The following is a 183,567-nucleotide window of genomic DNA, read 5'->3' as shown; positions in this document are numbered from 1 at the left end:
CGCCAAATTGTCTGATGGATAATGCAGAATCACTCTGCATGGCTGGTTTCCCAACCCCATCGAATATGGAGGCGCGTCCCGGAGTCGAACCGAGGTACACGGATTTGCAATCCGCTGCATAGCCACTCTGCCAACGCGCCATCACTGCGTCTCGTCACACAACAAGGTTAGTGCCGAGAACGAGGCGTACTCTACTTGATTGAGCAAACGAGTCAATAAGAAATTTTACTTTCGCGAATCAGATGATTAAATCAAAAGCAGAAAGCCCACCCTGAGCACTATTCGCTTACTCGACACCCAGCATTTTATATGAATATACACGCACTATGATCCACAACGACCTACTGTACTTTTTGCTAAAACCAATGCAAGGAAAGGTAACCAAAGTGTCAAAAATCGTAGACGCTCCTGTTTTGCTGGCGTAAGGTGTCTACTAAAGCTTTTGATAAATCAGAATAAAAGGATGTTTCATGAAACTGCAAGTACCAGATAACTACCAACCTCTACTGGGACTCCGCGATACAGAAGTTGCCATCAAAAAGCTGAAAGATTATTTCGAAAACGCATTGGCTTATGAATTGTACCTTACCCGCGTATCAGCACCGCTATTCGTCAAACCTGAAACTGGCCTCAATGATAACCTTAACGGTACCGAACGCCCTGTTAGCTTTGACTTGCTTGACGACAACGGCGCCAATGTAGAAGTCGTACACTCACTGGCTAAATGGAAACGCATGGCACTAGGCCGCTATGGCTTCCAGAATGACGAAGGGCTATATACAGATATGAACGCCATTCGTCGCGATGAAGAGTTAGACAATATTCACTCTATTTATGTTGACCAGTGGGACTGGGAAAAAGTCCTCGACAAATCCCTACGTAATGAACAATACCTGCGTACCACTGTCGAGAAAATCTACAATGCTTTCCTAAAAACCGAAAACTACATCTATCAAGAATACCCGGTACTACAAAAACGCCTGCCTGCCACGGTAACGTTTATCACCTCTCAAGAGCTACTTGATAAATACCCGGAACTCACTGCCAAAGAACGTGAGAACGCCATATGCAAAGAGCATGGTGCCGTCTTTATCCAGAATATCGGTCATGCCCTATCTCATGGCGAGCGGCATGATGGCCGAGCACCCGACTACGATGACTGGAACCTAAACGGCGACTTGCTATTCTGGAACCCGGTCCTCAACAGTGCGTTGGAGTTGTCCTCTATGGGGATCCGTGTATGTGAGGATAGCCTGACTGAGCAGTTGGCCATTTCCGGCTGCGAAGATCGCGCCACGCTCCCATTCCATAGCATGGTACTAGATAAAAAACTGCCTTACACCATTGGTGGCGGTATCGGCCAATCACGCATCTGTATGTTCTTCCTGCACAAAGCACATATTGGTGAAGTACAATCCTCGATCTGGCCCGATAAGATGATTGAGGAATGTGAAGCTAACCAAATCATTCTTCTCTAATCTCAAACCAAAGAAACGCAAAAGCCTCGGTACTTCTACCGAGGCTTTTCAGATTCAGCCCATCAATCATCATGATAAAGGCACACCCCAGACGTCAAACCGGGATCCCTCGGGGTTGCAATATCCAAAACTTATCATTAAAAGAGTGCAGACTAATTGACTCTCTTAGATAAAAAAGGCTCACCGAAGTGAGCCAACATAGGATTTAAACTTTACGCTGTAAGCATATAACTCGCTGCGTGAGTTAAAGTGTATATAACGAGACCAGGCAAGAAAATCGCGTATGCCGGAGACAATGTGCGATCAAGGTAACTGTGTAACGGCTTATTCATCATCACCACCCCGGTCAATGTTACCCAAATCATGATGATGGTTAGCCAGCTTGCCACTCCGAACCCATACCCTGCCGTCACTGTGTAGTTGTGGGTTAGTACCCCAATCGCTGTCACAGCAGCTAGGCAAAGGATAGAAAGTAGAAATTGGAATGGTCTGTTAGTTTTAAACATTAATCTTTTCTCAATGGTTGGCATTGCTATGCGGCTCACCTCAGGATAAACCCCACATTTAATGCCCCGCTTTGTTTATTGGTTTATGAATCGTAGTAGACCGTAGGCTATACAACCTGCCAAGTATACATATCATACATAATGTAGGACAAATCGTATTCTTGATACGCTACCATATATCGAACACTGGGCTTAATGCAGTATATTATTGACCACCCGACAATATAAGCATTCTTAGGAAGGATTCTGCAATATACAATTTCACGAATAATCAATGCCATAGCTGACTACTTAACGTCATCATCCAAGTAAATTCTATACTACCCTCCAACATAACAAGCCATGCATGATGCAGACTGAACTATCTATGAGTAATTGCGGCTGAAACTAGACTTACTGTCAACTCTATATAGAAGTATATCAATACCTTAGTAGATACTGATGTATCACCAATTTCATCCACCAATGACATCTGTAGTTCGGGATTAAGATGCAGGTTTATCACTTACCATCTTCTGCGTTAAGCCCATGCTTACGCATGACCTTTGCTCGCTAGAGCATCACTTCCTCAATTGTCAAAAAGGGTCAAAATGGATAAGGATAATTTCAGCATATACAAACTTATCGACATTATGTGCATATTTATTATTTTTAATCATTTAGATAAGTTCATAAGTTTTATTACAACGACAATTGGATTACATACGTTAGTTTATTACTCTACTGATATCGAAATGATATTTATATATAAGAGATTTGTTTATTTTTAATTTCACAATCAAAATCTAGGCATATACAGCTTGAAATATGAAAATATCCACATCAAATAGACCTAACCTATTCACAATTTTTGTACCTTTGAACAGATTAATGTATATTCCGGCTCAAATATTGTCCGACTAGAATAAAATACAGATCCTTAACTATTCATGAATAGCTGCCACTGGGCGGATTCAAACACATCAGCTTTATCACACTGAAAAATCAGTGAAACATTATAAATGGTAAGAAATGAATAAAAATATAAAATTCCTGACAGGCAGTTGCGTTCTATTGATCTCAACTTGTGCAAACTCTGCATCACTAGAAATACATGATGACAAACGTAATAGGGATATTCCTGTTTTAATCACAGAGCCAGTTTCCACGACTTGCACACCAACAAAACGTTGCCCTGTCGCTATATTTAGTGCAGGAAACAAAGTACCTCATGACCGCTATTCTTTTCTGACAGATAAATTTAACGAAATGGGTTACATAACAATCTCAATAAACCATGAACTACCAAATGATCCACCACTATCAAAGGTCGGCGATTTATACCTTACACGCATTGAAAACTGGCAACGCGGTGCAGATACTATAAATCATGTCGTAAAAAAATTACCCGATTATTTCCCGAACAATTACGACTTCAGTAATATTGTATTAGTTGGTCACTCTAATGGTGGTGATATTTCAACATGGCTGACTAACATGAACAAAGACTATATCTCAACTCTGATCACCTTAGATCACAAGCGAGTTCCCCTACCACGGACAACGGGTATTCACGTCTTATCCATCAACTCACCAGAGTATCCCACAAAACTTGGTGTGTTATACTCCCCAGAAGAACAAGAGCACTTTGGTAGTCAGGTTCACATGATTGAGCTATCAAAGCACATGGACTTTAGCGACTTTGGTACACAGGAAGTACACGAAAAAACTAACAAAATTATTGAACAGTTCCTCCGAGTACAAAATCCATGACCATCACAGTACGCCAAGTAGCGCTAGAAGACGCAAAAGGTATTACCAGCGTGTTGAACCCGATCATTACTGAAGGTAAATACACAATCCTTGATACAACCTACACTCCAGAAGAAGAAAAAGAGTTTATTGCTAACTTCCCTGATCGTGGAGTGTTCTCTGTTGCCATAGAAGATGGTAATGTCCTTGGATTCCAGAACGTTGAACCTTTCGCAGACTACACTAAAGCATTTGATCATGTAGGTGTAATCGCAACTTATGTAGACAGCGCAGCACGTAGGAAAGGTGTCTCTAAAATGCTTTTCGCACACACATTCCGAATCGCAAAGGAAAAAGGCTACCGTAAACTATTTGCTTATGTGCTAGGCGATAACGACAGAGCACTAGCTGCTTACACAAAACAGGGGTTTGAAATCGTCGGTATTGCCAAGCAACATGCCAAAATGGGCGATAGATACGTAGATGAAACGTTAATCGAAAAACTTCTGTAAACAAGAGGCGTCCCAAGGGACGCTTTTTTAATGAGTATACTTCCACCATACGCTTGGCGTTATAGACCAGTGTGCTTCTATACATAGACACCTCGCGTAGGGTAATGCCCTTCTGTCCAATCATCTCAATTATCTACCCTCCTTTTTTACGATGTTAACACCCGCAAAAACACGTTACTGAGTAATGAATTGGCCACTGAGTTAGCCAATGAAAACGAATCTGAAAGGCAAACCTGGTCTTACCTCTTGATAAATAATGAATTTTTTCAAGAAATTAAGCTCTCGGTATCGAAAATCACTCTCATTAATGTTAATTTACAAATGTTGCGCGCGTTTTGTGGAGCGATATCACACTTTTTATAACATTCACTGTGCAACACACAACATCAAACTAAGGCATTTCAAATAATGTTTATTAAAAACCTTTCTATTTCAAAAAAGATTTCTTTTACTTTTTTAATTATTGCCCTTCTCAATAGCACTTTTGGATTCTTTCTAGCGTCTGAGCTAAACAACATCGAAAAAGAGTTATTAAACTATACCGACGATACACTCCCTGCGATGGAAAATGTCGATTCAATTCGAGACGATTTATCACACTGGCGTCGATCTCAGTTTGCGCTTTATACCTTTACCGACAAGCAGAAAATCACCTCACAAATCGCCAGTAATGTTCAAATGCGCGATCAAATCGCTCAAAAATTAACAGCATACGGAAGCACCGTGTGGGCGGGGGAAGAGCAAGCCGTTTATCAACGTCTAATGCAAAAATGGGAAAACTATACCCGTATCATGGCGACATTTAATGATGCGATGCTAGATAACAATAAAAGCAAAGCACACCCAATTTTGGCCAACTCGCTTGGAGAATTTAACGCGGTTGATAACGAATTAAACAATTTAATTCAATTGCTTAAAAAAGCGATGGAGTCTAACAAAACGCTGATTTTAACGTCAGTTGATACCTTAGGCCATACCTCCATCTTTGTTAATATCATGGGTATTATCGTCATGGTGACAATGACCTGGGGACTCACTCGTCTAATTTGTGGCCCATTACAACTTGTTGTTGAACAAGCCAATACCATTGCTACGGGCGATTTATCACACGATATTAATCGTGGTGCAATCGGCCATGATGAGCTAGGCAAACTGGCCGATGCCACCACTAAAATGCAAAACAACCTTCGCCAAATTATTGAGAGCGTGATCGCCGCAGTCACCCAATTGAGCAGCGCCGTTGAAGAGATGACCCAGATATCTAACTTATCAGCTTCAGGGATGGAAGAGCAGCAACAACAAATCACTCATATCGCTACGGCCATGACACAAATGAAAACGACGGTTGCCGATGTAGCACGCAATACCGAAGAATCCGCTCATCAAGCTGAACAAGCAAATCAACGCACTCAGCATGGCGTACGTGAAACCCAAAGCATGATCAAAGGCATTCAGGATGTTGCGATGGTGATCGGCACAGCAGGCGATACCGTTGCAGAGCTGGAAGCTCAATCCAACAAAATTAACCTGGTAGTGGATGTGATCCGCGATATCGCCGATCAAACCAACCTACTGGCACTCAATGCTGCTATTGAAGCGGCCCGTGCCGGCGAATCAGGCCGAGGCTTCGCTGTTGTTGCCGATGAAGTACGTACACTGGCTGGCCGTACACAAGATTCGACCAGCGAAATTACAACGATTATTGAGCAGTTACAATCACTATCAAAAGACGCTAAACACGCTACGGAATTATCACGCAGTGGCATTGCCACCTGCACCCAGCAAGGACATGCATCGCAAGATTTAATGAGTGATATTGAGCACTCTATTGCGGATATCTCCAACATGGGCAGCCAAATTGCCACGGCATGTCACCAGCAAGACTCCGTTGCTGAGGATCTTAACCGCAGTATTGAGCATATCCATCTGGCATCACAAGAAGTCGCCGAAGGATCACAACAAACATCTCAGGCCTGTCGTGAGTTAAGCCAACTATCAATCTCACTACAACAGATGATGAACCGTTTCAAACTCAGCTAATTAATGAAGGCATCTGAAGCATTGACTTCAGGTGCCTTCTCTCTTCTTATTCCCTTAAGACTCGAATACGAAATTTCAAAGCGCTGCAAAGCCATTATAGCCGCAGAAATTGACACCTTTTGGGGTACCTGCAGCCTTGATATTTACATCAATCAGTAAGCGAAGTAAGCGAAGTAAGCGAAGTAAGCGAATATAACATTCGCTTGTGCTGATAAGAAAATGACAGGTACAAAAAAACCAGCTTACGCTGGTTAATGCTGCCATAACATGGCAAGAGTTTTAGCCATACACTCGGTTCCTGATCTTCAGGAAACTCGTCGTGATCTCAACCTTGGCAGGTTGAATTCAAACAACTGAAACAGTGTCGCTTTTTCTCTAAAGAGATATGGTGCCCCGGGCCGGACTTGAACCGGCACAACGCGAACGTCGAGGGATTTTAAATCCCTTGTGTCTACCAATTTCACCACCAGGGCACACAATTCTGTGTGCATGCCAGCTATAAGCTAACATCTAAAATATGGAGGCGCGTCCCGGAGTCGAACCGAGGTACACGGATTTGCAATCCGCTGCATAGCCACTCTGCCAACGCGCCATCACTACCAACTCTCTTCGCTGGTATGGTCGCCATTTTACACAACCCAATATGGCTGTCTACGAAATAAATCAGTAATATCAATCGTTCGCTGATTTTTCCGTCAAACCAACTAAAGACTGAACTGAAATACCAGCCAATGTACTCTGATACCCATAAATTAAAACAAAAAAAGCGCCTAACTGGCGCTTTTTCAATGGGCTAAATACCAAGCAGCGGGTTATAAATGCTCAGAGTTCAACAAATCATCCTTTGCTGCCCGGATATAAATATACATTGACCAGTAAGTCAGCACCGTTGCTACGTAGAGCGCAGCAAAGCCAAACCAGACTACCCACTCATGTGGATGCCACAACAACAGTAGCAACGCCAGCATCTGCGAAGCAGTTTTAACCTTACCAACCCAAGACACAGCTACACTCGAACGCTTACCCAATTCAGCCATCCACTCACGTAGCGCAGAAATAATAATCTCACGGCCAATCATGGTAACGGCTGGAATAGTCACCCATAGGGAATGATAGTGTTCAACAACCAATACCAATGCGGTGGCTACCATCACTTTATCCGCAACCGGATCAATAAACGCACCAAAGCGCGTCGTCTGGTTTAACTTGCGAGCCAAATAGCCATCAAACCAGTCCGTGACACCTGCGATGAAGAAGATCAATGCCGTTGCAAACGGCGCCCACTCATACGGTAAGTAAAATGCAATAACAAAAAACGGAATAAGCACTAACCGTATGAAACTGAGAATATTGGGGATAGTTAAACGCATAATCAATAATTCTTATTTTCTATCATCTGTTGTCGGACTGCTAACCTTGCAGCGCGTCATAAATTTTATCTGCCAATGTCCGGCTGATCCCCGGTACCTTGGCAATTTCATCTCTGCTGGCTTTTTTAAGTTCTTGTAATCCACCCATATATTTGAGCAACGCTTGGCGTCGTTTCGGACCTATGCCCTCCACATCTTCCAGTGTGCTCCGTTTTCTCACCTTAGCACGTTGGGCGCGGTGACCACTAATCGCATGATTATGACTTTCATCACGAATATGCTGGATCAAATGCAATGCCGGTGAGTCCGACGGTAAGTTAAATTCCTCACCCGTGGTTAACAACAGTGTTTCCAAACCCGGTTTACGGGTTGTCCCTTTTGCCACCCCAACCAAACGAGCACGTTTAGGCCAGTCTGCCATTAGAGGGTTTACTACATCATACGCTCTTGAGAGCTGACCTCTACCCCCATCGATAAAAATAATATCGGGGATCTTGTCCGGATCGACCTGGCCGCCATAACGCTTTTGCAATGCCTGCGCCATCGCCGCATAATCATCCCCCCCAGTGATACCAGAAATATTATATCGACGATACTCTTGCTTAACCGGCCCATCTCGATTGAAAACCACACATGATGCCACTGTTTTCTCACCCATGGTGTGACTAATATCAAAACACTCCATACGCTCAAGAACTTTTAGCCCAAGTACCTCAGACAACGCAGAAAAACGTTGCTGAACGGTCATCTTGTGATTCAATTTGCTACTCAAGGCCGTGGATGCATTCGTCTGGGCTAATCGCTGGAATTTGGCCTTATGACCTCGCGTATGCGATTTCACTTTGACTTTGCGGCCGGCCAATTCTGTCAGCGCCTCTGATATCACATCCTGCTCATCACCGAGATCTTCACCAAGCAGTATCTCTGACGGGATCACCCGCCCCTCTGCTTGATTCAAATAAAACTGAGTAACAAAACTAGAAAGCACTTCTGTCAAAGAGGCATCTACAGGCATTTTGGGGAAATAGCCGCGACTACCGAGAATCTTGCCCTGGCGAATATACAAGGCATGAATACATGCCATACCGTTGTCGTGAGCGATCCCTATCACATCAAGATCATCTTCGCTGTCCTGGCTGACAAACTGCTGCTCCTGCACTCGCCGTAATGCCTGAATCTGATCACGGTACTGCGCCGCCTTCTCAAAGGCCAATTGCTGGCTTGCCTGCTCCATTTTTTCAACTAGGGTATTGATAACCTGACGGTCTTTACCTTTAAGAAACAAACGGACAAAGTTCACCTGCTCCTCATAGTCGGCATCACTGATCAGCCCCTTCACACATGGTCCAAGACAACGACCAATCTGATACATCAGGCAAGGACGGCTTCGGTTACCATAAACCGAATCTTCACACTGGCGGATAGGGAATATTTTCTGCAAGAGATGCAAGCTTTCGCGCACAGCCCCACCATCGGGATAAGGGCCAAAATACTCCCCTTTACGCTTTTTCAAGCCGCGATGAAGACTCAAACGAGGGTGGGCCGATGCACTGAGGAAAATATAAGGGTAGGATTTGTCGTCGCGAAGCAGCACGTTGTATTTAGGTAAATACAACTTAATGTAGTTATGCTCGAGGATTAAGGCTTCCGTTTCGGTGTGCGTCACCGTCACATCAACCTTGGCAATATTTTTGACTAAGGCTCGGGTCTTTTCACCACTCACATTAGTACGAAAATAGCTGGATAATCGTTTTTTGAGATCTTTGGCCTTCCCAACATAAATAACCTCACCAGCAGCATCATACATTCGATATACGCCAGGCTGGTGGGTTACAGTTTTCAGGAAGCTCTTTGCGTCAAACGACTCTGACACTACAACGTCTCTGCATCGAGCATTCCATGACGAATAGCAAGATGGGTCAGCTCAACATCACCATTAATATCAAGTTTATTGAACAAACGGTAGCGGTAACTATTGACTGTTTTCGGGCTTAGGCTGAGTTGCTCAGAGATATCTGTGACCTTCTGCCCTTTAGTGATCATCATCATGATCTGCAACTCCCTCTCGGACAAATCCTTGAATGGATTTTCTGAGGCAGGAGCAAATTGGCTTAACGCCATCTGCTGGGCAATTTCTGGCGAAATGTAACGCTGTCCGCTGTTGACCATACGAATCGCATTGACCATCTCATCCGGACCGGCCCCTTTAGTCAGATAGCCAGATGCCCCAGCTTGCATGACCTTAGTCGGGAATGGGTTTTCAGTATGAATCGTTAACACAATAATTCTGACATCAGGACTAAAACGCAAAATCTTACGTGTAGCTTCTAGTCCCCCAATGCCAGGCATGTTCATATCCATAAGAATGATGTCAGCATGATTACTACGACACCACTTTACGGCTTCCTCACCACTGTCGGCTTCCCCTACCACTTTAATACCACGGACGTCTTCAAGCAGACGTCGGATCCCTGTGCGAACCAGTTCGTGATCATCTACAAGGAATACATTAATCAAGCTGTATCTCCAATATGATTTGGCTCTGCACCCTGCCTCAAAAAGGCGGGATAGCTGTTGCTGATACTACCCAATTCTACCCTAACTTAACACCTGAACACAGGCTCTTTACACCTTTTCTGGTACAGGTAATACGTCTTACAAACGTTAGGGTAAAATCAAAATGTCTAAATTTTACGCGCTTCAAAATAAATCGAACGTTAACAGCAGTATTTACTAAAGAACCCAAAAAATAAAGCACAAAATTCAAGTTATCCAGCCACTTACCCAATACAAGTAGAATTCTGTGACAGAGTTAAATTTTCTACAGACTCTTCTTTAAATTACAATAACTTAAAATTGCGACACCCGTTGAAATAAACTATCCAGCCTCCGAATTCAGCCTTATAGATTATATATTTCATCAACTAATCATGCAGTTAGCGTGCATCTACATAACAGTAGAAACTCATAGCCACGGCTGTTCAACGTATCAAGAAATCTATACACCGACCATGGATAGGCACTGCTGACGATTTTATTTTGACCAATTTACCCTACAGTATTGTTCATAACCGCCCAACAATAAATACAAACAAACGTGACATACATATCGCAACGGTCAACTCAACAGATAGACGATGAAGAAAATAACGTCAACGACGACAACCTCTGGTTAAGGGTTAGACGTCTAGATGTAAAGGTTTCCTTTCTGTATTCGCTTCATGTATTATTGCGCGCGCTAAAGTCTACCGCCTTATACCTTCGCAGACTGCCCGCTTCCCTGAGCGGCTTCGAAGGAGTGACAGCTCTTGCAAAAATGGATAATTGCATTCTGGCGATACCAGCCACGGCCGGCCTTGTTTTCGCGTATCTGCCCTGTCAGGAAACTGGCATTGTAGTGTCAGAAAAAATGGTAGGCAAAATAACAAGATTGCAAATATCCAAATGAAGGTTATGTCATGAATCTATCCGCTAAGACAGTTGTGCTTATTGCTATCGGGGCTGCCCTGTATGGCATTGGCGGCCTGCCTATGTTCGGCATCCCTGTCTTTGCCAACACTACCCTCAAACCCGCAATGGCAGTGCTTGCATTGTTCGGCGTGCTATTCGGCCCATTAGTGGGTTTCCTCGTCGGCTTTATCGGCCATTGGGTCACAGACCTGTTCGCAGGCTGGGGGGTATGGATCACTTGGGTTCTGGGTTCAGGTATCGTAGGTCTTCTTATTGGCCTCTACCCTAAAATCACCCGTAATCGCCTTGAAAAAGGGCTATTCGGCAAACTCGATTTCACCTTGTTCGTTGTCCTAGCATTCCTCGGTAACGTCTTGGGATATGGAACGTCCGCCTTCCTCGACGCCGTTCTCTACGCCGAACCCTTTACCAAAGTATTGGCTCAGCTCACCATTATCGCGGCTGGCAATACTGTGTTGATCGCAATTGTTGGTCATTTCATCTTATCCGCTGTTGCCAAGCGCAAGCAGCAAGGCTACAACCTCAAAGAGGCTTACTAACCGTATGTCTATTCAGTTTTCAAATTTCTCGTTCAAATATTGGGCGCTCGAGCAGCCGACCCTAAAAAACATCAACCTAACGATCGAGAAAGGTGAGAAGGTTGTAATTATCGGTCCAAGCGGTAGTGGTAAATCAACCTTGGGCCAATGCCTTAACGGCCTGATCCCATTTGCGGTAAAAGGCGATATTAGCGGCTCGCTCACTATTAATGGTAGCGAAACCCAACACATGGATCTGCACAAATGTACCAATATGGTTGGTACTGTTTTGCAGGATACCGATGGTCAATTCGTTGGCCTGAGCATTGGTGAAGATATTGCCTTTGCCCTTGAAAATCAGATGATTGCACCAGGCCCAATGCATGAAATTGTACGCGAAACAGCAGCAATGCTTGAGCTTGATGACATGCTAGAGCTCTCTCCTTTCGAGTTGAGTGGCGGCCAGAAGCAACGGGTATCGCTTGCGGGTGTAATGGTTGATGATGTCGAGATTTTGCTTTTCGACGAACCTCTCGCTAGCCTCGATCCGCATACAGGCCGTGCCACTATCGAAATCATCGATCGCTTGCACCGTGAAACAGAAAAAACCGTTGTAATCATCGAACACCGCCTAGAAGACGTTCTACACTGCCATGTTGACCGCGTTATCCTGATGGATCGCGGTGAGATCATCGCCAACATGACACCGGATGAAATTCTGGCAAGCCCGCTGCTGGCTAAACACGGTATCCGCGAACCTCTATATCTGTCTGCTATGAAGGCTGCTGGCTGCATCATTACAGCCGACGACAAACCTGCTCATTTGGCATCAATGGATATCGAACGCTTCAAGCCACAGCTATTGAGCTGGTTCGAGCAGCAAGTACCGAACAACCCAACCGTTAATCTGAAATCATTGCTTGGCGTCTCCCAGTTGGGCTATTCATACGATGGTCACCGTGCCACCTTGGATGACATAACCTTCACCGTGCAAGAAGGTGAATTTGTTTCAATCCTTGGCAAAAACGGATCGGGCAAATCGACAATTACTCGTTTGATTATGGGCGTACTGGAACCCGATACCGGTAGTATCCACTTCAACGGTGTTGATCTGGCTGAACGCTCTATTTTCGAACGAAGCCAAGACATCGGGATTGTTCTGCAGAACCCGAACCATATGATTTCGCACCATATGATTTTCGACGAGGTCGCTTCAGGGCTACGCAACCGCGGTGTATCTGAAACCGAGATCAAAGAAAAAGTAATGGCAACGCTGGAACTCTGTGGCCTTGGTCGCTATCACCATTGGCCCGTCGATGCACTGAGCTATGGTCAGAAAAAACGCGTAACCATTGCCAGCATTCTGGTTTTGGAACCTAAACTGCTTATTCTGGATGAGCCGACGGCGGGGCAAGATTACCGTCACTACACGGCAATGATGAGCTTCATCCGCGAGCTTAACCAAAAACTCGGAATCACCATCCTGATCATTTCGCACGACATGCATCTGGTACTGGAATACACCGAACGCGCCATCGTAATTGCTGACAGCAAGCTGCTTGTTGATGAGCCAGTGAACCGTATTTTCAGCCAACCAGACCTGCTGGCTCAGGCGAACCTGACAGAAACTAGCCTCTATACCCTTGGCAAAGTGCTAGGTATTGAGCGTATCGACAACTTTATTCATTGCTTCATCAACCATGAGGCAAACGCACAATAATGAAAACCAACAAAATTAAATTCGGTATCAGCTATATCAATACCGGCTCACCGCTTCATGCCCTCAATGGTATTACCAAGTTCATCCTGTTTATGGCATGGGTGACCATGGTACTGATCACCTTCGATATCCGTATCATCAGCTTGATGATCCTTATCGGCCTAGGTCTACTGAAGCTCTCCCGCGTCCCTTTTGCCTCTTACAAAACGCTCATGACAGGGACAGCGACTGTACTGATGATGAACGCCGTCTTCATGTTCCTTATTGCCCCGCAACAAGGTACTGAATACATCGGTAGTGAAACGGTTTTGCTGGCGGCAGGGCACTATTCTCTAACCAGCGAAACCTTGTTCTACCTGCTGGCAGTGACCATGAAATACTTCAGCATGTTCCCTATTGCTCTCGTATTTGTGTTTACTACGCACCCAACAGAGTTCTCAGCGAGTCTGAATAAACTCGGCGTACCTTACCGTATAGCCTATGCCGTAAGCCTGACATTGCGCTACTTGCCAGAAGTAACCAAAGACTTCATCAATATCATGCATGCACAACAAGCACGTGGCGTTGATATTTCAAAGAAGGCATCTGTGCTGACTCGAATCAAAAACGTTGCCAAGATCTTGGGCCCTCTGATTTTCTCAAGCCTAGATCGCGCTGACGTAATTTCGAATGCAATGACACTTCGTGGCTTTGGCCGTAACCCTCGCAGAACATGGTACAGCTTGAAGCCTCTGACAGCCGTGGATTATGCCACCCTTGCAATTATTGCCATCGTACTTGGGTTGGGGATTTTCTACCGCTACCAGTCTGCACAGCTATTCTGGTACCCGTTCTAATCTTTTTGTGAGCAGGCAAGCTTTTGCCTGCTCACCCCTTCTCCCCCCATGCCATTCCCCCCTTCCCTAACGACACCTGCCTCCATCTTGCTCGTTTGCAAACCATTGCTTGTCAATGCTACGTTTGACTTGCTCTTTTTATCACTACGCTGAACCAAGCGTGTGATTTAAACGTATTCAAAGCATTAACTTGCAGGGGAAATACGATGAAAAACAAATCACCAACGGGCACCCTGTCACGCGATTACAGCAGTACCCGCAATGACCAGAGCTATGCCAAAGTCCCCAAAAGCCGACTATCACGAATGAGCCGACTAGGTTTGCTGGCCTCCAAAGTGGCAGGTGGTATGATGGCAGAAGGCGTAAAGCAACTGGCAAGCGGAAACCGTCTTCGTATCAACGACTTGTTGCTTACCCCGGCCAATGCTAAGCGGGTTGCCGATCAGCTTGCACAATTACGCGGTGCTGCAATGAAAGTAGGCCAGCTTCTGTCAATGGATGCCGGTGATCTCCTACCTCCGGAACTGACGATCCTACTTGCCAGATTGCGTTCAGAAGCCAAGGCTATGCCCATCTCTCAACTCAACCAACTCCTCCAGCACGAATGGGATATTGACTGGCAAGACAGATTCCAGCGCTTTTCCTTCCAGCCGATTGCCGCAGCGTCTATCGGTCAGGTACACAAGGCAACGAGCCTTACAGGCCACCCGCTTGCATTGAAAATCCAATACCCTGGAATAAAAGAGAGCATAGACAGTGACGTAGACAATGTCGCCAGCTTACTGAGCCTATCAGGCCTACTCCCCAAAGACATCGACTACACTGATCTCCTCAATGAAGCAAAAAAACAGCTCCATGACGAGGCTGACTATCGCCTAGAAGCCGACTTACTCAACCAATACCGCAGCTTGTTGGCCCATGACCCACGCTATGTCATTCCTGAGGTATACAACGAGCTGACGACAGACAGAATTTTGGCCATGAGCTATGTCGATGGCCTGCCCGTCGAAAGCCTTACCAATGCCCCTCAAGAGACCCGCAACCATATTGTCAACCTTGCTTTCGAACTGTTATTCAGAGAACTGTTCGACTTCCATTTAGTTCAAACCGATCCTAACTTTGCCAACTTCCTCTATCAGCCAGAGCAAAATAAATTAGTTTTGCTCGATTTCGGCGCAACGCGTCATTATCCGAAGCACGTTGCATCAGGCTATCGAATGCTGCTCAGCGCAGTGATCGATAATGACCGTGATACGATGAACCTTGCCCTGCGAAAAATCGGCTTCTTTAGCCAGCCGATAACTCAGTCTCAGCAAAATGCCGTCATTGAGCTCTGCCTCGAAGCCTGCGAGCCGATCACCCAAAACGGTATTTTTGATTTCGGACAATCTGATCTCGCTAGCAGGATCCGCGATGCAGGAACAGCCCTGAGCATGAAGGAAAACTACTGGCACACACCACCTGCCGATGCCATTTTTTTTCACCGCAAGCTCGGGGGGCTTTATCTTCTGGCAGCGCGGCTCAATGCCCGGGTTAATATCCGCGAGTTATTTGAACCATACCGAATCCAAGCCTACTCTGAGATCTGCCATCCCTAAAATCTATCCGGCAAGATGACAGTGCCCTCTCAGAAAAGGAGCTAGAACGTACATGAAGGTACATCGAGGCATAACGCGCAGTATAATTGCACTTTGGCGCTTGCTCGCTAGCATGACATTAATGCTAACTATACTAATGCCTCTTTATACTAGGGCATCACCCACGGAAGTACTCCGCTCGACCAGCGTTGGCATGAATTACCTCGTGGAGAAAATTGCTGATGTCGACGCCGTCCCATGGGGACTGGCGTGGTTTGACAAGGAGCACCTCCTAATTACGACCCGCTCAGGTACCCTCACCAAGCTCAATATTAATACCAGCCAACAGCAACCTATTACGGGATTGCCTGCAATTGATGAATTCGGTCAAGGCGGGTTACTTGATGTCGCCATTCCACCATCACATGACGGCTCAATAAGATGGATTTACTTCACATACAGTAAGCATCTAGGCGATAGACGTTACGCAACGACACTGAGCCGAGCAAGACTAGCAACAACACAACTCCTAGACTGGCAGGCTCTGATCATTACTCGCTCAGCCAGCGACTCCTCTCGGCATTTTGGCAGTCGAATAGCTTTTGATGGCAAAGGACACCTGTTTTTCTCCATCGGCGATCGTGGCCATCGCCCAAACGGCCAAGATCTCACCACTCATGCAGGGAGCATTTTGCGGCTCAACCTTGATGGGTCGATACCCGACGATAACCCTTTCCGGCAGCCACCAGCTTCCGAAACCTCGCCTGCCCCACAACCGGAAATCTGGAGCTACGGCCATAGAAACCCTCAGGGGCTCGCTTTTGACCCACAGCATAATCGGCTGTGGTCCAATGAACACGGCCCCCGTGGTGGTGACGAGATAAACCTCATCCGACGAGGCAACAACTATGGCTGGCCGATTACTTCCCACGGCAAAGAATACTGGGGCCCCCTCGCAGTCGGTGAAGCCAAAATAAAAGAGGGGATACATTCCCCGCAACTTGTCTATACCCCCTCCATCGCGCCAGGCAGCCTACTTGTCTATAACGGTCCGGCTTTTCCGGCATGGCAAGGTCAGCTCTTCAATAGCGCACTCAAACTACGCCACCTCAACCGCGTGAGTGTTTCATCCCAGCTGATACTTCGTGAGGAAGAGCGCTTGCTAAGCACTCTCGATGAGCGAATTCGGGCGCTGATTAGCGATCCAGCAGGCTGGATCTACTTCAGTACCGACTCTGGTGGCATATTCAGGATCCGGCCAGCAAACTAACATCGCATCATGCATATTATGCATAAACTTATTGAATATTTGTCATTTGAGTCATGCTATTGAATCTTCTATCATCCGGCCTCTTTTTTTTGCATTGAGGCTTTGATGTTTTCCCAATCTCTCACCGCCCAACTCATCCGTATGGGGCTATTGCTGGCTTTGACGCTATTTAGCGTCCATCACTGCCAGCCATTGCTCGATGCTTTGGCTGAGCATGCAATGAGCAGTGGCTGCCATCAGCAAAACTCAAGCGAACCCAATTTTTCCGGACTATAAACATGAGTATTTTTCGTTTCCCTCTACTGGTATGGATGGGAATAGGGACATTGATCATTAGCCTAGGGATCAGGCAGTCTTTTGGTATCTTCATGATGCCGATTTCCATGCACTTTGATACCGGTCGGGAATTTTTCAGCTTAGCGATTGCCGTACAGAACCTGATGTTCGGTGCCTTCCAGCCGTTTGTCGGCATGGCGGCCGATCGCTGGGGCGCCCAAAAGGTGATGTGGACAGGGGCTATTGCCTACGCGTTGGGCTTATATCTCACTTCCATCGCTCTTGAGCCAGGCTGGCTGTATCTCTCCCTTGGTACATTAGTCGGTTTAGGACTAAGTGCAACGAGCTATGTAATCGTACTGGGTGCGGTGGCAAAAGTCGTACCTGCCGAGCATACCGCCAAAGCCTTCGGCCTAACTACAGCAGCAGGGTCATTCGGCATGTTTGCCGTGATCCCAGGTGCACAATACCTGCTGAGCGAATTCAACTGGCAGACCGCGTTGCAAGTATTTGCCATGCTATGCGGCTTGATGATGGCTTTCTCTTGCTTTATGAACGCCAAAAATACAGCTGCGGCTAATACTGCATCTGCCGACAACGAACTCACCTTGCGACAGGCTCTGCGCGATGCTTTCCATCACCGAGGTTACTGGCTGATCCACATGGGGTTCTTTGTCTGTGGTTTCCATGTCATGTTTATTGCCACTCACCTGCCTAGCTACCTCGCTGACAAAGGGCTACCAGCCACAACAGCTGCGATGGCACTGGCTTATGTCGGTATTTTTAATATCTTCGGTAGCTATTTCTGGGGGGTGATGGGAGATAAATTCAGCAAACGCTATGTGATGTGTGCTTTGTATCTTATCCGTACCCTAGTTATCGCGGGATTTGTTGTTTTACCTGTCACCACTGAAACTGCCGCCTTGTTCGGCGGTGCCATTGGTTTCTGCTGGCTGGGTACCGTCCCACTGACCTCCGGTCTAGTTCGACAAATTTTTGGCCCTCGCTACATGTCGACACTGTATGGTCTGGTGTTTTTCACCCACCAAGTCGGCAGCTTCCTCGGCGCATGGTTTGGCGGACGAATCTATGACTATTACGGTAGCTATGAACCAATTTGGTGGACAACCGTGGTACTGGCTTTCCTTGCGGCACTGATCCATTTGCCAGTCAACGATAAACCAATCTACCAACCGGCAAACGCATAAACGGCATTAATAAAAAACGGGCAGTCTCCTGCCCGTTTTCCTGTTCAACACTTACAAACCGTCTCTCAGCATTTACACTTTGAATTGAGAGACCAAGCCATCCAAGGTGGCACTTTGGCTTGCCAAGCCCTCACAGGCTTTCTGAGCACTTTGAATATTGTGAAGTGTTTCCTCACAAGCAGTCACAATACCACGGATATTTTCACTCAAATTCCCGGTTACCACTGTCTGTTGCTCAGCGGCTGTCGCTACCTGATGATTCACATAGCTGATCATAGTAATAGAATCGCTCATCGTATCCAACGCCGTATTGGTCTGCTGCGCCCGTTCAACTGTCGTCGTACCCGCTTCGGAATTATTGCGCATCGCATCGACCGACTGACCAACAGTATCTTGCAGTTTCTCTATCATGGTATGAATTTCGCTGGTACATGATTGAGTTTTGTTCGCTAGTGAGCGAACTTCATCAGCAACAACAGCAAATCCACGACCTTGCTCGCCGGCACGGGCTGCCTCGATAGCCGCATTCAGTGCCAATAAATTAGTTTGATCGGCAATTCCGCGAATCACTTCAAGAATAGAAGAAATAGCCGCAACATCTTTCTCTAGCTCCTGAATAACAGCACTTGATTCATCAATATCATTGGCAAGCTGACCAATCGCTGCAACCGACTCTGCGAGTGTTACCTGCACCGTTTGCGACTGATCACTAATAGAGCCGGTTACTCTAGCCGCTTCTGCAGCGTGACCGCTAACACTCTGGCTAGTTGCCGTTAATTCATGTGCCGCTGACTCTACCTCATTGCACTGTGATTGTTGGGAGTGGCATGAATCAAGCACCTGTGCTGCCAAGGTACTCACATGGGCCGCATCCGTACGGACATGGTGAGAAGCGGTCACTACTTTAGCAAGGGTGTTATGAATTTTATCGACGAACGTATTAAACGCCGTGGCCAATTGACCGATCTCATCGCGTCCCGTTACCGGTACCCGCGTAGACAAATCACCATCACCCGCAGAGATATCCTCCAGAGCTTTGGTAAGTTGCTGCAACGGATTAACAATCACACGAGTAATTACCAAGGTAACAAATACAGACATCAAAAGAGTAATAATGGCACCAACCAACAGTGTATTGTTTGTCGTTTCACTATGCGCCTGAACCTCATTCACCAAGGCTTCACGATGAGTTTCAATGTCTTTACGCACTACCTTAAGTAGCTTGCGAATTGCCTCGAAATCTTTTTCCGCTATCGCTTCATTGTCATAATAATAATCCCGAGCCAAATCAGGATTATTAATCATATAATCATAATGTTTTTGCCACTTATCAAATTCTTGCTCGAGTTTCTTGATGTTGCCTCGGCTGGCTTCAGGCAAAAAGCCGATGTCGACCAATTGATGTACAGAGGAAATTCGTGGGAAGGCTTTCGGGGCATTATCATAAAAATTAAAACGATGGAGCTCGATACTGGCCGTATCATGAGGTTTAGTTAATGCCATCCCCATCCCTGCTGCCATAATCTGGTACATATCCCGGTATGCATCTTCCAGCTTATCTAACACAGGTTGCACTTTTTGGCTTAATAATTCATTGGCTTGTTGCTGATCATTATGGACAACAAACACCTGGGCAATTAATCCCGAAAATACAATTGCGACAATTGCGACAGGGATCGCCAGTTTATATTTAAAACTTATATTATTTAGCCAATTCATACTGCTCCGTCGTCCCTAAGAATAATAAATTAGAATATTTTGCAAAAATACTTAAAAGCTATTGTTATTAATACCTTTTACCACTTTTGCAATGGCTGAAAAAACAAATTTACGAATCGTCATAATGAGCATGAAACATCGTTAAATTGTGTTTTTAATTAATCGCCCACTTATTAATATGAAACCACGAGCATTTTATGTGAAGCCCCCCCCCACATTTCCGTGACTAGATATGAAAAAAGCCCCCTGCATTGAGGGGGCTTGAGTGAAATAAGTAACAAATTCCGTAATATTACAAATGCTCACCACGACGCAGCGCATCAATTCGCTTATCCAACGGTGGGTGCGTCATAAATAATTCTGATAACGATTTTTTACCATTAATACCGAATGCCATCATCGAACCTTCCAACTGAGATTCGTGACTCATTTTCAGACGCTCAAGTGCAGCAATCATTTTCTCTTTACCCACAAGGTGGGCTGAACCTGCATCAGCCTTAAACTCACGGTGGCGGCTATACCACATGGTCAGAATGCTGGCCAAGAAACCAAATAGTAATTCCATGATCGATGACACGATAAAGTAGGTCATGTAGCTGCCACCTTCACCCTCTTCATCATTGTTATTCACACCGCTGATCGCACCGGCCACCAAACGTGATACAAAAATAACGAAAGTATTCACCACACCTTGCATCAAGGTCATGGTCACCATATCACCATTGGCAATATGACTGATTTCGTGAGCCAATACCGCTTCAGCCTCATCACGTGTCATGCTGTGTAGCAAACCCGTAGAAACTGCAACCAAGGAATCATCACGCTTTGCTCCTGTCGCAAAAGCGTTAATATCCGCTGAGTCGTATACCGCTACCGTTGGCATACCAATACCCGACTGCTGTGCCTGACGAGATACGGTTTCCATCAACCAATGCTCTGTTTCATTGCGTGGGTGCTCAATAACCATGCCACCAACAGAACGCAAGGCCATCGACTTCGACATAAATAGCGAAATCAATGAACCACCAAAGCCGAACAATACCGCCATGACCAGCAAACCTGACAGACTACCCGGCTGCATTCCTGTAACGGCATAGATAATGTTCAGGACAACACTGAATACCAGCAACACAGCAAGGTTGGTTGCCAAAAACAATGCAATACGTTTCATAATATAACTCTTTACTCCAAAAGAGGGACGATGCTCACAATATACCAATAACCAATACGATATTGTTAATTCTGTGACCCATGATGTAATTGATATTAATAGTATGGTCGTTGAAATGAAAAACAAGTGGAAGTGTAAAATTGTTACGTTTCGTTAGAGTTTAAACAATGAAAGTCAGCAGTATTATCACTAAAAGCTTATACCTTAGACTTTGGTCTTATTGCTTACTGACTAATTCTGCTCTATCGTCGCAATTATACTGACACGCTATAACATCTCATCAAGGAGGAATGATGGCAGATCATGAAAACTACCGGGTAGCCATTGACATTTTACGCTGTCATCTTGGCATGTCTGCTGAAGAAGCCCGTAAGGAACTCGGCCTAGATCAAGAAACAAATCAACACGAAGCCGAATCACAAGGTGCATTACTCGACTTGCTGAATAAAAGTTAGTTTTGACTCATTTCTATTTAAGCCTCTCTTTTGAGAGGCTTTTTTCATTGCGTTGCACATAAAATGTGATATACATCACCGTACAGATCCCATTCAGGCGCAGTTCTTATAATTGCAACTGTCTTTTTCTTTTACATTTTTGGAATCACTATGCAGTCCATCGCAACCGAATCCATGCAGGAAATAGCGCCGTCAAATACTAAACGCAATCCGTTAATTGAAAGCCTATCGCTCTTCGCCTACTTCGCACTGCTATTAGGCTGTACCGGATTAGCCATCCATGCTGATGTCATCCTGCTACACGGCACGGTACAAGACAACTCCGTTATCGAGAGCCTACAAGACGTTTATTTGCTTACTAGCTGTCTTCTATTCATTACTGTGGCTGTTCGCCAACCAAGGCAACGAGGATTTGCAGTCCTAGTCGGTGGTTTCTTTGCCGTTCTGCTAATTAGAGAGCTCGATGGTGTGCTTGATTACGTATACCACGGCTTTTGGAAAGTCCCAGCGCTTATCGTCTCGGGCTATGCTATTTGGTTTGCATACAAGCACAAGCAAGATACCCTCAACGACTTAGCCCGCTACTTACAGCATCCGACATTCAGTTTAATGTTGGGCGGCATGGCTTCTCTGCTGATCTTTTCCCGTATTTTTGGTATGTCTGAACTATGGCAAGCACTGATGGGAGATAATTATATCCATAGTGTCAAAAACCTTGCCGAAGAAGGTGTTGAGTTACTCTCCTATACGCTAATCGTATTTGCAGCAGGCTGGTATACCCTCCCGCAATTATTTCGCAAAGCTCCTACAGACATTCATTAATAAAAAAAACCTGCCGAGGCAGGTTTTTTTATATCCATTTCTATCACAATCCGAGTGGTGCAAGATCAATATACTTAGACAGATCGCGCTTTTTAATACCTGGCATATACGGGATTTCACCCAGTTTCTTACCCGGCAAATTCTCCTCAAGCATACGAATGATTTCTGCATAGTTGTCTGTGCCAGGGTTAATTCGGTTGGCAATCCATCCAACTAACTCCAAACCATCGTGCTTAATTGCTTCGGCGGTCAGTAATGCGTGACTCAAACAACCGAGCTTCACCCCCACCACCAAAACAACCGGCAATTTTTCACGTTTCACCCAGCTAGACAAAAAGTCATCGCGAGTCACAGGTACACGCCAGCCACCAGCCCCCTCAATCAGAACCACGTCAGATTTTTGCTTCAGGTGCTCAAGCCCTTTAGAGATGACATCAAAATCAATCACTCTCTCTTCTTGAATCGCCGCCAAATGCGGAGAGACAGGGGCTTCAAAAGCATACGGATTCACTTCATCGTAAGCCAGTTCGACGACAGAGGCATCTTGAATATATAAGGCATCAGAATTACGCATGCCCTCTGCTGTCAGTACACTGCCTGAGGCAACAGGTTTGTAACCCGCCATCTTGATATTCGCGCTGGCTGCCGCATGAAGAATAGCGCGCGAGGCAACAGTCTTACCCACTTCAGTATCGGTACCTGTTACAAAGAAAGCGTTAGTCATTAATAATCACTCCAAAACAGACTTGGTATGTTGCTGGCAGTTGTCCATTCTCATGACGAAACACATTATAGGCACTTTCAAGATCCAGAATCGTCTTACGACCCGCCAAGCCAGCCTTCCGCCCCTGCTGCAAATGCGTTGCGCCAATCCCCTTCAGATCCCTCATGAGTTCAACTGCCGAGTTGAAATACAATGTAATTGGAGAAAATTCTAGGTCATAGCGCATACATCCCGCTTGCGCCAGCGCAACTTTTACTGCCTTTTGAGAAAGAAAGCTATTCACATGTTGATATTGATCAACCTGCTGCCATGCCTGAGTTAGCTCATCCAGTGACCCCTCGACTAAAGTCGTAAACACAATCAGCCCACCGTGCCTCACTACGCGTTTCAATTCCTTAAGGGGCGTAGCTAGGTCATCACACCACTGCAAGGCAAGGCTACTAAATGCAATATCATATGTACTGTCGGCCATTGGCAACGCTTCGGCATCTGCCAGGATATAATTCACCTGATTACCACACCGCAGCCTCGCCTGCTCAAGCATTTCCGGCGACAAATCAACCGCATCAACCTGTAGCCCCCGCGATGATATTTGCTGACTAAAAAAGCCTGTGCCACACCCCAAATCCAGTACACGCGTACCCGTTGCAATCACTGAGGGCAGCTTTGCCAATAAACGCCCCCCAACCTGCCGTTGAAAAGACGCCGCTTTGTCATAATCTTTCGCAGCACGCCCAAATGCCAAGGCAATCGCTTGTTTGTCTACCGAGGGGCATTCAGTCCCCCCCGATTGGCTATTTTGCACTGTTGCTACGGATAGTTTTTTATTCATCATCCATTACCTCGTTCAATGCCGTTGCCAACTGCTCAACATGACCCACGCTATGCGCCGCAGTCAGGGTTATACGCAGCCGAGCCCCATTGACCGGTACAGTGGGAGGCCGAATCGCAGCAACCCAAAACCCTTTGCGCCTCAACGACGACGATAACGACAGTGCCCTCTCACTACTGCCGACGACAAGCGGTTTTATCGGTGTCTGGGTATCAATCAGCCCGACACCGTGCTTTAGCTGACCGGATAAGCATTCCGACAATTCAGCGAGCTTTTCGCGCCGCCACTGATCGCGCTGTATCATTTCACATGAGACTCCCAACGCATGAGCCTGTGCCGGCGGCATGGCCGTTGAGTAAATATAGTGCCGAGCAAACTGAATTAAATACTCGGCAATCTCCTGCGAACACATTACTGCGGCCCCCTGTAACCCAAAGGCCTTACCGAAGGTAACCACTAGAATATCAGGCTTAATTCCTGCCAGCTCACAACTGCCGCGACCGTCATTACCCAGAACACCGCACCCATGAGCATCATCCACCAGCATCATACTTTGGGCATTGAGACTCAGAGCCCTGATATCAGCCAGTGGGGACATGTCGCCATCCATACTGAAAACACCTTCGGTGACGACTATCGATGCCTGCTCTGGCGCTAAACGCGCAAGCAACTTTGCTAATGACGCTGTATCATTATGGGCAAAACGGCGCATCACCGCTGACGATAAAATGCCAGCCTCCATCAAAGAAGCATGATTAAGCCTGTCTTGAAACAGCACATCTGAATCATCAAGCAAGGTGAATAACAATGCCTGATTGGCAGCGAAGCCACTGCTGAACAACAAGGCTCGCTCAAACCCTAGCCATTCGCACAGCCGAGATTCTAAATTACGATGGGGAACATGCTGACCGGTAACAAGAGGTGATGCACCACTTCCAGCCCCGAAGCGGGCCAACCCGTCCTGCCATGCGGAAATCAATTCTGCCGATTGCGCCAGCCCTAGGTAATCATTACTGGAAAAATTTAAATATGGCTGTTCATCACAATAAATATTAGGCTGATTTGCCAACCGGCATACTGTGTTCGGATTGCGGTAAAGGCCCAGAGCCTTACGCTGGCCTAACGCTTGCTGTATCCGTGCACTATAGTGATGCGTCATAGAACATATCGTCTTTTCCCGGCCGTGAAGCAACACGTACCGCAACTTGCCCTAGAATTTCTTCAGCCTGAACCTCATCGGGTTTCGCGACCTGTTCCTGACGGTTAATGCCAAGCTTGGCGAAAAGTTGCATATCTTTGTCTTCGCCGGGATTCGGTGTCGTCAGCAGCTTGCAGCCATAAAAGACCGAATTTGCCCCCGCCATAAAGCACAAGGCTTGCATTTGCTCATTCATATCTTCTCGCCCGGCCGACAAACGCACTGCTGATTGCGGCATAATGATTCTGGCCACGGCGATAATGCGGATAAAATCAAAGGGATCGACATCTTCTGCAGATTCGAGCGGCGTCCCCTTGACTTTAACCAGCATGTTAATCGGCACACTCTCCGGATGCGTTGGAAGATTCGCCAGTTCTACCAGCAAGCCTGCACGATCGCGGTGGCTTTCCCCCATACCAATGATCCCGCCAGAGCAAATTTTCATCCCCGCATCACGAACATGGCTCAAGGTATCCAGACGATCCTGATAAGTCCGAGTCGTGATGATATTGCCGTAGAATTCCGGCGAGGTATCGAGATTATGGTTGTAGTAATCAAGACCGGCCTGTGCCAGCTCATTGGCCTGCGCCCCCGTAATCATCCCAAGAGTCATACAGGTTTCCAAGCCCATCGATTTTACGCCCTTGACCATATCCAACAGATAGGGCATATCACGCTCTTTGGGATTTTTCCAAGCAGCCCCCATACAAAAACGCGTGGCTCCCGAGGACTTGGCCTTTTGCGCCGCATCCAGAACTCGCTCCACTTCAAGCAGACGTTCACGCTCAATATCAGTACGGTAGTGGGCACTCTGCGGGCAGTATTTGCAATCTTCAGGACAAGCACCCGTTTTAATAGAAAGCAAGGTGCTCACCTGAACCTTATTGGCCTCATGATATTGGCGATGCACCAACTGTGCCTCGAACAACAAATCCATGAACGGTTTTTCAAACAAGGCTTGAACTTCCTCGACTGTCCAGTCATGATGTACTTCCACGTGTAATAACCTCTTATTTTTATTAGTTATTTATATAAGACAAGTCCCAAATCAGCACAGTGGCGAGCCACTCGAGACGATCTTTATCAAACTAACTTATCTGCTTATTGATACTTGGCTAGTCTACTGGGAGACGGTAGACTGTCAACCACCAACAAGGAACAAGGTTTACATCTGTGCTAAAAATAACCAACTCTATTGATCTCCAATTTGACCAACAGCATATCTGGCACCCCTACACATCGACGGTCTCACCGCTCCCCTGCTACCCGGTCAGTCGAGCTGACGGGGTTTACCTAACCTTAGAAGACGGTAGAAAGATCATTGATGGAATGTCGTCATGGTGGTCAACCATACATGGCTATAACCATCCAGATCTCAACAACGCCGCCAAAGCACAAATAGACCAGATGTCCCATGTTATGTTTGGCGGAATTACCCACCAGCCCGCTGTCGAGCTGTGCAAGAAACTGATCGATATCACGCCCTCTACACTCCAGCACGTATTCCTCGCCGATTCTGGCTCTGTCGCCGTCGAAGTCGCCCTGAAAATGGCTCTTCAGTATTGGCACAGCAAAGGTCAACGCCGGCCGAAATTTCTTACCGTTCGTCACGGCTACCATGGCGATACATTTGCCGCCATGTCGGTAACTGATCCCGATAATTCAATGCACTCCCTGTACAAAGGTTTCTTACCCGAGCATATCTTTGCCGAGTCACCACAAGGGGGATTCTTCGAGCCGTGGCAAGAACAGGATATTGAGGACTTCAAGGAAAAAATAACGACTCACAGCCAAGAAATTGCCGCGGTGATCATCGAACCTATCGTACAAGGTGCAGGAGGGATGCGGATCTACCACCCGACATTCCTCAGCAAGGTACGTCAGCTGTGTGACCAACATGGAATACTGCTCATCGTTGATGAAATTGCGACGGGATTTGGCCGAACCGGAAAATTATTTGCGTGTGAGCACGCGGGGATCACACCGGATATCATGTGTCTGGGTAAAGCGCTGACTGGTGGATATATGACACTGTCTGCGACCTTGACCACATCTCATGTCGCAGACACGGTATGCAATGGCGAAGCAGGATGCTTCATGCATGGCCCTACCTTCATGGGCAATCCATTGGCCTGTGCGGTCGCCAATGCAAGCCTCGATATATTGGCTAAGAATCACTGGAAAGAACAGGTAAAAAGCATTGAAAAACAACTTGCTGATACCCTCCCGGCACTAACAAGACTCGGCAATGTAAAAGCCGTTCGATGGTTAGGTGCAATTGGCGTGGTAGAGCTACACTGCCCTGTAGATTTGGCGGTTATTCAAGAAGTATTTGTCGACAACGGTGTATGGATTCGCCCATTTGGCACACTTGTCTACATAATGCCTCCTTTTATTATTAATCAACAAGAACTTAGCAAATTAACTTCTGCCATTGAACAAGCATTGCAATAGTATCGAAAAGCAGACAACACCCGAGATCTGTCTGCTTATACTTTTTCTGAACGTTATAGCACGTTAGAACGTACCCAATAATATGTAACGTCAGTAAAGGCTAAAATTATGCAATTACCACTTTTTCCATTACAGATTTACCTGCTGCCCGGCGGCGTCAGCAAACTACGAATTTTTGAACCCCGCTACACTCGCCTTGTGAAATTAGCCATGGCATCCAGCGATGGCTTTGGGCTCTGCATGAAAGATGATACTAATCTATGTCACTTTGGTACCCGGGCAATCATCACCGATTTTGAAAAATTGCCTGATGGACTCTTAGGTATCACGGTCAAGGGTATCGAAAAATTTGTAATCAACAGACATTGGAAGGAAGACGACGGATTGCGGTTTGGTGATATCACTATGTTAACCAACTGGACACCGGCCGACATTAAGTTTGTCGACAGAGATATATCAAACAGCCTGAAAGCCCTGTTCGATGAATATCCTGAGCATGCCGCGCAATACCCAATCCCCGATTACAATGACATGACATGGGTATGCCAGCGCTGGTTGGAATTACTCCCACTAGAGACCAACCAGAAGCAATGGTTCATGAGCCGCAGTGATCATCGTGCTGCACTCTCATTTCTTCATAATGTGATAGATGAGCAACTAAAAAAAGATCTGTAGCAAAAGCATTTAATGTCTGTGGATGTGTTTTTTAACAAAGACTTATTAATATTTTATTGTTTAATTCGAGAATTCCGTGTCCAAAACAATATATATTTACTCTAAAATAAATTCATATTTTTCGAATAGACAATCAGAAAGCACAAATAAAATCGCATATGGCGTACCTAAGCGCTCATGAACAAGACAAATTTATCGCCTTATTTTAATCAACTGTCTCTCTTTGAATATTTTGAGTAAACCACCAACCTCTAATTAGCCTTCAATCAACTTCATCAATAAATGGCCGTCGTACATCGCCTGCTTAACCAAGGCTGCCCCCGGCATGGTGGCTTGGGTGTAGAAGCAACTTTGCTCAATCACTAACCCCTTATTGTACAGCGGTAATGACTGAGTACGGATACATTCCATAATCGCAGGGTACAGCACTGATTTAGCGCGATTAAATTCGCCTCCAATCAGTACCTTGTCAGGATTGAACAAATTAACCATAATCGCAATGGCCTGACCAAGGTGGTGGCCAAGCTCAACGATGATCTGCCTTGCCAGAGTGTCTCCAGATACGGCAGCATCACAAATGCCCTCGATGGTCAGCACCTTGCCATGCAGGCTTGAGGGATGCCCCTCACGAAGTCTCAACTCCACTTGCTCGATAACCGCCTTCAAGCTCGCCACCGTTTCCAAGCAACCATGATTGCCACAAAAACAACGTTTGCCATACGGCTTAATCTGAATATGGCCTAATTCACCGACATTGCCCATTCTGCCCGACAAGACCATATTATCCAGCACGATACCAGCACCTACACCGTGGTGAATCGAAACAAGCAGCGAGTTGGCCACATCTCGTGAATTACCAAATAGTTTTTCGGCCAAGGCCCATGAGCGGGTATCGTTCCCGATAAATACCGGCAACCCCGTCGCATCATGAATAGCAGGGCCAAGCTCTAGGTTATGCACTTCGTAATAAGGCATCTGCAATACCACTCCCGTCTCGGCATTCACAAGACCCGGAAGTGATACGGCTATAGCGGTGATTCGATCAAGCTCGCTAACATGGCGGGCAAAGAAAGAGTGGATTTCTTCTATCAGTTTCTTCAGCACTTCGTCTTGATGAAGAACATCAAGATTCTGTCGCTCCTCGACCAATATATCCCCTCCCTGTTCATGCAAGGCAATGGTCATATAACCACGACCCAAACGCATCGACAAAAACTGCCATCCTTCATTGGCAGGAACCAGACCTATCGCGGGACGGCCTCGGTTCGACGATTCTTGAATCGCTGTCTCTTTGATCAAATGCGCTTCTATCAATTCCCGAGTGATCTTGGTGATACTGGCAGGAGCCAACTGGCTGCGCTTCGACAGTTCGATGCGTGAAATTGGAGCATACTGGTCAATTAGCTTGTACACGCTGCCAGCATTATTTCTTTTAATATGATCAATATGACCGGGCTGGGCGACGTACATGCCAAACTCCTGAAAAAATAAAAGTAATTGCTAACGAATTTTTTTACTTTGCGAACTAATTGTGAAGCCAAAGTTTTTTGCTACGTGATAGCTGTCACAGGGAAATATGAAATATTTAGGAAAATTTGCTCTCTGTAACATAAATCCATAATTATGCGGCTGCTTATTTCAGCAATAAAATTTATGGGAGCCTCAACACGGATCCCGATACCATCGTTAGCTCTAGCTGGTATAATCCGCAGTCAATCTTTTACCACCACGAGGTTAGCGGTGTACAAAATTAACGAAGTATTTGAAACCATTCAAGGTGAAGGCGTATTCACTGGCATGCCCGCCATTTTCGTACGTTTGCAAATTTGCCCTGTCGGGTGTTCATGGTGCGATACGAAACAAACGTGGAGTGCCGAACCGCAAGATCAGACCACTATTGAAACGGTGATGGCCAAACGAGGCGATTCACCACTATGGTGTGAGCTAGATGCAGATGGCGTCGTTAAACTACTTCAAGATCAAAAATATACCGCAAAACATGTTGTTATTACTGGTGGCGAGCCTTGTATCTATGATTTGATACCGCTTACCACGGCTCTCGAGAATGCTGGATTCCATTGTCAGATCGAAACCAGCGGGACATCCGAGATCCTCGCAACCGCAGATACCTGGGTCACCGTCTCACCCAAAATCAATATGAAGGGCAAATTGCCAGTATTGGCCAGCGCTTTGGCGCGAGCAGATGAAATCAAACATCCAGTCGGTACTGAAAAAGACATCGAGCAACTGGATGCCCTGCTTGCCGGAAAAACCCTCAAACCCAAGGTCAACATCGCCCTTCAGCCTATCAGCCAAAAACCACGCGCGACCGAGTTGTGCATCGAAACCTGCATCAAACGCAACTGGCGCCTGTCTATCCAAACACACAAATACCTGGCTATTGCCTAACTTCCTGCCCTGATTCTCCGGCAGCCGTCTTAACAACAAGACGGCTGCATTATCCTCAAGACCATTTTCAATTCCGGCAATCGCCCTCCTCCCCATCACTATACTCAATCAAAAACCTATTACCGATGCTACTGCCTCGAAGGAGTCAATGGGGACAGCTCGGATTCGATACACTTTTTCTCAGGCACTGAGGGGAAAATTATGCGCAATTATCTAGGGTGTTGCCTATGGGCAGCGGTGAGCCTTCTATTGACTGCCTGCGGCGATAGCGGAAACACCACAACTCCAACCGCGGCTGAACCCGCTCCCACCCGTACCCAATTCACCGTCTCGGTTGATCTTCCGGCAAATATGGACACCATCGCCTTTCAGTCCAATCTATTACGGCCAGCCTACGCCGATGCTGTAAGAACCCTTACTGAACAGAATTTCACAGCCGTTTGGCTCGATGATAAAGGGCTTATTGCCGATACGATTGAGATTAGCCAGTGGTCAACAACCGGCGATGGCATTTACACCCTCGAGGCTGGTACGCGTCCCAGAATCAATGCCGTCCTGCTACTTGATGTGAAAGGCATACCTGAAATCACCCTAGGTGAAACCCTGCCAGAAGGCCTCTATATCACCCCTCTGGCAACAGAACGATTGAGCATCACTCTTGAGTCATCCCTTGCCTACTTCGCCCTCGCTAAGCGCGTGGCGCAAATCGGCAACTGGGGAGTATTCGAAGACGTTTTTATCGAGGCACCACAAGGCAAAGTGCTCTTCGCGTATCAAGATATCAATACCATCGCAACGGACATCCGAGATACACTTTTTCCCAAATTAGGGCTACAAGGCCTAACACTCAAAGATCTGATGCAGCTCTCGCTGGTTAACACCATGATCGATGGCCGAATTGAGCGCTTCTTTACCGAGCAAGCCGCAACCGAAGCGGACATTCAGGCCATACTTAATGACGGCTATTGGCAAATCAGCACCGAGAACAGCAATGCCGCCGTCGGTATTCATGCTGACCAAACCCTTTATGACGGCGCTGAGACAACGGTAAACGAATTCCGCTGGAACAAGGACGGCAATCAAGCCATTTCCCTTGCCGAGTTTTTCACATACTTCAGTAACTCCACATCCTTCTCTACCGACGATATCCAATTGCAGGTCCTGACTAACGAAGGCTGGACCGGGATGTTCAACTACCTCAAGGTCGTGGCAATCACTCGCCAATCAGCGGTTTTGACCGATGCGGCCTTGGATAAAGAGGACGAGGCAGGCATCCGGTTATCCGCCGGCGTTTACCCTCTCGAGGGCAAGCGAATTCACGATTTTCTATCGAGCAAGGATAATCATTACATAACCCGCTACATCAAACCCGATGCGCAATTTAGTGCCGGATCCTCTGGGTTCTACTTTACTTGGCGACCAGAAAACGAGACATATCTGCTATGTGACAACACCAATGGCCAAGACGAATGCCGGATCTCCCCTTACGCCCAACCGGATATCGACTATGTCACTTTGGATGAGGTGATCACGCCGCTGGAAGATGTCGGTGCTGAGATTGATTCAGTCAACGGCTTCAAGCTCAGTGACAATATCGTCGTGGAGCTCATCGATGACGGGTTCTTCACCGTACGTTACTGGAGCAATATCGCCGCCGATGAATGGACGATCCAGAGCTATGGGGTATGGGCGTCGACAGGCGCATTCGGCCAGCAACTCATTCGCTTTGATATTCCCGATATCATTCGCCAGCTCTCTGACAATTACCAATTTAACAGCCAAAAACTGTTTCTTGTTGCTGATAGAGATTTTGTCCATATCGGAGAAGTCCTGCTTGACGGCGAAGAGTTCAACTTCTCAGGTTTTGACATTGACGCCAAAGAGCAAATCTTCGCGGCAACCAGCCGTGACAATCTCCCGCCTTTCGGCAACTGTGGATTTGGCAATACGGGCAATGCCAATTCGGATCTTTATCTCAATGCCGTTACCGAATGTGGTGGTGATGAGAGGCTAACAACATCAGCCCTTGATAACCTACTTGACCGCCACTGGGTTCAAATCAGCCCTGATGGTGAAATCAGCGCTCAAATCCTACGCGACAATAACCAATGGGAACAATACCGCCATACCGAACTCGAAACGGGCAGTCGCAGCTGGTCATTAGGCGACGAGGGATACCTAACCCTGACTCCCGACACCAACGAAAATGGCAACTATAACCGCTGGGCGCTCACGAGCCGAGATTACGACCAACGTCTACTGGCATTTAAGCAATATCGCCACCTTGAAACTGGTAGCGATGCCCCCCTTGATGCCATTGACAATGTCATGGTGCGTTATTATGCCGCGGATCAACTAGCTAGCTGTGCGATCGCCGATTCAGGCTGGGATCCGGATACCACAACCCCCGTAACCAAACAAACTTTGACGGATTACACCAATGCCGCAGCCAACTGCAAACAGATCTGGTTCGATCGAGATCCACGCTTTACAGAAACCCTGTTAGTTGGCCAAACGGGAGAACGCTCTGATGACAAAGCACTCACCTTTGCCAACGACAGCTCTCGCTACTTGAAGTTAAGTGACGATTTTTCCGGTGACTTCTTCCTTGGCCGTTATATCGACTCAGATGGCTGTGGCTTCAACTTCGAAATCAAATGGCGACTGGAAGATGACGGGACGCTGTACTACGAAGCGCTGGACGGCTCAATGAACGAACGATTGCAAATCACCGATACCGATGGATTGCGCTTAGCCATCAAAGCCTTCAACCACCAAACCCGCTGGCAAACCGACGAAGCATTAGCCTATAGCAGCAATGAAGGGGAAATATGGAGTGATATCATCACCTTAATTGATGCGGCCGATGTGCCCGATGTTACCCCCATAGAAGCCCCTCCAGCAGAAGAAACACCCGCTTCAGAGGGGGATGGGACGAGCGACGATGGAACAAGCGAAAGCACGCCACCTGTTGAAGAAGACACCGGTCCCGATGCAGGTACGATTCTCAATGATGGCAAAACATGCGCTTATCTCCCCGAGACACCCGCTCCATAAACAAAGCAAAATCCAACAACCCGCACATCGCGGGTTGTTCCTTTCAGGGCTCGCACAACAGCACAGCGAACACTTATTGAACAGCAAACAACCGGATAAGCATCATTTGTTGACCTATTTCTGTTTTCAAGCTATTACAAAGCTTGATGCTGAACGCCAGACAGGTAATATTGGTGGTTTGGACTCTGTCTTTGGGGAATGAGTCCCTAAGACAGTAATGAAGTGCCTTAACGGAGAATAATTTACACATGACTTACGCGCCTGTAAAAGACGTACTGAGCGGTAAGCTAGCGGTTGACAGTGAAGTAACTGTTCGCGGCTGGATTCGCTCACGTCGTGATTCCAAAGCTGGAATCTCTTTCCTTGCCATTTATGACGGCTCTTGTTTCGACCCGATTCAGGCCGTGGTCCCTAATGAGTTGAATAATTACCAGGAAGAAGTCCTTAAGCTGACGACTGGTTGCTCTGTTGAGGTCACTGGTAAAATCGTTGAGTCGCCTGCACAGGGTCAGGATTTCGAACTAGCAGCAACTGACGTTAAAGTTGTTGGCTGGGTTGAAGATGCTGACACATACCCAATGGCGAAAACTCGCCACTCTATCGAGTACCTACGTGAGGTGGCTCACCTTCGCCCTCGCACTAACGTTATCGGTGCTGTTGCCCGTGTACGTAACTGCTTGTCTCAGGCAATCCACCGCTTCTACCACGAGCAGGGTTACTTCTGGGTATCTGCACCTCTTATCACAGCCTCTGACTGTGAAGGTGCCGGCGAAATGTTCCGCGTTTCTACGCTAGACATGGAAAACCTACCTCGTACTGACGCAGGCAACGTTGACTACAACGAAGACTTCTTCGGCAAAGAGACGTTCCTAACGGTTTCTGGCCAGCTGAACGCTGAAGCTTACGCTTGTGCACTAAGCAAGGTATACACTTTCGGTCCAACTTTCCGTGCTGAAAACTCAAACACAAGCCGCCACCTAGCAGAGTTCTGGATGGTAGAGCCTGAAGTTGCGTTTGCAGAGCTAGATGACGTAGCCAAGCTGGCAGAAGACATGCTGAAGTATGTATTCAAAGCTGTACTTGAAGAGCGCCGCGATGACCTTGAGTTCTTCGCACAGCGTATCGACAAGCAAGCGATCACTCGTCTAGAGCAGTTCGTTTCATCTGATTTTGCTCAGGTTGACTACACTGACGCAATCCAGATCCTTCTTGATTCTGGCCGCGAGTTCGAATTCCCAGTTGAGTGGGGCATCGACATGTCTTCTGAGCACGAGCGTTACCTCGCAGAAGAACACTTCAAGGCACCGGTAATCGTTAAGAACTACCCGAAAGATATCAAAGCCTTCTACATGCGTATGAACGACGACGGCAAGACTGTTGCTGCGATGGACGTACTAGCACCGGGCATTGGTGAAATCATCGGTGGTTCTCAGCGTGAAGAGCGTCTGGATATCCTAGACGCACGTATGCGCGAAATGGGTATCGACCCTGAGCACATGAACTGGTACCGCGATCTGCGCCGTTACGGTACAGTACCGCACGCTGGTTTTGGTCTGGGCTTTGAGCGTCTAGTATCTTACGTTACCGGTATGGGCAACGTACGTGACGTGATCCCATTCCCACGTACTCCACGCTCTGCTAGCTTCTAATTATTGGCAATAAAACGTTCGACAATAAAAAAAGGCTACCTTCTGGTAGCCTTTTTTATTCTATCGCGACTCAGTATTACTCAGCCGCTTCCTGATCTTGCGGACGGAAACGATACTGAACACCCAATAGGAAATTTCTTAAAATCTGATCCTTACATTCGCGGTAATGCTTGTTATCAGGCTTTCTGAAAAAAGCACTTAGTTCATGGTTGCTAATCTCGCAGTCAACCAACTTCAAAACCTCGATGATATCATCAGCCTTAAAGTTCAACGCAATACGCAACTTCATAAAAATCATATTGTTGGTCAGACGTGACTCAGGGACAGGTTGCGGGCCTTCTTTCTTGCCACGTTTGGTATTAATCAAACCATTCAGAAAAATAGCCAGCTCATGATCGGTACATTTTGTAAATGCCGCATCATCTTCTTTCTTAAGCCAATCACTCACTTGCTCTCGAGTTACCTCATGATCCGCCTCAGCAAAAATATTCATCATCGCTGAATCATTAAAATCAAAGGTATAGCGAATACGTCGCAAAATGTCATTATTGAGCACAGTTGTTCCTAGTGATATTGCAGCCTTGTCGATATGACATACTGCCAAGTTGGATGCCATTCTAACAGATATATTTTATCCACTCAGATTTAATCGACCTGACCAAACTGCTATAGTGCTCGATTACAAACTCAATATAGAAACTAGACCATGGATACCCAACCCAATAACCCACTACACGGTATAACTCTCCAGACCCTTCTTGGTGAACTGGTTGATCACTATGGCTGGGAAGAACTAGGGCGTATCGTGAAAATTCGCTGCTTTACAAGCGACCCTAGCATCAAATCAAGCCTTAAGTTTCTTCGCCGTACCGAATGGGCTCGCAAAGAAGTAGAACAGCTGTACCTCGATACTTTTTTTATCTAGGTCACCGATCCCAAAGCTGCGGACCCCGCGCTATTCGGTAGAGACACCGCATTAACTCAACGTTATTTGCCCAACAACAAAAAGCCCGTACTAAGCTCAACTCAGTACGGGCTTTTATGATCAGAAGTTAAGCGGCTACCGCTTGCCCAGACACGCCTTTATCCACATCTTCGCCAAGAGTATTTGGCTCATCTTCATCCTTAACCAAGCTGACCATCAGGCCCGCGAATACCATCGAGCCGCCACCCAGCACAATCGCCATCATGGTATTACCGTCAAATGCCCAGCGGGTAAAGAAACCCAAGATCCCTGCAGCAAGTATCTGTGGCAGAACAATGAAGAAATTAAATACCCCCATGTAAAACCCCATTTTATTCGAAGGCAAAGAGCCAGCCAGAATTGCATAAGGCATGCATAGGATACTTGCCCATGCCAAGCCAACCCCCACCATGTTCAGCATCAACATAGAAGGATCTTGGATCAGGGCTATAGAACCTAAGCTCAACCCACCAATCACCAAGCTTAAACCGTGGACAAATTTACGGCTGGTACGCTCAGCAAGCCAAGGCAGAGCAAATGCCGCCAGTGCAGATATGCCATTGTAAGCAGCAAAACAAAGACCCACCCAGTCTGCACCTTGGTTGTATTGAGCAGAGCTGGTGTCGGTAGTACCAAAGATATGAGAGGTGACTGCTGAAGTGGTGTAAATCCACATTGCAAAAAGGGCGAACCATGAGAAAAACTGTACCACAGCTAGCTGGATCATCGTCTTTGGCATCGCCTTCAGATCGGCCAGCATACCCGCAAAACTCGCCTTTTCATCCGTTTCAGACGATTCACCAGCCTCATGGCTATAACTGGCTAACTCTTCAGGCGAATACTCCTTGGTACGGTAAACTGTCCATAGGATAGTGCCGATAAACACCAGTGCACCACACAAGAATGAAATTTTGACTGACGGTGGCACCTCACCTGCAGGTGCGGTATTCGCAACACCTGCAATGTTCGTCAGCAAATACGGCATTGCCGAAGCAACCACAGAGCCAACGCCGATAAAGAATGTTTGTACCGCAAAACCACGGGTACGTTGCGATGATGGCAAATTATCGGCAACCAATGCGCGGAATGGCTCCATCGAAATATTAATCGATGCATCCAAAATCCACAGCATACCAGCGGCAACCCAAAGATAAGGCGAATAAGGCATCACAATAAGCGCGAGCGATGATGCAACGGCCCCGAAAAGAAAGTAAGGGCGACGGCGGCCAAGGCGTGTCCAAGTACGGTCACTGAAGTAGCCAATGATAGGCTGAACCAGCAAACCGGTTAACGGTGCAGCAATCCATAGAATGGGGATTTGATCAATACTTGCCCCTAACGTCTCGAAAATCCGGCTGACATTCGCGTTTTGTAAACCAAAACCAAACTGAATGCCCATGAAACCGAAACTCATATTCCATATTTGCCAAAATGTAAGGCGTGGCTTTTCCATTATCGTATCCCCGAAACATACTTCAGCAACAACACGTGAGCCGTTGCTTTTTCTACGGTTAAAGATAAATTAAGCGTATTTCGCCATCTAGACGACGATAAAAAGACAAAAACATCATTTGTCTGCCTCTTCACCGCTTAAAATGGCCTTTTCGCTAATATTTAACCGCATTCCATCGGGGTGAAATCCTATGACAACCCTACCCCTACCATCCGTGATCGGTTTCACAGGGATGAACAGGGATTTCACAATATTTCACTTAATTACGTTTTATTTTTATTTTTTAATGGAAAACACTCCATTAAGTTCACAAAAAAGTCAGTATGGCGATAAAAATGTCGTAATTTTCTTGCAAAACAATTTGTTGGCTTTTTGACCAATTTAATCTGCACCTTACATAATTCGGCAACATACTCCTTTTGCTATTTTTCTTCGTTGGAATTGTTACAACTCCTTGTCATGACTGGCATTCACAGGGTATAAAGAGCTGATATATTTCTATTCTTACCAGCATGGATGATGACAATGTTTGAAAAAATTTCTGCCGCGCCAGCCGATCCTATTCTTGGCCTTACCGAAGAATTCAAGAATGACAGCCGCCCGGAAAAAATTAACCTTGGTGTAGGTATCTACAAGGACGAGTCAGGTAACACACCGGTCCTTGCTACGGTGAAAAAAGCCGAAGCGATTTTGCTCGAAAAAGAAACCACCAAATCTTACCTGAGCATTCCGGGAACCGCTGAATACGGCCTTGCGGTACAGCAACTTCTGTTCGGACAGGATTCCCCAATCATCTCATCCAAGCGCGCAAGTACCGCCCAAGCCCCTGGTGGCACAGGTGCACTGCGTCTCGCTGCGGAATTTATCAAGCGCCAGCTCGGCGATGTTACCGTTTGGATCAGCAACCCAACTTGGGCTAACCACAACGGTGTATTTGCAGCTGCAGGCCTTAAAACAACCCAGTACAGCTACTACGATGCTGAAAGCAAAGACATGGATTTCGACGCTGCGCTGACCGATCTCGCCAACGCCCAGCCTGGTGATGTAGTACTACTTCACGGGTGCTGCCACAACCCAACAGGTATCGACCCAGATTCTGCACAATGGCAGCAACTCGCCACGCTTTGCCAAGAAAAGCAGCTACTTCCAATGTTTGACTTTGCCTACCAAGGCTTTGCCAAGGGCGTAGAAGAAGATGCCCAAGGCTTGCGGATCTTTGCAGATAAATGCGAGGAACTATTGGTCGCTAGCTCATTCTCCAAGAATTTTGGCCTTTACAATGAGCGTGTTGGTGCCTTTACCCTGGTAGGCCGTACCGCCGAGGAAAGTGCAACGGCATTCAGCCAAGTGAAGAGCATTGCACGGGTTATCTACTCCAACCCACCAGCACACGGTGCTGCAATTGTTACAGAGATCCTGAACAATGATGCACTCCGCGCAGAGTGGGAGCAGGAAGTGGCCGATATGCGTGATCGCATCCAAGAAATGCGCGTTCTATTTGTACAAACCCTGAAAGATCTTGGCATCGAACGTGACTTTAGCTTCATCGAGCGCCAAAACGGTATGTTCTCATTCTCAGGTTTAACCAAAGAACAAGTTGCCCGACTCAAGGAAGAGTTTGCGATTTACATCGTGGGTTCAGGGCGCATCAGCGTTGCGGGCATGACAAAAGCTAATATGCAGCCTTTGTGCAAAGGCATTGCAGCCGTACTGTAAGCCAACGAGGCTTGGGGTATAAAAAACGGGTGCGTGGGGCGCACCCGTTTTAATTGCTGTCGTCATCAGGCTCAGGATTTTCCGTATCGCCTCCCGTTTTTGTCCGGGAAACACGGCGGATCTCCTCAGCCAGACTTATCGAGAGGCAAGACGTTGCAAAAAAGCTCCCTCTCATATTGATGCTCAAGCTGCTCTCGCCATGGCTTCTTTGATACAGGCACCAGATAAAAGACATCTCTGGATGTATCGGTAACAAACGCCATACCGTGCTGCATTAACTCATAATGAATGTCGTGAACAAAACCCAGCGAAAAACTCTGTCGACCGGTTAGCTGGTTGATATCTTCGCGCGTTAGGCTCACCCCTTGGTTCTCTTCAGCAAAGCGATTGCGTAGCCAGTCGGAAAACTCTCTAGCACTTATCATTGTCATACCTTCGCCTCCGCATGTTCCCGTCCATGGCAAAATTTGACGCTTACAAATTTCGATAATACCTAAGCAGCCTCTGTCAAACCCATTCCATGCCGTCAGCCAGTTCATTAGCACCCTAACGGTTCATGTCATGCCTATTCGCAAATTCCACCATAAAAATACGGTTATATTGGAACCCACAGGGCATCGATTATCTTGATGTTACTTGGGTATATTAATAAGTTATAGCAGAGATGAGACATATCGACAGGTTAAAGACAGCTTGCCAAACCTTAGCGACTAGGTGATTCGTTTTTGAGACACTTTGCAGGAAACAAACAATGGGGAAAGAGGATAAATCGAGAGGGGAAAGGAAGTAATACCCGCCCCTGTATAACAGGAACGGGTCTGGCATTCACTCACACCGAAGTGTGGCTACCCTTCAGGAAGGGGGATTACAGGGCTTTGTACAGCACCTTGTTACCTGCCAGTTGGATGCGCTCAACCAAACCTTCTTCGGTCAGTTTCTTCAACGCACCAGTTGCCCAAGAAGCGGCTTTCGCATCTTCCTGACCTGCTTCCAGACCAATCCCTTTAGGGTTGATACCTTCAGCATTCTTTACCACGATATCCAGCACTTGTTGCTGCTTCGGTGTCAGAGACACAGTTGCCGCTACCGCTGCCACTTCAGGCTGCTTTGCTTCAACAACAGGTTTTGCCGCTGGAGCAGCTTTTACTGTTTCTGCAGTTGGTGCTTTCTTTACCACAGCTTTTGCAACTGCTGGTTTCGCTGTTACTGCAACACCTTTCAGGCGTTTTTGCAGCTTCAGTTGGACTTTACGTTTGTGAGAGATTCTCATTAAATTTCCTACTCCGTTGCACTACTTTCAGTCACCACCATCCATCGAAATACCATACGGCAATCCAATACATCCAGCGGGAAAAAGTAAGCGCGTGTTATACCAAGGATGTCAGAGAAATGCCAGCAAACGCTTATTTAAGCGGCAACAAAAGATGATTTATCTCAAAAATCAACGATAAACTCTCATTTTTACACTTTAGAGAAAAATAATGCTCTCTGAAAACAAACAAATAGCAGCCCTGCACTGATCCCTCTCCAACTGAGCGAGCGTAATCCATAATAAGGAGAGTACCAAGCCGAGAATCTTGCTATGGACGAACAACTAAAAACACGCTTTATTCGACCGCCGCTCAAGCCCTTTGGCACCAACCTTTATGTTGCAGCGGGAGTCGGGATCACGGTAGGTATCGGGCTGCTTTGGTGGGAACCCTTCCGTGCTCCACCGGCCAGTGCCATCATCCTGCTCGTCTCGGCTATCATGTTGCTGCTTGGCTATAAAATCCGTCAAGGACGCGAACTCTCCCTCACGCTCACCTTCATGCACCTCCAGTTTCATAGCCATTATGGCGGATGGCTTGCTAAATGGCACAACATCGAGCGGATTGGGCAAGCCAGTGTTCAGACTGACGGTTGGTATGAGCCCATCCCATGGGTTGGCGTCAGCTTGAAAAACTATGATCCCTTCCTGACCGCCATATGTCCCAGAGTCGCGACTAAACTGCTTCTCGATCAACGCATCCTGCTCGTCATGGCACATAAAAGGCTCAGCGATCCCCCTTTCGAGCTCGAGGATATCCTGTTCGACGACACTCCCTACATCACTGCCGACGGGCAAACCATCAAAGGGCTCATGGCGATGCTGGCCAACCGCATGCGATATAACCGCGAGCTTCTCGGCTATGATTTCTTTATCTCGGAAGACTTTCTCGACTGCTCCGCCGCTGAGTTTGCCGGATTGGCCAGACGCTATCTGGCTGCCTCATGATGATGAACCGTTGACTGTGCCAGCAAGAACGGCAACAGCAGCAACCCAACGATCCCGGCAGCAGCCGAAATAACGGTAAAGAAGCCGGTCCAATGAAATTGCTCAACCACCAGCGCCAACGGATAACCCGCCATCGCCGCCCCCATGTAGGCAAACAGGCCAACAAACCCCGTTGCTGCACCCGCCGAATCCTTATGGGAACACTCAGCCGCCGCCATCCCTATCAGCATCTGCGGCCCGAATACGAAAAATCCAATGGCAAAAAAACAGCCGGACAATAAAATATAATTGCCCACCGGCATCAACCAAAGCGCCGCAACTGCAAGAAATATTCCAATAGCAAAGATAAGGTTCATCGGCCCGCGGTTACCGCCAAACAGGCGGTCAGACCCCCAACCAGCAACCAGCGATCCGACAAAGCCCCCCACTTCGAATAGCGACAGAACCATGTTCGCTTCAATCAGGTCGTAACCTTTCTCCTCAGTGAGATAAAGGTTGCCCCAGTCATTGACTGCGGTACGCACGATATACACCAACACATAACTAAAAGCCAACAGCCAGATATACTTGTTACTCAGTACATACTTGCGCAAAATAGCCGCAGTACTGAGCCCCTGCCCCTCTTGCTCCTGAGCCAATTCCAAGCGGTCATGACGCCACTGGCCTACCGTCGGCAATCCCAAAGTGGTTGGCTTATCACGCAAACGCCAACACAATACCAAGCCAACGGCCACGGCAATCATGCCGGGAATAATAAACCCGAGCCGCCAGCTATAGTGAAGAGTCAGGTACCCCACCAACAAGGGGATCAGAGCGCCGCCGACATTATGGGCGGTATTCCAGAAAGACCACCAGAACCCCCGTTCGGAACGTGAGTACCATGTCGTCATCAGCTTAGAGCACGGCGGCCATCCCCAGCCCTGAAACCAGGCATTGAACATCCATAGCATCATCAAGACCCAGAGCGAATCGGAGAAACCGAACAAGATATTCACCACACCTGTCGCCATGAGTCCCAAGCCCATAAAATAACGGGGATTAGAACGATCAGAGATGATCCCTGAGAAAAACTTCGAGGCCCCGTAGGTAATATAAAACAAGGTCCCCATCATGCCGATATCCGCTTTGTCCAAGCCAAGATCCACCAGCATCGCGGGCATCGCATAGTTAAAGTTCTTGCGGGTAAAATAGAACACCGCATACCCAAGGTACATGGTGAACATGATATGAAAACGCCAATAGCGGTAGCGTTCATCAACCGACTCGGTGTCGGTGATCGGCGGCAGTGGCTGAGGTGATTTAAGAATTCCCAACATCGAATAGTCCCGTTAGATAATCGGCAGACGGATCGTCAGGTGAGTACCCCGCCGCTCCCCTTGGGTATAACTACGAATACCGAATACACCACCGAGTGCCTCAACCCGCTCGCGCATACCGGTCAAACCAAACCCCTTGCTATTTTTCTGCATCACCAAATCGGTTGAAAAACCACGGCCATTATCACTGATCTCTAATGAGACCCATTCTTTGTCAATGACAAACAGCACATTGAGCCGACTAGCTTGGGCATACTTAATCGCATTGTTAATGGTCTCCTGACACAAGCGGTACAAGGTCACACTCAGGGTATCCTCGAGCGCTTCGGGTTCCATCTCTCCTTCCCAGTGAAGATCCACCTCTATTCCCTGAGCCTCACATTCGAAATCCCGCAACAATTGCTCAATTGCCGCCTTCAGGCCCATATCATCCAATGACTTTGGCCGCAGCTGGGTCAGCAGCCCCTTGGTGGTATCATAAATATTCAGTGACAATGTCTCGATCATTGCCGCGCAGTTGTTGGCTACGGGGGCAGAATCAACCCGTTTGATTATCGAGGCTTGGGTGCGGATAGCGGTAATATTTTGGCCTATTTCATCATGCAGTTCCCGGGCGATATCGCGCCGCACGGACTCCTCCGCCCGAACCAACTGCTGAGACAGACTGTGGTTTCGGGTCAGTTGCTGCCGTAACTTCTGGTTGAGCTCCCGCTGACGCTGAATACCCATTCCCAGCAAAATCCCGGTCAGGCTCTGAGCTGTCAGCGACAACATCAAATCGGTAATGGCCAAGTCGCTACTGCTTCCCCTTGCCGCAATCAGCACCACGCTATTGAGCAAGGTTCCCAGCAAAGCTCCCTGCCATCCGTAACGGAAGGCCAATAGAATAATCGGAATCGCCAGACAGAACGGAGCAAAGCGCCGCATCTCTTCAGGCAACCCCAACTGAAGAATAATACTGACAACAAAAAGCACGGCATAAAACAGGATATGACGGATCCGCAACGAGACTGGGCGGGAAACCAACCCGACGGTCAACGGGACCCAAGCCTGCTGAAACAGGTAGCTCCATACCAAATAACAACTCGGCACCAGCATGACACCACCTGTTATCGTAACCAGCACAACCATCCAGCCATGAGTATCAAAGCCACCAGAAACAACAAAGTTGATCAGGGCCGATAAGAGGATCACCGCCCCCATTACCCCCAAGCGGCGCAACTGGGTACCGAAATAAAAACGCTGGGCAAACCATAGCAACGCCACGCTCAGCAAGCTCGCTACCAAGGCCGACAACCACAACGGGTTATGGACCAGTGGAGCCAACGCCAACATCAGACTCCATTCCGACGCATAAACAACGGGCCAATATTTTTTCGGGCAATGAAGCAGAATTCCGGTGCGCAGGGCAAACGGGAACAGAAAGACAGCCAGTTCCGCATCAAGGGTGAAGTAGGAGGCGATCACCCAAAGGCAGAACCAGCCACAGGAAAGGAGCAACCAGCCACACAAGGACATGACAGCATATTGGCGCATCAAAGCGTCTCTTGGTCAAAGTGCTTTGAGAGTTCGACATTATTTTTGGCATCGAGCTTATCCATCGCATGGGCACGGTGAACATGGACAGTCTTATGGCTCAACCCCAGCTCATTGGCAACGGCCTTAACATCCATCCCCTGTGCGAGCATTTCCGCCACTTGGCGCTCACGCCGGGTAAGTTGCGACACACCAGAAGGCGTTTTCGCCGTCGTTGCCAGTTTCAGCGCCACCTCAGGCGTTAAATAACAGCCGCCACCGGCAGCCGTACGTACCGCCTGGATAAGTTCATCCGGGCTGCAACGCTTGCTCAGATAGCCCCGAGCCCCCACTTCTAGCGCTTTTTCAACAACCGACGCCGAATCATGGACGCTCAGCATAATACAAGCCAATCCCGCCGGGAGGTCTGCAAGCAAAGACAGGCCGCTTTCATCTGGCATTGAAATATCAAGAATGCACACCGTCGCCCCGCTGCCCGGCAACCCAAGCCGTGCTTCCTTGGCCGAACCAAACTCCGCCACGACATCGATATCTTCTTCCAGTGCCAGCAATTGGGCGAAACCAGAGCGGACAATCACATGATCATCTACCAGTGCTACCTTAATCATCTTGAACCCCAGCGGAAAAAAAGAGACTTAAACTACCTGTTAGCCAACCGTGAAACAAGACCAAAATGTAATTAGTCATTAATGATTCATATCACAACAAACAAAAAAACTGCCCGGAGGCAGTTTTTCCAAAGGGATGATTCCCTATCTATATCATTTCGGACCCGAAATGCTTATGCAGATTCAAGCTGCATTTTTTCCTGCTCTTTCTGGATACGCTTTTCACGGCGGATCTTCTTCTCTTCGGCAATCGCAACAAAGATAAGCAGTACAATACAAACCGCAGCTGATGTATCAAGCGCAGCAAACGTACCTTTCCAACCTGTTAGGCCGAAGATTGGCGTACCGTCGGCAATCATACCTAGGCCCAGTTTCGCGAAGCTGTCACCGATAAGGTAAGCAAATGTACCCTTGATACCGTCCGCCACACTGATCGCTTTCTTCGGTACAAAACCAACTGCAGCAACACCGATCAACAACTGTGGACCAAACACCAAGAAACCAAGAACAAACAATGAACCAAGGTACATGTACTCGTTAGTTGCATGCTGGTAGAACTCAAGAGCGAAAATAATCAGAACCAGAGACACACAAGCAACCAAAGCACGGCGACCGTTTGCAAGGTCAGACAAGTAACCCCACATCAACGTACCAACCAGCGCACCCACTTCGAACAGTGTAAAACCTGAGATAGCCGCTTCTTTTGACAGGCCTAGCTCCTGGTAAGCATAAACAGTAGACCACTGATCGATACCGATACGCACGATGTACAAGAAGATGTTGGCAAAACATAGCAACCAGATGATCTTGTTCTTCAGAACGTATTCCATGAAGATTTCACGCTTGCTCATCGCATTTTCTTCAGCGTTGACATCTTCTTCGCTCACTTCCTCGCCGAACAGCTCTTCAGCCTTGCCCAGACCGTAGGCTTCCGGTGAATCGCTACCAAAACGCAGGCCGATGAAACCAACAACCAATGCAACAATAGACGGGAAGATGAACATACCGATAACGTGGCCGTCAAACAGGTAATTAGCACCAAATAGCGCCACGCCTGCCGCACCAGCACCACCTACGTTGTGAGACATATTCCACAGGCCAAGGTAGGTACCACGCTTGTTGCGCGGCGTCCACTTGGTAATCGTCGAGTAACTAGACGGACCACCGGTACTCTGGAAAAAACCACTCAGGCCATAGAAGGCAATCATCAAGAACAGGCTAACGCTGCCGCCACCCATACTGAAGCTGAAGCCCAACATCGCAAGGCCGGAAAGAATCAACATGAAAGGAAGAAACTGTTTGGTGTTCTTTCCGTCGGCATAGTAAGAGACTACGGTTTTACCGATACCGTAAGTAATAGAGAAACCCAGACCGATCATACCCAGCTCTGTCATAGACAGGCCGTAAGTAGAGATCATGTCGTTCTGAGCCACGTTGAAGTTTTTGCGGATCAAGTACATGGCCATATAGCCAATAAACACCACCAAATATGATTGCATAAATGGCTTGAACCACATCTTGCGACGTACTTCGACAGGCAAATCCAGCGTCGGTTTTCTGACCTGCTCAAGAAGCTTTAACATGTGAAACCCTCAATAATTCTCAACACCGTCGGCAGCAAAGTGCCACGTAGCTGGCCGTCATCCTGGGTAAATAGAGTAATGTGCTATCCTCGGCGACCGACAGAACCAACTAACGAACTGCCAATATCGGGGAGAAAAGGGATGATGATGACCATTGGTGATGAATTCTAGGGAGGGAGTAACAGGCTGGCTTGAGAAGGCGACCTAAACAAACTAGGAAAAAGTCCTAAGTTCGGTCAGACAGTAAGGAAAGCGTGAAAGCTATCACAAAATAACGTTGGTACATCGACATCATCAATAGAGATAACAAAAAGCCCCTGCAAATGGCAGAGGCTTTCCAAAATACTTAATACAGCGGCATTTCGTCTGCCACAAACGGGTTGGATGCCCGCTCATTGCCAAACGTCGACATTGGCCCATGCCCGGGCACAAAGGTAGTCTCATTACCCAGTGGCCATAGCTTATTTTTGATTGAGCTAATCAATGTCTGGTAGTCGCCACGCGGGAAATCGGTTCGTCCGATCCCGCCCTTGAACAGCACGTCACCGACAAATGCCACTTTTGCCATTTCATTGAACAGCACCACATGACCCGGTGTGTGACCCGGCGTATGGTAAACATTCAGAACCTGATTGCCGATTTCAACCGTATCGCCATCATCCAACCACTGATCAGGATCAAACGCATCGGTCATTGGGAAACCAAACATTTCGCTCTGACGCGGAAGCCCCTGCAACCAGAAAGCATCCTCTTTATGCGGGCCAACAACGGGAACGCCCAGCTCTTTAGCAAGAGGCTCAGTCCCCCCTACGTGATCAAGGTGTCCGTGGGTCAAAATCAGCTTAGTGATTGTCACGCCTAGCTCGGCGGCCTTTTCTTTCAGGAGGTGAATATCACCACCGGGATCGATCAGCGCTGCCTGCTTGGTTTCATCGCACCAAACGATCGAGCAGTTCTGCTGAAACGGGGTCACCGGGACAATCTCAAATTGTAGACTCATTAAATTCTTCCTAACCAACGCTAGATAATAGGCTCTGGCAGCAGAATAACAGCCCCACCAACAAAAACCAACCGATGGCGAATACAGCAAAAATAGCAAAGCCGACAACAACCAAGAGAGGGAGGTTGAGTCGGCTTTGTGATTAATAGATCGATATTATATGTATTGCTATGTGGCAAATGTTCTTAATAACTAGCATAGCACAGAGCCATTTGACACATATCACCCATTCCAGCGGCGAACAGGCCCGGTATCAATATGCACAAAGCCACTTCGTGGGTAATATCCCACCCCGCCTAGACGAAGCTCAAGCGCAGCATTGCGAATCCGTGAAAGCGACACGCCTTCTAAATTGAAGTCGATCGCCTGCCCCTTCATATGGAAGCTCTTTTTAGCAACCCCACCGGTCTTTTGCAACGCCTTATTCGTAGCAGGTGATCGGTATCCCGAAATAATCCTGACTTGGCCTTTGTGTCCCAGTTCTGACTGAATTTCTGTGATGGCATCAAACAACCGACGGTCCATCTTCGCCACTTCGTTACGACGAAAATCGCGACAAATATGATTGATTTTTCTCAGCTCTTCTTTGAGATAAAACTCACCGTCAAAGTACTCACTGTCAAGCTCTTCCCTTGTATGAATATTGCACAGTGAAATCTGACGAGGGTTCTGCCGTACATTTACCGATTTATATGGACTCGCACTTACCATTCCCGGCACCAAACTGGCACCCAAAAACGCCCCTCCAGCCAACAATAACTGGCGACGTTTGTAATCAATCTCAGACATAACTCAACAATAACCAATCGCTAACTTTTGCTTGGTATTATTCTTTTGTAAAAAACGATACACCAAGAATTTCCAGCAAGATAACGTTCAGATATTATTCAGTCAAACCCCCAAAAGCCAATAAATCGACGAAATATTATGCAGAAAACGCCTAATTATTGACTACAAAGAAATTTATTCTGTGTAAATAGATGTAAATAATTCCTGTTTTTGAGACGTAGCAACAAAATCATCATAGCTGTAAACGTCATTGCGGTAGTTAACGGCTCCCTCACGATCTACCCAAGCCGTTTGGTATATAAGATGAACAACCACTTTATGCTGCAACCCCACTGTCTTGGTTTTCGTACGTGCTTTGAGTTGGTTTACCCGCTGTTCGGACACGCCCGAATGAGTCAGAAGAATCCGAGCAAGATCGGCAGCTTGCTCAACCCGTACACAACCCGAACTAAATGCTCTTGTCTCTTTGGCAAACAGAGCCTTTGCCGGAGTATCATGAAGATAAATGGCCTGATCATTGGGCATATTAAACTTAAAGCGACCTAACGCATTACGTTTGCCCGGTTTTTGCCGTAGCCGGTAAGGGAAGGATTTAGCATTCATCAAGCGCCAATCAATGGTATGGATCGGGATTTGCTCTGAACTGTTCCAGCTACGAATTACCGCAAAATTATTTCGGTGCAAATATCCCCTATCGCGGCGGGCCTTAGGCAGAATATCCTTGCGCATGATCGACATCGGCACATTCCAATATGGATTAAAAACCACGGAAGCGACTTTCGTTGTCATCACGGGTGTTCGTCGGCTCGGTCGGCCAACTATTACTTTGCTTTCAAGCACATGCTGGTTATTCAACCATAAATTCATGCTGTAGTTGGGAATATTGACCACCAAAATAGAGGTGCTTTTTTGCTGCCACAACCTTGCCCGCTGGGCATTGAGAGCCAGCATCCGCATTCGTACCTGCGGTGAAATTGCCAACCACTGACGGGTCTGAGGCCCAATCGCTCCATCTACCTTTAAACCGTGTCGTTGCTGAAATTTTTTCACCGCATTCGCTAAATCGATATTGTAGGTACGTACACCCGCAGCCCGCAGTTGCTGTGCCTCGAAGTCTCGAAGATCACCCAATGACTCCAGTATCGTAATCAACCCATCGGGATCTCGGAGCCGGACGCCAAGCCGGATAATCCCGGGTTGATAGAACGCCGGCCAACGCTTGGTCGCTGACTCTTCCAGTGATTTTATTGCCAGCAACAACTGAGCATAGTTTTCATCTGTTGGTTGAAAACTACTGACAAAACTATGAAGTCGGCCTAACTCTATCTCACTATAAAGCCGCGATAACGCCTCTTCAGAAGGCAGCGGCAACCGGCTATCTACCCCATTACCGAACAACCACCCACGACCGTACGCGGGTAGCCCCTCTATATAACTCATATAGGCAAGTAAGGTATCGGTGGCCAGCAAATCATACTGGCGCCAGTCATTACTCTTTTTGAACTGGCGTAACTGGCGGTAACGCTGGCTAAAATCAGTACTCACATTGGACATGGCCAATATCTTCAGCTGCTGCTCAAACTCATTGGCCGCAAACGTATCCTGCCATAGCGGTACAAATCCCATGCCGTAATACAAATCAGCTAATTGATCGACATAACGTATGGTCCGAATTTCAGATGCAACCTGATCAATCCACTCGCGGGCCTGATTCTGTTGCAAAAGATCACCGGTCACCAAATCGTCCGGCTGTAACTGCGATGCTGTCGTCTTCACGGAAAGAGGTTGCTGCGGGGTATAGTCATCTGCCATCGCAGACTGTAAACAAACAAGCAGCGCACCAAGGCCCAAAATACAGAGTTTTGTCATTGCCCGCCGACTCCTCACGCCTTTAACTAGAGTATGGCAAATCCCATACATGACGGAGTAACTTTAGCCGCCGGAGTCAGCTTGTCTTGTTTCAATTATTGAAATCGCTATTAACCAACCGATAGTGCCCAAAAGAAGCACAAAACTATGCTGGAAAGGGTCAAAATACTACACAAAAACGTTCCAGTGGTTATCCCAAATCCCCCCAGTTTGGCTTGCTGACATATCACCATGCTCACCCACAGTCACAACATTACCCGCTCCTGAGCCAACCTGCTATTTTCCAGCCTTAATATCCCTCACCAAAGAAAGCATCATACTTACCCCCCAATTCGTCCTCCATACTTCTCGTCATGTGGCGATTGATTCTGCATATAATGCTAACTTGCGTGTATTTTTGGCATATTCTTCAACAAATCCTTTTCACTATGGGAGAATTAAGGTACTTTCGCGTTGCACTGCACTCAGGTGAGTTATAAGCTCGCTATGAGTATGAATTGGAGAATGAAATGGACAAGCATGAAGAAGTATTGATAGCGCTGCGACAGATTATTCGCGCTATCGACCTACACTCACGGAAACTCAATAAAGTTGCTGGATTGACCGGGCCCCAGCTCGTTCTGATGCGCGCTATTCGTGATTCGGGAGAGGTCACCATTCGCCAACTGTCCAATATCACCAACATGAGCCAGGCAACAGCCACAACGATTCTAGATCGCCTTGAAAGTCGTAATCTAGTTATTCGCCAGCGCAGTCAACTGGATAAACGCAAAGTGCATGCTCACCTAACCCCTGAAGGTGAAGCGGTTCTAGCTAAGGCCCCACTACCGTTACAAGAAGACTTTGTTGCCCAATTCCAAAACCTGGAAGACTGGGAGCAGTCATTGCTTCTTTCATCTGTACAGCGCATTTCGACCATGATGAATGCCGAGCACCTTGACGTCGCGGCCATGCTCCATGTGGGCCACATCAACCCACAAGATCCAGAGAACTAACCCCCAATGCTGCTCGAGGGGATTGAAACCCTATTGGTGCTTGCTGAAGAAGGCACCATGAGCAAAGCCGGCAACCGCCTATACCTTAGCCAAAGTGCCGTGAGTAAACGCATTGCCAAGCTTGAAATCAGGCTTGGCAAAAAACTGATCATTCCTGATGGCAGGCGAATTCAACTAACCCCACAAGCCAAGCAGCTGATTGCCTCCGTAGGACCCAGCATTTCCGAGCTAAAAGGGCTGATTTCTGATCAGATATCGCTAGAAGACCATACTACAATCAGTCTTGCCTGCTCTGAAACTCTGGTCGCCGGCTATCTCGCCCCTATTTTGGCCAACTATTTCTCTCAAGACAGGCACATCACGCTAACAACGCATCACACGCCAATTATTGTCGAAAAAGTCCAAGCCGGAGAGGCAACCATTGGATTCTGTGCAGGGCACCTTCCTCCCCAGCACGGGCTCGACATCGTTCACCTGTTTGATGAGCCTTTTAATATTGTCAGCCACACACCGCTCACATCCCCACCAACGAGCTTGCTCACCAATGTGCTCAGCAACCCGGCTAATGCCTATCAGGCGGGAATCTTACAAAAAGCCGGTATCGCACCGCTAATGCAGATGGACTCTTATACAGCCGCCGCACAGTTGGCGCTCAACGGGGTTGCGCCCGCGTTGGTTCCCTTGTCCATTATCCAAACACTTAACATCTCGTCGAAGCACTGCTTCCATTTTGATTTTTTAGATACCCTCACCCGACCGGTACACCTTTGCTATCGTTCCAAAAGCCTGCAAAATCAACGCGTCGTCACCTTGCTCAAGGCCATTTCAGCCGTTCTGCTCACAAAAAAAGAGCCAAGCTCACACAAGCATTGACTCTTATTGAAGATCACCTGTAATAGGTGTTGCGTTCAAATCACAAGCCTCAAGGCCGATTCGTAACGATCAGCTAAACCACTGCGGGTTTTGCTCCACCAGCAATTTCACCGCCATAACCATAGATACCGTTACCACCATCGGACGAATCAAATTACGCCCCTTAGTCACGACAACCTTGGCACCGAGGCGAGCACCAATAAAACCACCCACGGCCATAGCCAAACCCACTTTCCATACCGGTAAACCGGCAATCACGAACAGTATCAGGGCGGCAATATTCGACGTGAAGTTAAGCACCTTAGTACGAGCTGTCGCCTCAACAATCCCTAACTGGGCAATCACGACAAAACACACCGTAAACAGAGAGCCCGTACCCGGACCGAAAAATCCATCGTAAAAGCCAATGCCAGTGCCGACTGAAAAGGCAAAAGCGGCTTCAGACAGCTTAGGCGTACCGCCCCCTTTTCCTGCATCTGGTGCAAACAGGAAATACAGCGAGATCCCCACCAGCAGCACAGGGATCAAATTGGTCAGGATACCGGCATCAATCACCTGTACCGAAAGTGCCCCCACAGCCGAGCCTGCAAAAGTACAGGCAATAGCTAGGCGCATATCTTTCAACTTCACCAAACCATTGCGGACAAAGTAGAGCGAGGCAGAAAAGCTACCAAATGAGCTTTGCAGTTTGTTCGTAGCCAGCGCCTGTGCAGGTGGCAGCCCGGCCGCTAACAGTGCAGGCACTGTCAGCATCCCCCCACCTCCGGCAATGGCATCGATAAACCCTGCCATGCTTGCTACTAGAAAGAGGGCTCCAATAATTTCCCAGCTTAATTCCATACCATTCCCAAAAATCAACAATCCATGCCCGCTCGTAATAAGACTGAAATTACGTCTATCTACCGAGACAAAACATAAGCACAAAGAATTTCGCTAGATTAAGGGGCGATGAAGAAAAAGAAAAACGAAAAAAAGGATACCAATCCTTTCCAACTTGGAATCAGTCAGATGATAAAGCGGCGCTCTATTGGGCATCAAAACCATCGGGCTAGAAAGGGATCAGCTCAATTTTCCCCCATATCATAGCGTCATAAAATTACAGCAATAAGCTGAACCGTGTCATTTTGTTGTTTTATTACAACACTGCGCTATTTCTCGCTCAGCCCCCATGTTCAAAACTGATGATTATTGCAGCTTATTAATACAAGCCTATTTCCGTCATTATGTCAGTCATGCAAAATGATTGTTTCCAAAAACATTCCAATACAAATGTGCAATATAAAAGCAACAAACATAAATCATTGATTTTTAATCATTTATTATTGAGCCATTAGTCATTAAGCGAAATTCAACTCACAAATTATTCATTTGTCTGATCAAATCATGCAAAAAAAACCGTAGCCCTCCCCCTTCGCTTATCTAAAATATCCCTCCCACAACGTCGAGCCACACACAAACTTAACAAAATTACAAACATCATCGCGCTGGCTATGAACCAACGCGTCCTTCACAGGAAGACAAACGATGGAGTGGAACACCCCATGTTAAACCTTATAATTTCCGTAATACCTATTTTGCTGCTGATTTGGATGATGACCAAACGCAACGCACTACCATCGCATATCGCCCTACCGATCACTGCACTGCTGGTAGGCCTGCTACAACTCTTCTATTTCGGCAGCGATGGCCAAACCCTGGCAGCCAATATTTTCGCAGGTGCTCTATCGGCACTCACCCCTATTTCTATCATTGCCGGCGCTATCTTACTCAATCGCACCATCGCCCTATCAGGGGCAGAAACCGTTATTCGCCAATGGCTGGAAACCATCAGCCGTAACCCTGTTGCCCAATTGATGATCATTGGCTGGGCATTTGCTTTCATGATTGAAGGCGCTTCTGGCTTTGGCACCCCTGCGGCGATTGCCGCTCCAATTCTGGTTGGCCTCGGCTTTCCGCCACTACAAGTTGCCATGCTTGCGCTGGTCATGAACTCGGTACCGGTCTCTTTTGGTGCCGTTGGCACCCCAACATGGTTTGGCTTTGGCAACCTTGGTCTTAGCGAAGCAGAACTCTTGGTAACCGGCCAACACTCAGCCTTACTCCATGCGTTGGCTGCCTTCATCATTCCGGTACTGGCTCTTCGCTTCGTCGTCACCTGGCAGCAAATTCGCCGCAATCTGCTATTCGTCCAGCTAAGCGTACTGAGCTGTACTATTCCCTATTACCTACTGGCACAATGGAACTATGAATTCCCGGCGCTGATCGGTGGTGCGATTGGTATGGGTGTCTCCATCTTACTGGCTCGCTCTCGCATCGGCCTTGACAACGCACCCGATACTGCTCGCGAAGAACAATGCAAACGCCTGCCTGCCGGTACGGTATTCAAGGCTATTGCGCCGACACTTCTGCTGATTGGTATCTTGATTATCACCCGCATCCAGCAGCTGGGTATCAAGGCTATGCTCAACGATGCCAGCCCACTGCTGCACCTCGACCTCGGTATCCTAGGCCAATTGAGCATCAGCAAAGCGCTGATCATCAAGCTCGGCGGCATCTTTGCCACCGACACCAGTTGGGCTTACAAGACCCTGTATGTCCCTGCCCTGATCCCATTCTTGCTGGTCGTACTTATCTCAATCCCACTGCTGGGTATGAGTCGCACCGTCGTCAAACAAGCCTTTGTCGAGACCGGTAGCCGCCTGAAAATGCCATTTATTGCCTTGGTTGGGGCACTAATCATGGTGAAGCTGATGATGATGGGCGGTGAACACTCCCCGATCATGACGACGGGCAAAGCATTTGCCGATCTAACAGGTACCAGCTGGCAGTACTTCGCCGCCTATCTTGGCGCACTGGGAGCCTTTTTCTCAGGCTCGGCAACCGTGTCCAACCTGACATTCGGTGCGATTCAGCAGAGTATCGCCCATACCGTCGATCTGCCACAGACCACAATCCTTGCTTTGCAGTCTGTCGGCGGCGCCATGGGCAATATGGTTTGTATCAATAACATCATTGCCGTCTCGACTATCCTAGGTATTAGCAACCGAGAAGGCTACATCATCAAGCGCACCGTGGTGCCTATGATGCTTTACGGAATCATCGCCGCGGTGGGCAGCACCCTACTCTAGCCCCCCGGAATGACATGCGGACAACAGGAACACCGCCCGCCCTTAGCCCGGCATGATGCCGGGCCTAGCCATAGCGCCTGCCTTGCAGACACAGACTAGACCATAACGAAAAATACGACGAAAAGGTGGTAACCCCACCCACTGGAGCAACTATGAAGGTAAACTTTTTTGCTACCTGCCTATGCGACACCGTCAAGGCAGAAGTGGCCAAAAAAACGGTCTTATTACTTGAGCAGCTCGGCTGTGAGGTCATCTTCCCCGAGAAGCAGGGATGCTGCGGCCAGCCTTCGCTCAACAGCGGCTATATCGATGAGAGCAAGGCTGCAATGAAAAAAACCATTGCCGCATTTGAAGCCAATGACTATCCGATTGTCTGCCCAGCCGGCTCATGTGCCGCAGCGGTGAAGCGTTATCCTAAATACCTTGCTGATGAGCCCCTATGGGCTGCCCGTGCCCAAGAGGTTGCCGACCGCCTGTTCGAATTGACCCAATTTATTGTCAACCAATTGGGAACCGTGGATTTGGGTGCCAAACTGACAGGCAAAGCTGTCTACCACCCATCATGCAGCCTGATCCGCAAACTTAATGTCCGCGAAGAGCCGCTGGCCCTACTCGCCCATGTCGAAGGCCTCGAGCTACTGCCTATCCAGAACCAAGAGACTTGCTGCGGTTTCGGCGGGACCTTCTCGGTCAAAATGGCCGAAATCTCCGGTGAAATGGTCAAAGAGAAAGTCGCCCACATCAGCGAAGCAGAGCCGGACTACCTCATCGGTGCCGATATCAGCTGCCTAATCAATATCGGTGGCCGAATCAACCGTGAAGGCAAGCCAATCAAAGTAATGCACATTGTCGATGTGCTGATGAGCCGCTGAGGAGATATCACATGTCGATGAAAACCAGCCAGGACAAGTTCAAAGACCGTATCAAGGTCAACATGCAAGACAGCTTCATGCGCGAATCTGTTGCTAATGCCCAGACCCGCATGTTCACCAACCGCCAAATTGCTGCCGAAAAACTCGGCCACTGGGACGACTGGCGCCAAATGGGGATGGAAATCCGCAACCATGTTCTCGAGAACCTGGATTACTACCTCCACCAACTCAGTGACAAAGTTGCCGAGAATGGCGGCACGGTCTTCTTTGCACAAACCGCCGAAGAAGCCACCCAGTACATCGAAAACATCATCAAGCAGAAGAACGCCCGCAAGATCGTCAAATCCAAGTCGATGGTGACCGAGGAGATCAGCCTCAACGCAATGATCGAGCGTAACGGGTGCGAAGTGGTCGAAACCGACCTCGGCGAATATATCCTCCAAACCGACGACTACGATGCCCCCTCGCATATCGTCGTACCGGCCCTGCACAAAAACCGCTACCAGATCCGCGATATTTTCCGCGACAAGCTGGGCTACGAGGGCGACGAGGAGCCAGAGGCCATTACCCGCTTCGTCCGCAACTATATCCGCCACGATTTCCTCGAAGCCGATATCGGCATCTCCGGCTGTAACTTTGCCGTGGCCGAATCCGGAACGGTGACACTGGTTACCAACGAAGGCAACGCCCGCTTGGCCACCAGCCTGCCGAAGACCCATATTGCCGTGATGGGCATGGAACGTATCGTCCCGACGTTCGAAGAGCTAGATATCGTTGTCAGCCTGCTATGCCGCAGCGCGGTTGGCTTGCCACTAACCGGTTACGTTACCGCACTGACCGGACCACGCGAAGCCGGGCACTTAGACGGGCCTGAAGAGTTCCACCTTGTTATCGTCGACAATGGCCGCTCTGATATCCTCGGTTCGGAGTTCCGAGACATCCTGCGCTGCGTTCGTTGCGCGGCTTGTATCAATACCTGCCCAGCCTACCGCCATATCGGTGGCCACTCTTACGGCTCCATCTATTCCGGCCCGATTGGTGCCGTATTATCCCCGCTGCTTGGCGGCTATGATGATTTCAAAGATCTGCCGTATGCCTGCAGCCTTTGCCGCGCCTGCCATGATGTATGCCCGGTTAAGATCCCGCTGTCTGACCTACTCCTCAAACACCGTCAGAAAATCGCCGAGCAGGGCCTGACACCGCTGGCCGAGCGCGCATCAGTGAAAGCATTCACCGTCCTCAATGCCCACCCTATGCTATGGGACGCAGGTGTGAAAATCGGTGCAAGTGTCGCAGGCAAACTGATCAAGAACGGCAAAATGCCAATTTCCGCAGGGGCTATCAGCGAATGGACCGAAGCCCGGGATCTACCACAACCGGACGGCCAGTCATTCCGCAGCTGGTTCAAACAAAGAAACAAAAAGCAGGAGTCGTAATCATGAGCCAGATCATCAACCGTGATAGCTTCCTTGACAATATCGCGGCCAAGCTAGGCCGTGAGCGCAACACCACAGCCGTCGAGCGTCCAGCCCTGTCAACCCGACGCCACCTTGAGGTAATGGCCGACTTCGATCAAGACCAACTCAAAACCGTCTTGGTTGATTACGCCAATACCGCACTGGGCGCACAAGCGGTTGTCACCACCAAAGACAGCCTTAGCCTGACCCTGCGCGAAATCTGTGACAGCTACTGCCACAGCGATGCCGAAGAGAACAGCAGCATCAAAGCTCCGGCAGAAACATTGGTCTCAGCCGATCCGCGCCTGCTTGCCCTGTTTGATCCCGAGGCACTCGATACACCAGAACACGTTGTCCACGTTTGGAATACGGATCTTGGCGTCGGCCCGAACATTGAGATCGCTGAACGCGCCAAAGTCGGTATTGTCTATGCCGAACAGGCGCTGGCCGAATCCGGTACTATGGTGCTCTATAGCCAAGTGGCCCAAGGACGAGCCATCAGCTTGCTGCCTGAAGCATCTGTTTTTGTCGTGCCGAAAAGCGCACTGGTTGCCCGCCTCACCCAAGCGACAGCCAAGCTTCATGAGATGGCTAAGCAAGGCCAGCGCGTGCCGTCTTGCGTCAACTTTATCTCTGGCCCAAGCTCTACGGCCGATATCGAGCTGATTAAGGTTGTTGGTGTACACGGCCCTATCTATGCCACGTACGTGATCATCGACGATCTGTAAACGACCACAAGGTACTCCGTCAGGTTTAAGCTTGACTTAAATAATCCAAAGCCACCCCTCTCAGGGTGGCTTTCTCTTAGACGCTATACTCGATATCTCCCAGCAACCTTAAGATACCGGTCTCGTGCAGATCCTGCATATTGAGATTAGTCGGGTATAATATCCCTATACTCACCAACCCATTTTGAAGTTATGACGCCGCATATTGACGATCTTGTTCTGTTTACCCAAATCATTGACCACGGCTCATTTAGCAAAGTGGCCGAGATCAACAAAATCACCAAATCTGTCGTCAGCAAGCGCATCAGCAAGCTCGAGCAACAACTCGGGGTACAGCTTATCTACCGGACCACCCGCAAGCTGACCCTGACCGAGCCCGGCACCATGCTCTACCACCGCGCGCGAGACATCCAGCAGGCCGCCCAATCTGCCTTCGATGCCGTCAGCAGCTATAACGAGGTGCTCTCTGGCACTATGCGCGTCTCCGTGCCAACCATCTCAGGAGAGTTGCTTCTGGCTGACGCACTGTCCGACTTCTGCCAGAAACACCCGGGGTTGAATATCGAAATGTCGATGGATAACCACTTTGTCGATCTGGTTGCCGATCACTACGACTTAGTCATTCGAACCGGATTTTTAGAAGACTCCAGCCTCATCGCCCGCCACATCTTCAATTCGCGCTGGGTGATCTGCGCAACACCGGATTACCTAGAAAAGCATGGCTGCCCCCAAACTCCCCGTGCCCTTCTGCGCCACAATTGTCTCGGCTATACCCAGCAAAGCACAGGGCCTTTCGACTGGTTATTCCTACGCCATACCAACGAGACCTATACCCTCAAAGTCTCCGGTAACTTTTCGGCCGACAACGCCATCGCGCTAAAAAAAGCCACTCTGGCGGGCAACGGTATTGCCTATTTGCCAACCTGCCTTGTCTACGACGAGCTCCAAGCCGGAAAACTGGTCGAAGTGCTACCAGAACATGCTGGCAAAGTCGTCGGAATTTATGCGGTCTACCCCTACACCAAACAGCCGCCAAGGCGTACTCAGGCCCTTATTGAGCATATCCGGGAACGGTATCTGGCCATCAAAGAACGTTTCTAGCCAGCTTCCAGCCCCAAACTGCCAAGCAAAAAAAGAGGAGGCTCCGTAATGAAGCCTCCTCTTTTTTGTTCAGTCCTATCGCTAGGCACAGACCCTATCGCTAACCTTGTCACTGGCGATTGCGGCACATTTCAGCAGGGAACGCCAATTGCACCATCACATGGCGCTGGAACAAGTCATCATAACCTTGCTCTGCCAGCGCTTTTTCCATACAAAGCAGCCACGCGTTCTTTTCTGCCATTCCAATCGATACGTGACGATGAGCTCCGGGCAAATTCATCGCCCCATACTTTTCGCTGTAACGCGACGGCCCACCCAACCAGCCAATCAAGAAGGTGGTGAGTTTTTCTATCGACTCGCTAAGGTCATCGGCATGCATCGCCCTTAATTCAGCCGCTTCGGGCAAGGCATCCATCATGGCATAAAAGGACTCAACCAACTGCCGTACCCCCGATTCACCACCTGCGGCAATAAATGCGGTATCACCCTCATTAAAATTCGGAGCAGTTCGGGGTTCAATAGTATGTTCGTTGGCGCGGTAAGGCTTCATAATGACATTCGGCAAAACAATTGAGGAAAACTATAAACGTATATTAGTGGCTTGCTCAAAAATTTCCGATATAAATATCTTATTCTCTGAATTCAAGATTCAGATCAGACAAGACCGTAAACCCACCATGATCGGGATAAGTTTTTGTCACCTCACAACTTGGCTCAAATCTGAATCGTCGTGGCAATTGTCACGACAATACAATTGCGAGAACGTCATCCAACAACTGGAAAAAGAAAGAATCAAGCGAATAGTTTACTCTTTTTGGGAAGAGGTACGCCTATAGATACCTTCAATATCTCTCAATGTTAGTGACAGAGGGCTCATTCGCCCTCTGTTACACAACACACTTTGATGAATCAAATTACCACTAACTGTCTATCTCTATCGGCCCACCAAAGGACGTAACCGGCGGCACTTCGCCAGTATATTTCTCCATTTGCACCACAACCGTATTGGCACTTGTCGCCTGCGCCAGCTCAGATGTACCTATATCCATCGTCACCGTATTGGGATCGCCATAGGTATCGATAGAGCCAACTTTCTCGTTAAGCGGTCCGTACCACGCACCCTCATAGATTCGGATCACGCCTAGCGGATAATTGTCAGACACCACCGCACCGGCCAGCAACTGCCCGCGATCGTTGAAAACCCGCACCAAATCACCGTCTTTGATCCCGCGCGACTTAGCATCCTCCGGACTGATATACACCGGTTCGCGATCCTGAACAGTATACGTGGCTCGGTATTCATCCGATTCACACATCTGCGAATGCAAACGCTGATCAGGGTGACAGGACTGCAGCCAGAGTGGGAACTTATCCGACCCCGGCCCACCATGGGAACGCTCGGCTTTTTCAAACCACATCGGATGCCCCTGGCAGTGATCATACTTGTAACCGGCAATCTTACGACTAAATACCTCGATAAACCCTGATGGTGTCCCTAATGGATTGATTTCAGGGTCTTCACGGAATTTCGCATGAGCCACATAGTCCTTGCCTTCACCGAAATTCACCCAGCCAGCCTGATCCTGAGCCCAAAACTCCTCAAACGGCGGCATCTTAAAGCTATCTTTATTCGCTTCACGGCAATCTTCATACAGGCTCTTGATCCACTCCATCTCGCCCATACCCCGGGTATATTCTTTCTGGCGATCAAAGCGACGGCAAAAATCCGTAAAAATGTCGAAATCAGTCCGCGACTGATAAAGCGGATCGACCAACTTGTGCATCGCCAACAAACCACTACCCGAATAGGCACCGTACAAGTCAATATCGTTTCGCTCAAACTGAGTACATGCAGGAAGGACGATATCAGAAAAACGGCAAGTCGCCGTCCAGGCAAAATCAATAGTGACGACTGTCTGCAATTTCTGGAACGCCTTTTTCATCCGGTTGCGGTCCTGATGATGGTGCCAAGGGTTGCATCCGCTAACCACCAGCATCTTGATATCCGGAAGCTTAACCTTATTACCGTTGTAATTGATTTCCTTACCCGGTTCATGAATCGCATCTATCCAGCGCGCCACGGGTATAGTTTTGCTATAGCCCTTGAAATCCGTGCTGTCCCACTTCGGTTTTTGCCCTTCATCAACATTACGCGGGAACCCGCCCGGCCCAGACGCCCCCGTCGGCGGTATCCCCACCCCGCTGTAATGGTGGGAATATGAAATACCACCACCCGGCAGACCGATTTTGCCCAGCATTGTCGCCAAAACGGCCCCCATCCAATAAGGTTGCTCACCGTGCTGCTGGCGCTGTACCGCCCAACCAAAAATCAGCTGAGTACGCCCCTTGGCCAACAGGCGGGCAAATTCCCTAATCTCATCGGCTTTCACCCCGCAAATAGGCTCTGCCCATTCCGGAGACTTCTCAGTTTTGTCTTCCGCCTTACCCAATACATACGGAATGAATTCATCAAAACCCAATGCATAGGTATCAATAAATTCTTTGTCGTAGAGTTTTTCGTTATACAAGGTATGAGCGATAGCCAACATGAACGGCACATCGGTTTGCGGGTTAACGTAGCGATGATCACATTGCAGGTAATTCTGAGTTTTGGATTTTACCGGATCAACGCAGATCACCTTGATCCCTTTCTTGGCCACCTTCTCCTTCAACTGCTCATAATATTCATAAGAGTCATGGGTTTCGCACTGCCAGCCAACCTGAGTATTCTTGAGTGGGTCATTGGCCCAGAACACCACGGTATCGGTATGCTCCAAGATCAACGGCCAAGACGTCCCCTGGGCATAAACTTCGGTCGACCCCAGCACATAGGGCAGAATGGTTTGCCCCGCTCCGGTCGAGTAGTCACCGATTTTGGTGATAAAATTACCGTGCATCCCAACCGCACGCTGCATATGGCTGGTACAACTCTGAAACTGACCGGTCATCCGCCAGCCGGTCATGCCAGCATACAGCGCCGAAGGGCCATACTCTTTCTGCACCCGCTCCAGCTCGTTGTAGAACAAGTCCAGCGCTTCATCCCAAGTTACCCGGATGAAACGGTTGCTACCACGGGTATCTCCGCTATATTTGTGCTTTTTCAGCCAATCCAGCCGCACCATTGGGTAACGGACCCGTGACGGGTTATAGATGATCCCCTTGATACCATTGAGCATATCTGTCGGGTACTTGTCACGATCCAGCGGCTTGATCTCCTGCACTTTACCGTTATAGATCCGGGCTCTGAACGCCCCCCAATGCGAACCCGTGACTTTCCACACCCCATCCGCCGAATAGGGCGATGTTGCCTCTTCGGCTGCATGGGCCGCGGCAGTCAATAAACTGGGGCCAATGGCAGCCACTGCACTGGTTGTTGCCAGCCCTTGTAAAAATCGACGTCGACTCAGAGACATACTGTTACCTCACTTCGCTTCTATCTATTAGTGGCCAGCATCAGAAAAATCAGATGAATGCTTCTGAAGATATTTCAAAACCAGCGCTTCGCTGTCATGATCCAAATTAACGAATGCCAGCATCCCTTTGAACATCCCCGGCCAAGTATTGGCATCAAAATGGTTTTCAGCCGGTTGGGTATGGCACACCGAACAGTTATTGGTATAAGCCGGTTTGGCTTCAGCCCAAATTGCATCGATGTTATCGAGCAGCGAATCCTTAGGCATCCACAATTTCACCGTCACCTTCTGCCAGCCCAAACCTGTCAAAGGATCTTCCTTCTCTTCAAATTTCTCGACCAAGGTTTCGCTCAAAGCGGCATCCTTGCTCAATGCCGCAGTTGGGATATTCAGGCCAAAGTCCTCATTGATCACCCGACCAAACCCTTTGGTTTTACGCCAACCCGACAGCTCAACCTGAATGGCATTATCAGCCACCTTAATCACTTTGACTTCCGATGCGGGATTGAGCTGACCACCATCGGTGGTGAGGGCCTCGTCCTCGAACATTGGCAGGTAACGAACGCTGTAGTAGTCATTGCCCGCTTCAAATTTGGTTTGCTTAGACTGCTGAACCAGTTGCTGAACCATACCACCCGATAGCTGCATATTTTCCGGCAACTGGTGGGCTATCCCCTTATGGCAATCCAAACAGCTCTGGTCACGCGCGGCGGCCTGTTTCATCTGGGTACGAGCCAAATCCGACATTTCATCCCACTTCATACTGTCGTAGTTATGGCAACTCTTACACTCCAGCGAACCGTTAGCGGCAAAGCGCTCCCATTCGTGATTGGCGAGCTCTGCTCGTTTAGCAAGAAATTTCTCTCGGGTATCAATGGTACCGAATATCGCCCCGAACACTTCCTTACTTGCCTGCATCTTACGAGCGATTTTATCGGTCCAATTATGCGGGACATGGCAATCTGGGCACGTCGCCCTGACCCCTGAATGATTCGACCAGTGAACCGTTTGCTGAAGTTCCTCGTATACATTGTCACGCATCTCATGACAGCCGATACAAAACTTCTCTGTATTGGTCATCTCGAGGGCTGTATTAAATCCGCCCCAAAAAATAATACCGGCGATAAACCCGCCAAGGGTCAATACGCCCAAACTAATATGTACTGCGGGACGCCAGAATGTCGCCCACAGCTTCTTAAGAAAGCTCATCATAGTGCTAACCTATTCCATCTTTAGCTAATCAAAGGCTCTGCCTAATCCTCAGTCCCTTACCATTCAGCTCCGCCCCTATGAGATCTGGCAGGGAAAGCACTCCATGATCTAACCATGACCCGGAGGCCCAAGGAAAAAGACCTGCATCGCCCACACAATAAAGCCATAGCCACCGACTATGGCGACCGCGAGAATGGGAAAAAGAAAAATGGTGATAAACAAGAACGAGCGCCACTCATATTTAGCTCTTTCTTTTTCATCGACTTGCTCAGGTGTACTCATTGTTGACATCCTATTGTTATGGTTGACGTCATATGCACGACACTGCTGCTGGACCATGCGAACAACATTAGGGTAAGTATAGTTAAGGATGCGGAGTGGACTGAGAATTGCTAAGAAATGGCTCATGCACAAACTAATGGTAAGTAATTGCATGATTTAAATATAAAAAAAGGGTGCCCATTGGCACCCTTTATATTCACTTATATTGTACTTTACAGTGACGCACTGTAAATCGTCTGGTTTTGCTGGTATAGCTTCAGACGCTGGGTAAACTTGGCATAGCGTTGGCTGCTATTGTCATCAAGCTTGCCCAAGGCCGTTTTCTGCGCCTCGATAGCGCGGCGGAACTCGCCGCAAGCCGCATAAGCCGCCGCCAAATTATCGTAATCACCCGCATCACCTGTACCGCTTCGGCTCAAAACCTGCTTGGCTAATTTCAACGCACGGTGGCCATCTCGCATTTTTGAATCACGACAAGTCGCATACAACCAAACCAAATTGCGCTTAGATTCTAGCGATCCTCCGTTGGCCGCCTCGTTAAACCACTTAATCGCGTTGCCACAGTCCTCGTTGCCAGAGGCCCCAGAAGCATAATACATCCCCAGCTCAACCATCGCCGGCACATCACCTTCGTTAGCAGCTTGGGTATACCAGTTAATCGCCTGCGTATAATCACGCGGCAGTACTTCACCGGCCTTGAACAGATCGCCAATCAAGGTTTTCACCTCCGGCATATCCACTGCCGCTTTCTCAAGCCAATACATACCCTTAAGCGGATCGGCCTTCAAACCGTTGGTACCTTCCAGATAAGCCCGCCCCAGAAAGAGCTGCATATTTTTATCGCCCTGCTCTGCTTCAAGCTCAACATAATTGAGGGTGGTTGCCAAATGATGCTTAGGCGACGTCGTTACCGATGCCTGTACAGACATCGCCCCTAATGCAGCCAAGCTAAACAGGGTTCCGAATACTACTTTCTTCAGGTTGATTACTGCGGTCATATCTGGATCTCGTCGTGTGGCGTTCGGGATTGGCTGGCAATGTAATGAAGAGAAGGTTAAAAAACAACCATATTTTACTAGACAATAACGACGTGATTTAACGACATTTACGCAGATTTATTTCACCGTCAGGTGGTTAGAGACGCGATATCTTGCGCAAAAAAAGGAGGAAATGTGAGTTTGATCATATGAAAGGATACCGTAACAGAACCCATCTGAATTCGGACTGAACTGCCTTTCAGTTTTCAGAGCTGCCGCCACAAAAAACGGCCATACAATTTGATGGCCGTTTTTTTCTGGCAAAAATGCTCTCAGCTAAAGGTTGCGATATGCTTCGCCACCAGCTTCAACATACTGATTCTGGTATTTCACCGCTTCACCATCAAGGTCGATATCAAGATCAATCTCATTTGGCAAATCCATCAAAGCATCACACACCAAGACCAAGTCATATTCACCTTGCTGGACATAATCGACACTATAGGAATTGTCCTTCTGCACTTTGGCCGTATAAGACGGTGCGTAATCCGATCCTAAATCACCGTATTGTTCACTGCCTGACGGATAGAGATACACATAAGCCCCTTTTGCAGACTCAACACACGATGATACATCGATATCGCCAAACAACTTACCGGCCAATAGATTATCGACCACACGGAAGCCTTCACTCTTAAGCACATAGGCATCATTGACCAACTGGATCATGCTTCTAATATCAAAAGACATGGTGAAGGTCGTTGGAACATCAATATTGATATTGAGACCGTCAACTTTGAGATCATCGACAATATCCATCTTGAGTTTATCAACCGGGTTACCTACATACGAATATGGCGTATCAAGGAAATCACCGTAGCTGCCTTGCAATACCGACAGCGCCATACTGGTGTATTCCCCTACAGGCAAAAGCTGGTCGGAAATCAAATTGACCAAATCAACGCCTGAAATATCGTACAAATCGATAACGATAAATTTAGGGAAACCATCGTTATCCACCGGAATTTCAGAATCGGCAGGAATACACTGGGTTGAATTGACCCCGTAAGGATCTGACATACTCTTAGTCGTCAATTCAATGATCTTACCCGACAAATCCGTCAGGCTTACCGCGTCAATCGCCAAACAGGCCTGCAGATCATCCGCTCCATCTGGAACTTCTTTATCAGGAAGCTCAACATCAACCGATACCGGCGCTTCCTGCTCCTCTGCCTGCGGTGCGGTTTCGCCCTCAAGCAAATTAGACACTTCGTCTGAATCACTACACCCAACCACAAACAGCGTGGCGAGCATTGGTATTAGTACTTTTTTCATGTCATCACCCCTACGACAATCCTTCTGATGGCCTTGTACCAAACCGCCTGCTGGCCGCCGATTGTTTGGTTATTTGTTGTTAAGCTGAATGCTATTTCAGTTGGCCGAATCTGACAGTAAAAAGTGTAGGCACTTACCGAAGCGCAAAAAATTTATCCTAGAGATAATTAAGTATTGAGAAAAAGATCTTACTCTCAAGACGAAAAAAGCCGGTCTTTCGACCGGCTTTGCTTAGCGTGTTGAATCACGGAGTATTAGGCGGGATCGAGATCCAGCATCGTCTGGAAATTAGCTGGCGTTTTCGGTTCTTGACCGAAACCGCGCAGACCAACGACGTGCACATGCTCACGATCCTTGAAGATCTTACGTACCAGCTTATAGGTGGTACCTTTCTCTGGGCTGATATTTTCCGGAGCGGCGATAAGCAGCTGCATATCCAGACGCTCACACAGCTCGAACAGAGTCGCAATCGACTTACCATCCAGACGTGCGGCCTCATCGAGGAACAGCAAGCGACACGGAATAATGTCCTTGCCGCGCAGACGGCGGGATTCTTCTTCCCAGCTCTGGACGACCATCAGCAAGATAGCCTGACCGGTACCAATCGCCTCACCCGTCGACAGCGCACCAGACTCAGCCTGCAGCCAACCGTCAGTACCACGGTTAACCTCAATGCTCAGCTCAAGGTAGTTACGGTAATCCAGCAGTTCCTCACCCAAAATCTGCGGCGAACGCTGGCCCATATCGATATGCGGGTTCAGACGCTGGAACAACTTGGCAATAGCCTCAGAGAACGACAGGCGGTTGTTGCCGAACAGATCCTGATGCTGCTCCTGCTGCTCGGCAAGGCCGGCCAGCAATTGCTCGTGCGTATCACGTACCTTGACGTTCAGGCGCACACCATTGACCTGACCAAAACCAATATTCTGGAGGCCTTGGTTCAGCATTCGAATACGGTTCTGCTCGCGCTGGATCGTCTTACGGATAATATTGGCCACCGAATCAGAGCTGATTGCCAGACGCTGTTCGCGGGCCGTCAGTTCTTCTGTCAAGCGTGCCAGCTCCACTTCCATTTCCTCGATCGCTTCAACCGGATCATCGGTACGGATAATGTCGTGACGGATACGCTCGCGCAGGTGCTGGTATACGGCAATGTAGAACAGAACCTTACGCTCTGGGCGCGAGACATCTTCCGATGCACGCAGGGCATCACGGAGGTTCTCGTTATCGGCAACAGCCAGACGCAGGGCACCCAATGATTTATCCGACAGCGAACGCAGTTCATCGGCGCTCATGTAAGCCATTTCACGGCGGTGCAGACGACGCTCGACATCGCTTTCGCGAGCCAGACGCAGTACCGCACACCAACCGGCCTTGGCCATTACCACCAGCTTGCGGATTTCCTGATAATCCTTGCCTACCTTACGCAGACGCTTAATCAGCGACTTCATTTCCAGCTCAATGGATGTCATCGACTTCTCAAGCTGGCTACGACGGGTACGGGAACTATGCAGACGCTCATTAAGCTCGTCACGGCGCTGGCGGGCACGCTCTTCGGCTTCCACATCGGCACGTACACCCAGATCCTGAAGCTCACGTTCAAATTCCTGCACGGTTTCAAGCTTGGCTTGGTGCGAACTCTTCAGCGAGGCCATCAGCTGGTTGTACTGGTTGGCTTGGGCGCGTGTCTGCTTCAGCGCATCACGGCAACGGTTACGCTCACGCTCTGCCGCGGCAAGCTTGGCCTTCAGCTGTTCGTTAAGCTCCGAGCTCTTGTTGAGCATATCAACCGAGTCGGCATAACCGAAGTGATGGCGTCGCTCAACCAGATCAGCCACGGCAAAAATATTGGCCTTCAGCTTCTGCAACTTGGCATCGGCATCTTCGTAGCTGGTTTTAAGGGCATCGAATTGTTCAGGGTCGGCATCCAGTGCTGACAGCAAACCTTCCAGTTCCGCCAGTGCCTTACCATGACGGTCAAGGTAGCTCTGTGCCTCGCCAAGCTGGGACAACTGCTGATCGACTTCTTCAAAGCGCGCAGTCAGGGTATCGTCTTCCAGCAGGTTCACCAACGGGCTGATTTTGCCCAGCAAGACCAATCCTTCACGTGCAGCACTCAACTGGCTACGCTGCTGCTGCTCCTGCGCTTCTGAATCAGCAAGCTGGCGGGCAAACTGGCTACGTTTGTCTCGCGCGACTTTCAATGCTGCTTCCGGATCAGGCTGGAACGCCACGGCCATATGGGTCGCAACAAAGCTGTTGAAGCTCTGGTACAAACGCTGCAGTTTCTGCGAATCAAACGATGCTTTGGCGTGATCTTCAATCAGCTGCTCACGCTCTTCGCGCAGTTGCTCAAGGCGCAACTCACGGGCAGCTCGGCCAAATAGCGGAACTTTCGGGAAACGAGAGTAACGCAGCTGACGATCATTGAGGTGAACGCATACCGCACCTTCCAGCTCATCAACATCAAAACCGCTATCATCAAACGAATCGGCATCACCTTCAAGGATGTACAAATCATCAGGGCAGTCATCAAGGGCAACCAGCTTGTCTTTGATCCCTTTAAGATCCGGCACCACGATGGCATGGCGCGCAGGGCCGTACATAGCACTGAAATACGGGGCATCGGCAAGCGTAATGTCATCATAAATTTCAGACAACAGGCTACCACCCAGGGTATCGGCCAACGCACGCAAACGCGAGTCATCACTGCCGCCCGGCTGGGCCAAGCGTTCAATTTCCTGCTCCAGCTGTGTTTTGCGCAAAGCCAATTGATCACGCTTTGCAGACACCTCACGCTCTTTATCAAGCGTGTGCTGCATCGCGTCCATCACGGCCTGGCTGTCATACAGCTCAGACTCCGATTGCTCAGCCAGCTTTTCCAGTGCATCCGCCGCTGCGATCCACGCCGGGGCCGCCGCTTCGTAACGGGCAATCTCAGCCGCTTGCTGCTGCTCGCCGCGACGCAATTCGTTACGCTGCTCTACCAGCATTTCCTGCTGTTGTTCAAGCTCTTCCAGCGTCGCTTCATGACGAGCCTGCTCTTCGGCCAGAGCCAGTTCGCCATCGATGTTGAATGCAAAACGCTTGCTGTAGGCTTCCGCCAGTTCCAGTGCCTGACGCTGATTGCGCATCGCACGCTCAAGATCCCGGTACTGAGCTTTGAGCTGCTCGCCACGATCTTTCACCGCCGTCAATTGACGTGCATGGGACAGCAGTTCACGAGCCTTGCTGCCGGCTTCTGAACGCGCAACGCTTCCTGCGATGGTCGTCACAATCGCCAAGCCCTTGTCGAACTGCTCGGCAGCCGCAGCTGACATATCAAGACGGTGTTTCAATGCTAGCAAAGCGGTGGTTTGCGTATCCTGCTCTTGCTTTAGCTGCGCCAGATACGGCACGGCCTTGTCGGCCAACAGCTGATGATCACCAGAAAGCTCACGGGCTTTTTCCAGCGCCTGCAACGCCTGCTGATATTGCAAGGCACGCGTTTGCTGCATATCCAGCGCCTGCTGGTAGTCGGCTAGCTGGGTCTTCAGGCTGTCCACTTCCTCTTCGGTCAGCAGGGCCTGCTCTTCAGCCATCGCCAGCTGCTCAGCAGCCTCTTCAACCACCATCACCTGCTCTTCGAGGCGTTCAGTCAGCTCTTCCAGATCTTCGCGGTAGCGCTCGATCTTCTCTTGCTGACGCACAGCAGTCTGAACCAATTGCAGGTGGTCAGATGCAGCCTGATGATCCTGCTCCAGCGCACCTTCGCGCTCGGTCAGCTCATCCAGCTCTTCCGTCATGTTCTTCAGCGAGACCTGATGATCGTCCAGCGTTTTACGCGAACCCATCAGCTCACCGCGCAAGCTCAATGTCTGCTCAAGCTTGTTACGACGCTCGTTGGCGTGGCGCATATAGTCGGCAGCCACATAATTGGTCGCTTCGGTGATCAGGTGTTTGAACAGATCACGGTCACTCTGGGTCAGCTTAATCGCTTCCAGTGTCATCCGGTTTTCGCGCAGGGCCGCTTCCATATCTTGGAAGGCTTTCTTGACCCCGCTGTTGTGCGGCAACAGGTAATCACGCAGTGAACGGGTGATCGCACTTGAGATACCGCCGTACAGCGATGCCTCGATCAAACGGTAGAACTTCGAACGGTCGGTGCTGTTGCGCAGCTTCTTCGGCAGTACGCCAAATTCGAACATCTGCACATGGTAATCCGTTACCGAGTTGAAAGCCTTGAACACAACGCCTTCGTACTCGGCCGCCAGCATGTCTTTGACTTCATTGATCTGACGAACGCGCGCCTGATTTTCAGACAAGGTTTCCACCAACACATCGGTCGGTTTAACATGTGCAGGCAGACCCTGGATAATAAATGGCTTGATATCCACTTTCTTATCACGACCGGCAACCTGCTGTAGCTTCACCGCAAAAATGATGCGCTGCTTCTTGGAGTTCACTACATCCAATGCTGAGTAACAGGTACCCGGCTTCAACTTACCATGCAGACCCTTGTCGCGAGAGGCATTCGAGCTACCCGCTTCCGTGGTGTTACGGAAGTGCAGCAGGCTCTGGTCAGGGATCAGCGAGGTGATAAATGCCGCCATGGTGGTCGATTTACCGGCACCGTTCCCCCCAGATAGAGTCGTTACCAGATTATCGATATCAAAGGTACGGGCAAAAAAGCCGTTCCAGTTGACCATAGTCAACGATTGGTACTTACCGCGTTCCATTAGGCTTCACCCTCCTGACCGGCAATTTCAAGTTCTTGCTGTTCTTCATCTGAGCCAAGCAGGCTAGATTGGCTCGGTGCCTGCTGGTGAACGACTACGGCTTCACCGTCGCGGATCAAGCGCATCTGTGCCTCGCGGATATCATCCCCGGCGCGAACATCGGCACCAAAGCGGAATGTCGCCTCGCTGATGCGGAATTTGCCATTGTCACCAATCGGAATAATCATCCCCAGACGGCGCAAACGGCGCAGTGAGGTCTTGACCTTGTCGTAGAGTTTCTCGCGGTCAAGATCCGAACCTGATGCACGGTTGGTCACCAGCTTCATCAGTTTCTGCTCATCGGCCAGAACCATCAGCTCATCGAACAGCTCTTGGTTGGTAAAGATACCCTCATGGGCCAGACGCTCAGGGCTCAGGTATAGGAAACACAATACCTTGCCAACCAGCATATCCAGCTCTGTCAGCACCGAACGGCTAATCAGAGAGGTCGAGCGAGGGCGCAGGTAGAAGAAACCTTCCGGTGCGCGCACCAACTCGGCATTGTAGCGCTTGTAAAACATTGCCAGCTCCTGCTCGAACTCAATCAGCAGGGCATGGTTATCCAAATCTTCGCTCGAGATATGTCGGCCCGTGCGAAGCGCGTTATCCAGTGCCGGGAAAAGCGGGTTGGCAATAGCCTTGGCCAGCTTCTCAGGCATAAATTCTTCAATATTTGTCAATGACATTTGCTTGTACCTTGGCTCCATACTCATTAATGGCTTCCCAGTCAGGCTGGATCGCGTTGAAGTCAGACTCGGAATAACCCAGCCTTACTGCCTGATCCACCACTAAGCGCGCTAAATCAAAATGCTGCGCATGCGGATGCTGAGCCAAATAATCTTTCAGTAACGTACTGAGGTTGATAGGCGTTCCGTTGTCCCGGTGAGCCTGAAGCATGGCAGCAACTTGCTCCGCCAACAGGTCATTGACCAGATCAAGCTCCTCGAATTCCATCTCTTCAGGCACCAGGCCTGTTACTTCGTCGTCACGGAGCACCAATGACTCGTCGCGCATGTCAAGCAGACGCTCGGCATCGGCATAAGTCAGTACCCAAGGTGCATCGAAGTAATCCTGAACCGACTGGCGCAAACGCTGGCTGAAAGCCCGGTTCTTATCCATGTCGATCGCGGTACGAATGAATTTATGAACATGGCGGTCATAGCCAATCCACAAGTCAATCGCCTGCTGGCCCCAGTTGATAATCCGGTCAAGTTTGGCCTGCAGGTTGTAAACCATCGCATCGACAAAATCGAGCTCAGGCTTGCCCTGAACGGTTTCCTGAATGATCAGCAACTGTGTCTGCAACTGGTCGCCAGCAGCCTGCAAGGTATCTTGCAGTTCGCGCAGGGTACTGGAGGTTTCATTCAGCAACATTTCACAACTGGTGATCGCTGCGCGCCAGTCCTGATTCAGCAGTTCGGCAATGTCATGCTTCACTTGCTGCTGCTGTTCGTCCATCGAACGCTGGTTAAGGTCAATGCGGTCGAAAATCTCGGCAACCGAGTATTTCAATACTGCATGGACATTTTTGCGCCAATGTTTCTCATCACCACCCTGCTGGGCAGCGCTGGCAGCCTTGTTGATTTCATCGGCTACCATCGCAAGCTGGATAGACAGCTTGAGATTGGAATACTCACGGTGGCGAGCATAATAGTCGGTGATCCCCAATGCCAGTGGACTGAGGCGGTAGATACTTGCCCCGTCTGTCATTTCACTGGTAAAGCGGGATATCAAACGTTGGCGAACCAACTCATTAATGGCGTTGTTGGCTCGGAAAGATATGGTTTCGGGTGTCTGACCAAACAGATCGCTGACAATGCGAAATGCATCCACCAGCTCTCCTTCCCCCAATTCTTCATCAAAACGATCGCCGCTCAATACAGCAATCGCCAACAGAAACGCCAGCCGTTCAGTTGGCAGGCTAAGCTCAAATTGATGCTGCTTAACCCAATTTACCAACTCAGGAACGGTCTGGGTGACTTCACTCATCCGTTGTCCTTATCGCTGTTATGTTTCTCTGTCCCGTTAGTTTCGAGCGGCTTTTGCGCATAAACGTGGATATAGCGCCCGAGGGACAAATAAGGTTCCTGACGACAAAGCATCTGCTCCATCGCCAACACCTGTTCGAATGTGTAATCCCCAACTCTTACGGTCTGCATGTAGTCGTGGAATGTGCGCACGCCGGTTTTACCCAAAATAGAAAAACCAGCATCGGTCAGCCAGCTATATACGTCTTCTGGCTTCAATCCTTTTTGCGGTTGCAACTTGAAACGCTTGCGATGCGGCATCCCTTCTTCGATGTGGGTGAGGTTGCCGCAGATCAGGTTCTTGAACAACAACCCGTGGTAGTTGTAGAACATGACAGAAATAACACCGCCCGGTTTGACTTGGTCAAGCAAACCTTCCAATGCCGATTTCGGATCGGCCAGCCATTCCATGACGGCATGGAACATCACCAGATCCACTTGGGCATCAAGATGCTCGCCGACTTCCTGCACAGGGCAGTGAACCAAGCGATATTGCTCAAGCAGGCCTTGTTTGGCAATTTCCTGCTCGGCTAATTTCAGCATTTCGCCAGAAAGATCACATAAAGTGACGTGATGTCCCTTCTCTGCAACCTTCTGCGAGAGCTGGCCAACCCCTCCCCCGGCATCAAGTACCGTCAGGGGTGTATTATTTTCCAATAGGGCTAAAACTTGCTCAAGATCTTCCCATACGACAGTTTGGCGAATTTGCCCCTTGCCTGTACCGTAAATATTTTTTGCAAATTTTTGCGCTATATCGTCAAAATTTCGATCTTCGATCACGTCAGCTTTACGTTATGATAGCGGTTCAAAAAAAGTAGCTCATTTTCTCACAAGCGATAGAGGAATAAAGGCTTGTGGTGCTTTTTCAAGCTCAACTGCTGATTTTTCGGACGACATTTCATGTTTGAACTCAAAAAAATTGTCTCAGCATTTTTAATGCCACTCCCGGCATTGCTGATGTTAGGGCTATTCGGCCTGCTATTGCTCTGGTTTACCCGTCGCAAAGGCTTGGCTTCGTTGTTTATCAGTTTCGCCTTTCTGGGTATTTTCTTGGTGTCATTCCAACCTGTTGCAACAAGCCTGTTGCGCCCGCTGGAAAAAGCCTACCCGCCCTACGTACCCTCGGGAAAAATCGTTGAATACGTCATGGTGCTCGGTAGCGGCCATGTCATCGATGATGCGATGCCCATTACCTCGCAGCTATCGCGTACTGCGATGGTTCGCCTGACCGAAGGGATCCGCATCCACCGCTTTTTCCCCGGCTCCAAACTGATCCTCTCCGGCTACGGGGGCGGTTCTGATATAAGCCAAGCGAGGATGATGGCCAAAGTCGCACTGGCGCTTGGCGTACACAAAAACGATATCCTGCTGCTGGAAACCGCCCGGGATACCAATGAAGAAGCGTTTCAAGCGAAGTCCGTCGTAGGGCAAAGCAAGCTGGTGGTTGTTACCTCAGCCAGCCATATGAAACGAGCCATCCAAGAATTCAATTCCGTCGGGCTAAACCCAACTCCGGCACCGACCAACTTCTTGGCTAGCAACAAAATCAAAGAGCCGTGGGACCGTTACCGCCCGTCAGCCAAGTACCTTGAGCAAACCGAGCGTTATTGGCACGAAAAAATGGGCCACTGGTGGCATCAGCTGCGTGACCTGCTCACTGAACGGCCTAGCGAACCTTCGCCAGCCCAATAAGACTCCAACCGGCCAAGCTACAGGCGAGGCCGGTCATTTTCTCCACTCAAACCGACCATAGACAGCCTGCCACAGCCCTGCTCTATCCGCATCATCCGCATTGCGCCAGACCAACCTCTTTGCGAAATAAGCCCCCATTGGCATATATAGCCTGTCTTATGCAAGCGAAATACCGCTAACTTTGTTATCACTCTGAGCAATAAGTCATCCTTATTCTTTTTTGTTTTACTTAGTTACTTTTTCTTATATCAAAAGTAATAAAAAACCATTCCGATTTTGGTATGCAAATCATAAAATCCTCGAAAACCACATTATTAGCTCAGTCAATTTTTGGGCCAATTGCCCATCTAGGAAGTAAAGCATGCATACCATCATTAACCTTGCGGTCTTCGCACTGCTCATTGGTTTGCTGGTGAAACAGCAAAAAACCGAACAGACACTGTCAAAACGTGTCTTCACCAGCCTCGGCCTCGGGGTATTGTTCGGCGGTGCCCTGCAGTTTATCTATGGCGGCGGCAGCGATGTCATTTCCAATACGCTGGAATACGTTAACATTGTTGGCGCAGGCTATGTCAGCTTACTGAAAATGATCATCATGCCATTGATCCTTGTGTCTATTATCGGCGCAATTATCAAGGTAAAAGATTCCGGATCACTGGGCAAAATTTCCGTTTTGAGTATCGGTATCCTGCTTGCTACCACCGCAGTATCCGCGCTGATCGGTATTCTGGTCAGCAACCTGTTTGGCCTAACCGCTGACGGTATCGTTCAGGGTGCCCGCGAGATCGCCCGTGGCGAAATGCTGCAAACTCGCCTGAGCAGCGTGGAAACCCTGTCGTTCGCCGACATGATCATTTCGTTCTTCCCCGGTAACCCGTTTGCCGATCTAGCAGGCAGCCGCCCAACCTCCACCATCGCCGTGGTGATCTTCTCGGCATTCGTCGGTGTTGCCGGACTGACCGTGATCCGCACCAACCCGGAATTGGGCGAGAGTCTCGAAAAGTTCATCAACGTGGCCCAAGAAGTCGTACGTACGCTGGTCCGTTTGGTGCTAAGCCTGACCCCTTACGGTGTACTGGCACTGATGACCAAAGTGGTTGCTGGCTCAAACTACGATGACATTCTAAGCCTGATTAACTTTGTCGCGGCATCCTATGTCGGCCTCGGCCTGATTCTGGTCATGCACCTACTATTGGTCAGCGTGGTCGGCGTCAACCCGGTCCGTTACCTCAAGAAAATTCTCCCTGTACTGACGTTTGCATTCACCTCACGCTCAAGTGCAGGAACGATCCCGCTAAACGTTGACACCCAAGTTAAAAAACTGGGCAACGGAGAAGGTGTCGCAAACTTCTCGGCATCTTTCGGTGCGACGATGGGACAAAACGGCTGTGCCGGTCTTTACCCTGCCATGCTGGCTGTCATGATTGCGCCAACTATCGGTATCAATCCGCTAGACCCAAGCTTCATGCTAACCCTGATTGCCATTGTCACCATCAGTTCATTCGGCATTGCCGGTGTCGGCGGCGGTGCAACATTCGCAGCCCTGATTGTTCTCTCTGCGATGGATATGCCTGTTGCGCTGGCTGGCCTACTCATTTCAATCGAGCCATTGATTGATATGGGCCGTACGGCTATCAATGTGAGTGGTTCGATGACGGCAGGTACCATTACATCACGCCTCCTCGGTCAGGCAGATCAGGACATCTTCAACAGCGAAGAGACTGTCGACACCGCCAAGGCTTAATCGCGAGCTAGCCTTGAAAAAACAAATGCCCCGAGACTAACGTCTTGGGGCATTTTCGTATGAGACCTATCACAGTGACAAAATAGGTCATAAATAGCGTAAGAAAAATGGTTGATTATGTACTTAGGTGGGTATGCAACAGACATAAAAAAAGTGGCGTTCTCACACCACTTTTTATATTCAGCACATTACGTTACTTAGCTAACCAGCTGACGAACTTTTTCTAGGTCTTCAGGCGTATCCACCCCGGCTGGCGGCGTTTCTAGCGCAACATCAACATGGATTTTCTCGCCGTACCACAGTACGCGAAGCTGCTCGAGTGACTCGATCTTTTCCAGAGTACTCGGTTCCCAGTTAATGTAGGTATTAATAAAACCAGCACGGTACGCGTAGATACCAATGTGACGCATCAGGTTACGGTGAATCTCCTGCGGACGCTTGGCAAAATTGTCACGATCCCAAGGAATCGAGGCGCGGCTGAAATACAGCGCATAGCCATCCTTGTCGGTGACAACCTTGACGGCATTCGGGTTGAACACCTCATCGGCATGGTCAATCTCCACCGCCAACGTCGCCATCGGAGCCTTGCTAGCTGAAAGGTTCATCGCCACCTGACGAATAATGGCTTCAGGGATCAGCGGCTCATCACCTTGCACGTTAACCACAATATGATCATCGGCAAGGCCATATTTCTCGACCACTTCCGCCAGTCGCTCCGTACCCGATTCATGATCGGCACGGGTCAGGCAAACGTCACCGCCAAAGTTGCGTACAACCTCTGCGACGCGTTCATCGTCGGTAGCTACGATCACGCGTTCGGCACCCGATTTGCTCGCCTGCTCATATACCCACTGAACCATCGGCTTGCCGCCGATATCGGCCAACGGTTTGCCAGGCAGGCGGGTTGACTGATAACGTGCCGGAATAATTACCGAAAACGTCATTTACTTCACCTCATCCATACTCAGAGTGCGAGCTTCTGGCTCCAAAAGAACAGGGATACCGTCCTTGATCGGATAAGCCAGGCGATCAAATTTGCAGATCAGCTCACCTTTTTCTTTATCGAAGTTTAGTTTGCCCTTGCAAACTGGGCATGCAACGATTTCAAGCAGACGATGATCCATAATTTTCCTTTACCTTTATAATCCGGTTAATCAGGTTTTCAGCCTGATCCTCTGGCAGCGTTGCATCAACAGGCAAATACCACCAATTTGGTTGAGCGAAAGAATAGCACTTCACCGCATCTTTTTCAGTCATCACTAGATACTGACCCATCGCGGCAAGTTGCTGTAATTGCTGATCATCAAAGGCCTGATGATCCTTAAAAGGCTGACAGTGAACAGGATAGATCCCCTGCTGCTCCAGCGTGTGGAAAAAGCGCGGTGGATGACCGATACCCGCAAGGGCTACAACGTCCCCCGTTAATGCCTCCGGCTGGCACTTTTCCCCTGTCACCAAATTCACCAATGGCGAAGGAGACAGCACCATCGGGATTTCGTTATCCTGCGGCTGGCCGCCATTGCAAATCAGGAAATCCACTTCGGCAAGACGCTCGCAGCCTTCACGCAACGGGCCAAGGGGGATCAGCTGCTCATTACCGAAACGGCGCTGGCCATCAATCACCACAATTTCAATATCGCGTTCCAGCGCATAATGCTGCAAACCATCATCGGTAATAATGACATCGACGTCATTTTCGATCATGGCCACCGCTTCAGCACGTTTGGGCGAAACGGCAACAGGCACCCCGGTTCGACGGTAAATAAGCACCGGCTCATCACCCGCCTGCGCCGTGGTACTGGTGTCATCCAAGCGGTAGGGATAATGAGGAGCCTTGCCGCCATAGCCACGCGACACCACGCCCGGTTTCATGCCCGCAGCAAGTAACTGCTCCACCAGCCAAACAACAACCGGCGTTTTGCCATTGCCGCCAGCGGTGATATTTCCCACCACAACCACGGGCACTTGGGCTCGGTATGCTTGCTTGCCTCCGGAGCGATACTGCTGCCGACGGCGGCGGCTGATCACACCAAACAGTTTGCTCAGCGGCCACAGCAGCGGTTTGAGCAACCATCCCGCAGGATGGCTGCCAAACCAAATTTTTTCAATAACCGACGCCATCACTCACCAAACTGAATACGGTGAAGCTGGGCATAAGCACCATTTTTTGCCAGCAACTCAGCGTGAACACCGCGCTCGATGATCTCGCCTTCATCGACCACCAAGATCTGATCTGCATTCTCGATTGTCGACAAACGGTGAGCAATAACCAGTACGGTACGGTCTTTTTGCAACTCATCCAACGCTGCCTGAATCGCACGCTCTGACTCGGTATCAAGCGCAGAAGTTGCCTCATCAAGAATCAGCACCGGCGCATCACGCAGCAGCGCTCGGGCAATGGCAATACGCTGACGCTGGCCGCCCGATAGGCTGACGCCGTTCTCGCCAATCACCGTATCCAAGCCGTTGTCCATCCCGCTGATAAAGTCCATCGCATGGGCCAGCTTGGCGGCCTTTTCGATGTCTTCACGGGTATACTTGTCGCCACTGGCGTAAGCAATATTGTTGGCAATGGTGTCATTGAACAAATGTACGTTCTGCGAGACAACAGCCACCTGATCACGAAGGTTGCTCAGGGTATAGTCACAGATACCGTGGTTATCCAGAACGATATTACCGCTGTCGATGTCGTAAAAACGCGTCAGCAAATTGGCAATCGTACTCTTGCCCGAGCCGGAACGCCCAACCAATGCCAGCGTCTGGCCGGCTGGAAGATCAAAGCTTACGTTACGCAATGCCGGAGTATCTTTGGTTGGGTAGGTAAAGGTCACGTTATCGACCTTGATATCCCCTTTCACACGCTCAATTTCGTGCTGACCATGATCTTTTTCTGATTCAAGCTCCATCAGACCAAACAAAGTCTGGCAAGCCGCCATACCACGCTGGAACTGCGACGTTACGTTGGTCAATGCCTTAAGCGGACGCATCAAGCCGAACATCGAACCGAAAATCAGGGCAAACGTACCCGGCGTCAATGACTCACGCAGCGAATCAGTATTGGCAAGAATAAGCACCACAACCAAAGCCATAGAGGCAATCAGCTGGATCACCGGGTTGGCAATGGCCTGCGCAGAAACCAGCTTCATCGTTTGCTGGCGCATCCGGTTGCTAACTTCTTCGAAACGAGCCTGTTCAACCTGCTGACCACCGTAGCTCAGAACGACTTTATGGCCTTTAAGCATCTGCTCGGCCGAGGAGGTCACCGAGCCCATCGCGTCTTGCATATTGGTTGATATACGGCGAAAACGCTTGGAGACAATTCGAATAGACAGAGCAACAATCGGGGCGATAACCAGCAAGATCGCCGAAAGCTGCCAGCTGTTGTAAAACATAATGGCCATAAGCGCGATGATGGATGCACCTTCACGCACGAGACTGACCAATGCCCCACTCGTTGCCGAGGCAACCTGTTCGGAGTCATAGGTGATCCGTGACAGCAATTTGCCCGAAGACTCCTGATCAAAAAAGCTGACCGGCATCTTCATAAAATGATTGAACAACTGACGACGCAAACGCATCACCACATTGCCCGAAACCCAGGCGAGGCAGTAGGAAGAGGCGAAACTACTGATGCCGCGCACCAGCATCAATCCCAACAAGTACAACGGCATCATCGCCAAGAAGTTACTGTCGAGGGCATCCAGCCCACCAAAACTTTCATCCATCAGCGGCTTGATCATCGAGAGCATCAGCGCATCGCTGGCAGCGTTGACAATAAGCGCGACAGAGGCAACGGCAAGACCCGTCTTATACAGACTAATCGACGGCCAAAGTTGCTTGAACGTTTCCCAGGTAGTTTGATCTTTGGGTTGTGTCATGGAAACCATTTTTTCTTGAAATGAATTCTCACATTCTACTCTGTTCCCGCCGAGTGACCAAATAAGTTCACCGAACCGGTTACCAAACTGCCCAAGATTCAGTCAGTTTTAGGATTCTCCCCGACTCTGCTGGGACGCGGCCTAAACCAGCCCGGACGAATATCTTGCCGATAGCGCACGATCTCCATCTCATTACCGACCCGTGTGATCGAAATCTGGCCATGATCGGCCGTAGAGAGCCATTGGCTGCCCATCGCAACGTATCGTCTACGTATCTCCGGATTAGGCAGTCGCCAAGGATTAAAGCGGGCAGCCGAGACCAAGGCCACCTCAGGCCGCATTGCTGTCAGCCAGGTTCGGGAGGAAGAGGTCAAGCTACCGTGGTGCGGCACGGTCAATATCTCAGGTGTCAGATCCGGTTCAAGGCGTGCCAACAGTAGTTCGGAAATCGCATCAATATCACCGGTCAGCAACATAAACGGCGGGGCATTGGCATAACCAAGCGCAATCACACACGAATGCGGGTTCGCCGCCCGCCTGACACGCTTAGGCGGCCACAAGGCGCGAAACTCCAGCCCCTGCCATAACCACGTTTCACCACGGACACAGGACGAGAAACCATCGCGGTGATCACTGCTGCGCATCCAGCTGGGCGAAAAATGACGGATCAAATACTCTGCCCCGCCCGCGTGGTCGCTATCACCATGACTGAGGATAAGGCCATCGAGCCTCTCGTAACCTCGCTGCCTTAACACCGGCTCAATCACGGCACTGGCGATACTGCCACCGGGCCATGCATTGCCGGTATCGTAAAGCACTGCCCCTTGACCTGTACTAATTAGTACCGCCAAACCATGCCCCACATCCAGCATATCGATAAATACTGGCGCGGGGCCCTCTTCGACCTCACGCTCCCCCGAACCTGAGGTCGGCCCATCGAATGGCATCAGTGCCAATACAATCAATGCACCACTCACCAACAGGGCGGCGTATCGACGAACAGGCAGCAACCAGATCAGACAAGCCAATACGGCCAGCCCAAGCAAGCCACCAGCCATATCCCCAGTCAGCGGCAGCCATGCCCCTTGCGCCAAGCCCGCCAGCCACATCACCGGCTTGAGGCTAAGATCCGCCGCCCACCACCCCAGCCCGGACAGAGCAGGCCACCACGATAAGCCAACAGCCAGCAGAACCATAGGCACCGTCAGCAAACTCACCCAAGGCACAGCCAGCAAATTCACCAACGGGGCCAGCCATGCAAAACCGCCAAACCACAACCACTGTACCGGCAGCATCAAGAGCAACAAGGCCAGCTGCATCACAAAGAGCTGCCGTACCGCCCCCCAGATTGAAAACAGCAACGATTGCCACCCATGATTAACCGCCGAAGGTTGTTCTTGCCTTCCGACACCGCCTACACCGGCAAACATAATGATCGCGACAGCAGTAAAAGAGAGCCAAAAGCCCGCGGTATAGCTCGCCAACGGATTGATCATCAAACATGCAGCAAACGCCACCAGCAACACCTGCCAGCGCGGCCAGCCAATTCGTAGCCGCATCAGCAACAGTATCACCACGCTCATGAGCAACGCCCGTATGGTTGGTACGGTAAACCCAGCCAGCCATGCATAGCCGCCCCCCAACAGCAGCCCGCACCAAAGCGGTAACCACGTCAGGTAATAGAGATTTATCGCGACACCCCTCAACATGCCGCCCAGCCGCCAGCCAATCACCACGGCCAGACCAATATGCAAACCGGAAATCGCCATCAGATGGGCCAGACCGCTGTCTCGTAGCAGTTGCCAATCTTGATCCGTCAGCGCGGTCCTTTCACCAAACCCCAATGCCAGTAAATATGCGCCAAAAGGCAAATCGCGCGTCATTGCGATTGCCTGCTGATACATGGTCTGGCGGAGGTGATCATGCCAACCTACAGGCGTATCCAACTGCACAGCATCAAGGATAACCCCGACACCATGAATGCCCTTGCCCACGGCATCACGCTCGCGATCATAACCAGCACTATTCACCCGGCCATAAGGCGGTTTCAGGCGCAGGGTAAACTGCCAGTGCTCGCCCAATTTGATATCGGGCATCGGCTGCTGTGTATCACCGGCGAAAGTACCTGCCCCCCAGCGCAAATGCAGCCGCAATCCGGCAGGCAAAGAGCCCCCGGCCGACGAATCATCGATCGTTACAATTTCGAACAGAGTATTGGGAATATTATGATTAATAAGGCTGCGAACTTCGCCAATTATGGTAATATCTCCCCGCTCGGCAGCTACGGTTTCAACATCGTCCAAATACGCCACGGCACTATAATTAGCCAATACAACGCCAAAGACGATGCAGATCAAAAGCCGTTCCCGCAAATAAGCCGACACTAGGCTACCAGTCACAACGGCTATCATAACGACGCTATAAGGCGGCAATGTCGGCCAGTAATGTAGCGATAGCAATCCAAGAGCAATCCCAGCGGCCTCTCTCACCATAGGGGCAGCCTCGAAAGAAAAGATACGCAATGCCTAGACATGTAATTAAACGATTTATGCCCAGCCACGACCTGATCAAACAGCAAAAAGCGCTGAAGATCTTCGGTAATGTGCTGTACAACCCGAACCTGTGGTGCCTTAACCGCCGCTCGGCGTCGGGTGCCTTCGCGGTAGGGCTGTTTATGGCTTTCGTCCCGCTGCCAAGCCAGATGATCATGGCGGCCGGACTGGCGATCCTGTTCAGTGTCAATTTGCCACTGTCGGTCTGTCTGGTATGGATCAGTAATCCAATCACCATGCCGGTTCTGTTCTATGGCGCATACAAACTCGGGGCATGGATAATGAGCGTGCCGCCGATCCCCTTTCACTTCGAGCTTTCTTGGGAGTTTCTGCTGCACCAGATGAACCAAATCGGCCCTCCATTTCTGCTCGGCTGTATGGTGTGTGGTTTGGCCGCAGCCCTATTCGGTTATTTGGGTATCCGCGGACTATGGCGCTACTCAGTTGTCCGCAGCTGGCAAAAACGAAAATTGCGGATACTGCGTTAATAAAAAAAACCTCGCACTAGCGAGGTTTTTTTGTATGGCCTTACCTATCAAAGCACAACGAAAAATCGCTGTTCTGAAAGATCATTGGCATTTCAAAATAACGGGCTACATTCCTTGCAGCCCATTTTGCCAGACAGGTTGCAGCACGAGCGCAACCTGACAATTATCTCATCACTGCCAACATTACTTAGCACTCAACACCAACGCTGGCTGCAATGCACATGCCCGCTTAGCCGGATACCATGTCGCCAACAAGCTGAGGATCACCGCCGTCAAGGTCACCAATGCGACATCGTGCACCGCCAATTGGCTCGGCAGAAAATCGACAAAATAAATATCGCCGGACAGGAAATGGTAGCCAATGATACCTTCGACCCAACTAATAATCGTGGTCAGATTGACTGCCACCAGCGAGCCAAGCACCGAACCAACCAAACTCCCCACCACACCGGACATGATACCGTGCCAAATGAAAATAGAGCGGATTAAACGGTCTGTCGCCCCCATTGTGCGCAAAATCGCAATGTCTGAGGCTCGTTCCTTAACCGCCATCATCAAGGTAGAAACGATATTGAAACAGGCAACACCGATCACCAATACCATCACCAGGTACATGATGGTACGTACCATCTGGATATCTCGGTACAGGTAACCATATTTCTGGTTCCAGCTCTTCAGATACACATACACCGGCAAGGTATAGCCAACCTCACGAACGATCTGATTGGCATCAAGCACGTTATCGACATTGATTTCGATCCCCGTTACGCCCTCACCCATCGAGAGGTACTGCTGGGCATCGGCCAACGGCACAATGGCGAAGCTGTGGTCGATCTGGCCGGCCAGCGCCAGCAAGCCAATCACCTGTAGTCGGATACGGTGCGGAGCTTTGAGCTTCAAATCGGCATCGGGATTAGGGATCATCGCGGTGATCCAGTCACCCACGCCTATCCCCAGCTTCTGAGCTACGCCTTGTCCCAAAATCACCTGATGCTTACCGGCTTGAAGTTTGCTCCAAGCGTTATCCTTAACGAAATCAGGCAAAGAGCTGACCTTATGCGACTGATGCGGGTCTACCCCGCGCACCTCAACCGCCTTGAGGCTATTGCCTTTTTCAAGCAACGCAGTAAAACGCACATACGGGGCGGCCGCGGTTACCCGTGGATGTTTTTCCACTTGTTCAAGCACTGGCTGCCAATGCTCAAAAGGCGGCTGTACCGCTTCCAGCTCACCGTGCGGGATCACCGACAGCACCCGATTTTGCAGCTCGCGTTCAAATCCATTCATCGCCGACAAGCCGATAATAATCACGGCTACGCCCACGGCAATCCCCAGAGTGGATGACATCGACACAAAGGACACCATCCGGCTACGCTGCCGAGCCCGGCTAAAACGCTTACCTATATATAACGATAATGGACGGAACATCAGGCCACCTCGACTTGAACCAACTCGCCATCTTGCATGTGCATACAGCGATCAAGCTTGCTGGCCAATTCATTATCATGGGTGACGACCAAAAATGCCGTACCTGATTCTTTGTTCAGCTTGCGCATCAAATCGTAGATCTCCAACGCCGTCTTATGGTCGAGGTTGCCGGTCGGCTCATCGGCCAATACCAACGACGGCTTATTGACCAATGCACGCGCGATAGCGACCCGTTGGCGTTCACCGCCACTCAACTCTGACGGGCGATGGTCGAAGCGGTGGCTAAGCCCCACCAGCTCCAAGATGCTCTGAGCCTGTGATTTCGCCTGTGCAGGACTCATCCCGCCAATCAGCAGCGGCATTGCCACGTTTTCCACCGCGCTGAAATCAGCCAGCAGGTGATGGAACTGGTAAACAAAGCCAATTTCCTGATTGCGCAGCTTGGCCTGGCGGTTGGCGTTCATCGCGTTGAGCTTTTGGCCCTTGAAGAAAACATCACCGCTAGTTGGATCATCCAACGCCCCCAACACATGCAGCAAGGTACTCTTGCCCGAACCCGAGGCCCCAACAATCGCCACCAGCTCACTGTGCTCAAGGGAAAAACCCACACCTTTAAGAACCTCGGTCTCCAACTGCGCTTCACGGTAAATTTTGCGCAATCCCTGACAAACTAAAAGTGCATTACTCATAACGAAGTGCCTCTGCTGGACGTACCGATGCCGCCCGGTAAGAAGGAAAAACCGTTGCCAGCAAACTCAATAGAATCGCACCGACAATCACAACAACAACCTGCAAAGGCTGAATCAAAACAGGCAGCTCGCCGCCTGCCGAAATCAAGCTTACCCCAAGAAGGGACATTACGCTGTTCAGGTTATAGGCCAGCAAGATACCCAGCAGACCACCGATCAATGCACCGATAACGCCGCTGCTTGCGCCCTGAACCATAAATACCGTCATTAACTGGCGGCTGGTCATACCTTGTGTTTTCAAGATGGCAACTTCTGCCTGTTTTTCCATCACCACCATAATCAAGGCCGTGATGATATTAAACGCAGCCACACCGATGATCAGCCCCAACATCAGGCCCATCATGTTCTTTTCCATCTTGACCGCCTGAAACAACTCGCCGCGCTGTTCGCGCCAGTCACTCCAAACAAGACCATCAGGCAAAGGAAGCGCCGCCAGATCAGCAACCACGAAAGGATCATCGACAAACAAACGCCAACCGGTGATCTCGCCTTTTTTGAAACGGAGCAAGCGGCCAGCATCTTCGATATTGACCAGCACCAGTTGGCTATCAACATCCGAACCAGTGTTGTACAAACCCGCCACCTCAAAATTACGCTGGCTAGGAATGCGGCCAATCGGCGTGTACTGGCTGGCACTGGTTACCATCAGACGGATTTTATCGCCAACCTTTACCCCAAGATTATTCGCCAGCGACTGACCAAGAATCACCTTGTAGCTTCCCGGCTGAAGATCGTCGATATCCCCTCGGCTAACATAGTAGCCAACCGGCTCATACACTGTCGGATCGATACCAAGCAACATGCCAGCCGCAATCGACTTGGCACTTTGCATAATGGTCTCACTCCGAGTAATCGGCGTAACGACGCCGACATCGGGCAATTGACCCAACGCCGCGGGCGGCTCGGCGGTACGGTGCAAATGCCCTTCGGCCGTCGATATCACAGCCTGAGGCATCACACCGAGGATCCGCGATTTCAGCTGCTCTTCAAAGCCATTCATCACAGATAACACCGTCACTAGCGACAGAACGCCAATAGTGATCCCGGCTGTCGACATATAGGAGACAAAACGACTGAATCTATCGCCAGATCGCCCCCGCAAATAGCGCAACCCAATAAAAAACGAAACGGGATGAAACATAAATATGACAAAACCATCCTGAAAAAACTGCCGTGAAGGATACCTTCTGCAGCACCCAATTACCATTGAGCTTAGCAAAAGTAATGTAAAAACAGACGCTAAAGATGGCAGTTACCAGCCACCGACTTGCCCCGGGGTGTTTGCTAGGTGATAATCGAAGAATAGATAATTTATTGTGAGTGCAACATGAATCAGGACGAGTATTTTTCAGTCCATGCTGGGTTGACCATTAATGTAGAACCACTGGAACCTCAGGCCATCGTCCCTAGCAACGAAGCCTTCTTGCAAGAGATCCCACCGCTCTTTCGCATCGCCAGCGAATGCAGTGCCATAGATGACAATATGGAGCGCTCACTGACTCAGCTTAATAAAAAGGAATTTCAGTCACTTAGTGATTATCTGGTTGCCCAAAACAATAAGATCAACCTCATGCTTGGTTTTATCATGGCCCAGCAAGATCACGCTGAACACCGCTTCGTCACAACTACCTTCGGTGCCAGCAAGCTGACCTATCTATCGGATACCCCCCTAGCTGTAGGCCAAGCTGTCCGCCTAAAAATCTTCCTCGACAAACCGACGGCGGCAATCTATGCCTATGCCGAGGTGAGCGAGTGCCAGCAAGAAGCCGAACACAAACAAGCGGAAATCACGCTTTCTTACACCCATTTGCTGGAAGCCGATCGCGACATCATTATCCGTGCGGCCCTGCACTTCCAACAAAAATTCCTGCGCCAGCGGGCGCAACAGCGCACAGAGAATTAATACCCCAATGACCAATACGACTATTCTTTCTCTCCCCTTGCCGAACAAACCGGGTGATGCCTGTTATATCGGCAATGTTTCCGGGGCAGCCTTGGCGCTGTCGATTGCTGAATTGGCGGAAAACCATCAAGGACCATTGCTAACCGTTGTCCCTGATACCCAAACTGCGCTGCGTCTGCAGCCGGAAATCAGCCAATTCACCACGCAGGACGTCAGCGTGTTCCCCGACTGGGAAACCCTGCCCTACGACAACTTCTCGCCGCACCAAGACATTATCTCCGATCGCTTATCACGGCTGTATAATTTCCCCAACCAAGCTCGCGGCGTCGTATTGGTACCCGTCAGCACGCTGCTACAACGCCTGACACCACAATCATTCATCCACCAACATGCGCTTTTGGTGAGCTGCAACGACCGGCTTTCGCTGGAAAAACTGCGCCTGAAACTCGACGCCTCGGGCTACCGCCACGTTGATCAGGTTATGGAACACGGTGAATACGCTAGCCGCGGCTCGCTGCTTGATTTGTTCCCGATGGGCAGCCAGCATCCGTTCCGTATCGATTTCTTCGATGACGAAGTCGACTCGATCCGCCAGTTCGACCCTGAAACCCAGCGCTCGACCGGTGAAATAGACAGTATTCGCTTGTTGCCGGCCCACGAGTTCCCAACCGATGATCTGGCTATCGAGAGCTTCAGAATGCGCTGGCGCGAACGATTCGAGGCCCGCCGCGAACCAGAATCCATCTACCAGCAAGTCAGCAAGAAGACCTGGCCAGCCGGTATCGAATACTGGCAACCACTCTTTTTCGAACAAACCGAAACCCTGTTCGACTACCTGCCGGATAGCAGCCTACTCCTGACTATCGGCAATCTCGAAGAAGCCGCAGATCTCTTCCTCAAAGACGCGGCCTATCGTTACGACCAGCGTCGAGTTGATCCACTACGCCCGCTGCTTGAGCCCCATGAGCTCTGGCTGAACAAAGACGAAATGTTCGGCCAGTTCAAAGCCATGCCTCAAGTACGCCTGCGCGGGGATGCCGAGCCTGAAAAAGGCGGCAGGTTCAACCCGGCATTGCAGCCAATCCCAACGCTGACCATCAACCACCAGCTCAAAGAGCCGCTGGGCGAACTGCGCAAGTTTATCGAAAGCTACCCGGGCCAAGTTATTTTCTCGGTGGCGTCTGAAGGCCGCCGCGAAGCCTTGCTTGATCTGCTGGCAAGGATCAAGCTGCGCCCTATGGTCTGCGCATCATTGAGCGAGGCTATGGCTGTACCGGGCAAAACCAGCCTGATTATCGGCGCGGCCGAACAGGGTTTTGTCTTGGCCGATCCTGCTATCGCCCTGATCTGCGAAAGCGACCTGCTGGGCGAACGTGTCGTTCAACGTCGCCGACGCGATGACAAGAAGGTCGTCAACAGCGACACCATCATCCGCAACCTTGCCGAGCTCCAAGTGGGCCAGCCCGTTGTTCACGTCGACCACGGTATCGGCCGCTATCAGGGTCTGCAAACCCTCGATGCCGGCGGGATGAAAACCGAGTTCGTCACCCTCGAATACCAAGGCGGCGCCAAGTTATACGTCCCGGTCGCCTCGCTACATTTGATCAGCCGGTACTCAGGCGGCGCAGAAGAAACCGCGCCGATCCACAAACTGGGCGGTGAAGCTTGGGCCAAAGCCCGCAGAAAAGCTGCTGAAAAAGTCCGGGATGTCGCAGCCGAGCTGCTTGATGTCTACGCCAAGCGTGAGCTCAAGCCCGGCTTCAAGTTCAATCTCGACCGCGAGGCATATGCCGACTTCTGCACCGGCTTCCCGTTCGAGGAAACCCATGACCAAGCGATGGCCATCAATGCCGTTCTGTCCGATATGTGCCAAGCCAAAGCGATGGACCGCCTGGTGTGCGGCGATGTCGGCTTCGGCAAGACCGAAGTGGCGATGCGCGCTGCTTTCGTGGCCGTGGATAACAGCAAGCAAGTCACCGTTCTGGTACCAACCACCTTGCTTGCCCAGCAGCATTTCGAAAACTTCCGTGATCGCTTTGCCAATACACCGGTACGGGTAGAAGTTCTGTCTCGCTTCAAGACGGCCAAAGAGCAGAAGCAAATTCTGGCCGATGTCGGCGAAGGCAAGATCGATATCCTGATCGGCACCCACAAGCTGCTCAACGCTCAGGTCAAATACCATGATCTCGGCCTTCTCATCGTCGACGAAGAGCACCGCTTTGGTGTCCGCCAGAAAGAGAAGGTCAAGGCATTGCGTGCAGACGTGGATATCCTGACCCTGACCGCAACCCCGATCCCGCGTACCCTGAATATGGCAATGAGCGGAATGCGCGACTTGTCGATCATCGCAACGCCACCGGCACGCCGACTGGCAATCAAGACATTCGTTCGCGAAAACGACGACGTACTGATTCGCGAAGCCGTACTTCGTGAAATCATGCGTGGCGGGCAGATCTACTTCCTCCACAACGATGTCGAGTCCATCAACAAGATGGCTGACGATCTCGCCGCCCTGATCCCCGAAGCACGGATCACCGTTGCCCACGGCCAAATGCGTGAGCGAGATCTCGAAAAAATCATGAGTGATTTCTATCACCAACGATTTAATTTGCTGGTGTGTACCACAATTATCGAAACCGGTATTGATGTGCCTACCGCCAATACCATTATCATCAACCGTGCAGATCACTTGGGTTTGGCGCAGCTGCACCAGCTTCGGGGACGAGTAGGACGCTCGCACCACCAAGCCTACGCCTACTTGCTGACACCGCATCCGAAACGTATGACCAAGGACGCCGTCAAGCGCCTAGAGGCCATTGCCTCGCTGGAAGATTTGGGGGCTGGTTTCACCTTGGCGACCCATGACCTTGAAATTCGCGGAGCGGGCGAGCTACTGGGCGACGAACAAAGCGGCCAGATCCAATCTGTTGGTTTCACGCTGTTCATGGAGATGCTCGAACAAGCTGTCGAGGCTCTGAAAGAAGGCAAAGAACCATCGCTTGACGATCTATTGCGCCAGCAGACGGAAATTGAACTCAGGGTACCGGCCTTGCTGCCTGATGACTTCATCCCAGATATCAATACCCGCCTGTCGCTCTACAAGCGTATCGCCAGCACAGACAGCGAAAATGCCATCAGCGAGCTGAAAGTCGAGTTGATTGACCGCTTCGGCCTATTGCCGGATGCGACCAAGAACCTACTGATGCTCAACCAGCTCAAGCTCAAGGCGGCAGGGATTGGTATCAACAAAATCGAAGCCGGCGAAAAAGGCGGGTATATTGAATTCAATGCCAATGCCTCCATTGATCCTGGCTTCTTGGTGGGTCTGCTTCAGTCCGAGCCTCAGCATTTCCGAATGGAAGGGCCGACCAAACTGAAAATGATGGCACCAATGAGTGACAAACAGACACGAATGAAATATGTTGACGGCCTTTTAACAAAACTGGCAGAAAACACTCTATAATAGAGAGCACAAATGTGCGGAGTATTATGTTGAAAAATCTGATTTATTTGCTGCTATTGGTAGTCAGCCTACCAAGCTTCGCGGCCAGACAATTTGATATTGAGGTGATTCTGTTCAAGCGCAATATTGCCCCTGAGCAGGTCAACGAATCATGGCCAGACCAACAAGCGGCTATCGACACCAGTAGCGCGATTGACTTTGGTGATACCGCTCGCCTTAAGGCCCGTGGCATTCGTCCAATGTCGCCGAGCCGTTTTCGGCTCAATAACCAATACAACAAACTGAAAGGACATGCTGGATTCACCCCACTCGCCCATTTTGGCTGGCGTCAGGGAGATCTCAGCAAGGCCGCCGCACCGCGTATCCATATTACTGCCGGTAAAGATTTTTCAGCACAGTTTCTGGCTGATGGCATACCCGCAGCAAGTGCAGCCTCAGAGGCTTTGCCTGCCAGCAATACCTCAACAGACGGCCTGATTATCACAACCGACAATAGCGCCGCAACTGATCTGAACGCTGGCATTGACAGCCAGAGCACCGGCGGCCCACTGTACGAGCTTGACGGTACGATCAAGGTCTATGTTCAGCATTACCTATTCACCGAAGCCAATCTTGAGCTACGCGAGCCAAGCCGCCGCGAAGTGGTCGTTGGGGCTGACATTGACAGCACACTTGACCCGCTGGCAACGGAAGGCAATGTTCAGGTTGGCCACTTGCAAGAAGTGAAAAAGCAAGTGGATGTGGAAGAGTTCCTCAAAGGTTATCAGTTTAACCAGCAACGCAAGATGCGTAGCGGCGAGACGCACTACCTTGACCACCCATTGATGGGCATGATCATTCAAATTCGCAAAATCAACGGATAATCCCCGTTCATTGTCAAAAAGGCTGCATTATGCAGCCTTTTTTGTACTCTCAATTTGCTACGTACGATATGCTATTGTCTTCCGACATCGATGGATCCAGAGATGAACCAATCACCCCTAACCTCAGCCAGGCTGACCCTCCGCCCTTATAAACAGGCTGACTTGCAAGACATGCTCGAGGCTATCCTCAGCTCAACAGAAAGTCTCTATCCTTGGCTCCCTTGGTGTACCCCCAGCTACAATCAGCATGATGCCCAGCAGTGGATTCAGCACAGCATGCAAAATTGGACCTATTGCCTAGGTTACGAATTTGCGATTTTCGCCAACGATCAATTTGTCGGCAGTGCTTCGCTCAGCAATATTTCCGAACAGACCAATTCCGCCGAGCTGGGATACTGGATCCGCCAAGATGCCCAACGCCAAGGCTATGCCACCGAAGCGGCTCAGGCCGTCGCCCAATACGGTTTCGAGGAACTCGGGTTGACTCGCATCGAAATCGTCACTCACCTTGGAAATCTTGCCAGCCAACGTACCGCGCTAGCCTGCCGAGCCAAATTCGAATGCACCGCAAGAAACCGGATCATGATTAACAATACCCCCCAAGACGGGCTTCTGTTTTCATTGATCCCATCAGACTTTTCGCCCCCTCTGGCGTATTAATACTTTCATTATCAGAAAACTTTCCGCTTCAGTAGGGCTCTGTTAGTATCAAGCCTACCACCACCACAAGAAAGGAATACCTGTGCTTAAAATTCTTCTAACCATCGCCTTAGTCGGCCTTGTTATCTTCTATATCCAGCACACCAAAAACAACAAGCAAGTTGCCGCCGAAAATATCAAGGCCGGTCAGGCATTTCTAGCTGAGAACAAGAACAAGGAAGGCGTTAAAACAACGGCCAGCGGCCTTCAGTATCTTGTGCTGCAAGAAGGAACCGGCACTCAGCATCCTAGCGCCAAAGATAAAGTGACCGTCCACTATCACGGCACCCTGATTGACGGCACGGTATTTGACAGCTCGGTTGATCGCGGCGAAACCATCCAGTTCGGCCTGAATCAGGTTATCAAAGGCTGGACCGAAGGCTTGCAATTGATGGTAGAAGGCGAGAAAACCCGCTTTTTCATTCCGGCTGAATTGGCCTACGGCAACCGCTCAATGGGTGTGATCAAGCCGGGTTCCGTACTGATCTTTGACGTGGAACTGTTCAAAATCAACTGATCGACGTTAACACTGTCAGCGGTTTTTCAGACAAAACAAAAAGGGACTTGGCTTGGCCAAGTCCCTTTTTAATACATGAGGATTTAATGCTGATTAGTGCAGCTTCAAATTCGGACGCAATACGCGGTTGATACGGCCAACCAGCATCATCAGGCTAGTCTTGAATATGCCGTGAAGGGCAATTTGGTGCATCCGGTATAGGGAGATGTACACCACGCGGGCAATACGGCCTTCAACCATCATCGAGCCCTTGGTCAGGTTACCCATCAGGCTACCAACCGTTGAGAAACGGCTCAGGGAGACCAATGAACCATGGTCATTGTAGACATATGGCTTCTCTTCGCGACCCGTTAGCTTAGCCACAATGTTTGAGAAACAGCGGCTTGCCATCTGGTGAGCGGCCTGTGCGCGAGGCGGTACGAACGAGCCGTCTTCCTGTGCGCACGATGCCAGATCGCCAATCACGTAGATATCTTCATCACGGGTTGTCTGCAGTGTCGGCTTAACGACCAGCTGGTTAATGCGGTTAGTTTCCAGACCGGCAATATCCTTCATGAAATCAGGGGCCTTGATACCCGCCGCCCATACCATGATACGCGCAGGGATAAGCTCGCCATCTTTGGTGGTCAAACCGTGCTCGTCGGCCTTGGTCACCATAGTAGAAGTACGAACGTTCACACCCAGTTTCACCAACTCGCTGTGCGCGGCACCAGAAATACGCGGAGGCAGAGCTGGCAGAATGCGCTCACCGGCTTCAACAAGGTTGACGTTAAGGCGAGAGCTGTCCAAATCACCAAAACCGTAGTTACGCAGCTCTTTCACTGCATTGTGCAGTTCTGCCGACAGTTCAACACCGGTTGCACCGGCACCGACAATTGCGATATCAACGGTTTTCTGATCTTTGTTGGCGTGCAGCTTCAGGAACTGATTGTTCATCTCGGTACGGAAGCGATGCGCCTGCTCTGGGCTATCAAGGAAGATACAATGCTCGCGAACACCTGGGGTGTTGAAATCATTCGAGGTAGAGCCGATAGCCAATACCAGAATATCGTACTCAAGCTCACGCTCAGGCATCAATAGCTCGTCATGCTTGTCATACAGCTCGGCTAGCTTGATCACCTTGCGATCACGGTCAATATCTTTCAGGCTGCCCATTTGGAAATCAAAATGATGGTTCTTAGCGTGGGCGCGGTAGCTCAGAGCATCGACACCGGCATCCATTGAGCCTGTCGCCACTTCGTGCAGCAACGGTTTCCATAGGTGGCTTCCCTTGCGGTCAACCAAGGTTACCTTAGCACGGCCCTTGCGGCCAAGAGTTCGACCAAGCTTGGTAGCCAGTTCCAAACCGCCTGCACCACCACCGACAACTATAATGCGAGTCATCACATTGCTCCTTTGAAGATTTAAAGATTTATAATTTTTGTTTGACCCGATTCACATCCAGTCAATAAATTCGTCTTGCCTCAGCAAGTCACTTTCTCGATCTCTGGGATGCTTTAGTGCATCTCTTTGTTCTATTTACTCAACTTTTTTTGACATGCATCAAAAAAAGTTAAGATCTGCATTATATGCCAATATTATTTCATGGCAAGAATTAATTGATTAAGATCAAAGTAGCCTCAAATCAACCAAATTTTCGTGCTAAGTGGCACAATACCAAGCAACAATGTATACGGATGCCGCCTTGCGACGCCATCAAAAACGTACGTTTTGCGATCGGTAAATAGCTAACGTGCAATAACGATGAGCGTCAAAATCGGAGCGTTATGGTGATATTCGGGGACTGGTGGCTATGAAAAGATAGGAGCAGACGGCTGTTTCTCACCGTCTGCCATGATGCCGGGGTTACTGGGCGTCTTTGAATGTCTTGATAGTTTGGAGGTGTGCGGAAATCTTCTTAAACTTGTGAGATTCCTTTTCGTCCCAGATGATCCGGTAATGGTCACTCAGCACATCGCTGGTATGCTGGTTATCGAGTATTTCATCCTGAGTGGAAAGAATACACAGGCAATTGCCTGCATTCTTTTCCCTGAAACTCGTCACACACTTGGTCGAAATGTCGGCATACTCTTCCGGCCGGTCAATACGCCCTTCCATATTGCGCTCTGGATACAGATTCGGGTTGAAGATAACCTGCTTGATCCCACATAAAAAACCGATACGCTCTGACCAGTAGCCGCCAAGACCCACCCCGCAAATCAACGGTTTGTCGTCTTTCGATTCGTCTACCAGTTTTTGCACCTCTTTGAGCAGGTGCTGCATATCGTGCTTGGGATGCAGAGTACTGTAGTTAACAAAGCGTACGTCAGGGTCAATAAACTGAAGCTGCAGTACCTTTTCATGATTACCCGGGCTTGTTGAATCAAAGCCATGCAGATAAATAATCATCCTTTCTCCCTGTCGTGATTACTTGCGTACCTCAAATCTAACAGGTTTGCTCAGTAATGAAAGAGGGAAAAACATGACACCCCTAGCATTTTCATGTCTACTGGTTAATTAATAACGCAGTATCTTTGCGCAGATCGACCAACTTCCCCGTCGCCCGCTGGCGCTGGCTGTCCGACAAGGTGTGGTTCAACCGGGTCAGCAATTCAAACCGACGGTTTAAATAGAAGCGCACCTCGGATTGATAGCTAGGACCTTCTAGCGACACCATCTGCCGCATCAGCCTCGCCAACTTCGCCTCAAAGCCGGGCTGACGACGCTGTAACATCAATTGCTGGAAATCCTTAAAATACTGATCGCGCAGCGAGACAAAAACCGGGGTCATTTCCACCTGATACCCTGCCAGCTCGGCAATTAGCTGGCGCTGGCGCGGAGTCAACGAACCGACCCACTTCTGGGCAAACTCGGTGAGCCTCTGTGTCCGTTGGCTCAAACGCTGAGAAGGGCTCTTAGCGGCCCTTTCTGCATCGAGTTTAGCAAACCGCTCACGCATCTTATTATAGAGGCCGTTCACCTGCGACTCATCGAGATCACGCAGCAAGTTGGCCAACGGCATTGCCAGTACCGCCACAGAGTCCTGCCCCAATCCGGTAAACAGGCGGTAGTAGCTTCCCATGTGACCATAGTTCATCGGCAGCTGGACATCCGCCTGAAGCTGATCCAACGCCCGATGTATTTTCGGTAGCTGCTGGGCCCGATGACGCTCAAGGGCCGCCGAGAGGTCGCTATCAAGACGGTCCTCCTGCTCGGATGTCATATTGATGTAATCATCGATACGAAAAGAGAGCCACAAATCAAGATTGTTATAGGCCAGCCGCGTTGTACAGCCAACCAGTATGGCAGCCACAACCAGCAAGAAAACCTTAACGCCCCGCCCCATCCGAGCACCCATCGCCCCACCTCGATATCACCGAAATCGACTTCGCCTGTTAACTCTTACTGTTTCAATGTAGCAGGGAGATCAACACACACCTAGGTATTGTCGTTAAGATACGCAGGCCAAAATTACAACAAGAAATGAATATACCTATTAATTCAACACCTTAACCCGTCAGCAACCAGCGAGCATCCATCCTCTATTGACTTGTAAACTCACCACTTTTTAGAATCAATGCAATGTGGATGCGTGAACGCTGACAAAAATTGAGCTATTTCGATAATTAAATTTATTAATAGACAAGAAATCATGCATCGTTTATATAACTAACAAATTTGCTATCTAATGGTTATCTATGAAAAAAGCCTTTGTAATCCGTGCTCGTGCCGCCTCTACTGACCCTAAGACTTTCGTTGCGGGAGTGGGTAACGACGCTCATTCTGAAATTCTTGCCCATGTATTGATGAATGCGATTTTCACGGCTCAGTCTCATCGTGATGACGTGATAGTCTATTTGGTCATTGAAAGCACCGCTGATTTTTCACGTACCTTATGTTTTGAATCATCCAAACTCGTCAATATTGGCGGTTTTCATGAGTCAGCGTTGATCGCATTAATTGCTAAAGCGCTAGAGTTTTCGGCGGGCATGAAAAAAGAAGAGAGCCGAAACGTCTCGGCGGGTCTTTCTGTCGAAACTATCAGCTTTGAAAAATTGGTTCAGCGACTGGCAGAAGAATATACGCTCTATTTACTCGATAAAAAGGGCAATGATATTCGTGATGAACCATTGACGGGCAATGCTTGCTTTATCTTGACGGATCATATCCCAATGCCTAAAAAGAGCTGGAATAGCCTAAAGCGTCTTGATACACACAAAATTAGCCTCGGACCAAAAATGCTATTTGCTTCGCAGTGTGTTGTTCTTATTCATAATGAATTCGATCGCCGAGAATAAGACCCAAGACAACACAGAACGGTACAAACCGCTCTGTTAGCATTTGAGCCTGCTTAATGCAGGCTCTTGCCAATGCTACCATTCAATACTCATTTCCCTTTTTCCCCTACACCACTCGCCACTAGAGTGGTTAGATCATATTCAGCATTTAAAAAATCAAACCCTAATATGTTCGCAAGATCATGAATGTGGCAATTCAATTCGGGGCTGGTTTGTTCGCAGGGCTGAGTTTGATAGATAGTGGCTGAATTATTATTTTCACAAAGAGTTTTAACCACGCTCCTTAAAAATTTGCCATACATTTCCTAATATTAACGAAAATCATCCTATGCACACAATTGAAAAATAATTCATCCTTGGTATGTAATACTAGGTTCACTTTATGCAAAATATCTAAAAATCGACTAGCCCAAAAGCACTTCTGTGCCATATGTATTTTGACTTCCGTAAATCATCATTAATACCTATTACGAAATGCTACATTATTAATTTCAGAAAAAACCATATGACATCTAAACGCAAGTTTTAAAAATTGCCATTGTCATTGAGTTGCTTTCATTTTAAATCCATGTGTTAAACCTCACAGAATATACAACCACCTAAAGGTAAAATCATTTCAACTTGTCATGTTAGAGTGAACTTTAGGTCATACTTCATGATTTGTAATCGAGCTAACGCCTAAAATCGTTTATCTAAATCTCAGGTATTGCAATGCAAAACATAAATGTATTTATTAAAGATAATATCAACCAAGTTGCGAATAAAGGCCTCCACATCGCACCAGATATTCCAGAAAAAAAGCTCAACAATGCGGCTAAATCAATGTGTCTACATGATGCTGTTGGCTCTGTCATTGCATTAATCGACAACACAGTGTTTGGCAGTGGTAAAGATGGCCTCGCATTTACCGGTGAAAAAATGGTCTATAAACCAGCATTTCAATCACCTGAAATGGTAAACTTTAGCGATCTAGAAACTGCTGAATATGTCCGCAGCGTAACCACTAATGATAAAGGTAAAGAAAAAATCACTGAGTACACGACAATCACTAAAAAAGATGGCTCCACCTTTAAAGTCGAACACATCAGTGAATGTAATCTTGAAAAGCTCGCTGAACTTTTGAACACCATCAACAGTCAATTTGATACTTTCGAAGAAGAGAATCAGTTAGTTGCACTATCCGAAATGCCGGAAGAACTCAAAGTTGCGTACTTAAAAGTCATAGTGAACATGGCGTACTCTGACGACGGCGAGGTCGACAAAGATGAATTTGCTCAAATACTTCTGCTCATGACTCGCTTAGAACTTAGCTCTGAATCACGTTTTGCGCTGAGAGAGTACATCACCACAACCAGTGAGCTAGAGAACCTAGAATCTCTGATGCAAACCATCGATGAAACCTGCACACCTAGCCACAATAAATCCGTCAAGATTTCGCTCGTTAAAGATCTGTTCAGTGTTTTCATGAGCGTGAACAATGGACAGCATGAAAATTTTGCATTCTTTAAAGACAACAATTATCTCTTCAATATCAGTGATAACGAAGTTGAACTAATCATCGATGCTCTCAAGCTTGACTTTAAGATGCTCAATGATGACTTTAGTGACGATGCACTATCTCGCGGATTAAAAGAGCTTGGTGCAAAAGCAGGCGCTGTAGGCGTTCCGCTAGCTGCAGTTTATCTTTCTGGCTCAGTAGTCGGCATGTCGGCAGCTGGTTTAACATCAGGTCTTGCAACACTTGGCTTGGGCGGTGCTCTCGGATTCTCAAGTATGGCAACAGGTATTGGTGTTGCAGTTCTACTGGGTGTAGGTGCTTACAAAGGTATTAAACATCTAACGGGAGCAAATGAACTTGATAAGACCAAACGCAGAGAACTGATGCTCAATGAGGTTATTAAGCAGACTCAAGCAACCGTATCGCACTTAATGGAAGACATTAACTTCATTACCATCAAGTTAAACGAGACAATTCTTTCTCACGGTGCTCAAGACGAAAAAGTAAAACTGCTTTTACAAAAAGTAAAACTGTTGACCTCCGCTGGTAATGTGCTTACACAAAAAGGTGACGCTACTCAAAGTAAATGCTTCAAGCTAAAGTGTCCAAAAGAACTTAATCACGAAAAACTTCAATCACTTACTCGTGAGGCAACTAAGCAGCAAATTTACACTATTATTATGTCTTTCTACGAAGAGAAAACCATTGAGCGTGAACAAGACGGTGAGACTGTAACCGTAAAGGTACTCACTCTAAAACAAGATATCTCTACTTTAGACATGGAAAAACTTGCCAAAATCTTTGAGGCCATCGGCTACTTCAAAGCAGCTGATGTCATCAAAGGGAAATTGTCAGGGATATTTTCATAGTGACTAAACGAGACGAACACGTTTCGGCCATGCTGGTGCAAAAGCACCAGCTGGATCAATCGGAAAATAAACTAAGCGAGCTAGATGCCGTGCTTAATGCTTTGCAGCAAAACCAACAATCCAATAATAATGCTCTTGATCTGGCACTCGCCGATTTGGATATGATGCTGGAGAACCAAAGTATTAATTCGCAATTAGCTGAAGAAATTGACATTACCCAAGAGTTATTCGACCTAGAAAGCTCCGTCGCACACACTCACGCAACACCCACCATATTGCCAGTAGCCTTGCTCGATACTCTTGATTTCAATGAAAACATGAACTGGGCACAATACCAGCAATTGGTTCAACAGTATGCCTTAAACAACTACGTTGACTTAAGTGCCGATCCTTTTACTACTCTGATGTCGCCAATTCAGAGAATTGAGCTCGAAAAACGGATCAAAGACGAGTTCACTATCAAGAATGCTCAATGTGACAAGTATGATTATCTCATCGCTGGCACGTGCGGTGTCATTGGTGGGCTTATCGATGTGTTCTTCGTTGGTATGCCCGGAGAAGGAAAGCTCACCAAAGTTGCAGATTCTGCCGTTGACTCAGCTGTTGAAAAATTTGCGTCAGTATGCGGTTGGCAAGGGGGTAAAGATGGAGGAAATTCAACGAAGAGTGCTATTGGCTACTTAGAACGTAACTTCAAAGTTAATTATGACCAAGCAACCACGTTTGGTAAAAACGGGACAGATGGCGCAGTCAAAAATCTTTCGCCTAAAAATCACCATTTAAAAAGTCTGGGGCATTCCCCCGACCTCGTTGGTCTATTTTTCTCTATTTTAAATCAATTTACTGATACCTCAACTTTTATCTCAAACGGTCAGATCATCACTATTGATACGGAGACCCATGAACTAAAAGGCGGAAACTTTATAGCCAAAATTTTTTCTGGCTTTACCAACTGGCTGGGGCATCTATTCTCTGACATGGCCGGTTCTTCTGGTGCATCAGGTCGTGGTGCGGGTATTCCAATCCCTTTCTATAATTTACTGCTACTACTTGATGTTGGTGAATTCAGCCAACACAAACAATCTTTTGCTACTGTAGCTACACAAGTTTTCGAAAAAGGTTACGATTTGAGACACGGCGTTGCCATGGCAATCCCTGTTCTGATTACAGAACTTTTAACCCGGCTAATGTGGACAAGCAAGCAGCGCTTTTATCACAAAAAGCCGTGGCTGGAGTGTATTCCTTCTACGAGTAATCCAGAATTACGACGAATGCTATTGGTTGCTCACGGCACACTCTGTTTAATTGATGCAGGCGATGCAGCACTTAAGTCAGGTGGCGATATGGTGCAATTTTTATTAAGAACCAACCTAATTGGTTGGGCGCGATTTGGCACTTTAGCTCTAAAAGAAGTATATGCTTGGCACAACACTGGTCATATTGATGTTGATGCTGTTGATGAATACTTAAATGCTGAGTTAAAAAAACTAGCCACTTAATAAAAATTATAAGTTATTTCCCAAATTAGTTCTTCTTATCTGAAGGAGTAGCTTAAAATTGGGGTATGATTTTTCATACTCACTTTCAACTCTAAAGCGACATTCAAAATATCGACTTTTTATCGGATTAATTTGTATCGCTATTAGCCTGATGTGACTCTCACGTACAATCCCCTCTAACTCCCCCTTGAAAAAGGGGGAGTCTTTTTGTCAAATGCCAAATACAGAGAAAACAGCCCTACCCTTCAGGTGTATAACTCGTAACACCTGACACCTTATGTCAAACTATGCTAAACGTTATTTCAAGATTTCGGACAGCTCAAGGCTGGCTCTTGCCAATGCAGTGGCCAAACTCCCTCACCCATAAACATTAAATTCACAAAAGACACTATCTCCGATAGTAACAGTGTCGGGAATGATAACGTCTGCTTCCGTTAAGGCATTATTTGCAAATGCATAATCCCCAATAGAAGTAACAGAATTAGGGATAGTCACCTTCCGTAATTGTTCATCCTCAACAAAAGGCCATCCCTCACGATCCTCAAAACCATCACATTCGGTGTGATTTTCATGTGATTCTTCACAATATTCATCATAAGTACGAAGACAGACGCTGCAGCCATCACATTCATAAAAACCACGTTCTTCACCTGTGTGATCATAATATTTATCATGCTCACTATCATAAGTGTATTTTACAAAAGCCTCAGCACCAATAGCCTTCACAGGCGTTCCGTCTAATACCTCAGGAATAACAATGTATTTATAATTGGCCATATATTTAACTATTGTGCCTGTACTATGATTAAACTCTACGTCATCTCGTGTCAGGATATGTGGCTGCTTTTCACTACTATTATCGATTACAGGTGAATCACTTGATAACTTATTACGATAAAACGCATAATCCCCAATTTTAGTAACAGAATCAGGAATGGTTACGTTTGTTAACAAATTAAATTCAAATGCACTCGCTCCTAGCTCAACAACTGAATCAGGAATCGTCACGCTCGTTAATAAGTTACCTTGAAACGCACCATCTCTTATTTCAAGAACAGAATTAGGAATAGTTACACTCTTTAACAAATTACCTTTGAAAGCTCGACAGCCAATAATAGTCACTGATTCAGGAATAGTTACGTTCGTTAATTCATTGCATTCAAACGCAGCATCCTCTATAGAGGTCACAGCGTCAGGAATAATCACGCTTGTTAAAGAATTATTAGCAAACGCGTTAGAACCAATATAAGTAACAGATTCAGGGATAATAACACTCGTTAATAAATTAAATTGAAACGCATAATTCCCTATATATGTCACAGAGTTAGGGATAGTCACACTGGTTAAACCGTAAGTGTTATCCATCAGCACGTTATAAAATTCTGTTATAAACGCACTAGAACCGATTGAAGTGACAGGTGTACCATCAAAATGATCAGGTATAACAATGTTTTTATAATCGCTCGTATATTTTTCGATCGTACCTGTACTTACATCAAATTTTACATCATCCAATGTAAGGGTATGTGCTTGGTTCATTCTTAACTTCTTACTTAAACAAAAATAGTAATATCTGAAATATATCCTCACTGACCCTCTTTCACATAGTTATTTTTTTATCATCGTAATTTCGCTCTATGTATTACAGCCCGATACCATATATGACCATTTTGATGAAAAAACCTATCAGATACTGAAACAGGTGTAGCTATAAACACGATTGAACGTTTGTGATGATTTCAGGGGGGTTTGTAAGAGAGCTGGAGGGCGAGTGTTTGTTGCCACCTCCCCCTACATTACAGAGAGAACAGCCCTAGCAGCCTGGCTTAACTGAACAAATGGAGAGCAAACTTGTAAACAGAGGTCGCTTTATGTACATTACATACCGACCGGTCGGTTTGTTAACTTAGTTATTGATAAGTCTTATGAGCAAAAAGAACCAAATTATTCAGTCAGCCATCGAACTGTTTGCAACTCATGGTTATGAAAACACTTCAATTTCATCAATTTGCACGCATGCCGAAGTATCAAAAGGCGCCGTTTTCCATCACTTTAGTAATAAAGATGAACTCCTAAGAGCCGTGTTTATCCACATGGCGGAGGTCATTAATGAAGTTGAAAACGATATTGCCCCGCAAAATGAAGGACTACCGGCTTTAGAACGGTTGGTAAACCTTCTGGAGCAGATCTTTCTGACGATGGCTATGACTGAAAGACACCTGTCTTACCAATTTGAATTTCAACTTCTCAGTCAACCGACGACGCGAGCTATCTTGAAAGATTTAATTGATGACAGATATCAGAAGATGTTGGACCAATTCCAGTCGATCTTACAAGAAATACCGACAGCAAATGGGGTTGTCGACAGCCATATGTTGATAGCTGAAATTGATGGTATCGCTTTGAATTACGTATTCTACAAAAATGATTACCCCATAGAGACAATCAAAAATCGTTTTATCAACAAATACTTATTACTTTTAGGTTTTGAAAAACGAAAATGAAAACGCCACACGAAATACAATACGAAGCCTTCGCAGCCGAAACTGCCTACTATACTGAGCAGCACGCAAAGCTATATGCCGATTTTGCGGATAACCTGATAGCCGATAACAGTTTCTCTATCGTCTATGAAGGCGTAGCACATGCATGCTATACCCCTATCACCATAGATGCCGCACCACACCTGAAGTGCTACATCCTAGCCCCTCTGGCCGTATTACCCGAATATCAGGGACAAGGTTACGCTACCCGACTCATGGAAGAGGCAGAGAAACAACTAAATGCTGATGCAATTTTTGTATTGGGTGATCCCAAGCATTACAGCAACAGGTATAACACGCCTCACAAAGTCGGGTTCCCCGTTGAAACTCAGGCACCGGTAGAATGTTGGTTCGCCCGAGAACTAACTCCCGGCACCTTAAGTGAATTAGGTGAGTCGACCTCTAGCATATCAGGTCCTTTTGCAGACCCATTGATGTGGAAAGAGCCAAGCGAACAAATCTAAATAGAGAAGAGAACCTCGGATATCATTAGATAGCCCGCTAAACGTCAGGTGTCTCACGGCACCTGACACATCATGCCAAGCGCTGTTTCAGGATTTCGGCTTGTTCTAGGTAAGTGGGTTCCTGCCAATGCTGCCAGCCCAGCAGATACCAGAGCAAGGCCAAGTATTCACACCACGGCTGCCAGTAAGCAACGGCTTGGTGCCAGTGCTTAATCTCCGTAGGGGCGACAATACCTGCCGCTTGGCAATACTGGAGCACGGCGTTGTGGGGATCTAGCCCGTTGGCGGCAATCGTCATGGTTAAATCCAGCGATGGATCACCAGCGCTGGCGTACTCCCAATCAATCACCCGCAGCGGATCGCCGACGATAATATTGTAACGACCGAGATCATGATGGCAGCAAGTGTCCCCGAACCATTGCAGAGTGGGCGCAGCTTGAAATCGGTGGTGAATGCGGTGCAATGTGACGTCCTTGAGCTCTGAAGCTAAGGCTTGCCAGTAATGCACGCCTCGTTCGCGGCAGTCCAACCGCCATGATGGCGGCGGCAGGCGATGTACCGCAACCTGCAAGGATAACAACGAAGCGGTATCGAGCTGATCGTCAGCCATCTCCCCTTCTACCCACTCCACCAAAATGCCTTCGGGCAAAGCGACAAACAACGCAGGGGCCAACAAGGGCGATGTGGACTCAAGCTGTGACAGTATTGCAGCCTCGTGCTGGCGAGATACCCCAAACGCCTCGCTCGCCGGAGAGTTGGGTCGCCACACAAGGTGAAGTGGTTGGCCGGCATGTTCGGCCTGAATGCGGTAACAACGGTTACTCAGGCCACCATGCAGCGGTGTTGCCTGCAAGACATGTACTGATGGCAGGCGCTCCCCCAGCAGTGAAATCAGGGCCACGGGGCTTTCTGCCCAGCCAGCCGAGTTGTTCTTTTTCATGGGAAAATCGCCTGCCTATCAGCTACTACCAATTACCAGCCAAGTAGGCTTTTTGATTCTTGCTTGCGGATTTCCGTTTCGTCAGCCCACTCGATAAGGCCCGTTTCCAAATCCATCAAGCGCATGGTCATCTTGTAGTAAACGTCTTTGTCGCTGCCTGCGTTTTTCACAATGCTCGACAAGTTGCCGTACAGCATGTACTCGGCACCGACCATTTTGCCGAACTGGATAGCTGTGCTTTTGTTCACCAACTCGTCGTTGTTTTGGAAGTTAAGCTGCTTGCGCACAGACTCGACGCGGGTCATATCCACAAAGCGGAACTTGCCCGAATTAAGCAAACGGGTGCTGACCGAATCGGTGATTGACTCAGTGTCAATGTGCTCGCTGGTCTTGTTCTTGATGCTGTCGACCATGATGATCGGGCGCTTGTTGTTACCGGTAATATAGGCAACCGAGCCGGAAGAGAGCATGCTGTCGGTCATCTCCTCGGCGATCTTCTGTAGATCGGTCGAACCGAATTCGATGGTCGTTGTTTCGACTTCTTGGGCATCGCCATAACTCACTTTCTGGGCACACCCGCCAAGCAGGGCCACTACGCCCATCAAGGCAATTACACTTTTCTTCATTTTCATACCTATACACTTACGACTCGGCAGCCTTACCACCTCGTCATTCCCCTAACATTCAGTTGTTCGAAACCGGTGCCGCTTATTAGTAGTCGGCCTTGCGGATATAAATACGGTATTGGGTCGCCTTGGACTGGCGGGCTACGGCTTGCAAAGTCATACGATCCTTGCCATGCAAGACAACCTGTCGCCACGGGCTATCACTGCCACTCACTTCTAACCCTTGGGCGTCATACCAATAGAAACGGTATTGCAGCTTCAAGTCACTGTCGGTGGAACTGGATACCGGCACCGAAGCCTTGAGCAGACCATTCACCGAGCTTACTGCGGCCTGCTCGATAGTAAGGCGCCTCGCCAAATCCGGATTGCCAATCACCACACTTTGGTTGCTGCTTTCAATGCTGATGCCGGATGTTGTCGCTGAACAGCCAACCAGCCCCATCACTACGGCCAACACAAGTAAAAATCTCATCAATTATCTCCCAATAATACTGACCATCCCGTTAGCGCACTTCCCTGCCGAGATACCCATACCAATGTTGTCCGGCCAGACTTCACAGGTACTGCTACCTGATGGCCGTTCCAGTCAAGCGTATACTGCCCGGCAGCGACATCCTGCTGGGCAAGCCCCACCGCAGCAGGCAGTGTTTGCCAACTGCGTGTATCCGGTTGTTCTGTCAAAGTGTTAAAAATATTCGCCAGCGCATTGCCGAGATCATCCCCCTGCTGGGCGGAGGCCCTGCGTACTTCGTTCTTGGCAACCGCGCGAAGCATCTGCCTCACAACCAGTGTCGGCAACGCTTCATGCAAACTATATTGCGCCATCCCGTTGATATTCGCCAATGGCTGCTCAGCAAGTGCTTGGTTGCCCAGACGCAATGATGAGTAGGCCGGAAGCGCGGTCTGAGGGTAGTAAGGCAAAGCCAGATTGTACATAGCCCCATAGCCTTGGCTGCTCGGCAGCCATAGCGGTAATCGCCAGCCATCAAGCGCCATGACGACACCTTGCTCATCAAGCACGACCACTCGGCCTTGGCCCCGAGGCAATGGCTGGTAACGGCCATAACGAGCTTTCAGCGATGGCAGATCATCGACCATATCCAATCGGGTGGCCAAGCGCAGCACGCTCTGGGCGACATAGCGGTTGTTAGGCGCAACGGCCAACGCGCGAGTATAGTCAATATACGCGTTGTTCAAATCACCGTTCGCCTCATAGAGCAAGCCAGATAGATAGAACAAATACCCATTCTGAACATTGCCCAGCATGTCACCCACCTGTGGGTAACGCGCCAGCACTGCGCCGAGGTTCTGGCTAAGGCCGTTGGATTGTGCCGTCTGCTCGGCTTTTTCGAGTGCGGCCTGCCGCTCTTTGCGGGCAGCCATTTGAACCTGATTGGCACGGCGAACCTCCACCAGCGCCCCTTCTAGATCGCGCTGCTGGATATAATTCAGAGCCAGGTAAAGATGAAGGAAACCCAGCTCATAATCGGCGGGCTTGTAGGTGATCATGTTATCGTTGGTCAGCAAGGAGCCGGCTTGGTTGAGCCCTTCAGACACCTGATACTCAGCCGCCTGCTGTTGCGCTTTAACCGCGTTGTCGGCGTGCTGCAATGAAGAAAAACTCAGGGGATAAGCGCCAGCAACAAAGCCTACCCGGCCCCGCTCCATACCATCGAGGATATCGCCCGCGGGCGCATCAGGTAATGCCGCCAAAGCCTGTTGATAATGGCCTTGCTGCATTGCCTGATACGCCTGCTCATTAGCGGCGCTGTAATGACTGAACAAATTCTGAGCCGACAGGTTGGCACACGCTGTCATGCTCAAAGAAAGCACCGCAATGGCAGCATACTTCAACATTTTTGTTTTCACCTTAATAAAAAGTCTGAGTACTGATAGAGCGTCTAGGGGGTATCCCGCCACGCCATTACCTGCCACTCAGACTTTATCTTCAGCTTGAAGTTCCTTACTGGTACCGCGTTATACGCTTTTCCGATACCAGCGGCTAAGCATTAGCCTACAAGCATTGGGCCCAGAGGACGGCCACCCAGAAGGTGCATATGCAGATGGTACACTTCCTGACCACCGTAGGCATTACAGTTAACAATCAGGCGGTAGCCATCTTCGGCAATACCTTCTTGTTCAGCCAACTTACGCGCAACGGTAAACAGGCGGCCCATCATCAGCTCGTCTTCTTCTTTCACATCATTCACTGTAGGCAGAAGCTTGTTAGGAATGATTAAAATGTGGCTTGGCGCACGAGGGTTAATATCACGGAACGCTGTCACCAAGTCGTCTTGGTACACCACGTCAGCCGGAATTTCCTTGCGAATAATTTTGCTGAAAATGGTTTCTTCGGCCATGTCATACTCCATTTATCATTATTTGATTCAACAGCAGTATGCTCGACAAAATCCCACATGACAATATTGAACACTGTTTGAAATGATTTTTCCACCCCATTTTCAATTTCAGCGCCATTTTTTGATGCAGAGCTCAAAGAATGCGGGGGATTATTTCCGTTATTATCGTTGTAACTGACTATTTTATAAATTGTGTCAGTTATGCCCAATCTTTGGCAAACCAAGGACTTGCCGTGGACTGAGTATCACGATTTATACGAAGGCACTACATTACAATATCTTCGTATTTTACATTTTTGAGTAAGTTCGCTGTCGCTTACTGGCATTATTTTTTAGGGACAATATGAAGACAACAAAGAAACCCTCTGTCATACGCCGTATGTACATAGGTTTTGCCATACTCTTAATGCTCTTCGTTACCACGCTAGCTATCACGCTAAACGGGACGAGTACCATCCACCAACAACTTCAGGAAGTCACAGCCCGAGCGCTGCCGTTGGTTTCGCTTTCCAACCAAACCAGCGTCAAGCTATTGGCTGCAGACAAAGTCTTCAAAGACTATCTGACCAGCCAAAACCCTGAACGGATGCGGGCCTACACCAACCAATTCGCCCAATCCCAAGTGGAATTCAACCAAGCTCTCGAACGCCTTATCACCGCCAGTGAGGGGAACGCCAACCTCACCAGCCAGCTTGCCGCCCTCAAAGCCCTTGAGCAACGGTATTTCGCCGAGGCCGAACAGGCGATGACCAACTACCGCAACCAGCTCGAAGCTCAAGCCGAGCGCCAGAAAGCCACCCGACGTTTCCAGAAGCTCCACGGCGAGCTCGACGGGAAGATGAAGAACTTCGTCAACGAGCAAGACAGCATCTCGGTCAAAATGATCGCCAAGAACTACTTCATCAAACTCGAGCAAACCGAGGCCATTACCTCCGATGCGCTGGCAACCGAAGACATGGCGATCATCGACAAAGCCGTGCGCGACAACAAACGTTACGTCAACCACCTCAACAACGCATACCGCAGCCTGAGCGCGATGATGCCGCAACTCAAATCCGTCTTCGCAGAGACCATCGAGCAGTATTCGCGTGACATCGGCAAAAGCGGCGGCGTGCTCGACAACCATGCCCGTTACATATCGGCCCGCAATAAGCTCTACCAGAACATCACCACCCTTGCCCGTGAGATCGACGAGGCCACCAAGCACCTCAACAGCTTCAACGATCAGGCCAACCAGCTTATGAACCAGGCAATCGTCACCGCGGACAATACCTACCAGCGTGGCCTCAACAACGCGATTATGATGGGCTCCGTCGCCATCTTGTTCGCGCTGGCCATTGGCTGGAACCTGTCTCGTAGCGTGCGCAACCCCCTCAATGCCGTACTAAAAACCCTTGAATCTCTTGCCCGTGGCGACATGACCCAACGTAGCCCGAGCAGCAAATTCAGCGAGTTCAATACCCTTGCCGTTGATATCAACACCCTCGCCGACAAGCTTCAGGAAATCCTCGGCAAACTGAGCGAAGCCTCGCAAGGGCTGACGTCGGTGGCTGCGGAGAACCATACCACCACCAGCCAAGCCAAGCAGCGGCTCAATGAACAGCGCCAGCAAACCGCCTCAGTGGCAACGGCAATGACCGAAATGGAACAATCGGTCACGGATGTGTCCAACAGCGCCCAGCACACTATGGCCCGGGTACAGAACGTCGAAAAGGCATCCAATACCGGGCGCGAGGTGATGAGCCGCAATATCAACACCACTCACCAGCTTGCCGAGCGCCTCGACGAGTCGGTGCAGGCGGTCTCCAACCTCCAGAGCATGAGCAGTAACATCGGCTCTATTCTGGATGTGATCCGCAATATCGCCGACCAAACCAACCTGCTGGCCCTCAATGCCGCCATCGAGGCTGCACGGGCGGGCGATCAGGGACGTGGCTTTGCCGTTGTCGCCGACGAAGTTCGGATCCTCGCCAAGCGTACCACCGACTCCACCAGCGAAATCGAAGAGATGATCCAGAGCCTTCAGTCACGCTCAGGCCAAGCGGTGGCGGTCATGCAAACCTGCGTCACCGAAATGGAAAACAGCGTTGCCCTTGCCTCCGATGCCAACAGCGCGATGGAAGAGATTCAGGCCATCATTCTTGATATCAGCCAAATGAGCACCCAAATTGCTCAAGCCGCCGAGGAACAGCGCAGCACCACCACCGAAATAGCCCGGACCTTGGAAGATATCAGCCACATCGCCGATACCAACTACGCGGCAATGGAGGAAGTATCAGACGCGAGCACCAAGCTCGATACCCTTGCCCAGCAGCAAAACGACCTCGTGCAACAATTCAAGCTATAGCCCGCCTCTCTCACCATCCTGCCGGACGCCAGTCGTCCGGCAGTGACTCCCTACCCGACAAAAATGACAATGATCAGCGCGTTACGGCCAACAAGAGGCAAACGATTGGCATTTTAATAATCAGATAGTTCACAACCATGCATATCCACCTTTACAAGGCTATCGCGAAGGATTTAGAATCGGTCGATTTTTTTGGAGGGAAGTACTATGACGACATTGACGATCACGCGCCCGGATGATTGGCACACCCATCTACGTGATGGCGACGTGCTTAATGACACGGTTCGCGATATTAGCCGCTATATGGGACGCGCTATTATCATGCCAAACCTTGTCCCGCCGGTGACCACAACCGATGCAGCCCTGGCCTACCGCGATCGAATTCTTGCCGAACAGCCCCAAGCCCATTTCTCTCCCCTCATGACCCTTTACCTCACCGACAACACCACTTCTGACGAAATCCGCAAGGCCAAAGCCACCGGCCATGTCTACGCTGCCAAGCTCTACCCTGCCGGAGCCACCACCAATTCCGATTCCGGTGTCACCGATATCGACAAACTGATCCCTGTTTTGGAAACCATGCAAGAAGTCGGTATGTTATTGCTGATCCACGGCGAGGTGACAACCCACAACGTCGACATCTTCGACCGTGAAAAAACCTTCCTCGATACCGTACTCGGCCCAATCGTGGAAAAAATGCCAAACCTCAAAATTGTGGTTGAGCACATCACTACTCGAGAAGCCGTCGAGTTCGTCAAACATGCCGGACCGAACGTGGCGGCAACCATCACGGCTCACCACCTGATGTTCAACCGCAACCACATGCTGGTTGGCGGTATCCGCCCGCATTTTTACTGCCTGCCAATCCTAAAGCGCAATATCCACCAGCATGCGCTGGTAGAAGCAGCAACCAGCGGCAACCCGAAATTCTTCCTTGGCACCGATTCAGCACCACACGCCCAAGGCCGTAAAGAATCTGCTTGCGGCTGTGCCGGTTCGTACACTGCCCACGCAGCCATCGAACTGTATGCCGAAGTCTTCGAGCAGGCAGGCGCACTCGACCAACTAGAAGCCTTTGCCAGCCTCAACGGCCCTGCCTTCTACGGCCTGCCAGCCAATACCGACACCATTACCCTAGCAAAAGAAGAGTGGTCGGTTCCCGAGACAATGAGTTTCGGCAATGATGTTGTCGTCCCTATCCGCGCAGGGGAAACTATGCGTTGGAAAGTCGCGGAATAATCCAATCGCCGCAACACTATGTTCTTAGTGACACAACGACCGTAATAACACAAAGGGGGCTTTCGCCCCCTTTTTCGTTTCATAGCCCATAGCTCTACTGCGCGGGCGCAGGTTTGGCTGCTACCTCGCCGGGCAACGGCACATGATGGAACAAGCGGTACAATACGGGCACCACAATCAGGGTCAGAACGGTAGCAAAGCCCAGTCCAAACATGATTGTCACGGCCATTGGCTTGAAGAAAACATCAGGCAATAGCGGGAGCATACCCAGAATCGTCGTAATGGCCGCCATACAGACCGGACGAACACGGCTCACCGCCGCATCGACTACAGCAAGGTATTTATCCTTGCCACTGGCAATTTCAATCTCGATTTGATCAAGCAGCACAATCCCGTTTTTGACCAACATTCCCGACAAGCTCAAAAAGCCCAGCAGGGCCATAAAGCCAAACGGGGTATTGAGCAATAGCAGCCCGGTTGTCACCCCGATAACGGCCAACGGAACCGTTGCCCACACAATCAGCGCCTCCTTGACCTTGTTGAACAAGAAGATGGTGATCAGGAACATCACCAAATAGCCCATCGGCATGGTCTGGAACAGCGAAGCCTTGGCATCGGCCGATGATTCATATTCGCCGCCCCACTCCAACGCATACCCCGGCGGGAAGGCCAACGCTTCAATCTGCGGCTGGATCCGTGCCTGTACCGTGGCAGCAGTCTCATCGCCCAGCGGATCAGGGTCGGCCATTACCGTCAGCATCCGCTTGCGGTTCTTGCGGTTGATAAGCGGATCTTCCCAACGAATATTGACCCCGGAGATCACCTGTTGCAGCGGAATGTAACCCTGAATCGCAGGGCTCCAAATCTTCATCCCCTCAATGGTGCTGACATCCACCCGCTCCTCATCAGGCAGGCGGGCGATAATCGGCATCAAGTTGGTGCCATCGCGATATACCCCGACCGTCAAGCCCGTGAAGGACATCTGCAGCAGATCATCCACGTCTTTTTTGGTAATACCGTAACGGCGCGCCTGACTCTCATTGAAAATAGGCTCTAGCACCTTGTTTCGCTCACGCCAGTCATGACGGATGTTAAATGCACCGGGATCGGCATTCATGATATCCACCACCTGCTTGGCCAAGCCACGCAAGACAGTCGGATCGGGGCCGACCAAGCGCGCCTCGATTTTGGAGCCGGAAGATGGGCCCAGCATGATTTGCTTGAGCTTGTATTCCAACTCGGGGTGACGGGTATCCAGTACCTGACTCAGCTTGGCCATGACCGGAACCACATCCTCAAAGCTGTTGACCCGAATAATCAACTCACCATACGAGGAGTAACTCTTCTCCGGCGAGTAGGTCAGCATGAAACGCTGTGAGCCCTTACCGGCACTGGAGCTGACATAAACAACCTTGTCATCCTTGGCGATGACTTCCTCTAGCTCCTTGAGGGTGGTGTTAGTGGCGCGAATATCCGTGCCTTCAGGCAACCAGACATCCACCATGAACATCGGGGTGGTCGATGCCGGGAAAAATGACTGCTTGAGCAAGGTAAAGCCATACAGACTGCCCCCTAGCATCAGTACCAGCACTATCACGGTCAGCCATGCCCGCTTCATACAAAATTCAAGAAACGCCTTGTACCAAACAAACAGCTTACCGGCATAGGGATCCACATCATCGCCATCACCGCTGGTCTTCACTCCCCTGAAAAACAAATCGCAGAAGAATGGGGTCAGCGAAATCGCCGTGAACCAGCTGAGCATCAGGGAAACCAGCAGCACCGTAAACAGGGTCCGGCAGTATTCCCCGGTCGAGTCCTGCGACAAGCCTATAGGTGCAAACGCCATTACCGCAATTACCGTCGCCCCCAGCAGCGGCCACTTGGTCTGGGTCACGATATCGGACGAGGCCTGCATCCGCGTTCGCCCCTTCTGCATCCCTATCAAGACCCCTTCGACCACCACGATGGCGTTATCTACCAGCATACCGAGCGCGATAACCAGCGCCCCGAGGGAGATACGCTGAAGATCTATGGCCATCCATTTCATGAACACGAATGTCCCCAGCACCGTCAGCAACAAGATCAGACCGATCAGCAATCCAGATCGCAGCCCCATAAAGAACAGCAGCACGATGATAACAATCGCCACGGCCTGGCCCAAACTGACGACAAAACCACTGACGGATTTGTCGACCTCTGTCGGCTGGCTGTACACCACCCCAATATCAATCCCTATGGGCTGCTGCTCGCGCAGCTCCTGCAAGCGCCGCTCGACCCGCGTCCCCGCCTCGACCACGTTGATCCCTTCGATAAACGAGATCCCAACCTGCAGCGATTGCTTGCCGTTATAGGTGATAAGGTTATCGGGAACCTCCTTGAAGCTCCGTTTGATATCGGCTACGTCACGCAAATATATCAGCCCTGCCGCACCGGATTCGGTGATGATCAGATCCCCGAGCTCATCCACATTTTGGAACTCTCCCGTCGGGTGAACCCAGATATATTCATTGCCGATCCTGACCGCCCCGGCACTGGTGACCAAGTTTTGGGTTTCCAAAATGCCGTAGATGGTCTGTGGAGAGATACCAAGGTTACTCAGACGCTGCATCGAAATCTCGATAAAGACCTGCTCCTGCTGGGTTCCCGTCACCGACACCTTGCCGACGCCGTCAACCAGCTCGATCTCCCGCCGCAGATAATCCACATAATCGCTCAGCTCCTTGTAACTGTAGCCATCACCGGTCACCGCCAGCAGGATCCCGAACACATCCCCGAAATCATCAATCACCTGAGGCTCCTGCACCCCGGGCGGCAGCGACGGCTTGAGATCGTTAACCTTACGCCGCAACTCATCCCAGATCTGCGGCAAATCATCCGGCCCGTAATTATTCTTCATGGTTACGGTAATTTGCGACAAGCCACGGCTGGAAACGGAATTGACCTCATCGATATAGGTCAGCTGCTGAATCGCTTTCTCTATGGGATAGGTCACCTCCTCCTCAACCTGCAACGGCGTGGCTCCGGGATAAGCCGTCACGACCATCGCATCTTTGATGGTAAAAGCGGGGTCTTCCAACCGTCCCAAACCGAAAAACGACATGGTTCCGCCAATCAGAAAAATAAGCGTCAACATCCAGCTGATCACTTTATTCTTGATAAAATAGGCTGCGATATCTTGCTTCATGATCAGCTTGCCTCCTTGCCCACAATAGTGATCTGCTGTCCTTCTCGGAGGCGGTTACCCCCCTCGACAACAATCCGCTCGCCGGCACTGAGTCCACTCAATAGGCGAACCCCGTTAGGTACAACCTTATCGGTGACCACCTTGCGCTTAGACACGGTATTGTCGCCATTAACAACCCAAACAAACTTGTTGTCCAATGCCAGATCATCACCATCCTCGTTGAAGACCGCCTCAAGCGGGATCACCGGCTCACCCTCACGGTAGACGTTCAGTTTTTGCGCATCGACCCGTACCTCGACTGCCATGCCGTCGAGAATAAAACGATCTGTCGGCATCGGCATCGTCAGGGTGACAAGGAAGGATCCCAGATCGGGATCAGGCTCGGTGGTAAACTCTTTGAGAAACGCCTTATATTCCATACCGTCACTCAAGATAATTCGAGCACCGGGCTTGGAATCTTGCACTTCCACAGCTGTACTTTGCGAATAAATCATATCGGGGGCCTGAATAATCACATCCACTTGATCGGCACGGTGTATGTTCATCACCATCTGACCCACCTGGATATTTTCGAACTGCTCAACAGGCACCCGCGAAATAACACCGTCAAACGGTGCCAGCAACTGGGTAAATGTCAGATCAAGCTTGGCCAAATCCAGCCTTGCCTTGGCAATTCGACGCTGGGCTTTGAGTTCATCAAACTGAGATTGGGGTAAAAACCCTTGCTTAACCAGCTTGGCAGAACGCCGGTACTGACTATCTGACACATTGAACTTGGCTTGGGCATCGTCAACACCCAGTTTGTAATCCGTCGGGTCCAGCCGCGCCAAGAGCTGGCCTTTTTTCACCCTGTCCCCCGGCCGAACGGCAATAAAACTCACCTCGCCGGCCACCCGAAACGATAAACTGGACTTATTGGCTGCCGCCGCCACCGCAGGAAAAGTCAATTGCGGCGCGGCCTGTGCAAGCTTCACTTCGGCTACAGCGACCGGAGCGATGATAGTTCTGGGCTCAACTTCGGCCTTCTCACAACCTGACAGCACCGCACCCGCTGCCAGCACAAAGAAAGGTAAAATACGATATTTATCCATCCTACAATCCCCTCTCCTTGACCCATGCCCTCACTTTTTGGCCGTCCGTCAATTCCGCTACCCCCGATGTCGCAATCAAGTCACCATCGTCCAACCCGGAAACAATCCGGCGTCGATCATCCAAAATCACTGCAACTTTGCTGACAATGCCCTGTTCATCCACCTTCCAGAGATAGGTTTTATTTCCCTCGCGAACAATAGCGCGATCAGGTATCGACCCCATTGCCCCGTGAGGCAAGGCAATACGCACGTGCCCCGCCATCCCCGGCAGCAAGTTGTAGTCTTCTGGCCGCGCCATCGACAGAGTCACCTTGTAACTGGATGTTTTTTCGTCAGCTTCAGTATCGATTTCCTTGAAATCAGCAGAGAACTCTTGGTCGGCAATGGTATCGAATGTGACACTCGGGTTGGGGTCAAAATTGGATTGGTGTTCGAAACGGGCAAGCAGTTGATCGGGCAGCTGGAAGGTCACATTAATCACCCCTGCGCTTTGAATATGCATGACCGGCTCCTTGGCCGCGACATATTCATAGTTCTCCACCAAGGACAACGACAGGGTGCCATCATACGGGGCTACGAGGCTGGCATAGCTGAGATTAGCCTTAGCCTTGTCCAAATCCGCCTTGGCCTGATTCAGCTCAGCCTGCGAGCGGTCGAAATCCAGTTCGGAAACCACATTCGTTTTGAGCAGCTCCTTATCGCGCTTAAACTGGACAAAGGCTAGCTCGTAGTTTGCCTGAGCCTGCTCTACCAGCAGGCTCAGCTCGTCAGTATTGAGATGGGCAAGAACCTGCCCCCGCCTGACCATATCGCCGGGGTGGGCATTCACTTTGTCCAGCAGTCCAGAAACACGAAACGCCAGTACCGCCTTATCACCCGCTTCGACGACAGCCGGAAATGTCCTGATCATCTCATTGTTACCCACCGATACCGATACCAACTTGACGGGCCTTGAATCGGGTTCGGGAACAACCACTTCCTTTTCGCCACAGCCCTGTACTGACAGCGCCAGTACAACCGAGGCTAATACCATGCGTCCCATAATGTCCTCTGTTCGTCGTTTTCTTGTTATCAGTCGCGTTCATCGATTTTTCATCGACTTATAACCACCGTAGCTTGGATATAATATAGTTCAACGACAACAACATGTTTACAATACGCAACACAAAAAACAACAAAATGGCACTTTTATTGCAAAATCGAGATATAGATAGGACAAAGAAAGAAGAAAGAAGAAAGAAGAAAGAAGAAAGAAGAAAGAAGAAAGAGAAGGAAAGATTTTATTTAACGGCTCAGTCAATACCTATCACTGATAAATATAATACTGAACCGTTTTTATATATGAAGCTAATATCTGATAAAAATATTAATTCAGACGATAAATGTTACCGAACACACGGTAGAAGCCACCGGCAGACACTTCTCGTATTTCATCAACCAAAAATTCAGCATTCTCAATACGCATATTTTTCGGGAATTGAACATTCCAATCATAATGGTAACCTGACGAGATAACCCTAACCCGTAATTTACCATCTACTTTTATGCATTTTAATTTCGTTCCTTGAATGCTAATACTCTCTACCGTTTCTACGGTATCACTCGCAACAATAGCCACTTTTTTAGGTGCTGCGATTGATTTTACATCAGGAACCGTACCTTCTTTAGCAAGGTTAATTGCAACCTCACTCGCGTCAATACAGGTTAGATAACCTGATGTTGTCACAATATATAACTTCTCATTATGATACTGCATGGATAGTGCAGAACCACACGTTGTCGCCAGCTTCCATAAACGCGTTCCTTCATCATCATAACAATAAATGGATGATGAACTATCACCGGCAAAGAAATAACGGTTGTTCTCTGATGACGCGCAAGAATAGATGCTATCGTCGGCCTTCATCAGCAACTGTCTGCATCCATCACGATCAAACAATTCCAAATTACCCTGGCCCGTACCCGCCAGTGCAGTATCATTCATGTGCCAGCCAAATAATACTGAGCCCTGCGTTTTTTGACGCCAGATTTCCTGTCCGTCAATCCCGTTATAACACGCAACACCGCCTGAGTGACCATGATAGATACGGCTGTCTTCATCAACGCGTACCATCCAGCCTGCCGACCCTTTACTCGAACGAGACCACTGCTCTTCGTCTTCGTAGTTGATGCTCGTGACTTGACCATCGGCATCAGACACCGCCAGCAAGCCGTCATTGATATCTAACCAATAAATATCGACGTTTTCGTTGATTGCATAGGCCAAACGAGGGACTTTACCCGTCAAATCGTAAACATTGCCGTCATCACAACCCACATAGATCCATCCTTGGTCACCGATAATACATTTGACACCATCCGGCAATTGGAATTGATCGACCACTTCACCTGAATGCGTTAATTTAAACACTCGGCCGTCTTGGTTACCGATCCAGCAATATTGATTGTCAACAAAAATACCGAATGCACCCGATCCTGAGTTAAACTTCCAAAGTACCGGTGATTTCTTCGCTGTCGATGTCGTTGATACCGTCAAGCGGCGCGTTATTGTCCGCTTTTGGCGTACGCCCATGATGGCATCTTCATAGCCTTTCTTCTTTTTCGAATTAATTTTTTTGATTGCTTCTTTTTGAGCCGCTTCTAATGTTTGAAAGACTTTTGACGTTTTCGATCCGTCAGTACCAATTCGACCGTAACGGACTGTCAACTCATTGCCATCAACAATCACTTCATAAAACTTGTGCGAAGAACCATTATCTTCCGATAATTCCAAATAAACTTTTTCCATTTAACTCATTCTTTTTATCTTGATGTGAGCGCTATTCTAAAAAACTGACTATTTTAATTCAAACAACTTATCCTTATCTTCATATAGAAAATATTTCTTCCATGGATGGTAAGAAGAGAAAAAAACATCACGCCTCATTTTTCGGCATAATAAATTAAACACACCGTTTGGGGCTATTTTATCGTTGCAAGGAAATAAAAAAGGAGCCCTACGGCTCCTTTTCGATTGGCTTTAGGTATCCCTTAGCCTTCAAGTTCAGCAATTTTGACTTTCCAGATGTCTGGACCTGTTTGGTGGGCATTGACACCCTCAGCATCTACCGCCACCGTCACTGGCATATCTTCGACTTCAAATTCATAAATCGCTTCCATGCCCAGATCTTCAAATGCCACCACTTTCGCTTGTTTGATGGCTTTTGCCACCAAATATGCAGCACCACCAACAGCCATTAGGTAAACAGCCTTGTGCTTCTTGATTGACTCAATCGCAGCAGGACCACGCTCCGCCTTACCGATCATACCGGTCAGGCCTGCCTGCTCCAGCATCATATCGGTGAACTTATCCATCCGAGTTGAGGTTGTCGGGCCTGCTGGGCCTACAACTTCATCACCTACCGCATCAACAGGGCCAACGTAGTAAATAAAGCGATTCTTGAAATCAACCGGGAAGTCTTCACCACGCGCCAGCATATCCTGAATACGCTTATGGGCAGCATCACGACCCGTAAGGATCTTGCCTGACAGCAACAAGGTCTCACCAGAGCGCCATTGCTGCACGTCAGCTTTAGTCACTTCGTCCACATTCACACGGCGAACATTCTCGCCCACTTCCCAAGTCACTTCCGGCCAGTCTTCCAGCTTCGGCGTAGCAAGCTCCGCAGGGCCATTGCCATCCAGTGAGAAATGAACATGGCGGGTTGCCGCACAGTTCGGGATCATACAAACAGGTTTTGACGCAGCGTGGGTTGGTGCCGTCTTAATTTTCACATCAAGAACCGTTGTCAGGCCACCCAGACCCTGTGCGCCAATGCCCAGCTTGTTTACGCGGTTGTAGATATCAAGACGCAATTTTTCCTCGGCAGTTTCGGCACCGCGTGCTTGCAGCTCTTGAATATCAATGGACTCCATCAAGGCTTCTTTCGCCATCACCGCGGCTTTCTCAGCGGTACCGCCAATACCGATACCCAGCATACCCGGTGGGCACCAGCCAGCCCCCATCAGAGGAACTGTCTTTTCAACCCACTCAGCAATATCATCAGACGGGTTAAGCATCACCATCTTGGTCTTGTTTTCCGAACCGCCGCCTTTAGCTGCAATCTGGAACTCCACCTTATCGCCCGGCACCATATCAATATGTACGACTGCAGGCGCATTATCACGGGTATTCTTTCGACTCCCGGCAGGATCGGCTACGACAGAGGCCCGTAGCGGATTATCCGGGTTGGTGTAAGCACGGCGAACGCCTTCATCGATCATTTGCTGGACAGTCAGATCACTATCCCACTGAACATTCATCCCGATTTTAACGAAACAGGTCACGATACCGGTATCTTGGCAGATAGGACGGCGACCTTCGGCTGACATGCGTGAGTTAATCAGGATCTGCGCAATTGCATCCTTCGCAGCCTGATTCTGTTCTCTGTTATATGCCTGTTCCAATGCTTTCACAAAGTCCAGCGGGTGGTAGTAAGAGATATACTGCAGCGCATCGGCCACACTACTAATCACATCTTCTTTGCGGATGACGGTCATAAATGCCCTCGTTGATTATTATCATTCCTTGGCGCCCGATTTATTGCTTCCAATGTAGGGGGGTGTGCCACATCGTCACCCATAATGTAGGGTCTGAATGAGATGAGCCACGCTGCCACGTTCCACATGGCGGTGCTCCCAAGCTATTTAACTCATCGAAAATTAAAAAGAATAGCGAGGGATCGTCCTTGGGCGTCGTAATAAAAACTGGGTTTATGATACTCTTGCCATTAATTTCGCGCTATGCGCCAAACGTACACCTGTCACAAAATAGAAAATGATTTGTAAAACGCATACAGCTTTGAATATTGACCAATTCGACTACCACAAAGATGAAGCTTGTGCGTGGTTTGAACCTTTTGCGGGCCAGCCGTGGGCAATGATATTACGCTCGGCGGCTTCGGATCACCCTGATAATCGCTTCGATATTTTGGTTGCCGATCCTTTAGCCACTTTACAGACACATGGTGAAACAACCCGTATTATTTTTTCAAATGGCGACGAAAAATACAGCGATGACGATCCGTTCGCCCTACTCGAGTCGCTGCAATCCTCCTTGCTACCAGTGATCGATCCCCTTGAGAATGTGCCTTTTTGTGGTGGCGCTCTTGGTTACTTCGGTTACGATCTCGGCCGACGAATAGAAAAAATACCGTCTCTAGCCCATCACGACATTCCCATTGCTGACATGGCTATCGGGATTTATGACTGGGCCCTGATTGCCGATCACCACACAGAGAACCTCTACCTGATCAGCCCTGTGGGTAGCGCCCGAAAACAGTGGTTATCAGAACGCCGTGCGGCCTATGAATCTCAATCCTCTGAAGCACGTCAATTTCAACAATCTGATAGCTTTGCCCTAACATCGCACTGGCAAGCCAATATGGACAGAACGCAGTACGGCGAAAAGTTCAAGCAGGTGCAGGAATACATTCTGGCTGGCGACTGCTACCAAATTAACTTGGCACAACGTTTCAGTGCCAATTACACCGGCTGTGAATGGCAAGGCTATTTGCAGCTCGAAAAAGGCAACGGCGCGCCATTTTCGGCATTCATGCGCACCGACGATACCGCCATTGTCTCAGTTTCACCTGAGCGTTTTCTCCAGCTTGATGGACGCCGGATTGAAACTAAGCCCATCAAAGGCACCCGTCCCCGCGCCACTGATAAAGCTGAAGATGCCCTGTTGGCCGAGGAGTTACGGAATACAGAAAAGGATCGTGCCGAAAACCTGATGATCGTCGACTTGCTCCGCAACGATATAGGACGCGTTGCAAAGCCGGGCACTGTCAGGGTACCAAAACTGTTCGATGTTGAGAGCTTCCCAGCCGTTCACCACCTCGTCAGTACCGTAACCGGTGATCTCGATGACCAGTACAGTGCCTGTGATCTCCTGCGAGCTTGCTTCCCCGGCGGGTCGATTACCGGCGCGCCGAAAATCCGGGCGATGGAGATCATCGAGGAGCTGGAACCAAACCGACGCAGCATATACTGCGGTAGTATCGGCTACATCAGTCGCTGCCAGAAAATGGATACCAGTATCACGATTCGCACACTGGTCTGCCACAACGGTCAAATTCACGCGTGGGCTGGTGGTGGTCTAGTGGCCGACAGTCAAGTCGATAGTGAATACCAAGAAACGTTGGACAAACTAAGCCGAATCTTGCCCGTATTATCTCACTGAATCCCTTTTATTCACGCCCTCATCACAGCCGATGAGGGCAATTGGTAGGTTGAAAATCAACCACCTACCAACAAATTCAGTAAACAAGCATGTTAAACATCAAAACGAGACATTTTTATACCCTAAGGTAATATACTGGGTCAGCTATACTTATTTGATGTTATCTCAGTCATGGATGGACTATGCCAGTATCGCAACACTTGATAAGCCGCTTTATTCTGTCTTCACCAGCGACGTACGACACCAGTCATACCCAGAGAATCGAGCAACACCTTATTCCCGGCAAAGCCTTGAAACCGGCGGCGGTTCTTATTCCCCTCGTTATACGTGATGACGGGATACACATCATTTTCACCCGCCGAGCCAAACACTTAAAGCATCACCCTGGGCAAGTTTCTTTTCCGGGCGGGCGCTATGAGGTAGAAGACGGTGATTTGATCGAGACGGCAATTCGCGAAACGCATGAGGAAACAGGTATTTTATGCAATCGCAGCAATATTGTCGGCCAACTTCCTTCGCTTGCCACAATTAGTGGCTACATCGTAACCCCCTATCTCTCCGTTATTCCCGCTCAATACACGCCCTACCTTGATCCCAATGAGGTTGATGAACTGTTCGAGGCTCCAGCCAGCTTTGTGCTTAACCCGATGAATATGGCAACCCTTCCTATTTCGATTAAAGGCCAAAAACACCATATATATTCAGTTTCATTCGGCAAATACGCAATTTGGGGGGCGACTGCACAAATGTTAAAAGTGTTATCAAAACAACTCTGGCATGAGAAAAACTAATCTAGCACGTTATTTCCCCTAATATTACCCGCCATTAATGCGTGATCTTGATCACACTGGTTTGTATTGCAATACATCCGTGTTACATAACGAGATCTTGATCATGGTTTTCCCGCAATAAATCACGAAAATGCGCGCCGTTCCTTAATTTCCGTTCCGTAAACAACTTTGGATAGATAATCATGCAAACATCTACAAGCACAACAGCCACTAGCGCTGTAAAAGCAGGATGGACGTATAAAGACGTTACTTGGGCACTGTCGCTATTTGGTACAGCGGTAGGCGCCGGTGTTCTATTCCTTCCAATCAAAGCAGGTGCTGGCGGTTTCTGGCCTCTAGTCGTTCTGGCGCTTATCGCCCTGCCTATGACTTGGTTTGCTCACAAGAGCCTTGCTCGTTTCGTACTTTCAGCTAAAAACCCTGAAGCAGATATCACCGATACTGTTGAAGAGCACTTTGGTAAGACTGGCGCAAACATCATTACTTTTGCCTACTTCTTCGCCATCTACCCTATCGTTCTAATCTACGGTGTTGGTATCACTAACACGGTTGACTCGTTCATGGTTAACCAGCTAGGCATGGAATCAATTCCTCGCTGGCTGCTATCTGGTGGCTTGATCCTAGCCATGACTGCGGGTGTTGTACTTGGCAAAGAGCTAATGCTTAAAGCAACTTCAGCGATGGTTTACCCTCTAGTATTCATCCTGCTTGCTCTTTCTGTATACCTAATCCCTGACTGGAACACATCAATGATGTCAGTATCTCCTGATTGGGCTTCTATGCCTTCAGTAGTATGGCTGGCAATTCCAATCATCGTGTTCTCATTCAACCACAGCCCAATCATCTCTCAGTTCTCTAAAGAGCAGCGCATGCAGTTCGGTGACGACGCAGTTAAGAAAACTGACATGATCACTGGTGGCGCAGCAATGATGCTGATGGGCTTCGTAATGTTCTTCGTGTTCTCTGTTGTACTGTCTATGTCTCCAGAACAACTAGCACAAGCACAAGCAGAAAACATCAGTGTTCTGTCTTACCTAGCGAACGTTCACGAATCTCCAATGATTTCTCTGCTTGGTCCACTAGTTGCTTTCGCAGCCATCACTTCAAGCTACTTCGGTCACTTCCTAGGTGCTCACGAAGGTCTAGTTGGCCTAATGAAGTCTCGCTCTGAAATGCCAGTTAGCAAGATTGAGAAAATCTCCCTAGTATTCATCGTAATCACAACTTGGATCGTTGCCGTAATCAACCCAAGCATCCTGGGCATGATTGAAACAATGGGTGCGCCAATGATTGCCGCTATCCTGTTCCTAATGCCAATCTTCGCGATGCAGAAAGTTCCTGCAATGGCTAAGTACAAGACTTCGACACCAGCTCAGATCTTCACCGCTCTGTGTGGTATCGCAGCAATCACATCTGTGATTTACGGTGCACTGTAAGCCAAAGAACAGCTAGGCCATGATATTGCTCCGTGATGACTAAAATCTGTAAGAAAATGTGCTAGAACGCATAGTCTTCTCAGGCAAATCACGTACAATAGACACACTAAAGAGCAGGACGCAAAAGCCCCTGCTCTTTTGTTTTGATTATCTCGCCAAGGAAGGGGCGAGAATGAAAAATCTATACAGTCTAGTTTGGAAACAAGATTGTTTCCCGTGGCTGAGGTATTTGCAATGATCAGTGTTTTTGATATCTATAAAATTGGTGTGGGTCCTTCCAGTTCGCACACTGTTGGCCCAATGAAAGCAGGTAAAGAATTTATCGATGACCTGCGCAGCATGGGTAAACTTCGTGACGTGACTAAAATTACCGTGGATGTTTACGGTTCACTTTCTCTAACCGGTAAGGGTCACCACACTGATATCGCTATCATTATGGGTCTTGCGGGCAACAGCCCTGAGCATGTAGACATCGACGCTATCCCAGGCTTCATCGCACGCGTTGAAGAAACTGAGCGTCTACCAGTGGGCATGCACTGCCACACTGTTGACTTCCCTCGTGAAGGCGGTATGAACTTCCATACAACAAACCTTCCTCTTCACGAGAATGGTATGACTATCCACGCCTGGATCGGCGAGGAAGAAGCCTACACCAAGACTTACTACTCTATCGGTGGCGGTTTCATCGTCGACGAAGAGAACTTCGGTAAATCAGCAGAATCATCCGTTAAAGTTCCTTACATGTTCAAGACAGCCGAAGAGCTAGTGAACCAGTGTAAAGAAAACGGCCTGTCTATCAGCTCACTTGTTATGTCTAACGAGCGTGCGATGAATGCCGAAGACGACATCAGCACTTACTTCGCTAACATCTGGCGCACTATGCGCGAGTGTATGGAGCGTGGTATGAGCGAAGAAGGTATCCTGCCTGGGCCTCTACGTGTGCCTCGCCGTGCAGCAGCACTGCGCCAGCAGCTGATGACTAACGAGAAGCTAAGCAACGACCCAATGACTGTGGTTGACTGGGTTAACATGTACGCTTTCGCCGTTAACGAAGAAAACGCAGCCGGTGGCCGTGTTGTTACTGCACCTACCAACGGTGCTTGCGGTATCATCCCTGCGGTACTTGCGTACTACGACAAGTTCATCCAGCCAGTTGGCCCTAAAGAGTACACTCGTTACTTTGCGGCATCTGGTGCTATCGGTGGCCTTTACAAGCGTAACGCATCTATCTCAGGCGCTGAAGTTGGCTGTCAGGGTGAAGTAGGTGTGGCATGTTCTATGGCGGCTGCTGGCCTTGCTGAGCTAATGGGCGGTAGCCCTGAGCAGGTATGTATGGCTGCGGAAATCGCGATGGAGCACAACCTAGGCCTTACTTGTGACCCAGTTGCCGGTCAGGTACAGGTTCCATGTATCGAGCGTAACGGTATTGCTGCTGTTAAAGCAATCAACGCCTCTCGCATGGCGCTACGTCGCTCTTCTGAGCCACGCGTATCACTAGACAAAGTTATCGAAACCATGCTGGAAACTGGTAAAGACATGAACGCGAAATACCGCGAAACGTCTCAGGGCGGCCTGGCAATCAAAGTACTTTGCTAATCGCCAAGTTCGAATAATAAAAGCCACCCTCGGGTGGCTTTTTTAATGGGCGTCTTCCCGAGACAACCGCTAAAATGCCCCGCTAGCATGGTGCAGCAACTGCTCGATATCCTCAGCCATCGCCTCCCCACACTGCAAGGTCGTCAGCCAGGAAATCGGAATCCCCTTTTGATCCCCAAAACCGTAGCAGGCTCCGGCCAATGCGCCGACGATAATCCCTCGGCCGCAACTGTCACCGCCGATTAGGATATTCTTAATCACCGCCTCGGTATAGCTGTCGCTATTTTGCAAAATCCATGCAGCCAACGGAATGCTGTCACCAAGGTGGCAGGCACTGTTCACGATACTCAGCACATGGGAAAAGTCATTAACATCACCGCTAAGCACCCTCACCTGCTCAATGCGCTCCTGAATCAGAGGCGGAGATTTAATCTTCAAGATGTTGAGCACGGGCTCCATGCGCCTAGAACGCAATGCCTCGTTCAGCGAACTGGCAAAGGCCGAGGCGCACTGCAATGCCGTCTCATTCTGGTGGGTGATCCCTACGATTCGCATGATCTCCCGCTCTAACTGCTCAGACGGCATCTTCAGCGAGACCAGCGCTGGTATCGCACACAACGCCGGGTTTTGATCATCATCGCAGCCCGAATCATCAGGCCAGTCTTCGGGAGGCAGAGAAAACAAGGTCAGCAGCAGCGCCTTGGTAGGACTGTCGACATAACCGATAAACTCCCCGCCGGGGCCAAAATAATCCAGCACCGCCTGCTGGATTTCTCGCGTACCCAACCCGGGCTGACTGAGCAACCGGATATACAGGGCTAGCCATTCCCCATAAATTGTTAGCTCACCGGCGGTTATCTGACTATGGGCATAGTAGCCTTCAACGCCTTGATAGTTTTCGGCGTCGGGTTCAATAAAAGGAAAATGCGGCCGCTCCTGAAGTGCCGCGATTCTCTCTGGTGAGTATATCCAGTGTGTTCCCATACTGGCCGCATCGGCAACCAATGCCCCCATCAATGCTGCATATCGCTGTGCCATAAGCCCATCCCCCTCTAACTGGAGTCACAACCACTCATGGCATTAAGCTTATACTAATCCAATTCATTAGATGATTAGTTATCCCCCGGATCCCCATCCACAGGATAAAGCCGCGATTTTCAGACATAAAAAAACCCGCCACATGGGCGGGTTTTCGAAACGCTATAAACGGGGGCGATTAAGCAGCCGCTTTAAGTGCTTTGTCTTTTTTCAGCTCGCCAACTGGCAGGATAGTACGACCGTACTCGTTGTTCAGTACCTGAGCCATTGCGAAGTAGATTGCGCTTGCGCCACAGATAATGCCTTCAAAACCAGCGATAGTGCCGATTAGCGCGCTACCAGTGAAATCACGAGCAGCCAGCAAGAAGAATAGAACAGTCAGAGAACCAAATACGAACTGCTTAGCACGTGGGTAGCATAGTGAACCGATGAACATGAAGCCAGTGAAGATACCCCATAGTAGTAGGTACCAACCCATGAAGCTAGCAGGGCTTGCTGGCAGACCCATGTATGGCATTACGATCAGACCAACAAGAGTCAACCAGAACAGACCGTAAGAAGTAAATGCTGTAGTACCGAAAGTGTCACCACGCTTGAAGCACATCATGCCCACGATTACCTGGCTCAGGCCACCGTAGAAAATACCCATAGCAAGGATCATCGAATCAATAGGGAAGAAGCCCGCATTGTGGATATTTAGAAGGATGGTAGTCATACCAAAGCCCATTAGGCCAAGTGGCGCTGGGTTAGCTAGTTTCGTTGACATGGATTCCTCAAAGGAGTAATTCAAAAAAGTTTACAATTATTAAAAAATGGGTGCACTCATCGAATGCGCGGCGAATTCTAAAGGACGTCGAGAGGCAAATCAAGCCAAAAGACGCGCAAAAGTTAGCCAAAATCAAAAATAAGTTGTTTTACCTGCCTTTTTGTAAAGCAGTTTATTCCTATAAAGCCTTACAAGTTGTTAGAAACTGTTTCGGAACAAAAAACATCACGCGTACAAAAAACCAAAATAAACAATAAAAACAAAAGTTTAATTGACAATAAGAATTTACAAGCACCACAATATTTCACAACTTATAAAAAAAGCAGCCTTTTGGCTGCTTTTTTTATAAGTATCCAGAGTTTCTACATGCTAACCACTAAATCACATCACCTTAATGAGCAAGACTCGCGGTCGCTTTCGTTTGCAATGTAGGCTCGCTCGGCGCGGGTTGCTCCTCTGGGATAGTGCCATTTAGCCGATTCAGCTGCTGCTTAAGCTGCATAATTTCAGTATTTTGTTGCTGGAGTATCAACTGAAGTTTCACTAATTGATCGCTATTTAGCTCATCGCGCTTGGGTAACGGATGCTCTCCCTCCCGTTGGCGGATCTTCACAATTCCCGCTTCGATCAGGCGAACTTGTTCCGACAATGGCAAGTCACGTAAATCACTGCCGTTAGCCGCCGAAGAGATCGCCAACAGCTTGTCTTCAATACCCAATATATAGCCTTCATACTCATCGCGATTAAGCTCACGCAACGCTTTGACTTCATTGGCAGTATTCTCAGCATGCGCCAGTTCGAACTTGATGGCTGACACTGACTGGTTAATGGCATCGAATGCTCTTGGTGATTTATCAATCAGGGCTTTGGCCGTATCGATTTCCTGCTCGACACGGGCAAAACTCAATGGCGCATAATAACGGACATCATCCCGCCACAATTGGCGCAGCGCCTCTTCTTCCGGCGCAATATAAATCCGCTTTATCACTCTGACTTCCAAGCTATGGGCCCGAGCCAAAAACTCTTGCTGCTCCTCGCGCGCCTCGCTGAACTCACCGCTCTCGATGAGGCTAAACAACTTGGCATAGAATCGGTTGAGTCGTACAAACTCACTACGGTAATGGGCATTGGCATCAATGCTATTAAGGTAGGCCATTTGCGTAATAGCCGGTTCCAACACCTCATCAGCGACATCTTTCAACCCAACCAGCTCATTGTAATTGGCTTCTATCACCGCAATTTCGGCATAAAAACGATCCAGATAAGTCCCAGATGAAAATAGCGAGTAACTTTTTTGGGCCGTGGCCGGCGTGGCCACCATATCCTTATACAGCACGTCGGCACGCTGCCAACTCTCCATCATAGAGGCATACTTGTTGGGCGCGTAAATCATCAATGGTTCCGCTTTTACAACCTTGTCGCGCCAAGAACGGTAGGTTTCCTGTGTATGCCCTACAGCAGTTTCAGCATCGACACCTGAAGTATTCAGGCTCCCTCCCTCAGGTGTACTGCAACCGCCAAGCAAAGCAGCCATCAACAATACGCTGACTACTTTCCCAGTGTTCGTCATAGTGTACTCTCAAAATTCGGCAGCATAGATAACCGCCGCTAACTCGCAAATTATCCACAGTCAGTCGCCCTAATTGGCCCCAACCGCAAAACATATTCTATCTGACTGATTATTTTTCAAAAAGTTCGATGCGTCACTTTAACACAGCTCATCGGTGTTAATAAAAAAAGAGCCCAATCGAAATTGGGCTCAAGATCTTATTCTGTTCGTTTATTGCTGAATTTATTGCGGACTGGGCTGCTCATGATAAGCATCCAAATCAGTCGAAATTGCATGGCAATCGCACATATGGTGCAAAATACTCAACAGGCGGGATTTATTCAGAGGCAGCGGGTTTCCTTTAATCGCATTCGACAGCAGGGCATCTTCGGCAACTGCATCAAATGATACTTCGCACAGGCCGTAATCAGACACATACGGTAGATTCAACCGCTTCAAGGTCCGTTTCGTCCACATCACACCGTCTATAATCTCGGCATTCATCCGGCCGGTGAGTATGCAGGCCAACTGACGGTAACGATTTAATACATCACCCCGTCCTGCCTCGCGGGCTGCCAGCACATTCTCTTGCATAACATAAGGGGCCAGCTGGGCGGTAATCAGGCCATGAGGGGCATCCAGCCGGCCACCCAGCGACGAGGCAAGCCCGTGGGCCGCCCCCAGCTTAGCGTTGGCCAATGCCATTCCCCCCAACAGCGCCGCGAAAGACATGTCGGCGCGCGCCCTGGGATCATCATCTTCGCACGCGGGCAATATCGCCCCAGCCAAACGACGCAACCCTTCCTCACAAACCATATCCGTCAAAGGGTTGGGATCACCGCAGACATACGATTCCATCAGGTGAGTAAAAGCATCCATTCCGCAACAGCCCGACATCACAGGATCCATGCCGTAAGTTAACGTTGGGTCGACAATGGCTAAGTCCGGCAGCATATCCGGCGAGCGCAGGCTGACTTTGACATTTTCCTGAGCAGAACGAAGCACCGCATTCTTGCTGACTTCCGCCCCTGTCCCTGCGGTTGTCGGCACGGCAATAAATGGGATAGGCTTGGCCTGAAGTGGGACATTGCGCCCAACGACTTCGACATAGTCATACACACTTCCCTGATTGGGGATCAGTGCAGCCAACGCCTTGCCAGTATCGAGCACGCTACCACCGCCGATAGCTAGGACCATGTCGGGACGAAATTTCCGCCCCATCGCAGCCAATTCCTCCACCATGGCAATAAGCGGTTCACCATGCACGGCCACTTGCTGATAGCGCATTCCCTGTTGTTTAAAATAGTGGATCAGTGGCTCTGCGCGCTGGCTATCCCTTCCCGTCACCAGCAATACACTGTAGCCAAACTGGTTAAGAGAGGTAAGAGAATTGACCAGCGCCCCTTCACCGAAAATGATCCTCGATGCAGTCATAAACTGAAACATAGGCACTCCATTACACGCTAACTCTAAATTCCTTAATTATTAACGAGTGTGCCCAGTTACTTGTTCCTGTTTTTGATTCTGAGCAAGATTTCACCAATGAATACCATTCTTGGTTTCATAACTAGCGAACTGTCACAAATATTCGCCTATCATTAATGCTTCCCTCTTTAAGTAGCCAGCACCGCGATAACATCTCTACCTAGGCAGTCAAGTACAACCCGTGCGCCATCCTTTTCTGAATGCTGATAGCTTGCACCTTGTATAAACAGGTGCCCCAAATGCCTACTTAGGGCTATCAATCGATTTTATCTATCATACCAACAGGCAAAACCCGCTTTGTCATCGCGTAATGCCGCGTTATAGTAAACGCATTAAAGATAAGGAGAGATATCCATGTTTGTAGTTATTTTCGGTCGTCCTGGTTGCCCATTCTGTGTCCGTGCTAAAGAGTTGGCAGAAAAGCTAAAAGAAGAGCGCGAAGATTTCAATTTCCGTTACGTGGATATCCACGCTGAAGGTATCAGCAAGGCTGACCTTGAGCAGACTGTTGGTAAGCCTGTTGAAACAGTACCTCAGATCTTTATCGATCAAGAGCACATTGGCGGCTGCACAGACTTCGAAGCCTACGCTAAAGAAAATCTGGGTCTATTCCAGTAATCTCTTAAATAAGTTACATATTTTCAAGAAAGGCTGCTTTGTCAGCCTTTCTTAATATAGGCCAACTGAAATACCAGCATAAATTAATCTGTTTTTCGTTCAAAAAAGCACTTTTTGCGGTAGGTTCTCTCCACAAAATCAGCTAAAATTTGCCCCAATTCTTACTTGCTCTAGTTCTTACCCTTTCCTGCGGAAAATTTGTAGTGAATATCGACGTCGCCGCCCTCCTCCACCAGAATGATATTCTGTTGCTTTTTGTCGTCTTAGCCGTTGGCCTGTTTGCCGGTAAAATTCGTTTTGCCAACATGCAGCTCGGCAACTCCATCGGAGTCCTGATCACCGCCCTGCTATTCGGCAATGCCGGCTTCACCTTCGATGCAGAAGCACTAAATATCGGCTTTATGCTGTTTATTTTCTGTGTCGGCATTGAAGCAGGCCCTAACTTCTTCGGTATTTTTTTCCGCGACGGCAAACACTATTTGCTGTTGGCATTGGTCGTTGTTGTTTCGGCAACGGTCATTACTGCGATTATGAGCCAATCCCTCAACCTCGACTTGGGGCTGGCAACCGGACTGATGGCCGGATCTCTAACCGCAACTCCAGTACTGGTAGGTGCCAAGGATGCCCTTCTAAGCGGCCTGACAGATGTCACCGAACCACAGGCCATCGCCACGATTATCGACAGCCTGAGTGTCGGCTACGCCATGTCTTACCTGATTGGCCTCGTTAGTGTGATCATGCTGGCCAAGCTGATGCCGAAACTTCAAAAGCAAAATCTGGCAGAATCCTCACAGCAAATTGCCCGTGAACGCGGCATCGGCGAAAGTGCCCAGCGCAAAGTATACCTGCCGATTATCCGCGCTTACCGAGTAGGACCAGAACTAATCAACTGGATTGATGGCCGTAACCTACGCGAACTGGGCATCTACCGCCAGACAGGCTGTTACATTGAGCGAATCCGCCGTAACGGTATCTTGGCCAACCCTGATGGCGATGCCATTTTGCAAGAAGGTGATGAGATTGCACTTGTCGGCTACCCAGATAGCCATGCCCGTTTGGACCCTAGCTTCCGCAACGGTAAAGAGGTATTCGACCGCGATCTACTTGATTTGCGTATTATCGAAGAAGAAATCGTGGTCAAGAACGACAGTATCGCTGGCAAACGTCTGTCCGAGCTGAACCTGTCTGAATACGGCTGTTTCCTAAACCGTGTTGTCCGGGCTCAGATCGAAATGCCAATGGACCACAGCATTATGCTCAACAAAGGGGACATCCTTCAGGTCAGCGGTGAAAAGAGCCGGGTGCATGGCCTTGCCGAGCGCATCGGTTTCATCTCGGTACACAGCCAAATTGCGGATTTGCTGGCATTCTGCTGCTTCTTTATCATCGGCCTGCTAGTCGGTAGCATCACCATGAAATTCGGTCACCTAGCCTTCGGCCTAGGTAGTGCCGCAGGCTTGCTCGTCGCGGGGATTACCCTTGGTTTCCTCCGCGCCAACCACCCAACGTTCGGTTACGTACCGCAGGGTGCATTGAATATGACCAAGGATCTTGGCCTGATGGTCTTTATGGTTGGTATCGGCTTGAGTGCGGGCTCGAACATGTTCAACTCGCTGAGCACCATAGGCCCGACTGTCTTTGCCGTCAGTCTGATGGTGAGCGTGATCCCTGTCGTTCTCGCTTACCTGTTCGGAGCCTACGTGCTGAATATGAACCGCGCCCTGCTATTCGGTGCCATTATCGGTGCCCGAACCTGTGCCCCGGCTATGGATATGATCAACGAGCATGCCCGCTCAACTATCCCGGCCCTTGGTTATGCTGGCACCTATGCCATCGCCAACGTCCTGCTGACCATTGCAGGTACGCTGTACGTTATTCTCCAATGATCCCCCCTCCCCCGGCCGCAAGCCGGGGGAAGCCTTTTCCTGCTCAGTCAGCACATATTCAGACCGCCTGATTTATCCTATTGCATATACTCAAGTTACCTCGAGATGCTTGCCTCAGCGAGAATACGGCATCTTGATAGTATTGGGATTTTACGGGGTCATGCCATTAACCAAAGGCTGACTCATTGCACATTTTCCCCTTTATCATTCGCCAGTTTTCTTTCTGTTCAGTATATTGAAAGAAAGAAAAATACATTGGTATCAAAACTATGCGCATTCTTATTGTTGAAGACGATCCTATTCTTAGCCATCACCTCAAATCACAGCTTGGCGAAATGGGCCATCAGGTACAGTGCGCTGGCACCGCCGAGGAAGGGCTGTTCTTCGCACAAGATTACCCTAACGATGTCGCCATTGTAGATATAGGCTTACCTGACCGTGACGGAATCAGCCTGATAAAAGACATCCGAGACAAAGGCCTACGTCTGCCAATCCTTATTCTCACGGCTCGTTCCAACTGGCAGGACAAAGTAACGGGCCTTGAAGCCGGCGCCGATGACTATTTGGTGAAACCGTTCCAGAAAGAAGAGATGGTTGCACGCCTCAGTGCGCTGGTGCGCCGCAGTGCCGGTTTCGTCAAACCGGAAATGACAGCCGGTAATATTCGGGTCGATTTACTCGCTAAACAAGTCTTTATCCGCGAAAACCTACTCGAACTCACAGCCTTTGAATACGATCTACTGGAATACCTGATGCGCCATAGCCGCCAAGTGGTCTCCAAGCAGCGCCTGCTTGATGTTCTGTACGAAGATCAAGAAGGGGATCCCAACACCATCGAAGTGATGATCAGCCGCTTGCGCAAGAAATTTACCAGTAACGGCCAAGACAACCCCATCTCGACAATCCGAGGACAGGGCTACATCTTCGAACTACAAGCCCAGTAATGAAAGCACTTATCCAGCCCCGCCTGCGCCGACGTGTATTGGTCACCTCGGTAGCCATTATTGTCCTGATCACCTCGGCTCTTGCCGGGGTGATCAACCAACTCTATTCGCAGAGCTACATGGCAGCCTACTCTTCCGAGCTGGTCGCCCAGATGCCGATGGTCGTCGCCCAGCTCAACCGAGCAGGCCTGATCAAAGACATGGATCGATGGATTAATTCTATCGACCCTTCCGATACGGACTATATGTCGGTGGTCTGTGACAAAACGGACAAGACGATCTGGCTTTCTGCCGAGGCACAAGAAGCCAACATCGGCAATGTCTGCGTCGAACTGCCTGACAGCATTCCTGTTCCGACACTGGTCGAAACCAGTAACGGCGAACGCTATATTGCCTACAACATGTCGGAAGAGCGTGAAAACGGCAACACCTTCCAGCTAATTGTGCTGCGTTCGGGAGATTCTTACGTTTCATCGCTCAACCAGCTCCACCAGCGTACGACCTTCTACCTTGGCCTATTCGTTCTTATTGCGATTGCTTTTTTGATTGCCGCCTTCCACTGGAGCTTCCAGCCCCTGCGCAAACTGGCTTCGCAGCTTGATGAAATGACCGATGCCCGGCGTAGCAAACTCGACGATAACTATCCGATGGAATTGCAAGATGTCACGCTGGCACTCAACCGCCTGGTCGAGATCAGCAATGCCCAAAAAGGCCGCTACCGCCATGCGATGGATGATCTGGCCCACAGCCTGAAAACCCGGCTGGCTGCAACCAACGCCCTGCTTGATGATTCAGAGATCCCGCGCTATGAACTCAACCAGCGGATCATGGAACAAATCAGCCAAATGGACGAATTGGTTCAGTACCAACTCAAGCGAGCCATGATGGGCCAACAAGGGTTGCAGAAAGACAAAACCGAACTCAAGCCCCTGCTGGAGAGCTTTGATCGCCTGCTCACCAAGGTATACAGCGAAAAGAGTGTCAAACTCCGCTTTGATTTTAGCGACACGCAAACCCTTCCGGTAAACCGCAGCGATTTAATGGAACTGTTCGGCAACCTGCTGGAAAATGCCTACCGCTTCTGTATCGAACAGGTTGTCGTCCATGCAACTGAGCAAGGGAACAACTATGTGATTCGCATCGAAGATGATGGCCCGGGTGTGCCCGAGTCAATGCGGGAGGCTATTTTCCAGCGCGGCGTGCGCGCTGATCAGCTCAACCCTGGGCAGGGTATCGGTCTGTCGGTCTGCCATGAAATTGTGATGAGCTACAACGGCACCATTCACGTCGAGGACGCCAGTATCGAAGGGGCAGCCTTTGTGATCACCCTACCGAAGCATTAACCACAACATTCAGACATAAAAAAACCGCCGGAATCGGCGGTTTTTATTTATTAGCCTTCGGGCTAATTAGATATCTTGAACGTCAAACTCGGCAACCGGGTTTACGTCTGCTTCGTAGTCGATAGAAGCGATACCGAAACCGAACAGTTTCATGAACTCGTCTTTGTACTGCTGGTAATCAGCAACATCAAACAGGTTCTCGTTGGTCACGTTCGGCCATAGCTCACGACAGTGCTTCTGGATATCTTCACGCAATTCCCAGTCATCCAATCGCAGGCGGTTCTCGCTGTCGACTTCCGCAGCGCTACCATCGGCCTTGTACAGGCGCTGGGTAAACATGCGGTAAATCTGCTCCATACAGCCTTCATGGACGCCTTCTTCACGCATTTTCTTGAAGACCATCGCAATGTACAGCGGCATAACCGGGATCGCAGAGCTTGCTTGGGTAACGACGCTCTTGAGTACAGCAACATTGGCACTACCACCTGTCGCGGCCAATCGCTCATCTAGCGCCTTAGCTGCACGATCGAGATCCATCTTGGCCTTACCAAGTGCACCATTCCAGTAAATAGGCCATGTGATTTCAGTACCGATGTAGCTATAGGCAACTGTTTTGCAACCGTCAGCCAGAACGCCAGCATCAGCCAGCGCATTGATCCACAGTTCCCAGTCCTGACCGCCCATCACTGTCACGGTATCTTGCACTTCCTGCTCGGTAGCTGGCTCGATGCTTGCTTCAATCAGGACATCTTTGTTGGTATCAACCGCTGTTGCCGTGTAGGTCTCACCCATCGGCTTCAGGGTAGAGCGGATCACCTCTCCCGTATCCGGCAGCTTACGCACAGGCGATGCCAATGAGTACACCACCATGTCGATCTGACCAAGGTCTTGCTTAATCAGCTCAATGACCTTCTCTTTGGCTTCATGCGAGAATGCATCGCCATTGAAGCTTTTCGCGTACAGGCCTTCTTCTTTTGCAAACTTGTCAAAGGCAGCAGAGTTGTACCAACCTGCAGTACCTGGCTTTCTCTCTGTACCTGGCTTTTCAAAGAACACACCAATGGTTGCCGCACCACCACCGAATGCCGCCGCGATACGCGAAGACAAGCCGTAGCCGCTTGATGAGCCAACGACCAACACACGCTTTGGTGCATTAGCAATTGGACCTTGAGCCTTGGTGTAAGCAATTTGCTCACGAACATTCTCTTCACAACCCACTGGGTGTGTTGTCGTACAGATAAATCCACGAATTTTAGGTTTGATGATCATTTTCAACTTCCCTTACACAGTTGACAGTAGGATAAAAGGTAAATGGCTTGTTCGCATTAAATTTATGTCCGGAAACGCTAAAATTGGCAGTGGTTGGAGGTGTTAGGCGACGTTTGGGTGTTTTTTTGTATAAAAAAAGTGCCACGTTTTCACGTGGCACATGGGAGACACCAGGATTATTTTTCGGGAATGACCCTAGGCAGCTTTCCCCGGTTGCAGGCCACCTTTTTTGAAATGCGAAGCAGCAAAGTGATCAACCTGAATCGCCTGCTGCCTTAATTGCTCAGCATTATGCACCTTGTTACTGTCTGCTTCTGTGATGATCCCCGCACTCACGGCCGCTTGTAATTTTTCTGTTAACGAAAACTTGCGCGGGATCTCACCGGCTTTGACGGCCTTCGTGATCTTCCGTTCAATATCTTTAACTTGGTACAGGGCAACAAATGCTCGCTCCATGATACCGACAGGATCATCAGCCCTCTCCCCGACATAGCACAGATGGGTCAACCGCTCGCGATGTGCACCCGGTGTCATCAGCAATTTGGCGATCGCCATCTTATTATCGTCACTCGGTGCCGGATAATGAATTCCCAACGGGAATAGTAACCCGCGCAGTAATGGACCAATCCCCCGGCGTGGGAAGTTAGACATCACTTCGTCAAATGCGATACCGCACCGGTGCAGGCAATACTGGACACCATAGTGCACAAACGGCAAGTCCTGTTGCTGACGGCCTTCGTCCTCATAACGTTTGAGCACTGCAGATGCGAGGTACAGATGGCTAAGCACATCCCCTAACCGCGCAGACACCATTTCACGACGCTTCAGCTCGCCACCGAGACTGAGCATGGCAAAATCAGACGAAACCGCCAATGCCCGGCTCATTCGGGACAATTGCTTGTAGTACACCGCCGTCTCGCCGCTGACCGGGCTGCGATTGAAGGCAGAACGGGTAAACGCATTGAGCAAGGACTTGGCAACGTTACCCACCGCAAACCCAATATGCTTAGATAACAGGCCATCGAACTGCTTCGCCCCTTCCTCGCCATCAGGATTGGCCGCCGCCTCCATCTCCGCCAATACGTACGGATGACAGCGAGTCGCCCCCTGACCAAAGATCATCAGGTTACGGGTCAGGATGTTGGCCCCCTCGACAGTAATAGCCACAGGCATACCGAAATAATGATGGCCGATATAATTCATTGGCCCGAGCTGAATAGCCCGACCGGCATGAACATCCATCGCATCATTCAAAATCGTTCTGGCCAGCTCCGTCATGTGGTACTTGGCTATCGCCGTCACAATACCCGGCTTTTCCTCAAGATCCAGCGACGTCGTCGTCAAGGTACGGGCGGCCTCCAGCATGTAAGTCACCCCGCCGATCCGCCCCATCGACTCGGCGACGCCTTCAAAGTTGCCAATCGGCATCCCAAATTGCTTACGCACGTAGGCATAGGCCCCCGTTGTCCTTGCGGTCAAATGGCCGACTGCCGTACCCAGTGCTGGCAACGAAATCCCGCGACCAGCCGATAAACATTCAACCAGCATCCGCCAACCCCGGCCAACATAATCCTGGCCGCCGATCACCCACTCCATCGGGATGAACACATTCTTACCGCGAGTCGGGCCGTTCATAAAAGCAAGATTGAGCGGATCATGACGCTCACCAATTTCAACCCCCGGATAATCAGCAGGAATTAACGCACAGGTGATACCAAGTGCCTCTTTGTCACCGATCAAGCTGTCCGGATCATGGAGCTTGAAGGCCAAGCCCAATACTGTCGCAACAGGCGCTAAGGTAATGTAACGCTTGTTCCACGTCAGGCTGATCCCCAACACTTCCTTGCCTTCGAATTCACCGTAACAGACGACCCCTTTATCAGGGATACTACCGGCATCCGATCCCGCCTCCGGGCCGGTCAGGGCAAAACAAGGAATATCCTTGCCCTGAGACAAACGCGGCAGCCAATAGTCTTTTTGCTCCTGAGTACCATAATGGCTTAGCAACTCACCAGGGCCCAAAGAGTTCGGCACCATCACCGAAACCGCCGCGCTCAGACTCTTAGTCGCAATCCGCGTGACGATTGTCGAATTAGCATGGGCTGAAAAATCCAATCCACCGTATTCCTTGCCAATAATCAGCGAGAAAAAACGCTCTTTGCGCAAGTACTCCCAAACTTCTGGCGGTAAATCGCGGTCTTCCTGAACGATTTGGTAATCATCAAGCATATCGAGCAACGTCGCCAACTGATTGTCGATAAATGCCTGCTCATCACGGCTAAGTTTCGGCTGGGGATAAGTCAGTAACGTATTCCAGCTTGGGTTTCCCCCAAACAACTCGCCATCCCACCACACACTCCCCGCTTCCATTGCCTCACGCTCTGTCTCAGAGAGCGGCGGCAGAACTTTCTTGAACATCTTGAAAGCGGGATCACTGAGATAGCGTTTTCTCATATTGGCTAACGTACTCATGGTTAATGTCCTTTTGTCTCATGCGTTATTGTTGTTTTGTTGCAGGGTATTGCTAATCAGATTTCGGACTACGGAACGGTTATTTACCGCCTCCGGCCATGGCTTGAACCCTCAGCCACGGATGATCAATGGGCGCAGAAACGCCTGCCGCAAGATACGGGATCAAGCGGTCGATAAGATCTTGCGTACAAATTCGACGGGCAAAGTCATTCTCGGCTATTTCACACAATGCCGTTGACGAAGCCATAGTGAAAACGGCCGCACCCAAGGTGAAATGTAGACGCCAAAATAAAGTTTCAGGATCCAAAGAGGGGTTGGCGCGACAAATCGCAGAAGTAAAACGGTGCAACACCGCCTCGTAACGAGTCATGATGAACCAGCGGAGATGACCTTGTACATCTGTGTAGCCGCGTCCGATCAATGACATGAAGATAGTCGCCCCTTGAGGACGGTAGTTGTTCAAAGAAAGCAGCGGCTGCTTAATACAACCAAAGACCTCCTCCAATGTAATTTCATCGCGAGTAAGCAGAGCATCGAGCTCCGCTTGCATCTTTGGCATAAATGCATCGAGGTAACGACTGAGCACAGCACGCACCAACGCTTTCTTATCACCATAGTGGTAGTTGACCGACGCGAGGTTCACATTGGCCTTCGAGGTAATGGTTCGCAAAGAGGTATCCTTGAAGCCATGCTCGGCAAACAATACCTCTGCCGCATCCAGAATGCGCACTTTGGTTTCGACCTTCCCTGCCATATTCATTCACCCGTATTAAACACTTGTTTAAACATTACAACTCAATAACATTTTTAACAAGAGTTAAATACAAAAGTCTCTATAAGCCCCTGATTAGAAGAAAAATAAACAGCTTTTGTGATTTACGCATTTACAGCATCCCCCTCGAGCATGTCGACATGCCCTATCCTCTTCCTGTCGCACGACACCTCATCCAGTATCACGAGAAAAAAATATTTTGAGAATTTTTTAAAAAAGTGGGAACAAACGGATTAAGTACGGGTCATAAGTAATGCCACTGCTTTTTCTTAGAAGATATTCTTCGAAGCCCGTCCCATATGGAGGCGGGTTTTTTTATGCCATGTCCAAACCAGCCGGGAATGGGATGAGCTGCAAGCGTGATCCCTCCCTGTTTGAGGATTTAGGCTCTGCGAAAAAAAATTCATAAAAATTTTTACTCGAGCGGAACCATTTCTATCCTAAGCAGTCATAACTAGTGACATTGAGAATAAAGATGCTTTTTTGTTAGCTGGCCGCCAAACATACCTTATTACCTCTTTATTCTTTGAATGCCACTGCTGCTAAACTCCTAATTGTGTAAATAGAGCTTTGCCCACTGACTTTTCAGTGGGCTTTTTTTTGTCACCACAGTTTTATCGCCGCAACAAGCAGCTAAGCAAAAAACAAACCTAACGACTTGAAAAAAAAGAACCTCAGATGTAAATCAAAAAAAACTTCAAATTTCTTGAACCATTGAAGATTACACCGGTCATAAATAGTGACATTGATATTAAAGAAGCCTTTATCGGAAGAATGCTTCTTTAATTTAAAAATGCCACTGCTGCTAAACTCCTAATTGTGTTTTATGTGTTGTCCCGCTGACCATTCAGCGGGATTTTTTTTACCAACTTACTCTCCGTCCCTGTTTGCCAACTCGGGTTCCACTGCCATCAAATCCGGATAGCGAAGATCCAGCCCTAGCAAACGGCAGGTTGCAGATGCATCAATCCACTTTGAATCATCGACCTTGTCCTCTCCTGTGACAAATTCCGGAAAAGGAAGAGCAGCCAGTTCAGCCATTTTGGTGTAATACTCTACCCGGGTAGGATGTGACGGTGCGGCAAGATGCAACACATGTTCAGCAGGCCAATGCCCTATGATTTGGCTAATGGCTTGGATGCAATCGTCGAGATGGATCAAATTCACCTTGGTATGACCACTTTCAATCCCCTTCCTGCCAGCCAGATACCTAACAGGATGGCGGCCTGGACCAATCAGCCCACCTAAGCGCAGAACGACAGCGTCATCCTGCCAATTGTCTTGCAGGTACTGCTCAAGCCACGCATGAGCCTGCGCCGACTCGGTCTCTGGCTCCGGCTGAACTACCTCGGTGACCTGTCCTTGAACTGCTCCATACACCGCAGTGGTACTGACAAATACCACTCGTTTACACCCCGCCAATTTGGCTGACTTCAGTAATTCTTCGACATTTGATCGGAACTGAGCTGCAGCACCACTGTGCCTGCCGGGTGGGATATTGACCACCATTACATCCGTTGCCAAAAAAGCCTCTAGTTGCTCGTTGCCTCTCAGCCCTGCAGGTAATGTCAGCTCAATTGCACGAATACCTTTATCCTCAAGAGGTTGCGCATCGTTAAGAGAACGGCGACTGCCCCATACCTCGTAACCCAGCGAGACCAAATGCGCTGCCAACGGCAAACCTAACCACCCACAGCCGCAAATGCTGACTTTGGTTTTAGCGGTATCATTATTCACTCTTGTGGCTCCTATTTATTTCATTCTGTAAATTAATTCCCAGCATGATGAAATTTAGCTACAAATTAAGTTCAAAAAACGCCCAAGTTCGGTAATTTTTATATAAATTAATTTCAGTTCTGAAAGACAAAGTTCGATCCCTGTCAAACTATAATAAAAAGACACTACCAGATTCATGGATTTACTAGGAGTGCTTCCATGAAAAGTAGTATAGTTTCAGCACATGGCTTGGTTTGTATGGTAAGCCAGTAACAAAATTCTGTAACGAGCGGTAACCGCCATGAATACCCTAGAAAAAATTCAAAAGAATCTCGATAACTTCAGTAAGTCCGAACGCAAGGTCGCTGAAGTTATCCTTGCCTCACCACAAACGGCTATCCATTCCAGTATTGCAACACTGGCAAAAATGGCTGATGTCAGTGAGCCAACCGTAAACCGTTTCTGTCGTCGACTGGACACCAAGGGCTTTCCTGATTTCAAATTGCACCTTGCCCAGAGCCTGGCTAATGGCACTCCATATGTAAACCGCAATGTCGAGGAAGACGACGGGCCGGATGCCTATACTTCGAAGATTTTCGAATCCACTATGGCATGTCTCGACGTTGCCAAGAACAGCCTGGACCCGATGCAGGTCAACCGTGCGGTCGATCTGCTTACCCAAGCTAAGAAGATTTCATTCTTTGGGCTCGGGGCGTCAGCCTCTGTCGCACACGATGCCCAAAACAAGTTTTTCCGCTTCAATATCCCTATTGTCTGCTTCGACGATATCGTGATGCAGCGCATGAGCGTGATCAACTGTACCGATGGTGATGTGGTTGTGGTGATTTCCCACACCGGCCGAACCAAGAGCCTAGTCGATATTGCCCGCATGGCACGAGAGAACGGCGCGACGGTCATTGGGATCACCGCCAAAGAATCACCACTTGATCGTGAATGTTCACTATCAATTTGCCTTGACGTACCAGAAGATACCGACATCTACATGCCGATGGCGAGCCGCGTCGTGCAGATGACCGTCATCGACGTACTAGCGACTGGTTTCACCCTTCGCCGCGGTGCTGGTTTCCGCGAAAACCTCAAGCGAGTGAAAGATTCGCTAAAGGATTCGCGCTTTAGCAAAGAAGAGATGTTCTAATAGTCCCCTCTTTACTGTTACGTCCAAAGCACGGTTCTCAACCGTGCTTTTTACTATCCGTATACCCGTAATTCCCCTTCCGGCTACAAGCAATTTTTATCGTCCCGGCACATGCTTTTTCTCGTCACCGAATTCCCCAAAAAGCCTCGCATATCGTCCCACAAAAAATGAGTTTTTTTTCATCACTTAGAATGCTTAGGTGTGACCTAGCCCTACTTTGTTGATGCGAAAGCGGCCATGCTGCCATAGAATGTAGTAATCTTTCATTTACAACAATGAAACCCGATGCTAGCAAGCAAACGTTTCGTTGGTTCTCAAAGATACAAATGGAGTTTCCAATGTCTGAAAGGCTAAGACGTACTAAAATCGTAACAACACTGGGTCCAGCTACTGACCGTGATAATAACCTTGAGAAAATTATCGCCGCCGGTGCCAACGTTGTACGTATGAACTTCTCCCACGGTAGCCCTGAAGATCACATTCAGCGCACCAAAACCGTACGTGAAATTGCCGCAAAACTAGGAAAGCACGTTGCAATCCTTGGTGACCTGCAAGGCCCAAAGATCCGTGTATCCACTTTCAAAGACTCGAAAATTCAGCTGGCTATCGGTGACAAATTCACCCTAGACAGTGATCTGCCAAAAGGCGAAGGTAATCAGCAAGCTGTTGGCCTTGATTACAAAGAACTGCCAAAAGATGTTGTTCCTGGCGACATCCTGCTGCTAGATGATGGCCGCGTACAACTTAAAGTCGTATCGGTTGAAGGCAACAAAGTTCACACTGAAGTTACCGTTGGTGGCCCTCTGTCTAACAACAAAGGGATCAACAAAAAAGGTGGCGGCCTATCAGCGGCTGCACTGACAGACAAAGACAAGGCCGATATCCTAACCGCTGCGAAAATGGGCGTTGACTACCTTGCGGTATCTTTCCCTCGCAACGGCGAAGACATGAAGTATGCGCGTCGCCTAGCCACTGAAGCTGGCCTTGAAGCGAAGCTGGTCGCGAAGGTTGAGCGTGCAGAATCAGTTGCAACAACCGAAGCGATGGACGACATCATCATGGCATCCGATGCCGTTATGGTTGCCCGTGGTGACCTAGGTGTTGAAATTGGTGACCCTGAGCTAATCGGCGTACAGAAGAAACTGATCCGCCGCGCCCGTAGCCTGAACCGCACCGTGATCACCGCGACCCAGATGATGGAGTCGATGATCACCAGCCCAATGCCGACTCGCGCCGAGGTTATGGACGTAGCCAACGCCGTACTTGATGGTACTGATGCCGTTATGCTATCTGCCGAAACGGCAGCTGGTAGCTACCCGGTTGAAACCGTCACTGCAATGGCAAGCGTATGTATGGGCGCAGAAAAAGAGCCTAGCATCAATGTTTCCAACCACCGCCTGTCTCGCACTTTCGAGTCAGCGGAAGAAACCATTGCGATGTCAACCATGTACGCAGCAAACCACATGGAAGGCGTGAAGGCGATGATCGCATTGACCGAATCAGGCCGCACACCGCAGATGATGTCACGCATCTCGTCTGGCTTGCCAATCTTCGCCATGTCTCGCAACGAACGTACCCTGAACCGCGCGGCGCTTTTCCGTGGCGTGACACCGGTATTTTTCGATCACGAGAGCGACGCAGGCCTAGAAGCGGCCAAGCATGCCGTAGCTGTTCTGAAAGAAGCTGGCTATTTGGAAACTGGTGATTTGGTTATCATCACCCAAGGCGACATCATGGATACTGTTGGTTCAACCAACAATATGCGTATTCTGACCGTGGAATAATCCACGCGACGGATAACAAAAACGCAAAAGGCGGCTAACAGGCCGCCTTTTTGTTTTTGTGGCTAGTAGGTCTTATCCACCCTAACCCCATCAGCGAAATAGAGTATCCGGACATTGTCATCACGCTGAAACACCATGGACGAATCCACATCCTGAATCACATCAATCAATGTGCCGTCATCAGCCCTGATCAGCAACTCGACCAAACGATAGTTAACCACCTGTTCGGTCGGCTGTCGCGCATGAGCAATACCGGCACCGGCAACCGCACCGACCGCTGTAGCCACTTCTCGCCCCGAGCCACCGCCAAACTGATTGCCCACCAGCCCGCCAACCACTGCGCCTAGCAAAGTTTCCCAACCATTTCGTTGCGAAGTGATCACATCTTGGTGAGTCATATAACGGACACTATCCACCACACCGAAAACCACACGATCCACCGTTCTGGCCTCGTTGCGATTATATGGCCCTGCCGTTGCCAGCACCGGAAGGAGTAAAATTAACAACAACCATTTTTTCCACATAGTAACCCAGCTTATCCCCCTATGACGTCAGGATACTCGTCTCAACGAGTCCTGCATATTGAGCCCGCTTCGGTATATAATCAGCTCCATCGCGACCTCTCTCAAATCAACTACAATCGACATATTATGGCTATTTACCTGCCCGAACTCGACCCCTTGAGCACTGATTTTCCGTCCCCAGATACAGCATTGGCCGATCCCAACGGCTTGCTGGCCTTTGGCGGTGATCTCAGCCCTGAACGATTGATCTCGGCCTACCGGCAAGGGATCTTCCCTTGGTTTACCGATGGTGAGCCCCTACTTTGGTGGAGCCCGGCACCGCGTGCAGTCTTTATCCCGAACTTATTTCGCCCCAGCAAGAGCCTGAAGAAATTTTTCCGAAAATCCGGTTACCGAGTCACCATAAACCACGCCTGCCATCAGGTCATCCGCTTATGCGCCAGCACCCGTGGCCCAGACCAAACCTGGATCACCAATGATATGATCCAAGCCTACCAGCAACTCCATGACCTAGGCTATTGCCACTCCGTCGAGGTATGGCAAAACGAGAAACTGGTCGGTGGGCTCTATGGCATTGGCATGGGACATATCTTCTGCGGCGAGTCCATGTTCTCGATTGCCGACAATGCCTCTAAAATTGCCCTATGGTTTTTCTGTCGCCACTTCCACTGCCACGGCGGCCAGCTTATCGACTGCCAAGTAATGAACGACCACCTTGCCTCGCTGGGGGCAGCCGAAATTGAGCGCCCGGTTTTCCGCGATTTTCTAACTGGTCACAGAGATGCCATACTCAAGCAAGGGTGCTTTGATCCTCAGCAACTGGTTGAACCCATAGAATGAGTAACTATTTATCTATGTCCCTGCGGGTTGGGATGACCCCAGAATCAAGCTGTAACTACCTTGATAACGAAACTGAACAGCTCGGGGTCGTTATCGATCACCACTGGCTAACCCCTGAAGGGTATGCGGTACTCATTGCGTCTGGCTATCGCCGCAGCGGCAATGCGGTATACAAGCCGATGTGCCCATCATGCAACGCCTGTACCCCATTGCGCATTGACTGCCAGAATTTCGTGCCGAGCCGAAGCCAGAAGCGTCAGCTAAGCCAAGTCCGCCGTTTGAGGTGGGAGTTCAAGGCCGAACTGGATCCTGAGTGGTTTTCTCTGTACGACCGCTATATCCGCCACCGTCATGCCGACGGCAGCATGTCGCCAGCCAACAAGCAGCAGTTTTTCGAATTTTGCACCGCCCCTTGGATGACGACCCTGTTTCTCCATGTCTACCAAGACGACACGCTGGTCGCCATTGCCGTAACCGATGTATTCGAGCATGCGCTAAGTGCGGTCTACACCTTTTTCGATCCCGAGTCCCGCCTGTCACTCGGCACATTGTGTGTGCTTTACCAAATCAGCTACGGCCAACAAACGGGACGTCAATGGCTCTACCCGGGCTACCAGATCGATCAATGCCCGGCCATGAGCTATAAGGTACGCTTCAGCCCCCACCAAAAGCTGATTGACCAGCGCTGGGGATAACATTCACGAGTTAGGCAGCGTGATTTATCACCGTCCGCCCAACGAATTGAGATAAATTACATTTAATGCATCACAATAGCTGACAAAGCCCCATTGCGAGGGTAAAATTGCGGCCTAAACTTAACACTACACAGATTCGAGGCATTATCCAGCCCGATCAGATGAATGGCTGGTAGCCTAAGAGGATTCAATGGCAAAAGAAGACGTAATTGAAATGCAAGGTACTGTACTTGATACACTACCTAACACAATGTTCCGCGTTGAACTAGAGAACGGTCACGTTGTGACTGCTCACATCTCTGGCAAAATGCGTAAAAACTACATCCGTATTCTAACTGGTGACAAGGTAACTGTGGAACTGACTCCATATGACCTAACCAAAGGCCGCATCGTCTTCCGCGCACGCTAATCTTGTAAAAGATTACAGAATACAAATAAAACCCGGCTCTTGGCCGGGTTTTATTTTGCCTATCATTTACCCTTAACGATAAGATTCTTTGTTAGCGGCGTAAAAATCATTTTATTTGCCTCAACCCCTATTCGGTTGTCTAATCGCACTGCACCCAAAAACCCAGTAAGTAGGTAACCGAGGTGTATACGGGGAAACCGCTCCCCTATCTCTGTCATACCGTGAAATCTGACTGCAGCACGGCCGTTTAGGAATGACAATGAAACCTCTCGCAAGCCATGAACTCCAGGCAGAACTTAGCCTGGTAACACTTTGCGACATCGCAGCTCCCCTCTCCCTCAAAGACAAAACCCTTGTACCGGCCCTTAATAAGGGACGCCGGAAAAGGAAGATGTCGTTAAGGCGGCCCACAAAAATGCCAATGACGGCAACGAGCGCCTAACCACAGCCAACGCTGGATAACACCTATCCAGCTCGCATTGTATTTTCTCTGGTACTTACAGCCGCTCAGGCTGAGGCATTGCCTTACGCAGCTTTCTGTAACAAGTACCCACTCACTAAGAGGATGAAATAATGAGTGATTGGTCTATCGACAATGCACGCGATGTCTACAACACCCCTTACTGGGGACAGGGCTATTTCGACATCGACAACCATGGTGATGTCACAGTCAGCCCAGACAAGCAACAACCAGCTAATCATATTGCCCTGTCTGCTCTCGCCGACGAGTTGATTGCAAAGGGAGCTTCGCTGCCTGTCCTTGTGCGCTTCCCTGATATTCTGCACCACAGGGTCGACAGCCTATGCTCGACCTTCAACGATGCGATTGCCGATTACGGTTATGACGGCGAATACCTTGCTGTTTTCCCAATCAAGGTCAACCAGCAGGAAGCCGTCGTCAGTGAAATCCTCGCCAGCCAATACGCCAAACAGCAACGTCAGCTCGGCCTTGAAGCCGGCAGCAAACCTGAACTCATGGCCGTATTGGCTATGGCACAACAGGCCAGCTCGGTTATCGTATGCAACGGCTACAAAGACCGCGAATACATCCGCCTGGCGCTGATCGGCGAAAAGCTCGGCCATGAAGTCTATATCGTCTTAGAGAAGCTTTCCGAGCTCGACACCATCATCGAGCAGGCTGCCGAGCTAGGCGTGCGCCCGCGTTTGGGGATCCGTGCCCGCCTCGCCTCACAAGGCAAGGGGAAATGGCAGGCCAGTGGCGGTGAAAAGTCGAAATTCGGCCTGTCAGCATCACAAGTGCTGACTGTGATCAATAAACTGCGCGACAACAAGATGTTGGACTGCCTGCAATTGCTGCATTTCCACCTAGGATCACAGATTGCCAATATCCGAGACGTCCGCAACGGCGTCAGCGAAGCTGGCCGGGTCTATGCCGAACTGCGCCGATTGGGTGCGGGGATCACCACGGTGGATGTGGGTGGCGGCCTAGCCGTGGATTACGAAGGAACCCGCAGCCAAAGCAGCTGCTCAATGAACTACAGCCTGCGTGAATACGCTAATAACGTGGTTTATACCATCGGTGATATCTGTAAAGAATACGGTATGGCCATGCCGCGGATTATCTCTGAATCGGGCCGAAATCTCACTGCCCACCATGCAGTGTTAATCACCGATGTGATCGGCGTTGAGCATTACCAGCCGGAACCCGCTGTCGCGCCGCCAGAATCCGCACCGCAGCTACTTCACAACATGTGGCGCTCATGGCTCGAACTGAGCACCCTGCGCGAGCAGCGAGCCCTGATTGAAATTTACCACGACACCCAAAGTGATCTGGCTGAGGTACATGCCCAGTTCTCGATGGGCCTGCTGACCTTCGCTGAGCGAGCTTGGGCCGAACAACTCAGTCTGCGTCTGTGCTACGAACTAAAACAGCGGCTGTCAGCCAAGAACCGAGCTCACCGACCATTGCTCGATGAACTACAGGCCCGTTTTGCCGACAAGTTCTTCGTGAACTTCTCGCTATTCCAGTCATTGCCTGATGCTTGGGGAATCGAACAGATTTTCCCTGTTCTGCCACTGAACAACCTCGACAAGGCACCGGAGAGCCGGGCTATTATCCTTGATATTACCTGTGATTCTGACGGTGCGATCGAACAGTATGTTGAAGGCCAAGGCATTGAAGAAACATTGGCCGTTCCGGCATGGAACGATGAAGAACCCTACCGTATGGGCTTTTTCCTCGTCGGGGCTTATCAGGAAATCCTCGGCAATATGCACAACCTATTCGGTGATACCGACAGTGCGGTAGTTCGCAGCAACCCTGAGGGCGGCTTCGATATCGAGCATATCAAACGCGGAGACAGCGTTGGCGATGTACTGCGCTATGTTCATCTGGATGCGGCCACCTTCCTCAAACAATACCAGGAAATGGTTGCCAAGCACCTACCTACCGAGCAGCACGACGCCATCCTTGCCGAATTATCCGAAGGATTAAGTGGCTACACTTATCTCGAAGATATTAACGGCAACCGCTAATTTTAAGCACCGCCTGCCCGAGAAATGGCAGGCGGCACTGATGATTTTTGGAGTACACAATGGCAACACTTGCCAATTACCCTGACTATTCACTGTATGCCAACGCATTTGGTTTTCTACGCCAGCCGCTGAACTTTGCTCCGCTGGAGTCCGATGCCGACGTCATCATTACCGGCGTACCTTTCGATATGGCCACGACGGGACGTTCTGGCAGCCGCATGGGACCGGGAGCTATCCGTCAGGTTTCGACTAACCTCGCATGGGAAGGCAAACGCTGGCCGTGGACATTCGCGCTGGCGGACAAAATCAAGATTGCCGACTGCGGTGATCTGGTGTTCGACTGCGGCGATGCCGCACAGATGTGCGAACGGCTGGAGCAACATGCCTCAGCCCTGCTAGAGCAAGGTAAAACCCTGCTCACGTTCGGCGGTGACCACTTCGTCACCCTGCCGCTGCTACGCGCCCATGCCAAGACATTCGGCAAAATGGCCCTGATCCATTTCGATGCCCACACCGATACCTACGACATGGGCAGCCAATTCGACCACGGCACCATGTTCTACCATGCCCCTAACGAAGGTCTGATCGACCCGCACCATTCTATCCAGATTGGTATTCGTACCGAGCACAGCGACACACTGGGCTACCAAGTGGTTGATGCGGCGACGGCCAACGACTGGTCTGCCGAGCAAATTATCGATGCAATCAAACAGCGTGTCGGCGATATGCCGGTCTACCTCACTTTTGATATCGACTGCTTGGACCCGGCATTTGCCCCCGGTACTGGCACTCCGGTATGCGGCGGACTGACTTCAGACAAAGCACTGAAAATCATCCGCGGCCTGCAAGGTATCAACCTTGTCGGTATGGATGTTGTCGAAGTGGCACCGGCCTATGACCATGCCGATATTACTGCTCTAGCCGCAGCCACCATTGCCACCGACATGCTGCACCTATTGGCTAGCCAGCGATAAAGCTAAAATCACCGTGCATTCTGGTATTACCCAGATAAAAAAATAACCGCCATACGGCGGTTATTTTTCTTACGGCTGGCAAATGCCCATCAATGGTTTGTCAAATCAATGAGCTGGCTCTGGTTCGCTACTGAACTGAAACTCCAGCTTGTCATCAACTAGGTCGACACGCACCGCTCCACCATTTACCAATGCCCCGAACAACAGTTCGTTAGCTAATGGTTTCTTCAGGTTGTCTTGGATGACTCGTGCCATAGGGCGAGCGCCCATCGCTTTGTCATAGCCTTTGTTTGACAACCATTCACGGGCAACCGACGAGACTTCCATCGACACGCCGCGGGCATCAAGCTGAGCCTGAAGCTCGACAATAAATTTGTCGACAACCAGAGAAATAACATCTTTCTCCAAGTGGTTGAACCAAATAATACTGTCTAGACGGTTACGAAACTCCGGCGTAAACACGCGCTTGATTTCAGACATCGCATCATGGCTGTGATCCTGCTGGATCAAACCGATAGATTTACGTACTGTCTCAGCCACACCGGCGTTGGTGGTCATCACCAAAATCACATTGCGGAAGTCAGCCTTGCGACCATTGTTGTCAGTCAGCGTACCGTTATCCATTACCTGCAACAGCAAGTTGAAGACATCTGGGTGCGCTTTTTCGATCTCATCAAGCAGTACCACGGAATGCGGATGCTTGATCACGGCATCAGTCAGCAAACCACCCTGATCGTAACCAACATAGCCAGGAGGCGCACCGATCAGACGGCTAACTGTATGTCGCTCCATGTATTCGGACATATCAAAGCGCAGCAGCTCGATACCCAGAGTACGGGCCAGCTGTACAGTAACTTCTGTCTTACCAACCCCTGTAGGGCCCGCAAACAGGAACGAACCCACAGGCTTATGCTCATCACCTAGGCCAGCACGGCTGAGCTTGATCGCTTCGGTAAGTACATCAATGGCAGGATCCTGACCAAACACCAGCATCTTGAGTTTGTCATCGAGGCTCTGCAATACATCACGATCACTCGATGAAACGGATTTCTCAGGAATACGTGCCATCTTGGCAATCATTGCCTCGATATCGCTAACGTTAACCGTTTTCTTACGTCGGCTAGCAGGCGCCAAGCGACAGCGGGCACCGGCTTCATCGATCACATCAATAGCCTTATCCGGCAGGTGGCGCTCATTAATGTATTTTGCCGATAGCTCAACCGCAGCGCGGATTGCTTTATTGGTAAAACGCACTTCGTGGTGGGCTTCGTACTTCGGCTTCAGCCCCATCAAAATCTTTGTGGTGTCATCAAGCGATGGTTCAACAATATCAATTTTCTGGAAGCGGCGAGACAGGGCACGCTCTTTCTCAAAAATGTTGCTGTATTCCTGGTAGGTCGTCGAACCCATGCAGCGCAGCTTACCGTTGCTCAACAGCGGCTTAATCAAGTTAGCGGCGTCTACCTGCCCGCCCGATGCGGCACCCGCACCGATGATGGTGTGGATCTCATCGATAAACAGGATGGCATGCTCTTCTTTTTCCAGCTGTTTGAGAATGGCCTTGAAGCGCTTCTCAAAATCACCACGGTACTTAGTGCCCGCAAGCAACGAACCGATATCCAGCGAGTAGATCACGCAATCTTTGATAACGTCCGGCACCTGTCCTTCAACAATACGCCATGCCAACCCTTCGGCGATGGCTGTTTTGCCGACGCCAGCCTCACCTACCAGCAGCGGATTATTCTTACGGCGGCGGCACAACACCTGTACCGTACGTTCTAGTTCACTATCACGTCCAATCAACGGGTCAACACCGCCAGCACGGGCCAATTGGTTCAAGTTGGTCGCGAAGTTCTCCAGCTTGTCTTCATTGTTATGCTCAGCACGGGGCTCGTCACCGCCGACATCCTGCCCATGAAGATCATCGTTGTCGCTATCTTTGACCGTTCCGTGAGAAATGAAGTTCACCACATCAAGGCGGCTGATATCGCTCTTCTTGAGCAAATACGCCGCATGGGATTCTTGCTCGCTGAAAATCGCCACCAGCACGTTGGCCCCAGTGACCTCGCTGCGGCCTGACGACTGAACATGAAACACGGCACGCTGCAGAACACGCTGAAAGCTGAGTGTGGGTTGTGTTTCCCGGCTTTCGTCATCAGCGGGGATCAAAGGAGTTGTCTGTTCAATAAATGAATCAAGTTCTTTGCGGAGCTTATCTAGATCAGCTCGACATGCTAGCAGTGCTTCTTGGGCTGCTGCATTCTCCAGTAACGCCAACAACAGGTGTTCCACTGTCATAAATTCATGGCGCTTTTCTCTTGCCCGCGCAAACGCCGCGTTCAAGCTAGCTTCAAGTTCTTTGTTTAGCATAAGGCACCTCCCCTAAATACCACTCAAAATGGCGTGCCGAAAAAAAGCCTAGGCCTTTTCCATCGTACACAGTAGCGGATGTTCATGCTCTCTTGCGTACATCATCACTTGAGCCACCTTGGTTTCTGCAACCTCGGCAGTGAAGGTACCGCAAACCGCTTTCCCTTCGTAATGCACAGTGAGCATCAACTGTGTTGATTTCTCCAAATCCATGGAGAAGAACTTCTGTAACACTTCTATCACAAAATCCATCGGTGTGTAATCATCATTATTTAAAATTACTTTGTACATCGATGGTGGTTTAACCTGGGTCGCCTCTTCCTCAAGTACATCTGAGTCAGGAATGATCCATTCGTATAGCTTACTCATAACCTTAAACTACCTGTGCGATAAGGATAGCCAGAACAAATTCAATAACTTAAGACTTTGATTTTGTCCCAGCTAAAATGGCCCGCACTTCCCTTATCTCTATATTCAGACTAATGCAGACATTGTATTCCAGCAAATCAAAGATGACTATGACAAAGCCGACATTAACAGCCTCCACGGCGTGATCCGGTGCGATATTATGCAAACCATGACACGTCACCCAAGATAACACCTCGGTAGCAACCGTATGATTCTACGCAGAGCCAAACACCGAGATATTCGCTTTTCGCAATATTTGTTCAAACCGCTCATCATGCTATATAAATGTTAACATATGCACTTGACTGTCTATGCAATTTTACTAAAGTGTAACCTGTAGTAGGTAATCACTGCATCAAATTAGCATTAGTATGCAACTCATGTTAAAAAGAGATAGCAAGAAAATGCAAAATGGAACTTGAATGCAAAGAAGGATGTAAGCATGGCAACAGGTACAGTTAAATGGTTCAATAACGCCAAAGGATTCGGTTTTATCTGCCCAGAAACAGGAGAGGGTGATATTTTTGCTCACTACTCGACGATCCAGATGGATGGTTACCGAACACTGAAGGCTGGCCAGCAGGTCAACTATACCGTGGAATCAGGCCCTAAAGGTTACCATGCCAAGGAAATAGTCCCTCTTGAAGGGGATATGGCTAAATAACCTCTCCATACCTTGACGAGAGTGACGCGATTATCTCGCCATTCTCAGCAACTCTCAAAGCGGGCCACTTGCTCGCTTTGCCCCTCATCGACCTCCCCATCTGTGTAACCATATTCACACTTTGAATAAATTATGAATATGGTAAATATCGCAACCACTAACGACAGAGTTAACAATATATTCACAGCTCTGTGTGATTTATAGCTCTTTCTCGAACCTTGCTGACGGCTACATTCCTCTATCGCATTGCCATTATCAACACGAGCACAGTCCCTATACTTGGCACCAACTACATCCCCTCTTTGCACCGACTATGCACCCGTAGCCTCCTGATACGAAAAAGCCCGGCGTAATCGCCAGGCTTTGAATGCTATTGCATCGAGGCTACCCGTTGTACTTACTGCATTTGCTCAATCATATCATCGGCAAACTCAGAACATTTGCGCAGTGTCGCACCTTCCATCTGACGCTCGAAATCGTAAGTCACCGTCTTGTTACTAATAGCCGCTTCCATCGCGCTGATAATCAGATCAGCCGCTTCTACCCAACCGAGATGGCGTAGCATCATTTCAGCAGACAGAATCAATGAGCCAGGATTCACTTTATCCTGCCCTGCGTACTTAGGCGCAGTACCGTGGGTCGCTTCGAACAGAGCAACGCCATCGCCGATATTGGCCCCGGGAGCGATACCAATGCCGCCTACCTGTGCCGCCAACGCATCGGAAATGTAGTCACCGTTAAGGTTCATCGTGGCAATCACATCATACTCGGCCGGACGCAACAGGATTTGCTGCAAGAATGCATCTGCAATGCTGTCTTTGATGACAATTTCCTTGCCGGTATTCGGGTTCTTCAGGGTCATCCACGGACCACCGTCAAGCAACTCGGCACCGAATTCAGCAGCCACTTCATAGCCCCAATCTTTGAAGGCCCCTTCGGTGAACTTCATGATGTTGCCCTTGTGGACAAGGGTCAAAGAATCACGGTCATTGTCAATCGTGTATTGCAGTGCCGCACGGATCAAGCGCTTGGTACCTTCTTCGGATACCGGTTTAATGCCAATACCGCACTGCTGCGGAAATCGGATCTTGGTAGCACCCATTTCTTCGCAAAGGAACTTGATCACCTTATCCGCCTCTGCGGTACCGGCTTTGAATTCAACCCCGGCATAGATGTCTTCCGAGTTTTCACGGTAGATAACCATGTCGGTAAGCTCAGGATGTTTCAACGGGCTAGGCACACCGTCGAAATAACGCACTGGGCGGGCACAAATATACAGGTCAAGCTCTTGGCGCAAGGCGACATTTAGCGAACGGATACCGCCGCCAACAGGCGTAGTCAGCGGACCTTTGATCGCGACTTTATATTCACGAATAAAATCAAGCGTTTCTTGTGGAAGCCAGGCGTCTTCGCCGTAAACCTGAGTAGATTTTTCACCGGTATAGATTTCCATCCAAGCAATCTTACGATCGCCAGCGTAGGCTTTGTTCACGGCCGCATCGACAACTTTGATCATTGCAGGGCTTACATCTATGCCGATACCATCACCTTCAATGTAGGGAATGATCGGGTTATTAGGAACGACCAGTTTACCTTCAGAATCCAATGCGATTTTCTGACCTTCAGCTGGTACAACTACTTTACTATCCATTTAAATCTCCTAGCGTCCATTTGTTATCTTTTTGTAAGATGCGCGCAAATAATACTTGAAATTTTATCGAAGCGCCACACAAGGTGTTTTTCGCGTATAATATGCCTGTCTAATCACCTTAACATCCCTATATAACACGCTATTTATGAATCGAAACACCGCTACGCGTCAACCCAAACGTTCTAATAATGCGCGCCGAGCATCAAGAAAGCCCAATCAGCCGCGCCGACCTCGCGGGCCACAAAAAATCATTTTATTTAACAAACCATTTAACGTTTTGACCCAGTTCACCGGCGAACCGGGCGATCAGACATTGTCGGATTTCATCCCGGTAAAAGACGTTTATCCGGCCGGTCGTTTGGACAAGGACAGCGAAGGACTGCTGGTTTTGACCAACGACGGGATCTTGCAGGCACGCCTAACCCAACCTAAGTCCAAGCAGCCAAAAACCTACTGGGTTCAGGTCGAGGGCAGCCCGAGCGAAGAAAGTCTTAATGCCTTACGCAACGGGGTTACCCTCAAGGACGGGCCGACCCTGCCTGCGGGCGTCGTCGTCATCGATGACCCACAAGTCTGGGAGCGTGTACCTCCTATTCGCGAACGCAAGAATATTCCAACAACCTGGCTCGCCATTACTCTCCAAGAAGGACGTAACCGCCAAGTTCGTAGGATGACAGCCCATATCGGCCACCCGACCTTGCGTCTGATCCGCTACCAAATGGCCGACTGGACAGTCGATGATCTTGCCCCTGGTGAATGGCGCGAAGTAACCCTAGGGCAAGCCTAGCCCTCCCACTGGGATCGGCCACGATCCCAGCTCAACATGAGCTGGAATGCCAAGAAAAATTGTAATTTTTTCTATATTCGAATGGAAAATACTACACTTTTGGTCATAGCTACACTATCATTGCCGCCCGAAAGCAAACGTTTGCGTCAGGGCGGAAACTCCCTGTCTAAAATGTTTTTTCCAAGTCAGTTAAATTTATAAAGTGTGATTAGGCTCTCGCTCTGTTTCAGCAAAAAGCTTTCTGTTAGAATTACGCTCTTAACTCTATTAACGACTGAAGATAAATATGTCAGATAACAGCCAGAAAAAAGTCATTGTCGGCATGTCCGGCGGTGTAGATTCCTCGGTTTCCGCGTACCTGCTTCTTCAACAGGGCTATCAAGTTGAAGGCCTGTTCATGAAGAACTGGGAAGAAGACGACAACGATGAATATTGCTCGGCAGCCGAAGATCTCGCTGACGCGCAAGCTGTATGTGACAAACTGGGTATCCCGCTGCATACCATTAACTTCGCGGCTGAATACTGGGACAATGTTTTCGAATACTTCCTGTCAGAATACAAGGCAGGCCGTACACCTAACCCAGATATTCTTTGCAACAAAGAAATCAAATTCAAAGCCTTCCTCGAATTTGCCGATGAAGTGCTAGAAGCCGACTATATCGCGATGGGTCACTACACCCGCCGTAGCTTCCCAACCGCGGAAGGTGAAAAACCACAAATGCTACGCGGCGTCGACAACAACAAAGATCAGAGTTACTTCCTCTATACGCTGAGCCATGAGCAAATCAGCCGTAGCCTGTTCCCTGTCGGCGAACTAGAGAAACCAGAAGTGCGACGCATTGCCGAAGAGCAAGGCTTGATCACCGCCAAGAAAAAAGACTCAACCGGTATCTGCTTTATCGGCGAGCGCAAGTTCACAGAATTCCTAAGTAAATACCTGCCAGCTCAGCCAGGCAACATTGAAACGGCTGACGATGGCAAAGTGATTGGCGAGCACCAAGGCCTGATGTACCACACACTCGGTCAGCGCAAAGGTCTGCTGATTGGTGGCCAGAAAGGCGGCAACGGACATGAAGATCCGTGGTATGTGGTAGACAAAGACGTTGAACGCAACGTGCTGATTGTCGGCCAGGGTAAAGATCACCCTCGCCTGAAGTCTGACGGCTTGATTGCAGCCCAGCTACACTGGGTTGACCGCCTGCCGGTACGCGAACCGTTCCAGTGCACGGTGAAAACCCGTTACCGCCAGCAGGATATCCCTTGTACCGTCATCCCTGTGGATGACGAAACCATCAAGGTGATCTTTGACGAGCCGCAAATTGCTGTTACCCCTGGCCAGTCAGCCGTCTTCTACAAAGACGAAGTGTGCTTGGGCGGCGGCATTATCGAAAAGCGTATCTAAGGGAGTTGACGCACGTGGCATACACTGTTTATGACCGTACTATTGCATTTGCCGGCATTTGCCAGGCTGCCAAGCTCGTCCAAAAAGTAGCCCGCGATGGCCACTGTGATGATGACGCGCTGGAAGCTTGCCTGAAAAGCATCATGGCGACCAACCCGGCCAATACCATTGACATTTTCGGCAGCGAAGCAAACTTGCGTATCGGATTGGAAACTTTGGCTGCCGAAATTGACAACTCGCCATCAGGCAATGAACTGACTCGCTACCTAATCAGTGTCATGGCACTGGAGCGAAAACTTGCCTCGCGTCGTGACTGCATGGCCCAACTCGGTGATCGCATTGATACCGCCAAACGCCAAGTCGTTCACTTCGATCTGATGGAAGATCAGATGATCAGCAATCTTGCCAGCATCTATCTCGATATCATCAGCCCGCTAGGCCCTCGGATCCAAGTTACCGGCACACCGGCACAACTTCAGCAGCAGAGCGTCCAGCACAAAGTGCGCGCCCTGCTACTGGCCGCCATTCGCTCGGCAGTGTTGTGGCGTCAGGTTGGCGGCAAACGCCGTCATATCCTCTTTGGTCGCAAACAGATGGTTCAGCAGGCGAAAATCCTGCTGGCCCGCAACTAAGCCACGGTTGCTTTAGCTATTTTATTGTGCCGGCTAGACCGGCACCTTTTTTCTTTCCCTTGCACTGTTTTCGCAAGGGAGCAAATTGACACCTTGTATTAACAAAATTAATCAGGAGAGAGCAACATGGAACTGTCAGCATTGACTGCTGTTTCCCCAGTAGATGGCCGCTACGGAAGTAAAACGATTGCACTGCGCAGCATCTTCAGCGAATTTGGTCTGCTAAAATACCGTACAATCGTTGAAATCCGCTGGCTACAGAAACTGGCCGCTACTGATGCTATCGCGGAAGTCCCTGCATTCAGCGACGAAGCCAATGCCTTCCTAGACCGCATTGCTGCTGAATTCAGCGAACAAGATGCCCTGCGTATCAAAGAAATTGAGCGCACGACTAACCACGATGTAAAAGCGGTTGAATACTTCCTGAAAGAAAAAGTGGCGGAAGTGCCTGAGCTACATGCGGTAAACGAGTTCATCCACTTTGCCTGTACCTCTGAAGACATCAACAACACCTCTCACGCATTGATGCTTAACGAAGCGCGTGAAACAGTGATCCTTCCGGAAATCCGCAACGTTATCGATGCTATCAAGGGCCTTGCTAACGAATACCGCGATATTCCTCTTCTGTCCCGTACCCACGGTCAGCCAGCATCCCCATCAACCATGGGTAAAGAAATGGCGAACGTTGCGTACCGTATGGAACGTCAGTACAAGCAAATTGCCAACGTTGAAATTCTTGCGAAAATCAATGGTGCCGTGGGTAACTACAACGCCCACCTGTCTGCTTACCCTGACGTTGACTGGCACCAGTTCAGCGAAGAGTTCATCACCGAGTCGCTAGGCGTTACTTGGAACCCATACACAACCCAAATCGAGCCGCACGATTATATCGCAGAGTTGTTTGATGCCATTGCGCGCTTCAACACTATCCTGCTTGATTTCGACCGCGACGTTTGGGGCTACATTGCTCTGGGTCACTTCAAGCAGAAGACTATTGCCGGCGAGATCGGTTCATCAACCATGCCGCACAAAGTTAACCCAATTGACTTTGAAAACTCAGAAGGCAACCTTGGTCTAGCCAATGCGATCTTCGGCCACCTGGCACAGAAACTGCCTGTTTCACGCTGGCAGCGTGACCTGACTGACTCAACCGTTCTGCGTAACCTGGGTGTTGGCTGTGGCTATGCAATCATCGCCTACACCTCAACGCTAAAAGGCATCAGCAAGCTAGAAGTTAACCAGGCGGCACTAGAAGCGGAACTAGACAAGAACTGGGAAGTACTGGCAGAGCCAGTTCAGACAGTTATGCGTCGTTACGGCATCGAGAAGCCATACGAGAAGCTGAAAGAGCTAACTCGCGGCAAGCGTGTTGACGGCGAAGGCATGCGTGCCTTCATCGATGGCCTTGAGCTGCCAGAACACGAAAAAGTACGCCTGAAAGAGATGACACCTGCCAACTACATTGGTGATGCCATCAAGCTGACTGACAAGCTGTAAAGCTATCTGAAATCAGAATACCTCTAAGGCCAGCCTTGCGCTGGCCTTTTTTTTGGCATTTAATACTTGCCGATATTCCTGCCAGCCCAAGCCTGCGTACACAAATGTACTTTGGCCTTCACCGTCGCACGGCTCGGGTATACTTATCCTTATAGCAATAATAAAGAAGCTCCTATGTATCAAGTCACCTTCTCGTTTGACGAATTTCTTGCCGAATACTGGCAGAAAAAACCGACCATTATCAAAGGTGGGTTCAAAGATTTCATCGACCCTATCAGTCCAGACGAACTCGCCGGTCTGGCGATGGAAGAAGAAATCGATTCTCGCTATATCGCCAAACACGGCAAGGAATGGGACGTAAAGCACGGCCCGCTCAGCTTTGACAACGTACCGGAAGACAACTGGTCATTCATTGTCCAAGCCGTCAACCACTGGCATGAAGGCGCAGCACAGCTAGTCACGCCTTTCCGCCAGCTGCCAAATTGGCTACTCGATGATCTGATGATCAGCTACTCCACACCGGGCGGTGGCGTTGGCCCGCACATTGACCAATATGATGTATTCATCATTCAAGGTTCCGGCAAGCGCCACTGGCGAGTCGGCCCGAAAAAAGATGACTACGAAGAAGAATTCGGCCATCCGGCGCTGCGCCAAATCAAAGGCTTTGACCCAATCATCGATGATATCCTGATGCCTGGTGACATCCTTTATATCCCACCGGGCTTCCCGCACGACGGCTATGCCATCGAAACATCGATGAGCTTCTCGGTTGGCTTCCGTTCGCCGAAAAAACAGGAATTGCTGAGCAGCTTTGCCGATTTTGTTATTGCCAACGATATCGGCGATGTTCACTACCACAATCCGGATCTGCCAGCGCGCAAAGCGTGCGGTGCCATCATGGCCGACGAGTTCAACGCAATGGAAACCATGATGCGCAGCCTACTCGACCATCCAGAGATGATGAAACAGTGGCTTGGCGAGCACCTCAGCAACAGCCGTCACGATCTTGACATCGTCGCCGCAGAGCCGCCTTGGCAGGCAGCTGAAATCTACCAGTTGCTCGACAGTGGCGAAGCCATCAAGCGTCTCGGTGGGCTGCGGGCTTTCTACTACCCAGAGCAGGCCAATGTCCTATTCATCAACGGGGAAAGCTACGAACTGCCAGAAGAGTGTGCCATTGCGGCCAGCTACCTATGTGACGAAGAAGCAATCACGCGTAGCCAGCTCGGCAAGCTTATCGACAATCCCGCCTTCATTGCCCTGCTGACCCAGTTGGTCAACCAAGGCTACTGGTACCCGAACGAAGACTAACCTTCCGCGCGGTAACACGATAAAAAAAGCGCGGCTACTACAGCCGCGCTTAAGCCTGTCACAGGCTTTAATCAATGAACATTCAGGCACGAAACCGAATGGATATCCCCCCCGCTCAATTGCGGCTTTTGCTGCGCACATTCAGCCGAGGCGACCGGACAGCGAGTTCGAAACACACAACCCGATGGCGGATTCATCGGCGATGGCAGCTCCCCTTCCAGCAACTCGATATGCTTATTGCGCTCCAAATCTGGATCCGGAATTGGCACAGCAGACATCAAGGCCTTGGTGTACGGGTGCTTAGGATCGCTAAACAGTGCCGATGCCTCACCCATCTCGACGGCATTGCCCAGATACATCACCAACACCCGATCAGAAATATGCTTCACCACCGACAAGTCGTGGGCAATAAAGATCAAGCTCAGCCCCATCTCCTTTTGTAATGACTTAAGCAAATTCACCACCTGCGCCTGAATCGATACATCCAGCGCCGATACCGGCTCGTCACAGATAATCAGCTTAGGCTTCATAATCAGCGCCCGCGCGATCCCGATACGTTGGCACTGCCCCCCTGAGAACTCATGCGGGTAACGGTTGATCACGTTAGGCAGCAAGCCAACCTTGGTCATCATTTCACGTACCAGTGCCTTCACATCATCGGCGGGCATAGTCGGGAAGTAGGCTTTCAGCGGCTCGGCAATAATCTCCCCGACCGTCATCCGCGGATTCAAAGACGCCAGCGGATCTTGGAATATCATCTGGATATCCTTGCGAGTTTCACGCATCGCCTTATGATCCAACGTCGTCAGATCACTGCCCAGCCAAACCACATTACCCGCCGTTGCCTCAACTAAGCCTATAATGGCCCGAGCAAAGGTGGACTTACCGCAACCTGACTCGCCTACCACGCCCAAGGTCTCGCCCTCGAACAGGCGAATATCGACCCCATCCACCGCCTTTAGCGTCAATGGTTTGGTCCACGGCCATGCCGACTTCTGGGCAATATTGAAATGAACTTTGAGATCTTTAATATCCAGCAATAGCTTTTTCTGCATTTCCATTACCACGTCCCCACATCAGAAAAACATGCGCGCAAGCGCCCTTCGGCAAACGCCTTCAGCTCCGGTGCTTCCTGCTGGCAGCGGCTTCCGACGCGGTGGCATCGCTCCTGATAAGGACAGCCTACTGGCAGACGCAGTAAATTGGGCGGGTTGCCCGGAATCGTCGGCAACTCCTCCCCTTCAGTATCCAACCGCGGGATCGCCTTGAGCAACCCTTCGGTATACGGGTGCGATGGCTGGTAGAAAATCTCATTGATTTTGCCGTACTCCATGGTGCGCCCGGCATACATCACCAGCACCTTGTCACAGCTTCCGGCGACCACCCCGAGATCATGGGTGATCATAATAATGGCAGTATTGAAATCACTCTTAAGCTCATTGAGCAACTCCATGATCTGGGCCTGAACCGTCACATCCAAAGCCGTTGTCGGCTCATCGGCAATAAGCAACTTAGGACGGCATAACAACGCCATGGCGATCATTACCCGCTGACGCATCCCGCCCGAAAACTCATGGGGGTACATATTAATCCGCTTGCGGGCCTCGGGAATTTTCACCGCTTCTAGCATCCGCACGCTTTCCTCGAAAGCTTCGTCCTTGCCCATCCCCTTGTGCAGCATCAGCACCTCCATCAGCTGATCGCTGACTTTCATATAGGGATTAAGGGATGTCATCGGGTCTTGGAAAATCATCGCGATCTGCTCGGCGCGGATCTTGTTCAGCTCTTTCTCTGGCAAATTGAGGATTTCACGCCCTTCGAACTTAGCGCTACCGCCAATCATGCCGTTCTTGGCCAGCAGGCCCATAATGGCAAATACCGTCTGGCTTTTTCCCGAACCGGACTCCCCAACAATACCCAGTGTCTCACCCCTATCTAGGGCGAAATTCAGGTCATTAACTGCGGTGACAATGCCATCCTGAGTTTTGAACTCAACACGCAGATCTTTGACATCTAATAGGCTCATACTACTTCCTTATTCTTTTTCCACCTTCGGCCTGCCAACTTGACGCTGGCCGGCGGCGAGTCCTTGGTTACCTGTCTTTCGGATCCAGTGCGTCACGCAGACCGTCACCCACGTAGTTAAAACAGAACAGGGTGACCACCATGAAAGCGGCCGGGAACAACAGCTGCCATATCGCCACTTCCATTGTCTGGGAGCCCTCTTGCAGCAGCGCACCCCAGCTGGTCATTGGTTCCTGAACCCCCAAGCCAAGGAAGCTGAGGAAAGATTCGGTCAAAATCATCGACGGTACCAACAGGGTTGAGTACACCGCCACAATACCCAATACGTTCGGCACAATATGGCGAGTAATGATCCGCCACTGGCTCACACCTGAAACATGGGCCGCCTCGATGAACTCCTTGCTGCGCAGGGACAAGGTCTGCCCACGGACGATACGCGCCATATCGAGCCAGGAAATCGCCCCGATGGCCACGAAGATCAGCATGATATTACGGCCAAAAAAGGTCACCAGCACAATCACGAAAAACATAAACGGAATCGAGTAAAGGATTTCGAGCAGGCGCATCATGATCCGGTCCGTGCGCCCGCCAATAAACCCTGAAGCCGCACCGTACAAAGTACCAATGACCACTGCAACCAACGCCCCGAGGATCCCCACCATTAGGGAGATTCGGCCACCCACCAAGGTCCGGGTATACAGGTCACGCCCCAAGCTATCAGTCCCGAAGAAATGGCCATCGGCTCCTAGGCTCGGTGCTGCATGAAGCGCATACCAGTCGGTGTCGTCAAATGCGTAGCTGCTGAACATCGGGCCGAAGATCACCGCCAGCGTGATCAGAAACAGGATGGTTAAGCTCACCATCGCGGCTCGGTTGCGCATAAAGCGGATCCGGGCATCTTGCCACAAGCTACGTCCCTCAATCTCAAGCTGATCCGAGAACTTGCTAATGGCTTCGACGTTTTCTTTCTTTGTTAGCATCATCAGTCAGTCCCTCAGTAACGGATCTTTGGATCAATGTAGGCCAATACGATATCGACAATGGCGTTGAAGATAATGGTCAGCGAGCCAATCAATATCGTGATACCCAATACCAGCGAGTAATCTCGGTTAAAGGCGGCGTTGACGAACAGCTTTCCAATCCCCGGCAGGCCGAAAATCGTTTCGATCACAACCGAACCGGTAATGATGCCGACAAATGCAGGCCCCATGTAGGATACGACTGGCAGCATGGCCGGCTTGAGGGCATGCTTGATGATGATGCGCGGATAGCTCAATCCCTTGGCGCGAGCCGTGCGGATAAAGTTACTGTTGAGGGTTTCGATCATGCTGCCGCGGGTAATACGGGCAAAGGTAGCCACATACAGCAGCGACATCCCGATCATCGGCAGCATCATGTACTTCACGGAGCCGTCATTCCAGCCGCCTGCAGGCAACCAACCCAAATTAATCGAAAAGATATAGATAAGAACGGGGGCCAATATAAACGAGGGCATCACGACCCCGGCCATGGCGGTCGACATGATGCAGTAGTCTATCCAGCTATTTTGCTTCAAGGCGGCAATCGTACCGACCGTCACCCCCATGACGAGAGCAAAGATAAAAGCAAAAAAGCCGATTTGGGCCGAGACAGGCAGAGCCTTAGACACCAGCTCATTAACCGTAAAATCCTTGTACTTGAATGATGGGCCAAAGTCCCCCTGGACAATGTTGCCCAGATAGGTGGTGTATTGCTCTAACACCGGCTTATCAAGACCATATTTGGCTTCGATATTGGCCATCACTTCTGGAGGAAGCGGCCGTTCACTTGAAAATGGGTTACCCGGAGCAAAACGCATGAGGAAAAACGAAATGGTGATCAACACCAATAAGGTAGGGATCGCTTCAAAAATCCGTTTTGCGATGAATTTAAACATAAACTCCACCGTACTTTTAGTCTGTGACAGAAAAAATCAACTCTGCTTTGGAAGCCAGAAATGGCACTGCCCCCTTCCTGAGGGCAGCGCTTATTATGGTATTTATTACTTAGCGAACATTAGTCAGCAATAATATAAAGATCTTTGCTGAAGATATTATCTTCAGGGTTATGTTCCGGGTAACCGCCCAGCTTTGGGTTCACCAGACGCGCGTTGACATAATGGTAAATCGGCATAATTGGCATGTCTTTCGCCAGCAGTGCCTCGGACTTCTTATATGCATTGGCGCGATCGGCATCCGATGCCGCCGTCAGGGCTTGATCTAACAGGCCATCATAAGACTTGCTGGCATACTTCGGATAGTTCTGGGAGTGGCCATCACGCATAATAGCCAAGAAGGTTGACGCTTCGTTGTAGTCACCACACCACCCTGCTCGCGACACGTCAAAGTTACCCTGACGCTTGCTATCTAGGTAGCTCTTCCACTCCTGGTTTTCCAGAACGGCGGTCACACCCAATGACTTCTTCCACATCGACGCAATCGCGACGGCGATCTTCTTGTGGTTCTCACTGGTGTTATAAAGCAGGTTAAACTCTAGTGGGTTACTCTTGCCATAGCCGGCCTCCTCAAGCAGAGCCTGCGCCTTGGCAACACGCTCTTTCTGGGAAAGCGTCGAGTAATCCGGCATATCAACATCCAACCCATTGGTTGCCAACGGAGTAAAGTTGTAGGCAGGCGTCTCGCCCTTACCAACAATAAATTTGGCAATCACATCACGGTCGATGGCATAAGACAGCGCCTTGCGCACTTTCTCATCATTGAACGGCGCCTTGGCCGTATTGAACTCATAGTAGTAAGAACACAGGTAAGGCGTTACTTTGACATCATCCGGGTTCTGCTTGACCAGTCGCTTGAAATGCTCGTTCGGCATTTCGTAGGTCACGTCCACTTCGCCAGCCAGGAAGCGGTTCATCTCAGCAACCTGATTTTCAATCGGCAGATAGGTCACCTTCGTAAGAACAGTGTTGCCGTTGTCCCAGTAATATTTATTTGGCTTTAGAACAATACGCTCGTTAACCACCCAGTTGTCTAGCTGGAAGGCACCGTTGCCGACATAGTTTTCAGGGCTGGTCCACTTGTCGCCAAATTTCTCCACCGCCTTCTGGTTAACGGGTTTCATTGATGTATGTACCGTCATCGCCACGAAATACGGTACCGGTTTTTCCAGCGTTACTTTCAGGGTATGGGCATCAATCGCCTCGGCACCTAACGTCTCAGGGGACTTCTTGCCATTAATAATATCGCCGGCATTGAGCATGGTCGTCATGTCTAGGTAGGAAGCGTATGGTGAACCGGTCTTGGGATCAGCCAGACGCTGCCAAGTGTAAACAAAGTCGCTAGCGAGAACAGATTCGCCATTCGACCACTTGGCATCTTCACGAAGGTGGAAGATCCAGGTTTTATTGTCTTTGGTTTCCCATGACTTAGCGACGCCACCAACCAGATTACCCTCACCATCTTGGTTAACTAGGCCTTCAAGCAAATCACGGATAACGTTAGATTCTGGGACACCGGAAACTTTCTGCGGATCGAGAGATTCGACTTCGGTACCATTACCACGGACTAGCTCTTGCTTCGCGGCCAGTTTGATATCGTCGGGTACATTTGCGGCAAAGGCGGGAAGAGAGGTAGCAGCCACAACCATACCAGCGCCTAAGAGCAGCGACTGGGTAATTTTATTCTTATTCATGCATAAACTCCGATACATTGAGATTACATCCTTGCGAACTTCGGCTGGCACACAGAGGCAAAATATTTGTGCTGAATATCCATCACATCACAAATCAAACCGAAGATTTGAACAAAACATTATCAGGCATCAAAGCAATTTGCCACATTTTGATTACAAAAACACATAATATCCTCAATACCAACAAGCAATATAGTGCAATACACTGAATGCTTTTTTCGTTGCAGTCCGATCTATCACAAAACCCAACATTAAGAGAAAAATCCGCCATAAAAGCTATATGTGCATAATTTAGTGTGTAGAAATCATAAAAATGGTTAAATATTCAGCACAAGACGCTTGAGCAAATAACATCAAACACCCCTACCGATAACAAAAAACAAACAACAGACGCTTTGAGCATAAAAAAAGCGCCTTTCGGCGCTTTCTCGGAAAATGCTCAATCTGAAATAATTACTTATCTTCACTATCTAAATTAATATTCGGCGGTACTTCATGTGTACCCTGATCCTTTTTATCGACCAAACTGTCATTATTTGTCAGCGCATCATCAAACAGACCATCATGGTTAATATCTTCAAGCATCTGTTTAATACGACGATTAGACATGCGTTTGTGCTTCATGTAACCCTCCACTGTTAACCCGTTAGCGTAACGTTTTTTAACAATCTGTTTTTGAACAACCTGTGCCAGAGCACCCAATAAGCATGGCACAAGTTACCGGGTTATGCGCAGTTGAGCTCCCTATAGGCCCGAGCTTTAATAACTCAGAGGCATATAAAACCAGCCCAATAGATTAAGTTATTACATGACTTTTTTTGCTAGGTTGATACGTATCCATAACAAGACAACAACGCTAACATCACCTTACTGGCGCAATTATTAAATGATGATAATTGTGCCGGCATTCCGTTCCGTTATTGTTTGAGAGTAATCCATGAGACCAGCAGGTTGTATTTCTCGCCCCAGTCCTTCTCGTCACCGTCCTAGCTATGTTCCGGCAGCGCCGCACAAAACTAAAGACGGACACAAATAAGCCTTGTGCTTAATACCTAGCCCCTCTCAGGAGGGGCTATTTTATGGCCGATATTCCGTTAATACGTTGTTATTTATCGGTGATTATGAAATGATTTTCCGGTTCACGGAATGAACAGCTCCCCCTCATCGGGCAACACCACAACGGAATGAGAATACCGCCATGCCAACGACTCCTGCTGATGACATCTATACCATTTCAGAATTAGCCACCGAGTTTGCAATCACACTTCGCAGCATCCGTTTTTATGAAAACCAAGGGCTGCTCACCCCCCAACGGCGAGGAACACAACGCATATTCTCGCGCCAAGATAGGGCGAGGCTGAAGCTCATCCTCAGGGGAAAGCGGCTTGGATTTAGCCTTACTGATATCAACGAACTTTTTACTCTCTATGACACAAGGCACAACTCAGTGCAGAACCTACAAGCAATGCTAAATACCATTCACAACCGTCAAGTAAAACTTCAACAGCAACAAGCAGATATCAATATACTAATGATGGAACTCAATGCAGCAGAGCGGCGCTGTATTAAGCAGCTCCAGCAACAAACTGAAACCGAACAAGCAACCTAAGGCTATACAATAAAAAAACCGGCTGGCTTACAATGCCAACCGGTTGGTTTTGTGTATAAAAGGGCGAACTCAATGAAGTGGGATTCTCGCAATCCAAACAGAATGGGTCGATGCCAAATCAGCATCCTGCTCAGCCAAACGCAGCAAGTAAGCTAAGCGATGATGCCCCTCCAGCAAGTTATAAGGTGCCTTCATCACCTTCCCCTGCATCACATCAATATCACGCTCGTAATGCAATACGATTGGCGCTACCGGCCATGTGCCATGCTTCTGCATATCCTGCACCAGCCAACTCCGCTGGAACAACGCATTACTCATACGCGAAGAAAGCTTATCGACGACCTCCTGATGTGGCGTCTTGATCAGTGACTGAATTTTCTCAGTCTCCCACTGCTCCAGCTCGAATCGCATTGACTGAAAATCCAGCCACCCCCAATTGCACAGTACCCCTTTCCAGTGCCGGTACACCCATTGCTCTAGGACATCATCTGGAAAATTAGGCAATGCTACATTTGCCTTTTGTCGCCACTGGTCCCATGACTCACAGTGACGCCCACCGAATCCTTCGGGCTCTAGTTCATAGAGTAGTCGATCGCTTCTGATCATAGTCATACTCCTTCTCTGCACGCGACAACCAAAAAATTATTCTGTACTGCTCTCCCATCAGCACGAGAGCTTAATGACAAAACTATATAACCATTCACTAATAACGGTTATTTATCCTTACACTTTTCAACCTAACACAGAGGAAAAGGAAAAAATACCTGAATATTCAAGAAAGATTATTCAGGCATGGGGAGAGAGGATGATTTTTTACAAACAGATACCGGCCAAATTGCGATTTGGCCGGTATCCGAAAGGAGGAGAAATTACTGTTTGTTCCAGCGGTCCGCTGCAGATGTATCGGTCTCGCGAGCATCAACCCAGCGTGACGCTTCTGGTGTTTGCTCTTTCTTCCAAAATGGTGCGCGGGTCTTGAGGTAGTCCATGATGAACTCGCAGGCTTGAAAAGCCGCGCCACGGTGGGCACTGGTAACACCAACAAAAACGATTTGATCGCCCAATCCAAGATCACCGACCCGGTGAATTACTCGGACTTTGAGCAACGGCCAACGTTCACGAGCCTGCTCGACGATCTCAGCCAAAGACTTTTCGGTCATACCAGGATAATGCTCAAGCGAGAGCCCGGTTACACTGTCGCCCTGATTAAAATCGCGTACCTTACCAATGAAGGTCACTACCGCACCGGCATCGGCACCTTCGGCCAAGCGTGCGTATTCATCCGCAACCGAAAAATCGTCAAACTGTACAGAAATCATGATTACCCCCCTGTTACTGGCGGGAAAAAGGCAACTTCATCACCGTCTGTCAGTGGGCTTTCCAATGAACAAATTGTCTGGTTCACAGCAACAAGCAATTTGCCTGATTCAAGAGCCAACTGCCACTTGTCACCCTTTTCGGCCAAATGGGCACGTAGGGCCTCGGCGGTCGCAAACTCAGCGTCGATCTCGATGCGGTCAACGCCCACCAGCTCTTTTACCTGGGCAAAGAAAAGTACGTTAATCATGCTTCCACCTTAAAATGACCTGATTTACCACCCGTTTTCTCAAGCAAGCGAACTTGCTCGATCACCATGTCTTTCTGAACGGCCTTACACATATCGTAGATGGTCAGTGCAGCAACGGAAGCAGCTGTGAGCGCTTCCATTTCTACGCCTGTTTTCCCTGCCAGCTTACAGCAAGATTCGATACGTACTTTGTTTTCTGCCTCGATAGCTTCAAGCTGCACTTCGACTTTCGACAACAGCAATGGGTGACAAAGCGGGATCAGATCCCACGTTTTCTTTGCAGCTTGAATACCGGCAATACGGGCAGTGGCAAATACATCGCCCTTGTGATGTTGACCCGACAGGATCAACGCCAATGTTTCAGGAGCCATACTGACATAAGCCTCAGCACGAGCTTCACGAACAGTCTCTACTTTCGCAGACACGTCAACCATGTTTGCTTCGCCAGAAGCATTGATATGCGTAAATTGATTCATCCGTCTCTTCCAAGAAGGTAAATAGAAAATATGTGTGTCCGGCAGGTGGGAATGGATCAGCCGCCAATTGATGCCAGATGCGGCGTCATACCTGTATTGCCCTGCTCAAGGAAATGGCTCACGGCTTTTTCCTGCAGGCCACCCTGTATGCGGGCAATCAAGTCTTCGCGCTGTTCATCCTGCTGTAGCAAGTCACGAAGATCGACACCATGGTCACCAAACAGGCACAAGTGCAACTTGCCCATGGCTGAAACACGCAAGCGGTTACAACTTTTACAGAAGTCTTTCTCGTATGGCATGATCAGGCCAATTTCACCCTGGTAATCTGGGTGGCAGAAAACTTGCGCAGGACCATCATTGTTGGCCTTGATTTTCAATACCCAGCCATTGGCAATCAAGTGATTGCGGATGCTTACGCCTGACACATGGTGGTTGGCGAACAAGCTGTCCATCTCCCCCGTTTGCATCAATTCGATAAAACGGAGCTGGATCGGACGATGCTTGATCCACTCAAGGAACTGAGGAAGTTGCTGGGAATTAAGATCTTTGAGCAGAACGGTATTGACCTTGACCTGCTCATAGCCGGCCTCAAATGCGGCATCAATCCCGGCCATCACCTGACCAAACATATTCTCACCCGTGATCTGATGAAACAGGCGAGGATCCAGACTGTCGACACTGACATTGATGTGGGTCAGACCCGCCTCACGCCAGCCCGCAACCTGCTTGGCCATACGGTAGCCATTGGTGGTCATCGCCACCTTGCTGATGCCCGGCTGCTCGGCCACAGTTCGGACAATATCGGTGAAGTCGCGACGAAGAGTCGGCTCGCCGCCGGTAATGCGTACCTTGCTGGTACCACACTCTGCAAAGGCCGCTGTAACGCGGTGGATCTCATCCAGAGACATAAAAGCAGGACGCTTTTTCTCTTCCGGATGGTAGCCGTTAGGTAGGCAATATGTGCATTTAAAATTGCAAACGTCAGTTACTGACAAACGCAAGTAATAGAACTTACGATGAAAATTATCTTCAAATTGTTTCGCCACGGAACACCTTTCCAAGTACGGGAGGCCGATGCATTTCTTTACCGACCCTGGTGACATCTGTCACTGGCCAGGCTCACGTATCCCCAACGTAGAGGTCCCTCCTTGAGAGCCTCCGTCAAGCACTTAGTGCGCCAAGCTCGGAGTTATGGCAATTGCGCAGGCAGGAATAAACCAAAATCTGCACAATAGCGTAATCATTATAAAAGTATCAGAAGATCGTGCCGTCGGCCTGTTTATTTCCCTCTTGCCGAGGACAGCAGCAGCCCCTCAGCCGCTCATATCTTCATGGAATATTTTTTCGTGCTGCATTCTACCTTTCAGGGTATTTAACGACAATACTACTAAGGAGGATACGGGGAATTTTTCTTACTAAAAGTGAGGATATTATGTCCAATATTATCGAATCAGCCACTGTTGAAGATGTTGCGCTCTATCTTCAGCGGGAAGAAGGGCTTGATGCCCGGCAAGCACAAGAGCAGGCAAAAACTGTCATTAACGGTTTCATCGACATGCAGGAAAAAGGGCTAATCAAGGGGTGGTACTTCGATGAGCAAAGCCACCTTGAGCTGCTTCCCAGTGATACGGCTCTGAAAATTATTGCCAACCAAAAATGATTCGCAAATTGCATCGGCAGTTGCGGAGAATTTTGCAAATAACAAAAACACTAGGGGTAACATCGCCCAATAAGCGGTATGACAAATAGGCATCACATTTGCAGTGTCTGGTATACCATACTAACAATAACCGGAGCTGGCCATGAAACAGTGCATACCGCTACTATTCCAAAAGCGTCATATTCTACCCGGTGGCCGGATACCTCTTCGTATCGCGCATGGCCCGCAAATGCATGCTTTCAAAACCGCTATTCGCAACGGCGGTACTTTTGGCGTGTGCATGTTTGACAATGATGATCATGGAAACCATTTTTACCAGATAGGCACCCGGGTAACCGTCGAAGATTTTGACGCCTCCCCCACTGACGGCAGCTTGATTGTTACTGTCGCAGGACATGAATCATTCCGCATCGATAACCTCAACGAAGACGAGAATGGTTTGCTCACGGCAGAATATGAAGCCATTCAGCCTTGGCCTGAAACTAAAGTAAATTGTGACCAACAGATTTTAGCTGAAAAACTCAAATTGATGTTCAAAAAGCATCCCGAGCTTAACGGCATGCACCACCATAAACAATTCGACAACTTAAGCTGGTTATGTCAACGCTGGCTCGAGCTGCTCCCTCTTCCGGCCAGCGAAAAACAACTTCTACTCAGTGCGCCCAACTGCATGGATACCTACGACTACCTCATGAGTATTATGCACAAGCCCCATTGACCCCATTGCCGCAAGCGACGTCACAATTGATGCTTGCGGCGGTTTATCAAGTGAAGGCTCTCGCACAAAGACAATCCCGCATCCCCTAATACAACGCTTTGCCTTATTGCGCACTGTATTCCACACCCACAAGCAGGTAAACTGCCACTAATTTCTAATAATATTGTTTACTTCTGCTATGCCTACATTTACAGAAAATTTGTCATCGGAGACAAAAATTGTCGCCATAGGCGGAGGACATGGCCTCGGCCGAATCCTCTCTGCATTGTCTGACTATGGCGAAAATGTCACCGGCATAGTAACGACAACCGACAACGGCGGCTCTACAGGACGTATTCGTGCCTGCCAAGGCGGTATTGCTTGGGGTGACACTCGCAACTGCATCAATCAGCTGGTCACCGAACCCTCTGTGGGCTCGATGATCTTCGAATACCGCTTTGAAGGGACAGGCGAACTGTCGGGCCACAACTTGGGCAACCTAATGCTCAAAGCGTTGGACAATCTATCCATTCGCCCGCTTGATGCGATTCACATGATCCGTGACATGCTCAAGGTCAAAACACATATTGTGCCAATGTCTGAGCATCCGGCCGATCTGGCCGCCGAAACGCAACAGGGCGAAATCATCAACGGCGAAACCAGTGTTGATGAACTGGATAGTATCCCACGTCGCTTACTGGTAGAGCCTACCGTGCCCGCCACTGAAGAGGCAATTTCTGCTATCGAGCTAGCCGATATCATCCTGCTTGGCCCTGGCAGTTTCCTTACCAGTGTCATGCCACCCCTGCTGCTCAAAGATATTGCTCATGCGCTAAATATCACCCGCGCAAAAATTGTCTTTATCACAAATTTGGATAAAGAACCGGGACCCGCTGGAATGATGAGCCTAACTGACATGCTCAATTGGTGTGAGCGTTCAATGGAAGGAAGAAAAATCGACTGGGTACTCGCGGACAAACCACTGACGGAGCTTGAGACAAATTACAACATTCATGTTGCTGAACTCGCATCAAGCCACCATCAATGGCGGCACGACCGAAACAAATTAAAGCAAGCAGTTGAGCGGATTATCATGACTGGCTAACCGACGATATTCAATCGCCATTCCTTCGACCATCTGTCTGAACTCCGGCAGATGGTCTGCCATCCAAGTATCCTGCCCCTGCTTAACACGAGATTCGCATTCTTGGGCCATACGGGCCAGTTCATCAGCCCCAAAACTGGCAGCACTACTTTTTATCGCATGGCTGATCTCTCTTACATCCAGCAGAGTAGGATCGTCTGATAATTTACTGAAATACTGCTCAAGTTCATCGCTGAAGACCGTAAGCAGTAGCTGTAATGTATCTTCACCAACTTCTTCAGCCATGCGCTGAATTGTTTGTGCATTAATTGTCGTCGCCATGCAGTTTCTCCTACCTCTAGCCTTGCGTATCCTGCCAAATTTGTAATTTTCTGTATATCGTCGAAGGGCTGACTTCTAAAAGTCCAGCAGCGCGAGGAATATTACCATCACAGGCATCTATCGCGGCTTGGATCGTTCGCTTCTCAACCAGCCATAAAGGCTCCACTTGAGACTTGTCGAACGCCGCCGTCGTTTCTTGCCCTATATCTGTGGGAATAGAAGTCACCTGCGCCGCAGGATTTGATGAGTAGGATGCAAATTTAACGCCATCATTATTAATTGGCGGAGGAACCATAGACAGGGTCACTTCTTCACCGTCATTCAACACGACGATATTACGAATGACATTTTGCAGCTCCCGCACATTACCCTGCCAATGGTAATGATTGAACAACTGGATGACCTCAGGGGAAAAGCGGCTAAAATTCTTACCTTCTTCCAATGACATCAAGGCAAGTAAGGCATGAGCAATCTCAATAACATCATCACCACGCTCTCGAAGTGGTGGTAAATTGATAGGAATCACATGCAACCGATAATACAAGTCCTCACGAAAGCGCCCCTCCTGGACTTCCTGCCACGGATTACGGTTGGTCGCACAGACAAATCGCACATCAACAGTATTCGTCTTCGATGAACCAACTTTCTGATAGGTTCCTGTTTGGATGAAACGTAGCAATTTGCTTTGCAAATCCAAATCCATTTCACACAATTCATCCAAAAACAGAGTGCCGTTATGCGCGAGTTCAACAGCCCCCTGTCGCTCTGTCGATGCACCGGTAAAGGCCCCTTTCATATGGCCGAACAATTCACTTTCGATTAATTCTTTGGGGATAGCAGCACAATTCAATGCGACAAATGGCTTGTCATTTCGCGGACTGGCAGCGTGAACGGCTTCAGCACACACCTCTTTACCGGTACCGCTCTCTCCGGTTATAAACACCGTTGCCTTACTCGTAGCGGCAGATTCGATGACTCGATACACAGCCTGCATTGGTAGGCTATTGCCGATGAAGCCCTGATATTGTGCCCCAGCTTGTTTCGACGATGATTCACCATCTTGCAGAAGCTTCTCTTGCTTGAGTGCTTTGTTAACCGTCACCCTCAGTCGATCAGCCTCACAGGGCTTGATCAAAAAATCCTGCGCGCCATAACGCATCGCTTCAACGGCAACGTCTATCGAACCATGCGCGGTCATAATGACTACGGGGACATCGCCATAATCACGTTTAACAGATTCCAGTACTTCCATACCCGTCATATCGGGTAACCTGAGATCCAGCAAAATCAGATCCGGCAACGTTTGCTCGACAAATGCCAACGCTTCTGCACCGGTCCCGACAATAGTAACCGTAACACCCAATGGATTCAGATATGATTTATATAAGGCCGCGACTGATGCAGTGTCTTCTACCATCAACACCTGACGCTGTTTAGCAGTGCGTTCCATTGCCCCTCCCAATCTGGATACCTTGTATACCCAAACAACCTAAACACATTGAATTCAAAATGAAGCAGCTTGAATATAGTAATTGTAATCTAAAGAAATTCGCTGGTTTTACTAATTTGCAACTTTAGTGCTCTTTGCTTTCCAATATGAATCGCATAATGATTCGCAAAATGCAAATATGTAGTTATTGATTTGCTGGCCTGCACAAAAAAAGCGGGATAAACCCGCTAAAAAAGTACAATTAAAGATTTAAAACAAAGTTGGCACACTACCTGCTTTAATTAAAGTGACTCTTCCTTAGAGTCAACCTAGCCAACTGACGTTGTTTGTGGATTTTTTTCACTAAAACAATGAAGCCAACCGAATGACTTTATCGGTTGGCTTTTTTTTAACTAGCTATTGGCAATAAATTGCTCTCTAAGAGAAAGAATTTTGTCTCGCAGTTCGGCGGCCTGCTCAAACTCTAAGTTCTGAGCCGCGTCATACATTTCTTTCTCCAACCGCTGGATCTCATTTTCCAACTGTTGTGGTGTCATTACGGTGTAGCTAGCTTTTTGCTCTGCGACTTTATGCAACTTAGCAGCCCGGTTGGTCTTGCCTGGGGCCCCAAGCTCCATGATATCGGCGATCTTGGTCTCTAATGCTTTAGGAACGATCCCATTTTTTTCATTGTGGGCAATTTGCTTATCGCGACGACGATTCGTTTCATTAATCGCCCTCTCCATCGAACCCGTTATTCTGTCGCCATATAAAATCGCCTTACCTGACAAATGCCTCGCAGCACGACCAATCGTCTGGATCAGTGAACGCTCGGAACGTAAAAAGCCCTCCTTGTCAGCATCAAGAATCGCAACCAGCGACACTTCTGGCATATCCAAGCCCTCACGCAGCAAGTTGATCCCAACCAAGACATCGAACTCGCCCAATCGTAAATCGCGAATAATTTCGACCCGTTCAACCGTATCAACATCCGAGTGCAAGTAGCGAACTTTTACCCCGTGCTCAGACAGATACTCAGTCAGATCTTCAGCCATCCGCTTAGTCAGCGTAGTAACCAGCACCCGCTCGTTTTTGGCTTCGCGAATCCGAATTTCAGAAAGCAGATCATCGACCTGTGTCGCCACTGGGCGCACTTCAATCTGCGGATCCAGCAAGCCGGTCGGGCGAACCACCTGTTCGGCAATATCACCGCCAGACTTTTCTATCTCGTAACTACCCGGCGTCGCCGAAATATAAATAGTCTGGGGAGCCAGTGCCTCGAATTCCTCAAATTTCAACGGTCGGTTATCCAATGCCGACGGCAAGCGGAAGCCATACTCGACCAAGTTTTCCTTACGGGAACGGTCGCCGCGATACATAGCGCCAATTTGAGAAACAGTGACATGTGACTCATCAATCAATAACAAGCCATCGGCTGGCAAGTAATCAAACAGGGTCGGTGGCGGCTCACCCTCCGCACGCCCACTGAGGTAACGTGAGTAGTTTTCGATCCCCGAGCAAAAGCCAAGCTCGTTCATCATTTCGATATCGTACTGAGTCCGCTGGCTGATCCGTTGCTCCTCAACCAACTTATTATTATCAAGAAACTGCTGCTTGCGATCGACCAGTTCCTCTTTTATGCCCTCAATAGCCTCAAGGACGCGTTCACGAGGTGTCACATAATGGGTCTTCGGATAAATGGTACAGCGGGGCAAATCCCGCTTTATCACCGCACCGGTCAGCGGGTCAAAGCTGCTGATACAGTCCACTTCATCATCAAACAGCTCAATACGGATAGCATCTTTTTCTGATTCCGCCGGGAAAATATCAATCACCTCTCCCCGAACCCGGAACGTACCACGCTCAAAAGCAATATCATTGCGGGTGTATTGCAACTCCGCCAAGCGCCGTAGGATATCCCGCTGATCCAGCATATCGCCGCGACGTACATGGAGCATCATTTTGAGGTAGGAATCAGGGTCACCCAAACCATAAATAGCAGAAACAGATGCCACAATAACGACATCACGCCGTTCTAGCAGCGCTTTGGTTGCCGATAAACGCATCTGCTCAATATGGGCATTGACCGAAGAGTCCTTTTCAATAAAGGTATCTGTCGTTGGCACATAGGCTTCCGGCTGATAGTAGTCATAATAAGAAACAAAATATTCTACGGCATTCTCCGGAAAGAATTCCTTCATTTCACCATATAACTGAGCCGCCAATGTCTTGTTCGGCGCTAAGATCAAAGTCGGACGTCCCGCCTCGGCTATCACATTGGCCACCGTAAAGGTCTTACCGGTCCCCGTTGCACCAAGTAAAGTCTGATGGGCCAAACCCGAATCCAGCCCATCAAGCAACTGAGCAATGGCTGTCGGCTGGTCGCCTGAGGGAGAATACCGAGACGCAAGTTTAAAGGGTTTGATATTGACAATATCCATGCTGATACCGTACTGGATTTATGATCAGGGTTGTCTACATTTTGCAGTGCCGTCGCGCGATGTCAACTATTCACTCGACAAAGTAATCATGCGTCATCAGTTGACCACATTTTAAACTAAGCGTATCATCTGCGCCCACAGCACTTCCCATCGACGCCATCTTCCTCGTAGCATTTGTTGAAAAAACATCCCTCACAGCCATATACGTCCATATTTTGCCCACAAGTTATTCAAGTTTTGATTTAAATCAACTCACAGAATAATGTGCTAGAATTTGTCACTATTCGCCGCCAAGCGCTGTCCTCTCCCTCGACGAAACAATTTCTTTGATGGTAACAACAACAAAGGTTTATCAAAACCACCGCATCGACCAAAAATCACCCAAAGCGATAATTTCTCAAACGAGTTCGATCTTTTCCATATAGCCATCAACATAGTTATCCACAGTTTTCGTGGATAACTCGTCTAAAGCCTTGTCTTCTTTGGCCTCAAAAAAATCAAGCGATATTTTCCTACTTATTCGCTTCCCCATGACCACTTGCTTATCATTTGAACTCAAACGCCACAAGTGAGTGTTTTTCGCCCATAACGGCAATCTGAAAACATTTGCTCTCGAAATGCCACACATTGAACTGCAAATACGGGCTTATTACTTAACCTAATTCTCTCGCCCAGCCAGCAAACAAGCCATAAAGATTGAATACAAATCAATTAGCTAGGAGACCAAAAGGCCAGCAACAGCTAAAAACCCTGCTCAATGGGTGTTGTTATAGATCTGACAAAGGAAGATAATATAAAGATCTTTAGCAATTAGTAATCAGCGGTATGACAGAGTACCTACTCCTTCTCGTCGGTACAGTGTTGGTAAACAACTTTGTACTGGTAAAATTCCTAGGTTTATGTCCATTCATGGGTGTTTCCAAAAAATTGGAAACCGCGATCGGCATGGGCCTAGCGACAACCTTCGTCCTGACTCTCGCGTCGGTATGTTCTTATATGGTGGAAACCTACATCCTGCTTCCACTGGATATCCAATACCTGCGAACCATGAGTTTCATCCTCGTAATCGCTGTCGTCGTACAGTTCACCGAAATGGTCGTGCACAAAACCAGCCCTACCCTATACCGGCTACTGGGGATCTTCTTACCCCTGATCACCACAAACTGTGCCGTTCTCGGGGTTGCGCTGCTTAATGTTAATGAACACCATAATTTCATTGAATCTGTTATCTATGGTTTCGGAGCAGCGGCGGGATTTTCTCTTGTCCTAATCTTATTTGCATCGATGCGCGAACGAATCGCAGCTGCCGATGTACCTGCACCATTTAAGGGGGCTTCAATCGCCATGATAACAGCAGGCCTAATGTCACTGGCATTTATGGGCTTCACTGGCTTGGTGAAACTGTAATATGAGCGCAATACTAATAGCTGTAATAGCAATCGCAGCCCTCGCGGCAGTCTTCGGGCTCATCCTTGGCTTTGCATCCATTCGTTTCAAGGTCGAAGCGGATCCTATCGTCGATCAAATTGACGCCATCTTGCCGCAAACACAATGTGGCCAATGTGGCTACCCGGGCTGCCGTCCGTATGCCGAAGCCATTGCCAATGGTGATAAAATAAACAAATGTCCACCAGGTGGTCAGCAGACTATTGAAAAGCTCGCCGACCTGATGGGTGTGGATGCCGAAGACTCGGCCCATGACGCAGATAAAAGCATTAAGAAAGTCGCTTTCATCCACGAAGATATGTGCATTGGTTGTACTAAGTGTATTCAGGCCTGTCCTGTCGATGCCATTGTCGGTGGTACCAAAGCCCTTCACACAGTCATCAAAGATGAGTGTACCGGTTGTGATCTCTGCGTTGCCCCTTGCCCAACTGACTGTATCGAGATGATCCCGGTAGAGACCTCTCCGGAGAATTGGAAATGGGATCTTAACCAAATTCCTGTTGTGAATATTCCTGCTGACAATAACCAAACTGCGGTGAAGTAACATGCTGTCAATTATCGAACAAATTAAACAAGGTCAGCTTTGGGACTTCCACGGTGGGGTTCACCCGCCTGAAAATAAGCACATATCCAACCAAGAACCTATCCGTCTGGCCGGTATTCCAGATGAATTGGTTCTGCCGCTCAAGCAGCATATTGGTACCAAAGGTGAAATATTGGTGAGCGTCGGCGACCACGTCCTGAAAGGTCAGCCTCTGACCCACAGCGACATGAGCATGTGCCTACCGATCCATGCGCCAACATCAGGTACAGTCTCTGCTATCGAGCAGCGTACTACCGCCCATCCGTCAGGCTTGAGCGATCTCTGCATCGTGATAAAACCTGATGGCAAAGAGACGTGGGGTTCACAGCATAAGATACCGAACTATACCGACATCGAACCCGCCGAGCTGATCAATACTATTCGTCTAAACGGTATTGCCGGTCTGGGTGGCGCGGGTTTCCCTACCGGTCGTAAGCTCCAAGGTAGCCTAGGTCTGACCGATATTCTGATCATCAACGCCGCCGAGTGTGAACCTTACATCACCGCCGATGATCGCCTGATGCAAGACTATGCGGCCGAAGTTATCGAAGGCACGCGGATCCTGCGCCATATTGTCAGCCCAAAACTAACAATTATTGGTATCGAGGATAACAAACCAGAAGCGGCACGGGCCCTTGAGCAATGTGTCACCCCTGAAGACAACATCATTATCCGCGTGATCCCGACCAAATACCCATCGGGCAGCTCCAAGCAATTGGTTAAAATCCTAACCGGGCGCGAAGTGCCGAGCCAAGCACGCTCATCTGCCGTTGGTGTTGTTGTTCAAAACGTGGGTACCGCCTATGCCATCAAGCGTGCGATTATCGATGGCGAGCCATTGATCGAACGTGTCGTCACTCTTACCGGCGAGGCGTTCAAGCAGCGCGGTAACCTATTTACCCTGCTTGGTACTCCGATATCCTATCTGCTGGATAAGTTCGGCTATTGCCCCGATAAAAAATACCCAAGAGTTATCGTTGGCGGCTCCTTGATGGGCTTCACCCTGCCCCATGCCAATGTGCCTATCACCAAGATGACCAACTGTATCTTGGCCCCCAAACGCCGAGAGTTGCCAGTACATACTCACGAAATGGCCTGTATTCGCTGTAGCGCCTGTGCCGATGCTTGCCCATCATCACTTTTGCCCCAGCAACTGCAATGGTATGCCAAAGATCAGGACTACGATAAGTGCGAAGAGTACAACCTGTTCGATTGTATCGAATGTGGTGCCTGTGCCTATGTTTGCCCAAGTGAAATTCCACTGGTCAACTATTACCGCCAAGCCAAGGCCGAGATCTATTCACGCCGCCAAGATGCAGCCAATGCCGACCGCGCCAAACAGCGCTTCGAAGCTAAACAAGCCCGCTTCGAACGGGACAAGGCCGCTCGTGAAAACCGCTTCAAGAAAGCCGCGGAAGATCGCCGCCAAGAAATGGCCGCAACAGGCGGTGATGATGCAGTAGCCGCCGCCATCGCCCGAGTAAAAGCCAAACAAGCCGCAGCGGCCAATGAGACACCGGCCCAAAAGCCAGCCGTTGCTGCAGCCATTGCCAGAGCCAAGGCCAAACAGGCAGAGGCTGCAAAAGCAGGCTCACTAGACAGCGCGACGCCGGACAACAGCGAAATGGCGAAGTTGCGCGAAGAGCGCAAGCGCTTGGCCCGTGAACGCAAGGCCGCAAAATCTACCGATGAGGTGAGCTCGACATCAGACGCCGCAACAGATGCGAAAAAAGATGCTGTCGCCGCTGCAATTGCCCGTGCCAAGGCACGCAAGGCGGAGCAGCAAGCCGAGTCACCAGCAACGGAATCTGAAAGCGATCCGAAGAAAGCCGCTGTCGCCGCTGCGGTTGCCCGAGCCAAGGCTCGCAAGGCGGAGCAGCAAGCACAGAATGCTGAATCGGTGGCACAGCCTACCGACACGGCAAGTGCCGACGAACCGGTTGACCCGAAAAAAGCGGCCGTCGCTGCTGCGGTTGCCCGTGCCAAGGCTCGCAAGGCGGAGCAGCAAGCACAGAATGCTGAATCGGTGGCACAGCCTACCGACACGGCAAGTGCTGAGGAACCGGTTGACCCGAAAAAAGCAGCCGTCGCCGCTGCGATTGCCCGAGCTAAAGCACGCAAGGTGGAGCAGCAAGCACAGAATGCTGAATCGGTGGCACAGCCTACCGACACGGCAAGTGCCGACGAACCGGTTGA

151 protein-coding genes, 3 tRNA genes and 1 riboswitch are annotated in these 183,567 nt (G+C 49.3%); of the genes, 71 read left to right on the top strand and 83 right to left on the bottom strand.

Going from position 1 to position 183,567, the window contains the following annotated elements; translation table 11 throughout:
- Positions 1-66: 66 nt before the first annotated feature.
- Positions 67-140 (bottom strand) — tRNA-Cys (locus tag ABT56_RS14105).
- Between the two features lie 330 nt (positions 141-470).
- Here ABT56_RS14105 and asnA point away from each other — a divergent pair.
- The 4 genes from asnA (at position 471) to ABT56_RS14075 (ending at position 6,267) form a co-directional block, all read left to right on the top strand.
- A complete protein-coding gene (gene asnA / locus ABT56_RS14100; RefSeq protein WP_047879517.1) occupies positions 471-1,478 on the top strand; it encodes an aspartate--ammonia ligase in 1,008 nt (335 codons plus the stop codon).
- Positions 1,479-2,995: 1,517 nt separating this feature from the next.
- Positions 2,996-3,736 carry an alpha/beta hydrolase gene (locus ABT56_RS14085; protein ID WP_157037855.1) on the top strand — a complete coding sequence of 247 codons (741 nt, stop codon included), beginning with the start codon at positions 2,996-2,998 and terminating at the stop codon, positions 3,734-3,736.
- A complete protein-coding gene (locus ABT56_RS14080) occupies positions 3,733-4,227 on the top strand; it encodes a GNAT family N-acetyltransferase (RefSeq protein ID WP_047879514.1) in 495 nt (164 codons plus the stop codon). The genes ABT56_RS14085 and ABT56_RS14080 overlap by 4 nt, the downstream gene beginning before the upstream one ends.
- A 408-nt stretch (positions 4,228-4,635) precedes the next feature.
- Positions 4,636-6,267 (top strand): methyl-accepting chemotaxis protein, encoded by a 1,632-nt coding sequence (locus tag ABT56_RS14075; protein WP_047879513.1) that lies wholly within the window; start codon positions 4,636-4,638, stop codon positions 6,265-6,267.
- Between the two features lie 386 nt (positions 6,268-6,653).
- On the opposite strand, the gene ABT56_RS14065 is transcribed toward ABT56_RS14075, so the two are convergent.
- From ABT56_RS14065 to uvrY, 5 genes are all read right to left on the bottom strand, one after another.
- A tRNA-Leu gene (locus ABT56_RS14065) sits at positions 6,654-6,740 on the bottom strand.
- A gap of 45 nt (positions 6,741-6,785) precedes the next feature.
- A tRNA-Cys gene (locus ABT56_RS14060) sits at positions 6,786-6,859 on the bottom strand.
- A gap of 220 nt (positions 6,860-7,079) precedes the next feature.
- Complete coding sequence (gene pgsA / locus ABT56_RS14055; RefSeq protein WP_047879511.1) at positions 7,080-7,637, bottom strand: CDP-diacylglycerol--glycerol-3-phosphate 3-phosphatidyltransferase; 558 nt, start codon at positions 7,635-7,637, stop codon at positions 7,080-7,082.
- Positions 7,638-7,677: 40 nt separating this feature from the next.
- The gene (uvrC, locus tag ABT56_RS14050) at positions 7,678-9,510 is read right to left on the bottom strand and encodes an excinuclease ABC subunit UvrC (RefSeq protein WP_084722293.1); all 1,833 of its coding nucleotides are present in this window, start codon (positions 9,508-9,510) and stop codon (positions 7,678-7,680) included.
- The gene (gene uvrY, locus ABT56_RS14045) at positions 9,510-10,154 is read right to left on the bottom strand and encodes a UvrY/SirA/GacA family response regulator transcription factor (protein ID WP_047879510.1); all 645 of its coding nucleotides are present in this window, start codon (positions 10,152-10,154) and stop codon (positions 9,510-9,512) included. Before uvrY ends, uvrC begins: the two co-directional genes overlap by 1 nt.
- Before the next feature lie 941 nt (positions 10,155-11,095).
- Between uvrY and ABT56_RS14035 the strand changes: the two genes are divergently transcribed.
- The 7 genes from ABT56_RS14035 (at position 11,096) to ABT56_RS14010 (ending at position 18,513) form a co-directional block, all read left to right on the top strand.
- Positions 11,096-11,647, top strand: a complete 552-nt coding sequence (locus tag ABT56_RS14035; RefSeq protein WP_047879508.1) for an ECF-type riboflavin transporter substrate-binding protein — start codon at positions 11,096-11,098, stop codon at positions 11,645-11,647.
- Positions 11,648-11,651: 4 nt separating this feature from the next.
- The gene (locus ABT56_RS14030; RefSeq protein WP_047879507.1) at positions 11,652-13,346 is read left to right on the top strand and encodes an ABC transporter ATP-binding protein; all 1,695 of its coding nucleotides are present in this window, start codon (positions 11,652-11,654) and stop codon (positions 13,344-13,346) included.
- Positions 13,346-14,182, top strand: a complete 837-nt coding sequence (locus ABT56_RS14025; RefSeq protein WP_047879506.1) for an energy-coupling factor transporter transmembrane component T family protein — start codon at positions 13,346-13,348, stop codon at positions 14,180-14,182. The genes ABT56_RS14030 and ABT56_RS14025 overlap by 1 nt, the downstream gene beginning before the upstream one ends.
- A gap of 305 nt (positions 14,183-14,487) precedes the next feature.
- Positions 14,488-15,780: an ABC1 kinase family protein gene (locus tag ABT56_RS14020; protein WP_047879533.1), complete on the top strand. Its 1,293-nt coding sequence runs from the start codon at positions 14,488-14,490 to the stop codon at positions 15,778-15,780.
- Positions 15,781-15,973: 193 nt separating this feature from the next.
- Positions 15,974-17,029 carry a PQQ-dependent sugar dehydrogenase gene (locus ABT56_RS14015; protein WP_240478316.1) on the top strand — a complete coding sequence of 352 codons (1,056 nt, stop codon included), beginning with the start codon at positions 15,974-15,976 and terminating at the stop codon, positions 17,027-17,029.
- Between the two features lie 105 nt (positions 17,030-17,134).
- The gene (locus ABT56_RS24210) at positions 17,135-17,305 is read left to right on the top strand and encodes a hypothetical protein (RefSeq protein WP_169753917.1); all 171 of its coding nucleotides are present in this window, start codon (positions 17,135-17,137) and stop codon (positions 17,303-17,305) included.
- 2 nt (positions 17,306-17,307) lie between these two features.
- Complete coding sequence (locus tag ABT56_RS14010) at positions 17,308-18,513, top strand: MFS transporter (protein ID WP_047879505.1); 1,206 nt, start codon at positions 17,308-17,310, stop codon at positions 18,511-18,513.
- A gap of 72 nt (positions 18,514-18,585) precedes the next feature.
- Here ABT56_RS14010 and ABT56_RS24430 read toward each other — a convergent pair whose 3' ends face one another.
- Together ABT56_RS24430 and htpX are read right to left on the bottom strand one after the other, a co-directional pair.
- The gene (locus ABT56_RS24430; RefSeq protein WP_047879504.1) at positions 18,586-20,232 is read right to left on the bottom strand and encodes a methyl-accepting chemotaxis protein; all 1,647 of its coding nucleotides are present in this window, start codon (positions 20,230-20,232) and stop codon (positions 18,586-18,588) included.
- A gap of 292 nt (positions 20,233-20,524) precedes the next feature.
- The gene (gene htpX, locus ABT56_RS14000) at positions 20,525-21,403 is read right to left on the bottom strand and encodes a protease HtpX (protein WP_047879503.1); all 879 of its coding nucleotides are present in this window, start codon (positions 21,401-21,403) and stop codon (positions 20,525-20,527) included.
- Between the two features lie 293 nt (positions 21,404-21,696).
- Between htpX and ABT56_RS24200 the strand changes: the two genes are divergently transcribed.
- The gene (locus tag ABT56_RS24200; protein WP_047879502.1) at positions 21,697-21,858 is read left to right on the top strand and encodes a hypothetical protein; all 162 of its coding nucleotides are present in this window, start codon (positions 21,697-21,699) and stop codon (positions 21,856-21,858) included.
- A gap of 150 nt (positions 21,859-22,008) precedes the next feature.
- On the top strand, positions 22,009-22,680 hold the full coding sequence (locus ABT56_RS13990) for a hypothetical protein (protein WP_053062498.1): 672 nt from the start codon (positions 22,009-22,011) through the stop codon (positions 22,678-22,680).
- 43 nt (positions 22,681-22,723) lie between these two features.
- Here the strand turns inward: ABT56_RS13990 and bioD are convergent, their stop codons facing one another.
- The 4 genes from bioD to bioB are packed head-to-tail and all read right to left on the bottom strand — an operon-like array spanning position 22,724 to position 26,431.
- Complete coding sequence (gene bioD / locus ABT56_RS13985; protein WP_047879501.1) at positions 22,724-23,404, bottom strand: dethiobiotin synthase; 681 nt, start codon at positions 23,402-23,404, stop codon at positions 22,724-22,726.
- Positions 23,397-24,236, bottom strand: a complete 840-nt coding sequence (gene bioC, locus ABT56_RS13980) for a malonyl-ACP O-methyltransferase BioC (RefSeq protein WP_420835128.1) — start codon at positions 24,234-24,236, stop codon at positions 23,397-23,399. Before bioC ends, bioD begins: the two co-directional genes overlap by 8 nt.
- On the bottom strand, positions 24,229-25,395 hold the full coding sequence (gene bioF, locus ABT56_RS13975) for an 8-amino-7-oxononanoate synthase (protein WP_047879499.1): 1,167 nt from the start codon (positions 25,393-25,395) through the stop codon (positions 24,229-24,231). The genes bioC and bioF overlap by 8 nt, the downstream gene beginning before the upstream one ends.
- Entirely contained in the window at positions 25,379-26,431 is a 1,053-nt protein-coding gene (gene bioB, locus ABT56_RS13970; protein WP_047879498.1) for a biotin synthase BioB, read from the bottom strand. The genes bioF and bioB overlap by 17 nt, the downstream gene beginning before the upstream one ends.
- A gap of 176 nt (positions 26,432-26,607) precedes the next feature.
- Here bioB and bioA point away from each other — a divergent pair, with 176 nt between their 5' ends.
- Together bioA and ABT56_RS13960 are read left to right on the top strand one after the other, a co-directional pair.
- The gene (bioA, locus tag ABT56_RS13965; protein ID WP_157037854.1) at positions 26,608-27,888 is read left to right on the top strand and encodes an adenosylmethionine--8-amino-7-oxononanoate transaminase; all 1,281 of its coding nucleotides are present in this window, start codon (positions 26,608-26,610) and stop codon (positions 27,886-27,888) included.
- Between the two features lie 108 nt (positions 27,889-27,996).
- Positions 27,997-28,563 carry an LON peptidase substrate-binding domain-containing protein gene (locus tag ABT56_RS13960; RefSeq protein ID WP_047879497.1) on the top strand — a complete coding sequence of 189 codons (567 nt, stop codon included), beginning with the start codon at positions 27,997-27,999 and terminating at the stop codon, positions 28,561-28,563.
- A 255-nt stretch (positions 28,564-28,818) separates the two neighbouring features.
- Here ABT56_RS13960 and mlc read toward each other — a convergent pair whose 3' ends face one another.
- Entirely contained in the window at positions 28,819-30,033 is a 1,215-nt protein-coding gene (gene mlc, locus ABT56_RS13955; RefSeq protein WP_047879496.1) for a sugar metabolism global transcriptional regulator Mlc, read from the bottom strand.
- 270 nt (positions 30,034-30,303) lie between these two features.
- Here mlc and queE point away from each other — a divergent pair, with 270 nt between their 5' ends.
- The 3 genes from queE to asnS all read left to right on the top strand — a co-directional run bounded on the left by queE (position 30,304) and on the right by asnS (position 35,678).
- Positions 30,304-30,972 carry a 7-carboxy-7-deazaguanine synthase QueE gene (gene queE, locus ABT56_RS13950; RefSeq protein WP_047879495.1) on the top strand — a complete coding sequence of 223 codons (669 nt, stop codon included), beginning with the start codon at positions 30,304-30,306 and terminating at the stop codon, positions 30,970-30,972.
- Between the two features lie 201 nt (positions 30,973-31,173).
- Positions 31,174-34,029, top strand: coding sequence for a hypothetical protein (locus ABT56_RS13945; RefSeq protein WP_053062497.1), 2,856 nt, complete (start codon positions 31,174-31,176; stop codon positions 34,027-34,029).
- Between the two features lie 248 nt (positions 34,030-34,277).
- Entirely contained in the window at positions 34,278-35,678 is a 1,401-nt protein-coding gene (asnS, locus tag ABT56_RS13940; RefSeq protein ID WP_047879493.1) for an asparagine--tRNA ligase, read from the top strand.
- 76 nt (positions 35,679-35,754) lie between these two features.
- Here asnS and ABT56_RS13935 read toward each other — a convergent pair whose 3' ends face one another.
- Entirely contained in the window at positions 35,755-36,234 is a 480-nt protein-coding gene (locus ABT56_RS13935; protein WP_047879492.1) for a YehS family protein, read from the bottom strand.
- A 150-nt stretch (positions 36,235-36,384) separates the two neighbouring features.
- Here ABT56_RS13935 and ABT56_RS13930 point away from each other — a divergent pair, with 150 nt between their 5' ends.
- Positions 36,385-36,603: a VF530 family protein gene (locus ABT56_RS13930; RefSeq protein ID WP_047879491.1), complete on the top strand. Its 219-nt coding sequence runs from the start codon at positions 36,385-36,387 to the stop codon at positions 36,601-36,603.
- A 127-nt stretch (positions 36,604-36,730) separates the two neighbouring features.
- Here the strand turns inward: ABT56_RS13930 and ABT56_RS13925 are convergent, their stop codons facing one another.
- Positions 36,731-38,095 carry an MFS transporter gene (locus tag ABT56_RS13925; protein WP_047879490.1) on the bottom strand — a complete coding sequence of 455 codons (1,365 nt, stop codon included), beginning with the start codon at positions 38,093-38,095 and terminating at the stop codon, positions 36,731-36,733.
- 525 nt (positions 38,096-38,620) lie between these two features.
- Here ABT56_RS13925 and ABT56_RS13920 point away from each other — a divergent pair.
- Positions 38,621-39,811, top strand: a complete 1,191-nt coding sequence (locus tag ABT56_RS13920; protein ID WP_047879489.1) for an amino acid aminotransferase — start codon at positions 38,621-38,623, stop codon at positions 39,809-39,811.
- A 125-nt stretch (positions 39,812-39,936) separates the two neighbouring features.
- Here ABT56_RS13920 and ABT56_RS13915 read toward each other — a convergent pair whose 3' ends face one another.
- Entirely contained in the window at positions 39,937-40,242 is a 306-nt protein-coding gene (locus ABT56_RS13915; protein WP_047879529.1) for a hypothetical protein, read from the bottom strand.
- A 434-nt stretch (positions 40,243-40,676) separates the two neighbouring features.
- Positions 40,677-41,081 (bottom strand): hypothetical protein, encoded by a 405-nt coding sequence (locus ABT56_RS13910; protein WP_047879488.1) that lies wholly within the window; start codon positions 41,079-41,081, stop codon positions 40,677-40,679.
- Between the two features lie 312 nt (positions 41,082-41,393).
- Here ABT56_RS13910 and ABT56_RS13905 point away from each other — a divergent pair, with 312 nt between their 5' ends.
- Positions 41,394-42,068 carry a DUF2982 domain-containing protein gene (locus tag ABT56_RS13905; protein ID WP_084722289.1) on the top strand — a complete coding sequence of 225 codons (675 nt, stop codon included), beginning with the start codon at positions 41,394-41,396 and terminating at the stop codon, positions 42,066-42,068.
- Here the strand turns inward: ABT56_RS13905 and uhpC are convergent.
- From uhpC to ABT56_RS13870, 7 genes are all read right to left on the bottom strand, one after another.
- Entirely contained in the window at positions 42,050-43,384 is a 1,335-nt protein-coding gene (gene uhpC, locus ABT56_RS13900) for an MFS transporter (RefSeq protein ID WP_047879487.1), read from the bottom strand. The genes ABT56_RS13905 and uhpC overlap by 19 nt on opposite strands.
- Before the next feature lie 12 nt (positions 43,385-43,396).
- The gene (uhpB, locus tag ABT56_RS13895) at positions 43,397-44,920 is read right to left on the bottom strand and encodes a signal transduction histidine-protein kinase/phosphatase UhpB (protein ID WP_047879486.1); all 1,524 of its coding nucleotides are present in this window, start codon (positions 44,918-44,920) and stop codon (positions 43,397-43,399) included.
- Complete coding sequence (uhpA, locus tag ABT56_RS13890; RefSeq protein WP_047879485.1) at positions 44,920-45,528, bottom strand: response regulator transcription factor UhpA; 609 nt, start codon at positions 45,526-45,528, stop codon at positions 44,920-44,922. The genes uhpB and uhpA overlap by 1 nt, the downstream gene beginning before the upstream one ends.
- A gap of 173 nt (positions 45,529-45,701) precedes the next feature.
- Entirely contained in the window at positions 45,702-47,111 is a 1,410-nt protein-coding gene (gene uhpT, locus ABT56_RS13885; RefSeq protein ID WP_047879484.1) for a hexose-6-phosphate:phosphate antiporter, read from the bottom strand.
- A 346-nt stretch (positions 47,112-47,457) separates the two neighbouring features.
- Positions 47,458-48,111 carry an MBL fold metallo-hydrolase gene (locus tag ABT56_RS13880; protein ID WP_047879483.1) on the bottom strand — a complete coding sequence of 218 codons (654 nt, stop codon included), beginning with the start codon at positions 48,109-48,111 and terminating at the stop codon, positions 47,458-47,460.
- A 222-nt stretch (positions 48,112-48,333) separates the two neighbouring features.
- A complete protein-coding gene (gene mepK / locus ABT56_RS13875) occupies positions 48,334-48,900 on the bottom strand; it encodes a peptidoglycan L,D-endopeptidase MepK (RefSeq protein WP_047879482.1) in 567 nt (188 codons plus the stop codon).
- A gap of 174 nt (positions 48,901-49,074) precedes the next feature.
- Complete coding sequence (locus tag ABT56_RS13870; RefSeq protein ID WP_084722287.1) at positions 49,075-50,769, bottom strand: L,D-transpeptidase family protein; 1,695 nt, start codon at positions 50,767-50,769, stop codon at positions 49,075-49,077.
- A 509-nt stretch (positions 50,770-51,278) separates the two neighbouring features.
- Between ABT56_RS13870 and ABT56_RS13865 the strand changes: the two genes are divergently transcribed.
- A complete protein-coding gene (locus ABT56_RS13865; protein WP_047879480.1) occupies positions 51,279-51,764 on the top strand; it encodes a MarR family winged helix-turn-helix transcriptional regulator in 486 nt (161 codons plus the stop codon).
- 6 nt (positions 51,765-51,770) lie between these two features.
- On the top strand, positions 51,771-52,637 hold the full coding sequence (locus tag ABT56_RS13860) for a LysR family transcriptional regulator (protein ID WP_047879479.1): 867 nt from the start codon (positions 51,771-51,773) through the stop codon (positions 52,635-52,637).
- Positions 52,638-52,706: 69 nt separating this feature from the next.
- Here the strand turns inward: ABT56_RS13860 and ABT56_RS13855 are convergent, their stop codons facing one another.
- Positions 52,707-53,477 (bottom strand): TSUP family transporter, encoded by a 771-nt coding sequence (locus ABT56_RS13855; protein WP_047879478.1) that lies wholly within the window; start codon positions 53,475-53,477, stop codon positions 52,707-52,709.
- Positions 53,478-54,178: 701 nt separating this feature from the next.
- On the opposite strand from ABT56_RS13855, the gene ABT56_RS13850 reads away from it, so the two are divergent.
- From ABT56_RS13850 to ABT56_RS13830, 5 genes are all read left to right on the top strand, one after another.
- Positions 54,179-55,765: an L-lactate permease gene (locus ABT56_RS13850; RefSeq protein ID WP_047879477.1), complete on the top strand. Its 1,587-nt coding sequence runs from the start codon at positions 54,179-54,181 to the stop codon at positions 55,763-55,765.
- Positions 55,766-55,917: 152 nt separating this feature from the next.
- The gene (locus ABT56_RS13845) at positions 55,918-56,637 is read left to right on the top strand and encodes a (Fe-S)-binding protein (RefSeq protein ID WP_047879476.1); all 720 of its coding nucleotides are present in this window, start codon (positions 55,918-55,920) and stop codon (positions 56,635-56,637) included.
- A gap of 11 nt (positions 56,638-56,648) precedes the next feature.
- Complete coding sequence (locus ABT56_RS13840) at positions 56,649-58,073, top strand: LutB/LldF family L-lactate oxidation iron-sulfur protein (protein WP_047879475.1); 1,425 nt, start codon at positions 56,649-56,651, stop codon at positions 58,071-58,073.
- 2 nt (positions 58,074-58,075) lie between these two features.
- Complete coding sequence (locus tag ABT56_RS13835; protein WP_047879474.1) at positions 58,076-58,822, top strand: LutC/YkgG family protein; 747 nt, start codon at positions 58,076-58,078, stop codon at positions 58,820-58,822.
- 192 nt (positions 58,823-59,014) lie between these two features.
- Positions 59,015-59,923, top strand: coding sequence for a LysR family transcriptional regulator (locus ABT56_RS13830; RefSeq protein WP_047879473.1), 909 nt, complete (start codon positions 59,015-59,017; stop codon positions 59,921-59,923).
- A 109-nt stretch (positions 59,924-60,032) separates the two neighbouring features.
- Here ABT56_RS13830 and ABT56_RS13825 read toward each other — a convergent pair whose 3' ends face one another.
- From ABT56_RS13825 to cmoM, 10 genes are all read right to left on the bottom strand, one after another.
- Positions 60,033-60,473 (bottom strand): group II truncated hemoglobin, encoded by a 441-nt coding sequence (locus tag ABT56_RS13825; RefSeq protein ID WP_047879472.1) that lies wholly within the window; start codon positions 60,471-60,473, stop codon positions 60,033-60,035.
- A 370-nt stretch (positions 60,474-60,843) separates the two neighbouring features.
- On the bottom strand, positions 60,844-63,336 hold the full coding sequence (gene torA / locus ABT56_RS13815; protein WP_047879470.1) for a trimethylamine-N-oxide reductase TorA: 2,493 nt from the start codon (positions 63,334-63,336) through the stop codon (positions 60,844-60,846).
- Positions 63,337-63,363: 27 nt separating this feature from the next.
- Complete coding sequence (gene torC, locus ABT56_RS13810; RefSeq protein ID WP_047879469.1) at positions 63,364-64,548, bottom strand: pentaheme c-type cytochrome TorC; 1,185 nt, start codon at positions 64,546-64,548, stop codon at positions 63,364-63,366.
- 108 nt (positions 64,549-64,656) lie between these two features.
- Positions 64,657-64,830: a trimethylamine N-oxide reductase system protein TorE gene (torE, locus tag ABT56_RS13805; protein WP_047879468.1), complete on the bottom strand. Its 174-nt coding sequence runs from the start codon at positions 64,828-64,830 to the stop codon at positions 64,657-64,659.
- Between the two features lie 212 nt (positions 64,831-65,042).
- Positions 65,043-65,828, bottom strand: coding sequence for a tetratricopeptide repeat protein (locus ABT56_RS13800; protein WP_047879467.1), 786 nt, complete (start codon positions 65,826-65,828; stop codon positions 65,043-65,045).
- 315 nt (positions 65,829-66,143) lie between these two features.
- Positions 66,144-67,142 (bottom strand): DUF4382 domain-containing protein, encoded by a 999-nt coding sequence (locus ABT56_RS13795; protein WP_047879466.1) that lies wholly within the window; start codon positions 67,140-67,142, stop codon positions 66,144-66,146.
- 254 nt (positions 67,143-67,396) lie between these two features.
- Entirely contained in the window at positions 67,397-71,860 is a 4,464-nt protein-coding gene (mukB, locus tag ABT56_RS13790; RefSeq protein ID WP_047879465.1) for a chromosome partition protein MukB, read from the bottom strand.
- Positions 71,860-72,585: a chromosome partition protein MukE gene (mukE, locus tag ABT56_RS13785; RefSeq protein ID WP_047879464.1), complete on the bottom strand. Its 726-nt coding sequence runs from the start codon at positions 72,583-72,585 to the stop codon at positions 71,860-71,862. The genes mukB and mukE overlap by 1 nt, the downstream gene beginning before the upstream one ends.
- Positions 72,566-73,888 (bottom strand): chromosome partition protein MukF, encoded by a 1,323-nt coding sequence (gene mukF, locus ABT56_RS13780; RefSeq protein WP_047879463.1) that lies wholly within the window; start codon positions 73,886-73,888, stop codon positions 72,566-72,568. Before mukF ends, mukE begins: the two co-directional genes overlap by 20 nt.
- Positions 73,885-74,706 carry a tRNA uridine 5-oxyacetic acid(34) methyltransferase CmoM gene (gene cmoM / locus ABT56_RS13775; RefSeq protein WP_047879462.1) on the bottom strand — a complete coding sequence of 274 codons (822 nt, stop codon included), beginning with the start codon at positions 74,704-74,706 and terminating at the stop codon, positions 73,885-73,887. Before cmoM ends, mukF begins: the two co-directional genes overlap by 4 nt.
- Before the next feature lie 120 nt (positions 74,707-74,826).
- Between cmoM and elyC the strand changes: the two genes are divergently transcribed.
- Together elyC and ABT56_RS13765 are read left to right on the top strand one after the other, a co-directional pair.
- Positions 74,827-75,618 carry an envelope biogenesis factor ElyC gene (gene elyC, locus ABT56_RS13770; protein WP_047879461.1) on the top strand — a complete coding sequence of 264 codons (792 nt, stop codon included), beginning with the start codon at positions 74,827-74,829 and terminating at the stop codon, positions 75,616-75,618.
- Positions 75,619-75,979: 361 nt separating this feature from the next.
- Positions 75,980-77,362 (top strand): L-cystine transporter, encoded by a 1,383-nt coding sequence (locus tag ABT56_RS13765; RefSeq protein WP_047879460.1) that lies wholly within the window; start codon positions 75,980-75,982, stop codon positions 77,360-77,362.
- A 197-nt stretch (positions 77,363-77,559) separates the two neighbouring features.
- Here ABT56_RS13765 and kdsB read toward each other — a convergent pair whose 3' ends face one another.
- The 5 genes from kdsB to ABT56_RS13740 all read right to left on the bottom strand — a co-directional run bounded on the left by kdsB (position 77,560) and on the right by ABT56_RS13740 (position 83,732).
- Positions 77,560-78,306 (bottom strand): 3-deoxy-manno-octulosonate cytidylyltransferase, encoded by a 747-nt coding sequence (gene kdsB, locus ABT56_RS13760; RefSeq protein WP_047879459.1) that lies wholly within the window; start codon positions 78,304-78,306, stop codon positions 77,560-77,562.
- Positions 78,307-78,486 carry a Trm112 family protein gene (locus tag ABT56_RS13755; protein WP_047879458.1) on the bottom strand — a complete coding sequence of 60 codons (180 nt, stop codon included), beginning with the start codon at positions 78,484-78,486 and terminating at the stop codon, positions 78,307-78,309. It lies immediately after the preceding gene.
- Positions 78,467-79,483 (bottom strand): tetraacyldisaccharide 4'-kinase, encoded by a 1,017-nt coding sequence (gene lpxK, locus ABT56_RS13750; protein WP_047879457.1) that lies wholly within the window; start codon positions 79,481-79,483, stop codon positions 78,467-78,469. Before lpxK ends, ABT56_RS13755 begins: the two co-directional genes overlap by 20 nt.
- Positions 79,483-81,240 (bottom strand): lipid A ABC transporter ATP-binding protein/permease MsbA, encoded by a 1,758-nt coding sequence (msbA, locus tag ABT56_RS13745; RefSeq protein ID WP_047879456.1) that lies wholly within the window; start codon positions 81,238-81,240, stop codon positions 79,483-79,485. The genes lpxK and msbA overlap by 1 nt, the downstream gene beginning before the upstream one ends.
- A 98-nt stretch (positions 81,241-81,338) precedes the next feature.
- A complete protein-coding gene (locus ABT56_RS13740) occupies positions 81,339-83,732 on the bottom strand; it encodes a DNA internalization-related competence protein ComEC/Rec2 (protein WP_047879455.1) in 2,394 nt (797 codons plus the stop codon).
- A gap of 29 nt (positions 83,733-83,761) precedes the next feature.
- On the opposite strand from ABT56_RS13740, the gene ABT56_RS13735 reads away from it, so the two are divergent.
- Positions 83,762-84,280, top strand: a complete 519-nt coding sequence (locus tag ABT56_RS13735) for a DUF2062 domain-containing protein (protein ID WP_047879454.1) — start codon at positions 83,762-83,764, stop codon at positions 84,278-84,280.
- Between the two features lie 183 nt (positions 84,281-84,463).
- Here the strand turns inward: ABT56_RS13735 and lolE are convergent, their stop codons facing one another.
- Genes lolE through lolC form a run of 3 tightly spaced genes read right to left on the bottom strand, consistent with a single transcriptional unit; the run spans position 84,464 to position 87,598 of the window.
- Positions 84,464-85,708: a lipoprotein-releasing ABC transporter permease subunit LolE gene (gene lolE, locus ABT56_RS13730; protein ID WP_047879453.1), complete on the bottom strand. Its 1,245-nt coding sequence runs from the start codon at positions 85,706-85,708 to the stop codon at positions 84,464-84,466.
- Positions 85,708-86,397 carry a lipoprotein-releasing ABC transporter ATP-binding protein LolD gene (gene lolD / locus ABT56_RS13725; RefSeq protein WP_047879452.1) on the bottom strand — a complete coding sequence of 230 codons (690 nt, stop codon included), beginning with the start codon at positions 86,395-86,397 and terminating at the stop codon, positions 85,708-85,710. The genes lolE and lolD overlap by 1 nt, the downstream gene beginning before the upstream one ends.
- Positions 86,390-87,598 (bottom strand): lipoprotein-releasing ABC transporter permease subunit LolC, encoded by a 1,209-nt coding sequence (lolC, locus tag ABT56_RS13720; RefSeq protein ID WP_047879451.1) that lies wholly within the window; start codon positions 87,596-87,598, stop codon positions 86,390-86,392. The genes lolD and lolC overlap by 8 nt, the downstream gene beginning before the upstream one ends.
- A 186-nt stretch (positions 87,599-87,784) precedes the next feature.
- Between lolC and ABT56_RS13715 the strand changes: the two genes are divergently transcribed.
- The 5 genes from ABT56_RS13715 (at position 87,785) to ABT56_RS13695 (ending at position 93,902) form a co-directional block, all read left to right on the top strand.
- Positions 87,785-88,360, top strand: coding sequence for a PilZ domain-containing protein (locus tag ABT56_RS13715; RefSeq protein WP_047879450.1), 576 nt, complete (start codon positions 87,785-87,787; stop codon positions 88,358-88,360).
- A gap of 7 nt (positions 88,361-88,367) precedes the next feature.
- On the top strand, positions 88,368-91,823 hold the full coding sequence (mfd, locus tag ABT56_RS13710; RefSeq protein WP_047879449.1) for a transcription-repair coupling factor: 3,456 nt from the start codon (positions 88,368-88,370) through the stop codon (positions 91,821-91,823).
- Between the two features lie 29 nt (positions 91,824-91,852).
- Complete coding sequence (locus tag ABT56_RS13705) at positions 91,853-92,686, top strand: peptidoglycan binding protein CsiV (protein WP_047879527.1); 834 nt, start codon at positions 91,853-91,855, stop codon at positions 92,684-92,686.
- Between the two features lie 102 nt (positions 92,687-92,788).
- A complete protein-coding gene (locus ABT56_RS13700; RefSeq protein WP_047879448.1) occupies positions 92,789-93,346 on the top strand; it encodes a GNAT family N-acetyltransferase in 558 nt (185 codons plus the stop codon).
- Between the two features lie 82 nt (positions 93,347-93,428).
- Entirely contained in the window at positions 93,429-93,902 is a 474-nt protein-coding gene (locus ABT56_RS13695) for a BamJ family beta-barrel-assembly machinery protein (RefSeq protein ID WP_047879447.1), read from the top strand.
- A gap of 93 nt (positions 93,903-93,995) precedes the next feature.
- Here ABT56_RS13695 and ABT56_RS13690 read toward each other — a convergent pair whose 3' ends face one another.
- From ABT56_RS13690 to ABT56_RS13680, 3 genes are all read right to left on the bottom strand, one after another.
- Positions 93,996-95,285, bottom strand: coding sequence for an NAD(P)/FAD-dependent oxidoreductase (locus tag ABT56_RS13690; protein ID WP_047879446.1), 1,290 nt, complete (start codon positions 95,283-95,285; stop codon positions 93,996-93,998).
- A gap of 462 nt (positions 95,286-95,747) precedes the next feature.
- Entirely contained in the window at positions 95,748-96,290 is a 543-nt protein-coding gene (ycfP, locus tag ABT56_RS13685; protein WP_047879445.1) for an alpha/beta hydrolase YcfP, read from the bottom strand.
- A 97-nt stretch (positions 96,291-96,387) separates the two neighbouring features.
- Complete coding sequence (locus ABT56_RS13680) at positions 96,388-97,239, bottom strand: DUF6279 family lipoprotein (RefSeq protein ID WP_047879444.1); 852 nt, start codon at positions 97,237-97,239, stop codon at positions 96,388-96,390.
- Positions 97,240-97,579: 340 nt separating this feature from the next.
- Here ABT56_RS13680 and trmY point away from each other — a divergent pair, with 340 nt between their 5' ends.
- The 3 genes from trmY to ABT56_RS13660 all read left to right on the top strand — a co-directional run bounded on the left by trmY (position 97,580) and on the right by ABT56_RS13660 (position 102,045).
- Positions 97,580-98,179 carry a tRNA (pseudouridine(54)-N(1))-methyltransferase TrmY gene (gene trmY / locus ABT56_RS13675; RefSeq protein WP_047879443.1) on the top strand — a complete coding sequence of 200 codons (600 nt, stop codon included), beginning with the start codon at positions 97,580-97,582 and terminating at the stop codon, positions 98,177-98,179.
- 711 nt (positions 98,180-98,890) lie between these two features.
- On the top strand, positions 98,891-100,546 hold the full coding sequence (locus ABT56_RS13665) for a hypothetical protein (protein WP_047879441.1): 1,656 nt from the start codon (positions 98,891-98,893) through the stop codon (positions 100,544-100,546).
- Positions 100,546-102,045, top strand: coding sequence for a hypothetical protein (locus tag ABT56_RS13660; protein ID WP_084722285.1), 1,500 nt, complete (start codon positions 100,546-100,548; stop codon positions 102,043-102,045). The genes ABT56_RS13665 and ABT56_RS13660 overlap by 1 nt, the downstream gene beginning before the upstream one ends.
- Positions 102,046-102,402: 357 nt before the next feature.
- Here ABT56_RS13660 and ABT56_RS23285 read toward each other — a convergent pair whose 3' ends face one another.
- Positions 102,403-103,584, bottom strand: coding sequence for a leucine-rich repeat domain-containing protein (locus tag ABT56_RS23285; RefSeq protein WP_053062494.1), 1,182 nt, complete (start codon positions 103,582-103,584; stop codon positions 102,403-102,405).
- A gap of 386 nt (positions 103,585-103,970) precedes the next feature.
- Here ABT56_RS23285 and ABT56_RS13650 point away from each other — a divergent pair, with 386 nt between their 5' ends.
- On the top strand, positions 103,971-104,549 hold the full coding sequence (locus tag ABT56_RS13650) for a TetR/AcrR family transcriptional regulator (protein WP_047879440.1): 579 nt from the start codon (positions 103,971-103,973) through the stop codon (positions 104,547-104,549).
- Positions 104,546-105,052, top strand: a complete 507-nt coding sequence (locus ABT56_RS13645; protein ID WP_047879439.1) for a GNAT family N-acetyltransferase — start codon at positions 104,546-104,548, stop codon at positions 105,050-105,052. Before ABT56_RS13650 ends, ABT56_RS13645 begins: the two co-directional genes overlap by 4 nt.
- A gap of 70 nt (positions 105,053-105,122) precedes the next feature.
- Here the strand turns inward: ABT56_RS13645 and ABT56_RS13640 are convergent, their stop codons facing one another.
- The 5 genes from ABT56_RS13640 to hinT all read right to left on the bottom strand — a co-directional run bounded on the left by ABT56_RS13640 (position 105,123) and on the right by hinT (position 108,978).
- Positions 105,123-105,992, bottom strand: coding sequence for a phosphotransferase (locus tag ABT56_RS13640; RefSeq protein ID WP_053062493.1), 870 nt, complete (start codon positions 105,990-105,992; stop codon positions 105,123-105,125).
- A gap of 32 nt (positions 105,993-106,024) precedes the next feature.
- Positions 106,025-106,618 carry a penicillin-binding protein activator LpoB gene (lpoB, locus tag ABT56_RS13635; protein WP_047879438.1) on the bottom strand — a complete coding sequence of 198 codons (594 nt, stop codon included), beginning with the start codon at positions 106,616-106,618 and terminating at the stop codon, positions 106,025-106,027.
- Between the two features lie 85 nt (positions 106,619-106,703).
- A complete protein-coding gene (locus ABT56_RS13630) occupies positions 106,704-107,090 on the bottom strand; it encodes a YcfL family putative periplasmic lipoprotein (RefSeq protein ID WP_047879437.1) in 387 nt (128 codons plus the stop codon).
- On the bottom strand, positions 107,090-108,475 hold the full coding sequence (locus ABT56_RS13625; RefSeq protein ID WP_053062492.1) for a COG3014 family protein: 1,386 nt from the start codon (positions 108,473-108,475) through the stop codon (positions 107,090-107,092). The genes ABT56_RS13630 and ABT56_RS13625 overlap by 1 nt, the downstream gene beginning before the upstream one ends.
- A 152-nt stretch (positions 108,476-108,627) precedes the next feature.
- Positions 108,628-108,978 (bottom strand): purine nucleoside phosphoramidase, encoded by a 351-nt coding sequence (gene hinT / locus ABT56_RS13620; protein ID WP_047879436.1) that lies wholly within the window; start codon positions 108,976-108,978, stop codon positions 108,628-108,630.
- Between the two features lie 343 nt (positions 108,979-109,321).
- Between hinT and ABT56_RS13615 the strand changes: the two genes are divergently transcribed.
- Entirely contained in the window at positions 109,322-111,325 is a 2,004-nt protein-coding gene (locus ABT56_RS13615) for a methyl-accepting chemotaxis protein (protein WP_047879435.1), read from the top strand.
- Between the two features lie 207 nt (positions 111,326-111,532).
- A complete protein-coding gene (gene pyrC, locus ABT56_RS13610; protein ID WP_047879434.1) occupies positions 111,533-112,564 on the top strand; it encodes a dihydroorotase in 1,032 nt (343 codons plus the stop codon).
- Positions 112,565-112,658: 94 nt separating this feature from the next.
- Here the strand turns inward: pyrC and ABT56_RS13605 are convergent, their stop codons facing one another.
- From ABT56_RS13605 to ABT56_RS13585, 5 genes are all read right to left on the bottom strand, one after another.
- The gene (locus ABT56_RS13605; protein WP_047879433.1) at positions 112,659-115,751 is read right to left on the bottom strand and encodes an efflux RND transporter permease subunit; all 3,093 of its coding nucleotides are present in this window, start codon (positions 115,749-115,751) and stop codon (positions 112,659-112,661) included.
- A 2-nt stretch (positions 115,752-115,753) separates the two neighbouring features.
- A complete protein-coding gene (locus ABT56_RS13600) occupies positions 115,754-116,842 on the bottom strand; it encodes an efflux RND transporter periplasmic adaptor subunit (RefSeq protein WP_047879432.1) in 1,089 nt (362 codons plus the stop codon).
- Between the two features lies 1 nt (position 116,843).
- Positions 116,844-117,875: an efflux RND transporter periplasmic adaptor subunit gene (locus ABT56_RS13595; RefSeq protein WP_205626088.1), complete on the bottom strand. Its 1,032-nt coding sequence runs from the start codon at positions 117,873-117,875 to the stop codon at positions 116,844-116,846.
- A gap of 333 nt (positions 117,876-118,208) precedes the next feature.
- The gene (locus tag ABT56_RS13590; RefSeq protein ID WP_047879430.1) at positions 118,209-119,630 is read right to left on the bottom strand and encodes a WGR domain-containing protein; all 1,422 of its coding nucleotides are present in this window, start codon (positions 119,628-119,630) and stop codon (positions 118,209-118,211) included.
- 242 nt (positions 119,631-119,872) lie between these two features.
- Positions 119,873-121,381 (bottom strand): fumarate hydratase, encoded by a 1,509-nt coding sequence (locus ABT56_RS13585; protein WP_047879429.1) that lies wholly within the window; start codon positions 121,379-121,381, stop codon positions 119,873-119,875.
- Positions 121,382-121,658: 277 nt separating this feature from the next.
- On the opposite strand from ABT56_RS13585, the gene pabB reads away from it, so the two are divergent.
- The 4 genes from pabB to ABT56_RS13565 all read left to right on the top strand — a co-directional run bounded on the left by pabB (position 121,659) and on the right by ABT56_RS13565 (position 126,888).
- Positions 121,659-123,065: an aminodeoxychorismate synthase component I gene (gene pabB / locus ABT56_RS13580; protein WP_047879428.1), complete on the top strand. Its 1,407-nt coding sequence runs from the start codon at positions 121,659-121,661 to the stop codon at positions 123,063-123,065.
- A 182-nt stretch (positions 123,066-123,247) separates the two neighbouring features.
- Positions 123,248-123,856, top strand: a complete 609-nt coding sequence (locus tag ABT56_RS13575) for a CoA pyrophosphatase (RefSeq protein WP_047879427.1) — start codon at positions 123,248-123,250, stop codon at positions 123,854-123,856.
- Between the two features lie 182 nt (positions 123,857-124,038).
- Positions 124,039-125,292, top strand: coding sequence for an aromatic amino acid transport family protein (locus tag ABT56_RS13570; protein ID WP_047879426.1), 1,254 nt, complete (start codon positions 124,039-124,041; stop codon positions 125,290-125,292).
- A 234-nt stretch (positions 125,293-125,526) separates the two neighbouring features.
- Positions 125,527-126,888, top strand: coding sequence for an L-serine ammonia-lyase (locus tag ABT56_RS13565; protein WP_047879522.1), 1,362 nt, complete (start codon positions 125,527-125,529; stop codon positions 126,886-126,888).
- Between the two features lie 69 nt (positions 126,889-126,957).
- Here ABT56_RS13565 and ABT56_RS13560 read toward each other — a convergent pair whose 3' ends face one another.
- From ABT56_RS13560 to ABT56_RS13540, 4 genes are all read right to left on the bottom strand, one after another.
- Positions 126,958-127,926, bottom strand: a complete 969-nt coding sequence (locus ABT56_RS13560) for an ADP-ribosylglycohydrolase family protein (RefSeq protein ID WP_047879425.1) — start codon at positions 127,924-127,926, stop codon at positions 126,958-126,960.
- A 178-nt stretch (positions 127,927-128,104) separates the two neighbouring features.
- The gene (locus ABT56_RS13555; protein ID WP_047879424.1) at positions 128,105-128,692 is read right to left on the bottom strand and encodes an acetate uptake transporter; all 588 of its coding nucleotides are present in this window, start codon (positions 128,690-128,692) and stop codon (positions 128,105-128,107) included.
- A gap of 391 nt (positions 128,693-129,083) precedes the next feature.
- Positions 129,084-130,262: a hypothetical protein gene (locus ABT56_RS13545; protein WP_047879422.1), complete on the bottom strand. Its 1,179-nt coding sequence runs from the start codon at positions 130,260-130,262 to the stop codon at positions 129,084-129,086.
- A 222-nt stretch (positions 130,263-130,484) separates the two neighbouring features.
- Positions 130,485-131,687 (bottom strand): iron-containing alcohol dehydrogenase, encoded by a 1,203-nt coding sequence (locus ABT56_RS13540; protein WP_047879421.1) that lies wholly within the window; start codon positions 131,685-131,687, stop codon positions 130,485-130,487.
- A 393-nt stretch (positions 131,688-132,080) separates the two neighbouring features.
- Between ABT56_RS13540 and ABT56_RS13535 the strand changes: the two genes are divergently transcribed.
- The 4 genes from ABT56_RS13535 to ABT56_RS13520 all read left to right on the top strand — a co-directional run bounded on the left by ABT56_RS13535 (position 132,081) and on the right by ABT56_RS13520 (position 136,517).
- Positions 132,081-132,344 carry a GrxA family glutaredoxin gene (locus tag ABT56_RS13535; RefSeq protein ID WP_047879420.1) on the top strand — a complete coding sequence of 88 codons (264 nt, stop codon included), beginning with the start codon at positions 132,081-132,083 and terminating at the stop codon, positions 132,342-132,344.
- Between the two features lie 203 nt (positions 132,345-132,547).
- A complete protein-coding gene (locus tag ABT56_RS13530) occupies positions 132,548-134,230 on the top strand; it encodes an aspartate:alanine antiporter (RefSeq protein WP_047879419.1) in 1,683 nt (560 codons plus the stop codon).
- 269 nt (positions 134,231-134,499) lie between these two features.
- Positions 134,500-135,174, top strand: coding sequence for a response regulator (locus tag ABT56_RS13525; protein ID WP_047879418.1), 675 nt, complete (start codon positions 134,500-134,502; stop codon positions 135,172-135,174).
- Positions 135,174-136,517 (top strand): ATP-binding protein, encoded by a 1,344-nt coding sequence (locus ABT56_RS13520; protein WP_047879417.1) that lies wholly within the window; start codon positions 135,174-135,176, stop codon positions 136,515-136,517. The genes ABT56_RS13525 and ABT56_RS13520 overlap by 1 nt, the downstream gene beginning before the upstream one ends.
- A 66-nt stretch (positions 136,518-136,583) precedes the next feature.
- On the opposite strand, the gene fabV is transcribed toward ABT56_RS13520, so the two are convergent.
- From fabV to ABT56_RS13500, 4 genes are all read right to left on the bottom strand, one after another.
- Positions 136,584-137,786, bottom strand: a complete 1,203-nt coding sequence (fabV, locus tag ABT56_RS13515) for an enoyl-ACP reductase FabV (RefSeq protein ID WP_047879416.1) — start codon at positions 137,784-137,786, stop codon at positions 136,584-136,586.
- 195 nt (positions 137,787-137,981) lie between these two features.
- Entirely contained in the window at positions 137,982-140,258 is a 2,277-nt protein-coding gene (locus ABT56_RS13510; RefSeq protein WP_047879415.1) for an acyl-CoA dehydrogenase, read from the bottom strand.
- A 79-nt stretch (positions 140,259-140,337) separates the two neighbouring features.
- A complete protein-coding gene (psrA, locus tag ABT56_RS13505; RefSeq protein ID WP_047879521.1) occupies positions 140,338-141,012 on the bottom strand; it encodes a TetR family transcriptional repressor PsrA in 675 nt (224 codons plus the stop codon).
- A gap of 888 nt (positions 141,013-141,900) precedes the next feature.
- Positions 141,901-142,767 carry an NAD-dependent epimerase/dehydratase family protein gene (locus ABT56_RS13500; RefSeq protein ID WP_053062491.1) on the bottom strand — a complete coding sequence of 289 codons (867 nt, stop codon included), beginning with the start codon at positions 142,765-142,767 and terminating at the stop codon, positions 141,901-141,903.
- 280 nt (positions 142,768-143,047) lie between these two features.
- Between ABT56_RS13500 and ABT56_RS13495 the strand changes: the two genes are divergently transcribed.
- Both ABT56_RS13495 and pyk read left to right on the top strand, forming a co-directional pair.
- A complete protein-coding gene (locus ABT56_RS13495) occupies positions 143,048-143,902 on the top strand; it encodes a MurR/RpiR family transcriptional regulator (protein ID WP_047879414.1) in 855 nt (284 codons plus the stop codon).
- 338 nt (positions 143,903-144,240) lie between these two features.
- The gene (pyk, locus tag ABT56_RS13490; protein WP_047879413.1) at positions 144,241-145,686 is read left to right on the top strand and encodes a pyruvate kinase; all 1,446 of its coding nucleotides are present in this window, start codon (positions 144,241-144,243) and stop codon (positions 145,684-145,686) included.
- A 62-nt stretch (positions 145,687-145,748) separates the two neighbouring features.
- Here pyk and ABT56_RS13485 read toward each other — a convergent pair whose 3' ends face one another.
- Positions 145,749-146,210, bottom strand: a complete 462-nt coding sequence (locus tag ABT56_RS13485; RefSeq protein ID WP_047879412.1) for an outer membrane lipoprotein — start codon at positions 146,208-146,210, stop codon at positions 145,749-145,751.
- 126 nt (positions 146,211-146,336) lie between these two features.
- On the opposite strand from ABT56_RS13485, the gene aat reads away from it, so the two are divergent.
- The 5 genes from aat (at position 146,337) to speB (ending at position 151,624) form a co-directional block, all read left to right on the top strand.
- Positions 146,337-147,050 (top strand): leucyl/phenylalanyl-tRNA--protein transferase, encoded by a 714-nt coding sequence (aat, locus tag ABT56_RS13480; protein ID WP_047879411.1) that lies wholly within the window; start codon positions 146,337-146,339, stop codon positions 147,048-147,050.
- A complete protein-coding gene (locus ABT56_RS13475; protein WP_047879410.1) occupies positions 147,047-147,745 on the top strand; it encodes an arginyltransferase in 699 nt (232 codons plus the stop codon). Before aat ends, ABT56_RS13475 begins: the two co-directional genes overlap by 4 nt.
- 190 nt (positions 147,746-147,935) lie before the next feature.
- The gene (infA, locus tag ABT56_RS13470; RefSeq protein ID WP_005298441.1) at positions 147,936-148,154 is read left to right on the top strand and encodes a translation initiation factor IF-1; all 219 of its coding nucleotides are present in this window, start codon (positions 147,936-147,938) and stop codon (positions 148,152-148,154) included.
- A 573-nt stretch (positions 148,155-148,727) separates the two neighbouring features.
- Positions 148,728-150,650 (top strand): biosynthetic arginine decarboxylase, encoded by a 1,923-nt coding sequence (speA, locus tag ABT56_RS13460; RefSeq protein ID WP_047879408.1) that lies wholly within the window; start codon positions 148,728-148,730, stop codon positions 150,648-150,650.
- Positions 150,651-150,709: 59 nt separating this feature from the next.
- Entirely contained in the window at positions 150,710-151,624 is a 915-nt protein-coding gene (gene speB, locus ABT56_RS13455) for an agmatinase (protein WP_047879407.1), read from the top strand.
- A gap of 105 nt (positions 151,625-151,729) precedes the next feature.
- Here speB and clpA read toward each other — a convergent pair whose 3' ends face one another.
- Both clpA and clpS read right to left on the bottom strand, forming a co-directional pair.
- Entirely contained in the window at positions 151,730-153,994 is a 2,265-nt protein-coding gene (clpA, locus tag ABT56_RS13450; protein ID WP_047879406.1) for an ATP-dependent Clp protease ATP-binding subunit ClpA, read from the bottom strand.
- Positions 153,995-154,042: 48 nt separating this feature from the next.
- On the bottom strand, positions 154,043-154,363 hold the full coding sequence (gene clpS / locus ABT56_RS13445) for an ATP-dependent Clp protease adapter ClpS (protein ID WP_047879405.1): 321 nt from the start codon (positions 154,361-154,363) through the stop codon (positions 154,043-154,045).
- A gap of 481 nt (positions 154,364-154,844) precedes the next feature.
- Here clpS and cspD point away from each other — a divergent pair, with 481 nt between their 5' ends.
- On the top strand, positions 154,845-155,066 hold the full coding sequence (cspD, locus tag ABT56_RS13440) for a cold shock domain-containing protein CspD (protein WP_047879404.1): 222 nt from the start codon (positions 154,845-154,847) through the stop codon (positions 155,064-155,066).
- Positions 155,067-155,463: 397 nt separating this feature from the next.
- On the opposite strand, the gene icd is transcribed toward cspD, so the two are convergent.
- Positions 155,464-156,717: an NADP-dependent isocitrate dehydrogenase gene (gene icd / locus ABT56_RS13435; protein ID WP_047879403.1), complete on the bottom strand. Its 1,254-nt coding sequence runs from the start codon at positions 156,715-156,717 to the stop codon at positions 155,464-155,466.
- A gap of 145 nt (positions 156,718-156,862) precedes the next feature.
- On the opposite strand from icd, the gene rluE reads away from it, so the two are divergent.
- The 5 genes from rluE (at position 156,863) to ABT56_RS13410 (ending at position 162,346) form a co-directional block, all read left to right on the top strand.
- Positions 156,863-157,504 carry a 23S rRNA pseudouridine(2457) synthase RluE gene (gene rluE / locus ABT56_RS13430; protein WP_047879402.1) on the top strand — a complete coding sequence of 214 codons (642 nt, stop codon included), beginning with the start codon at positions 156,863-156,865 and terminating at the stop codon, positions 157,502-157,504.
- Between the two features lie 286 nt (positions 157,505-157,790).
- A complete protein-coding gene (gene mnmA, locus ABT56_RS13425) occupies positions 157,791-158,906 on the top strand; it encodes a tRNA 2-thiouridine(34) synthase MnmA (protein ID WP_047879401.1) in 1,116 nt (371 codons plus the stop codon).
- A 14-nt stretch (positions 158,907-158,920) separates the two neighbouring features.
- On the top strand, positions 158,921-159,538 hold the full coding sequence (gene hflD, locus ABT56_RS13420) for a high frequency lysogenization protein HflD (protein WP_047879400.1): 618 nt from the start codon (positions 158,921-158,923) through the stop codon (positions 159,536-159,538).
- A gap of 126 nt (positions 159,539-159,664) precedes the next feature.
- A complete protein-coding gene (purB, locus tag ABT56_RS13415; RefSeq protein WP_047879399.1) occupies positions 159,665-161,035 on the top strand; it encodes an adenylosuccinate lyase in 1,371 nt (456 codons plus the stop codon).
- Between the two features lie 174 nt (positions 161,036-161,209).
- On the top strand, positions 161,210-162,346 hold the full coding sequence (locus ABT56_RS13410; protein ID WP_047879398.1) for a ribosomal protein uL16 3-hydroxylase: 1,137 nt from the start codon (positions 161,210-161,212) through the stop codon (positions 162,344-162,346).
- 71 nt (positions 162,347-162,417) lie between these two features.
- Here the strand turns inward: ABT56_RS13410 and oppF are convergent, their stop codons facing one another.
- From oppF to ABT56_RS23960, 6 genes are all read right to left on the bottom strand, one after another.
- On the bottom strand, positions 162,418-163,407 hold the full coding sequence (gene oppF, locus ABT56_RS13405; protein WP_047879397.1) for a murein tripeptide/oligopeptide ABC transporter ATP binding protein OppF: 990 nt from the start codon (positions 163,405-163,407) through the stop codon (positions 162,418-162,420).
- On the bottom strand, positions 163,407-164,372 hold the full coding sequence (oppD, locus tag ABT56_RS13400; RefSeq protein ID WP_047879396.1) for an ABC transporter ATP-binding protein: 966 nt from the start codon (positions 164,370-164,372) through the stop codon (positions 163,407-163,409). The genes oppF and oppD overlap by 1 nt, the downstream gene beginning before the upstream one ends.
- Before the next feature lie 67 nt (positions 164,373-164,439).
- Entirely contained in the window at positions 164,440-165,351 is a 912-nt protein-coding gene (gene oppC / locus ABT56_RS13395; protein WP_047879519.1) for an oligopeptide ABC transporter permease OppC, read from the bottom strand.
- 14 nt (positions 165,352-165,365) lie between these two features.
- Positions 165,366-166,286, bottom strand: coding sequence for an oligopeptide ABC transporter permease OppB (oppB, locus tag ABT56_RS13390; RefSeq protein ID WP_047879395.1), 921 nt, complete (start codon positions 166,284-166,286; stop codon positions 165,366-165,368).
- A 119-nt stretch (positions 166,287-166,405) separates the two neighbouring features.
- Positions 166,406-168,037: an ABC transporter substrate-binding protein gene (locus ABT56_RS13385; RefSeq protein WP_047879394.1), complete on the bottom strand. Its 1,632-nt coding sequence runs from the start codon at positions 168,035-168,037 to the stop codon at positions 166,406-166,408.
- Positions 168,038-168,490: 453 nt separating this feature from the next.
- Positions 168,491-168,661 carry a hypothetical protein gene (locus ABT56_RS23960; protein WP_157037853.1) on the bottom strand — a complete coding sequence of 57 codons (171 nt, stop codon included), beginning with the start codon at positions 168,659-168,661 and terminating at the stop codon, positions 168,491-168,493.
- 574 nt (positions 168,662-169,235) lie between these two features.
- On the opposite strand from ABT56_RS23960, the gene ABT56_RS13380 reads away from it, so the two are divergent.
- The gene (locus ABT56_RS13380) at positions 169,236-169,646 is read left to right on the top strand and encodes a MerR family transcriptional regulator (protein ID WP_047879393.1); all 411 of its coding nucleotides are present in this window, start codon (positions 169,236-169,238) and stop codon (positions 169,644-169,646) included.
- 69 nt (positions 169,647-169,715) lie between these two features.
- Here ABT56_RS13380 and ABT56_RS13375 read toward each other — a convergent pair whose 3' ends face one another.
- From ABT56_RS13375 to moaA, 5 genes are all read right to left on the bottom strand, one after another.
- Complete coding sequence (locus ABT56_RS13375) at positions 169,716-170,252, bottom strand: hypothetical protein (RefSeq protein WP_053062490.1); 537 nt, start codon at positions 170,250-170,252, stop codon at positions 169,716-169,718.
- Between the two features lie 263 nt (positions 170,253-170,515).
- Positions 170,516-170,965, bottom strand: coding sequence for a molybdopterin synthase catalytic subunit MoaE (moaE, locus tag ABT56_RS13370; RefSeq protein WP_047879392.1), 450 nt, complete (start codon positions 170,963-170,965; stop codon positions 170,516-170,518).
- A 2-nt stretch (positions 170,966-170,967) separates the two neighbouring features.
- Positions 170,968-171,213, bottom strand: coding sequence for a molybdopterin synthase sulfur carrier subunit (moaD, locus tag ABT56_RS13365; protein ID WP_047879391.1), 246 nt, complete (start codon positions 171,211-171,213; stop codon positions 170,968-170,970).
- Positions 171,210-171,689 (bottom strand): cyclic pyranopterin monophosphate synthase MoaC, encoded by a 480-nt coding sequence (gene moaC, locus ABT56_RS13360; protein WP_047879390.1) that lies wholly within the window; start codon positions 171,687-171,689, stop codon positions 171,210-171,212. The genes moaD and moaC overlap by 4 nt, the downstream gene beginning before the upstream one ends.
- A 56-nt stretch (positions 171,690-171,745) precedes the next feature.
- Entirely contained in the window at positions 171,746-172,735 is a 990-nt protein-coding gene (gene moaA, locus ABT56_RS13355) for a GTP 3',8-cyclase MoaA (protein WP_047879389.1), read from the bottom strand.
- Positions 172,724-172,890: riboswitch (molybdenum cofactor riboswitch) on the bottom strand. (Overlaps the previous gene by 12 nt.)
- Before the next feature lie 231 nt (positions 172,891-173,121).
- Between moaA and ABT56_RS13350 the strand changes: the two genes are divergently transcribed.
- The 3 genes from ABT56_RS13350 to yvcK all read left to right on the top strand — a co-directional run bounded on the left by ABT56_RS13350 (position 173,122) and on the right by yvcK (position 175,151).
- Positions 173,122-173,349: a hypothetical protein gene (locus ABT56_RS13350; RefSeq protein ID WP_047879388.1), complete on the top strand. Its 228-nt coding sequence runs from the start codon at positions 173,122-173,124 to the stop codon at positions 173,347-173,349.
- A 142-nt stretch (positions 173,350-173,491) separates the two neighbouring features.
- On the top strand, positions 173,492-174,067 hold the full coding sequence (locus ABT56_RS13345; protein WP_047879387.1) for an LON peptidase substrate-binding domain-containing protein: 576 nt from the start codon (positions 173,492-173,494) through the stop codon (positions 174,065-174,067).
- A 178-nt stretch (positions 174,068-174,245) separates the two neighbouring features.
- A complete protein-coding gene (yvcK, locus tag ABT56_RS13340) occupies positions 174,246-175,151 on the top strand; it encodes a uridine diphosphate-N-acetylglucosamine-binding protein YvcK (protein WP_047879386.1) in 906 nt (301 codons plus the stop codon).
- Here yvcK and ABT56_RS13335 read toward each other — a convergent pair.
- From ABT56_RS13335 to uvrB, 3 genes are all read right to left on the bottom strand, one after another.
- Positions 175,113-175,472: an Hpt domain-containing protein gene (locus ABT56_RS13335; RefSeq protein ID WP_047879385.1), complete on the bottom strand. Its 360-nt coding sequence runs from the start codon at positions 175,470-175,472 to the stop codon at positions 175,113-175,115. The two genes, yvcK and ABT56_RS13335, sit on opposite strands and share 39 nt — an antisense overlap.
- A 16-nt stretch (positions 175,473-175,488) precedes the next feature.
- The gene (gene luxO, locus ABT56_RS13330) at positions 175,489-176,922 is read right to left on the bottom strand and encodes a quorum-sensing sigma-54 dependent transcriptional regulator LuxO (protein WP_047879384.1); all 1,434 of its coding nucleotides are present in this window, start codon (positions 176,920-176,922) and stop codon (positions 175,489-175,491) included.
- Between the two features lie 392 nt (positions 176,923-177,314).
- The gene (uvrB, locus tag ABT56_RS13325; protein ID WP_047879383.1) at positions 177,315-179,342 is read right to left on the bottom strand and encodes an excinuclease ABC subunit UvrB; all 2,028 of its coding nucleotides are present in this window, start codon (positions 179,340-179,342) and stop codon (positions 177,315-177,317) included.
- Between the two features lie 825 nt (positions 179,343-180,167).
- On the opposite strand from uvrB, the gene rsxA reads away from it, so the two are divergent.
- The 3 genes from rsxA to rsxC form a co-directional block, all read left to right on the top strand.
- Positions 180,168-180,749 (top strand): electron transport complex subunit RsxA, encoded by a 582-nt coding sequence (gene rsxA, locus ABT56_RS13320; RefSeq protein ID WP_047879382.1) that lies wholly within the window; start codon positions 180,168-180,170, stop codon positions 180,747-180,749.
- A 1-nt stretch (position 180,750) separates the two neighbouring features.
- Positions 180,751-181,332: an electron transport complex subunit RsxB gene (rsxB, locus tag ABT56_RS13315; RefSeq protein ID WP_047879381.1), complete on the top strand. Its 582-nt coding sequence runs from the start codon at positions 180,751-180,753 to the stop codon at positions 181,330-181,332.
- Between the two features lies 1 nt (position 181,333).
- The coding region (gene rsxC, locus ABT56_RS13310) for an electron transport complex subunit RsxC (protein WP_047879380.1) at positions 181,334-183,567 on the top strand (2,234 nt) is incomplete at its 3' end.

The organism is Photobacterium aquae, assembly GCF_001029445.1.
GTDB classification, from domain to species: domain Bacteria; phylum Pseudomonadota; class Gammaproteobacteria; order Enterobacterales; family Vibrionaceae; genus Photobacterium; species Photobacterium aquae.
Note: the sequence above shows the minus strand (reverse complement) of the source record. Positions and strands in the feature narration are given on the sequence as shown.

Excerpts from the sequence above, each read along its gene's own strand:
- asnA (WP_047879517.1), top strand. The coding sequence starts at position 471 with ATGAAACTGCAAGTACCAGATAACTACCAACCTCTACTGGGACTCCGC.
- ABT56_RS14085 (WP_157037855.1), top strand. The coding sequence starts at position 2,996 with ATGAATAAAAATATAAAATTCCTGACAGGCAGTTGCGTTCTATTGATC.
- ABT56_RS14080 (WP_047879514.1), top strand. The coding sequence starts at position 3,733 with ATGACCATCACAGTACGCCAAGTAGCGCTAGAAGACGCAAAAGGTATT.
- ABT56_RS14075 (WP_047879513.1), top strand. The coding sequence starts at position 4,636 with ATGTTTATTAAAAACCTTTCTATTTCAAAAAAGATTTCTTTTACTTTT.
- pgsA (WP_047879511.1), bottom strand. The coding sequence starts at position 7,637 with ATGCGTTTAACTATCCCCAATATTCTCAGTTTCATACGGTTAGTGCTT.
- ABT56_RS14035 (WP_047879508.1), top strand. The coding sequence starts at position 11,096 with ATGAATCTATCCGCTAAGACAGTTGTGCTTATTGCTATCGGGGCTGCC.
- ABT56_RS14030 (WP_047879507.1), top strand. The coding sequence starts at position 11,652 with ATGTCTATTCAGTTTTCAAATTTCTCGTTCAAATATTGGGCGCTCGAG.
- ABT56_RS14025 (WP_047879506.1), top strand. The coding sequence starts at position 13,346 with ATGAAAACCAACAAAATTAAATTCGGTATCAGCTATATCAATACCGGC.
- ABT56_RS14020 (WP_047879533.1), top strand. The coding sequence starts at position 14,488 with ATGAGCCGACTAGGTTTGCTGGCCTCCAAAGTGGCAGGTGGTATGATG.
- ABT56_RS14015 (WP_240478316.1), top strand. The coding sequence starts at position 15,974 with ATGAATTACCTCGTGGAGAAAATTGCTGATGTCGACGCCGTCCCATGG.
- ABT56_RS24210 (WP_169753917.1), top strand. The coding sequence starts at position 17,135 with ATGTTTTCCCAATCTCTCACCGCCCAACTCATCCGTATGGGGCTATTG.
- ABT56_RS14010 (WP_047879505.1), top strand. The coding sequence starts at position 17,308 with ATGAGTATTTTTCGTTTCCCTCTACTGGTATGGATGGGAATAGGGACA.
- ABT56_RS24430 (WP_047879504.1), bottom strand. The coding sequence starts at position 20,232 with ATGAATTGGCTAAATAATATAAGTTTTAAATATAAACTGGCGATCCCT.
- htpX (WP_047879503.1), bottom strand. The coding sequence starts at position 21,403 with ATGAAACGTATTGCATTGTTTTTGGCAACCAACCTTGCTGTGTTGCTG.
- ABT56_RS24200 (WP_047879502.1), top strand. The coding sequence starts at position 21,697 with ATGGCAGATCATGAAAACTACCGGGTAGCCATTGACATTTTACGCTGT.
- ABT56_RS13990 (WP_053062498.1), top strand. The coding sequence starts at position 22,009 with ATGCAGTCCATCGCAACCGAATCCATGCAGGAAATAGCGCCGTCAAAT.
- bioD (WP_047879501.1), bottom strand. The coding sequence starts at position 23,404 with ATGACTAACGCTTTCTTTGTAACAGGTACCGATACTGAAGTGGGTAAG.
- bioC (WP_420835128.1), bottom strand. The coding sequence starts at position 24,236 with ATGAATAAAAAACTATCCGTAGCAACAGTGCAAAATAGCCAATCGGGG.
- bioF (WP_047879499.1), bottom strand. The coding sequence starts at position 25,395 with ATGACGCATCACTATAGTGCACGGATACAGCAAGCGTTAGGCCAGCGT.
- ABT56_RS13960 (WP_047879497.1), top strand. The coding sequence starts at position 27,997 with ATGCAATTACCACTTTTTCCATTACAGATTTACCTGCTGCCCGGCGGC.
- mlc (WP_047879496.1), bottom strand. The coding sequence starts at position 30,033 with ATGTACGTCGCCCAGCCCGGTCATATTGATCATATTAAAAGAAATAAT.
- ABT56_RS13945 (WP_053062497.1), top strand. The coding sequence starts at position 31,174 with ATGCGCAATTATCTAGGGTGTTGCCTATGGGCAGCGGTGAGCCTTCTA.
- asnS (WP_047879493.1), top strand. The coding sequence starts at position 34,278 with ATGACTTACGCGCCTGTAAAAGACGTACTGAGCGGTAAGCTAGCGGTT.
- ABT56_RS13930 (WP_047879491.1), top strand. The coding sequence starts at position 36,385 with ATGGATACCCAACCCAATAACCCACTACACGGTATAACTCTCCAGACC.
- ABT56_RS13925 (WP_047879490.1), bottom strand. The coding sequence starts at position 38,095 with ATGGAAAAGCCACGCCTTACATTTTGGCAAATATGGAATATGAGTTTC.
- ABT56_RS13920 (WP_047879489.1), top strand. The coding sequence starts at position 38,621 with ATGTTTGAAAAAATTTCTGCCGCGCCAGCCGATCCTATTCTTGGCCTT.
- ABT56_RS13915 (WP_047879529.1), bottom strand. The coding sequence starts at position 40,242 with ATGACAATGATAAGTGCTAGAGAGTTTTCCGACTGGCTACGCAATCGC.
- ABT56_RS13910 (WP_047879488.1), bottom strand. The coding sequence starts at position 41,081 with ATGAGAATCTCTCACAAACGTAAAGTCCAACTGAAGCTGCAAAAACGC.
- ABT56_RS13905 (WP_084722289.1), top strand. The coding sequence starts at position 41,394 with ATGGACGAACAACTAAAAACACGCTTTATTCGACCGCCGCTCAAGCCC.
- uhpC (WP_047879487.1), bottom strand. The coding sequence starts at position 43,384 with ATGTTGGGAATTCTTAAATCACCTCAGCCACTGCCGCCGATCACCGAC.
- uhpB (WP_047879486.1), bottom strand. The coding sequence starts at position 44,920 with ATGCGCCAATATGCTGTCATGTCCTTGTGTGGCTGGTTGCTCCTTTCC.
- uhpA (WP_047879485.1), bottom strand. The coding sequence starts at position 45,528 with ATGATTAAGGTAGCACTGGTAGATGATCATGTGATTGTCCGCTCTGGT.
- uhpT (WP_047879484.1), bottom strand. The coding sequence starts at position 47,111 with ATGTTAAAGCTTCTTGAGCAGGTCAGAAAACCGACGCTGGATTTGCCT.
- ABT56_RS13880 (WP_047879483.1), bottom strand. The coding sequence starts at position 48,111 with ATGAGTCTACAATTTGAGATTGTCCCGGTGACCCCGTTTCAGCAGAAC.
- mepK (WP_047879482.1), bottom strand. The coding sequence starts at position 48,900 with ATGTCTGAGATTGATTACAAACGTCGCCAGTTATTGTTGGCTGGAGGG.
- ABT56_RS13870 (WP_084722287.1), bottom strand. The coding sequence starts at position 50,769 with ATGACAAAACTCTGTATTTTGGGCCTTGGTGCGCTGCTTGTTTGTTTA.
- ABT56_RS13865 (WP_047879480.1), top strand. The coding sequence starts at position 51,279 with ATGGACAAGCATGAAGAAGTATTGATAGCGCTGCGACAGATTATTCGC.
- ABT56_RS13860 (WP_047879479.1), top strand. The coding sequence starts at position 51,771 with ATGCTGCTCGAGGGGATTGAAACCCTATTGGTGCTTGCTGAAGAAGGC.
- ABT56_RS13855 (WP_047879478.1), bottom strand. The coding sequence starts at position 53,477 with ATGGAATTAAGCTGGGAAATTATTGGAGCCCTCTTTCTAGTAGCAAGC.
- ABT56_RS13850 (WP_047879477.1), top strand. The coding sequence starts at position 54,179 with ATGTTAAACCTTATAATTTCCGTAATACCTATTTTGCTGCTGATTTGG.
- ABT56_RS13845 (WP_047879476.1), top strand. The coding sequence starts at position 55,918 with ATGAAGGTAAACTTTTTTGCTACCTGCCTATGCGACACCGTCAAGGCA.
- ABT56_RS13840 (WP_047879475.1), top strand. The coding sequence starts at position 56,649 with ATGTCGATGAAAACCAGCCAGGACAAGTTCAAAGACCGTATCAAGGTC.
- ABT56_RS13835 (WP_047879474.1), top strand. The coding sequence starts at position 58,076 with ATGAGCCAGATCATCAACCGTGATAGCTTCCTTGACAATATCGCGGCC.
- ABT56_RS13830 (WP_047879473.1), top strand. The coding sequence starts at position 59,015 with ATGACGCCGCATATTGACGATCTTGTTCTGTTTACCCAAATCATTGAC.
- ABT56_RS13825 (WP_047879472.1), bottom strand. The coding sequence starts at position 60,473 with ATGAAGCCTTACCGCGCCAACGAACATACTATTGAACCCCGAACTGCT.
- torA (WP_047879470.1), bottom strand. The coding sequence starts at position 63,336 with ATGTCTCTGAGTCGACGTCGATTTTTACAAGGGCTGGCAACAACCAGT.
- torC (WP_047879469.1), bottom strand. The coding sequence starts at position 64,548 with ATGATGAGCTTTCTTAAGAAGCTGTGGGCGACATTCTGGCGTCCCGCA.
- torE (WP_047879468.1), bottom strand. The coding sequence starts at position 64,830 with ATGAGTACACCTGAGCAAGTCGATGAAAAAGAAAGAGCTAAATATGAG.
- ABT56_RS13800 (WP_047879467.1), bottom strand. The coding sequence starts at position 65,828 with ATGACCGCAGTAATCAACCTGAAGAAAGTAGTATTCGGAACCCTGTTT.
- ABT56_RS13795 (WP_047879466.1), bottom strand. The coding sequence starts at position 67,142 with ATGAAAAAAGTACTAATACCAATGCTCGCCACGCTGTTTGTGGTTGGG.
- mukB (WP_047879465.1), bottom strand. The coding sequence starts at position 71,860 with ATGGAACGCGGTAAGTACCAATCGTTGACTATGGTCAACTGGAACGGC.
- mukE (WP_047879464.1), bottom strand. The coding sequence starts at position 72,585 with ATGTCATTGACAAATATTGAAGAATTTATGCCTGAGAAGCTGGCCAAG.
- mukF (WP_047879463.1), bottom strand. The coding sequence starts at position 73,888 with ATGAGTGAAGTCACCCAGACCGTTCCTGAGTTGGTAAATTGGGTTAAG.
- elyC (WP_047879461.1), top strand. The coding sequence starts at position 74,827 with ATGTTTGAACTCAAAAAAATTGTCTCAGCATTTTTAATGCCACTCCCG.
- ABT56_RS13765 (WP_047879460.1), top strand. The coding sequence starts at position 75,980 with ATGCATACCATCATTAACCTTGCGGTCTTCGCACTGCTCATTGGTTTG.
- kdsB (WP_047879459.1), bottom strand. The coding sequence starts at position 78,306 with ATGACGTTTTCGGTAATTATTCCGGCACGTTATCAGTCAACCCGCCTG.
- ABT56_RS13755 (WP_047879458.1), bottom strand. The coding sequence starts at position 78,486 with ATGGATCATCGTCTGCTTGAAATCGTTGCATGCCCAGTTTGCAAGGGC.
- lpxK (WP_047879457.1), bottom strand. The coding sequence starts at position 79,483 with ATGGCGTCGGTTATTGAAAAAATTTGGTTTGGCAGCCATCCTGCGGGA.
- msbA (WP_047879456.1), bottom strand. The coding sequence starts at position 81,240 with ATGACACAACCCAAAGATCAAACTACCTGGGAAACGTTCAAGCAACTT.
- ABT56_RS13740 (WP_047879455.1), bottom strand. The coding sequence starts at position 83,732 with ATGGTGAGAGAGGCCGCTGGGATTGCTCTTGGATTGCTATCGCTACAT.
- ABT56_RS13735 (WP_047879454.1), top strand. The coding sequence starts at position 83,762 with ATGCCTAGACATGTAATTAAACGATTTATGCCCAGCCACGACCTGATC.
- lolE (WP_047879453.1), bottom strand. The coding sequence starts at position 85,708 with ATGTTCCGTCCATTATCGTTATATATAGGTAAGCGTTTTAGCCGGGCT.
- lolD (WP_047879452.1), bottom strand. The coding sequence starts at position 86,397 with ATGAGTAATGCACTTTTAGTTTGTCAGGGATTGCGCAAAATTTACCGT.
- lolC (WP_047879451.1), bottom strand. The coding sequence starts at position 87,598 with ATGTTTCATCCCGTTTCGTTTTTTATTGGGTTGCGCTATTTGCGGGGG.
- ABT56_RS13715 (WP_047879450.1), top strand. The coding sequence starts at position 87,785 with ATGAATCAGGACGAGTATTTTTCAGTCCATGCTGGGTTGACCATTAAT.
- mfd (WP_047879449.1), top strand. The coding sequence starts at position 88,368 with ATGACCAATACGACTATTCTTTCTCTCCCCTTGCCGAACAAACCGGGT.
- ABT56_RS13700 (WP_047879448.1), top strand. The coding sequence starts at position 92,789 with ATGAACCAATCACCCCTAACCTCAGCCAGGCTGACCCTCCGCCCTTAT.
- ABT56_RS13690 (WP_047879446.1), bottom strand. The coding sequence starts at position 95,285 with ATGACTCGCATTATAGTTGTCGGTGGTGGTGCAGGCGGTTTGGAACTG.
- ycfP (WP_047879445.1), bottom strand. The coding sequence starts at position 96,290 with ATGATTATTTATCTGCATGGCTTTGATTCAACAAGCCCGGGTAATCAT.
- ABT56_RS13680 (WP_047879444.1), bottom strand. The coding sequence starts at position 97,239 with ATGGGTGCTCGGATGGGGCGGGGCGTTAAGGTTTTCTTGCTGGTTGTG.
- trmY (WP_047879443.1), top strand. The coding sequence starts at position 97,580 with ATGAAAAAAGCCTTTGTAATCCGTGCTCGTGCCGCCTCTACTGACCCT.
- ABT56_RS13665 (WP_047879441.1), top strand. The coding sequence starts at position 98,891 with ATGCAAAACATAAATGTATTTATTAAAGATAATATCAACCAAGTTGCG.
- ABT56_RS23285 (WP_053062494.1), bottom strand. The coding sequence starts at position 103,584 with ATGAACCAAGCACATACCCTTACATTGGATGATGTAAAATTTGATGTA.
- ABT56_RS13650 (WP_047879440.1), top strand. The coding sequence starts at position 103,971 with ATGAGCAAAAAGAACCAAATTATTCAGTCAGCCATCGAACTGTTTGCA.
- ABT56_RS13645 (WP_047879439.1), top strand. The coding sequence starts at position 104,546 with ATGAAAACGCCACACGAAATACAATACGAAGCCTTCGCAGCCGAAACT.
- ABT56_RS13640 (WP_053062493.1), bottom strand. The coding sequence starts at position 105,992 with ATGAAAAAGAACAACTCGGCTGGCTGGGCAGAAAGCCCCGTGGCCCTG.
- lpoB (WP_047879438.1), bottom strand. The coding sequence starts at position 106,618 with ATGAAGAAAAGTGTAATTGCCTTGATGGGCGTAGTGGCCCTGCTTGGC.
- ABT56_RS13630 (WP_047879437.1), bottom strand. The coding sequence starts at position 107,090 with ATGAGATTTTTACTTGTGTTGGCCGTAGTGATGGGGCTGGTTGGCTGT.
- ABT56_RS13625 (WP_053062492.1), bottom strand. The coding sequence starts at position 108,475 with ATGTTGAAGTATGCTGCCATTGCGGTGCTTTCTTTGAGCATGACAGCG.
- hinT (WP_047879436.1), bottom strand. The coding sequence starts at position 108,978 with ATGGCCGAAGAAACCATTTTCAGCAAAATTATTCGCAAGGAAATTCCG.
- ABT56_RS13615 (WP_047879435.1), top strand. The coding sequence starts at position 109,322 with ATGAAGACAACAAAGAAACCCTCTGTCATACGCCGTATGTACATAGGT.
- pyrC (WP_047879434.1), top strand. The coding sequence starts at position 111,533 with ATGACGACATTGACGATCACGCGCCCGGATGATTGGCACACCCATCTA.
- ABT56_RS13605 (WP_047879433.1), bottom strand. The coding sequence starts at position 115,751 with ATGAAGCAAGATATCGCAGCCTATTTTATCAAGAATAAAGTGATCAGC.
- ABT56_RS13600 (WP_047879432.1), bottom strand. The coding sequence starts at position 116,842 with ATGGATAAATATCGTATTTTACCTTTCTTTGTGCTGGCAGCGGGTGCG.
- ABT56_RS13595 (WP_205626088.1), bottom strand. The coding sequence starts at position 117,875 with ATGGTATTAGCCTCGGTTGTACTGGCGCTGTCAGTACAGGGCTGTGGC.
- ABT56_RS13590 (WP_047879430.1), bottom strand. The coding sequence starts at position 119,630 with ATGGAAAAAGTTTATTTGGAATTATCGGAAGATAATGGTTCTTCGCAC.
- ABT56_RS13585 (WP_047879429.1), bottom strand. The coding sequence starts at position 121,381 with ATGACCGTCATCCGCAAAGAAGATGTGATTAGTAGTGTGGCCGATGCG.
- pabB (WP_047879428.1), top strand. The coding sequence starts at position 121,659 with ATGATTTGTAAAACGCATACAGCTTTGAATATTGACCAATTCGACTAC.
- ABT56_RS13575 (WP_047879427.1), top strand. The coding sequence starts at position 123,248 with ATGCCAGTATCGCAACACTTGATAAGCCGCTTTATTCTGTCTTCACCA.
- ABT56_RS13570 (WP_047879426.1), top strand. The coding sequence starts at position 124,039 with ATGCAAACATCTACAAGCACAACAGCCACTAGCGCTGTAAAAGCAGGA.
- ABT56_RS13565 (WP_047879522.1), top strand. The coding sequence starts at position 125,527 with ATGATCAGTGTTTTTGATATCTATAAAATTGGTGTGGGTCCTTCCAGT.
- ABT56_RS13560 (WP_047879425.1), bottom strand. The coding sequence starts at position 127,926 with ATGGCACAGCGATATGCAGCATTGATGGGGGCATTGGTTGCCGATGCG.
- ABT56_RS13555 (WP_047879424.1), bottom strand. The coding sequence starts at position 128,692 with ATGTCAACGAAACTAGCTAACCCAGCGCCACTTGGCCTAATGGGCTTT.
- ABT56_RS13545 (WP_047879422.1), bottom strand. The coding sequence starts at position 130,262 with ATGACGAACACTGGGAAAGTAGTCAGCGTATTGTTGATGGCTGCTTTG.
- ABT56_RS13540 (WP_047879421.1), bottom strand. The coding sequence starts at position 131,687 with ATGTTTCAGTTTATGACTGCATCGAGGATCATTTTCGGTGAAGGGGCG.
- ABT56_RS13535 (WP_047879420.1), top strand. The coding sequence starts at position 132,081 with ATGTTTGTAGTTATTTTCGGTCGTCCTGGTTGCCCATTCTGTGTCCGT.
- ABT56_RS13525 (WP_047879418.1), top strand. The coding sequence starts at position 134,500 with ATGCGCATTCTTATTGTTGAAGACGATCCTATTCTTAGCCATCACCTC.
- ABT56_RS13520 (WP_047879417.1), top strand. The coding sequence starts at position 135,174 with ATGAAAGCACTTATCCAGCCCCGCCTGCGCCGACGTGTATTGGTCACC.
- fabV (WP_047879416.1), bottom strand. The coding sequence starts at position 137,786 with ATGATCATCAAACCTAAAATTCGTGGATTTATCTGTACGACAACACAC.
- ABT56_RS13510 (WP_047879415.1), bottom strand. The coding sequence starts at position 140,258 with ATGAGTACGTTAGCCAATATGAGAAAACGCTATCTCAGTGATCCCGCT.
- psrA (WP_047879521.1), bottom strand. The coding sequence starts at position 141,012 with ATGGCAGGGAAGGTCGAAACCAAAGTGCGCATTCTGGATGCGGCAGAG.
- ABT56_RS13495 (WP_047879414.1), top strand. The coding sequence starts at position 143,048 with ATGAATACCCTAGAAAAAATTCAAAAGAATCTCGATAACTTCAGTAAG.
- pyk (WP_047879413.1), top strand. The coding sequence starts at position 144,241 with ATGTCTGAAAGGCTAAGACGTACTAAAATCGTAACAACACTGGGTCCA.
- ABT56_RS13485 (WP_047879412.1), bottom strand. The coding sequence starts at position 146,210 with ATGTGGAAAAAATGGTTGTTGTTAATTTTACTCCTTCCGGTGCTGGCA.
- aat (WP_047879411.1), top strand. The coding sequence starts at position 146,337 with ATGGCTATTTACCTGCCCGAACTCGACCCCTTGAGCACTGATTTTCCG.
- ABT56_RS13475 (WP_047879410.1), top strand. The coding sequence starts at position 147,047 with ATGAGTAACTATTTATCTATGTCCCTGCGGGTTGGGATGACCCCAGAA.
- infA (WP_005298441.1), top strand. The coding sequence starts at position 147,936 with ATGGCAAAAGAAGACGTAATTGAAATGCAAGGTACTGTACTTGATACA.
- speA (WP_047879408.1), top strand. The coding sequence starts at position 148,728 with ATGAGTGATTGGTCTATCGACAATGCACGCGATGTCTACAACACCCCT.
- speB (WP_047879407.1), top strand. The coding sequence starts at position 150,710 with ATGGCAACACTTGCCAATTACCCTGACTATTCACTGTATGCCAACGCA.
- clpA (WP_047879406.1), bottom strand. The coding sequence starts at position 153,994 with ATGCTAAACAAAGAACTTGAAGCTAGCTTGAACGCGGCGTTTGCGCGG.
- clpS (WP_047879405.1), bottom strand. The coding sequence starts at position 154,363 with ATGAGTAAGCTATACGAATGGATCATTCCTGACTCAGATGTACTTGAG.
- cspD (WP_047879404.1), top strand. The coding sequence starts at position 154,845 with ATGGCAACAGGTACAGTTAAATGGTTCAATAACGCCAAAGGATTCGGT.
- icd (WP_047879403.1), bottom strand. The coding sequence starts at position 156,717 with ATGGATAGTAAAGTAGTTGTACCAGCTGAAGGTCAGAAAATCGCATTG.
- rluE (WP_047879402.1), top strand. The coding sequence starts at position 156,863 with ATGAATCGAAACACCGCTACGCGTCAACCCAAACGTTCTAATAATGCG.
- mnmA (WP_047879401.1), top strand. The coding sequence starts at position 157,791 with ATGTCAGATAACAGCCAGAAAAAAGTCATTGTCGGCATGTCCGGCGGT.
- purB (WP_047879399.1), top strand. The coding sequence starts at position 159,665 with ATGGAACTGTCAGCATTGACTGCTGTTTCCCCAGTAGATGGCCGCTAC.
- ABT56_RS13410 (WP_047879398.1), top strand. The coding sequence starts at position 161,210 with ATGTATCAAGTCACCTTCTCGTTTGACGAATTTCTTGCCGAATACTGG.
- oppF (WP_047879397.1), bottom strand. The coding sequence starts at position 163,407 with ATGGAAATGCAGAAAAAGCTATTGCTGGATATTAAAGATCTCAAAGTT.
- oppD (WP_047879396.1), bottom strand. The coding sequence starts at position 164,372 with ATGAGCCTATTAGATGTCAAAGATCTGCGTGTTGAGTTCAAAACTCAG.
- oppC (WP_047879519.1), bottom strand. The coding sequence starts at position 165,351 with ATGCTAACAAAGAAAGAAAACGTCGAAGCCATTAGCAAGTTCTCGGAT.
- oppB (WP_047879395.1), bottom strand. The coding sequence starts at position 166,286 with ATGTTTAAATTCATCGCAAAACGGATTTTTGAAGCGATCCCTACCTTA.
- ABT56_RS13385 (WP_047879394.1), bottom strand. The coding sequence starts at position 168,037 with ATGAATAAGAATAAAATTACCCAGTCGCTGCTCTTAGGCGCTGGTATG.
- ABT56_RS23960 (WP_157037853.1), bottom strand. The coding sequence starts at position 168,661 with ATGAAGCACAAACGCATGTCTAATCGTCGTATTAAACAGATGCTTGAA.
- ABT56_RS13380 (WP_047879393.1), top strand. The coding sequence starts at position 169,236 with ATGCCAACGACTCCTGCTGATGACATCTATACCATTTCAGAATTAGCC.
- ABT56_RS13375 (WP_053062490.1), bottom strand. The coding sequence starts at position 170,252 with ATGATCAGAAGCGATCGACTACTCTATGAACTAGAGCCCGAAGGATTC.
- moaE (WP_047879392.1), bottom strand. The coding sequence starts at position 170,965 with ATGATTTCTGTACAGTTTGACGATTTTTCGGTTGCGGATGAATACGCA.
- moaD (WP_047879391.1), bottom strand. The coding sequence starts at position 171,213 with ATGATTAACGTACTTTTCTTTGCCCAGGTAAAAGAGCTGGTGGGCGTT.
- moaC (WP_047879390.1), bottom strand. The coding sequence starts at position 171,689 with ATGAATCAATTTACGCATATCAATGCTTCTGGCGAAGCAAACATGGTT.
- ABT56_RS13350 (WP_047879388.1), top strand. The coding sequence starts at position 173,122 with ATGTCCAATATTATCGAATCAGCCACTGTTGAAGATGTTGCGCTCTAT.
- ABT56_RS13345 (WP_047879387.1), top strand. The coding sequence starts at position 173,492 with ATGAAACAGTGCATACCGCTACTATTCCAAAAGCGTCATATTCTACCC.
- yvcK (WP_047879386.1), top strand. The coding sequence starts at position 174,246 with ATGCCTACATTTACAGAAAATTTGTCATCGGAGACAAAAATTGTCGCC.
- ABT56_RS13335 (WP_047879385.1), bottom strand. The coding sequence starts at position 175,472 with ATGGCGACGACAATTAATGCACAAACAATTCAGCGCATGGCTGAAGAA.
- luxO (WP_047879384.1), bottom strand. The coding sequence starts at position 176,922 with ATGGAACGCACTGCTAAACAGCGTCAGGTGTTGATGGTAGAAGACACT.
- uvrB (WP_047879383.1), bottom strand. The coding sequence starts at position 179,342 with ATGGATATTGTCAATATCAAACCCTTTAAACTTGCGTCTCGGTATTCT.
- rsxA (WP_047879382.1), top strand. The coding sequence starts at position 180,168 with ATGACAGAGTACCTACTCCTTCTCGTCGGTACAGTGTTGGTAAACAAC.
- rsxB (WP_047879381.1), top strand. The coding sequence starts at position 180,751 with ATGAGCGCAATACTAATAGCTGTAATAGCAATCGCAGCCCTCGCGGCA.